Origin of the sequence: Mesorhizobium sp. AR10 (genome assembly GCF_024746795.1) — a bacterium.
Lineage (GTDB): Bacteria > Pseudomonadota > Alphaproteobacteria > Rhizobiales > Rhizobiaceae > Mesorhizobium.
This window is the reverse complement of the sequence record NZ_CP080524.1, coordinates 287,049-513,144: the sequence shown is the minus strand read 5'-3', so window position 1 is coordinate 513,144 and position 226,096 is coordinate 287,049. Positions and strand designations below refer to the sequence as shown.

Sequence of the window (226,096 nt, the reverse complement as noted above, 5' to 3'; positions counted from 1 at the left end):
CGGGTCGCAAGTTGGCAGAGAAAGTTCGACGAGAATCTTGGTTGTTAGAGCACCCGAGGTGCCGGCAGCCTGCTCATGTGACCGTTTTCGTACTGACCGTCACCGGCCGGATGGGCGGCGCAGGCGGCAGCAGGGCGCGAATGTCGGCGAAAGGGAACATCGGCTCGAAGCGGAAGGCTTCGGCGAGCGCGCCCGCCGCGCCATTGCACTGGCCGGCGCGAAAGGTGTTCTGCGTGCGCGCCGCGTCGACGAAGCGCTCGGGATCCTGCGATTGATGCGCCCGTATCGCCTTCACCTTGATGTCGGCATGGCCGGAAATGTCGACATAGTGCGTTGGTGAAAAACCGGTGCCGCCAAGCGTGTCGGCATGCAGCACCGGTACGGTGAAAGACGCGGCGATGCGCACGCCGTCCGACAGCGCGCGGTGGTCGCCGTGATAGTCGTTCGGCGCATGGGTGATGACGAGATCGGGCTTCACCTCGCCGATCAGCGCCTTCACGGCCTCTACGAGGGCGGCGTCCACGACCAGCCCGCCGTCCGGGAAGTCGAGGAAGTGCGGCATCACGCCAAGCAGGCCGGCCGCTGCCGTCGCCTCCTCGCGGCGCGCACGGGCGAGCAATGCGGGATCGCCCTTGCCGCCTTTGGCACCATCGGTGGCTATGGCAAAAGTCAGTTCTGCGCCTTGCGCGGCATAGGCGGCCATCGTACCGAACATGAAAATCTCGATGTCGTCGGGATGCGCACCGAGCGCCAGTACCTTCACTCTGCTCTCTCCCCGGAAATGGAAAAACGTGACGAACGGTATCCTGCTCGCTCTCATCGCCTATGCAAGCTATTCGTGCAACGACGCCGTTGTCAAAAGCCTGGGCGGGCAGTTTACGGTGTTCGAGATCGGTTTCTTCTCGACGCTGTTTTCCGGCTTTTTCCTGCTCTTCACCAGGCCGGACGGCGAACGCTGGCGCGATTTCTGGCGCACCAAGCGGCCCTGGGCGGTGCAGGCCCGCGCCTGGACCGGCATCGCATCGGCGTGCTCAGCGTCTACGCCTTCACCACCATCCCGCTGGCCGAGGTCTATGCGCTGATCTTCCTGGCGCCGCTGTGCGTCACCATTCTCTCCACCGTCATCCTCAAGGAGAAGGTCGGCCCGTGGCGATGGCTGGCGGTGGTCGCCGGTTTTGCCGGCGTCATGCTGGTGGTGCGGCCGGGCTTTCGCGAGTTGCATCTCGGCCACCTTGCTGCGTTTGGCGTCGCCTTTCTCGCCGCCGCCAGCGTCATCCTGATGCGCTCGCTGGCTCAGCAGGAAAAGCGCACGACGATGCTTGGCGTGCTGATCGGCTACGGCCTGGTCTTCAACGGCATCGGCGCCGCCGCCACCTCGTTCACGCTGCCGGACGCCAGACAGCTGGTATGGTTTGTCATATCGGGTGCGTTCACCTCTTGCGGGCAGCTGCTGCAGCTGCTGGCCGTCAAATACGCGCCCGCCAACCGGGTCGCGCCGACGCATTATTCGCAGATCGTCTGGGCGGTGATTCTCGGCGCGCTGTTCTTCCGGGAATACCCCGATGCCCTGTCGCTGGTCGGCCTGGCCATCGTCGGCGGCTCCGGCCTGCTGACCATGGTGCGCGAGGAGGTGAGGCTCGGCACGGTGCGCTGGAATCCGTTTTCGCGGACCCGGCTTTGAGCCGGCCAATTCGATTGGTTGCGCGGCAACCGCTGCCGCTGATATGCGGACACTGCGGATGTGCCGCGATGGGATGAATACGTCCGTGGGACGATGACCAGAAAACCCTTGCCGGAGCTTCCGGTTTCCGCCGTGCTGCCGGCGCTCAGCGAAGCGCTCGGCCGTGGCAACAGCGTCGTGCTGGTAGCGCCGCCCGGCGCCGGCAAGACGACGCTGGTACCGCTGGCGCTGCTCGACGCAGCATGGCTCGGCACGGGTAGGATCATTCTGCTCGAGCCGCGCCGGCTCGCTGCCCGCGCGGCCGCCCGCCGCATGGCCGAACTCATCGGCGAGGAGCCCGGCGACACCGTCGGCTATGCCATGCGCATGGAAAACCGCACCTCGGCACGGACGAAAATCCTCGTCGTCACCGAGGGCGTGCTGGCGCGCATGATCCTCGACGATCCGGAACTGCCTGGCGTTTCGGCGGTGTTCTTCGACGAGTTCCACGAGCGCTCGCTCGACGGCGATTTCGGCCTGGCGCTGGCGCTCGATGTGCAGGGTGCGCTCAGGCCCGATCTGCGCCTGCTGGTGATGTCGGCGACGCTCGACGGAGCACGCGTCGCACGGTTGCTTTCCGCAGCACCCGTGATCGAGAGCCAGGGCCGCGCCTTCCCCGTCGACATCCGCTACGACGAACGGCCGGCTGGTGTTCCCATCGAGGACGCCATGGCCAAGGCGATCCGTGCCGCACTGGCCGAGGAAAGCGGCAGCGTGCTCGCCTTCCTGCCAGGCCAGCGCGAGATCGAGCGCACCGCCGAACGCTTGCTGGGCCGCATCGGTGCCGACACCGACATCGTGCAGCTCTACGGCATGCTCGACGGCAAGGCGCAGGATGCCGCGATCAAGCCGCCGCCGTCCGGGCGCCGCAAGGTGGTGCTGGCGACGTCGATCGCCGAGACCTCCATCACCATCGATGGCGTTCGCGTCGTCATCGATTCCGGCCTGTCGCGGCTGCCGCGTTATGAGCCGGCCAGCGGCCTGACGCGGCTGGAGACGGTGCGCGTTAGCAGAGCCTCCGCCGACCAGCGCGCCGGCCGCGCCGGGCGCACCCAGCCGGGCGTCGCGGTGCGGCTATGGCGGGCCGAGCAGACGGCGGCACTTCCCGCTTTCACCCCGCCAGAAATCCTCGAGGCCGACCTTTCCGGGCTGGTGCTCGATTGCGCCGCCTTTGGCGTCGCCGATCCGGCCAGCCTTGCCTTCCTCGATCCACCGCCGGCGCCGGCGCTCAATGAGGCAGTCGCCCTGCTTCGCGCGCTCGACGCCATCGACGGAGCAGGGCGTCTGACCGAGCAAGGTGCCGCGATGCGCAAGCTGGCCCTGCCGGTGCGGCTCGCCCATATGGTGGCCGAGGCGGCGAAGGCCGGCCATGCCCTTGAGGCGGCCATGCTCGCCGTTCTGCTCACCGAACGCGGTCTTGGCGGCGACGGCGCCGATCTTGAACGGCGGCTGATGCGGTTTCGATCAGAAAGATCGCCGCGCGCCACCGCTGCGCGTCAGCTCGCTGAACGGTTGGCGAAGCAGGCTGGCGGCGGGAAAAGCAATGACCCTGCATCCGCCGGCTCCCTTCTCATCCTTGCCTGGCCCGACCGCGTCGCCAGGGCGCGCGGTGAGCGTGGCCGTTTAGTGCTGGCCAATGGCTCCGGTGCCATGCTCGACGCCGCCGATCCGCTGGCCGGCGAGCCCTGGCTCGTTGTCGCCGACCTGCGGGGCAAGGCGCAGAACGCCCGCATCACTGCGGCTGCAGTGATCGATGAAGCCGACATTCGCGCTGCGCTCGCGGAAAAGATCGAGGTTCGCCGCGAAGCGAGCTTCGACCGCGACAGGCGTGCGGTGCGCGTGCGCGAAACCGTTCGCCTTGGCGCTATTGCGATGTCCGAACGCATGCTGCCGGCGCCGGCCGGTGCCGATGCGGATCGCGCCATCCTCGACGCCTTGCGCGAACACGGGCTGTCGCTGCTCGAGTGGGGCAAGGACGCGGAGACGCTGCGGCAACGGCTCGGCTGGCTGCATCGCGGCCTCGGCGCGCCCTGGCCCGATGTTTCCGACGCAGCGCTCATCGAACGCCTCGACGACTGGCTGCTGCCGTTCCTCTCCGGCAAGGCATCCTTTTCCGCGATTGATCCCGGCACGCTTTCGGCGGGACTCATGGCACTGGTGCCGCACGACTTGCAGCGCAGGATCGAGGCGCTGGCACCGACCCATTTCGACGCCCCGTCGGGCAGCCATGTGCCGATCCGCTATGACGGCGAATGGCCGGTGCTGGCGGTTCGTGTGCAGGAGCTGTTCGGTCTAGACCGGCACCCCGCGATCGCCAACGGTACCGTGCCGCTGACGCTCGAGCTGCTCTCGCCGGCGCATCGTCCGATCCAGACGACGCGTGACCTGCCCGGCTTCTGGCGCGGCTCATGGGCCGATGTGCGCGCCGACATGCGCGGCCGCTACCCCAGGCATGTCTGGCCGGAAAACCCGCTGCTCGCCACCGCCACCGCTCGCGCCAAACCGCGGGGTACCTAGCCTTTGTCGTTTCCCGGCTATAATCCTTGGCCATGATCAAGATCTTGCACACGCCCGACTTCCGGCAAAGCCAGCGGCTGCGCCTCAACACGCTGATCAGGCTGCGCTGGCTGGCCATCGTCGGCCAGAGTCTGGCGGTTCTCGTCGTTGCCTACGGGCTGAAATTCCCGCTGCCGGTCAGCATGTGCTTCGGACTGATCGCCTGCTCGGCCTGGATGAACCTTTTGCTGACTTTCCGCTATCCGGCGGCGCACCGGCTGACCCCGCTTCCGGCGTTCGGCATCCTGACCTTCGACAGCCTGCAGCTTGCCGGCCTGCTCTACATGACCGGCGGCCTCACCAATCCGTTTTCGGTGCTGATGACGGTGCCCGTGGTTATCTCGGCGGCGTCGCTGCCGCTGCGACTGACCGCCATCCTCGGCGCGCTGGTGATGGTGGCGGCGACCTTGCTGGTCTTCTTCCATCAGCCGCTGCCGTGGTACGAGAGCGCGCCGCTGGAGATGCCGTTCATCTATCTCGCTGGCATCTGGATGGCGGTGTTCTCCTCGATCGCCTTCACCGCGATCTATGCCTTTCGCGTTGCCGAGGAAGCGCGCCTGCTGGCCAACGCGCTCGCCGCGACCGAACTGGTGCTGCAGCGCGAGCAGCATCTGTCGGCGCTCGACGGCCTCGCCGCCGCCGCCGCGCATGAGCTGGGCACGCCGCTTGCCACCATCACGCTTGTCGCCAAGGAGATGGAGAAAGCGCTTGGCAACGACCCGAAATACCGCGAGGACGTGACGCTGTTGCGCTCGCAGAGCGAGCGCTGCCGCGAAATCCTCAAGCGCCTCACCAGCCTGTCTTCAGAGGGCGAGGCGCATCTCTCCCGCCTGCCGCTGACCTCGCTGGTCGAGGAGGTGACGGCCCCGCATCGCGATTTCGGCATCTCGATCCGGCTTCGGCCGGGCGAGCGCATCGGTTCCGAACCGGTGGGGCGACGCAATCCCGGCGTCATCTACGGCCTCGGCAATCTGGTCGAGAACGCCATCGACTTTGCCCGCAAGACCGTCACCGTGGGCTGGGACTGGGACGAGGCCGCCGTCACCTTCTCGATCATCGACGACGGGCCGGGCTTCCCTCCGGAAATCATCGACCGTATCGGCGAGCCCTATATGTCGACGCGCCAGGGCACCGAAGCCGGAGGCGGGCTGGGTCTCGGGCTTTTCATCGCCAAGACCTTGCTCGAACGCTCGGGTGCTACGCTTGATTTCCGCAATTCGAGCGGGCTGGGCGAGGGCGCCGTCGTGCAGATATCGTGGCCGCGCAGCGTCTTCCTCAATCCCGAATCGGCTGCGGCCAGCATGTTTGATACTGCGTAAATTGGACAATGGCGCTCCGGAACGATATCTGCGTAAAATTAAGGCAGCAGGAATTCTAGACACGATGACAATTGACGAGACAATTGGCGCAATGGTTGAGGGCGAGGACACCTCGCTGCTGATCGTCGACGACGACAAACCGTTCCTCACGCGGCTTGCCCGTGCCATGGAAACCAGGGGTTTCGTGGTCGAGACGGCCGAGAGCGTCGAGGAGGCGGTTGCCAAGGCGCGCGCCAATCCGCCGGCCTACGCGGTGGTCGACATGCGGCTCGGTGACGGCAACGGCCTCGATGTCGTCGCTGCCATCCGCGAGAAGCGCGAGGACGCCCGCGCCATCATCCTCACCGGCTACGGCAACATCGCCACAGCGGTGACGGCGGTGAAGCTCGGCGCAGTCGACTATCTGTCGAAGCCGGCCGATGCCGACGATATTTTTGCCGCACTGACCCGCACGGCGGGCGAACGCGCCGCACCGCCCGAAAATCCGATGTCGGCTGATCGCGTGCGCTGGGAACACATCCAGCGTGTCTACGAAATGTGCGACCGCAACGTCTCGGAAACCGCGCGCCGGCTCAACATGCATCGCCGCACGCTGCAGCGGATTCTCGCCAAGCGCGCCCCGCGCTGACGCCTGCCTCCCGACTGGCGCTTGCCTCGCTGCCGGGGCTTGCGCATCATCCTGTCAGGTGATTCCGACGGGCGGCGCGACGGAGACGATATGCAGGACCAGAAGCGGCGGCCGGTCTCCATCCTTCGCGAATTCCTCGATGGCGAGGCGGCCGGCGGCATCATCCTGATGGTCGCCGCAGCCCTTGCCCTGATCGTCGCCAATTCGCCGCTGGCCGAAACCTATTTTTCTATCCTGCACGCCTATCTGGGGCCGCTCAGCGTCTCGCACTGGATCAATGACGGCCTGATGGCGGTGTTCTTCCTGCTGGTCGGCCTGGAGATCAAGCGCGAGATGCTGGACGGCCAGCTCTCCACCTGGCCGCGGCGCGTCCTGCCCGGCGTTGCCGCTGCCGGCGGCATGGTGGTCCCGGCACTGATTTACGTCGCCATAAACCGCAACAATTCAGCGGCACTCTCCGGCTGGGCGATCCCGACCGCCACCGACATCGCCTTTGCGCTCGGCGTGCTTTCGCTGCTCGGCAGCCGCGTGCCGGCATCGCTGAAGATCTTCCTGACCGCGCTCGCCATCATCGACGATCTCGGCGCCGTCATCATCATCGCCATCTTCTACACCAGCGACCTGTCATCAGCCTATCTCGGCGCGGCTTTCGCGGTCATCGCCGTGCTCGTCGTGCTCAACCGCATGCGGGTGATGACGCTGGTGCCCTACATCGTGCTTGGCGTCGTTCTCTGGGTGCTCGTGTTGAAATCGGGCGTCCATGCCACGCTCGCCGGCGTGGCGCTGGCCCTGACCATCCCGCTCGAACGCTCCGCCGGCATCAGCCACGACTTGGAGCATTCGCCGCTGCATCGGCTCGAGCATGGCCTGCACAAAATCGTCCCCTTCGTGGTCATCCCGGTCTTCGGCTTTGCCAATGCCGGCGTGTCGCTCGCCGGCCTGAGTGCGGCGGCTTTGATCGAGCCGTTGACGCTCGGCGTCGCCGCCGGCCTCGTCGCCGGCAAGCTGGTCGGTGTGTTCGGCTCCTCGGCTCTGGCCATCCGGCTCGGCTTCGCCGACCTGCCGGTCAATACCGGCTGGCTGCACATGGTCGGCATTTCGCTTTTGTGCGGCATCGGCTTCACCATGAGCCTGTTCATAGGCCTGCTCGCCTTCGCCGATGACGTGGCGCTGCAGGACGCGGTCAAGGTCGGCATCCTCGCCGGTTCCTTCCTCGCCGCCATCCTCGGTGCCGCCGTGCTGCTCATGGCGCCGGCAGTGGATGGGGTGGAAGAGAGCGAGTAGAGGCTGCCGGCGTCATTGAAAGCCGCGGTTCTGTCGACGTTTGGCGCCGCCCCTCATCTGCCTGCCGGCATCTTCTCCCCATATAGTGGACGGGGAGAAGGACGCTCCCGCGAAGATTTCGCCAATTTTCAACGTTGCGGAAAGAGCGCCGAGCTTGCGGCCAGCCCCCTTCTCCCCGTTTACGGGGAGAAGATGCCGGCAGGCAGATGAGGGGCGGCGCGAAGGCCAAAGGTTACGCGGATTCGATAATCGCGAATATGACGGCCCGAAACCTACTCGCTCTCACCTTCCAGCGCCGGCACCGAGACGCCGGCGAGTTCCGCCGCCAACAGCCGCGAAGCACCGGCGCGCGCGATCCTCAGCATCAGCGCCTTGCGCGTTGCCGCCGCCATGCGGTGCTCGGGCGCATCGCGCATGATTTCGGCGCCGTAGCCGTCGGAAAGGATAAAACCGCATTCCTGCGGAAAGATCTCCGCGGGCACGCCGGGATGGGTGGCGAAGAAGAAGCGGTCGGAGTGCAGCCGGTAGTCGGGCCATTTGCGGTCGACCCTGAAATCCTCGATCGAGGATTTGATCTCGATGATCCAGATATCGCCCTGGCGGGAGAGCGCGACGAGGTCGGCACGGCGGCCGGTCGCCAGTGACAGTTCAGGCAGTACATGCGCCCCCATTTCCCTCAGCAGCCGCTGCACGCCCCGCCGCACCAGCATTGCGCGCTCCGACTGGCGGCCGTCGATGAGGGGGTTGAGGGGAATCGGGGAAATGATCGGCATGGCTGCACCATGCCAGATTTTGTTCACGGTTTGAACCCATCATGTGCGCTCCTTCGGAGAAGCGCCACTGACGCCGATAATCGCCAGTGATTTCATGGTGTTCTGTATTGACCATCCAAACCTTCGGCACGTCGCTACCCTGCCATCCGGCAGCGGGTCAGCGGCGCAAGGGGTTTCAGATGGCGGAAGACTATTCGGTAAAGGTGTCGACATTCGATTGCGAAATTTTGCGAAGCGCGTTCCGCAAAGCGGTGATCGAGGAGCAAATTCCAACAGACCGGTGGCGCGAATTTGCCATGCTGATGGTGCGCGAATTCATCGGGCAAGTGGCAGTGGAGCCTGACTTGCTGGACCGGATTGTACGGAAATAACCATATCTCCGGAGCCAGTGATCTTGTGAAACTACAGTCCCAGAGCTGGTCGCAGCCAGAGAAGAAAAGCTATCGCACCGAACCCAGTGAGGCCATAGCGGGAGTCGTTGCCCAGTTAACCAATCGGCTATTTTCCGCCATAAGTTCGCGGGTTACGACGGTGCTCGGCGCAATGCTGATAGACGCCCTTCATGCCCCCGCCGAAGCCACCTTGTCGCCAGCCAAAGCACCCCCCGCCATATCATCCAAAATCGGGCAGTCCGGCCGGTCGTCGCCGTGGCAGGCGTGGACCAGCTTCTGCAGGGTCGCCCGCATCGACTGCAATTCGCGCACCTTCTCCTCGATCGCGCTGACATGGGCGGCGGCGATCTCGCGCACGTCATGGCTGGCGCGGCTGCGATCCTGGTAGAGCGCCATCAACTGGCGGCAATCCTCGATTGAAAAGCCGAGATTGCGCGCGCGGCGCAGGAAAGCCAGCCGGTGGATGTCGTCGCCTGAATAGTCGCGGTAGCCGTTGCTGGCGCGCGCAGGCGCGATCAGGCCGATCTCCTCATAGTAGCGGATGGTCTTGGCCGGCAGGCCGGAACGCTCTGCGGCATTACCGACATTCATGGCGTCTTCCTCGGTCTCGGGCGGTTCGGCAGGACAGCCCCATTGAATTTGCTCGACAATCCCGAAAGGCCTGTTGCCGAAATGCCATAGTTGCGTGCTTACCAGCAGGTAAGGTCTCGCATATAGGCATCGCGCGCTTGGCAAGCAAAGCAAATGCCAGCATGAATGGTTAAGGAAAAAGCGGCCGAGTCGTGCCGCGATCGTTTAGGCGGGGCGTCGGACTTATTCATGCGCATGAAGTCGTTTGCAATTGTCGCTGCTCTTGCGTTGTCGACCGCGATCACCGGTTGCAGCACCATCGGCTCGCGGCTGTTCTCCAACGATTATGGCGCGATTAACGACGCTGGCTATCAATTGCCGCGCATCCCGATTGAAAAGGTCCCGAGGCAGTATCACCGGCAGGAGGTGAACTACGACACCAGGGAAAAGCCGGGCACCATCATCGTCGACACGCAAAACAAGTTTCTGTACTTCGTCGAGGGCGACGGCCGGGCGATACGCTACGGCATCGGCGTCGGCCGCGAAGGCTTTGAATGGCACGGCACCGCCCGTATCGCGCTGAAGCGCGAATGGCCGACCTGGACGCCGCCGAGGCAGATGATCCAGCGCCAGCCGGAACTCGCCAAGTTTGCCAGCGGCATGGAGCCGGGGTTGAAAAACCCGCTCGGCGCGCGCGCCATGTATCTGTTCAACAAGGGCGGCGATTCAGGCTACCGCCTGCATGGCAGCCCGGAGTGGAACTCAATCGGCAAGGCGATGTCGTCGGGCTGCATCCGGCTGATGAACCAGGACATCATCGACCTCTATGACCGCACCGAAGTCGGCGCCAAGGTCATCGTTTTGTAGTTTCGTGCGCGGACCGTCTAGGCAACACAGACGTCCCAAAACAGAAAACCGGGCACTTTGGCCCGGTTTTTTGTTTTTGTCCGAAGGTGAATGGCGTTTTTGGAGCCGGTCTCTACGAGACCTGTTCGACCTGCTGCACTTCCGGCACAAAATGCCGAAGCAGGTTCTGGATGCCGTGCTTCAGCGTCGCGGTCGACGACGGGCAGCCGGCGCAGGCGCCCTTCATGTGCAGGAACACGGTGCCGTTCTCGAAGCCGCGGAAGGTGATGTCGCCACCGTCCTGCGCCACCGCCGGGCGCACCCGCGTGTCGAGCAGTTCCTTGATGGTGATGACGAGCTGCTCGTCGGCCTTGTCGTAGAATTCGCCGGTCTGGCTGGTTTCGGCGGCGGGGCCAGCCTTGGCCATAACAGGCGCGCCCGACATGAAATGCTCCATGATGGCGCCGAGGATCGCCGGCTTCAGGTGCTGCCAGTCGGGGCCGTCCTTGGTCACGGTGATGAAATCATAGCCGAAGAAGACGCCGGTGACGCCCGGGATCTCGAACAGCCGTCCGGCCAGCGGCGAAGCCAGGGCAGCGCTGTCGGCATCGCGGAAATCGGCGGTGCCTTCGAGAAGCACTTCCTTGCCAGGCAGGAACTTGAGGGTTGCCGGGTTTGGCGTCGATTCGGTCTGGATGAACATGGCCGTCTCCGTGCCCACATTGGGCAACTAGTTTGGAATAATTCTAAATAGGCTCAATCGGCGGGACATTCAAGCGAAACGCATCGCCGCAACGGCCCGCAAGCGGAATGTTTTGCCCCAGACTTGCCGCGAGAAATCGAATCCCGGGCGGGTCTCAGGCGAGGCTGTCGATCTCCTCATCCGACAGGTTCTGCGGCACGACCGTGACCGGAATGGGGAAGGCAGCGCCCTTGCCGGCCACCGCGCCAACCAGCGGCCCGGGGCCCTCCTTGCCGGCGCCGGCCGCCAGCACCAGGATGGCGATATCCTGATCTTCCTCGATGAGCTTGTGAATTTCTTCGGTCGGCTTGCCTTCGCGCACCACCAGTTCCGGCTCGATGCCGAGCTTCTGGCGCACCTTGTTGGCATAGCTGTCGAGTGCGGCGCGCGCCGTGGCGTTGGCTTCCTCGCGCATGATCTTCTCGACGCCCAGCCAGTGCTGGAAATCGTCCGGTTCGATGACATAGAGCAGCACCAGCACGCCGCTGGTGCTCTGCGCCCGCTTCGAGGCGTAGGCGACGGCGCGCTCGCATTCCGGCGTGTCGTCGATGATCGCCAGGAACTTGCGGCGATGGCCGGCTTCGCGACTGAGGCGTTTGGAGACCATATTCTACCTCGATGGTTTCGGCCGCAATCTGCCACCCGCACCGACTGGCCGCAAGCGGCCGACCGGTGTCGCAATGTTGGTGCGGATCAACTCTGCAGCAGGCCGATGATGTCGCGCACCGTCTTCATCGTCGCCTCGGCCAACACACCGGCCCGTTCGCCGCCATCCTTCAACACGGCGTCGACATAGGCGCGGTCGTCGGAAATACGCCGCATCTCACCGGCGATCGGCGCCAGCTTTTCCACGGCAAGGTCGGCCAGCGCCGGCTTGAACACGGAAAATTGCTGGCCGCCGAATTCCTTCAGCACGTCGGCCTTCGAAATCTCGGCCAGACCCGCATAGATGCCGACGAGGTTTTCCGCCTCGGGCCGGGTGGCGAGGCCATCCAGTTCGCTCGGCAACGCTTCCGGGTCGGTCTTGGCCTTGCGGATCTTCTTCGAGATGGTGTCGGCATCGTCGGTCAGGTTGATGCGCGACAGGTCCGACGGGTCCGACTTCGACATCTTCTTCGAACCGTCACGCAACGACATGATGCGCGCCGCCGGTCCGCCGATGATCGGCTCGGTCAGCGGGAAATAGCCGTTCACCGTCTCCTCGCCGATTTGCATCTCGACGCCGACGCCGAGACCGGCGATGCGGTCCGAAAAGTCGTTGTTGAACTTCTGCGCGATGTCGCGAGTCAGCTCCAGATGCTGTTTCTGGTCGTCGCCGACCGGCACATGGGTGGCGCGGTAGACGAGGATGTCGGCCGCCATCAGGCTCGGATAGGCCAGCAACCCCAGCGAGGCGTTCTCGCGGTCCTTGCCGGCCTTGTCCTTGAACTGCGTCATGCGGTTCATCCAGCCGATGCGCGCCACGCAGTTGAAGATCCAGGCAAGCTCGGCGTGCTGCATGACCCGAGACTGGTTGAAGACGATGTGCTTCTTGGGGTCGATGCCGGAGGCGAGAAACGCCGCGGTGATCGACCGCGTCTGATCGGCGAGGTCGTCATAGACGAGCTGCGCGGTCAACGAATGCAGGTCGACGACGCAATAGATGCAGTCGGAGGTGGCCTGCAGGGCGACGAATTTCTTGATGGCGCCGAGATAGTTGCCGAGATGCAGATTGCCGGTCGGCTGGACGCCGGAAAAGACGAGTGGCTTGAAGGCGGTCATGATTGTCCTCATGGCTTGTGGAGGGCCGTTTCGCGCGCGGCGAAAGTCTTGCGACGGCGCGCTTATGGACGAGAGCGGCGATCCGATCAAGACCGGCGCTAGCGGCAGGTTCTGAGAACTATTCGTCCAGCTCGGCCTTTTCCGTCGGTGGCGCCGTCTTCGGCGTTCCCCGCATGGCATTGCGACGGATCATGCCGAAGTCGGCGCCGCCGGTGGCGAAGGCGGTGAGGAAGTAGAGCGCCGCCCCACCGGCAACCAGCGACAGAAGCGTCGCCGCCTTGATGACCAGCGGCGAGCCGGGGCCGAGCCTGACGGCGAACCAGTGCTCGGCAAAATAGAGTGCGGCGCCCATCACCGCGGCCGACAGCACCAGCCGCGGAATGCGCCTCAGCAACGGCACGTCGCGGCCCCAATGGCCGCGCCGGATCAGCACGGCCAGCAGCATCATCGCGTTGACCCAGCCGGCGACGGCCGAGGCGACGGCGATGCCCGGCGCACCCATCGACGGAAACAGCGTCAGCGCCGTGGTGACGTTCACCGCCACCGAGATGGCGGCGAAGATCATCGGCGTGCGCGTGTCCTCACGCGCAAAATAGCCAGGCGTGAACGCCTTGATCAGCACGAAGGCCGGCAGGCCGAGGCCGAAGATCGCCAGGATCGCCGCCACCGTCGGTGTCGAGCCGTTGGCCGCAAAGGCCCCGCGCTCATAGACCAGCCGCACGATCGGCTCCGACATGACCCAGAGCGCGGCCGCCGCCGGCAAGGTCAGGAACAGCGTGAATTCGACTGAGCGGTTCTGCAGGTTGGCCGCCTCGATCAGATTGCCTGACTTCAGCGCCCGCGACAGTTCCGGCAGCAGCACGATGGCGACGGCAACGCCGACGACGCCGAGCGGCAGCTGGTAGATGCGGTCGGCATAGGCGAGCGACGACACAGCACTGTCCTGCGCCGAGGCGATCGCCGTGCCGATCAGCTGATTGATCTGGGTGATGCCGCCCGTGATCGCCGCCGGCAGCGCCAGGATCAGCAGCCGCTTGACGCTGGGCGTCATCTTCGGCCGGCGAAAGCCGATCGAGATGCCGGCATGGCGCACCGCCACCCAGACGATCGCCAGCTGCACCAGCCCTGCGGCGAGCACGCCCCAGGCCAGCCCGAAGCCGACGGTCTGGGCATCCGACCCCTTGTACCAGGCATAGGCGAGCACGCCGATGAGGATGACGTTGAGGAACACCGGCGCCACGGCGGCGGCAAAATAGCGGCGCAGCGAATTCAGCATGCCGGCCATCATGGCGCCGAGCGACATGCAGATCAGGTAAGGGAACATGACGGTCGCCAGCGAGACCGTCATCTCGAATTTCCCCGGCGTGTCGGCAAAGCCGGGCGCCACCAGGTAGCGGACGATCAGCGGCATCGCCAGTTCCATGACAATGGTCAGCGCCAGAAGCGCTGTGAACAGCACGCCGAACACTTCTTCGGAAAAGCGCTTGGCACCGTCGGTGCCGTGGGTCTCGATCTCCTTGGCAAACAACGGCACGAAGGCGGCGTTGAAGGCGCCTTCGGCGAACAGCCGGCGAAAGGTGTTGGGAAACTGGAAGGCGGCGTTGAAGGCATCGGCGATCGGCCCGGTGCCGAGAGCAGCCGCCATCAGCATCTCGCGGCCGAAGCCAAGCGCACGGCTCATCAGCGTGCCGGAAGCGACCGTCGCGAATTTTCTGACAAGGCTCATGCGTCTGGAGACTGACTGTGGGATTGGGACAAAGTGATGGTAACGCTCACTCGGCGGCCGCCTTGGCCTTGCCACCGCGCTCGGGCGTGATCCCTTCAAGTGCTGCGATCAGCCTGTTGTGGATGGCGGTCGTGCGCGCCGGACTGTCGATCTTCTGGCCGGTTAGGTCGGTGACGTAGAAGGTGTCGATGACTTTTTCGCCGAAGGTGGTGATGTGGGCCGAGGCGATGTCGAGCGAGAGATCCGACAGCGCTCCGGTGATTTCGGAGAGCAGGCCGGGCCGGTCCAGCCCCTCGACCTCGATCACCGAGAACCGGTTCGACAGCGTGTTGCGGATTTCGGCACGCGGCTGAATGCGGAACACCTTGGCGCCACGCCGCGGCTTGGTGCGCTTCTCGATCATCTCCGGCAGCCAGCTCTTGCCCGACAGTACGTCCTCGATCAGCCGGCCGACACGCTCGGCTCGGCGGCGCTCGTCCTCGTCGCGGTCGAACTCCCTCGAGATCAGGATGGTGTCCAGCGCGCGGCCATCGGCGGTGGTGAAGATCTGCGCGTCGACGATGTTGCCGCCGGCCCCGGCACAGGCGCCGGCAATGACCGAGAGCAGGCGTGGATGGTCCTGCGCCAGCACGGTGATCTCGGTCACCGCTTCGAACTGGTGGGTCTTGACCATGGTGGCGAGCTTGTTGCCAGCCGCATCCGCCTCGCGGATGAATTCGGCATGGCGGAGCTGGTCGGGGAGATCGACCGTCAGCAGATAGTTCTCGTAGTGCAGGCCGACATAGCGCGTGCGCGCCTTCTCCGGCCAATCGGCCAGCGCCTCGGCCAACCGCTCGCGCGCCGCCGTTGTCCGCTTCGCCCGCGACACTTCGGAAAACCCGCCGGTCAACAGCAGCTCGGTCTCGTAATACAGCGTGCGCAGCAATTGGCCTTTCCAGCCGTTCCAGACGCCTGGCCCGACGCCTCTGATGTCGCAGACGGTGAGGATGAGCAGCAGTTTCAGCCGTTCGACCGACTGCACGACCGATGCGAAATCCTCGATCGTCTTCCGGTCGTTGAGATCGCGGGTCTGCGCCGTCATCGACATGACGAGGTGGTTCTCGACCAGCCAGGCGACCGTTTCGGTGTCGGCTGGCGAGAGCCCCATATGCGGGCAGATGCGCCGGGCGATCTTGGCGCCGGCTTCCGAATGGTCCTCCAGTCGCCCCTTGGCGATGTCGTGCAAAAGTACCGCGACATAGAGCGCCTCGCGGCTCTTCTTCAGCCCCGGCATCAGCGTGTGCGAAAGCGGATGGACCTTTTCGCCGTCGCCGCGCTCGATCTCGGCCAGCACGCCGATGCAGCGGATGAGGTGCTCGTCCACCGTATAGTGGTGGTACATCGAGAACTGCATCATGGCGACGATCTTGCCGAAATCCGGGATCAGCTTTCCCAGCAATCCCGCCTCGTTCATGCGCCGGAGATTGAGCTCGGCGTTGCGGTCCGAGGTCAATATGTCGAGGAACAGCCGGTTGGCTTCCTCGTCGCGCCGCAGCGACTTGCCGACAAGTCCGAGCGAGCGGGTCAGCAGCTTCAGCGCGTCGGGATGGAATTCCAGCCCATGCTTGTCGGCGAACCAGAACAGCCGCAGCAGATTGACCGGATCGCGCTCGAACACCAGGTCGTCGGCGATGTTGATGCGGTGGTTGTCGACAATGAAATCGGACGTGCCGGCAAGCTTGCGCTTGCGCCGCGAGAAGGTGAGGAAGATGCGGTTGAAGCCCGGCACATGCTTGGCCTGTTCCTCCTCGAGCGCGGCGCAGAAGATGCGGGTCAGGTCCCCGACATCCTTGGCGACGAGGAAGTAGTGCTTCATGAAGCGCTCGACGGCCGACAGGCCCGGATGGGTGGTGTAGCCGAGCCGCTCGGCGATCTCGCGCTGAATGTCGAAATGCAGCCGTTCCTCAGGCTTGCCGGTGAGGAAATGCATGTGGCAGCGCACCGCCCACAGGAAATCCTCGGCCTTCTGGAATTCCCGGTATTCGGCGTCGGTGAACACGCCCTTGTCGACCAGCTCCTCGCCGGTGCGCACCCGATAGAAGTATTTGCCGATCCAGAACAGCGTCTGCAGGTCGCGCAGGCCGCCCTTGCCGTCCTTGACGTTGGGTTCGACGAGATAGCGGCTTTCGCCGGCCTTGGCGTGGCGCTCGTCGCGTTCGGCAAGCTTGGCCTGCACATATTCGGGTCCCGTGGTGCGCACCACCTCGTGGTCGAAGCGCAGCAAAAGCTCGTCATAGAGTTTTTGCTCACCCCACAGGAAACGCGCTTCCAGGATCGAGGTGCGGATGGTGATGTCGGTGCGCGACAGCCTGAGGCATTCGTCGATGTTGCGGGTGGCGTGGCCGACCTTCAGCCCCAGATCCCACAGTATGTAGAGCATGTACTCGACGATCTGCTCGCCCCACGGCGTCTGCTTGTAGGGCAGCAGGAACAGGAGGTCGATGTCGGAGCCCGGCGCGAGCGTGCCGCGGCCATAGCCGCCAACGGCGACGACGGCCATGCGTTCGGCCGTCGACGGGTTTTTCACGCGATAGACATGGGTCGCCGCGAAATCGTAGAGGGCACGGATGATCTCGTCCATGACATGTGACAGCCGGGCGGCGCAGGCGTTGCCGCTGCCATCATCCCTGAGCATGGCTTCAGCGATCGTGCGCCCAGCGGCGAGCCGGCCCTTGAGAAGCTGGAGAACGCCACTGCGCGCCGCTTGCCCGGAACCGTCGCCTGCCGTGGCCGCGGTCAGCGCGGTCATTTCGCGGCGCAAGGCTTCGCCGTCGATCAGTTCGTCGAGCTTCAGGAAGATTCTTGCCATATGCGCAGGTTGGCCTTGCCTTTTCGGCGGCGTCTATAGCGCGTTTTCACGGCGCTGGGTATGGGGCGGACGGATACGTTCTCCACGGTAGTCGAACGGGATGATCTTCTCCTGCCTGAACCGGCAGAAGTCGGCAATCTGCGCCGCCAGCCGGTTGAACTCGGTCTTGATTCTATTGGCTCCCGTCTTCTTGCGTTTTTTGGGCATGCCGCTCGCAGCCCACTGGTCGCTCCGTTCCTGATTGAGCAGGCTTGGCAGTCCGACCGCCTTGTCGCCCAGGAACTGGTCCTGCGTGCACAGCGCCGGAACGAGCTGATAGATGGTCTTGCCGGACGACGTTGCCAGACCGGGATTGAAGATGACGTGATCGACCGGAATGCCGATGTCCTCGGTTGCCGCGATCAGGTCGCGCGCGGCCTGCCTTGAAATGATGTAGCCGGCGGCGCCGATATGGGATCGGTAGAGCCTGGACAACGAAAACCCGTGGCCGGCGGAAACGCGTTTGCGCGCAATGGTGGTTTTCTTGAAGAAGGTCTCGAGTTTGACGATATCGGCGGCGGCCGGAATCCAACCGGCGTCGGCGAGCAGCGCCCCGGCCTTGGCAGAAAAGACGGCATCGTCCTCGAAGATCGCACCATAGGCGTCGTCCCTTGCCGCGACGATCGCCCAGCAGGCCCTGTGACTGAGGAGACAGGCGATCTCGGCGTTGGTCAGGCGCAGCGGTGATAGGCGCTTGACGCGCAGCGGCATCCGGGAGAGGTCGGGCCGATCCCGCGCGTCGATCGCGGCGACCCGCTCAAACGCAACGCCCATCCGGATAAACTCGCCCGTCATATGGGCGAGCCTATCTTGGGACCGATCGAGGTTGATGACCAGGCATTTCATGGTTTTGAGCGGGATCGATGCTTTTAGCGACGAAGTGGCGGCGTCCATAGCATACGGATGCGGTTGCGTGCCGGATTTTTCCGCCCCGGGCCGGCGAGCCGCATACTGAGAAAAGCCGAACCTGGCCCTTGACCTTCCAGTTACTGGAAGCACTACCTCTGCACCGAGATCGAGAGACAAAGGCATTTTGAATGGCGCATTCCGACCATGATCATCACGCGCACACCACCGGCTGCTGCTCGGCAAAGGATGCCGCGCCTGTCGCCGAAGCCGTGATTCGCGATCCGGTGTGCGGCATGACCGTCGATCCGGTCGCCGGCAAGCCGACGGCAGAGCATGACGGCCGCGTCTATCACTTCTGCAGTGAGCGCTGCCGCGCGAAATTCGCCGCCGAGGCGGGAAAATACCTCGCGGCCACCGACCCTGTCTGCGGCATGAGCGTCGACCGTGCCACCGCAAAGCACTTCTCCCGGCATGAGGGCCAGGGCTTCTATTTCTGCTCGGCCGGCTGCAAGGCAAAGTTCGAGGCGGAGCCGGCAAAATATCTCGGCGACGGGCCGGAGCCGCAGGCGATGCCGAAAGGCACGCAATACACCTGCCCGATGCATCCCGAAATCGTCCGCGACAAACCCGGATCCTGCCCGAAATGCGGCATGGCGCTGGAGCCGATGGGCATACCATCAGGCGATGAGGGGCCGAACCCCGAACTGGTCGACTTCACCAGGCGCTTCTGGGTGAGTGCAGCGCTGTCCGTACCATTGCTGATCATCGCCATGGCGCCGATGCTCGGCCTGACCTTCGCAAGCTTTGTCGACGAACAGGCGATGGTCTGGGTGGAACTGGCGCTGGCAAGCCCGGTGGTGCTGTGGGCCGCTTTCCCTTTCTTCCATCGCGGCTGGGAGTCGATTCTCAACCGCAGCCCCAACATGTGGACGCTGATTTCGCTCGGTGTCGGCGCAGCCTATCTCTACAGCGTCATTGCCACGCTGTTTCCGGATATTTTCCCACACCAGTTCCGCGGCCACGACGGCACGGTACCCGTTTATTTCGAGGCCGCCGCCGTCATCGTGGCGCTGGTGTTCCTGGGCCAGGTGCTGGAACTGCGTGCCCGAGAGCAGACAGGCTCGGCGATCCGCGCGCTGCTCGACCTGGCGCCGAAAACGGCGCGGCTGATCGGCGAGGACGGTTCCGAAAATGACGTGCCGCTCGACGCGGTCAAGGTGGGCGACCGGCTACGCATTCGCCCCGGCGACGCCGTGCCGGTCGACGGCATTGTAACAGAAGGCCGCTCGTCGGTCGATGAATCGATGATATCAGGCGAGCCGCTGCCGGTCGAAAAGACCGAAGGCGACAGCCTCACCGGCGGAACGCTCAACAAGCACGGTTCGCTGATCATGCGCGCTGAGAAGGTCGGCGCCGAGACGACGCTTGCGCGCATCGTCGAACTGGTCGCCAAGGCGCAGCGTTCGCGCGCGCCGATCCAAGGCCTGGCCGACCGCGTTTCCTTCTATTTCGTCCCGGCCGTGGTGCTGGTCGCGATATCAGCCTTTATCGCCTGGGCGGTCTTCGGCCCCGAGCCCCGCCTGATCTTTGCCATCGTCTCGGCGGTGTCGGTGCTGATCATCGCCTGTCCGTGCGCGCTGGGTCTTGCCACGCCGATGTCGATCATGACCGCCACCGGGCGCGGCGCGCATGCCGGCGTGCTGATCAAGGAGGCGGCCGCACTGGAACGCTTTGCCTCGGTCGACACGCTGATCGTCGACAAGACCGGCACATTGACCGAAGGCCGGCCGAAATTGACCGATGTCGTCGCTGCCGGGGCAATCGCGGAAAAAGAATTGCTGGCACTCGCCGCCGGTCTCGAAAAGGGCTCGGAGCATCCGCTGGCCGAGGCCATCGTCGAGGGTGCTGCCGAGCGGGGCTTGAAGATCTCCGCGGCCAGCGATTTCGAAGCGGTCACCGGCAAGGGCGTTTCTGGCCTGGTGTCGGGAAAGAAGGTCGCGCTCGGCAATGCGGCGATGATGGCCGATCTCGGCATTGACATCGCATCCGTCTCGGTGAACGCCGAGACGCTGCAGGTCGAGGGCAAGACCGTGATGTTCGTCGCCGTCGGCAAGATCCTGGCCGGCATCGTTGCCGTCGCCGACCCGGTCAAGGCAACGACATCAGAGGCAATCAAGGCGCTGCATGACAGCGGGCTGAAGATCGTCATGGCGACCGGCGACAACGAACGCACGGCCAGGGCGATCGCGAACAGGCTCGGCATCGACGAGGTGCGTGCCGGGCTGCTGCCGGAACAAAAGGCAGCACTCGTCGAGGAATTGCGCGCCAAAGGTGCTGGCGTCGCCATGGCCGGCGACGGTGTCAACGATGCGCCAGCACTTGCCGCCGCCGATGTCGGCATCGCCATGGGCACCGGCGCCGATGTCGCGGTCGAAAGCGCCGGGATCACGCTGGTCAAGGGTGATCTCAACGGCATCGTCCGGGCCCGCCGGCTTGCCCAGGCGACGATCCGCAACATCCGCCAGAACCTGTTTTTCGCCTTCCTATACAATGTGCTTGGCGTGCCGGTCGCCGCCGGCGTGCTCTATCCGCTCACCGGCACGCTGTTGTCGCCGATGCTGGCGGCGGCGGCGATGAGCCTGTCCTCGGTCTCGGTCATCGCCAATGCATTGCGGCTCAGGACGTTGAAACTCTGAGCTCAGTCCCCAAATACGAAACCCAATCAACAGGAGACCATGAATGACCTGGGCTAAAAAGATCGTGCTTTTGCTGATGGCGGCGGGAATGCTGCTTGCCGTGTTCCTCGAAAGCCTTCCGGCGCAATCCGAGGAGATGAAACACGATATGGGCGCGATGGGCACTGAGAGCGCTTCCACCGACGGCTACAAGGCGGCGATGGACAAGATGCACACCGACATGATGGCGATCGAATATTCCGGCAATGCCGATGTCGACTTCGCCCGCGGCATGATCCCGCACCATCAGGCAGCGATCGACATGGCCAAGGTCGAGCTTGCCAATGGCAAGGATCCGGAAATTCGCCAGCTGGCCGAAGCGGTCATCACCGCACAGGAAGCCGAGATCAAGCGTATGCAGGCCTGGCTTGCCGCCCATCCGGTGAATTAGACGTCAAGCCGACGCGGGAAACCCAGAGGAGGAATTTCATCTGGATTTCTCGCCAAGGGTGTGGTGCCATCCAGCCTCGACGGGAGCACACCAATGTCATCAACGATAAGAACCACCACCTTGCCCTCAGGCGAAGCTGTTCAGGTGCTTGGCCAGGGCACGTGGAAGATGGGTGAGGATGCCCGTCACCGTACCGATGAGGTCAACGCCCTGAAGCTCGGGCTGGATCTTGGCATGACGCTGATCGACACTGCTGAAATGTATGCCAGCGGCGGCGCCGAGGAGGTGGTGGCGCAAGCCATTGCCGGGCGCCGCGACAAGACCTTTCTCGTCTCCAAGGTGTTGCCGTCCAATGCCTCGCGAACGGGCGTGCCGGCGGCCTGCGAGAAAAGCCTCAGGCGCCTGCGCACCGACCGCATCGATCTCTATCTCCTGCATTGGCCCGGCAGCGTGCCGCTGGCGGAAACGGTCGAGGCGTTTGAAACGTTGAAAAAGGCCGGCAAGATTCGCCACTGGGGCGTCAGCAATTTCGACACCGACGAGATGGAGGAACTGACCCGGTTGCCGGCCGGCGGCGACGTCCAGACCAATCAGGTGCTCTACAATCTGTCGCGGCGCGGCCCCGAATTCGACCTCGCCCCCTGGAGCCGGCAGCGTGGCATTCCGCTGATGGCCTATTCACCGGTCGAGCAAGGCGCCTTGGCGCGCAATGCCAAGCTGGAAGCCATCGCTGCCCGCCACGATGCCACGCCGGCGCAGATCGCGCTTGCCTGGGTGATGGCGCAGGATGGCGTCATCGCCATTCCGAAAGCCAGCAGCCAGGAGCATGTCCGCCAGAACGTCGCCGCGCTCGACATCAAGCTCACGCCACAGGATTTCGCCGACCTCGACCGCACCTTCCCGCCGCCGACGCGCAAGCGCGGCCTGGAAATGATCTGAACGGGCGGTGAGGAGATTGGCGGTTTCGGCGACGCCGCTCCGATTGTAAAAGAGTTACTTGCCCGCCAGCCCCTTCAGTCGATAGAGCGCTTCCAGCGCCTCGCGCGGCGTCATCTCGTCGGGGTTGATGTCGCCAAGTGCGGCGCCCAACGCATCGCTCTTGACCGGCTTTGGCTGCTCCCGCTTCGCAGCCACTGAAAACAGCGGCAGGTCGTCGACGAGGCGGTTCGCCTTGCCCGAAACTTCGCCTTCTTCCAGCTGGTGCAGAACCTCTTTCGCGCGGCCGACCACCGCCTCCGGCAGGCCGGCCAACCGCGCCACCTGCACGCCATAGGAGCGGTCGGCGGCACCCTTGCCGACCTCGTGCAGGAAGACCACGTCGCCTTCCCATTCCTTGACCCGCATGGTGACGTTGTGCAGCCGCGCCAACTTTCCGGCCAGCGCCGTCATCTCGTGGAAATGGGTGGCGAAGATCGCCCGGCAGCGGTTCTTCTCATGCAGATACTCGACCGCCGCCCAGGCAATCGACAGGCCGTCGAACGTGGCGGTGCCGCGGCCGATCTCATCAAGTATGACCAGCGCGCGCTCGCCAGCCTGGTTGAGGATCGCCGCCGTCTCGACCATCTCGACCATGAAGGTCGAGCGGCCGCGCGCCAGGTCGTCGGAAGCGCCGACACGCGAGAACAGCCGGTCGACGACGCCGATATGGGCTGATGTCGCCGGCACGAAGGAGCCGGTCTGGGCCAGGATGGCGATCAGCGCGTTCTGCCGCAGGAAGGTCGATTTACCGCCCATATTGGGGCCGGTCAGCAGCCAGATCGCACCGTTCTTCGCGCCGCCTTCCGGCGACAGGTCGCAATCATTGGCAACGAACGGGCCGTCGCCCGAACGCCGCAGCGACTGCTCGACTACCGGATGCCGCCCGCCCGAAATATCGAAGGCAAGGCTTGCATCCACAACGGGCCGGCACCAGGCCTCGCTTTCGGAGAGCAGCGCAAGTGCTGCCGACACATCGAGCACGGCAAGTGCTTCGGCGCCGGCACGGATTTTCTCCGCCTCGCCGACCGCTTCCGCGGTAAGCCGGTCGAAGGCGGCAAGCTCGACGGTCAGCGCCCGGTCGGCGGCATTGGCGATCTTGGTTTCCAGCGCCGCCAGGTCGGTGGTGGTGAAGCGCATGGCGTTGGCCATGGTCTGACGATGGATGAAGCGCGACTTCGCCCCGTCGCTGCCGGTCATCACTGCATGGTGGTTGGCTGTCACCTCGATGTAATAGCCGAGCACGTTGTTGTGCCGGATTTTCAGCGAGCGAATGCCGGTCTCGTCGATCAGCGAGCGCTCCAGCCCGGCGATCACCTTTCGCGATTCATCGCGCAGCGCCCGCATCTCGTCGAGCTCGGCGTGATAGCCTGTGCGAACGAAGCCGCCGTCGCGCTTGAGCAACGGCAATTCGTCGCTGAGCGCCTGCGTCAGATGCTCGGCCAGCGCGCGCGGCAGCGTCTGGATCGCCGCCAGCGCTTCCGCCAGTTCGGCGGGCAGGGCGGTCGCTCCGAACAGTTCGGCTATGGCGCCTGCCGCTTCGAAACCGGCGCGCAGCGCGCCGAGATCGCGCGGGCCGCCGCGGTTGAGCGCCAGCCTGGACAGCGCGCGCGGCATGTCGGCAACGCTCTTCAGGTTATCCCGCACCGCCTGGCACAGTCGGGTTTCGGCGCGGAAGAACGACACCGAATCCAGCCGCGCCGTAATTTGTACCGGGTCCGTCAGCGGCGCCATCAGCCGGTCGGCCAACAGTCTTGCCCCGCCGCCGGTCACCGAACGGTCGATCGCCTTGAACAACGAGCCTTCGCGGCTGCCGGACAGTGTGCGCAACAACTCCAGATTGGCGCGCGTCGCCGGATCGATGAACAGCGTCGAACCGGCTTCCTCGCGCTCCGGCCGCGACAGCGGCGGCCGCTCGGCCTTTTGCGTCTTCTCGACATAGGCAATGGCGCCCGAGATCGCCGACAGTTCGGCGCGCGAAAACGTGCCAAAGCTGTCCGGCGTCGCCACGTCGAAGAAGCGGGCGATGCGGCCCGCGGCCGACGCCGAATCGAACAGCGATGGCGGCTGCGGGTTGGCGACACGGCCAAGCATGTCGAACACCGGCTTCAGCTCCGGATCGTAAAACACCGGCTCGGCAACGATCAGTTCGCGCGGATCGACGCGGAACACATCGGCCAGCAGCCGGTCGGCGGTGGTGTCAGTGACGCGGAAGCTGCCGGTCGAAATGTCGATCCAGGCCAGCGCGAAGGAGTGCTCGGCCCCGCCCTTCACCCGCCCCAGCGCCATCAGGAAGCTCGATTCCGACGGCGCCAGCAATTTGTCCTCGGTAATGGTGCCGGGTGTCACCAGCCGCACCACGTCGCGGCGTACCACCGATTTGCTGCCCCGCTTCTTCGCCTCGGCCGGATCCTCGATCTGCTCGCAGACGGCAACGCGAAATCCCTGGCCGATCAGCTTCTGCAGATAGTCGTCGGCGGCATGCACCGGCACGCCGCACATCGGAATGTCGAGGCCCTGATGCTTGCCGCGCTTGGTCAGCACGATGCCGAGCGCCCGGCTCGCCTTCTCGGCATCGTCGAAGAACAGCTCGTAGAAATCGCCCATGCGATAGAACAGCAGCGAATCGGGGTTCGCCGCCTTGATCTCGATGAACTGCTCGATCATCGGCGTCGCTGGCGCAAAGGCCGGCGTGGCGCTGTCGCTGCGAATGGGCGTTTCGTCGTTCAAGAAACTGCTTCCAAAATTTTCCAAGCCAACTGCTTGGCGGTTTACAGCGGCGAAGTGTAGCCTTAATCCCGAATGCTCCACAAAAGAAAGCAGGCACCCGTCTCAACGAGGGGCCGCATGGGCGAGGAAATCATAAGCATCATGGCCAGGAAAACCGAAAACAACGGTCCCTCCGTCAGCGCCCAGGAGGCGCTGGAATTCCATGCCATGGGCCGCCCGGGCAAGCTGGAGATCGTAGCCACAAAACCGATGGCGACGCAGCGCGACTTGAGCCTTGCCTATTCGCCGGGCGTCGCCGTGCCTGTCCTCGCCATCGCCGAGGACCCCTCACGGGCCTTCGACTACACGACGCGGGGCAACATGGTCGCCGTCATCTCCAACGGCACCGCCATTCTCGGCCTCGGCAATCTCGGCGCGCTGGCCTCCAAGCCGGTGATGGAGGGCAAGGCGGTGCTGTTCAAGCGCTTCGCCGATGTCGATTCCATCGACCTCGAGGTCGACACCGAGGACGCCGACGAGTTCATCAACTGCGTGCGCTTCCTCGGCCCCTCCTTCGGCGGCATCAATCTAGAGGACATCAAGGCGCCGGAATGCTTCATCATCGAGCAGCGCCTGCGCGAGCTGATGGACATCCCGGTCTTCCACGACGACCAGCACGGCACCGCCATCATCTCGGCCGCCGGCCTGATCAACGCGCTGGAAATCACCGGCCGTGACATGAAGACCACGAAAATGGTCTGCAACGGTGCTGGTGCGGCCGGCATCGCCTGCATCGAACTGATGAAGGCGATGGGCTTTGCCCCGGACAACATCATCCTGTGCGACACCAAGGGCGTCGTCTTCCAGGGCCGCACCGAAGGCATGAACCAGTGGAAGTCGGCCCATGCGGTCAAGACCGATGCGCGCAGCCTGGCAGAGGCGCTGGACGGCGCCGACGTGTTCCTCGGCCTCTCCGCCAAGGGCGCGCTGACCACCAAGATGGTGCAGTCGATGGCCAAGAACCCGATCATCTTCGCCATGGCCAATCCCGACCCGGAGATCACGCCCGAGGAAGTGGCCGAGATCCGCACCGACGCCATCATGGCGACGGGCCGGTCGGACTATCCCAACCAGGTCAACAACGTGCTTGGCTTCCCCTACATCTTCCGCGGCGCGCTCGATGTACGGGCAACCACCATCAACGACGACATGAAGATCGCTGCGGCACGCGCGCTTGCCGAACTGGCTCGCAAGGACGTGCCCGACGACGTTGCCGCCGCCTATCAGGGCAACCGGCCGAAATTCGGCCCCAGCTACATCATCCCGGTGCCGTTCGACCCGCGCCTCATCTCGGCCATTCCGCTTGCGGTGGCCAAGGCGGCGATGGAGTCCGGCGTCGCCCGCAAGCCGATCCTCGATCTCGACCGTTACGCGCAGGAGCTGTCCGCCCGCCGTGACCCGATCGCCTCGACGCTGCAGCGCATCTACGACCGCGTGCGCCGCCAGCCCAAGCGCATCGTCTTCGCCGAGGGCGAGGAGGAGCAGGTCATGCGCGCCGCCGTGTCCTACGTGAACCAGCGGCTCGGCACCGCCATCCTGCTCGGCCGCGACGACGTCATCAAGGAGAATGCCAGGCACGCCGGCATCGAGCTCAACAAGCAAGGCATCGAGATCATCAATGCGCGGCTGTCGCGCCGCAACGGCATCTACACCGACTATTTGTACGAGCGCATGCAGCGCAAAGGCTTCCTGTTCCGCGACTGCCAGCGCCTGATCAACAACGACCGCAACCATTTCGCCGCCTGCATGGTTGCGCTGGGTGACGCCGACGGCATCGTCACCGGCGTCACCCGCAACTATTCCACCGCGCTCGAGGACATCCGCCGCGTCATCGACGCCAGGCCGGGCCACTGCGTCATCGGCGTCTCGATCGTGTTGGCGCGCGGTCGTACGGTGCTTGTCGCCGACACCGCCGTGCACGACATGCCGAATGCCGAGCAGATCGCCGACATCGCCGAGGAGGCCGCTGGCTTTGCCCGCCGCATGGGCTATGAGCCGAGGCTGGCCATGCTTGCCTATTCCACCTTCGGCCACCCGCAGGGCGAGCGCTCCGAGCGCGTGCAGGAAGCGGTGCGCATCCTCGACAAGCGCCGCGTCGATTTCGAATATGATGGCGAAATGGCCGCCGATGTGGCGCTCAATGCCCGCGCCATGGCGCAATATCCGTTCATTCGGCTCACCGGCCCAGCCAATGTGCTGATCATGCCGGCGTTCCACTCGGCCTCGATCTCGACCAAGATGCTGCAGGAACTAGGCGGCTCGACCGTCATCGGCCCGCTGCTGGTCGGCTTGAACAAGCCGGTTCAGATCGTCTCGCTGAATGCCAAGGACAGCGATATCGTCAACATGGCGGCCATCGCGGCATATAGCGCGGGGGCTTGACGAACGGTCTGCGCAGCAGTCGAAAGCCAACGCTAAGCCCGCGAACGCTTTTCGAGCGACGCAGGGGCGCCCGAGGCCATAGCGGCGGGTGGTCTGAACGGAGCCGCTACGCGGCCCGCTTGGATACGCGCAATAGAGGGCATCTCGCGATTCAAGCCGAATTCCGGCCAAAATCACCGGAATCCATAAGGTATTGATAATATTCGACCGTTATACCAGAGGGCTGTCGTCGATGTGCCAGCGGGGCATTTTGGGCAGACTGGGGTGGTGACCGCCATGGGGATGCGGCTGTGAAACACGATACGACTCCGTCATCCGTGCTCGGCCAGGGGGTCCTCCACGACGAGCGCCTGGATGCGCTGCTCAGCATTACCGGCCGCATGGACGGTTATCTCTACCGTTGCCGCAACGACGCGTCCTACACCATGCTCTACATCAGCGACGGCATTCTCACCGTCAGCGGCTATCCGCCCAGCGATTTTGTTCACAACGCGGTGCGCGAGTATGTCTCCGCCATCCATCCGGATGATCTCGCCGCCGTCTATACGGCCGTCGACACCGCGCTGGCGGCGGGCTGCAACTGGAACGTCGACTACCGCATCATGCCGCCGGTCGGCGAGCCGCTCTGGGTCCGCGAGATCGGTGGCGGGGTGCTGAACGAGGCCGGCGAACTCGAGTTCCTGGAGGGCTTCGTGGTCGACATCAGCGATCGCAAGGTTGTCGAGGACCTCAATGCCGAGCTGCTGCTGGAACTGAAAGTCGCCAACGAGGAGCTCTCCGCGCAAAAGCGCGAGATCGAGCTGGCCAAGCAGCAGAGCGACCATTCGGCCAACCACGATGCATTGACCGATCTGCCCAACCGGCGCGCTTTTCACAACGAGCTCAAATCGGTCATCGACCGCTGCGGCAGCACCGGCCAGGCGGCCGGCCTGCTGTTCATCGACCTCGACAGGTTCAAGGAGGTCAACGACACGCTTGGCCATGAAGCCGGCGACGCGCTCTTGCAGCGAGTGTCGAGCCAGCTTCGCACGATCCTTCGCAGCGCCGATTTCGTCGCCCGGCTTGGCGGCGACGAGTTCGCATTCCTGTTTTCAGGCGAGGCGGACCAGGCCCGGCAAAAAGCCGTGCGCGTCGCCGAACGCATCCTGGAAAAGCTGCGGATCAAGGTGCCCACGCCGCATGGCGCCATCCAGGTCGGCTGCACCGTTGGCGTGGCCATGTATCCGGCGGAAGCCGCCGATTCAGAAGCACTGATAACGCTCGCCGACCGGCTGATGTACATCGGGAAAAAGAGCGGCCGCAACCGGCTGGTCACCGCCGACGAAATGCCGCCGCAACAGCCCGGTGCCGCGCCCTCATTCCGCAAGACCGCCTGACAAGCAGGTGTTGCGGTCGGGCCTGAACGGCAGGTGACTGCGGAGGTCGCTAAAGCAGCCCGGCCAGTTGGGCCGCGCTGCGCAAATTCTGCCGCGGCCGCGGCCCGATCTGCTGGATCACCAGCCCGGCCGCCAGCGAGCCGAGGTCGCCGCAATCCTTCAGGCTGCGTCCCGCAGTGTAACCGTAGAGGAAGCCGGCGGCATAGAGGTCGCCGGCACCCGTCGTGTCGACCAGTTCGCGGATCGTCGTCGCCTTGATGGTGACGGTCTCGTCGCCGCGCACGATCACCGAGCCCTTTTCCGAGCGGGTGACGGCGGCGATCTTGCAGTCCTTGCGGATCGCCTCCAGCGCATCCTCGAAAGACGAGGTCTGGTAGAGCGATTTGATCTCATGGCTGTTGGCGAAGACGATGTCGACGGTGCCCGAACGCATCAGGTCGAGGAACTCGTCGCGGTAGCGGTCGACGCAGAAGGAATCCGACAACGTCATCGACACTTCGCGCCCGGCGGCATGCGCCAGCTTCGCCGTCTGCCGGATCGCCTCCTTGGCGCGCGGCGGGTCCCACAGATAGCCCTCAAAATAGGTGACCGCGGCGCCCGAAGCCTTGTCGGCCTCGACGTCTTCTGGGCCGAGCTCGACGCAGGCGCCGAGATAGGTGTTCATCGAGCGCTCGCCGTCCGGCGTCACGAAGATCATCGAGCGCGCCGTCGGCGGCTCGCCCTCGAGCGGCTTGGTGTCGAAGGCGACGCCCTGGGCATGGATGTCGTGGGCGTAGATTTCGCCGAGCGGATCGTTCGACACCTTGCCGAAGAAGGCGGCGCGACCGCCGAAGCTGGCGACACCCGCCGCCGTGTTGCCGGCGCTGCCGCCGGAGGCCTCGATCGCCGGGCCCATGCGGCTGTAGAGCAGCTCGGCGCGCCTGGTGTCGATCAGGTTCATGGCGCCCTTGATGATGCCGTTCGTCTCGAGAAACGCTTCGTCGCACTGGGCGATGATATCGACAATCGCATTGCCGATGCAAAGCACGTCATATTCCGGCATCATTGTCTCCGCCAAAACCCTCGCCGGCTTTCTGGCATGCCGGCCGGGCGCGGGTCTAGCGACTTGGCGCGGGTTTGCCTAGCGCAAATGCGGGGGCGATGCCGGGCGCGCATCCGGATTCAGGCGTTATGACAATTCGACCGTGGTAGAAGCATTTCACCTCGGCCTTGCCTATAGACGTGGCGTATTCGATCACCATCCCTTGAAGGTGCGACCCAGCCATGCCCGCAAAAACCGATATGAAGATCGAGCTGATGCTCCTCGTCGCGCTGGCGGTGCTTTGGGGCGCGTCGTACAGCTTCATCAAGATCGGCGTCGAAACGATCCCGCCGATAACGCTGATCGCAGCCAGGACCCTGATTGCGGGTGGTATTCTTTTCGCAATCCTCCGCTGGCGGGGTCTGGTCTTGCCGGGCGATGCGGCTAGCTGGCGTCGGTTCGCATTCCAGGCCTGCCTCAACAGCGTCGTGCCGTTCACGCTGATCGCCGCGGCCGAGCGTTCGGTTGATGCCGGCCTGGCGACGATCCTCAATGCGACCTCGCCGATCTTCACCTTTTTGCTGACCGCGCTCATCACCCGCCACGAGCCGGTGACCATGCGCAAACTGTTCGGCGTCGGGGCCGGCATAGCCGGAATATGTCTCATCATCGGCACCGAGGCGCTTGGCGGTGTCGGGCAGCAATTGTGGGCGCAGCTAGCCATCGTCGCAGCCACTGTCTGTTATGCCGGCGCGGCCATTTTCGGCCGCGGCTTCAAGGGGCTAGATCCGATGCTGCCGGCCGCCGGTTCCATGCTTTGCGGCGCCGTCATGCTCGTCCCCTTGAGCCTTGTCTTCGACCGGCCATGGGCGCTGACGCCCTCGACGGCGTCGGTCCTTGCCTTGCTTGGGCTTTCGGTTTTCTCAACCGCTCTCGCCTTCTGCATCTATTTCCGTCTCATCCATACGCTGGGCTCCGTCGGCACCACCTCGCAGGCCTATCTGCGAGTGCCGATCGGCGTCGGCATCGGCGCCGTCTTCCTTGGTGAAAGCCTTGGTCCGATGGCGTGGTGGGGAATGGGCTTTGTTGTCGCCGGCGTGGCGGCGATGACCATCCCTGTTCGCAAGCCGGCGCCGGCGCAGTAGGCAGGTTGCGCTTGCAGCTTGTCGCGTCTCCACCTATCTCGGAGACGTTCTGTCTCCATAAGGTTGGAAACGCTGTGATCCCAAGCGCTGCCCGCGCCGCCGCAAGCCGGCTGTTTTCACCGGAATTGCGCTCAGTGTTCCTGAAGACGCTGGGGCTGACCCTGCTGGCGCTGGTGGCGTTGTGGTTCAGCCTGACCAGCGTGGTGGAATGGCTGGCCTTGCCGTGGGTTGAGACGCTGATCCCTGGCATGCCGTCCTGGGCCGGATGGCTGGGCGGCATCATCGCCGCCATCGCTCTTGCGTTCGGTCTGGCGCTGCTTATCGCGCCGGTGACGGCAATCATCGCCGGCCTGTTCCTCGACGATGTCGCCGAGGCGGTCGAGCGCACCGACTATCCCAGGGACCCGCCCGGTCGCGCCATGCCGGCGCTGCGCTCGCTGGTGCTGTCGATAAAATTCTTCGGCGTCGTCATCCTGGGCAACATCATAGCCTTGCTGCTTCTGCTGGTGCCGGGCATCAACATCGCCGCCTTCTTCATCGTCAACGGCTACCTGCTCGGGCGAGAATTCTTCGAATTCGCCGCCATGCGCTTTCGCCCGGAGGCTGACGCCCGGGACTTGCGCAGAAAATATGCGGGCACCGTGTTTCTCGCCGGACTGGTCATTGCTGCCTTCCTCGCCGTGCCGCTGCTCAATCTGCTGACACCGCTGTTTGCCGCCGCCATGATGGTGCATCTGCACAAGGCGATATCCGCGCGGGAAGCGGCTCGACCTGAATATCGGCGCAGCTAGCGCAGCAGAAATCCGCGTCCGAGATCGTCGTCGGGTTCGATGATGAATTCGGTTCGCCCGGAATAATAGGCGCGGCCGCCGACGCGGGCGATGATCGCGTCATGCCGGCCGGCTTTGGCCGTCCGCGCCACGGCGCCGGAAAAGCGCGAGCCCGCGATGCTCTCGAACACCCGTGTCTGGCCGATTTCGATCTCGCTTTTGGCATGCATTGCCGCCAGCCGCGCAGTGACGCCGGAACCGGTCGGCGAGCGGTCGACCTCGGCATCGGCGAAAACGCAAATGTTTTTCGTCGCATCGCCGGAAAACGCATCCTGGCCGTCAGTCAGGATGGTGCCGTAGAGAAAGGCGAGATCGGCATGGTCGGGATGCGCCAGCGGGAATTCCGCCTTGAGTTTCCCGGTCAGCACTGTGGCCGCATCGACGAAATCGCGCACACGGTCGCGGCCGAATTCCAATCCGAATTGGCGGCAGTCGGCCAGCGCGTAGAAGGCGCCGCCATAGGCGATGTCGAAGCCGACCGGCCCGAAGCCTGGCAGCTCGATTTTCTGGTCGCGGGCGAACAGGAAGGCCGGCACGCTTTCGAATGATACCGAGCCGGCCTTGCCGTCCCGCACCTCCACCGAAGCAACGATCAGTCCGCAGGGCGCCTCGAGGTTGACGGTCGTCACCGGCTCCTGCCGGGCCACCAGCTCCTCGTCGACGGCGTAGCGGCCGAGCGCGATGATGGCGTGGCCGCACATGGTCGAATAGCCCTCATTGTGCATGAACAGCACCGCGAGGTCGGCGCCGGGAAGGTCAGGCTCCACCAGCAGCGCGCCATACATGTCGTAATGGCCGCGCGGCTCGAAGATCAGGATTTTGCGCAGATGATCGAGATGGTCGCGCACATAGGCGCGCTTTTCCAGGATCGTGCCTTTGGGGATCCTGGGATAGCCGCCGGTGACGATCCTGAGCGGCTCGCCGCCTGTATGCATGTCGACGACGGTGAGCGTCATGGGTTGGGTGTGGAAAACAGCGCTTGCAGCTTGCCGAACGGCATGGCGGCGCGGGTGAAGCCGAAGGTTCCGTCCTGCTGGATCTCGCGCGCCGCCGTCTCCAGCATGCCGAAGGCGAAATTGGCGAGCCAGGGCCCGAGCGAGACGCGCTTGACCCCGGCCATGGCAAGCTCGGCCATGGTGAAGCCGGGTTTTGCCATGACATTGACCGGCTTGCTCACCGCCGAACAGATTGTGCGCACTGTCTCGACGTCGCCGAGGCCTGGCGCGTAGAGCACGTCGGCGCCGGCTTTCTCGAACGCCTGCAGCCGCTTGATCGTGTCGTCGATGTCGGGCTTGCCCCACAGGAAATTCTCGGCCCGCGCGGTGAAGACGAAATCATGCTTCAAGGCGCGGGCCGCCTCGACTGCCGCGGCGACGCGCTCGACGGCATGCGAAAAATCGTAGATCGGCTTGTCCGGGTCGCCGGTGTGGTCCTCGATCGAACAGCCGGCAAGGCCAGCCGCTTCGGCGGCGAAAATGGTCTCGGCGGCACTTGTCGGACTGTCGCCCTTGCCTTTCTCGAGATCGGCCGAAACCGGCAGGCTGGTCGCCGCCGTCACGTCGCGGCAATGGTGGATCATCGCCTCGAATGTCACCGCGCCATCGGGCAGGCCCCGCGAAAAGGCAAAGCCCGCACTTGTCGTTGCCAGCGCCTTGAATCCGAAGGAGGCGAGAAGCTTGGTTGTGCCGACATCCCAGGGATTGGGCATGACGAAGGTCGAAGCGTGCAGGTCGCGAAAGATCTTGCCCTTGTCCATGGATGCTTCCCTTCATGCGCGGAGCTGTGAGGCGGATTCTATCGTGCCGATTTGCGACGGGCAAACGAATGCGGTTGGCTCAGAAGCGGTTGGCGTTCTCTCCTGCCAATTTGTCCAGCGCGCCCGCGTGGGCTCAGGCTGGCAGGCGCGCGCAAGCTAGCACGGACGATTGGTGTGTTGCAGCCTGCCTGAAAATCAGATCAGTGGATCGGCACCAGTCCGGCCAGTTCGCGCATGTCGTCGAACAATATGCCGCCGGCTTCGACCAGCCCGTCGCGGTCGGAATATGGATCGCCATGATAGGAAAACACCCGCATGCCGGCGGCGATGCCCGCTTGCGTCCCGGCGACGCTGTCCTCGATGACGATGCAATCGGCTGCTGCGAAACCCATTGTCGCTGCCGCATGCAGGAACAGGTCAGGAAACGGCTTGCCGCGCGAGACCATGGTCGAGCTGAACAGCGCATGCTCGAACAACGGCAGCAGCCCGGTCTGACCGAGGGTGATGTGCATCTTCGACACCCGCGCCGACGTGGCGACGCAATAGGCGATGCCGGCCGCCCGCACCGCTTCGACGAATTCCCGGACGTGAGGGACGGCTTCCACGCCATGCGCGAACAGGTCCGGCAGGCCGGCGTTCCAGCGATCGACGAAATCGGCGCCAAGCCTTACATCGGTCTTCTCTTCTATTTCTTTCTGCACCGACGCCATGCTGCGGCCGGAGAAATGCTTACGGCAATATTCGAAGCTTGTGGGATAGCCGGCAGCGGTCAGCCACTCGGCAAGGCGTCGATTGGCCAGGTTCTCGGTGTCGACCAGGATCCCGTCACAATCGAAGATAACCAGTTTGGGTAGGGGCATTGTTTCAGCCATCAGGCCGTGCCGGTCGATCCGAATCCGCCGGAGCCACGTGTCGTGCCGCCGGCCAATGTCCGCTCCTCGACCGTTGCCTGCACCACGGAAGCGAAGACGATCTGGGCGATGCGCATGCCGCGGGTCACCGCGAAATCCTCGTCACCGAGATTGATCAACAGCACCTTCACCTCGCCGCGATAGTCGCTGTCGATAGTGCCAGGCGTGTTGAGGCAAGTAAGGCCATGCTTGAAGGCGAGACCCGAGCGCGGCCGCACCTGGCCTTCCATGCCCTCCGGAATTTCCAGGATCAGCCCGGTCGGCACCAGTGCGCGCTTTCCGGGCAGGATCAGCAGCGGCCGGTCATCCGGCACGGCAGCCCGCAGATCCATGCCGGCGGCGCCGGTGCTTTCATAGGCTGGAAGCGGCAAGCCCTCGCCATGCGGCAACCTGACGAAGCCGACGGAGGGGCCGATGACGGAGGAGGTTTGGAAGGCTGCGCGCATAAAATCGATCCTATCGGCGCGAACGGCGATTCGGTCAACTCGCCCGCAACGCTATCAACGGCTTTCTTTCGGGCATCACTGTGACCTCAGGTGTGTTCAGATCCAGATCAGGCCGACACCACCCGAACCTGAACACACACCTAGCGCAGTTCCACGGGAACCACCGTCGTCTCCTTGATCTCTTCCATGACGAAGGAAGCGGAGACGTCTGACAGTGCCACCTTGGCGATCAGCCGCTGGTAGAGCCGGTCATAGGCCTTTACGTCGGCGACGCGGGCGCGCAGCACATAGTCGAGGTCGCCGGACATGCGGTAGACCCCGGTGATCTCGGAAAACCCGGTCACCGCTGCCCGGAATTTCTGCAGCCAGTCCGGATCGTGATTGGAGGTGCGGATCAGGATGAACACCGAAAGCCCGAGCCCAAGCTTGTCGGCATCGACCAGCGCCACCCGGCTGGTGATGATGCCGTCTTCCTCCAGCCGCTTAACCCGCCGCCAGCAGGCGTTGCGCGACAGCGATACCTTTTCCGACAATTGGTCGACCGACAGCGTGCCGTCGCGTTGCAGTTCGGCCAGCAATCTACGGTCGATTTCATCGATTTCCACTGACATGTGGGATGGTTGTCCCAATAATTGGCCCAATACAAGGATAATTTGAGACGCATGAACCAGAAGTCCATGCCAGGATACTCACCATCGGGTCCTCATGCCCGACAGGAGGGATCGACATGACGGCACGGCTTGCAAGACTTTTCACCTCACACCCGGCTGCGGTGGGCGAGAGCTATTTCGGCCATATGGCGTTCGCCGCGTGGTTCTCGTCGCGACTGTTCATGGCGGCTGGCGCTGCGCTCATTCACGCTTTCTTGCCGTTTTTGTTCGACTCTACGGCAAGTCGAATCGTTCGCGAACTCTACGAGCGGACGCACAACAGAGGACGATAGAACGATGTGCCGGTGGGCGGCCTATCTCGGCGAAGCGGTCTTCCTCGAAGACATCGTCACCGCGCCCTGCCATTCGCTGATCGCCCAGAGCCACTGCGCCCAGGAAGCGAAATCGCCGACCAATGGCGACGGTTTTGGTCTTGCCTGGTATGGCGACCGGCCCGAGCCCGGTCTTTACCGTGATATCCTGCCAGCCTGGTCCGATCCCAATCTGAAGAGCCTGTGCCGGCAGATCAAATCCGGCCTGTTTCTCGCCCATGTGCGGGCGTCGACAGGCGGCGCCACCAGCCGCATGAACTGCCATCCTTTCATCTCCGGCCGCTGGTCGTTCATGCACAACGGCCAGATCGGCGGTTTCGAGAAGATCCGCCGCGCGCTGGAAAACTCGCTCTCCGACGCGGTCTTCGACCAACGCGAGGGCACCACCGATTCCGAACTCTTCTTCCTGCTGATGATCGACGAGGGACTGTCCGAAGATCCGCAAGGCGCGGTATCTCGCGCCACCAGTCGTGTCGTCGATGCCTCGCGTCGCGCCGGTCTTGAGCCGGCTTTGAAACTCACCGCCGCCTTCTCTGACGGCCAATCGCTCTATGCAGTCCGCTACGCCAGCGACAACCAGGCACCAACGCTCTACACCTCCACCTTTGGTAGGGGCGTCGGCCGCTGCATCGTTTCCGAGCCCTTCGATCGCGACGGCGGCTACTGGCAGGCGATCCCGCCATCAAGCTTCGTCACCATCACCGGCGACGGCATGACCATTCGCCCCTTCGTGCCTGCCGCGGCAAAGCTGGCGCTGGCCGGCTGAAGCGCAATCCCGATCAAGCGCCGCTGGTCCGTGAATGCTGAACTTGGCTTGAAGCCGCGCCGCAATCCGCCATCTTGGTGACGAGCGCGCGGCCAGCAAGCCGGAGCATTTGCCATGGATATCGTCTTTTCCTCCACCACCGAACTGGCGGCCGCGATCCGCGACCGCAAAATTTCTGCTGTGGAAGCGCTGGACGCGCATCTGGCGCAGATCGACAACCATAACAAAGCGATCAACGCTGTCGTTATGCTCGACAGGGAAGGGGCTCGTGACCGCGCAAGAAAGGCCGATGCGGCGCAAGCGCGTGGCGACGCTCTCGGGCCGCTGCATGGCGTGCCGTTCACGCTGAAGGACACGCACGAGACCGCAGGCATGAAGACCACGGTTGGCTTCCCACCCTTTGCCGACTATGTGGCAAAGGTAGACAGCCCGGTCGTTGCACGGTTGAAAGCCGCAGGCGGCATTCTGATCGGTAAGACCAATGTGGCGACGATGCTGGGCGACTGGCAATCGGACAATCCGCTGTTCGGCCGCACCAGCAATCCGTGGGATCTCCGGCGCACGGCGGGCGGCTCCAGCGGCGGCGCGGCGGCAGCACTTTGCGCCGGGATGACGCCGTTCGAAATTGGCACCGACATGCAGGATTCGATCCGGCTGCCGGCCGCTTTCTGTGGCGTCTACGGCCTCAAGCCGACCGAGCATCGTATCTCGCTGGCCGGCGCCTTTCCCGATCCGGGAGTTTCTGCGCGCAGCGTGCGGCTGATGTCTTGCCTCGGCCCTCTGGCGCGCAGCGTGGAAGACCTTTCACTGGTCTACAAGATTATCGCCGGTCCGGATGCAGGCGACACCGACCTTGCGGCTGTGCCGGTCGAAGACATGCCGGCGCTTGACCTCAAGACGCTGCGCATCGCTTTTGCACCGTTCTTTCCGGGTTTTCCGGTGGCTGTCGAGATCAGCGCCGCCGTCGAAAAGCTGGCAAAGCAGCTTCAGTCCGCTGGCGCAACCGTCGGGGAAGCAAACCTGCCGAAGCTCGACCTGCATGACGATCTGGCCGAGGGCGGCGCACTGATCGGCATGATGCTGGAGGCCGCACAGCTCGAACCACCGGAGCAGCCGACGCCGATCTCCAGCTGGTTCGAAGCGCTCGCTCGCCGCGACCGGTCCATCCTCGCCTGGGACCGGTTCTTCGAAACTTGCGATGCCTTGCTGTGTCCGGTCGCCATGACCACGGCTTTCCCGGTTTGCGAACCGGGAACGTCGATAGCGGTCGATGGCAAGGAGCAGAGCTACTGGATGCTGCCGGCCTATGGCGCGGTGTTCAACTACGGTGGCCACCCGGCGCTTTCGATGCCATGCGGGCAGGACGGCGACGGCTTGCCCATCGGCCTGCAGCTGGTCGGCAAGCGCTGGTCGGAGTCGCGGCTGCTTGGCATCGCCCAGGCTGTGACGCCGCTGACCGGCGGCTTTCGCCGTCCGCCCGATTATTGAGCGAACCGCTCCAGGCCGTATGGTGTAAGCAGCGGATCGCGCGCGCCGTCCAGAATTTCCCGGGTGGCGAACAGGCCGACGGCGGGCGCCAGCGTGATGCCTGAATGCATAACCGCGACATAAACGCCGTTCACGCCCTCAGCCCGTCCGATGATCGGAAAGCCGTCGATGGGTGTCGGCCGATAGCCGACCGTATGGAAATCGAGTTTCAGTCCGTCGGCCCCACGCAACATGGCCTTCATTGCCGCAAACACGTCGCGAGCAGTGGCTGCGGCATCCGCGCCCGGATCGGCGCCGCCGAAATCCGAGCCGGCGATGATGCGACCCTCCGCCGTCTGGCGCATATGCAGCCGCTCGGCCAGCACCAAGCCATTGAGCAACTTCTCGTGGGGGCGCGAATGAACGATCAGGCCGGGCGGCGTCTCGAGCTGCAGTTTTATCCCTGCGGTCGCGGCAATGTCCGGCGAACCGACGCCGGCCGCGATCACCACCTCATCGGCGGCGAACAATCCGCCTGACGTGTCGACGCCGGTAACCCGGCTGTTGCTTTCCACCAATGCTGTGACAACCGCGCCGGCCAGGATCCGGGCGCCATGCCGTTCGGCATCGGCCAGCAGCGCCCGTGTGACAGCGACCGGCTCGGCGACGCCTTCCTCGGCGACATGCAGGGCGAAAACGGGAAGCTCGACCAGGTTGGGCTCGATGCGCGCGGCTTGCACGCTGTCGACTTGGCTGATGCCGTAGCCCCAAGCGGAATGTTCTGCGGCATAGGCCTCCAGTTCAGCCGCCGGCAGGTCCCAGTACAAGCCGCCGCACCAGGCGAGCGAAATGCCGGGCAGGTCTTTCGCCAGCCGCGTCCATTCGGCCATGGCGCGGATGCGCAGCCGGAAATACGGTTCGGGATTGCCCCAGCTGGCGTTGATCCAGGCAAAGGTATTCGGCGTGGCGACGCCGCCGACACCACTGTCGGCAATCACAGTGACCCGCGCCCCGGCCCTGGTCAGATTCCAGGCGATCGAGGCGCCGATGATGCCGGCGCCGATGACGATGACTTGCTTGCTCATGCTGACCTCTGCCGAATTGGCATTTTTTGATGCCATTGCGGCGGGCCAATCTCAATACCTGGCAAGGCCTATCCGGCCAAAACTGTTCGACAGGCCGGAAAAGCGCTGCTAGAAGCCCGCGCACCACATGGGATTCCACAAATTGGCTGAAGACATCACGCAGGCGGTGGCGCGCCGCCGCACCTTCGCGATCATCGCGCACCCCGACGCCGGCAAGACGACGCTCACCGAAAAGCTGCTGCTGTTCGGCGGCGCCATCCAGCTTGCCGGCGAGGTCAAGGCCAAGAAGGACCGCATCCAGACCCGGTCCGACTGGATGAAGATCGAGCGCGAGCGCGGCATTTCCGTCGTCACCTCGGTGATGACCTTCGAATATGAGGACAATGTCTTCAACCTGCTCGACACGCCCGGCCACGAGGATTTCGCTGACGACACCTATCGCACGCTGTCGGCTGTGGACTCTGCCGTCATGGTCATCGATGCCGCCAAGGGCATCGAGCCGCGCACGCTGAAACTGTTCGAGGTCTGCCGGCTGCGCGACATCCCGATCATCACTTTCATCAACAAGATGGACCGCGAAAGCCGAGATCCGTTCGAAATCCTCGACGAGATCGAGCAGAAGCTGGCACTGGATACCGCGCCGATCACCTGGCCGATCGGCCGTGGCAAGACCTTTTCCGGCACCTATCACCTGGCGCTGAACGCCGTGCGCAAGGGCGATGCGGAGAAAGAACGTACGCCGGTCAACGGACCTGACTCCAACCGCGTCGCCGGCCTGCTGCCGGAAAACGAGCGCGAGGCCTTCATCGAGGAACTGGAGCTGGCGCGCGAAGCCTGCCGCCCACTCGACATTGACGCCTTCCGCGAGGGCCATCTGACGCCGGTCTATTTCGGTTCGGCGCTACGCAACTACGGTGTGCGCGACCTGATCGAAGCGCTCGGCGCCTATGGGCCGCCGCCGCGTGCCCAGGAGGCGGACACCCGCAAGGTCCAAGCGACCGAGGACAAGATGACCTCGTTCGTTTTCAAGATCCAGGCCAACATGGATCCCAACCATCGCGACCGCATCGCCTTCGTCCGTGTCTGCTCCGGCAAGCTGGAGCGCGGCATGAAGGCCAAGCTGGTGCGCACGGGAAAGCCGATGTCGCTGTCGGCGCCGCAATTCTTCTTTGCCCGCACCCGCGTCACCGCCGACGAGGCCTTTGCCGGCGATGTCGTCGGCATCCCCAACCACGGCACGCTGCGCATCGGCGACACGCTGACGGAGGGCGAGGAAATCTTGTTCCGTGGCGTGCCCAACTTCGCGCCGGAAATCCTGCGCCGCGTCCGCCTGGGCGACGCAATGAAGGCCAAGAAGCTGAAGGAAGCGCTGCACCAGATGGCCGAGGAAGGCGTCGTGCAATTGTTCTCGCCGGAGGACGGCTCACCGGCCATCGTCGGCGTCGTTGGCGCCCTGCAACTCGACGTGTTGAAGGAGCGGCTGAACTTCGAATACACGCTGCCGGTCGATTTCGAGATGTCACGCTTTTCCGTCTGCCGCTGGATCTCGGCCGACGACAAGGCCGAGGTTCACCGCTTCATCGAGGCGCATCGCGGCGACATTGCCCGCGACCTCGACAACGACCCGGTGTTCCTGGCCCAGCACGCCTTCTCGCTCAACTACGAAGCCGAGCGCTGGAAGGCGATTCAGTTTGCGGCGATCAAGGACTATCAGGTCCGCGACAGAGCGGCTTGAGGCGCCTTTCCTTCTCCCCGTTCACGGGGAGAAGGTGCCCGAAGGGCGGATGAGGGGCGGCGCCGACCTCAATGGCTGCCCGGCCCTTCGCAAGCTCAGGGCGTTCGAAGCTCGAAAAGCCAAGCAATTGGCTTTTCGTCCGCTGCACGGACCGCTTCTCACCCCTTCGCCGCTTCCTCGATCTTGGCGATGTCGATCTTGCCCATCTGCATCATCGCCGACATCACACGGCCGGCCTTGGCCCTGTCCGGATCCAGAAGCAGCCTCGGCAACTGCTCCGGCACGACCTGCCAGGAGACGCCGAACTTGTCTTTCAGCCAGCTGCAGACGCCGGGCTCGCCGCCCTCGGTGAGCTTCTCCCAGAAATAGTCGACCTCTTCCTGCGTCTTGCAGTCGATCGACTGTGACATCGCCTCGTTGAACTTGAATTGCGGGCCGCCATTGAGCGCCTGGAACGGCACCCCGTCGAGTTCGAACGTGGTCACCAGCACTTTGCCCTCATCGGCGTGACCCTTGGGCCAACGCAAAACGCTCAATACCTTCGAATTCTTGAAGATGGAGACGTAGTGGTTCATCGCCTCCTCGGCCTGGCCATCGAACCACAGGCAGGTGGTGATCTTTTGCATGTCATGCTCCTCGGGCTGGTTTTACGTGTTCGTCCACTAAGAAGCGGCTGGCGCGGCAATTGGTGCCTTGATCCCCTCCGCTTGCCCAAGGACGTCCGCGCCGGGCACGATCCGACAGCGCCACCCAATTTTCTTTGGAAAATCTGGCGCACCGCAAAATTGTGGCCAGACCAGGCTTCGGCGTCTATAACGCCTGCGATCCGAATTCAGCGCCGCCGTGCCGCCAGCCCGGGCGCGGCCAGCCAGCAAGGAAAGTCGCATGCCCGCCTATCGCTCCCGCACCACCACCCATGGCCGAAACATGGCCGGCGCCCGCGGTCTCTGGCGCGCCACCGGCATGAAGGATTCGGATTTCGGCAAGCCGATCATCGCCGTGGTCAATTCCTTCACCCAGTTCGTGCCGGGCCATGTCCACCTCAAGGACCTTGGCCAGTTGGTCGCGCGCGAAATCGAAAAGGCCGGCGGCGTCGCCAAGGAGTTCAACACCATCGCCGTCGATGACGGCATCGCCATGGGCCATGACGGCATGCTCTATTCGCTGCCGTCGCGCGAGCTGATCGCCGACTCGGTCGAATACATGGTCAACGCCCATTGCGCCGACGCCATGGTCTGCATCTCCAATTGCGACAAGATCACGCCCGGCATGCTGATGGCGTCGCTGCGCCTCAACATCCCGACCGTTTTCGTGTCCGGCGGGCCGATGGAAGCCGGCAAGGTGGTGCTCGCCGGCAAGACGCAGGCGCTAGATCTGGTCGATGCCATGGTCGCCGCCGCCGACGACAAGATCTCCGACGAGGACGTCAAGATCATCGAACGCTCGGCCTGCCCGACCTGCGGCTCCTGCTCGGGCATGTTCACCGCCAATTCGATGAACTGCCTGACCGAAGCGCTCGGCCTCTCGCTGCCCGGCAACGGCTCGACGTTGGCCACCCATGCCGACCGCAAGCGCCTCTTCGTCGAGGCCGGCCATCTGATCGTCGATCTCGCCCAGCGGTATTACGAACAGGACGACGAGACCGCGCTGCCGCGCAACATCGCCTCGAAGGGCGCCTTCGAGAACGCCATGACGCTCGACATCGCTATGGGCGGCTCGACCAACACCGTGCTGCATATCCTGGCCGCCGCCCATGAGGGCGAGATCAACTTCGACCAGGATGACATCGACGCGCTGTCACGCAGGGTTCCGGTTCTGTGCAAGGTTGCCCCCGCCAAAGCGGATGTGCACATGGAAGACGTTCATCGCGCCGGCGGCATCATGGCCATCCTGGGTCAGCTCGACAATGCCGGGCTGATCAACCGCGACTTGCCGACCGTGCATACATCAACGCTCGGCGAAGCGCTCGATCATTGGGATATTTCCCGCACCTCCAGCCAGAGCGTCCGCGATTTCTTCCTGGCTGCACCCGGCGGCGTGCCGACGCAAGTCGCCTTCAGCCAGGACCGCCGCTGGGACGAGCTCGATCTCGACCGCGAGAAGGGCGTTATCCGCTCGGTGGAACATCCCTTTTCCAAGGACGGCGGCCTCGCCGTGCTGAAAGGCAATCTGGCGATCGACGGCTGCATCGTGAAGACAGCGGGCGTCGATGAATCGATCCTGAAATTCACCGGCCCGGCCCGGGTGTTCGAAAGCCAAGACGCCAGCGTCAAGGCGATCCTGGGGAACGAAATCAAGGCCGGCGATGTCGTCGTCATCCGCTATGAGGGACCGCGCGGCGGCCCCGGCATGCAGGAAATGCTCTATCCGACCAGCTATCTGAAGTCGAAGGGCCTCGGCAAAGCCTGCGCTCTGGTCACCGACGGCCGCTTCTCCGGCGGCACGTCGGGCCTGTCGATCGGCCATGCTTCTCCGGAAGCGGCGGAAGGCGGGCTGATCGGACTGGTGCAGGAAGGCGATACGATCGAGATCGATATCCCGAACCGCAGCATCCGCCTTGCCGTCGCCGAGGTCGAACTGGCCGCGCGGCGCGCGGCGATGGAGGCCAAGGGAGCCGCAGCCTGGAAGCCCGAGGAAAAGCGCAAGCGCAAGGTGACGACGGCGTTGCGTGCCTATGCCACGATGGCGACCAGCGCGGCAAAGGGCGCGGTCAGGCACGTCCCGGAGTGAACATCGATCCGATGCGGACGGCGGCGTGTCGCTGCCTTCCGCGCCGATCTCTCACGGCATCAACTGGTATTCGTAAAGCTTCTGGTAGAGCCCGCCCTGCTTGAGCAGGGTTTTGTGTGGGCCGCTTTCCACCACCTTGCCGGCTTCCAGGACGACGATCGTGTCGGCCTGATGCACGGTCGACAGCCGGTGCGCGATGACGATGGTCGTGCGTCCCACCGTCAGCTGCTGCAGCGCATCGCGGAACAGCGCTTCCGATTCAGCGTCCAGCGCGCTGGTTGCCTCGTCCAGCAGCAGGATCTCCGCATTGCGCAGCATGGCGCGGGCGATCGAAATCCGCTGGCGCTGGCCGCCTGAAAGCAGGGCGCCGTTCTCGCCCACTTCCGTGTCATAGCCTTTCGCCATGGCAGAGATGAATTCATGCGCGTTGGCGGCCTTGGCAGCGGCGATCACCTCTTCGTCGGTCGCATCCTGCCGCCCAAGGCGGATGTTGTGCATCACCGTGCCGACAAACAGGAAGGTGTCCTGGCTGACATAGGCGATCTTTTCCCGCAGCGAGGCGAGGGTGCCCTGGGCAATGTCCTGGCCATCGAACAGCACCTTGCCGCTTTGCGGATCGTACATGCGCATGATCAGGTTGAGCATGGTCGATTTGCCGCTGCCCGAAGGCCCGACCAGCGCCGTCATCTTGCCGGGCACGAAGGTCAGGTCGAACCGATCCAGCACAGGTTTGCCGTCCTGATAGGCAAAGCTCACATCGTCGAACCTGATCTCGCCCGGCCCCGCCTTGAGCGGCTTGGCATCGGGCTTTTCGGCCAGCGTCAGCGGTCGGTCGGCCAGCTGGAACATCATGCGCACTCCAACCATGCCGGTTTCCAGAGAGATGCGAACGCGTGCAAGGCGCTTCGCCGGTTCATAGGCAAGCAAGAGTGCGGTGATGAAGGCCATGATGCCGCCCGGCGTCTGGCCGCCCTGCACGACGAGAACGCCGCTGACCAGGATCACGCCTGCGATCGCCAGCCCGGCCAGAGTTTCCATGATCGGGCTGGTGCCGGCTTCCAGCGTCGCGATGCTGTTGGCACGGCTCTCGACATCGGAAACGGCGCTGTACATACGCTTGCGCATCGAATCCTCCAGATTGAAGGATTTGACGACGCGCACGCCGATCGTCGTTTCCTGCATCACTTGCACGATCTGTGCGATGGAACGGAACTCCATTTCGGTGATCTTGCGGATCCGCTTGAGGATGCGGTTGACGCTGTAGATCGCGATCGGCCCGACGATGAAGGAAACCAGCGACAGCGCCGGTTGCTGGACAACCATCACCAGCAGCAGGCCGATCAGTGAAACCAGATCGCGCACAAATGACGTAACGATAAGATCAAGTACGTTACGCGCCGCCTGCGCGTTGTTGGTCATGCGGGTGATCAGGTCTGACGAGGAGGTCGAATGGTAGAATTCGATACCTTGCGCCAGGATCCGGTCATAGATCTTGCGCTGGCGCTCGGCGATGATGCTGTTGCCGACCCGGCTGAGGAAATAGGCCTGGACGAAGGTGGCGAGGCCCTTGATGATGAAGATGGCGGCGACAGCGGCAGCGATCAGATAGATTCGCTTGACGTCTCTCGAGATCATGAACTCATTGGTGATGTCGCGCATGATCCAGGCGCTGGCCGCCGTCATGCCGGCTATCACCAGCATCGACAGGATGGCGATGCCGTAGCCGAACATGTGTTTGCGGAACGATTCGCGGAGCAGCCTCACGACGAGGCGCAGGTTTTCCGTCGAGCGTTCGTCACGTTTCAGGAACTTCAAATCCAAATCCACACTGGATTTCCATGGTTTGCTGCGCATCATCCCGAAATCCGCTCGCCACGCCGCTCCACACCAGCGCGAATTCCGAATTCGCCGCATAGGACGAAAGGCGGCTTATAGAGCCAGTTGCACCCGGATGGAACCTTTCACCCCGGCTGAAAGAAACGGCTGCGGCAACCTGTCTTTTGCGCCACCATGGCTTTGTGATTCTGAAAAAGGGATGACGACAGATGAATTTCGACCTTGTTGTGCGCGGCGGCACGCTCCCTGACGGCACCATCGCCGACATTGGCATCATCGGCGAAACGATCGCGGCGATCGGACCCGAACTGAACGTTACCGCCGGCACGGCGATCGATGCGCATGGCAATCTGGTCTCACCGCCCTTCGTCGATCCGCATTTCCATATGGACGCCACGCTCTCCTACGGCATTCCGCGCATCAACGCGTCGGGCACGCTGCTCGAGGGCATTTCGCTATGGGGCGAGTTGAAGCCGCTTTTGACGCACGAGGCGGTGCGTGACCGCGCGCTTGCCTATTGCGACTGGGCGGTGTCGATGGGCCTGCTCGCCATCCGCACCCATGTCGATGTCTGCGACGACCGGTTGCTGGCTGTCGAAGCCTTGCTCGACGTCAAGAAAACGGTCGCGCCCTATATCGACCTGCAGCTGGTCGCCTTCCCGCAGGACGGGTTTTATCGTTCGCCGACGGCGTGCCAGAACACGCTTCGCGCGCTTGACCTGGGCGTCGACATCGTCGGCGGCATCCCGCATTTCGAACGCACCATGGCCGATGGCACGCGTTCGGTGACCGAACTGTGCGAAATCGCCGCAAAACGCGGCCTGATGGTCGACCTGCATTGCGACGAGACCGACGATCCGCTGTCGCGCCACATCGAGCAGCTTGCCTATGAAACGCAGCGCCTCGGCTTGCAGGGCAGAGTGGCCGGCTCGCATCTCAGCTCGATGCATTCGATGGACGATTACTACGTCTCCAAGCTGTTGCCGCTGATAGCCGAGGCCGGCGTCTCGGCGATCCCCAATCCGCTGATCAACATCATGCTGCAGGGCCGCCACGATACGTTTCCCAAGCGCCGCGGCCTGACGCGGGTCAAGGAGATGCAAGCCCACGGCATCCGCGTCGGCTGGGGCCAGGATTGCGTGCTCGACCCGTGGTATTCCCTGGGCACCGCCGACATGCTCGACGTTGCCTTCATGGGCCTTCACGTCGCTCAGATGTCGAGCCCGGCCGACATGGGGCGCTGTTTCGACATGGTAACCAATGTCAACGCCGCCATCATGGGCCTCGATCATCTCGGCCTGGCGGTCGGCAAGCGGGCCAGCCTCGTCATCCTCGACGCCGGAAATCCGGTCGAAGCCTTGCGCCTGCGTGCCGAGCGGCTGTGCGTCATCGCCAGGGGCAAGGTTGTGGCTGAGCGAACCAAACAGGAAACGCGGCTGTCGATTGCGGGAAGGCCGGGCTTGGTGAACCGCAGGCACCGCCCGTCCCCTCAGGCCCAATAGGACGCCCCGCCTGCATCAAAGCGTGACGTGTCGTCCGGTAAAAATAAGTATACAATATGCCTCCACTTTTTGAGGAGGAAGGTCATGTGGCGCAGGACAGCAATCGCGCTCGCGCTGGCGGCAATCAGTGCAGGCTGTACGACAATGACGCCGGAGGACCGCCGCGCTGCCGACGAGGCGAAATGCCTGTCCTACGGCTTCGTCAAGAAGAATGACGCCTTCGCCGAGTGCCTGCAGCGCATAGATATCGAACGACGCGCGGCATTGAGAAATGTTCAGGCTTTCGATCCCTGGGACGGGCCGATTATCTATCGCCCGATCATCATTCGGCCGCAGCCAAGCTAAGCCAGATAACGCCGGTCCACCCGGGAACCGCTCAAAGGCGATCTTGGTGTAGGCCCATCCGATTCCCGGTGCTGGTCTGGCCGGTTTCTCGCTTTCCGCTCGTCAAAGCGGTTGCTTGCGTCTACGACGCCGCTGACAACCGGCCTCCGAGGACCCGATACCGGCATGGCGCAGCCACTAGCCCAGAATTCGACGATCAGGAACGTGCTGGTGGCTGGCATTCTGCTGATGCTGGCTGGCGATTTCCTGTTTGCGCTAAACGACGCCATGGGCAAGTGGCTGGTCGCCAGCTTTTCCGTCGGCCAGGTCGTGCTGATCCGCTCGGTCGGTGCTTTTTTCGTGCTCGGCCCGATGATCGCCAACCAAGGCACGGCCAAGCTGTTCCGCATGGAGCGGCTGGAACTGCAGATCCTGCGTGTCGTCATGACGACACTCGACACTGCACTTTTCTACGCCGCCGTTGTCTACCTGCCGCTCGCCGATGTCATGAGCTTTTACATGGCCGGGCCGATCTATGTCGCCGCGCTGTCGCATCTTCTGCTCGGCGAAAAGGTCGGCTGGCGCCGTTGGATGGCGATCCTGGTCGGCTTCTGCGGCGTGTTGATCATGCTCAAGCCCTCGTCGGCGGCGTTTTCGCTGTCGTCGGGTTTCGCACTGGCCGGAAGCATCGCCTTCGCCTTCGCCATCATCCTCAACCGCCGGCTGCGCGGCACCAGCGACACCAATCTGGTCACCTGGCAGACCATCGGCACGCTGATCGTCGGCGGTGTGCTGACCATCGGCACCTGGCAAACGCCGTCCGCACTCGATTTCGGCGCCATGCTGCTGCTCGGCATCGTCTCCTGCGGCGCGCATCTGATGATCACCAGGGCGCTGAAGCTGGCGCCGGCCTCGACGCTGGCGCCGCTGCACTACACGCTGCTCTTGTGGGCAGTGGTCTTCGGGCTGGCCTTCTTCGGTGACGTGCCTGGCCCGCGCATCCTGATCGGTTCGGCCATCGTCGTGTTCGCGGGCCTGTTCATCTTCCATCGCCAGAAGGTGGTCGACACCGTGGTACCGCCCGAAAACGTGCCGAAGGGCGTCAACTAATGCATGTTGCCCAAAAGTGCGCAGCGGTTTTGGGATAACGACATGCATAAACAAACACCTTAAAGCGCCGCGCGCTTTAAGGTCCGGAGTTCTGGCACCTAGCCCTTTCGCACCGCCGCCAAGTGCCGTGAAAACTCGGGCGTTTCCATCAGCGCCTTGCAGCGTGCAAACCGCCCATCGGCATAGGCGCGGAAATCGTCGACCGGATTGTTGTTGGCAAGCTGGATCAGTCCCCACAGCGTCCACAACAGATCGCACATCGCTTTGTAGATGACGACGCGGCCACGCTCGGCCGGTTTCGGCTCGCCGCTGAAATAGGCATGCATCATCTCGTCCTCCTGCGCCGTGTCGAATTGTCCTTCGACGCTGAGGTCACCGAGGTCCCAGAGCGGATCGTTCATTCCCGAATATTCCCAGTCGACGACCCACATCCGCTCGCCGGTATCGAGAAAGTTCTCGCACAGCGGATCGCAATGGCAGGCAACGAGGGGAAGCGGATGGGCGGCAAGTGCCGAGCGCACCGTCTCGGCCTCGCGTACCACGTCATGGTAGCCGGCGGGTAGCGCCACATCCTTGGTCGACAGTACCTTCAGATAGTCGTCGATCATTGCAAACAGCTCGAAGCGGAAGGGAAAAACCGCGCCGGAGCTGTGCAGCGTGCGGAAGGCCTTGCCGGCGCGCGCCGGACTGCCCGGCCGTGTCCTGAATTTCTCCGGCGACATCGTCTCGGCGCCAGCGATGAAGCGCGTCACCATCACCCCGGTCCTGGGGTCGACATGCAGCACTTCGGGACTGACGCCAGCCTTTGCAGTTTCGCGCGCCGCCACCACCTCGTTGGCGCGGTTGATATATTCCTCGGTGCCTTTGCCGGGAATGCGCAGGCAGAAATCGCCGGCTTTGAACACGAGATTGGTGAGGCCGCCGAGCCGCTCCAGTGGTCCGTTGTAGCCTGCCAGCAGCGGAATGCCCGCTAGCGCCGCGCGCACCTCGTTATCCCCCATGCTTCGCCCCTTCACGCCTAATTTACGTCGACGACGGTTCCACAGTTTTCGCCGTTTGGCTATCATCTGATAGAAGGCGATTCACTACGGCGCCGCGCGTCCTCTTTGGCCGCGCAAAAGACGGTGTAGCATTTTGAGTTTGGCGGCGAAGCAGTGATGACCGACAGCAAACATCCGGGCGCGCTCGGTGCGGCCTATGCGGCGAAACGGCCGGAGGAAGTGGCAGCACTTTACGACAGCTGGGCCGACACCTATGACGCAGATATGTCGGCGGCCGGCTATCGCCATCCGACGATCTGTCTCGCCTTGCTTTCCCGCCATCTGCCACGCGGCGCCGCACCTCTCCTCGATGCCGGAGCCGGCACCGGGCTGATCGGCGAATGGCTTGCCATCACCGGCTATCCCCAGGTAGAGGCGCTCGACATCTCGGAAGGCATGCTGGCCCAGGCGTCGCGAAAGGGCGTCTATTCAGCACTTCACCGCCTGGCGCTTGGCGGCCCGCTGCCCTTCGCCGATGATGCCTATGCCGGGATCGTATCCGCGGGTGTTTTCACCTCGGGCCATGTCGGCGTCGACGGGTTGGACGAACTGATCCGCATCTGCCAGCCGGGCGGAGTGATTGTGCTGACGGTCAAGAACACGCTGTGGGATGCGGGTTTTTCCGCGCGGATTGCCGAACTCGAGGCGCAAGGTGTCGTCACCCGCGCCGAGGAGACGCCGCCCTACGTCTCCATGCCGGGCGAAGCCGACACCGTGCCCAGCCGTGGTCTCGCGCTGCGCGTGACCTGAATCTAGGCTTTCACCTTTTCTCCCGCCGGGTCGTAAAGCGGCTTGAGATGGATCCTTGCCGGCGTCCGCTCCATCGCCACCACCAGCTCGTAGTCGCCGGAGGCGAGGAAATCGTCGCTCACCCCGTCGGCGTTGCGCACATAGCCGTAACCGATGTTCTTGCCCAGCGTGTAGCCATAGCCGCCGCTGGTCAGGTAACCGACCGACTCGTTGTTGCGCAGGATCGTCTCGCGCCCGACCAGCACGATCTCCGGATCGTCGACCGTGAAGCCGGCAAAGCGTTTCTTCAGCGCCGCACCATTGACCGTTTCAAGCGCCCGCCGGCCAACGAAATCCGTGTTCTTGCGCAGCTTCGCTGCCCAACCAAGGCCGGCCTCCTGCGGCGTGTCGTTGGGCGTGATGTCGGAGCCCCAGGCGCGGTAGCCCTTTTCCAGCCGCAGCGATTCCAGCGCCCGGTAGCCGACCGGGCGGATACCATGCTTCTCGCCGGCCGCCATCAGCACATCGAAAATCTCGCCCGTAGCGGCGGCGATCGGCACATGCAATTCCCAGCCGAGTTCGCCGACATAGGTAACGCGCAGCGCCCGAATTGTGTGGCCGGCTATTGCGATCTCCCGAACATGGCCGAACGGGAATCCGGTATTCGACACATCCGCATCGGTCACCTCAGCCAGCACATCGCGTGCCCTGGGGCCCATCAGTGACAGCGTGCCGAAATCCTCAGTGACATCGGTGAGCGCCACGTCGAGATCCTTGCCGGCATGGTCTGCGATCCACGCAAAATCATGCGTACGGAAACCGGTGCCGGTGACGATATAGAATTTTTCCTCAGCCAACCGAGCCACTGTCAGGTCGGCCTCGATGCCGCCGCGCGTGTTGAGAAGCTGCGTGTAAGTCAGCCGGCCGGCCGGCTTGGCGACATCGTTGGCACAGATCCAGTCCAGCGCCTTCAGCGCGTCAGTGCCCATCAATTCGTATTTGGCGAAGGACGACTGGTCGAAGATGCCGACCTTTTCGCGCACATGCCGATGCTCGTCGCCGACCGGTGAAAACCAGTTCTGCCGGCCCATCGAATAGACGTCCTTTGGTTCGACACCTTCTGGCGCGAACCAGTTCGGCCGCTCCCAGCCGAGCTTCGAGCCGAACACGGCGCGGTGCTGCTGCAGCCGTTCGTACAGCGGCGAGACGATCCGAGGTCGTCCCGTCGCGTACTCCTCATGCGGAAAACCGATCGTGTAGTGCTTGCCGTAGGCTTCCAGCGTCCGGTCGCAGACCCATTGCCGGTCGCGGTGCAGATTGGAGAAGCGTCTGATATCGACCACCCACAGGTCGAGCGGCGCCTCGCCGTCGACCACCCATTGGGCCAGCACCCAGCCGGCGCCGCCGCCGGACGCGATGCCGAAAGCATTGAAGCCGGCGCCGACGAACATATTGGCGCATTCCGGCGCCACGCCGAGGATGAAATTGCCGTCCGGTGTAAAACTCTCCGGCCCGTTGATCATCTGCTTGACGCCGACGGTTTCAAGCGCCGGAACCCGCGCGATCGCCTGGGTCATATGTTGCTCGAAATGATCGTAGTCATCGTCGAACAGCCGAAACTCCCAGTCATCGGGCACGTCGCCACCGGGGAGACTGGTCGCCCAGGCCTGCGGGTTTGGCTCGTAGCCACCCATCACCAGCCCGCCGACTTCCTCCTTGAAGTAGGTGCGGCGGTCCGGATCGCGGATCGTCGGCGCGTCGGTCGACAGGCCGGCGATCCTCTCGGTGATGATGTACTGATGCTTCACCGGCTGCAGCGGCACGTTGATGCCGGCCAGCGCGCCGACCTGCCGCGCCCATTGTCCGGCACAGTTCACCACCTTGTCGCAGGCGATATCGCCCTTGTTGGTCTTCACCGCGGTGATGCGGCCGTCTTTCATGGCGAAGCCGGTGACGCGGACCTCCTCATACAATCTGGCGCCATGCATGCGCGCACCCTTGGCCAGCGACTGCGTAATGTCGGATGGACTTGCCTGGCCGTCGGTCGGCAGCCAGCTGGCGCCGACGAGGTCGCCGGTTTCCAGCAGCGGCCACATTTTCTTGATCTCTGCGGGCGACAGCAATTGCATGTCCATGCCGAAGCTCTTTGCCGTCGTCGCCAGCCTTTTGTACTCGGTCCAGCGGTCGGCATTGGTGGCGAGCCTAAGGCACCCGGTCATCTTCCAGCCGGTGGCCAGTCCGGTTTCGGCTTCCAGGCCCTTGTAGAGATCGACCGAATATTTGAGCACACGGGTGATCGAGGCCGACGAGCGCAACTGCCCGACCAGCCCGGCCGCGTGCCAGGTCGAACCCGAAGTCAGCTTGCCCTGTTCCAGCAGCACGACATCGGCCTTGTGGTCGCGCGCCAGGTGGTAGGCTGTCGAACAGCCGATGATGCCGCCGCCGATGACGACGATTCCGGCGTGGCTGGGCAGGCTCATGGGTTCAGTCTTCCGTACTTCGTTTGGTAGCTTTCCAGCGCGGCATCGAGCCGCGTCAGGTTCTCTTCGGTGTAGGCGACGTAGTCGATCCCCGGCGCGTCGAGATAGAGTTCCGAGACCATGCTCCACATCGCCTCGCGCAGCAGCGAGGCGCATTGCATGGCGGCGTGCGAACGGCGGATCGCCGCGTCCGGCTCTTTCATGAAATAGGCGGTCAGGAAGGTGAAGGATTCCTCGTCGCTCATCCCGGCATTGGAAGCCGCACCGGCAAGATCGAACATCGCCGTGTTGAAGCCGGCATACTCAAAATCGATCAGCCACAGCCGGTTGCCGTCATCGAGAATATTGGCCGGCAAAAGGTCGTTGTGGCCGAAGACGATCGGTAGCAGCTTCTGCGCCCGTTCGAGCTCGTCCGCCAGCGTCAGAAGATGTGGCAAGTCGCTTCGCTTGCGGCTGCCACCCTCCTCCAGCGTGCGGGCATAGTCGCGAATGACGTGGAACACCCAGAACATGAAGCCGGCGCCGGAGACATGGTTCGGCATCTCGCGATGGAAGGATCGCAGCAGCGCCGCCACGCGGCCGAGATTGGCGCGCACGTCTTCGGCGAGGAAGGTCCTGGCGCCGAGAAACTCCGTCACCAGGATGCCAGGCTCGGAATAGTGCACGGCCGGCGCGAAGCCGGCCGCCTCTGCCGCTCGAGCCGTCATCACCTCGCGCTCGCGAAAGACATGATGGAACGGAAAGTCCTGGCCAAAGCGGACGACATGCCGCCCGGCAGCGTCCTTGACCAGATAGTTGGCGTTGCTGAGGCCGCCCGGCAGAGGCGCGATATCGATGCTGCCGGTCCAGCAGGGCAGGGCGCGGATGCGGTCTTCGGCAGTCACGGGCTCATCCCTGGTGGCAGGTGTTCAAACAAGGCGCCAGGGTGGCGCGCGGTCGTGGAGAGTTCGATGAAAATCTCGTCGGTGCGGACGCCGGGTCTGTAAGCCCTAACCGCACCGACGAGCCCCTTGGCCGGACTCTTGACCCCGGCATCCGCCCCCGCGGATTCGAAAATCCCTTGCGTCAGACAATTTTTCAGACGTTTGGGCAATCACATTCATGTGCGGCTCAGCCTTCCCTCTTTCGTGGCGGTTCCGAGCCTGCCTACAGATAATGTCGCTCCGCGGGGCTCGGCTTGTCAACGTAAACTTGTGGCTTTTTCTGTCTTTCTGCCCGAAATCTTAAGGAATTATTGTAAACTGTGGCCGAATTGCCCTAGAAGCGGTCAATGGTGCAACAGATCCGGGCCGGGCAACGTCAATGATCCATTCCAAGCGGCACGGCGAAATCCTGCGCCTCCTCAAGGAGGAAGGCACGATCAGCATCGCCAGCCTGGCCGGCCGGCTAGGGGTGTCGCTGGAAACCGTGCGTCGTGACGTCAAGCCGCTCGGCAATGACGGCTCGATCCTGAAGATGCATGGCGCCATCAGCCTGCCGTCGCTGGCCGGCGAGCCGCCGTTCGAGCGGCGGATGCGCGAGAATGCCGACACCAAGCGCATTATCGCCCGCATGGTCGCCGCCACCATCCGCGATGGCGAGTCGGTCATGCTCGACACCGGCACCACCACCTCGTTCCTCGCCCGCGAACTGCTCGGCCACCGGCGGCTTACAGTCGTCACCAATTCGTCCGACATCGCCCGAACGCTGGCCACCGTCAACGGCAACAAGGTCTATATGGCCGGCGGTGAGTTGCGCAGCGATTCCGGTGCTGCCTTCGGCGTTTCGGCCATCGAATTCGTCAGCCGCTTTTCCGTCAACCACGCGATCATCTCTATCGGTGCCGTCGACGCTGTCGCGGGCCTGATGGACTACAATCTGGAGGAGGCGGAATTCGCCCGCATGGTGCTGTCGCGCGGCCAGCGCTCGCTCGTCATCACCGACCACAGCAAATTTGGCCGCCAGGGACTAGTCCAGGTCTGCGGCCTCGACGGCTTCTCCGAACTCGCCACCGACCAGCAGCCGCCGCGCGACATTGCCGCCGCCCTTGCCGAGTCTGGTGCGCGACTGAGCATCGCGGTTGGCGAAGCCGGGTTCTGATCTCCACCGCAGGATCAATGCCGGGTGTTGGCACTTCCCAGCGCGGCCGCCGCCGTGTTTAGTCCGGCCATGGCTTTCACCATCCGTCAGTTGCAGTTCTTCATCGCCGTCGCCGAGCAAGGCACGGTGTCGGGTGCGGCGCAAAACCTGTCGATCTCGCAATCGTCGGTCACCGAGGCGATCAAGGAACTCGAAAGCGATCTCGGCGTCGAACTGTTCGAACGTCACCCGCGCGGCCTCAACATCACCCACAAGGGTCACCAGTTCCTGCGCCACGCGAGAAAAATTCTTGCTGACGTTTCCGACGCGCGGCGCGCTTTCTTTGGCGACCAGGTGGTGACAGGCGGCCGGCTGCAGCTCGGCGTCACCTCGCTGGTTGCCGGCTATGTGCTGTCTGACCTCCTCGCCCGCTACCGCCGCGCCTATCCGGGCGTCGAGGTCTCGGCCATCGAGGACAATGGCGACTACCTTGAACATTTGCTGATCGGCGGCAAGCTCGACATCGCCGTCATGGTCACCTCGAACCTGCGTGACCGCACTGCCCTGCAGTCGGAAATTCTGGAAGTCTCGGCCTACCGGCTATGGCTGCCGCTCGGCCATTCGCTGGCCGGCGCCGACATCATCGGCATTGGCGACATCGCCGGCGAACCGCTCATCATGCTCACCGTCGACGAGATCGAGGAGAATACCGGCAAACTGCTGGCGGCGATCGGCGCCAAGCCGCATGTCGCCTTCCGCACCCGCTCGGTCGAGGCGGTGCGCAGCCTCGTCGCCACCGGCGCCGGCGTGGCGCTGCTGCCGGACCTCGTCTACCGGCCATGGTCGCTGGAAGGCGACCGCATCGAATCGCGCGATATCTCCGGCTCATTGCCGGTCGTCCAGGTCGGCATGGTCTGGCGCCGCGGCTCGAGCCTGCCGCAGGCGGCTCGCGACTTCATCGGCCTTGCCCAGTCGCAGCGCACGGTGCGCCAGCGGCCTGACAAAACTGGACGCTGAGATATCGGAAAAACCGATATCGCCTTTCTGACAAATGAATTTGCGAAACCGGAAATTTCACAGCACTTTCTCTGTCAGGGACCAAAGCCGCCGCCAGAGCGACATGCGTCCATAGGAAGAGCTGACCTTTTTTCAGTCCGCGTGTGACCCCTAGCGAAGACCGAACCCGGCTTCGGGGTCATGCGCTAAAATGGGAGATCGATAATGAATTCATTCCTGAAGTCATGCACTGCATTGACGGTCGCGCTGACCTTCTCCGGCCAGGCTGTCGCCCAGGTCAAGGAGCTCGGCAAGGGCGAAGGCCAGGTCAACATTGTCGCCTGGCCGGGCTACATCGAGCGCGGCGAAACCGACAAGGGCTACGACTGGGTGACCTCCTTCGAGAAGGACACCGGCTGCAAGGTCAACGTCAAGACCGCCAACACCTCCGACGAGATGGTCTCGCTGATGAACGAGGGCGGCTTCGACCTCGTCACCGCTTCGGGCGATGCCTCGCTGCGCCTGGTCGCCGGCAAGCGCGTCCAGCCGATCAACACCGATCTGGTCCCGAGCTGGAAGACGGTCGATGACCGGCTGAAGGATGCGCCCTGGTTCACGGTCGACAAGGTGCATTACGGCGTTCCCTACCAATGGGGGCCGAATGTGCTGATGTACAACACCGAGGTGTTCAAGGAGGCCCCGAAGAGCTGGAACATCGTCTTCGAGGAGATGAACCTGCCCGATGGCAAGTCGAACAAGGGCCGCGTCCAGGCCTATGACGGACCGATCCACGTTGCCGACGCCGCCAACTATCTGATGTTCCACAAGCCGGAACTCGGCATCAAGGATCCCTACGAGCTGACCGAGGACCAGTACAAGGCAGCGCTCGATCTGCTGCGCGTCCAGCGCACGCTGGTTGGACGCTATTGGCATGACGCCGCAATCCAGGTCGACGATTTCCAGAACGAAGGCGTCGTCGCCTCCGGTTCATGGCCTTACCAGGTCAACACGCTGGTTGCCGCCAAGAAGCCGATCGCCTCGACCGTGCCGGAAGAAGGCGTCACCGGCTGGGCCGACACCACGATGATGGAGGCCGACGCCGCCAACCCGAACTGCGCCTATATGTGGCTGGAGCATTCGCTGTCTCCGAAGGTACAGGGCGATGTTTCCGCCTGGTTCGGTTCGCTGCCGGTCGTGCCTGCTGCCTGCAAGGGCAACGAGCTCTTGACCGACGAAGGCTGCAAGACCAACGGCTACGACAATTTCGACAAGATCAAGTTCTGGAAGACGCCGGTGTCGAAATGCGCCAGTCAGAACAACCAGTGCGTGCCCTATTACCGCTGGGTGTCGGACTATATCGGCGTCATCGGCGGGCGCTGATTTCGCCCATTGCCCTCTCCCTTGTGGGGAGGGTCGACGCGTAGCGTTGGGGTGGAGTCCGCGAGGTGGGGCTGATCGGCAGGTCATGCCGGATCACCCCAGCCGCGGCTTCGTCGCAACCTCCCCCATTGAGGGGAGTGCCGCGCCAATCCGCCATCCCAGTCGGGAGGCGAGAGCGATTCGACAAAGCTAAACCGGCAACAGACTGGCAGCCCATGACACCAGCCGTCTCCTTCCAAAAGGTCTCCCGCCATTTCGGCAGCGTCCGCGCCGTCGACGCGGTCGACCTCGATATCGTGCCGGGCGAGTTCTTCGCCATGCTTGGTCCCTCGGGTTCCGGCAAGACGACCTGCCTGCGCCTCATCGCCGGCTTCGAGCAGCCGACGGCCGGTTCGATCTCGATCTTCGGCGAACGCGCCGAGGGCGTCCCGCCCTATCGCCGCAACGTCAACACCGTCTTCCAGGACTATGCGCTGTTCCCGCATCTGAACGTGCTCGACAACGTCGCCTACGGGCTGATGGTCAAGGGCGTCGGCAAGCCGGAACGGCAGAGGGCAGCGGAAGAGGCGCTATCGCTGGTGCGGCTTCCGGGCTATGGCGCTCGTCGTCCAGGCCAGCTTTCCGGCGGCCAGCGCCAGCGCGTCGCGCTGGCCCGTGCGCTGGTCAACCAGCCCAAGGTGCTGTTGCTCGACGAACCGCTCGGCGCGCTTGACCTCAAATTGCGCGAGAACATGCAGGAAGAGCTGAAGTCGCTGCAGAAGGCGCTCGGCATCACCTTCATCTTCGTCACCCACGACCAAGGCGAAGCGCTGTCGATGGCCGATCGCGTCGCCGTCTTCAACGACGGCAAGATCATGCAGATCGGCACGCCGGAAGACATCTACCAGCGGCCGAAGACCCGCTTCGTCGCCGATTTCGTCGGTTCGTCCAATGTGCTGCCACCGGATTTCGTCCAGCGCTACTGCGGCCAGCATCGCTGGGGCAGCCTGCGCCCTGAATCCATTCGCGTCGGCCGTGCTGCGAAAGGCGAAGGCGTCGCCGCTCGCCTTGTTTCGACCAACTATCTCGGCGCCACGACAAAACTGACGCTCGATGCCGACGGGCTAAGGCTGCACGCCATCGTGCCTGCCGGCTCTGCTGTGCCGGAGGAAGGCGAGACAGTCGTGCTCACCTTCAACCGCGAACATTTGCACGTGATGGACGAGCCGGCATGAGTCTCGACGCCACCATGCCGCGTGCCCCCGCCCCCGCCATCCTGCCCGGAAGCGGTGGCCTGCGCGGCGCGCTGTCAGACCTTTTCTGGCGCAAGCCGAAGGTGTTGCTGTTGCTCATGCTGCTGCCGCCGGTGCTGTGGCTCGGCATCGTCTATATCGGCTCGCTGTTCGCGCTGCTGCTGCAGAGCTTTTTCTCGATCGATGAATTCTCAGGCCTCATCAATCGCGAGTTTACGCTCAAGACCTATGGCGACCTGTTACACGCGGCCAACCTCGACATCATCCTGCGCACGGTGACGATGGCAGCCCTGGTCACGCTCGCCTCGGCGGTCATCGCTTTCCCCATCGCCTATTATGCGGCGCGTTATGCGCGCGGCCGCTGGAAGGCGCTGTTCTATCTCGGCATCATGCTGCCGCTGTGGTCGAGCTACCTGGTCAAGATCTATGCCTGGAAGCTGATCCTGGCCAAGGAAGGCATCCTGACCTGGCTGCTCGCCAAATTGCATCTCCTGTGGCTGCTCGACGGCTGGCTGTCGCTGCCGGTCGTCGGCGGCAATTCGCTGTCGGTCTCTGCCACCGGCACCTTCATCGTCTTCGTCTATGTCTGGCTGCCGTTCATGATCCTGCCGGTGCAGGCAGCGCTCGAGCGCGTGCCTGGCAATCTGGTCGAAGCCTCGTCCGATCTCGGTGCCTCGCCGGGCCAGACTTTCCGCAACGTGCTGTTTCCGCTGGCGCTGCCGGGCATCGTCGCCGGCTCGATCTTCACCTTCTCGCTGACGCTCGGCGATTACATCATCCCGCAGATCATCGGCACCTCGCGGCTGTTCATCGGCCAGGCCGTCTATTCGCAGCAGGGCACCGCCGGCAACATCCCGCTCGCCGCCGCCTTCACCGTGGTGCCGATCGTCATCATGGGCTTCTACCTCTGGGGCGCCAAGCGCATGGGGGCCTTCGATGCGCTCTGATGGCTCGCAGTCCGCCCCACTCGGCCTGAAGGTCGCCGCCGCTTGCGGCCTGCTGTTCCTGCATCTGCCAATCCTGCTGATCTTCGTCTACGCCTTCACCACCGAGGAAAAGAGTTTTGTCTGGCCGCCGCCGGGGCTGACCACGCAATGGTTCGCCGTCACCTGGAACAGGCCAGATGTGTGGCAGGCGCTGTCGCTGTCGGTCAGGGTCGCGGCGATCTCGACCGTGATCGCACTGATCCTCGGCACGCTTTGCTCGGCAGCGGTGTCGCGGACAAAATTCTTCGGCCGCGAAACCATCTCGCTGCTGGTCATTTTGCCGATCGCGCTGCCCGGCATCATCACCGGCATCGCGCTGCGCTCGGCGTTTTCGCTGGCCGACATCCCATTCTCGTTCTGGACGATCGTGCTCGGCCACGCCACCTTCTGCGTCGTCGTCGTTTACAACAACGCCGTTGCCCGCTTCCGCCGCACCTCCGGCTCGATGATCGAGGCCTCGATGGATCTCGGCGCCGACGGTTTTCAGACCTTTCGCCATGTCGTGCTGCCCAACATCGCCACCGCTCTGCTCGCCGGTGGCATGCTGGCCTTCGCTTTGTCCTTCGACGAGGTCATCGTCACCACCTTCACCGCCGGCCAGCAGCAGACGCTGCCGATATGGATGCTGGAAGAGCTGATCCGTCCGCGCCAGCGCCCGGTCACCAATGTGGTGGCCATGGTCGTCGTGCTGGTGACGCTGCTGCCCATCCTGCTTGCCTATTACCTGACCCGCGACGGCGACCAGATTGCGGGCAGTGGAAAATGAAAACAGCGAATAAGGAGTAGCGCATGGCGATAGGGGAGATCGACGGTCAAAACCCACTCGCTACTCGCTACTCGCTACTCGCTACTCGCTACCCACTACTCGCTTCTGTTTAGGGAGAGACTTCCATGGACACCCAGATGCTGATCGGCTCGAAATTCGAGAAGGGTACCGAGACCGAGGAGCCGATCCTCAATCCGAAAACAGGGGCGACCATCCTCAATCTCCCCGAGGCGAACCCGGCACAGATCGAAGCGGCCGTGGCTGCGGCCGAACAAGCGTTCGTCTTGTGGTCGCGCACCACGCCGGCGCAGCGCTCGGGCTATCTCCTCAAGATCGCCGACCGCATCGAAGCCGAAGCCAACGAGTTCGCCGCGCTCGAGGCGCTGAATTGCGGCAAGCCGATCAATGCCGTGCTCAATGACGAGATCCCGGCGATCGTCGACTGCTATCGCTTCTTTGCTGGGGCCGTCCGCTCGATGCCAGGCGTGCTCGCCGGCGAATATCTGCCCGGCCACACCTCGATGGTCCGGCGCGATGCCATCGGCATCGTCGCATCGATTGCGCCCTGGAACTATCCGCTGATGATGATGGCCTGGAAGTTGGCGCCCGCAATTGCTGGCGGCAATACCGTCGTCTTCAAGCCGTCGGAACAGACGCCGCTGACGGCGCTCAAACTGGCGACGATCCTGGCCGAGATATTGCCGGAGGGCGTGGTCAACGTCGTGCTCGGCCGCGGCGACAGCGTCGGCAACACGCTGATCAACCACCCCAAGGTCAACATGATTTCGATCACAGGCGATGTCGCCACCGGCAAGAAGGTGCTGCAGGCCGCCGCCAAGTCGGTCAAGCGCACGCATCTCGAACTCGGCGGGAAGGCGCCGGTCATCGTCTTCGACGACGCCGACCTCGGCGCGGTGGTCAACGGCCTGCGCGCCTTCGGCTACTACAATGCCGGTCAGGACTGCACCGCTGCCTGTCGCATCTATGCCGGCAAGAAGATCTACGACAAGCTCGTCGCCGATCTCTCCTCGGCCGTCTCGACCATCAAGTACAACCGCCCAGACGACACCGAGAACGAGATCGGGCCGTTGATCTCACGCCGCCAGCGCGACCGCGTCTCGAGCTTCGTCGAGCGCGCCTCCGAGCTGAAGCACATCGAGATCACCACCGGCGGCAAGCCGGGCGAAGGCTCCGGTTTCTACTACCAGCCGACGGTCGTTGCCGGCGCCTTGCAGGAGGACGAGATCGTGCGCCGCGAAGTGTTCGGCCCGGTCGTCTCGATCACCCGCTTTTCGGAAGTCGACGAGGCGGTCAAATGGGCCAACGACAGCGACTACGGCCTGGCGTCTTCGGTCTGGACCAAGGATGTTTCACGCGCCATGGCAACCGCCGCACGCCTGCAATATGGCTGCACCTGGATCAACACCCATTTCATGCTGACCAACGAAATGCCGCATGGCGGGGTGAAGCAGTCCGGCTACGGCAAGGACATGTCGCTTTACGCGCTGGAGGACTACACCGCCGTGCGGCACGTCATGGTGGCGCACGGGTAGTGCTGCCACCACTATCTCTAAAATATTTGCCGTGCCATTTTCTGTATATTAAGCGTGGGTAACCTTCGTGGCATGGCGACGGTTCACGATTTACTGAATATTCAACCTGAACGAGCAGCCTCTTTGCCGAGAAACCGCGCGGCGAGGGGGTTTGCGCATGAATACGACCAAGATCAAGCTGGTATTGATCGGTGGCTTCTGCCTGCTGATCGCTGTCTTCGGCGGCAAGGACATGATCAAGAGAAGCGGCTGGACCGAGGCGTCGGCCGAAATCCTTGCGGTCAACATCGAATGCGACATGGAATCGACGGCGCATAAGGTCGTCTACAAGACCGTGAGCACCGCCACGATCCCATGCGAGCTGGTTGACGCGTTCAAGACAGTGCACGCGGACAAAGAGTGGAAGGTGAGCCAGAAGTTCACCGGCACCTTGCGTGTCGGCACCGGCGCCGATGCCGTCGAGGCCACCATGGATCTCAACAAGAACGGCTCCCGCGAACCGCAGGTCGGCGACAAGCTCACGGTCGTTCAGAATCCCGCCAATCCGACCCAGATCGAGCGCACCGGCATGACCGGCACGCGTCTGACGATAGTCATTGGCGCCGCACTGCTCGGCGCGCTGCTCCTCTTTATTGCTTTCCGGCCCCGCAGGCAGTCATCGGCTTACGCCATGGCCGGGAACCTTGCCGGAGATGCCGGCGCGGACCAGCGAGCCCGCCAGGCCGACGCCATGATAGCGGCGGCACTTGCCAAACGGGCCACACTGACCAACCAGGGAGCGCCGGCGCGTATCGCGGCTGCCGGATTGGCCAGGGAAGACCGCTTCTCCGGGCAGCGGACGAGCTTCGGCCGCCGCAGCTGACGGCCGAAAATCGCGGCTCCTATTCCACGATGCGGTAGATGTTCCACAGGCTGGTGCCTGACACCACATAGGGTTCGATCTCCTTGCCCCATTTGGCGTGGGCGTCGATCTTGCCGATCTTGGCAAAGAACTCCTCCAGCTTGGCGAGGCTTTCGACCTGGTGATGCGATTCGACCGTCGCCTCCCGTGCGCCGATCGAGCCGGTCATGATCCGGAACTCCAGGTCGGCGATGCCGACCTGCGAGCCGATCTCGCGTTCCCATTTCTTCAACAGGTCGAGCACGGTCTGCTTGTGCCCGAACCTGGCGTCGATCTGCCATCTGGCGCTGAACATCTTCTTCTCCTCCAGGTTTGCGGCCAGAGCATGATCCCGAAAAAGTGGAATCCGGTTTTCGGGAAAGATCATGCTCCAACACTGAAATAGAGCCCCATCCCGATTCCAGCGGGATGACAGGCTCCGCTGTTGATCTACTCGTCCCAGGCCTGCACGACGGTCTGCCGCGCAATCAGCCCGTTCTTCAACTCCAGCATCGCCGCGCAGAACACCTTGGTCCCGTCCGGATAGGCGCAGGCCTGGGTGAAGGCGAGGTTGTTGCCGTCGGCGATGGTGGTGTCGACCTTGTGGGTCATCGCCCGACTGCAGATGTCGTCCCAGAACGTGCTGATCGCCGCGCGCCCGCGAATTTCGCGCGGCTTGCTCGGTGGGTTGTTGCGGTCGATCACCCGCACCAGCGCGTCGTCGGCATAGAAGCTCGACAGCAGCTTTCCATCACGGCCTTCGATGGCTTTCTTGATCGCCGGGCCGTCCACGGTTTGTGTCTTGGTCAGCATTTCTTCCTCCATGTGCCCGTCTCCACGGGCGTTCAATTGATCGGCTCTGCCCGGCACGAGCGCCGGACAGCAGTTCTCTTCACTGCGACTTGGCCTTGACGGCCGCGAACACCTGGTCGGTCTGCTGCTTGAATGTCGGAGCCGTGACGAGCAGCGCGCCGATGCCTGCCGATATCGCCAGAGACTTGAGTGTCCGGATCGACTTCAACATTTCGTCCTCCGTTCGCAGCGCCTTCCCGGCGACATCCGCCTGGCCTGCATGGAGAGAATTGATAGCGCTTACGCTACCTTGGCCGCTTCGCCCGAAAGCGCCATGGCTCTCATGGCCCGTCCGGGCCAGTGTGCCGGGCTGAAAACGCCGCCGCCGCCGCCCGCGACGGCAGGTCCAGCTTGAGCAGTATGTTGGCGACGTGGCGCTTGACCGTGTGCTCGCTCAGCCTCAATTCGGCGGCGATCGCGGCATTGCTCTTGCCGTCGGCAATCAGGCTCACCACCTCGCTTTCGCGCGTCGTCAGCGTCGCCGGCTCGCTCGCCCTGGTCCTGGGGCGGCAGGCGGGTTCCAGATGCTGTTCGGATGTCGCCTGGACCAGCGCCAGCGGCTCGTCCAGTTCATCGAGCGCGATGCGCCCGGCGTCGGTGAAATGCAGGCCTGAGCCGGCTGCCAGGTCGGCAACCAGTCGTGACGCGAGGATGTCGCCACGACCGGCATGGGAGGCAAGCTGCATGGTCACGCGCGCCGTCAGCCCGTCTGGCGGCCCGCGCAATTCGACCTCGCCAACATGCGCGCCCTGCGCGCTGGCGATGCCGATCTCCTGTGCAGAGTCGCGCAGTGCCGCCGCGCAGCGTATGGCGCGTGCTGGGCCATCGAAGCGCGACAGCATCATTTCGCCATGCGTGCCCGCCGAGCGGCCGCCATGACGCCCGACCAGTAGCCGCCAGCTTTCCTGGAAGCGCTGGCTGCGTTCGCTCCACATGCGGTCGCCGATCCGCGCCGTGTCATAGATGCGCGTCGCCAGCAGTGCCGCCAGCACGCGCTCCGCTTCCACCACCGCGCGTTCGCCGGTCAGGAATTCCTCGATCACGTCGGCCACCCGGTCGACATCGCCGGTCCAGATCGGATGGTCGCGCCCGGGGATCTCGACCAGCCGCGCGTTCGGGATTTTTTTGGCCAGGAAGCGGCTGGCGGCAGGGTCGACCCGCGCGTCGTTGCGGCGATGGATCAGCAGCGTGGGCGCGCTGATCGCCGGGAGGATACCGCGCACGTCGATCCCGGCATTCATGCGCGCCAGTGCCGCCGCTGCCGTCGGGCTGGCCGACAGTCGCTCGAAGCGCGCCCACCATTGGGTAAAATGCGGGTCGTCGACCCGGCCCGGCGCGAAATTGGGCAAAGTGGCGCCTGTACCCCACGACGTTCCCGCCGTCGCGATGAATGCCTCCAGCCGTTCCGGTGGCATCACCCATTTGTGGAAATGCGCATAGCCGCCATAAAGCACCAACGCCCGCGTCCGCTCCGGATAGGTGGCGGCGAACAGCATCGCCATCGGCGCGCCCTCGGAAGCGCCCAGCAAGGCCGCGCGGCCGCTGCCGGTGGCATCCATCACCGCGCGCACGTCGTCCATGCGGGTTTCGAGGCTGGGCAGATGATGGGCGTCGACGCGGTCGGACAGCCCCGTGCCGCGCTTGTCGAACAGGATCAGGCGCGAGAAGGCTGAAAGCCGTTTGAGCAGCCGGCTGTAGCCCTCGTCTTCCCAATGCAGGTCGAGATTGGAAATGAAGCCCGGCACGAAAACAAGATCGAACGATCCCTGGCCGACCACCTGATAGGCGATCCGCACATCGCCGCTAAGGGCGTATCGGGTCTCGATTGGCCTCACACAAATATCCCACCCGGCCAGACGATTTCTGATCGTCAACCATAGCAGAGCCTTGCCGTTTGCGGCAGCCGAACTTTAGAGGGCTGAAATATAAGACCTTTGGCGACCGGAGGCGTTTGCCAGCCTACTTCTGCGGAGCGGTGCTCTCGGCCTGCGCAGGCCCTCGTCCAGTGTAACCGATACTCGTATCGGCCTGTTCTGGCGTCTTGGGTCGCTTGATCTTGGCGGAAGCCGCCACGACGAGTTCGTTGAAGCCTTCACCGCCACTGTTCAGCATCTCGAACAGCTGCCGCCGCATTCTCGGCTCCCAGAACTTGTTGATGTGCTCGGCGACGCCGGCGATGCCTTCCTCGCGCGGCTTGGAGTGAAAGAAGGCTGCGATCTGGTTGGCCATGATCACCAGCTTCTCGCTGGTGCTCATGATGTGCTCTTCGTCATGCGACATGCTTGGTAACTCCGGAGACCACCCGGCCGGGGTGGGTGAAAATATCGAAATCGTCGCCGCGCACCAACGCCACCAGCGTCATGCCGGCTTCTTGCGCCGTGCGGATGGCGAGGGCGGTGGGCGCCGAGACGGCGATGATGAAAGCCGAGCCGATCGCCGCCGTCTTCTGCACCATTTCGACAGAAACACGGCTGGTCACGACGACAGCACCCGATGCGCCGTCGATGCCGGCCTTGGCCAGCGCGCCGGCCAGCTTGTCCAGCGCATTGTGGCGGCCGACATCCTCGCGCGCCATGACGATACCCTTGCCGGGCACATAGAAGCCCGCGGCGTGGACTGCGCCGGTCTCGGCGTGCAGCGGCTGCACCTTCGACAAAAGCTTGACGGAACGGACGATATCGTCGGCCTCAAGCGTAAGTTTCGACGAACCGACCACATCAACCGACCTCATCGCTTCCTCGATCGATTCGATACCGCACAGGCCGCAGCCAACCGGGCCGGCCAGCCTGCGCCGCCGTGCCTCGAAGCGGGTATTGGCTTGGTCCTTCAGCCGGATCTGGATGTCGATGCCGGCGCCATGATCCTCGACCTCGATGGCCTCGATCTCGTCTGGCCTCGCAATGATGCCTTCGGTCAGCGAGAAGCCGAGCGCGAAATCCTCGAAATCGGCCGGGCTCGCCATCATCACCGCATGCGTGGTGCCGGCAAAGGAAAACGCCACCGGCGTCTCTTCCGGCACCATGCGGTTGCCGGCCGCAGTGCCGCCGGCGCGGCGCGCCAGCCGCGAGATCTGCGTCGTGGCTTTGCGGCGCGCGCCCAAGGTTACTCCGCAGCTTCCAGCGGGGCGATGCGACGGCTGTTGCGCGCTTGCTCGTCATAGTCGCGCTGCCATTCCGACGGCCCGTTGGAGGCGCCGACCTGCACCGCCGTTACCTTGTATTCAGGGCAATTGGTCGCCCAGTCGGAGAAGTCGGTGGTGATGACGTTGGCCTGTGTGTCCGGATGATGGAACGTCGTGTAGACGACGCCCGGCGACACGCGATCGGTGATCAGCGCGCGCAGCGTCGTCTCGCCGGAGCGGCTGGTCAGCCGGACCCAATCACCATCACGCAGTCCGCGGTTCTCGGCATCGTGCGGATGGATCTCCAGCCGGTCCTCGCTGTGCCACATCACATTTTCGGTACGCCTGGTCTGCGCCCCCACATTGTACTGCGAGAGAATCCGGCCGGTGGTGAGCAGCAGCGGGAAGCGCGGCCCGGTCCTTTCGTCCGTCGCCACATATTCGGTGCGGATGAACTTGCCCTTGCCGCGCACGAACCCATCGACATGCATGATCGGGGTGCCGAGCGGTGCCTTCTCATTGCAGGGCCATTGCACGGATCCGACACGGTCGAGCAGTTCGAAGGAGACGCCGGCGAAGCTCGGCGTCGTCTTGGCGACCTCGTCCATGATCTCTGAGGGATGCTGATAATTCCAGTCCAGCCCCACTGCACGGGCAAGCTCCTGCGTCGCCTCCCAATCGGCGTAGCGCGCCTTCGGCTCAAGAACCTTGCGCACCATGTTGATGCGGCGCTCGGCATTGGTGAAAGTGCCGTCCTTCTCGAGGAAGGTGGAGCCCGGCAGGAACACATGCGCGTAGTTCGCCGTCTCGTTGAGGAAGAGGTCGTGCACGACGACGCATTCCATCGCAGCGAGGCCGGCGGCAACATGTTTGGTGTCGGGATCGGACTGCAGAATGTCTTCGCCCTGGATGTAGATACCCTTGAAAGTGCCGTCGACGGCAGCATCCAACATGTTGGGGATGCGCAGGCCGGGTTCGTCGTCCAGCTTCACGCCCCACAGGCTCTCATAGATGTCGCGCACGGCTTCGCCGGAGATGTGGCGATAGCCGGGCAGTTCGTGCGGGAACGAGCCCATGTCGCACGAGCCTTGCACGTTGTTCTGGCCGCGCAGCGGGTTCACGCCGACGCCTGGCCGGCCGATATTGCCGGTGGACATGGCGAGGTTGGCGATCGCCATCACCGTGGTTGAACCCTGGCTGTGTTCCGTCACCCCGAGCCCATAATAGATCGCGCCGTTGCCGCCGGTGGCGTACATCCGGGCCGCGCCGCGGATCAACTCGGGATCGACGCCGGACAGCTTGCCGACGATTTCGGGGCTGTTTTCCGGCAAGGCGACAAACGAAGCCCAATCCTGGAACTCCACCCAGTCGCAGCGCTCGCGGATGAAGGCTTCGTTGAAAAGACCTTCGGTGACGATGACATGCGCCAGCGCCGTCAGCACTGCCACATTGGTGCCGGGCTTCAGCGGCAGGTGGTAATCCGCCTCGATATGGGCCGACTTGACCATCTCGGTGCGACGCGGATCGAGCACGATCAGCTTGGCGCCCTGGCGCAGCCGCTTCTTCAGCCGCGAGGCGAACACCGGATGGGCGGAAGCGGGATTGGCGCCGATGATGACGGCGACGTCGGTGTAATCGACGGAGTCGAAATCCTGCGTGCCGGCCGAGGTGCCATAAGTCTGGCCGAGCCCGTAGCCGGTCGGCGAATGGCAGACGCGCGCGCAGGTATCGACATTGTTGTTGCGGAAGCCCTGCCGCACCAGCTTCTGGACGAGATAGGTCTCTTCGTTCGTGCAGCGCGAGGAGGTGATGCCGCCGATCGCGGTGCGGCCATATTGATACTGGATACGGCGAAATTCCTTGGCCGTATGGGCGATCGCCTCTTCCCAGCTCACCTCGCGCCAGGGATCGCTGACCTTTTCCCGGATCATCGGCGACAGGATGCGGTCCTTGTGGGTGGCATAGCCATAGGCGAAACGGCCCTTCACGCAGGAATGGCCGTGGTTCGCCTTGCCGTCCTTGTACGGCATCATGCGAATGACCTCGTCGTCCTTCACCTCGGCCTTGAACGAGCAGCCGACGCCGCAATAGGCGCAGGTGGTGACGGCCGAGCGCTCCGGCATGCCCTTCTCAAGCACCGTTTTCTCGCGCAGCGCGTCGGTCGGACAGGCCTGCACGCAGGCGCCGCAGGACACGCATTCGGAGGCGATGAAATCCTCGTGCATGCCGGCGACCATGCGCGATTCGAAACCGCGGCCCTCGATGGTCAGCGCGAAGGTGCCCTGCACCTCCTCGCAGGCCCGCACGCAGCGCGAGCAGACGATGCATTGCGCCGGATCATAGGTGAAATAGGGATTGGATTCATCGCGCGCGATGTAGTCGACCGTCAGCGAGCCATGGCCGGGCGCGACGCCGTTTTCCTTGACGTGGTTACGGCCCTCGACGCCGAAGCGGTTCTCGGTCAGGCCCACCGACTTTGCCACCGTGTCGAACTCGCTGGCGCCGGTGCCGGCTTTCTCGCTCCAGCCGGTCGGATGGTCGGATACGTAGAGTTCCATGACACCGCGGCGAATAGCGTCGAGCCGATCGGACTGCGTGCGCACCACCATGCCTTCGCCCACCGGCGTCGTGCAGGACGCCGGCGTGCCGCCACGCCCTTCGATCTCGACGAGGCAGACGCGGCACGAACCGAACGAATCCAGCATGTCGGTGGCGCAGAGCTTGGGGATCTCGACCCCGCCTTCCATCGCGGCCCGCATGATCGACGTGCCTTCCGGCACCCTGATGCTGCGGCCGTCGACGGTCAGCGTGATCTGCTTCTCCGCATTCGATGGCGGGGTTCCGTAGTCGATCTCTTCGACGAGTGATGGGAAGTCGGCCTTGATGTTCATCTGCCAGCTCCTATTCAGCCGCCACGCGCGCTGGCGCAGGCTTGAAATCTTCGGGGAAATGGGTGATCGAGCTCATCACAGGATAGGGCGTGAACCCACCCAGCGCGCACAGCGATCCGAATTTCATTGTGTTGCAGAGATCGGTGACCAGAGCGAGGTTCTTCTCCGGCTCGATGCCGGCGGCGAGCCTGTCGATGGTCTCGACGCCACGTGTCGAGCCGATGCGGCAGGGCGTGCACTTGCCGCAGCTCTCGATGGCACAGAACTCCATGGCGAAGCGTGCCTGCTTCAGCATGTCGGCGGTGTCGTCGAACACGGTGATGCCGGCATGGCCGATCAACCCATCCTTGGCGGCGAAGGCTTCATAGTCGAACGGCGTGTCGAACAAGGCGCGCGGGAAGTAGGCGCCGAGCGGTCCGCCGACCTGCACCGCCTTCACCGGGCGCCCGGTCGCGGTGCCGCCGCCAATATCGTCGACGATCTCGCCCAGCGTCATGCCGAACGCTGCCTCGAACAGACCGCCATGCTTGACGTTGCCGGCGATCTGGATCGGGATGGTGCCACGCGAGCGGCCCATGCCGTAGTCCTTGTAGAAGGCGGCACCCCTGTCCATGATAACAGGCACCGAGGCCAGCGAAATGACGTTGTTGATTACCGTCGGCTTGCCGAACAAGCCTTGGATTGCCGGCAGCGGCGGCTTGGCGCGAACCACGCCGCGCTTGCCCTCCAGGCTGTTCAAGAGCGAGGTTTCCTCGCCGCAGACATAGGCGCCGGCGCCGACACGGATTTCCATGTCGAAGGCATTGGGCGAGCCCAGCACATTGACGCCGAGCACGCCGGCCTTGCGGGCGACCGCGACAGCCTGGTTCATCATCGCCACCGCATGCGGATATTCCGAGCGGATGTAGACAAAGCCCTTGGTCGCACCCGTCGCGATGCCGGCGATCGCCATGCCTTCGATGAGCACGAAAGGATCGCCCTCCATGATCATGCGGTCGGCGAAGGTGGCGCTGTCGCCTTCATCGGCGTTGCAGACGATGTATTTACGGTCACCGGCGGTGTCGAGCACCGTCTTCCACTTGATGCCGGTCGGGAAGCCGGCGCCGCCGCGGCCGCGTAGCCCTGAGTCCGTGACTTGCTTGACGATATCGGCCGGCGCCATGGCCACCGCGTTCTGCAGGCCCCTCAGCCCGCCATGCGCCTTGTAATTGTCGAGCGACAGCGGATCGATGACACCGCAACGCGCGAAGGTCAGGCGCGTCTGTTTCGCCAGGAACGGGATCTTGTCGGGCGCGCCCAGCCAGCGCTTGTGATGGCCACCTTTGAGGAAGCCGCAGTCGAACAGGCTCTTGACGTCGGAAGGCTTCACCGGTCCATAGGCGACGCGGCCGGTGGCGGTCGCCACCTCGACCATCGGCTCGAGGAAATAGGCGCCGCGCGAACCGTTGCGCACGATCTTGGCCTCGATGCCACGTTCGGCGAGTTCCATTGCAATCGCCTTGGCGACCTTTCCGGCACCCAGTGCCAGCGCGCCGGAATCGCCAGGAATGTAGATGCGCGGGATCATGAGCGCGCCTCCGCCACGATCTCTTCGATCTTCTCGTCGTCGAGACGGCCGATCACCGCGCCGTCCAGCATCGCCGACGGCGCGCAGGCGCACAGCCCGAGGCAATAGACCGGCTCCAGCGTCACCGATCCGTCGCGGGTGGTTTCGTGGAAACCGATGCCGAGCAATTGCTTGATTTTGGCGGCGACGGCATCCGAGCCCATCGACTGACAGGCTTCCGCCTGGCAGAGCTTGAGCACATGCCGGCCGGCCGGATGGGCGCGGAAATCGTGATAGAAGGTGACGACGCCGTGCACTTCGGCTCTGGAGAGGTTCAGCCCATCGGCGATGACCGGCAGCGCGTCGTGCGGCACATGGCCGAACTCTTCCTGGATCTCGTGCAGGATCGGCAGCAGTGGGCCCTCGAGCCCCTTCATCTCCTGGATGATCGCCGCCGTGCGCGACGCGATCTCGGTACTTGCAGGCTGCATCGGCATGCAGCGCCCTCCCTGGTCGTAGCTTTTATCGCTAAGTCTTTACAAAATCAGAGGAAACTAGCGAAATCAATAAAGCTGGTTCGTCGATCGATAGAAATCTTCTATCGATCGCATTCAGCCAACATTGTCTAGCCTAGCGCAACGCTCGGAAATCGTCCGCCAGCGCCATCGCCTCGTCCAGCAGCGCCGAGACCAGCGGCGTGTGCGGTTCGCGCGGCGTCGCCACCAGCCCGACCGTATGGCTGGCGTCCGGCTCGATGATCGGAATGGCCCGGATCGGTTCGGAAAAGCCGAATGTTTCCGCGAGGTTGAGCGGCATGATCGACGACCATTTGCCGGTGCGGATATGGGAAAACAGCACGATCATCGAATTGGATTCGAGTGTCGGCCGCACCTGCACGCCGGCCTCGGCCAGATGCTGGTCGATGATGCGGCGGTTCTGCATGTCCGGCGTCAACAGGCAGAGCGGCAAATGGCTGAGCTCGGCCCACGTCACTTTGTCGCGGTCGGAATAGGGATTCCCGACAGCGGTGATCAGCTGGTAGCGTTCGTCATAGAGCGGCACGCTGGTCACCCGCCCCAACGGCTCGTTGTCGAGATAGGTGATGCCGGCGTCGATGTCGAAATTGCCGAGCAGCGACAGCACCTCGATCGAGGTGCGCGACAGCACCGAGAAGGTGACGCCGGGATGTTTTGCCCGAAAGGGTGTCGTCAGTCGCGCCACCATGGCCAGAGCGGTCGGGATGGCGGCGATGCGGATGCGGCCGGAAAGGCCGTGGCGTGCCGCGCGCATCTCCTCGCGCATGGCGCGGGTGTCGCCGACGATGCGGCGCGCCCATGTCAGCACCTGCTTTCCCTCGGGCGTCAGCCCCTGGAAGCGTGAGCCGCGCAGAACCAGCATCACCCCAAGCTGGCCCTCCAGCTGCTTGATCCCGGCCGAAAGCGTCGGCTGGGTGACGCCGCACAACTCTGCCGCCCGGCCGAAATGCTCCTCCCTGGCCAGCGCGATGAAGAATTCCAGCTTGTCGATCATGCGATCTTTCCGGTCGTTCCGCGCAAGGTCGGGGAAATTGTCTTTCGCCGCAAGCGGTATGCGCAATTGCTGCGCATCCACATCTTTCAGCCGGCTTACTGTTTCCAGCGGCGATATGCGGCGCTATGTGGATGAAACTGGGAGATCGACCATGCTGGGCTGGTTCCGCAAGCTGCTGCCGCGCGAAGATCGCTTCTTCGACCTGTTCGAACGACATTCCCGCACCGTGGTTGGCGGCGCCGAGGCACTGGAGCAGCTTCTGCAGGGCAAGGACATCGATCGCTGGTGTCAGAAGATCATCGATCTTGAAGACGAGGCCGATCATATCACGGCGGAAGTCCTGCTGGCGGTGCGGCGCTCCTTCATCACGCCCTTCGACCGCGGCGACATCAAGGACCTGATCCAGTCGATGGATGACGCCATCGACATGATGCACAAGACCGTCAAGACGGTGAAGCTGTTCGAAAGGAAGGAATTCGACCCGCTGATGCAGGAAATGGGTGGCGTCATCGTCGATACGGCCAAGCTGGTCGCCGAGGCGATCCCGTTGCTCAGCAAGGTCGGAGCGCACACGGTGCGCCTCAACGCCATCGCCGAAGAGGTCATGCGTGCGGAAGGCCGGGCCGACGATCTGCACGAGCAGGGGCTGAAGGACCTGTTCAAGCGGCATGGCCGCAGCGATCCGATGGCCTACCTGATCGGCAGCGAGATCTACGGCCAGCTGGAAAAGGTTGTCGACCGCTTCGAGGACGTCGCCAACGAGATCAGCGGCATCGTGATCGAGAACGTATAGGCGATGGAAGTCACCATTGCCTTTCCCGTGCTGGTCGGTCTTGTTGCGGTCGCGCTGTTCTTCGACTTTCTAAACGGCCTGCACGATGCCGCCAACTCCATCGCCACCATCGTCTCCACCCGCGTGCTGAGGCCGCAATATGCGGTGTTGTGGGCGGCATTCTTCAATTTCATCGCCTTCATGTTCTTCGGTCTTCATGTCGCCGAGACAGTGGGAAAGGGCATCGTCGACGTCGCTGTCGTCACGCCGGCGGTTATTTTCTCGGCGCTCGTCGGCGCCATCGTCTGGAACATCGTCACCTGGATTGCCGGCATCCCTTCGAGCAGCTCGCATGCGCTGATCGGCGGGCTGGTCGGCGCTGGCGTTGCCAAGGCCGGCATCGGCGCCATCGTCTGGACCGGGCTGGGCAAGACCACGGCCGCCATCGTCTTGTCGCCGGCGACCGGTTTTGTTCTGGCGCTTCTCCTGATCCTTGTCGTTTCGTGGCTGTTCGTGCGCCAGACGCCGTTCGCCGTGGACAGCACCTTCCGCGTCATGCAGTTCGTTTCCGCCTCGCTCTATTCGCTCGGGCACGGCGGCAATGACGCCCAGAAAACCATGGGCATCATTGCCGTGCTGCTCTATTCGCAAGGCATGCTCGGCGCGAATTTCTACGTGCCGCTGTGGGTCGTCCTCACCTGTCAGTCGGCTCTGGCGCTGGGCACATTGTTCGGTGGCTGGCGCATCGTCCACACAATGGGCTCCAAGATCACCCGGCTGAACCCGATGCAGGGTTTCTGCGCCGAGACCGGCGGCGCCATCACCCTGTTCGCCGCCACCTGGCTCGGCATTCCCGTGTCGACCACGCATACCATCACCGGCGCCATCATCGGCGTCGGCGCGGCCCGCCGCGTCTCGGCCGTGCGCTGGGGTATTGCCGGCAACATCGTCATCGCCTGGATCGTCACCTTACCGGCGACGGCGGCGATTGCGGCTCTCACCTACCTTGCGGTCAGCCTAGCAGGATAACGAACCTTACCTGTCGACAAGGTTCAGGATGTTGCCGTCGGGATCCTTGAACCAGGCGACCTTCATCCCGTAGCCGACATGGATATCGCCCTCCATTGTCAGGCCGGGCATGTCGTAGTGCTCGAAGGTGACGCCCTTCGATTTCAACGCCTTGACGACATTGCCGATCTCGTCGCCAACCATCCAGGTCACTGCCGTCGCTTTGTTGGTTCCAGCAAATTGGGAGTGATAGACATTGATGGCAGTGTCGCCGCTCTTGTACACGATCAGTTCGCCGGCTTCATCGTGCACCTGTTCCAGGCCGAGCGTTCCTTCGTAGAAGGCCTTCGCCTTCGCCAAGTCCTTTACCGCGAGATTGGCCGTTGCGTTGCTGTTTGCGAGCATGGTCGCCTCCTTCTCTGATTGTCGGTCCCGTGCTGGTCATTGAAATAGGTCACCGCGATTGTTTGACGACTGTCGCCTGACCCGATTTGCTGGTCGCACCGGCACCCGACTATCTGGAAGACGTTTGGCGCGGCTAAAATCCGACAGGGTCCGCCGTTTTTCCGCACACGCCAAGGCAGCCATTGCTCCACGGCTTGGTTCTGTTGGGAAACTGCACTATCTGAGGCCCTGAGTGCCCAAGGAAAAAACGCATGTCAGTCACCAAGGAAATCGTTACCGAGCGTCTGAAGACGGTCAACGGACCGGACTTCACCGGCAACATCGTCGACCTCGGCATGGTTTCCGAGATTTTCATTGCCGATTCCAAGGTCTTCTTCTCGATCACCGTGCCCGCCGCCCGCGCCCAGGAAATGGAACCGCTGCGCGCTGCCGCCGAACGGGTGGTGAAAGCGATCCCCGGTGTCGCCGGCGCCGTCGTCGCGCTGACGGCAGAAAAGAAGGGCGGCGGCATGGAGGCCCCGGTCCCGGCGCGCCCCGCGCCCAGGCCCGCGCCGCCGGCCGCACCCGCTAGGCCTGCTCCGCACGCCCCTGCATCGCAAAGCCACGGCAAGCGCGGCGTGCCCGGCATCGAGGCGATCATTGCGGTGGCTTCCGGCAAAGGCGGCGTCGGCAAGTCGACCACCGCCGTCAACATCGCACTTGGCCTTGCCGCCAACGGCTTGCGGGTCGGCGTGCTCGACGCTGACATCTACGGCCCATCGATGCCGCGGCTGCTGAACATCCATGGCCGGCCGCAGACCGTGGATGGCAAGATCCTGAAACCCATGGAGAATTACGGGCTCAAGGTGATGTCGATGGGCTTCCTCGTCGATGAGGAAACGCCGATGATCTGGCGTGGGCCGATGGTGATGTCGGCGCTGACGCAGATGCTGCGCGAGGTCGAATGGGGCCAGCTCGACGTACTCGTCGTCGACATGCCGCCCGGCACCGGCGATGCCCAGTTGACCATGGCCCAGCAGGTGCCGCTGGCCGGCGCCGTCATCGTCTCGACGCCGCAGGACCTTGCACTTATCGACGCCCGCAAGGGTCTCAACATGTTCAAAAAGGTCGACGTGCCGCTGTTGGGCATCGTCGAAAACATGAGCTATTTCATCGCCCCCGATACCGGCAAACGCTATGATATCTTCGGCCACGGTGGTGCGCGCCGCGAGGCCGAACGTCTAGGCGTCACCTTTCTCGGCGAAGTGCCGCTCGAAATGGGCATCCGCGAAAGCTCGGACGCCGGCACACCGGTGGTTGTCTCCAAACCCGATGGCGCCGAGGCAAAAATCTACCGCGCTATCGCCGGAAAAGTCTGGGATCGGGTCAACGAAGAACGCGGCGCGGCCGAAGCTGCGGTGCCGTCCATCGTCTTCGAGTAAGCTTCGGCTAACTTAGGCTGCGCCCACTTTCTCGCCGAAGCTTGAAAAAAACTGCCCGGCCAGTTTCTTTGAGGTCGATTCGATCAGTCGGCTGCCAAGCTGGGCGATCTTGCCGCCGACATCGGCCTTGGCGGCGTATTTGAGAATCGTGGCATCCGGCCCGTCGGCGGTCAGCGTCACATCGGCGCCGCCCTTGGCAAAGCCGGCGATGCCGCCCTTGCCTTCGCCCTGGATCGTGTAGGAATGCGGCGGCTTGAGGTTCTTCAGCGTCACCTCGCCGTTGAACGTCGCCTTGATCGGCCCGATCTTCAGCACCACGGTCGCCGTCATTTCGGTCGGCGATTTCATGTCGAGGCTCTGGCAGCCAGGAATCGTCGCCTTCAGAACTTCGGGGTCGTTCAGCGCTTCCCATACTTTTTGCAGGGGTGCGGCGATGCGTTCCTCGCCTTCGATCACCAAAGCCATCAAAATCTCCCCGATAAGACAGGTTCGAAGCCCTAGCGTAGGGGCGCTGTTATGTCTATCGCACCAAAGTGTGGGTTCGGATCGCGCGTGCCTCTTGCCTGCTCTCGCGCGTTGCCATATCGATTTGTCCTACAAATATGGAGACCATGATGGCCGGCGCCCCGACAGGAAAGAAGAAGTTTCGCTCGCAGGAGTGGTTCGACAACCCGGACAATCCAGGGATGACCGCGCTTTATCTGGAGCGCTACCTGAATTACGGGCTGACACGCGCCGAACTGATGTCCGGCAAACCGTTGATCGGCATCGCCCAGACCGGCTCGGACCTTTCGCCCTGCAACCGCCACCACATCGAACTGGCCAAGCGCGTGCGCGAAGGCATCGTGTCGATGGGCGGCATTCCTTTCGAATTCCCCTGCCATCCGATCCAGGAAACCGGCAAGCGCCCGACCGCAGCCCTTGACCGCAACCTTGCCTATCTCGGCCTGGTCGAGGTGCTCTACGGCTACCCGCTCGACGGCGTCGTGCTTACCATCGGCTGCGACAAGACCACGCCGGCCCTGCTGATGGCCGCCGCCACCGTCAACATTCCGGCCATCGCGCTGTCGGTCGGCCCGATGCTGAACGGCTGGCACAAGGGCAAGCGCACCGGTTCCGGCACCATCGTATGGGAGTCGCGCCAGCGCCTGTCGGCCGGCGAGATCGGCTATGACGAGTTCATGGACATCGTCGCTTCCTCGGCGCCGTCCACCGGCTATTGCAACACCATGGGCACCGCCACCACCATGAATTCGCTGGCCGAGGCGCTCGGCATGCAGCTGCCCGGCTCCGCCGCCATCCCCGCGCCCTACCGCGAGCGCGGCCAGATTTCCTACGAGACGGGAAAACGCATCGTCGAGATGGTGCATGAGGATCTGAAACCGTCCGACATCATGACCAGAGAGGCTTTCGAGAACGCCGTCGTCGTCAATTCGGCCATTGGCGGCTCCACCAACGCGCCGATCCATCTCAACGCCATCGCTCGTCATCTCGGCGTCAAGCTCGACAATGACGACTGGCAGACGATCGGCCACAAGATACCGCTCATCGTCAATCTGCAGCCGTCGGGCGAGTATCTCGGCGAGGACTACCATCACGCCGGCGGCGTGCCGGCCGTCGTCGCCGAACTGATCAAGGGCGGGCTGTTGCCGCATCCCGGCGCGCGCACCGTCAACGGCAAGTCGATCGGTGAGAATAGCGAGGGTGTCGTCAACGAAAACCCGGACGTCATCCGCACCGTCGCCAAGCCGCTAAAGACCAATGCCGGCTTCATCAATCTCAGGGGCAATCTGTTCGATTCGGCGATCATGAAGACCAGCGGCATCTCGCCTGAGTTCCGCGAGCGCTATCTGTCCAACCCGAAGGATCCCGAGGCGTTCGAGGGCAATGCCATGGTCTTCGACGGTCCGGAGGACTACCACGCCCGCATCGACGATCCGGCGCAAGGCATCGACGAACACACCATCCTGTTCATGCGCGGCGCCGGCCCGATCGGCTATCCCGGCGGGGCCGAAGTCGTCAACATGCAGCCGCCGGCCTATCTCATCAAGAAGGGCATCCACGCGCTGGCCTGCATCGGCGACGGCCGCCAGTCAGGCACGTCGGGTTCACCCTCGATCCTCAACGCCTCGCCGGAAGCGGCGATCGGCGGCGGGCTGGCGCTGTTGAAAACCGGTGACCGCGTTCGCATCGATCTCAGGAAGGGCACCGCCGACATCCTCGTCACCGACGACGAGATCACGCGCCGCCGCGCCGAACTGCAGAACAATGGCGGCTATCACTACCCCAAGCACCAGACGCCGTGGCAGGAGATCCAGCGTGGCATGGTCGACCAGTTTTCGGCCGGAATGGTGTTGAAGCCGGCGGTGAAATACCAGGATGTGGCGCACACCAGCGGCGTGCCGAGGGACAATCACTGAGCGGCGCATCTGGCTCGGCGGAATCAAAAGGCGGCCCGCTGGAAAGCAGGCCGCCTTTTGTCATGGTGGCGCGCCCTTGTTTCGTCAGGGCGGCACCTACAGATATGCATGACCTCTGGGCCTACATAAGGGGATGAGACCATCATGGCGAAACGGCGCTCTTCTCTAGGCTTCCTCGGAATGTTCGGCCGCTCAGGCGACCTTAGGCAGCTCGACGCCGCATTGCGCGGCGCTGACCTTCATCCCGCCCTTGTGCCGGAGGGCGTAAAACTCACCATTGTCAATCTGATGAAGGATCACTGGCCCGACGAGCCGCCGCCACAGGCCTATCCGTCCGTGGCACAGCTGTTCGGCTATTGTATCGCCGGGCCGGAAGCGTTCGAACGCGCCAATGGCCGTGAGCACAGGCTGGACGCGGAGCGCCGGATCGAGGCAGCACTCGTAGCCGGCGACAGCTTCGATGCGCAAATCGTGCTGATGGCGCTGCATGCCAGCCTGATCAGCGCCGAGGTGGTCGAGCGCTACGGGCTGAGTGCTGAATGATCGACCGGAGGCCTAGCCGCCCATGCTGCTGCGTGGCAGCTTGATCATCTCGCCGAAGCGGGCGCGCAATTTGTCGTCGATCGGCTTCGGCACATGGCGCGGAAAGCGCTCGGCGAGAATGCGTTTCTTCTCGATGATCGCGCGCTGCAGGATATCGGGCCTGCCTTTCTCGTTCCATTCCTTCGGCGAAAAGCGGTCGCCAACGGCCGGATAGAAATATTCGGTCTGCATCAGCCGCAGCGTCTGCTCGTTGCCGAGATAGTGGCCCGGTCCCTTCAGGCAGACATCGGCGATGGTGTCGATCGACAGCGCCTCGTCCGTCACCTCGATGCCGCGCACGCAGCGCAGGCAGTGGCCGAGCATGTCGTTGTCGATGATCAGGCTTTCCAGGCAGAAGCCGAGCAGTGAGGCATGCATCCCTGCCGATTCATAGACGAGGTTGAGCCCGGCAAGACCGGCCATCACATCGGTGATGCCCTTTTCGTAGCCGGACTGGATGTCGGGCAGTTTCGAATCCGTCATGCCGGCGGCCGAACCGCCCGGCAGGTCATAGAATTGCGCCATCTGCGCGCAGGCAGCGGTCAGCACCGCCTGCTCGGCCGACCCGCCGGACATGGCGCCGGTCCTGAGGTCCGAGACGAATGGCCAGGTGCCGAAGATTGCCGGATGGCCTGGCTTGATGGCGTTGACATAGACGAGGCCGACCAACACCTCGGCCACCGCTTGCACCACGGCACCGGCAATCGCCGCCGGCGCTGTAGCACCGGCCTGGCCGGCCGACAGCAGCAGGATCGGTATGCCGCCTTCCACGCAGGCTTCGAGCACGCCGCAGGCGTCCTCGGCGAATTTCATCGGCGGCACGACGAAGCAGTTCGAGTTCGACACGAATGGCCGGGCGCGGAAATTCTCCTCGCCGCCGGCGATCGCGTAGAGCATGTCCAATGCCGGCTGCACGTTCTCGCGCACCGTGAACGAGGTACCGACATGCTTGGAGGTGCCCATCACGCAGGCGTAGAGCGTGTTGAAATCCATATCGAGCGGATCGGGAATGTCGCGCGGCACCATCGGCCGCTGGAAGAAATGGATGTTGTCGAGCCCGTCGACGATGCGGGCGGCGTCATAGATGTCCTGCAGCAGCGACTCGCGGTATTCGCGTTTCTCGACATCGACCAGATGCACCGCCGCACCCGCCGTACCGTAATGCACGCGCTTGCCCTTGATCAGCATGTCGTGCCTGGGATCCTGGCCGTGCAGCGTGAAATGCCTAGCCGCCTTCTTGATCGTGTCGAGGACGAGGCCGCGCGGGAAACGCAGGCGGCCATCGTCGCCCAGGGTAGCGCCCGCCTTGGTCAGGGCTTCGATACAGGAGGGAATGGCATTGGCGAAGCCGACCGTCTCCAGCAGGGTCAGCACCGCTTCGTGGATGCGCTCGCGATCGTTTTCGGTCAGCGGTCCGTAGCTGCCACCTTCGAGGCCGGCGCGCACCGGCCTGATGTCGTCGGCCAGCGGCGCGGCCCGCATGGCGCGGCGCGCTTCGCGCCCGCCGGATCGTCGCGAACGTTGGTCCGTCGACGAGTCCTGCTTCTCAAGAGCCACTGACATGGAGGCACTCCACCTTTAACTTCGAAGCGGGAGGCGGCGGTTGGTCCACCATCGGCCTGCTTCGTCCCCTTTATACCTCCGACTATGCCGCCGGCATTGGCACAGCATATGGGCCAGCATGCTCCGTCGCTTATGCCAGAGTGCAAAAGAAAACGGGGCCGCTTGCGGCCCCGCTCTGCATAGTCGTTCAGGCTGCCGCCGGTCGCCGCCCCGCCGCTGTCGCCAATTCGCGGATGCCGGGCTCGATGTGCTGCAGCGCGATCGAGGAAATGCCCAAGCGCATGAAGCGCGATGGTTTTTCGTTGCGGTCGAAGAAGCGGTCGCCGGGCTCGATGATGACGCTGCGCGAGGCGGCGGCCTCCGCCAGACCTCGTGAATCGGTGCCGCGCGGCCCCTCGAGCCAGAGCGACGTGCCGCCGGCAGAATCGGTCGAGCGCCATTCCGGCAGGAAGGCGGAAATCGCATGGACCAGGCGCTTGCGCCGTTCGTCGAACGCTGTCGACAGCCGCCGCACCAGCGCCTCGTGATGGCCGAGCGACAGGAACAGGGCGACCGCACGCTGGTTGTTGGCCGGCGGATGGCGCAGCATGAAGCGGCGCAGCGCGCGCAGCTCGGCGATCAGCCCGGCGGAGGCGACGATGTAGCCAAGCCGCAGGCCCGGAGCCAGCGTCTTCGACATAGAGCCGACATAGACGACGCGGCCTGAACGATCGAGGCTCTTCAGCGCCTGCTGCGGCGCTTCGTCGAGAAGCTGGCTGTCATAGCCGTCCTCGATGATGATCTGGTTGTGGCGATTGGCGCGCGCCAACAGGTCCTGCCGCCGCTCTGCCGACAGTGGCACCATGGTCGGGCAATGGTGGCTCGGCGTCACGAAGACGAAGCCGGAATCATTGGCAATGGACGAGGTTACGATGCCAGACTGATCGACCGGAACCGGCTGGATGTCGGCGCCCGCCAGCCGGAAGATCGAGCGTGCGTCGGGGTAGCCGGGATCCTCCATCGCCACCTTGGAGCCCTTGGTCATCAACAGCGTGGCCAGCATATAGAGCGCATTCTGCGCGCCCAGCGTCACGATGATCTCGTCCGGGTTGGCGAAGATGCCGCGCCGAGGCAACAGCCGCGCCTGGATCTGCTCGATCAATAGTGGATCGTCGCGGTCGACCATGTCGGACGCCCAGTTGCGGATTTCGAGCACGGCGAGCGCCATGCGATTACACTCGCGCCATTCGGCGGTCGGGAACAGTGCCGGATCGAACTGGCCGTAGACGAAGGGGTAGGATGACTTGATCCAGTTGTCGTGCTTGGCCGGCGGCGGCATGTCGCTGGCGGCGATCTGCCGACGCGCCTTCCAGTCGATCTCATTGGCCTGGTCGGGCGCCTTCTGATGCGGCTTGGCCGGCGTCGCCAGCACGTCGGGATTGACGAAATGGCCGCGCCTTTCGCGCGCCACCAGGAAACCCTGGTCGACCAGCTGCTGGAAAGCCAGCACCACGGTGCCGCGGGCAACGCCGAGTTTCTCGGCCAGAATCCGACAAGAGGGAAGCGGCATCGAAGCGGCTATCTGCCGGTCGAGGATGGCGGCGACGATCGCCTGACGGATCTGCGCCTGCAGGGTCTGGCCGGATTCCGCCGAAATCCGGAACAGGCCGGACCATATGGCCGTGTCATTACGCTGTGGCATGAAGGATGTTCCTCGATGGCCAGCCTTTTTTGCTTGGCTGGACCAGTCGAATGTAACCGTGGCACAAGGTGTTGCGCCAATCAATTTTTCTGATCTCTGGGATTTATGCCAGTGATCCATCGCGCGACGCGTAGCGTCGTCGCGCGGCATTGGCCCCGCGTGATGCATCGCGTCACGCGTTGTGCTGCGCTGCACAGCGTCATCGCTGCGTGACGTTGTGCGTCATCGTTGCGTGACGTGGTGCGTAATCGCGCCGTGACGCTCGCGTCATCCCGCTGTTGTGATGCAGTGCGTCATCGCTTCGCATTGAAACGATTGGAATTCGGCTCAATAGAATGGCGCGACGACACGCGCCGGAAACATCCGGTCTGATAAGATGTGTTGAAAAACGTCAGGAGCCCGCCAGTGGATCATCCATCCTTCGACAAACAGGTTGCCGCCTTGCGCGAACACCGCGCGGCGGCATCCGGCACCATGCGCGAGGCTTTCACCGCCGATCCCAAGCGGTTTGAGAAGTTCTCTGCCACCGACGGCGACCTGCTGCTCGACTGGTCGAAATGCGCGGTCGATGCGCACACGATGGACCTGCTGGAGAAGCTGGCCGGGGCCGCCGACCTCGAAGGCCGCCGCGCCGCGATGTTCTCGGGCAAGAAGATCAACGTCACCGAAGACCGCGCCGTGCTGCACACAGCGCTGCGCAACCTGACCGGCAAGGGCATCACGCTCGACGGCCAGGACGTGAAGGCGGAGGTCGTCGCCGTGCTCGACGCAATGGGCGCCTTCGCCGACGCCGTGCGCTCCGGCAAGGCGGCCGGTGCCACCGGCAAGAAGATCACCGACATCGTCAACATTGGCATCGGCGGCTCCGACCTCGGGCCGGCAATGGCGACGTTGGCGCTTGCGCCCTATCACGACGGGCCGCGCGCGCATTACGTGTCCAACATCGACGGCGCCCATATTCACGACACGCTGAAGGGCCTTTCCGCCGAAACCACTTTGTTCATCATCGCCTCGAAGACGTTCACCACGATCGAGACGATGACCAACGCCGAGACGGCGCGCAAATGGGTGCAGAAGGCGCTCGGCAAGGAAGCCGTCGGCAAGCATTTCGCCGCCGTCTCGACCGCGCTCGACCTGGTGGCGAAATTCGGCATCGCGGCCGACCGCGTGTTCGGCTTCTGGGACTGGGTCGGCGGCCGCTACTCGGTCTGGGGTGCGATCGGCCTGCCGGTGATGATCGCCGTTGGCCCAAGGAATTTTCGTGCCTTTCTCGATGGCGCCCATGAGATGGACGAGCACTTCCGTACCGCGCCGCTGGGCAAGAACCTGCCGGCGCTGATGGGGCTGATCGGCTGGTGGCACCGGGTGATCTGCAACTACCCGGCCCGCGCTGTCATCCCCTATGACCAGCGCCTGTCCAGGCTGCCGGCCTATCTGCAGCAGCTCGACATGGAATCGAACGGCAAGAGTGTGACGCTTGACGGCGGCGCCGTGACGACACCGACCGGGCCGCTGGTCTGGGGCGAGCCCGGCACCAACGGCCAGCACGCCTTCTTCCAGCTGCTGCACCAGGGCACCGACTTCATCCCGGTCGAATTCCTCGCAGCGGCCATCGGCCACGAACCGGACCTCAAGCATCACCATGATTTGTTGCTCGCCAACTGCCTGGCGCAGTCGGAAGCCTTCATGAAGGGCCGCACGCTGGAGGAAGCCCGCGCGCAGATGCTGGCAAAAGGCATGAAACCGGCCGAGGTCGACAAGATCGCCCCGCACCGTGTCTTCTCCGGCAATCGTCCTTCGGTGACGATCCTCTACAGGAAACTCGACGCGCGCACGTTCGGCCGGCTGATCGCACTCTATGAGCATCGCGTCTTCGTCGAAGGCACGCTGTTCAACATCAATTCCTTCGACCAGTGGGGTGTGGAACTGGGCAAGGAACTGGCGACCGGGCTGCTGCCCGTCGTGGAAGGCAAGGAGAATGCCGCAAAGCGCGACGCTTCGACTGCCGGTCTGGTGGGACACATCCACCACTTGCGAGGCTCGGAGTGAAAAATTTGGCCGATATCAAGGGAATATTGTTCGACAAGGACGGCACGCTTGTCGACTTCAATGCGACATGGCTCGGCATCGCCGATTTCATGGCCATGGATGCGGCCGAAGGTGATCGCTGGAAGGCCGACAGGTTGCTTGCGGCGGCGGGCTTCGATTTCGTCAACAAGCGCTTCAGGCCCGATTCGATCTTTGCGTCCGGCACCAATATGGATGTCGTCGAATTGTGGTTTCCGCGACTGTCCGACGAAGACCAGATGCTGGCCGTCGCCCGCTTCAACGAGATCACCTCCATGCAAGGCTCGGCATTAGCGGTCGCGCTGCCGGGTATCGTCGAGGCACTGACGGCGTTGCACCAGAAACCCTACCGGCTCGGCGTCGCCACCAACGATTCGACCAGCGGAGCGGAGAAGACGTTGCTGACGCTGGGCGTTGCCCAGCTTTTCGACGCTGCCTATGGCTATGACGCCGTAGCCAATCCGAAACCGGCGCCGGACACGATCCTCGCCTTCTGCGACCTGACCGGCCTGAGGCCGGCCGCAGTCGCCATGGTCGGTGACAACCGCCACGATCTGGAGATGGCGCGGGCCGGTGGCTGCGGTCTGGCGGTCGGCGTGCTCTCCGGCACCGGCACGCGTGAATCGCTGTCGCAGATCGCCGATGTCATTCTCGATTCGGTCGCCGATCTGCCGGAGTTTCTTTCGGCAAGGGTCAAGGAGACGATCTGACTGGCTCGAACGAGAAGACGCCGCTTGGCTTCACCGCGGCGTCTTTTGCCTCGCCGACATCCGGCACGTTGTATTCGGCCAGCAGGCGAAGCCGCGACAACGGCAGATAGGCGCGGCCAGGATCGCCGATGAGCACGCTGATGCCGACGGCCAGGCAACGATCGAGGAAAGGGACGACCCGTTCGGCGAGGTCGTCCGCATAAAACAGGTCGCCCACTACCACCAGATCGACCGCAGGCGGCGGGCCGTGGGTGATGTCCTTGCCGATCACCGTGATCGCGACGCCGTTCGCCGCGGCATTGAGGCCAAGGGCAGCGACCCCATTGCTATCGATCTCGGCCGCCATCACCACCCGGGCTCCGGCCTTTGCCGCGGCGATGCCGACCAGCCCTGAACCGGCGCCCAGGTCGAGCACGCGCAGACCTGCTACCGTCTCCGGCCGGTCGATTATGTAGCGGGCAAGCACGGCGCCGCCGGCCCAGGGATAGGCCCAATAGGGTGGCTGCGGCTCAGGCCTGTCCTCGTCAGCCTCGGCTCCGTCCTCCGGCTCAGCCCCGTGTTCTTCCCACTCGGCTCCGTGCACTTCCCACTCCACAAGTCGCCTTAGACCACTCCCGGGATGGGTCATGTAAAGCCGGATTTCGGGAAGCGATGGCACCGGGGCGATGCGCATGTTCGCCTCGATGAACTCTACCGGGTCGGGACGGGAACGCGCGTCCACCACGTCGTCGACAGCAACGCCCAAGATTGTAATTATCCTCGCAACGCCCGCCGCAGGATCTTGCCCACCGGCGTCTTCGGCAGCTCGGTCCGGAACTCGATGTATCTTGGCCGCTTGTAGCCGGTCAGGTTCTCGCGGCAATAGGCGGTCAGCGCCTCAATGGTCAGCGTCGGGTCCTTCCTGACGACGAACAGCTTCGGCACCTCGCCTGAATGCTCGTCCGGCACGCCGATCGCCGCCACTTCGAGCACGCCCGGATGCTGGGCCACGACTTCCTCGAGTTCGTTCGGATAGACGTTGAAGCCGGAAACAAGGATCATGTCCTTCTTGCGGTCGACGATCTTGGTGTAGCCGCGCTCATCCATGAAGCCCATGTCGCCCGACTTGAAGAAGCCGTCCTTGGTCATCACCTTGGCGGTCTCGTCCGCCCGGTTCCAGTAGCCGGCCATCACTTGTGGTCCCTTGATGCAGATCTCGCCGATTTCGCCGAGCGGCAAGTTGTTGCCGTCGTCGTCACGGATGGCGATCTCGGTCGAGGGCAGCGGCAAGCCGATCGTGCCGGTGAAATGGCTGTCGCTGAATTTGTTGGCAGTGGCCACCGGTGAGGTCTCGGAAAGCCCGTAACCCTCGGAGATCGGGCAGCCGGTCAGCGCCTTCCAGCGCTCGGCGACACCTTTCTGTACCGCCATGCCACCGCCCAGCGTCAGGATCAGCGGCTTGAAGTCGAGCTTGCGGAAATCCTCATTGTTGAGCAGCGCGTTGAACAGCGTGTTGAGGCCCGGAAAAATGTGGATCGGGTATTTCTGCAATTCCTTGACGAAGCCCGGAATGTCACGCGGGTTGGGAATGAGCACGTTTTGGGCGCCTTGCTGCATGCCCATCAGCGCGTTCACCGTCAACGCGAAGATATGGTACAGCGGCAATGCGCAGACAAAGTTGGAATGCGCCGGTTTCGGCCTGATCGAATAGGCATCCTCCAGCCACAGGGCATTCTGCGCCACATTGGCCAATACGTTGCTGTGCAGCAGCGTCGCGCCCTTCGAAACACCCGTGGTGCCACCGGTATATTGCAGGAAGGCGACATCGTCGGCAGCCACCTTCGCAGGCTTGAAGGCCACACCGGCGCCGGCCTTCAGTGCCGCGTTGAACTTGACGCGGCCGGGCAGCGACCAGGCCGGCACCATCTTCTTCACGCGGCGCACGACGAGATTGACGACCATTCCTTTCAGGCCGCCAAGCATGTCGCCCATCGCGGCGACCACGACATGCTTGACCGCGGTCTTGGCGATCACCGCTTGCAAGGTGTTGGCGAAATTTTCGAGGATGACGATGGCTTGCGCGCCGGAATCCTTGAGCTGGTGCTCGAGTTCGCGCGGCGTATAGAGCGGGTTGATGTTCACCACGATATAGCCGGCGCGCAAGATGGCCATCATCGCCACCGGATATTGCAGCACGTTCGGCATCATCAGCGCGACGCGCGCGCCTTTCTGCAGCCCCTTCGATTGCAGATAGGCGCCGAAGGCGGCCGATTGCCGCTCGAGCTCTGCATAGGTGATGGCCTTGCCCATGCAGATGAAGGCCGGCTGGCCGGCAAACTGCGTGCAGGCGGCAACCAGCAGATCACCAATGGAGCTATGGGGCAGGGTGCCGATCTCGGCCGGAACGTTTTTCGGATAGCTTGTGAGCCAAGGCTTTTCCGGCAGACCGGCGGCAAGCGCCGTGAGCGCCTTCGGCAATCTCCTGGCCGGAGCTGGCGCTGGCTTTGTCGCCGCGGCCTTCGCTGCTGGCTTGGCAATGGCGGGTTTTGCCGCGGGCGCTGCCTTTCCAGCCGACGGCTTGGCCGCGGTTTTCGCCGCGGGCTTTGGGCTTGCCTTCGCGGGCACGGCAGCGGCCTTTGGCTTGGTAGTGGCCGCGGCTTTGACGGATGGCGCTTTTGGCTTGGCCGTGGCGGCAGCCGCTTTAGGAGCCGCCTTGGCCTTGGCTTTAGGGGCCGTTGTCTTTGCTGTTTTTGCCATCTGTGCCTCCCTCGGTCGTTCTTATGCTTCGTGCCGCGCTCGACTCTGAATGACAGAGACGTCCTCCGCTACTGGCTGCATGCTGGATCCTAGCAGATCCGGCATGCCGTCTATGTATTGCGACTAGCAGCGGCCGTGCAAGTCTTGCCCTTGCGGCAGAACGGGAAAGATTTGCCGTCGAAATCTTTTCGGCGACGACTTGACCCGGACCGGCATCTTTCAACGCGACAGGCGGCGTCAAGTCCGCGGCTCGTCACTATTGGCCACATTGCCGATCAATAAAAAAATTCGGTCGTTAACAATATCGTGATCAGTCAAAATCGCCAATATTTTCTTCCATTTGCCGGAAGTCCGGATTCTTTTTCTGCTTCCCGTGGGGTAGGCAAACGAGGTGTTCCAAAGCCAGAAAAACGGTGCTTATATGCGCGCTTCGCGAGCCTGATAGAGGGGCTTGGAAGAACATCAGGGAGTCCTCAATGAAAAAGAAACTGACTTTTGCAGCCGCGTTGCTGGCTGCAAGCGTCATCGGCGGCATGGCCAATGCTAAACAGCTGGTCTACTGCTCCGAGGCATCACCGGCCGGCTTCGACCCGTCGCCGTGGAGCGGCGGCAACGATTTCGACGCGTCGTCGCGCACCATTTATTCGCGCCTGGTCGAGTTCGAGCATGGCAAGACCACCATCTCGCCCGGCCTCGCCGAGAGCTGGACGGTTTCCGACGACGGTCTCGAATATACGTTCAAGCTTCGGCCGGGCGTCAAATTCCAGACCACCGACTATTTTACGCCGACGCGCGACCTCAATGCCGACGACGTGATCTTCTCCTTCGAACGTCAGTGGAAGAAGGAAAGCCCGTGGTTCAGCTACCTGGAAGGCACCGGCTGGGAATATTTTGCCGGCATGGGCTTCCCGGATCTCTTGAAGGAAATCGTCAAGGTCGACGACCTGACGGTGAAGTTCGTGCTCAACAAGCCTGAAGTCGCCTTCCTGCCGGATCTCGGCATGGATTTCGCTTCGATCGTCTCCAAGGAATATGCCGACCAGCTCGACAAGGCCGGTACCAGGCAGCAGTTCACCCAGAAGCCGATCGGCACCGGTCCGTTCCAGTTCGTCGATTACCAGGTCGACGCGGTCATCCGCTATGCGGCATGGGACGGCTACTTTGGCGGCCGTCAGAAGATCGACGACCTGATCTTCGCCATCACGCCCGATCCGGCCGTGCGGGCGCAGAAGCTCAAGGCAGGCGAGTGCGATATCATGTCGTACCCGGCCCCGGCCGACATTGCCGGCCTGCAGGCTGATGCGAACCTCAAGGTCGACGAGCAGGAAGGCCTGAACATCGGCTACCTCGCCTACAACACGACGCTGCCGCCCTTCGACAAGGTCGAGGTCCGCAAGGCCCTCAACATGGCGGTCAACAAGAAGGCGATCATCGACGCGGTCTATCAGGGTGCCGGCCAGGCGGCCGTCAATCCGATCCCGCCGACCATGTGGTCCTACAACAAGGACATCAAGGACGATCCCTACGATCCCGAAGCGGCCAAGAAGATGCTGGCCGACGCGGGCGTCAAGGATCTGTCGATGAAGATCTGGGCCATGCCCGTCAGCCGTCCCTACAACCCGAACGCCCAGCGCGTGGCCGAGTTGATTCAGGCCGACTACGCCGCCGTCGGCGTCAAGGCCGAGATCGTCAGCTACGAATGGACCGAGTACCGCACCCGCGGCAAGGCCAAGGACCGCGACGGCGCCTTCCAACTGGGCTGGACCGGTGACAATGGTGATCCGGATAACTTCCTATTCCTGCTCGGTTGCGACGCCATTGGCCAGTCCAACTACGCGATCTGGTGCAACAAGGAGTTCGAGGACCTGCTGAAGAAGGGCAAGGCAACCACGGACGTCGCCGAACGCACCAAGATCTACGAGGAAGCCCAGGTTGTGTTCAAGCGTGAGGCCCCGTGGCTGACCATCGCCCACTCCAAGGTCTTCATGCCGATGAACAAGAAAGTCTCGGGCTTCGTCATGGACCCGCTTGGCATTCATCGGTTTGACGGCGTCGACGTCGCCGAATAAGTCAGCGAAATTGGACGGCGGCGCTGGACTTCCAGCGCCGCCGTTCTATGAAGTAAGATGCTTCGTTATCTCCTCCATAAGCTCGCCCTGATCGTTCCGACCGTGTTCGGCATCTCGCTGGCGGCGTTTGCTTTCGTTCGGCTTCTTCCGGGCGACCCGATCCTGGCGCTCGCCGGAGAGCGCGGCGTCAGCCCCGAGCGCTACGCCGAACTTATCGAGCAATTCGGCTACAACCGGCCTTATGTCATCCAGTATCTGGACTATATCGGCAGGGTTCTGACCGGCGACTTCGGCATATCGATCGCCACCAAGCGACCGGTTCTTGGTGAATTCCAGGCGCTGTTTCCCGCCACGATGGAATTGGCCACGATCGCCTTGATCATCGCCGTCGTCATCGGCATTCCCGCCGGCATCTTCGCCGCGGTCAAGCGCGGATCATGGTTCGACCAGGCGACGATGGGCGTGGCACTGACCGGCTACTCGATGCCAATCTTCTGGTGGGGCCTGCTGCTCATCATTTTCTTCTCCGGCTATCTCGGCTGGACGCCTGTTTCCGGCCGCATCGGCCTGCAGTATTTCTTCAAGCCGACGACGGGGTTCATGCTGATAGACAGCCTGATCTCCGGAAAGAGCGGCGCGTTCAGGTCTGCCGCCAGTCACCTGATCCTGCCGTCGATCGTGCTGGCGACGATTCCGCTTGCCGTCATCGCGCGGCAGACACGGTCGGCGATGCTCGAAGTGCTGGGCGAGGACTATGTCCGTACCGCGCGTGCCAAGGGCCTGGCGCCGCGCCGCGTCATCGGGCTGCACGCCTTCCGCAACGCTCTGATCCCGGTCGTCACCACCATCGGCCTGCAGGTCGGCACGCTGATGGCCGGCGCCATCCTGACCGAAACGATCTTTTCCTGGCCCGGTATCGGCAAGTGGATGATCGACGCGATCGGCAAGCGCGACTATGTCGTCGTTCAGAGCGGCCTGCTGATCATCGCGCTGATCGTCATGGCGGTGAACCTGATCGTCGACGTGCTCTACGCCGTCATCAACCCACGAATCCGGGTGCAGTAAGATGACCGACCAGTCCGGCGCCGAAGCCACTGCTGCATCCGTTCAACCCGGCGGCAGGCAACGCGCCTTCGCTGAATTCTGGCACTATTTTTCGATGAACACCGGCGCCGTCATCGGCCTGTTCGTGTTCTCGGCGCTGGTGCTGGTGGCAATTTTCGCGCCGCTGGTGGCACCGCATTCGCCCGACGAACAATTTCGCGACGCACTCTTGGCGCCTCCGGTCTGGCAGGAGGGCGGCAATTGGATGTTCCTGCTGGGCACCGACGCGGTTGGCCGCGACATGCTTTCGCGGTTGATCTTCGGGGCGCGTTTCTCGCTGTTCATCGGTCTGGTGGTCGTCGTTTTCTCGCTGACCAGCGGCATCGTGCTTGGCGTGCTCGCCGGTTATTTCCGCGGCTGGGTCGATACGCTGATCATGCGCATCATGGACATCATCCTGGCCTTCCCGTCGCTGCTCCTGGCGCTGGTGCTGGTGGCGATCCTCGGCCCTGGCCTGTTCAACGCCATGCTGGCGATCGCGCTGGTGCTGCAGCCGCACTTCGCCCGGCTCACCCGCGCCGCCGTGATGGCCGAGAAGAACCGCGAATATGTAGTCTCCGCCAAGGTGGCCGGTGCGAGTCACCTGCGGCTGATGCTGGTGACGATCTTGCCGAATTGCGTGGCGCCGCTGATCGTGCAGGCGACATTGTCCTTCTCCAATGCCATCCTCGAAGCCGCTGCGCTCGGCTTCCTCGGCGTCGGCGCGCAACCACCGACACCGGAATGGGGCACCATGCTCGCCTCGGCGCGCGAGTTCATCCTGCGCGCGCCCTGGGTGGTGACTTTCCCAGGTCTCGCCATCCTGATCACGGTGCTTGCCATCAACCTGATCGGCGACGGCCTGCGCGACGCCTTCGACCCCAAGCTGAAGAGGTCCTGACCATGCCTCTTCTCGAGATCAGGAACCTCACCGTTTCCTTCGATACCGCGGCCGGACCGTTCATGGCCGTGCAAGGCATCGACCTGTCGGTCGAGCCGCGCGAGGTGTTGGCGATCGTCGGCGAATCCGGCTCCGGCAAATCGGTGGCGATGCTGGCGGTGATGGGGCTTTTGCCCAACACGGCGACGGTGAAGGCCGACCGCATGGCCTTCGACGGAACCGACCTGTTGGAGCTCAGCCCGTCCGAGCGCCGCAAGATCGTCGGCAAGGACATCTCGATGATCTTCCAGGAGCCGGTGGCCAGCCTCAATCCATGCTTCACCGCCGGCTTCCAGATCGAGGAGGTGCTGCGCTTCCATATGGGCATGGACCGCGCCGAGCGCCGGGCGCGCGCCATCGAGTTGATGACGCTGGTCGGCATTGCCGATCCGGAAGAACGGCTGAACTCATTCCCGCACCAGATGTCGGGCGGCCAGTGCCAGCGCGTCATGATCGCCATCGCCATCGCCTGCAATCCGAAGCTGCTGATCGCTGACGAGCCGACGACGGCACTTGATGTCACCATCCAGAAGCAGATCCTCGACCTGCTGGTCGGCCTGCAGGCCAAATACGGCATGGGCCTGATCATGATCACCCACAATATGGGCGTCGTGGCCGAGACCGCCGATCGCGTCATCGTCCAGTACAAGGGCCGCAAGATGGAAGAGGCCGACGTTTTGTCGCTGTTCGAGAAGCCGCAGAGCAACTACACGCGCGCACTGCTGTCGGCGCTGCCGGAAAACGCCGTCGGCGACCGACTGCCGACCGTGTCCGACATGCTGTTCGAGCCGGCGCCATCTGCCGCGGGAGCCGCCTCATGAGTTTGACGGTTCTCGAAGGCAAGAACATTGTGCGCGACTATCATGTCGGAGGTGGGCTTTTCCGTCCCGCCCGCACCGTGCACGCGGTCAAAGGCGTTTCCTTCAGCGTGCAGAAGGGCAAGACGCTGGCCATCGTCGGCGAAAGCGGTTGCGGCAAGTCCACGCTCGCCCGCATCATCACGCTGATCGATCCGGCAACGGCGGGCGAACTTTTCATCGATGGCAACAAGGTCGACATTGCCAAGAACGGCCTGACCAAGGAGATGCGCCGCAAGGTGCAGATCGTCTTCCAGAACCCCTATGGTTCGCTCAATCCGCGCCAGAAGATCGGCGATGTGCTGGGCGAGCCGCTGGTCATCAACACCGACAAGCCGGCCGACGAACGGCGCGACCTCGCCATGAAGATGCTGAAGAAGGTCGGCCTCGGCACGGAGCACTACAACCGCTATCCGCACATGTTCTCGGGCGGCCAGCGCCAGCGCATCGCCATTGCCCGCGCATTGATGCTCAACCCGAGCCTTTTGGTGCTGGACGAGCCGGTGTCGGCGCTCGATCTGTCGGTGCAGGCGCAAGTGCTCAACCTGCTCGCCGACCTGCAGGACGAATTCCAGCTGACCTATGTCTTCATCAGCCACGATCTGTCTGTGGTGCGCTACATCGCCGACGACGTGATGGTGATGTATTTCGGCGAAGCGGTCGAATACGGCTCGCGTGACGAGGTCTTTGCCGACCCCAAGCACAGCTACACCAGGACGCTGTTTGCGGCGACGCCGCGCGCCGACGTCGCCTCTATCAAGGCGCGACTGGCGAAGAAGAAGGCCGCCTGAACCAGTCGTTCGACCCGATCAGGACAGCCGGGCGATGATGGCGCGCAGCGCTTCGCCGAAGCGGCGCACTTCCTCGATCGTATTGTAATGCACCAGCGAGGCGCGGATGGCGCCGCTGTCCATGCTGAGATTGAGACGCTTCATCAGCCGCGGCGCGTACATGTGGCCGTCGCGGATGCCGATCTGCATCTCGGCCATCCCCTCGACGATCGCTTGCGGCGACAGCGTGCCGATGTTGAAACAGAAGGTCGGCACGCGTTCCGTGATGCGGTCCTCGTCGGCAACGCCGTAGATGGTCGCGCCGCAATCCTTGAGCACGGCCAGCATTTCGCGCGCCAGCACCAGTTCGTAGTCGCGGATGGCATTCATGCCGGCGACGATGTTGTCGCGGCGCGAGCGGTTGTTCGCAGGCGCAAAGTTGCGGCCGATCGATTCGAGATAGCGCACCGCGGCATCCATGCCGGAGACGTTCTCGTAGATGAAGGTGCCGGCCTCGACCTTGTAGGGCGGCTCGTCGGGGATAAAGTCCTCGCGGAAGGTCGGCAGCCGCTTCAGCGTCTCGAAGCGGCCCCAGAGGAAGCCCATATGCGGCGAGAAATTCTTGTAGCCGGAGCAGACGAGGTAGTCGCAGTCCCAGGCCTGCACGTCGATCAGGCCGTGCGGCCCGTAATGCACGCCGTCGAGGAACACTTCGGCGCCTGCAGCATGGGCAATCTTCGCCACCGAAGCGACATCGACGATCGAGCCGATCGAATGCGCCGTAGCGGTGCAGGCGACGAGCCTTGTGCGATCGGAGACCAGCGGGCGCAGGTCGTCGACATGTAGATTGCCGTCCTCGCGCATACGCCACCATTTGAACTTGGCGCCAGCAGATTCCAGCGCCAGCCACGTCGCGATGTTGGCGTCATGGTCCATGTCGGTGATGACGATTTCGTCGCGCTCCTGAAGCATCTGGCCGATGCCGAGGCTGACCAGGCGGATGAACGAAGTGGCGTTCATGCCGAAGCAGATTTCCGACGGACTATAGGCGTTGATCAGCAGCGCTACGCTTTCGCGCGCGTCGGCGACCGATTGGTCGACGGTGACGCTACGGCCATAGCGGCCGCCGCGCTGCACATTGTGCGAGACCAGATGGTTGGTCACCGCGTCGAGCACGCTCTGCGGGATCTGCGCGCCGGCAGCATTGTCCAAAAAGATGAAGTCGCCGGCCCGCTGCAAGGCGGGAAACATGGCGCGGATTGTTTCGACGGGGAACGGGCCGGCGGCGTTGGTCGCGTTGTCGGTCTGATGCTTGTTCAAGGTCGTCTCCTGCGGAGTGCTTTGCAGTTGGAAATTGTTGGCCAGGGTCAGCGGGTTTTTTCGGTTTTGAAGCGGCGTTCAAGCAGGCTGACGAGACGCACCATCGGCCAGAGGAAGATGAGATAGACCAGCGCGGCGCCGATTAGCGGCGAGGGATTGGCGTACAGCGACTGGGCGTTGGTCGCTTCCTTCAGCAGTTCGGGCAGCGCCACGGTGGAGGCGAGCGAAGTGTCCTTGAACATCGAAACGCAGTTGCTGGTCATTGGCGGAATGACCACGCGGATCGCCTGCGGCAGCACCACCTTTCGCAAGGTTAGCAGGAACGGCAGGCCGAGCGCCTGCGCCGCCTCGAACTGGCCGCGCGGAATGCTTTCTATGCCGGAGCGGAACACCTCGGCCGAATAGGCCGCCATGATGATGGCGAACGCCGTCACCGCGGAGGTCCAGGACGACAGCCGTATACCGAGGAACGGCAGCGCATAGTAGATCAGGATCAGCACCACCAGCACCGGCATCGCCCGGAAGATGTCGATGTAGCCGACCGCAAGCCACCGCAGCGGCTTCGGCGCATAGAGCCGCACAAGGCTGATCCCCAGGCCGACGGGGATGCCGATGCCGATGCTCAGGATCCCGAGCAGCAGCGTGTTCAGGAAGCCGCGCAGCAGCGCCGGCAGGCTGGAGAGCATGACATCGGCGTTGAAGAAGGTGTCCAGCAGCGACATGGGAGCATTCCCGAAACGGTTGGCGTCCCGCGACGCTAAAGCATGATCCCGGAAACCGAAATCGGTTTCCGGGAAGGGTCATGCGCGAAAATCGAAGGACGTCATGAGATCGTGCCGGCACGGGAAGCCGGCGCGATTTCAGCGCAAATCGCCGCTCAGCCCTTCGGCAACGGCATTTCCTTGACGGTCGAAGAATCGGCCGGTGCGTCGCTGCCGAACCACTTCTTGTGGATCGAGGCCAGCGTGCCGTCCTTCTTCATCGCGGTCAGTGTGTCGTTCAGCTTGCCGAGCAGCGGGTGGTCCTTGGTCATCATCAGCCCGTATTGTTCGCCGGTCTTGATGCGCTCCTTGACGGTCAAATCCTTCATCTTGGTGAAGGAATACTCCATGCCCGGAATGTCGCTGACCGCGGCGTCGACGCGGCCGGCGCTGAGATCGAGCAGCAGGTTCTGCTGCGTATCATAGCCCTTCACCTCGCTGAACCCCCCGGCCTCCTGGTGTTCCTTGACCCAGGTTTCACCGGTCGAGCCGGACAGCACGCCGACGATCTTGCCCTTCAGGTCGGCCTCGGTCTTGATCGCGCTGTCGGTCTTGGTGGCGATGCCCATGTCGGAGTCATAGTAGGGCTGGGTGAACGATTGCGACTTCAGCCGCTCCGGCGTGATGGTGATCGACGAGATAGCGACATCGATACGCTTCGAGGTGGTGGCGGCGAACAGCGCCTGAAACCCGAGGTCGGCGATTTCCGTGGTCATGCCGGCGCGCTTAGCCGCCTCGTTGACGATGTCGACTTCGAAACCCTCGAAGGTGCCGCTCTCGTTCTTGTATTCGAAGGGCGGATTGGTCGGATAGGCGCCGACGTTGAGCACATCGGCGGCATAGGCGGTGGCCGGGCCGGCGGCGATGCCGATGGTGGCAGCGAGAAGAAGCAGGTTACGACGAGTGAAGCTCATTTTTGTTCCCTCTGTTGTTGATCGGGCGGGTTTGGCCCCGCACGGTTATTTGCCGCCTCGCTTCTGGCGGAGCGTCAATTCATTGCAGCGGCCATGCGATCGAGCGCGGTCGCAATCTGGTCGCGGTCGCGACAGACACACATGCGCAGGAAGGGCGTTGCCGAACTTCCGAACAGATGGCCGGGCGCCAACCCGACGCGCGCCGTTTCCAGGATCCTGGCGCAGGCGCGACGGGCGTCGCTTTCGCCTTCCATTGCAAAGAACGCATACATGCCGCCGCGCGGCTTTTTGGGCAGCACGATGCCGGGAATCTGCGCCAGCCTGTCATAGGCAAGGTCAAGGCCGGTCTTGATCCGCTGCCGGATCTCCTCGACCAGCGGCTCACCCTGGCGGATCGCCGCGACCGCGCCGGCCTGGATCGGGGCCGCCGTGCCGCTGTTGATATATTGGCTCATGGCGCCGAGCTGGTCGGCGACGCCAGACGGATGCGTCAGCCAGCCGACCCGCCAGCCGGTCATCGCCCAGGCTTTCGAGAAGCTGTTGACCGACAGCACCCTGTCTCCGTCCTCGGCGATCTGCAGCACCGAGGGCGCCACCACGCCGTTGAAATAGAGCCGGCCATAGACCTCGTCGGAGATGATCCAGATGCCGGTGCGCCGGCTGAACTCGAGCAGCGCCTGCATCTCCTCGCGCGACGCGGTCCAGCCCGTCGGGTTCGAAGGCGTCGACAGGAAGATCGCGCGCGTGCGCGCGTCGCAGGTGGCAAACAGCCGGTCGAGGTCGAGCTTCCAGTCGCCTTTGAAATCGAGTGAAAACGGCCGCGGCTCGCCGCCGATCAGGTGGATGGCATTGTGGATGTTGGGCCATTGCGGCGCGACGTAGACGACATTGGTGCCGGTATCGACTAGCAGTTCCAGCGCCAGATACAGAGCCTGCATGCCGCCCGGCGTGACGGTGGTGCGCGCGATCGGTATCGGCCGGCCGTGGATGCGCGACTGGTATTCCGACAACGCGTCATTCAACGGCCCATGGCCGCGCATGTTGGGAACGTAGAAGGTCAGGCCTTCATCGAACGCCGCCTTGGCCGCGTCGCGGATGAAGGCCGGCGTTACCATGTCGCCTTCGCCATACCAGAGCGCGATCACGTCGCCCAGTTCGCGGGCGCGCACGGCAAGGTTGGCGATGTTTTCGGTGTGCAGATCGCGAATTTGTGCGCGCACGCCATCGAAAGCGTAACGCGCGCTGGCCAGAGACGATGACTGGGGCAGCATGAACGACAAGGACTGAACCTCGCACCCTGAACGCCTCGACAGGACTGCCGGCAAGCCCGTCCGGCACGGCAGTAACGGTCGATATTGAATGCTTATCCAAAGCCCCGGACTTTTCAAGGAAAAAGTTTTAAGCTTAAAAAGTTTTTCGCTTTGTCACCGCGAATACACGCCCAGACCCGTTACCGGCCCCCCGTCTGGCGCCAATTCGGCGCGGGCGGCGGCATAGTTGGCTGCAGCGCCGGCGCCGAGAAACATCGTGTCGCTGGCCAGGATGAAGAAGCTGGCGCCGATGGCCGCCCATTGGCCGACCGGCTGCGGGCTGGCGCAAAATATGCCGGCGGCCTTGTCGTGCGCGATCGTCGCGCCAATGATCGTGTGGATCGCCGCATCGAGCTTGCCGGCGCCTTTCGGGCCAAGCGCATCGATCGACACCGAAAGGTCACCGGGGCCGACGAAGATCACGTCGACGCCGTCCACGGCGGCAATCTCTTCGATATTGGCGAGCCCTTCGGCGGTCTCTACCTGCACCGCGACAACGGTTCTGGCATTGGCCTCGGTGAGATATTCAGGGATGCGGTAGCCATAACCGGCGGCCCGGCCGGGGCCGACGCCGCGCTCGCCCATCGGCGGATAGCGCGAGGCCTTCACAGCCGCCTGAGCCTGGGCGGCGGTCGAGATACGCGGGATAAGAACGCCTTGCGCGCCGCTGTCCAACGCGTTGGCGATCGCCTCCGGCTGGTGGCCTGGGACGCGCACCATGACGGGCACCCGATGAATGTCGGCCGCCCGTACCATGTTTTCGATCGTGCCCCTGGATATCTGGGCATGCTCCCAATCGATGCAGAGGAAATCGAGACCGGACTGCGCCATCACCTCCACCGCAACCGCATGCGGTATGGCGGCGAACGAGCCGACGAGGTTCTTCTTGCCGATGGATTTCTGGCGGAATTCACTCATGCCCATCCCTTTCCTGATCCTGTCCAAATCCATATCCGCAAACGACGGTCGAGCGAAGCTATTTCAGGCTTGAAATATTTTCCTGGAACCGTAGCCTGCCGTCTCCCGCCGAGAGTTTTCAGACATGATCAAAGCCCATCCCCTGCATGGCCCGAACAGGTTGAAGCTCGGCATCTTTTCGACCAACGCCGATGGCGGGCTTGCGATTACCGATGTGCCGGAACGCTGGACGGCGAGCTGGCAGGACAATCTGACGGCTGCCCGGATCGCCGATCGCGCGGGGCTGGAATTCATGCTGCCGATCGCGCGCTGGCGCGGCTTCGGTGGCCGCAACAAGGTGCGGGAGTGGTCGTTCGAGACCTTCACCTGGGCGGCGGCACTTGCCGTGGCCACCGAGCAGATCGGCCTGTTCATGACCGTACACGTGCCGCTCGTGCATCCGCTCTATGCCGCCAAGGCACTGGCGACAGTCGACCACATCAGCCAGGGTCGCGCGGGGCTCAACATCGTCTGCGGCTGGAATCCCAAGGAATTCGGCATGTTCGGCACGCCCCTGGTCGAGAAGGGCTACGACCAGGCAGCCGAATGGATCGAAATCCTGGAAAAGCTTTACACCTCGGACCAGCCGCTCGACTACGAAGGCACCTATTATCGCCTCAGGGAGGCGGTGAGCCGGCCGGCCAGCCTGCAGCTTCCGCGGCCGGTGACCATGAACGCCGCTTTCGGCGGGCCGGGCCGGGATTTCGCCGCCGCCAAATGCGACTACCTGTTCACGACTTTTTCCGAAATGGCTGATGCCGGAAAGCACGTCGCCGACATACGCGAGCGCACCGACAAGCATGGGCGCGATGTCGGCGTCTATACGGTGGCGCATGTCGTCTGCCGCGAGACGATGGAGGAGGCGCAGGCCTACTACTCGCGCTATGCCGTTGATATGGCCGATCATAATGCGGTCGATGCCCACATGGCGAGCAAGAAGGAATTCTCGCAGTCCCACGACCCGCATGCCTATGACCGCTACCGGCAGCGCTTCGCTGGCGGCGCCGGGACCTATCCGCTGATCGGGACGCCGGAAACCATCGCCGCTGATATGGTCGCCATCGCCGAGCAAGGCTATCAGGGGATCGCGCTGTCCTTCGTAAACTACACGCAGGAGCTGCCCTATTTCTGCGGCCGCGTGCTGCCCCTTCTGAGACAGGCGGGCCTTCGCGGGTAACTCACTCCGGGATAGCCAACGGCTACTCCGGGATAACCAAAGGTCACTCAGGTATGACCGCCGTAGCCTGGATCTCGACCTTGGCGCGATCCTCGACCAGCGCCATCACCTGCATGGCGGCCATGGCCGGATAGTGCCGCCCGATCACCTCGCGATAGGCCTCGCCGATACCCCTGAGATTGGCCAGATATTCGGCCTTGTCAGTAAAATACCAGGTCATCGAGGTGATATGCTCAGGCTTGCCGCCGGCCTCGGCCACAATGGCGACGATGTTGGCCAATGTCTGCCGCACCTGGCCGACAAAATCATCGGTCTCGAACTGGCATTGCCCGCTCCAGCCGACCTGCCCGCCAACGAAGACCAGTCGCCCGCGCGCCGCGACGCCATTGGCGTAGCCTTTGGGTTTCGCCCAGCCTTCCGGCTGCAGGATGGTGTGCATTCAAAACCTCCCGATTCCTAAAACTCGGTTCGCAATGTCGACGTTCGAAAACAGTTCAATCTGCAATTTCCCCGCGCGAACTTCAGGCCGCGCCCATGACCTGCCGCGCAATCACCACCTTCTGCACGTCCGAAGCACCCTCGTAGATGCGCAGCGCGCGGATCTCGCGGTAGAGGCTTTCAACGATGTGGCCTTTTCGGACGCCGTCGCCGCCATGCAACTGCACAGCCTTGTCGATCACCTCTTGCGCTTTGTCGGTGGCAAACAGTTTAGCCATCGCCGCTTCGCGGGTGACACGGGCAGCACCCATGTCCTTGGTCCAGGCAGCGCGATAGACGAGAAGTGCTGCAGCATCGACGTCGAGCGCCATGTCGGCGATGTGGCCCTGCACCATCTGCAACTCGGCCATCGGCGCGCCGAACAGTTTGCGCTCGGCCACTCTTTTGATGCTTTCATCCAGTGCGCGCCGGGCAAAGCCGAGTGCTGCCGCGCCGACGGTAGAGCGGAACACGTCGAGCACCGACATGGCGATGTGGAAACCGTCGCCCGGTCTGCCGATCAGCGACGAGGCCGGAATGCGGACCTGGTCGAACGACAGGCGCGCCAGCGGATGTGGCGCGATCACCTCCAGCCGCTCGGCGATGGTCAGGCCCTTGGTCTGCGCGGGTACGATGAACGCCGAAAGACCTTTGGCGCCCGGCGCCTCGCCGGTGCGGGCGAAGACGACATAGAGGTCGGCGATGCCGCCATTGGAGATCCAGGTCTTTTCGCCGGACAGAACATAGTCGTCGCCGTCACGGGCCGCTGCCATCTCCATATTGGCGACATCCGACCCCGAGCGTGGTTCCGACAAGGCAAAGGCAGAAATCGCTTTGCCGACGCGGGTCTTCGCCAACCATTTCTGTTGCTGCGGCGTGCCGAACAGGCTGAGCGCGCCGGTGCCGAGCCCTTGCATGGCGAAGGCGAAGTCGGCCAGCCCGTCATGCCGGGCCAGCGTCTCGCGGGTGATGCACAGCGTGCGCACGTCGAGTGGTCCCGGATTGTCCACATCGAGCGCTGTCGGCTTCAGCCAGCCGTCCTTGCCCAGTCTCGCCACCAGCTCGCGACAGGCGGCGTCGACGTCATGATGATCGACCGGCAGGTTTTTCGCGCACCAGGCGTCCAGCTTTTCGGAGAGCACGCGGTGTCGGTCCTCGAAGAAGGGCCAGTTGAGGAAGGAGCGGTCAGGCATAGATGCCTCCGTTGTTCCCCAAGCCTTGCGCTCTACGGCGCCCCCCTCTGTCCTGCCGGACATCTCCCCCTCTAGGGGGGAGATTGGCTGCTTTGGCGCCGGTCCCCATTTTGCGGCGCTGGCGATTGGCGAAGGCCGAGACGAGAGGCCATCTCCCCCCTAGAGGGGGAGATGGCCGGCAGGCCAGAGGGGGGCGCTGTCCCGCCAATGTCTCGATAGAAAGGAACATCCTCAATTGCCCTCGAACACCGGTTTTCCCTTGGCGACGAATGCCTTGTAGGCGCGCTCGAAATCGCCCGTCTGCATGCAGATCGCCTGCGCCTGAGCCTCCGCCTCGATCGCCTGGTCGAGGCCCATCGACCATTCCTGGTTCAGCTGCGTCTTGGTGATGCCGTGTGCGAAGGTCGGCCCGGAAACGATGCGCGCCACCATGTCGAGCGCCTCGGTCTCAAGGGCTGTGGCATCGACCAGCCGGTTGTAGAAGCCCCAGCGCTCGCCTTCGGCCGCCGTCATCGTGCGGCCGGTGTAGAGCAGTTCGGCGGCGCGGCCCTGGCCGATGATGCGCGGCAGGATCGCGCAGGCGCCCATGTCGCAACCGGCGAGGCCGACGCGAGTGAACAGGAAGGCCGTCTTGGCTTCCGGCGTGGCGATGCGGATGTCCGAGGCCATGGCGATGATAGCACCGGCGCCGACCGCCACGCCGTCGACCGCCGAAATGATCGGCTTGCCGCAATTCAGCATCGCCTTGACGAAATCGCCGGTCATGCGGGTGAAGGCGAGAAGTTGCTTCATGTCCATCTTGACCAGCGGGCCGATAATGTCGTGAACATCGCCGCCGGAGCAGAAATTGCCGCCATTGGACAGGAACACCACCGCATCGACATCGTCGGCATAGACGAGGTCGCGAAAAATATCGCGCAATTCGGCATAGCTCTCGAAGGTCAACGGGTTCTTGCGCTCCGGCCGGTCGAGCCGGACTTTTGCAACCTTGCCCTCGACCTGCCAGAGGAAATGCTTCGGCTCGCGGCCAGCCATCTCGGTCATTCCCTGCCCTCCCAATTGCTGCGGAACGAGGTCAGCATGCCGGTCAGCCGGTGCGCTTCGTCCTCGCTCACAGTGCCCAGCAACTCGCCGACCCAGCCTTCATGCGCGGCGGCGATCACGGCGAAGGCCTTCGAGCCTTCTTCCGTCAGCCGAACCATCGAAGTGCGGCGGTCGCCGTTGCGCCGGGCACGGGCGACGAGTCCCTCTGACACGAGCCGGTCGACAATGCCCGTGACATTGCCGTTGGACACCAGGAGGAAGCGCGACAGATCGCTCATCAGCATGCCTTCCGGCACACGATAGAGCGCCGCCATCACGTCGAAGCGCGGCAGCGTCGTGTTGAATTCTTTTTTCAGGCGCTCGCGCAGCTCGGCCTCGATGGTGCGGGACGCCCGCAGCAGACGTATCCACAGACGCAGCCGGTCCTTGCCGGGTCCGGACGGCGCGGGCAGAGGGCCGGCTACCATGTCTCGCCTCCTGAAATTGAGATGGTCTGTCCGGTGATCGATCCGGCGGCGTCGCTGCACACCCACAGCACCGTGGCTGCGACTTCCTCCGGCTGGATGAAGCGTCCCTGCGGATTTGTCGAAGAGAGGCTGGTTCGCGCGTCCTCGACCGAGCGGCCGGTTTTTTCGACGATGCGCTGGATGGATGTTTCCAGCATTTCGGTCTCGACGAAGCCGGGGCAGACGGCATTGACGGTCACGCCGGATTTGGCGGTCTCGGCGGCAAGCGCCCGCATCAACCCGACGACACCGTGCTTGGCGGCGACGTAAGCCGCGACATAGGGATAGCCTTTCAGGCCGGCCGTCGAAGCGACGAAGACGATCCGGCCTGTCTTCCGCGCGACCATGCCGGCCAGTGCCGGTTTCGCTGTCAGGAACGCACCGGTGAGGTTGACGTCGAGCGTGCGCTGCCAGTCGGTGAGGGCGGTTCTGTGCGCCGGTGCGCTGCCGGACATGCCGGCATTGGCGACGACGATGTCGATAGGCCCGCGTGCCGCCTCCGCCTGGCTGTACAAGGAAGCCATCGAGGCTTCGTCGGTGACGTCGGCAGTGATACCGAAAATACGGTCGTTCTCCTTGGCGACCTCGGCAAGCGCTGCCTCGCGCCGGCCGCAGATCGTCACATTGATGCCGGCACCGGCCAGCGCCAGCGCGATGGCCCTTCCGACACCGGAGCCGCCGCCAGTGACCAGCGCATGCTTTGCGGTGATCGTTGCGCCGCCACTCATACTTTCAGCCCCGCGGCCGCATCGCGCTCAGCCAGCCGATAGATCTGGTCGCGTCCCGGCAGATAGGGATCCGGCCATTTGACGCCGCGATCGCCAAGGGTCACTGCGGCATGCAGCGTCCAGTAGGGGTCGGCGAGATGCGGCCGTGCCAGGGCGACCAGATCGGCGCGGCCGGCCATCAGGATCGAATTGACATGGTCAGGCTCATAGATGTTGCCGACCGCCATCGTCGCCATGCCAACCTCGTTGCGGATGCGGTCGGAAAACGGCGTCTGGAACATGCGGCCATAGACGGGTTTTGCCCCGGCCGAGGTCTGCCCGGCGGAGACGTCGCAGATGTCGACACCGGCCTCGTGCAACAGCTTGGCGATCTTGACCGCGTCGGCCGGCGTCACGCCTTCGATGCCGAACCAGTCATTGGCCGAGATGCGCATCGAGATCGGTTTTTCCGCCGGCCATGCCGCCCGCACGGCGCGGAATACTTCGAGCGGATAGCGCATGCGGTTTTCCATCGAACCGCCATAGGCGTCGGTGCGCCGGTTGGTGATCGGCGTGATGAAGGACGACAGGAGATAGCCGTGCGCGGCATGGATCTCCAGCATGTCGAAGCCGCAACGATCAGCCATCTCGGCCGAGGCCACGAACTCGTCGCGCACGCTGTTCATGTCAGCGCGGTCCATCGCCTTTGGCACCTGATTCTCAGGCGACCACGCGACAGCCGACGCCGCCATCACCGGCCAGTTGCCCGAGGTTAGCGGCACATCGGTGCCTTGCCAGCCGAGCCGGGTCGAACCCTTGGCGCCGGAATGGCCGATCTGCGCGCAGATCTTCGCCTCGGTCTCGGTATGGACGAAATCGACCAGCCGCTTCCACGCCACCTCGTGTTCGGGCGCGTAGAAACCGGGGCAGCCGGGCGTGATGCGGCCCTCAGGGCTGACGCAGGTCATCTCGATGTAGAGCAGGCCGGCGCCGCCCTTGGCCCGCTCGGCATAATGGGCGAAATGCCAGTCGGTCGGACAGCCGTCGACGGCCTTGTACTGCGCCATCGGCGAGACGACGATGCGGTTCTGCAGCGCCATGTCGCGCAGCCGGAACGGCGCGAACATCGGCGCCCGGCGCAAGCTGTTGCCACCGGCGCCGGCCTGGCGCTGGAACCATTCCTCCGCGCCGGCAAGCCATTCGGCATCGCGCAGCCTGAGATTCTCGTGGCTGATGCGCTGCGACCGGGTCAAAAGCGAATAGTTGAACTGTACCGGATCGAGGCCGAGATAGCGCTCCACCTCCTCGAACCATTCGAGCGAATTGCGCGCCGCCGACTGCAGCTTCAGCACCTCGGTGCGGCGCGCGTCCTCATATTTGCGGAACGCCGCCTCGAGATCTGGTTCGGATTCGACATAGTCTGCCAGCGCCACCGCGCTTTCCAACGCCAGCTTGGTGCCGGAACCGATGGAGAAATGCGCTGATGCCGCGGCGTCGCCCATCAGCGCGAGATTCTTGTATGACCAGCGCTCGCACAGCACGCGCGGGAAATTGATCCAGGCCGAACCCCTGATGTGGTTGGCGTTGGTCATCAGTGCGTGGCCGCCAAGATGCCTGGCAAAGATCCGTTCGCAGACGGCGATCGATTCCTGCTGCGACATAGCGCCGAAGCCGAAACCCTCCCATGTCTGTTCGCTGCATTCGACGATGAAGGTCGCCGTGTCGCTGTCGAACTGGTAGGCGTGCGCCCACACCCAGCCATGCTCCGTTTTCTCGAAGATGAAGGTGAAGGCGTCATCGAATTTCTGTTGCGTGCCGAGCCACACGAACTTGCATTTGCGGGTGTCGATGTCGGGCTTGAACACGTCGACGAAGGTGTTCCGCGCTCTTGAGTTCAGCCCATCGGCGGCGACCACCAGGTCGTGCGTTTCCATGTAAGGTTTGGGATCGGGGATATCCGTCTCGAACATCAGCTTGACGCCGAGTTCGCGCGCCCGCCGTTGCAGCAGGACAAGCAGCCGCTTGCGACCGATGCCGCAGAAGCCATGGCCGGTCGAAACCGTGCGCACGCCGTCATGGATGACGGCGATGTCGTCCCAATAGGCGAAATGTTTCCGGATCCAGACGGCGCTGACCGGATCGTTCCTGGTCAGGTTCTCCAGCGTCTCGGCCGAAAGCACGACGCCCCAGCCGAATGTGTCGTCGGCGCGGTTACGCTCGAACACCGTCACCTCGTGCGCGGCGTCCCTGAGCTTCATCGAGATGGCAAAATAGAGGCCGGCTGGTCCACCGCCGAGAACCGCAACCTTCATGCCTGCGATCTCCTCTTCGCTTTCTGGTTTGAGTATCGCGCCGCAGATAAATTATTTCAAGCTTAAAGTTTCATATTGCAATGATTCCTGCCTACGTTTGGTGGCGAATGATTTCATGTCGCTACCTTTGCCGTAGGATGGACGTCCAGCCAGCCTGCGTCGATCTCGGGCAGTGGGATGGCTGCGATGAGGTCGCGCGTGTAGGCCTGCCGCGGGTTGTCGAACAAGGCGTCGGTGGCGCTGGCTTCGATGATCGCGCCTTCGCGCATGACGATCACTTGCTGGCACAGCCGCCGGATCACCGACAGATCGTGGCTGATGAAGGCGACGGTCAGGCCCATCTCGGCCGCGAGCTTTTCCAGCAGCGTCAGGATCTGCGCCTGGGTCGAGACATCGAGGCCGGAGACGATCTCGTCGGCGAGTACGAACTTCGGCGATAGCGCCAGCGCGCGGGCAATGCCGACGCGTTGCCGCTGGCCGCCCGACAGTTCGTGGCGGTAGCGGCTGGTAAAACTTTGCGGCAGGCCGACGCGCTGCAAGGCTTCGGCGACTCGGGTCTTTAGATTGTCACCAAGGCCGTTCTGCTTGAGCGGGGCTGCGATGATGCTGAAGATGGTGCGGCGCGGATTGAGCGACGACATCGGATCCTGGAAGATCATCTGCAGATTGCGGCGCAGCGGCCGAAGCTCCGCCTCCGGCAGGTGGGTGATGTCGCGGCCATCGAAGCTGATCGAGCCGGCGCTTGGCTCCAGCAGGCGCACGAGGGCGCGGCCGAGCGTCGATTTGCCGGATCCGGATTCGCCGACGATGCCGGTCACCGATCCCCTGGGCAGGTCGAAGTCGAGACCTTTCAGGATCTCGGCCAGCGGCGCGCGGCCAATCAGCGGCTTGCGCGTCATGTCGGGCAGCGCGACCTTCAGTCCACGCACGCAGATGAGCGGCTCAGCCATGCCGCCTCCACGCCTGGTCGGCAGCGCTGATCTCGGCGGCGAGCCCGGCCAGCACAGCATCGTCCACCGGCTTCAGCGAGGCGAGCGGGTCGGTGTAGCGCGGCGTGGCTTGCATCAGCGCCCGCGTGTAGGGATGCTTTGGGGCGGCGAAGAGAGCGGCCGTCTCGGCCTCCTCCACCACCTTGCCGGCATAGAGCACCGAGACTTTTTGGCTGATCTTGGCGACGACGCCGAGATCGTGGGTGACGAACAGGATTGCGGTGCCGTGCTCGCGCTGCAACTCAGCGATCAGCCGCAGGATTTGCTTCTGCACGGTGACATCGAGCGCCGTGGTCGGCTCGTCGGCGACGATCAGCCGGGGCTCGGCGGCAAAGGCGGCGGCGATCAGCACACGCTGGCGCATGCCGCCGGACAGCTCGTGCGGATAGCATTTGAGCACACGGTCGGGATCGCGGATCTGCACCTGGTCCAGCAATTGCCGGATGCGTTGGTCGGCTCTCTCACCGCTCCAACCGAGAATGCGCACCAGCCGGTCGGTCATCTGCGGGCCGATGCGGCGCGACGGGTTGAGCGCGGTCAGCGGGTCCTGCGGGATCAGTGCGGTGCGTGCGCCGATCAGCGTGCGCCGCGCCTTTGGCTGCAACTTGCCGAGGTCCTCGCCTTCCAACAACATGTCGCCGTCGACAATGCGCACGCTGAGCGGCAGCACGCCGAGCACCGCCTTGCCGATCATCGTCTTGCCGGCGCCGCTCTCGCCGACCAGCGCGCGCACTTCGCCGGGCTGCACGGAGAGCGACACCGAGCGCAGCACGCGCTGGCCGTTGGGCAGCACGGCGCTTAAATCCCTGATGTCGAGGCAGGCGCTCATCGCAGCACCGGATCGAAACGCGCCCTCAGGCCCTCGCCGAACTGGCTGAACGACAGCACGGTCAGGATCAGCGTGATCAGCGGGAACACCAGCACCCACCAGGCCTGATGGATCGACAGCCGCCCTTCCGCGATGATGCCGCCCCAGGTTGGATCGTCGGTCGAGATCGACAGGTTGACGAAGGACAGGATCGCCTCGACGATGACGGCGATGCCCATCTCCAAGGACAGCAGTGCCACGATCGACGGCACCACATTGGGCAGAACTTCGCGCAGCATGATGCCGATGCGGCCATAGCCGGCGATGCGGGCATTCTCGACATAGTCCATGCGCGCTTGGCCCATCGTCTCGGCACGGATCACCCGGCAGAAACGCGTCCAGTCGATGACGGCGATGGCGATGATGACGGAGTTCAAGCCGGTGCCGAGCACGGCGACCAGAAGGATGGCGAACAGCACCGGCGGAAACGCCATCCAGACGTCGACGATGCGCGAGATGATGCGGTCGGCCCAGCCGCCGAAATAACCGGCGATCAGCCCAAGCGTCGAGCCGACCAGGCACGCGGCGATGGCCGCGGCGAAAGCGACGATGAAGGCGATGCGGCCACCGAAGATCAGCCGTGACAAGAGATCGCGGCCGAGGCTGTCGGTGCCGAGCCAGAAGCCATGCTCGGCGCCGCTCATCCAGAACGGCGGCAGCCGCTCCAGCATCAGATCCTGTGCCAGCGGGTCCTGTGGCGCCACCAGCGGCGCGAAGATCGCTGCCAGCAGCGCCAGCAGCAGCCAGCCGCCGGCCAGCCATAGCTTTGCGCCCGAGCCGTGTCTTGAAATGCGGCCGTCATCCATGGCGCAGCCTCGGATTGAGCAGCGCATACATCATGTCGACGGCAAGATTGATCAGCACGAACAGCAGCGCGAAGACCAGCACGATGCCCTGGATCAGCGGCAGGTCGCGGTTGATGACGGCGTCGATGGCCATGTTGCCGAGACCCTCATAGGAGAACAGCCGCTCCACGATGACCGTGCCGCCGATGAGGAAGGTGAACTGCACACCGACCAGGGTGAGCGTCGGCAGGGCGGCATTCTTCAGTGCCTCGCGCAGGATGACCTGCGTTTCCGAAAAACCCTTGACCCGCGCAAGCACGACATAGTCGAGGTCGAGCACTTCCTTCAGCGACTGTTTTAGGAGCTGCGAGATGATCGCCGCCAGCGGCAGCGCCAGCGCCACGGCCGGCATCAGCATATGCGCCAGAAGATCCCTGGTCAGGTCGAGGCGCAGCCGCACGATGCTTTCGGCGAGATAAAACTGGGTGACGAAGGGCAGGTCGAGCTGCGGCGACACCCGCCCGGAAATGTCGAACACCGGCACCAGCACGCCGAACAAAAGGATCAGCACCAGGCCCCAGAGGAAGTCAGGAATGGAGAGTGCTGCACCGCTGGCGATGTCGATGCCGGCCTCGACCACTGTACCGCGCTCGCGCGCGCCGAGGATTGCCGTCGTGCCGCCGATCGCCACCGCCATCACCAGCGCGACGATGGCAAGCTCCAGCGTCGCCGGCAGCCGGTTGAACACCAGCCCCAGCACGTCTTGCCGCAGCGAAATCGAGGTGCCGAAGTCGCCCCTGACAACGCCCGACAGCCAGATGAAGAACTGTTGCACGATGGTCTTGTCTAACCCGTACAGCGCGCGCAGCCGGGCAATGTCGGCATCGGTCGCGCCTGGCGGCAGCATCATCGCAATCGGGTCGCCGGGCGCGACGCGGATGACGACGAAGACGACGACGGCCACGCCGAACAGCGTGATCGCCATCGTCACAAGACGGATCAGAAATCTTTGCAGAAGCATGCCGGCATAAGCCTAGTGCGTTTGAGCGGCTGATGGAACGAAGCCCCCTCATCCGGCCGCTTCGCGGCCACCTTCTCCCCGAGGGGAGAAGAGGGCGCCGACGGCTCAGCCAATCTCTTCTCCCCGGCGGGGAGAAGGTGGCCCGAAGGGCCGGATGAGGGGGTCTGCGTAGTTGAGAAGACACGCCGTCTCGCGACAGCGTGCCTCTTCACTTGTATCAGGCCGGGGTCATCAGCGCCGGCAACAGCGCGCCGGACACATGCTGTACCACATTGACGCCCTTGGCATGCACGATCGGCTGCGCATACTGGATCAGCGGCAGCACATAGGCCTGCTCGGCGATGTACTTGTCGACGGCCTTCCAGCCGGCGATGCGCTTGGCCTCGTCCTTTTCGCCCCACAGCGGATTGATCATGTCGATCAGGTCCTGGCTGTCCCACACCGAATGCGGGCTCGGGCCATACATGGCAAAGCCGGTCGACGTCGTCGGATCGCCGATGGCGTTGCCCCAATTGTAGAAGGCCGCCGGCGCCAGCTTGTCGGCGGCGCGCAGTTCGTAATGCTTGGCGATCTCATAAACCTCGATCGTCGCCTCGATGCCGACCTTGCGCCACATGCCGACGATCGCCTGGATCATCTCATAATCCTTGGGCTTGAAGCCCTTGGTCGTCTGTATCGTGAACTTGACCGGCTTTTCCGGCGAATAACCGGAGGCGGCCAGCAACTCCTTGGCCTTGTCCGGATTGTGCTCGACCTTGATCGACGCATCGAAGGCCGCATATTCCGGCGTCTCCAGCGTATCGATTGGCAGGCCATAGCCGTGCAGCAGCCGGTCGACCAGCAGCTTCTTGTCGATCGACATCACCGCTGCCTGGCGCACGTTCTTGTCCAGCATCGCCTCGATGTCGTTGAAGAAGATCATGCCGATGTCGGACACGTTCTTGCAGGAGCCGGCCAAGCCGTCCTTGGCGATCAGCCGGTCATACTCCTCATAGGGGACTTCGAGCGTCACCTGCGAGGAGCCGGACTCGATCTCGGCGACACGGCTCGCCGCATCGGTGACGAACTTGATGGTGACGTTCTCGAAGGCCGGCTTGTCGCCCCAATAGTTCGGGTTGGCCTTCAGCCGCAGGAAGGCGTTGCGCTCGAACTTGTCGACCATGTAGGGGCCGGTGCCGATCGGCGCTTTTTCGAAACCCTCGGCGCCGACCTTCTCGTAATAGGCTTTTGGCATGATGTAGCCGGTCAGGAACGACATCCACTTGAAATACACCGGGTCGAACTGCACGACGTCGCCGGTGATCTTGTTGCCGTCGATCTTGAAGTTGTTGACGTTCTTCCAGACGAACTGGATCGGGTTGCCGGTCTTCTCGTCGCCCGCCCGCTGCAGCGACCAGACCACGTCCTCGGCCGTGAACGGCGAGCCGTCGTGCCAGGTGACACCTTCGCGCACCGTCATCGTGATCTTGGTGCGGTCTTCGTTCCAGCCCCATTCTGTGAGCAGGCCGGGTGCGAAGGACAGGTCCGGCTTCTGCGGGATGAACTGGTCGAACACCGACTGGTAAAGACCCTGGATGGTCGGGTTGACCGCCGACGGTCCGGTGGTCGGGTCCCAGGACGGCAGGTTGACGTTGTAGGCGATGGTCAGTTCGCCGGCCGCAGCCCTGGCGATCTGCGGCAGGCCGATCGCCGCCGCACCAAGTGCGGCAGCGCTGTATCCGAGCAATTCGCGTCTGTTCATGGTCATCATCGTTCCCCTTGGTTTATTGTCTGTGCGCGGCGTTTCTGTCTAATCAGTGGGTTCAGGCTCCTTGGGCAACCGCGCCTTGTCCTCCTTCACCCCAAAAATGTTCGGCTGCTACCTCCCGCCAAGCAATTGCGCGAGCATGTAGCCCGAGGCCGCGCCGACGCCGGCGCCCGGCCATGTCGCGGCACCTGTGAGATGCAGATTGGCGACGGGCGTGTTCCATCCGGCGTATCCGCGCGCCGGGCGAAACAGGAAATTTTGCGCCAGATGGTGGCTGCCGCAGACCTGGTCGCCACCGACGAGGTTGGGGTTCTCCCGCTCGAGATCGACAGGCGAGAACACGGCGCGTCCGAGGATTTTTCGGCGAAGGCCGGGCGCGTAGGTTTCGATGATATCGAGAACACGGTCGGCATAGGCCTTCTTCACCTCGTCCCAGCGATCGGGTGCGATCTTGCCGGCAGCGTCGCCAAGGATCTCCGCCGGCAGCATGCGCACCTGCACCCACAGCACATGCTTGCCCTCGGGCGCCCGCGAGGGATCGATAGCCGTCGGCTGGCCGACGACCAGCACCGGTTCGTCCGGCAGCATGCCTGCCATCGCCTGCTGATAGGTACGCGACATGGCGTCGAGCGAAGGCGAAAGATGCACATAGGCGAATTGCCTGAGCTCAGGTCCGGCGCTCCAATCCGGAAGATCGTCCAGCGCCAGGTGGATCATCATCGTGCCCGGTGCGTATCGAAATCCTTTCATCGCCGCATCGAAGCCGGCATCGCCCGACCCTTCGGGCAGCAGCCTGCCGGCGAGCGCCCTGGGCGCGACGCCGGCGATGACCGCCTTGCTGGCAATATGGAAATCCCCGGAAGCGAGCCGCACGCCGGTCGCCCTGCCGCCGGAAACCGTGATCTCGGCCACTTCGGCCCCGGTGGCGATCTTGCCGCCGGCAGCTGTGACCATGCCGGACAGGGCGCGGATGATGGTGTCGGCGCCGCCCTTGCCGAGCACCATGCCGAAACACTGGTTGACCATCGATTCCAGATAGGGGAACACCGCACCGCCGGCGATGTCGGGTGCGAAGTCGAGATGCATGCCCCAGGTGGCGAGCGCCGCCCTGACATGCGGCGACTCGAAAGTCTCCTCGAGCCAGGCGCGGGGTGAGGAAAGCAATAACCGGCCGGTGTCGAGCGCGCCGGAAAAACCCTTCTTGCGCCAAAGGTTCCAGGCGGTGCCGGCCAGCGCGCGGCCGCTCATCGGCGAGCCAAGCAGGCGAAACAGATGCTCGGCCTCGGCAGGGAAAGCCGCGACGAGCTTGCGCCATGTGGCGGCGTCGGCTGCCGAGAAGGCAGCCATCCGCGAGGCGGTCTTTTCCAGATCGTTGCTGACGCCAAACCAGCGACCGTCGGGGAAGGCGCTGGCGAAGCAGTCGGCGACGGCTGAGAATTCCAGTCCGTGGGTTTTCAATTCATTTGCATATTTCCGGTGGAAGGCCGAGCCGGCGAACAGGCTCAGATTCATCGCGCCGAAATCGTGGCGGAAGCCGGGAAGGGTGTATTCCTGGGTCTGGACGGCGCCGCCGATTGCTGCACTGCGCTCGAAAATCGCTGTTTTCCACCCCTTGAGCGCTAGATGCGCGGCGCATGCCAGACTGTTGTGGCCTGCCCCCACGAATATGGCGTCAAACTCGCTCACGCCCGCCAACCCATTTCCTTTATGCTTAAAGATAATTGCAGATGCATATGTTTTCGTCTAGTAGGATATTAAGGGCCGAGACGAGCCTTGATCATCACTTTGAAAGAGGGAACAGAGACCATGGACACCCAAAAACTCCTCGGTGAAGTCGCCGGCCAGCTTCTTTCAGGCGCCATTCAGGTGATCGACCTGTCGGCACCGCTCGGACCCGACACCCCGCTGATCAAGCTGCCGCCCGAGCTGGCGGTGGACACGCCGAAGGTCGAGATCCACTCGATCTCCCGTTATGACAAGAACGGCCCGTGGTGGGCCTGGAACTGGCTGAAGCTCGGCGAGCATTCGGGCACGCATTTCGACGCGCCGCAGCATTGGATCACCGGCAAGGATTATCCGGACGGCGCCACCGACACCATTCCGGCGCAGAACTTCGTCGGCCCGGTCAATGTCATCGACTGCTCGAAGGAAGCCGCCGCCGACCATGACTTCCTGCTCACCGTCGACCACATCAAGGCATGGGAAGCCAAGCATGGTGCCATCAATGCCGGCGAGTGGGTGGTGATGCGCACCGACTGGTACAAGCGCAACGGTTCGGAAGCCGAGTTCCTCAACGCCAACGAGACCGGCCCGCATACGCCCGGGCCGACGGCCGAAGCCATCCAGTTCCTGATCAGCAAGGACATCAAGGGCTGGGGCAGCGAGACGATCGGGACGGATGCTGGCAAAGCAGGGGGAATGGAGCCGCCATTCCCGGCGCACACATTGATGCACAAGGCCAACCGCTACGGTCTCGCCAGTCTCTGCAACCTCGACCAGCTGCCGCCGAAGGGCGCCATCCTGATCGCGGCGCCGCTGAAGATCGAGCACGGCACCGGCAGCCCGATCCGCGCCCTGGCGCTCGTGTCGGGCAAATAGGCGAGGCGGCGGTCTTCGGGAGAAGATCATGCTTGCGGGCAACGCAGTAACGACGATTTGGGAGCGGCGGCCTTGCAACGCTGCAGCTCCACGGCGCCCCCTCCGGCAGGACAGAGGGGGGCCTGAAGGAACACTATCCTGCGCAACTGAACCCCATCCGCTCACGGAGAGCAATTGCCGATGAGCGCGCCGGATCACATCATCGTCGGCAGCGGCATCAACGCGCTGGTCTGCGCGGCGATGCTCGGCGGCAAGGGCGCGAAGGTGCTCGTCCTGGAGCGCAACGACCGCATCGGCGGCTGTATGCGCACTGAGGAGATCACCGCGCCCGGCTTCATCCATGATGTGATGGCGACGACCTTCGTCCTGTTCATCACGTCGCCGGCCTATGCCGCACTTGGCAAGGACCTGGCGCGGCATGGGCTGGAATTCTGCCACACCGGCACGCCCACCGGCGTGCTGCGGCCGGACGGCAGCCACGCCATCCTGCGCACCGATCGCGCCGCCAACATCGCGGCGATCAATGCCGTGTCGGCAGGTGACGGCGACCAGCACGGAAGCGATGTCGGAAGCATCGAGCGCAATGCCGGCCTTTTGTTCGGAATGCTCGGCGGCAGCGTGTGGTCTTATCCGACGACCAAGCTTATGGCGGGCGAAGCCTGGCGGCGTGGCCCGCGCGCTCTTGCCGCCTTTCTCGGCGAGGCGCTGGTGCCGGCGCGCAGCTGGCTGGAGAGCACCTATCAATCGGAAACCATCCGCGCGCTATGGGCGCCCTGGGTACTGCATGCCGGCCTTGGGCCGGAAGATGCCTTTTCCGGTCAGATCGCCAAGGTCATCGCCTTCGCGCTGGAGGCCGCTGGCGCACCTATCGTCAAGGGTGGGGCGAAGAACCTGCTCTTGGCGTTCGAAGGCTTGATCAGGGAACGCGGCGGTGAAATCCGTACTGGAGCCGACGTAGCCGGGATCGTCCAGAGCGGCGGCCTGGCCTCTGCTGTGCGGCTGGTATCCGGCGAGACGATCGCGGCGAAAAAGAGCATCATCTGCTCAGTCACCCCGACCCAGCTTTACGGCCGCTTGCTTGGAAAGGATGCGCCGGCGGCTGCGGTCGACGCGACTCAGAAATACCGCTACGGGAAGGGCAACTTCCAGATTCACTATGCGCTGAACAAGCCGCCGGCATGGCGCGGCGAGGGCCTGGACAAGGTTGCCCTGCTGCATCTGACGCCGGGGCTCGACGGCGTATCCAAGGCCTGTAACGAGGCCACGCGCGGTATGCTGCCGGCGGTGCCGACCGTCTGCGTCGGCCAGCCGCACGCGCTCGACCCGTCGCGCTGTCCGGATGGCCAGGCGATCCTGTGGCTGCAACTGCCCGAGGCGCCTCGGCTTATCAAGGGCGATGCGGCTGGCAAGCTGCAGACACCGGCGGACGGCCGCTGGACCGACGCGCTGCGCGAAGCCTATGCCGATCGCGTCGAGGCCATCCTCGCCAGCCATATCGACGGCTTCAAAAAGAGCATCATAGTGCGCCGCGCCTATTCGCCGGCAGACCTGGAAGCGATGAACATCAATCTGGTCGGCGGCGACCCCTATGGCGGCTCGTCGACCATCGATCAATCGTTCCTGTGGCGGCCGTTCAAGGCGAGCCGCAACCATGACACCGGTATCAAGGGCCTCTACCATATCGGCGCCTCGACCCATCCCGGCGCGGGCTTGGGCGGCGGATCCGGCTTTCTCCTGGCAGGGAGGTTGTGATGGAACAGAAGCTCCCGGAAAAACGCCAGCGCATCTCCACACTGGGCGAGATTGGCCTGCAGCAGTTCGCGCCCTATCTGATGAACCGCATCATGGGCCGCTACAACGCCACCTTGCGCGACGATTTCCGCAAGCAGGGCCTGACCATTCCGCAGGTGCGGACGCTGGCCGTGCTGTCGGTCACCGACGGCGTCACCGTCAACGACCTCTCGGTCTATACTGTGATCGAGCAGTCGACGCTGAGCCGGACGCTCGACACGTTGGAAGGGCAGGGCTTTGTGCGGCGTGAGCAGGGAGTCACCGACAGCCGCATCCGACATGTGTTCCTGACCGACGATGGTCGCGCCGAGTTCACCCGCGCCTGGCCGGCCATGCATGACGCGTTTGAGGCAATGTTCGACGATGTCGACGATGCCGAATATGCGGCGCTGATCGCAACGCTGCTGAAGATGCTGAAGAACATTCGCAAGCACGACATCTAGACCTACGCGCCGCCAACGCCCGGCGGTAACGGAAGGAGTAAAAAATGGCCGAACGGTCTTTTGCCAAGGAAGTCGAGAAGCTTAGGCTCGGCGCCGGCGAGGAGTTCGCGGGCGAAGGAATCCTCGCCATCACCAAGGCGCTGCTGCAATGCGGCGTCGGCTATGTCGGCGGCTATCAGGGCGCGCCGATCAGCCATCTCATGGACGTGCTGGCCGACGCGCAGGATATTCTGGGCGAACTCGGCGTGCATTTCGAGGCCAGCGCCTCGGAAGCGACCGCCACCGCCATGCTGGCGGCATCCGTGCATTATCCGATCCGCGGTGCCGCTACATTCAAGTCGACCGTCGGCACCAATGTCGCCTCCGATGCGCTGGCCAATCTCGCTTCCGGCGGCGTCACCGGCGGCGCACTGATCATTGTCGGCGAGGACTATGGCGAGGGTTCCTCGATCATGCAGGAGCGCAGCCATGCCTTCGCCATGAAAAGCCAGGTCTGGCTGCTCGATCCGCGGCCGAACCTGCCATCGATCGTCAAGGCGGTGGAGGATGGCTTCGAACTTTCCGAGGTTTCCAACACGCCGGTCATGCTGCAGGTCCGCATCCGCTGCTGCCACGTCCACGGCCATTTCATCGCCAAGGACAACAAGCGGCCGGCGATGACGGTGGCCGACGCGCTCGACGCGCCACGCCGCGATACCGGCCGCATCGTCCTGCCGCCCGCCTCCTTCCTGCACGAGAAGGAAAAGGTGCAGAAACGCTGGCCGGCGGCGGTCGATTTCATCCGCAAAAACAAGATCAACGAGATCTTCGGACCGGACCACGGCTCGGTCGGCATCGTCATGCAGGGCGGCATGTACAATTCGGTCATCCGCGCGCTGCAGCGCCTCGGCCTCGCCGACACCTTTGGCGGTACCGACGTGCCGCTCTATGTCTTGAATGTCGTCTATCCCCTGGTCGACGACGAGTTCCTGTCCTTCTGCGAGGGCAAGGGATCCGTACTCGTCGTCGAGGAGGGCCAGCCCAATTACATCGAGCAGGCGTTCGCCTCGATGCTGCATAAGGCCGAGCGCGGCACGAAACTCGTCGGCAAGGAGTATCTGCCGATGGCCGGCGAATACACCGGCCAGGTCATGCTCGACGGCATCGGCGCCTTCCTGCGCGCCACCGCACCGCATCTGCTGTCGGGCGAGGTGCGTGCGCCAAACAAGATCGGCGACGGTGTCGACATTGCCGACCTGATCAACGTCGTGCCGGGGCGCCCGCCCGGCTTCTGCGTTGGCTGTCCGGAACGGCCGATCTTTGCCGCCACCAAGCTGGTCGAACAGGAGCTCGGCAAGCACCACATCGCCTCCGACATCGGCTGCCATCTGTTCTCGATCATGCCGCCTTTCGAGCTCGGCGCCACCACCATGGGGTACGGGCTGGGGCCGGCCTCGGCCTCGGCGTTCAATTCGCCCGACGCCAAGCGCCGCTCGATCTCCTTCGTCGGCGACGGCGGCTTCTGGCACAACGGCCTGACCTCCTCGATCGGCAATGCCGTGTTCAACAAGAATGACGGTGTCATCGTCATCGTCGACAATTTTTACTCCGCCGCCACCGGCGGCCAGGACATCTTGTCGTCGCGCGCGGGCAACAAGACGAAATCGACCAAGCATCCGATCACCGAGGCGGTGAAAGGCATGGGCGTCAAATGGCTGCGCCATATCGACCGCACCTATGATGTGACCAAGATGCAGGACACGCTGCGCGAGGCGCTGACGACGGACGAGAAAGGACCAAAAGTCATCGTCGCCTCGTCCGAATGCATGCTCAACCGGCAGCGTCGCGAAAAGCCGCTGGTCGACAAGGCGATCAAGGGTGGGACGCGTGTCGTCAAGCCGAAATTCGGCGTCGACGAGGACATCTGCACCGGCGACCACGCCTGTATGCGGCTCTCCGGCTGCCCGTCGCTATCGGTGAAGTCGCTGGACGATCCGCTGCGCGACGATCCGGTCGCGCATATCGACCAGAGCTGCGTCGGCTGCGGCAATTGCGGCGAGGTCGCCGATGCGGCGGTGCTGTGCCCGTCCTTCTACCGCGCCGACGTGGTGCACAATCCCGGCCGCCGGGACCGCTTCCTCGAAATGGCGCGCCGCGCCACGATCGGCCTGCTGCAGCGGCGCCGCGAAAGCCGGCGCCTGACATTCGCCGATGCTTGAGCCTCATTTGCACCCAAGAGCAGACGTCCAGCACGATGAGCGCGTCATCAAGCTTGCCGTGCTGGCGGTGGGCGGGCAGGGCGGCGGCGTGCTGGCCGACTGGATCACCGACGTCGCCGAGCGCAACGGCTATCTGGCGCAGTCGACCTCGGTTGCCGGCGTCGCCCAGCGCACCGGCGCCACCATCTACTATGTCGAAATGTGCCGCGACACCGGCCGCTTGCCGGTGTTTGCGCTGTCGCCGTCACAAGGCGATGTCGACATTTTGATCGCGGCCGAATTGATGGAAGCCGGCCGGGCCATCATCCGCGGCTTCGTCACACCCGAGCGCACAACGTTGATCGCCTCGTCGCACCGCATCGCCGCCGTGTCGGAAAAGATCGAACCCGGTGATGGCCGGGCCTCGTCGCCGAAGGTGCACGCAACGGCGGAGACCGCGGCCAAGCGCTTCATCGCCTTCGACATGGAGAAGATCGCCGCCGACAACGGTTCGATGATCTCGGCCAGTCTGCTCGGCGCGCTGGCCGGGTCCGACGCGCTGCCGTTCACCCGCGAAAGCTATGAGCAGGCGATTGGCGCCGGCGGCCGGGGCGTGAAGGCAAGCCTTGCTGCCTTCGGCGCTTCCTTCGACCGCGCGCGCGGCACCGGCGCGGCTGCGCCACAGGTTGCGGAGCCTACGGTTGTTAAGCCTAGCCTAGATGCGGCGGGGAAGGTCAGCGGTCCGGAAAGCCTGCTGAAAGGCTGGCAGGAACTGGCGGGTCGTGTCGGCGAGCTGCCGGAGCCGCTGCGCGACATGGCGCTGCGCGGCCTGAGGAAGGTCGTCGACTATCAGGACATTGCCTATGGCGGCGAGTATCTCGACCGTCTGGATCGGGCGGTCGCGCAGGATAGTGCCGGACATGCCTATGCGCTGTCGATCGCCGCCGCCAAGCATCTGGCCAACGCCATGTGCTACGACGACATGATCCGCGTTGCCGATCTGAAGACGCGCTCGACCAGAGACAAGCGCGTGCGCCGCGAGGTTGGCCTCAAGGAGGGGTCGATCCTGCAGGTGACCGAATATTTCCATCCGCGCATCGAGGAATTCTGCGGCACGCTGCCGGCCGGCCTGGGCAGCTACATCGAGGCGCGTCCGAAGCTTGCCGCCTTCCTCGACCGCCGCATCAACCACGGCCGGCGCATCCGCACCGACAGTTTCGCCGGCTTTGCCGCTTTGTGGTTCATCGGCGGCTTGCGCCGCTGGCGCCGTCGCCTGCTGCGCCACGCGATCGAGACGGCGCATCTGGAACGCTGGTATGCGCTGGCGCTCGGCCATGCTCGGGAAGACTATGCGCTTGGCACGGAGATCCTCAATTGTCGCCGGCTGATCAAGGGCTACAGCGACACCCATGTCCGCGCCCAGTCGAAATTCGACCGGGTGCTGTCGGCGCTGGATCTGGTCAAGGGCCGCCCTGATGCCGCCGACTGGATCAGGCGCCTGCGCGAAGCAGCACTCAAGGACGAGAAGGGTGACATGCTCGATGGCGCGCTGAAGACCGTGGCGTCGCTGTAGCGAACGGATCCCGCTTCCTGCAACTGATCGGTGAAATAACTGTTGCCGCAGCCGCGCGTGCCTTCCTTGCCGCTTGTGGTTCGCGCGCCCGGCTCGTGCTATCGTAATTCTGGGAGACGGCGGACGCGCCGTGAGCGCCCGTACGCTCCCCATTGTGGGAGGAACCAATGGCTTACTTCGTATTGCTGTCGAATTTCACAGATCAAGGTATCAAGAGCATCAAGGACACGCAGAAACGTGCCGAGGCTTTCAAGGCGATGGCCAGCAAGAGCGGCGTCAAGGTTCACACGCTGTTGTGGACGCTTGGTCAGTATGACGTCGTGGCGATTGCAGAAGCCGACGACGAGATTGCTGCGACCGCCCTGGGCTTGTCAATCGCATCGCTGGGTAACATCAGAACCCAGACATTGAGGGCGTTCGACACGGCAGATATGGCCAAGATCCTGGCAAAGATGGCCTGAGCGCCACTGTGCTGCCCTGCGCAGGCGACTGAAGCCGGCCGCTGAGCCGAACGGCGGCAGGCTGGATCAGGCGCCTGCGCGAAGCAGCACTCACAGGCTCGCTATGCAACTGGTGGACGGCGAAAAGGGAGCGGTGTGGCGCGATAGCCGATCCGCTCCCTTTGCTGGCATCAATGGGAGGGGGCGTCACTGACGCTCGCACCCTTGCCAAAGGCAAGCGTCTTGGCCTTGGCTTTCTTTTTCTGGACGACGCTGTAGTGCATCGCACCGTCTTTCACGGCACCGCTGATAACGACACCGCTCCGCTTCACGTCGCCGATTAGCGAATAGGCGGCCTGCTTGCTGATCGAAAGTGCGTCGGCAATTGCTACGACGCTGACGCCACCGCCATTCAGCATTTCCAACACCTGGGATTTCTTGGTCTGCCGAAGGGCGACGGGGGTCCCGGCTTTGACTTCAATCTTGCTCTTACGCATGTGAATGTTCTCCTGTCTGACGTCCTTGATGGACGAAAACAGGCTTAGGACATCATTCCTATGTGGTAGAGCGACTGGTAGTTGTCTGCTTCGCAGCACGTGTCAACGGCGATTCGTCCACAGGTTTTCCTTTGCCTGTGAATTGTGGGTATCGATGTCGATTTGGCGTTAACACTATATGTTGGGGGCAGAAATCACCGATCAGAGGTATATAAGGGGGGTCATCTTCAACCAAGGATTCGCTCCAAGATGACATCTCTCCAGATCGCCTACATCATGATCGCTCTATCTTACCTCGCTGCCGTTGTGGCACTTGGCACGATGCATTGACGCAAGGGAGCGCAAGCGTGGTCACAAAGCTCAGCAGCAGCTTCATGTCTGATTTCAAGCTGCACAAGAACATTACATTCAACATTTCGATCATGAAGATATTGCGCAAACACCGCGACGACGGGGACGAAGGCCGGAGGCGATTTTTGCAGAAGCCCCTCATTGTCTTCAATGTCTCAATGATCGAGGCATTGCTGTACGACTTTCACAAACGCATAAAGTGGAACACGCGAGAGGGTGTTGCTGGACTGCCCATGGTAGTCATTGACTACATCCGCCGAAAGCAGATCGATAAACTTGAAACGCTCATTGCCAGTTCAAAAAAGCATGATCTGTTTGGAACAGCCGGATCGACCTTCTACGACGACCTCGACCAACTGCGACGCATCCGAAATCGGATGCACATCCAGAATGAGAAGAACGACTTTGAGGCTGACGATCACAAGGCATTCAGCGAGGATCGATTGATTTTGTCTGAGCGAGCGTTGGAGTGGGTGATACTAACCTTAGAGGACAAATATTCTCGTCCAGAGAACACCTACACAGCCGCGTTTGAGCTGCCCTGGGATACCTACTTCCCATAGCGAAAGGGCAGGTCAGGGAGCGGCGTGAGCCAGGATCGAACTACTCTGTGCAATATCGCCAATGAGTGAAATTATACCGATAATAAGCACGATGGTTCCCGCCGCCACGAGCACGACGGCTGCAGTTCGCAGAATGAGACCCTGAAGATGTATAAACATATCAGATGCCCAGAGTGTAACAATTTTCATAATGTAGAACGCCATTACGCTTGACGCCGCCATACTAAAGCAGGTGCATATCGCGAATACTATAGTGTGGCTGAGTTCTGTTGATAAGAAAGCTTTGCTGATGAAATATACAAATGCCAAAAACGAGAATGACAATCTTAAAATCATCGCCAGAAAGTCCGAGAACATTTTCGATTGATTGAAAACATCCTTTAACTCTGCATCAAGCGCACCCTGCCGTTGCTCCTCGGGCAGCTGCATAAAGCTTAAGCGGTGTCCCGAGAAGAACTTTTTGAGCCAAGCAAGCATGATTCTCCCCCCAAAAGGCGATCAGCATATCAGCAGCTAGGGCATCAACAAACGTCGCTCCCGCCCCAGCAAAGCGCGCCGCCCGGACACTTGGGGCGGCGCGCACGGCTCAAGGGCTGTAGGCGGCGGCTTTGGCCGACCTAGCGATGTTGTCTGCGGTCCCGTAGTAGCTTGGCGTACGTACGAGGGCCGGAGGCGATGGCGTAGTACTGATGCTTGCCACTGCGAGCACTTAGGACGAAGCCGCCCTTCCGTCTGATGTCCTGGACTATCGCCTTGATAGCTGCTTGGCTACAGCCGAACGCGTAGGCGAGGTTTGCCACTCCAAACGGCCCCTTCCGCAACAAATCGTAGATCTGTTCCGTCTTCGACATCTTCCTGACCGGAACGGGGGTAGGAAAGACGCGGATATTGCCGATGTCATCGGCCAGCGGCTCGTTCGGGTTCGCATGATATTTCGGATCAAGTGTCATGTTGTCGTTCTCCTTGCTGCGCCTCTCTGGAACGAAGGGCGCTTCCGCGACGAACCGCATGCAGGTCCGCGCTTATCCAAGTGCACCCGTGCATGGGTGCGCCAGCTTGAGGTGGCTGGAGAACTGGTCGCCAGTGAACCTCCGATGCTATATGGAGTCAAGCGCCGGGCGACTTTCCTTATTTGGATGCCAAACCCAAATAAGGTTCTGCGGGTGAACGCAGCGCAAACGATTCTAAACATTGGGAATTTTTGGTGCCGCTTAGGTGACTCGAACACCTGACCCCATCATTACGAATGATGTGCTCTACCAACTGAGCTAAAGCGGCCCAGGAAGCCAAGGCCTCCAAGATGCGCTGGGTGATAGCGTCAACCGGCCGCGAATTCAAGACAGGACTTGGCAATTCCTGTCGGCGTTCCGTGCAGGGTTCGAATGGCAGCGCCACCGGTTCGCAGTCTGGCTGCGCGGCGGTGGCTGGCCCCATCGCTCGTGATCGCAGCGGGAAAATTGGCAAAATATGTTGATTTCTTTGCCGAAAACCCCCGAAATTGGCTTTGGACGCGTCTGAAAGACAGAATGCGGCCGCTCGCCCGTTGATTGATTGGTCGCCTGCGGCTAACGATCATGGCAATGTGAGCGAACGTGTAGAGGGAATTCGCTTGGACGCGATCGAAAAAGCGATCCGCAACGCCTTCGAAAAGGGCAATGCCGAGGACCGGGCGTTTCGCGAGAAGGTCTATCGATCGGCCTTCGCCGCGCTTGACCGCGTCCTCCAGGCCAATCCCGGCGTGACGGTGGAAGCTGCTATCAAGCGCCGCAAGTCGGTGCAGGCCAAGATCACCGAGATCGAATCCGAATTCCTGCCGGCGGTTCCCGATGTCACCTCGCAGGCGGAAAGTGCGGCGACAGCGCCTGCGGTGGAACTTCCGACGAACGCCGAAGGCACGGTCGAAGCCGTCGAAGTCGCCGAAGCCGTCGAACCCGCGCCGTCACCGGCAATCGTTGTTGACGCGCCGGTGCAGCCCTCGGCATCCGACGCGCCGCAATCGCGTGTTTTGCCGGTCGTCCCCGATATCATGCCCGACGAGGTTCTTTCCGGCGCGCCGGAGATCGACATGTTCACCTCCGCTCCGACGGAAGCCGCAGCAGAGGTGGCGCCCGACCGCGACGAAAGGCGGGTAAGGGGCCCCCGGCTACCCCTTACCGCGATTTTCCTCGGCGTCACGCTGCTTGCCGCGGTCGGCATCGGCCTCTATTTCGCCGTGCAGACCGGCGTTTTCAAGACACCGGCCCAACTCGACACGGCCCCGCCCGAGGCGCCACCGACGGTCGACGATGACGATTTCACGCCGCCGGCCGATCAGGCCGCGCCGCAAAAACCAGCGGATGCGGAACAGGCACGCGACTGGATCAATGTGTTTTCGCCGACGGACCCGACGCATGTCAGCACGCCGTCGGACGCCAAGGCCGATGTCATGCAGGACGACACTGGTTCCTACCTGCGCATCCGCTCCGGCGCCTCCGGCTCGGCCGTCAGCTTCGATGTCGGGCAAGGCGTGCTGGAAAAACTCGCCGGCAAGCATGCCGTGTTCGATATCGTCGCCCGCTCCGAAGAGGGCAAGGAGACCCAGATCTCGATCGATTGCAATTTCGGCGACCTCGGCGATTGCGGCCGCAAGCGCTACGCGGTCGGCCAGCAGCAGAACGAATATCTGTTCGACGTGCAGTTTCCGGACAAGAAGCCGGGTGCCGCCGGCACCATCGCCATCAATTCCGACTTCGACAAGCAGGGCAAGGCGGTCGACATCTACGAGATCCGCGTCTCGATCGCGCCGTAGCTCCGAGCTTAGGACCGGTTCGGGATTACGGTCTAGCGATCGAGAAGTGCCTGCAGCGTCTCGATGCGGTCGGCTTCGGCGGTCGGCTTGTCCCAGCGCAGCCGCGAAATGCGCGGGAAGCGCATGGCGACGCCGGATTTGTGGCGCGTCGAGCGGTTGAGCCCTTCGAACGCCACCTCCAGCACCAGCCCGTTCTTGCGGTCGGCCCGTACCGAGCGGACCGGGCCGAAGCGCTCGACCGTGTTGTCGCGGACATATTTGTCGATCTGCTTCAGTTCCTCGTCGGTGAAGCCGAAATAGGCCTTGCCGACCGGCACCAGTTCCTCGGATCCTTCCGGTCCCGACCAGACGCCGAACGTATAGTCTGAGTAGAAACTCGAACGCTTGCCGTGGCCGCGCTGGGCATACATCAGCACCGCGTCGACCGTGTGCGGATCGCGCTTCCATTTGAACCACGGGCCTTTCGGCCGGCCGGCGAGGTAGGGCGAATCCCAGCGCTTCAGCATGACGCCTTCGATGATCGGGTGCGGCGGCGCCCGGCGCAATTCTTCCAGCGCCGGCCAGTCGGCGAAGTCGACCAACGGCGAAAGGTCGAAGCGGCTTGGGTCGAGCGTCCTGACGAAGGCTTCGAGACGTCCACGCCGCTCGCGAAACGACAGGGCGCGCAAATCCTCGTCGCCGATCTGCAGCAGATCGTAGCAGCGCATGAACGCCGGGTACTGCTGCTGCATCTTCGGTGTCACGCTCTTACGGTTCAGCCGCTGCTGCAGGTCCGAAAACGTGCCCGTCGCCGTGGGCTCGCCGACCAGAAGCTCGCCGTCGAGGACGGCGGAGAAATGCATCGCTTCGGCGAGGTCGGGAAAGGCACCGGAAACATCGTCGCCGGTGCGCGAATAGAGCCGGCGAACGCCGCCTTCGCAAGTTGCCTGGACGCGGATGCCGTCCCATTTCCACTCGGCCGCATAGTCGGCCGGATCGAGCTTATCGAGATCGCCGTCGCCGACCGGGTTCGACAGCATGACCGGCCGGAACAGCGCCAGCGCCGTCCTCTGCGGTTTCTCAGCCTTGCCCTCCAGCCAGGCGAACAGCCCGGCATAGGGCGGCGTCAGCCCGTGCCACAGTTCCTCTATCTCGGCGACGTCGACCTTGCCGAATTCGGCCAGCGCCTGTTTGGCCAGCCGCGCCGAGACGCCGATGCGCAAGCCGCCGGTGACCAGTTTTATGATGGCAAAGCGCGCCGAGATGCTGGCGCTGTCGAGCAGTCTGGCCAGCACCTTCGGTCCATCGGAGCGGCTCGCCGCCTGCAGCTTTTCAACGACATCGGCGAGCGTCGGCGCCCGGTTCGGCATATCCACCGGCGATTGCGGCCAGACCAGCGAGACGGTTTCCGCCAGGTCGCCGACATAGTCGTAGGAATAGCCGAACAGCACCGGGTCCATGCGCTCGGTGACCAGCGTGCGCAGCATCGCCGGCTTGACCGCCGCGATCGAGAGATCGCCGGTGATGGCGGCCAGCGCCAGGCCGCGGTCCGGATCCTCGACGCTGCGAAAATAGTCGGTCAGCAGCGTCAGCTTGCCATTGCGCGACGGCGTCAGCACCAGGCGGTCGAGAAGCTCGGCGAAGCGGTTCATGGCGAGGGTCGGGCCAACAGGCAGGCGTCGCGTTCTGTGGCGCCCCCCTCTGTCCTGCCGGACATCTCCCCCTCAAGGGGGGAGATTGGCAGTTTCGCGCTTGCCGCCCATCCTGCAACGTCGGCGATTGGCGAAGGCCGGTGCGACATCCGATCTCCCCCCTTGAGGGGGAGATATCCGGCAGGACAGAGGGGGGCGCCGTAGAGCGCGACATCGAGGATTAGCTCAGTCACGCTCAATCGCCCTCGTCCTCATAGCCGACGAGGTGCAGTGGCCGGGCGGCGATGCCCTCCAGCTCGCACCAGCGCACCAGCGCTTCCTCGCGGCCGTGTGTGACCCAGATTTCGCCCGCGCCCGTCTCCTTGATCGTGGCGGTCAGCTCGTCCCAGTCGGAATGGTCGGATATGATCAGCGGCAGTTCGACGCCGCCTTGTTTGGCGCGCTGGCGGATGCGCATCCAGCCAGACGCAAAGCAGGAGATCGGATCGGGAAAGCGGCGCGCCCAGCGGTCGGCGAAGGCCGATGGCGGGCCAATGACGATGGCGCCGGTGAAATCCTCCTTGCCGCCCTCCACGGTTGCCGGCTCCAGCGTCCCGAGGTCAATGCCTTGGCTCTGGTAGTAGTCGCTGAGCCTGGCCAGCGCACCGTGGATATAGATCGGGCTGTCATAGCCGGCATCGCGCAGCAGCCGCATCACCCGCTGTGCCTTGCCCAGCGCATAGGCGCCGACCAGATGCGAGCGTTCGGGGAACTGCGCCGTCGATTTCAGCAGCCGGGCGATCTCTTCGGTATCGGGCGGGTGGCGGAACACCGGCAGGCCGAAGGTCGCCTCGGTGATGAAGACGTCGCACTTGATGGGTTGGAACGGTTCGCAAGTGGCGTCCTTCTGGCGCTTGTAGTCGCCGGACGCGACAATGCGGGTGCCCTGATGTTCGACCGCGATCTGCGCCGAGCCCAGCACATGGCCGGCCGGATGAAAGGTGACGGTGACGCCGTTCAGAGCCATCGCTTCGCCCAGCGCTGCCGCTTGCATAGTCTCGGCAAAGCCCTCGCCGTATCGCAGCCCCATAATATCGAGCGTCTGTTGGGTCGCCAGCACCGAGCGGTGGCCGGAGCGCGCATGATCGGAATGGCCATGCGTGATCAGAGCGCGGTTGACCGGCCGCACCGGGTCGATGAAGAAATCGCCGGGCGGGCAATAAAGGCCTTCGGGCCGGGGATGAAGCAGGTCACTGGCGCGCATGGCTCCAAGATAGGCGCTAATTCCGGCGCGGGAAGCCTGTTGTAAGTCACTGCTGACTCCAGCATACACGCACACGCCGGCTTCGGTTGCCGGCGGGACCCATCGCCATGAAACCGCTTCAAGCCTCGTCCGGCGACCTGAACGCCGATCGTCGCGCCGACTATGCCGAGATGCTTCACGCGTCCGGCGATCACGCGGCAGCAGCGGAATTGCTGCTCGGCGCGCTGGAACTGGCGCCGCAATGGACGATGGGCTGGTACCGCCTCGGCGAGATGCAGCAGGCGGCGGGCGCGCCGAATCTGGCGGCGCAGGCTTGGGCAATGTCGTTGAAGCTGGATCCGGCGGATCGCCAGGGTGCGGCGCTCAACCTGCAATTGATGGGCAAGGCGCCGAAAACCGCAGCACTCCCCAGCGCCTTCGTCGAGACGCTGTTCGACCACTATGCCAAGAGCTTCGATGAATCGCTGGTCGACAATCTCGGCTACCGCTTGCCTGAATTTCTCGATCAGGCCATTCGAACGGCACGGCCGGGCCGCTTCGGGCTGGTGCTCGATCTCGGCTGTGGCACCGGGCTGATGGGGCAAAGGCTGCGGCCGATCGTCGATCGGCTGGAAGGCTACGATATCTCGGCCAGCATGTTGAAGCAGGCGCGGGCCAAAGGCGTCTACGATCTGCTCGGCAAGGCGGACCTGCGGGATTTTGCCTATGCTGACCGGAAGGCCGAGCTGGTGACAGTGGCCGATGTGTTCATCTATGTCGGCGCGCTGGACGCCGTGGTGGAGACGATTGCCGGGATGCTGTCCGGCGACGGCCTGTTCGCATTTTCCGTCGAGAAGCTGGCGAATGAAGATGCATTCGACGATTTCGCGCTGCTGCCATCGCGCCGCTACGCGCATTCGCAAGCCTATGTGCGGCGGGTTCTGGCCGCCAACGGGTTTTCGGTCCTATCGATGGAGACGAAGACCATCCGGCAGGACCGCCGTGAACCGGTCGAGGGGTTGGTGGTGGTGGCGACTTTGCCTTCCGATGCCTTCAATGTTTGAAAATGTGAATAGGATTTTTCCACTCACGCCTGCATCAATCGCGTTGAAGCTGCGAAAAGCCCGATTCGCATGCCATGATCTCGTTTCGCTAAGGCAGGGCATCGACACGGAGCACGTCCCCATGCGCTGGAACATGACGATCTTGGCATCTTGCCTGGCGATTACTGGCTGCATGGGCTCATCGATGGCCGAACGGCAGGACGCGAATGTCGAGTCCTCGCTGCAGTACGACACCGTCCCTTGCGATCAATTGCTGGCGCAAAGAAACGGACTGGCGCAGCAATACAAGCTTTCGGTCGACGCCAAGCCGACCTTCTCCAATCCGGCGATGGGTTTTGGTCCGTTCACGCCGGATGTCCGCTCCAAGACCCAGCGCGATATCGATCAGGCAAGCGGCCGGATCGACGCCATGAACCGGTCGATTGTCCGCCGCGAATGCGGCAAACCGGCCAAGAAGACCAAGTTCGCTCTGCCGAGCTAAACCGTCTCTTTGCGTCAGTACCCCGCGTCGCGGTCCACCAGATTGTCCAGCTTCTCGCCGCGCTCGAAGGCGGCCATCTGCCGAAGCATGCTCGGCACCAGATGGACGGGGTCGGAGGTTGCCGCCGCATGCGGCGTCACGAAAACCTTTGGATGGCCCCATAGCGGACTGGTCTTCGGCAGCGGCTCGACCTCGAACACGTCGAGGCTCGCTTCCTTCAGCGTGCCGTCGTCCAGCGCGCGCAAGATGTCGGCATCCTTCTGCAGGCGGCCGCGCCCGGCATTGATCAGCACCGAGCCGCCAAGGCCGTTGCGCTTCCTCAGCTCCTTCAGCACGCCATGATTGATGATGCCTTGTGTGTCGGGTGTGAGCGGCAGAAGCACCACCAGAATGTCTGTGGCGTTGAGGAACGGGATCAGCCCGGCCTCTCCCGAATAGGTCGAAACACCTTTCATCGACCGGTCGCTGCGCGACCAGCCATTGACCGGAAAGCCGAGCGACAACAGCACCGACGCCGCCGCGCGGCCAAGATTGCCGAGCCCCATGATGCCGACCGAGATGTCGCCGGCCGGCCGTTGCGGCGGCTCGTGCCAGATCTTCTTCGGCTGCTGCGACCGGTAGAGCATGCCCTGGCGGTGATGATCGAGCACCCGCCAGACGACATATTCGGTCATGTACTGGGTGAGGTTGTCGGCGACCACCTTCACGATCGGCACCTTGGGCAGGCCGGGGTCGGCGAAGATGTGGTCGACGCCGGCGCCGATCGAGAAGATGGCGCGCAGATTGGGCAGCGACGACAAAAGGTTCGGCTTCTGCTTCCACACCACTGCATAGGTGATCGACGGATCGCTGGCGCCGTCCGGCTCGAGCACCACCTCGCGCTCCGCCGACAGCAATTCGCGCCAGCGCTGCGGATGAATGCCGGTCAGGGCAAGCAGGATGCGGCCTTTTTCCATTGCGGTTCTTTGTTCCCTCTAAGCAGGCTACTCGCTGACGATGCCGACCGGCGCCGTCTCGATCCTGAAGGCGGCCGAGATCAGCGCCTTGGTATAGTCGGTCTGCGGCCGCTCGAAAATCTGTTCGGACGGGCCGGCTTCGACGATCCTGCCATTGCGCATGACGATGACGTCGTTGGCAAGTGCGCGGATGACTTTCAGATCGTGACTGATGAACAGATAGGCAAGATCGTGCTTTGCCTGCAGGCTGCGCAACAGGTCGACCACTTGCGCCTGCACGCTCATGTCGAGCGCCGAGGTCGGCTCGTCCAGCATGACGAAGCGCGGATTGAGCACCATGGCGCGCGCGATGGCGACGCGCTGCCGCTGGCCGCCGGAGAACTCGTGCGGGTAGCGATTGCGCGTAGCGGCATCGAGGCCGACTTCGCCGAGCACATCGACGACCCGCTTGTCGCGCTGGTCGGGCGACAGCTTCGGCTCGTGGATCTTCAACCCTTCCTCGATGATCTCCGACACCGACATGCGCGGGCTGAGCGACCCGAACGGATCCTGGAAGACGATCTGCAGTTCGCGCCGCAGCGGCCGCATGGCGTTGAAGGTCAGCTGGTTGATGTCGCGTCCGTTGAATTGGATGCTTCCGGTCGACGAGATCATCCTGGCCAGCGCCAGGCCGAGCGTCGTCTTGCCCGAGCCGGATTCGCCGACGACGCCGAGCGTCTGGCCGGCGCGCACGGTGACGTCGATGCCGTCGACCGCTTTCACATTGTCGACCGTGCGCCGGAAAAATCCCCTCTTGATCGGGAACCAGACCTTTATGTCATGGCCCGTCATCACCGGTTTGGCGGCATCGTTGGCGGCGGGCGGCTTGCCCTTGGGCTCGGCGGCCAGCAGATGCCGCGTATAGGGGTGCTGCGGATTGGCGAAGATCTCCTTGGTCGGCCCGGTCTCGACGATCTTGCCTTTGGTCATCACGCAGACCCGGTCGGCGATCTTCCTGACGATGCCGAGATCGTGGGTGATGAACAGCATCGACATGCCCTTGCGGCTCTTCAGCCCAGCGAGCAGTTCGAGGATCTGCGCCTGCACGGTGACGTCGAGCGCCGTCGTCGGTTCGTCGGCAATCAGCAGTTCCGGCTCGTTGGCCAGTGCCATGGCGATCATGACGCGTTGCCGCTGGCCGCCGGAAAGCTGATGCGGATAAGCGTCGAGCCGTTTCTGCGGCTCGCGGATGCCGACTTCGTTGAGCAATTCCAGCGTACGCGCCTTGGCTTGGCGGTCGCCGAGGCCCTGGTGCAGCTTCAGGATTTCGACGATCTGCTGCTCGATCGTGTGCAGCGGATTGAGCGAGGTCATCGGCTCCTGGAAGATCATGGTGACCTTGTTGCCACGCACTCTGCGCAATTGCTTCTCGTTCATGGCCAGCAGGTCGGCGCCCTGGAATAGAATCTTTCCCGACGGATGGCTGGCCGTCGGATAGGGCAGGAGCTTCAACACCGACAGGGCCGAGACCGATTTGCCGGAGCCGGATTCGCCGACCAGCGCCACCGTCTCGCCCTTGGCGAGGTCGAAGGAAATGTGGTCGACGGCCATCGACTGGCTGCCGCCTTGCGCGAAGGCGACACTGAGGTCGCGGACGGAGAGGAGGATCTCGCTCATCTGAACGTCTTGCGCGGATCGAAGGCATCGCGGGTCGCTTCGCCGACGAAGACCAGCAGCGACAGCATCAGGGAGATGACGACGAAGCCCGAAATGCCGAGCCAAGGCGCGTTGAGGTTGCGCTGGGCCTGCTTCAGCAACTCGCCGAGCGAGGCCGCACCGGGCGGCAGGCCGAAGCCGAGATAGTCGAGCGAGGTCAGTGTCGAGATCGAGCCGCTGAGCAGGAAGGGCAGGAAGGTCAGTGTCGCCACCATGGCGTTGGGCAGGAGATGCCGGAACATGATGGTAAGGTTGGGCACACCCAGCGCTCGCGCCGCGTTGACATATTCGAAGTTTCGGGCGCGCAGGAACTCGGCCCGCACCACGCCGACCAGCGCCACCCAGGAGAATAACAGCATCAGTCCGAGCAGGATGAAGAAACCCGGCGGCAGGATGGCGGCGACGATCAGCAGAAGATAGAGCACCGGGATCGCCGACCAGATCTCGATGAAGCGCTGGAACAGAAGGTCGGTCCAGCCGCCGAAATAGCCTTGCACCGCCCCGGCCGCCACGCCGATCAGCGCCGAGCCCAGCGTCAGGATCAGTCCGAACAGAACCGAGATTCTGAAGCCGTAGATGACGCGAGCCAGCACGTCGCGGGCCTGGTCGTCGGTGCCCAGCCAGTTCCAGTTGCCGACGACGCAATTGGGGTCGTCGGCACCTTTCGGATACTGGTTGCAGCGTGTCTTGGCGTCATAGAGCCAGGAGGGCTTGGTTGGGGCAGCTTCGGGAATGGCATTGTTGACGGTCTGGTAGGAGTAGCGCACCGGCGGCCAGATCATCCAGCCATTGGCATTGATCTCGTCCTGGATGACCGGGTCGCGATAGTCGGTGACTGCATAGAAACCGCCGAACTTTTCTTCCGGGTAGGCGACCAGCACCGGAAACAGGATCTCGCCCTTGTAGGAGACGACGATCGGCCTGTCGTTGGCGATCAATTCGGAAACCAGCGACAGCACGAACAGGACGAGGAAGATCCACAAAGACCAGTAGCCGCGCCGGTTGGCCTTGAAATTCTGCAGGCGCCGGTGGTTGAGCGGCGACAGCCAGGGCCGGGCGATCCGATCTGGCGTCGTTTCGGCGGCGGCCTGCGCCATCAGATGTCTCTCCGCTCGAAGTCGATGCGCGGGTCGACCCAGGTGTAGATCAGGTCGGACAGCAGCCCGACAAACAGGCCAAGCAGCGAAAAGATGTAGAGATTGGCGAATACCACCGGATAGTCGCGCTCGATCACCGACCTGAAGCCGAGCAGGCCGAGGCCATCGAGGGAGAAGATATTTTCGATCAGCAGCGAACCGGTGAAGAAGGCCGAGATGAAGGCGCCGGGGAAGCCGGCGATGACGATCAGCATGGCGTTGCGGAAGACGTGGCCATAAAGCACCTGCCGTTCCGACAGGCCCTTGGCGCGCGCGGTCACCACATATTGCTTGCGGATTTCCTCGAGGAACGAATTCTTGGTCAAAAGCGTGGTGGTGGCGAAGGCCGACAGCACCAGCGCCGTCAGTGGCAAGGTCATGTGCCAGAAATAGTCGAGGATCCGCGCCGGCCAGGACAGCTGCTCCCAGTTGTCGGAGGTGATCCCGCGCAGCGGAAACCAGTCGTAGAACGATCCGCCGGCAAACAGGATCATCAGCAATATGCCGAACAGGAAGCCTGGAATGGCGTAGCCGACGATGACCACGCCGCTCGTCCAGATATCGAACGGCGTGCCGTCCTTGACCGCCTTGCGGATGCCGAGCGGGATCGAAATCAAATAGGACAGCAGCGTGATCCACAGCCCGATCGAGATCGATACCGGCATCTTTTCCAGGATCAGGTCGAGCACCGAAATGTCGCGGAAATAGCTATCGCCGAAATCGAAACGGGCATAGTTCCACAGCATCAGGCCGAAGCGCTCGAGCGGCGGCTTGTCGAAGCCGAACTGCTTCTCCAGCTTTTTGATGAATTCGGGATCGAGCCCTTGCGCGCCGCGGTATTTCGAACTGACGTCTCCGGCTGCATCGAAATTGCCGCCGCCAGCATCGCCTCCGCCGCCGCCGAGACGATCGCTGCCGCCCTGGTTGGTCAGCTTGGCAATGACCTGCTCGACCGGCCCGCCGGGGGCGAATTGGATGACGGCGAAGGACACCGCCATGATGCCGAACAGGGTCGGGATCATCAACAGGATGCGGCGCAGTATATAGGCGCCCATCAGGCTCTCTGCCCTCGTTGGGCGAAAATCTCAGCCTTTGCCAATTTTTGCCGCCTTGCCCTTGTCGAACCACCACAGCGCTTCGACCGGAAAGCCGAAATCGGGTTTCTGCTCGGGAAAGCCGAACATGTCCCAATAGGCGACGCGGTGATTCGCCAAATACCAACTAGGAATCCAATCGAGCCGTGCGCGCAAGACCCGGTCGAGCGCTCGGAGCGCCGTGACGAGTTCGTTTCGACTGGTTGCCTTGCCTGCCGCCACGATCAACGCGTCGATGGCTGGGCTTTCGGTGCCGGGATAGTTGCGTTGCCCCGGCGTTTTCGCCATCCGGGAGTCGTAAAGTATCTCAAGGCCGTCGGAAGTGGGCGTCGCCCCGATCGACCATGCGAGCATGTTGAAGTCGAAGTCGAAATCGCTCTGCCGCCGTTCATACTGCGTCGAATCCACCTGCCGGATAGAGGCGTCGATCCCGATCGCCTTCATGTTCTCGGCCCAAGGTGTGAAAATGCGAACGAGACCATCGTCCTCGGCAAGCATTTCCACCTGCAGCCGCTCGCCCTTGTCGTTGACGACGAAATTGCCCGCTCGCTTCCAGCCGGCGTCGGCAAGCAGTCGGGAAGCCGCACCCAGCAGCTTGCGATCATGCCCCGACCCGTCCGAAGCAGGCTGCATCACCGGTTCGCCGAAGACCTCTGGCGGCAATTCGGCTCGAAACGGCTCCAGCAGCGCTAGCTCCCCGGGCGAGGGCAGTCCTTCGGCCTTGTAGTCCGACCGTTCGAAATTCGATTGCGAACGTTCGTAAGAGCCGAAGAACAGAACCCGTTTGATCCATTCGAAATCGAAACAATTGGCAATCGCCCGTCTGACGCGGACATCCCTGAATTGTGGACGACGCTGGTTCAGCGCGACAGCCTGCATGGAAGGCGATTTCTCGCCGGGAAATTCCCGCTTGACGACCTTGCCGTCCTTCAACGCCGGAAAGTCATAACCGGTCGCCCATACTCGCGAGGTAAACTCCTCGCGGAAATGCGTGTCGCCTTTCTTGAAGGCTTCAAACGCTGCCTGGCGATCGAGGTAGAAATCGATGCGGATGCGGTCGAAATTGTTCATGCCACGGTTCACGGCGAGATCGTGGCCCCAATAGTCGGTGACGCGATCATATTCGACAGTCTGCCCGGCGACCACGCGTCCCACCTTGTACGGTCCCGAGCCGAGCGGCGGTTTCATCGTCGAGGCATCGAACTCATTGACGGCATAAAAGGCTTTGGACACGATCGGCATTGCGACGACCGAAAGGATGTTCTGCGCCGACTGTTCGCCATTGAAGGTGAGGTTGAGGGTGACGGGATCGACTGCAACCGCTTCCGTCATATGCCGCAACGCCTTGGAAAGGTTTGGATGGCCCAAATCTTTGTAAAGCTTCAATGCGAAGGCAACGTCGTCTGCGGTCAGTGGCGAGCCGTCGTGGAAGCGCGCTTGCGGTCGCAGGCTGAAGCTGAAGCCGTTGCGGTCTTGCGATAAGGTAACGGACTCTGCAAGCAGGCCATAGACCGCATCCGGCTCATCGAGGGCGCTTGTCATCAGCGAATCGAAACAGAGTTCGGTGCGCGGCGGCGAATCCCCCTTCAACACCAGGGAATTCAACGTGTTGAAAGTCAGGAAGCTCTGATTCAAGGTCGAGTTCGGTGGTGCGAAATTCATCTGGCCGCCCTTGGGGGCGTCCGGATTGACATAGTCGAAGTGGGTGAAATCCGGCTTGTATTTGAGGTCGCCGAAAGCTGACAGTCCATGCAGTTTCACGCCGGTCGGAATGTCGGCGAAGGCTCGGCCCGGCAGCAGCGCGGCGGCTGCCGCCGCGCCGCCCAAGGCCAGGAAATCACGGCGGGGCAGCGCCGGCATCAATTGCTGCCCTTGTATTTTGCCGCCAGCGCTTTTTCCTTGTCCGGATCGATCCACCAGGAATCGAGATCGGCGCCCCTGTAGCTCGGCTGCTTGGCGGGCATGGCGAACTTGTTCCAATAGGCCAGCCAGACCACCGCCCGGTAGTATTGAGGCACCACGTAATAGTTCCACAGCAGCACACGGTCGAGCGCATGGGTGGCGGCAACCAGATCGTCGCGGTCGGTAGCAAAGATGATGCGGTCGACCAAGGCATCCACGACCGGATTCTTGATACCGGCGTAGTTGCGCGAGCCCGGCCTGTCGGCCGCATTGGAACTCCAGAAATCGCGCTGCTCATTCCCCGGCGATTCCGACTGGCCGAGCTGCCCGATAATCACGTCGTAGTCGAAGTTGTTGACGCGGTTGACATATTGGGTCTGGTCGATGATGCGCAGCGTGGCATCGACGCCGAGCTTGCGGAGATTGGCGATATAGGGACTGGCTATGACCTGGTCGGTATCGTTCCAGCCGAGGATTTCGAATCTGAACGGCTCACCCGTTTTGGCGTTCACCATCTTGCCCCCCTTGATCACCCAGCCGGCCTGGGCGAAGAGGTCGACGGCCTGCTTCAGATACTTCCGTTCCGCCTGCGGTGAATCATAGACCGGCAGCTTGAATTCCTGGGTGAACAGCTCGGGTGGCAGCTTGTCGCGATACTTTTCCAGGATTTCCAGCTCCTTGCCTTGCGGCAGGCCGCTTGAAGCGAGTTCCGTGCCCTGGAAATAGCTGCTGGTGCGGGTGTTGAAACCATAGAACAGCGTGCGGTTCATCGTCTCGAAGTCGAACGGGTAGGTCAGCGCGGCGCGTACCAGCCGATCCTGGAATTGCGGGCGCCTCTGGTTCAGCATGAAGGCCTGCATCGGCTCCGGCGAGGTGGTCTTGAATTCCTTTTTGATGACGTCGCCGGCCCGGATCGCCGGGAAATCATAGAATGTCTTCCAACGCTTCGAACTGTTTTCCGGTTTGATATCGTCAAGTCCGCCCTTGGTGAAAGCTTGCCAGGCGGCATTGTCGTCCAGAATATAGGTAAAGCGCTGGGTGTCGAAATTCTCCCGGCCGATCTTCACCGGCAGCTTGGCGGCCCAATAGTCGGGCACGCGTTGCCAGATGATTTCCGAACCCGGTTTGAAGCTGGCGATCTTGTAGGCGGCGGAGCCGAGCGGCGGCTCCAGCGTCGGCCTGGTGACGTCGCGCTTTTTGCCGTTGGCGTCGGTTCCTTCCCACCAGTGCTTCGGCAGCACGACGAGGTCGCCGAGAATTTGTGGCAGTTCGCGGTTGCCCTTCTGGTTGAAATGAAACTCGACCTCGCGGTCGGACACCGCAACCGCATCGGTGACGTTTTCGAAGTAGCGGCTGTATTGCGGACTGTTGGCCTTCAGCACCTGGAAAGACCAGATGACGTCGTCGGTGGTGATCGGCTGGCCGTCATGCCATTTGGCGCGCGGATCGAGGCGGTAGGTCGCCGAGGAATAGTCTGCCGGATATTTATAGGCGTCGGCGATCAGCGGATGGCTGGTGCTGCCCTCGTCGGTCGCCTGCTCCATCAGCGTGTCATAGAGCAGGCCGCCGGTGAACGGGAGCAGACCCGAGGCCGGCGATCCCTGCACGATATAGGGGTTGAAGCTGTCGAACGTGCCGAGCACCACCGAATTCAGCGTGCCGCCCTTGGGTGCGTCCGGATTGACATAGTCGTAGTGCTGGAAATTGTCGCCGTATTTGGACTTGCCGATCAGCGAAGAGGTGGTGCGCCATTCGTCCGCGCAGGCCGCCTGCAGGCCGCTGGCAAGAGCGGCCGCAACCAGCACCGACCTAAGAATCGTTCGGCCAACCGTCATGCGCTTTCCTCTTTGCGATCCATGTCAGCGGACAATCTAGATCATTTGACGGCGGTGAAAACCGCGGCAGACCGGCTTTGTCGCCGCATATGCATCTTTCCTAAGAAAAAAGCCGGGCTGAACCCGGCTTTTTCAAGGATACGTGCATTACAATTTCGTCATTGGGCCGGCGCGGGAGCGGGCGCAGCAGGGGCGGGCGCCGCTGGCGCTGCACCCTCGGCTGGCTTGGCCGGAGCGGCTGGCGCAGGTGCTGCCGCACCTTCTGCAGGCTTGGCCGGCGCCGTTGCGTCGGCTGCTGCACCTGGTGTCGGCAGCGGCTTCGGGCTGTCCGACAGCGTACGCAGATAGGCGATGACGTTGGCGCGGTCCTCGTCCTTCGGTAGGCCGGCGAAGCCCATCGCCGTGCCCTTCACGAGCTTCTTCGGTGAGGCGATGAAGTGGTTGAGGTTGTCATAGGTCCACTTCTCGGTGCCGCCCTTGGAAAATTCCTTCATGCCGGCCGAATAGGCGAAGCCCTGATGCTCGGCCACCGGACGATCGATCAGGTCCCACAGGTCAGGGCCGACCTTGTTCGGACCGCCCTTTTCGCCGGAATGGCAGGCCTGGCATTTCTTGAACACGGCAGCACCCGCTTCGGCATCGGCGGTGGCCAGCAGCTCGGCGATCGGCTTGGCCTCGGCGGCGGGAGCGGCCGGGCCGCCTTCCGCGGGCTCGGTTGCCTCGATGGCGAAGCCGGGCTTTTCCGGCGCGGGCGAGGCGAACAGCGCATCGGATACAATGCCGACCGAGAAGACGACGAAACAGGTTCCGAGCAGCCCGCCGATCAGCTTGTTGATTTCGAAAGAGTCCATACGCCCCAGGCTCCCTTTTCCGGCGGACCGATCCGTCCACTCCGTCCGTCGGTATCGTGACCCACCCTTTGGAGCCGGTCAAATCGGGCGGAAACTAGGTCTTTTGCTTGGGCGTTGCAACACCTATAAGGGCGCTTCCAGTGAGACCTTTTGCCACTTTCCCCATCCTCTTTTCCAACGCTTCGCAGTCCCGATGTCCACGCTGATCCTCATCCCGGCCCGCATGGCCTCGACCCGCCTGCCGGGCAAGCCGCTGGCCGACATTGCCGGCGTCCCGATGATTGTCCATGTCGCCCGCCGCGCCGCCGAGGCCGGGCTCGGCCGGGTGGTGGTCGCCACCGATGCGCAGAGCGTGGCGCAAGCGGTGCGCGCGCATGGTTTCGAGGCGCTGATGACGCGGAGCGACCACCAATCGGGCTCTGACCGCATCTTCGAGGCGCTGACCGCGCTCGACCCTGGGAGCAAGGTCGAAACCATCGTCAATGTGCAAGGCGATCTGCCGACCATCGAACCCGGCATCATCAATGCTGCGCTGAAACCTTTCGAGGACGCGGCGGTGGACATCGCCACGCTCGGCGTCGAGATCGTCCGCGACGAGGAAAAGACCAATCCCAATGTCGTCAAGATCGTCGGTTCGCCAATGTCGGCGACGCGGCTCAGGGCACTCTATTTCACCCGCGCCACGGCACCCTGGGGGGAGGGACCGCTCTATCACCACATCGGCCTCTATGCCTATCGCCGCGAAGCGCTCGAGCGCTTCGTCGCGCTGAAGCCGTCGCCGCTGGAACAGCGCGAGCGGCTGGAGCAGTTGCGGGCGCTGGAAGCCGGCATGCGCATCGACGCCGAAATCGTCCAATCCGTGCCGCTCGGCGTCGACACGCCGGAAGACCTCGAACGCGCTCGAACAATCCTTTCAACCTGAGATATTTGGCATGCCTGAAAAGACCAACAGAATATCCTTCCAGGGCGAGCCGGGCGCCAATTCCGACACCGCCTCCCGCAACATGTTTCCTGACATGGAGCCGTTGCCGTGCCCGACCTTCGAGGATGCCTTCAACGCGGTCGAGACCGGCAAGGCCGACCTCGCCATGATTCCGATCGAGAACACGATCGCCGGGCGCGTCGCCGACATTCATCATTTGTTGCCGGAATCGAAGCTGCACATCGTCGGCGAATATTTCCTGCCGATCCATTTCCAGCTGATGGTCTTGCCGGGCGTGAAGCGCGACGAGATCAAGACCGTGCACAGCCACATCCATGCGCTGGGCCAATGCCGCAAATACATCCGCAAGAACGGCTGGAAGGCGACGGTTGCCGGCGACACGGCGGGTGCGGCCAAGCTGGTTGCCGCCATGAAGGACCGCACCATGGCCGCACTTGCGCCGGCGCTCGCCTCGACGCTCTACGGGCTCGACATCATCGAGGAGAATGTCGAGGACACCGACAGCAACGTCACCCGCTTCGTCGTGCTGACCCGGAACAAGCAATGGGCAGAGCGTCCGTCGGCCGACACGAAGATGATGACGACATTCATCTTTCGCGTCCGCAACGTGCCGGCAGCGCTCTACAAGGCGATGGGCGGTTTCGCCACCAACGGCATCAACATGACCAAGCTGGAGAGCTATCAGCTGGGTGCCTTCACGGCGACGCTGTTTTATGCCGATATCGAGGGCCACCCCGACGATCCGCTGGTGAAGCTGGCGCTCGAGGAGCTTCGCTTCTTCTCGCGCGAAATGCGGATTCTCGGCGTCTATCCGGCCGCCAATTCGCGTGAAGAGTGGAAAGTGGCTGACTAGCGCACAACCCGCTAGCCCAGCGGCACGTAGTCGATTTCGAGAAACGTCTCGACTTCTTGAAGCCAGCGGTCGCGGACGAAAGCGACGTGGTCGGGATGGTCGTTGTAGGCTGAGTAGGCGGCCTGATCGGCAAATTCGAACGAGAAGCCGAAGCGATAATCATTCTTCGGGCTGACCTGCCGCAATTGCTCGAATTTCTCGACGCCGGGGATCGGCGCAAGAATTCGTTTTGCGTCGGCGAGGAATTTTTTCTCCTCGGCCGAATTCTCCTTGTGCTTCAACCTGAACACCACCGTGTGACGGATCATTTTTTCTCTCCCTGTGTCGTTACACGCTGTCGACCCAAGCGCGGATGAGGTGATGGGCAATCGCCCCTTTCGGCGGCGTGACCAGATTATCCGGGTGCGTCCTATCCAGCATCGAGCGCACCTCGTCTCGGAAAAACCAGCGGCAGTCCTCCAACTCGTTGAGGTCGGCCTGGATGTCGTCGTTGAGCGGCTCGCCGAAGCAGCCGATCATCAGCGAATAGGGGAACGGCCAGGGCTGACTGGCGTGGTAGACGACGCGGCCAAGCCGGATGCCGGCCTCCTCCAGCGTTTCGCGACGCACCGCCGCCTCGATCGTCTCGCCCGGCTCGATGAAACCGGCAAGCGCCGAATACATGCCCGGCCCAAAATGCCGACCGCGGCCAAGCAGGCATTTTTCCGGCGTCGCCGTCAGCATGATCGCCACCGGGTCGGTACGCGGAAAATGCTCGGTGTTGCAGGCCGGGCAATGGCGCTTGTAGCCCCCTGCCTTCATTTCGGATTCATTGCCGCATTTGCTGCAGAAACGATGGCTGACATGCCAGGCGAGCAGTGCCGCCCCTTGCGCCAGGGCGCCGACAGCCGTTTCGTCGATTAGCCCCTGCATATAGACCGAGCGATAATCGATGGCCTTGATGGTTTCAGGAAGCTGCTCGGGCTCGACGCCGGCAGGAACAGCCAGCACCGGGCCGCTTTCGGAAAACCCGAGCAGGACGCCATCGTCGAGCGCCGCCTGGAGTGGCTGGCTCTCGGCCACATTGAACCATGGCTCGAAGCCGCTATCCCTGAGCTTTAGATAAAGCCGGCCGCCATGCATCAGCAAAAACCTAGCCGAGGGATCGGCGAGCGCCTTTTCGACGGAGTCGTCGGCGCGGTTCTCGGATTGCCGGTCGATCGTGTTGCCGGCAAAGCCGACGAATTGACTCGGCTCGCGCAAGGGCGCGTCAAACAGGCGGAAGCTCATGGGAGACTCAAAGCTCGGGAATGGACACGGGAGAGGCTTATAGCGCCGCCTTTATCTGTTGCGCAAACCGACGGAGGTCTGAGCGCTGGTAGGGCTCGCGCATGCCGTGACCCCACACCGGCCCCGGCCAGCCGGGATCGCCTTCAGAGCGGGCAATGACATGGACATGCAACTGGCGCACGATGTTGCCGAGCGCGCCGGTGTTGATCTTGGTGCAGCCGGTCGCTTTCTTCAGCCCTTGCGCCACCATGTTGGTCTCGAAGGTCAGCATCGCCTGGTCGAGCGGCGTCATATCGTGGATTTCCTCCGCGCCCGGCCGCTGCGGCACCAGAACCAGCCACGGCCAGCGGCGGTCGTTCATCACGCGCAATTCGCACAGCCCGAGCCACATCAACTGCTCGCTGTCCGCCTCCAGCCTGGAGTCGAGCGTGAATCCGGCCTTGAGGCCCGGCAACATCGGCGTTTTCCTCGCTTTTGTCGTGTTTTTCTCAAACTTCGAACGCTAGAGCGGCTGCAACAGGCCTGCAAGCGAATCATTGATAGGTCGGGGCTTGCGGCGTAGATTCTCGTCCGCACTTGCATTTCATTGCCGAATTGCCGATATGGAAAGCGGGAGGTTGGTGGTGGACGATCCACTCGCCAACCGGGTCAGGTCCGGAAGGAAGCAGCCCTAACGAGCCCGGAACGGGTCATTGTTCCAGCCTCCCGCCTCTTCGCCTTTCTCCCGCGACGTTGACGGCGCCAAGCCGTGCGGGCGAAACTATGCGCAGGAATCGGCCGCCCGCGGTCCTTGGAGCTTTACTGGCGAATGAGCGAAGCCGGAAATTTGGGGACGGACAAGGCCGGTGCCTATCGCGTTTTGGCGCGCAAATACCGTCCTTCGAATTTCTCCGAGCTGATCGGCCAGGAGCCGATGGTCCGCACGTTGACCAATGCCTTTGCCACCGGCCGCATCGCCCAGGCCTGGATGCTGACCGGCGTGCGCGGTGTCGGCAAGACGACGACGGCGCGCATTCTCGCGCGGGCGCTGAATTATAAAACCGCCACCATCGACCAGCCTTCAGTCGACCTTGCCGTGCTGGGTGAACATTGCCAGGCGATCATGGAAGGCCGCCATGTCGATGTCATCGAGATGGATGCTGCATCGCACACCGGCATCGACGATATCCGGGACATCATCGAGCGCGTGCGCTACGCGCCGGTGTCGGCGCGCTACAAGGTCTACATCATCGACGAAGTGCACATGCTCTCCACCCAGGCCTTCAACGGCCTGCTGAAGACGCTGGAAGAGCCGCCGCCGCACGTCAAATTCATCTTCGCCACCACCGAAATCCGCAAGGTGCCAATCACCGTCCTTTCACGTTGCCAGCGCTTCGACCTGAGGCGGATCGATACGGCAATGATGAAAGCCGACCTTGCTAGGATAGCGGGTCTGGAAGGCATCGAGGTCGAAAGCGACGCGCTGGCGATGATTGCCCGGGCGGCAGAAGGGTCGATGCGCGATGCGCAGTCGATTTTCGACCAGGCGATTGCCCATGGCGGCCGAGCGGTGACGGCCGAAGCGGTGCGCGCCATGCTCGGGCTTGCCGACCGCGCCCGCATCGTCGACCTGTTCGAGCATGTGATGAAGGGCGATGTGGCGGCGGCACTGGCCGAATTCCGCAGCCAGTATGACACAGGCGCCGATCCGGCCGCGGTGCTGACCGACCTTGCCGAGTTCAACCACCTCGTCACCCGCCTGCGTTTCGCGCCCTCGGCCATCGACGACGCCTTGCTGTCAGAGGACGAGCGGCAGCGCGGCGCCGACTTCGCCAGGACGCTGTCGGTCAGGGTGCTGTCGCGGACGTGGCAGATGCTGTTGAAGGGCATCCCCGAGGTTCAGTCGTCCAACCGGCCGGTCAGCGCCGGCGAAATGGTGCTGATCCGGCTGGCGCATGCCGCCGACCTGCCGACCCTCGACGAAGCGCTGAGATCGCTGGAGGGCGCAGTGCCGGTACCGGGTAGCGCGCCACGCCCGAACGGTGCGCCGTCAAGCACCGGCGGCAGCGCCAGCGCGGTGGCGCAGACACGGATGCCGACGACCGGTGGTGGCGCACAGACGATGCGGCTGGTCGAAGCCGAACCGATGCCCGCTGCCTTTGTCGCGCCGCCGGAACCGGCCGTCGAGGCCCCGTCAGTGCCGCTGAAGTCGCTGGCCGATATCGCCGCCCTTGCCGACGCCCAGCGCGACATGGCCTTCAAGGTGCTGGTGAAGCGCTGCATGCGCCTGGTGCGCATCGAGCCCGGCCGCATCGACGTCAGCCTGACCGACGATGCGCCGAAGATGCTGCTCAACGATCTGACCGCCAAGCTGCGCGCCTGGACGGGGCGTAGCTGGCTGGTGTCGCTGTCGAAGGAGACGGGCGGTCAGACGCTGGCCGAAATGGAATCGACCAAGCGCGAGACCGCCTTCCTGGACGCCAAAAGCGACCCGACCGTCGCCGCAATCCTGGCGCGCTTTCCCGGCGCCAAGATCATCGACGTACGCATTCCCGACGCGCCGGAAGCCGATTCGGTCGAGGCCGATTTGCCGGTCGAGCCGGTCGCGGACGACGACGAGACCTGACAACCAAGACTCTGCAAAGGATCGGACCATGAAAGATCTTCTCGGCCTGATGGGCAAGGCGAAGGAAATGCAGGCCAAGTTTCAGGCCATGCAGGACGAGATCGCCACGCTGGAAGCCACCGGCGTGGCCGGTGGTGGTCTGGTCGTCGTGACGCTGACCGGCAAGTTCGAGATGAAATCGCTGAAGATCGACCCGTCCCTATTCAAGGAGGACGAAGTCGAGATTCTGGAAGACCTGCTTCTGGCCGCTCACAATGATGCCAAAAATAAGGTCGAGCAGATCATGCAGGAGAAGACCAAGGCGCTGACGGCAGGCTTGCCGATCCCACCGGGAATGAAACTGCCGTTCTGAGCCTGCTCCAACAGTTAATTGATTATGAACTGAAATTGGACGCCGGGGCTGTTGTTAAGACTTTCCCCGGCTCTGTTCACGCTGCCATTTCCGATCATTCATAAAGTTTTACCTACACTGCACGAATGCTAATCCTTTAGCCATCTTTTTGCCGCTAAGAGTCTCATTCTTGCCACATCTCGGGGCGGGCTGGCATCTGGAAATGAGGCATTATTGTTGATCGCGACGCGATGGAAGACGCCGCTGCTGCTCGGCATCGTCACCTCTCCCCTGTTTCTGGCCGGTTGCAGTCAGACCACGCACGGCATGTCGGTTGCCAGCGTGACCGACGCCATCACGCCAAGCTTCCTGAGTTCCCGTCACACGGCGAAGGACAAGGAGTGCCTGGAGCGGGCGATGTTCTTCGAGTCCAACCGGTCGAGCCGTGACGGCATGATCGCAGTCGGCACCGTGGTCATGAACCGGCTGCGCTCCGGGCAGCACGGCAGCACCATCTGCCAGGTGGTGAGCGAGAAGGGCCAGTTCGCACCCGGCGTGATGACGCGGCCGATGAACTCCAAGGCGATGCCCGATGTCGAGGAAGCCGCCGAGGCGGTGCTCAAGGGCGAGCGCAAGGCCAAGCTGAAGGACACGATGTTCTTCCACACCGCAGGCCTGCGCTTCCCTTACAAGAACATGCACTACACCATGGTGGCCGGCGGTAATGCCTTCTACGAAAAGCGCGGCCGCAACTGGAAGCCGCTGCCGGACGAGCCGACGACCATGGTTGCCTCTGCGACGCCTCGATCATCAGAGCCCGCCGCGCCGGTAACGCTTGTGGCTTCCGCGGAAGCTTTGCCCGGCGTCAAGTCGACGGCCATCAAGACAGCCCCTGTGCAGGCTACCTATGTCACTGCCGCGGTGGCGCAGCCTGCAAAATCCACCCGCGTCACAGCTGAGAAGCGGGCACCCATCAAGACGACAGTGGTGGCGATGCAGGAGCCCATGCAGGAGCCGGATGCCGCCCGTTTCGGTGGACCCGCGCAGCCGCAGGTCATCACCTCGTTCCCGGCCGAGCCGCAGCAAGCAGCGATGGCATTTGAATCGACGCCGGAGAACACCGACGCCATCGGCGCGATGATCGCCGGCCAGACCCGTCCGCTGGAAGCATACTAGGCGGCGGCGCTCTAGGCGCATCCGGACGGGCTGTTCCAAAGCGCGTCGAAAAATCCTAAACCGATGCGATGTCCAAGCGAATCGCCGGTCCCGAGATCGAACGCCTGATCCAGCTCCTGGCCAAGGTGCCGGGCCTCGGGCCCCGCTCGGCCCGGCGCGCCGCCTTGCATCTCATCAAGAAGAAGGAGCAGTTGCTGTCGCCGCTGGCCGCCGCCATGAGCGAGGCGGTCGAAAAGGTGCGCATCTGCTCGACCTGCGGCAATGTCGATACATCGGACCCTTGCATGATCTGCACCGACCCGCGCCGTGATGCCGCCACGCTCATCGTCGTCGAGGATGTCTCCGACCTGTGGGCGCTGGAGCGGGCGGCCGCCATGAACGTGCGCTACCATGTACTCGGCGGCACGCTCTCGCCGCTCGACGGCATCGGTCCCGAACAGCTCAACATCCGCTCGCTGGTCGACCGCGTCGCAGGCGGCGAGGTGAAGGAGGTCATCCTCGCCGTCAACGCCACTGTCGAGGGCCAGACCACGGCGCATTATCTCACCGACCAGCTCTCCGGTTTCGAGATCAAGGTGACACGGCTGGCGCATGGCGTGCCGGTCGGCGGTGAGCTCGACTATCTCGACGAAGGCACGCTGGCCGCCGCACTTCGGTCGCGGACGGCGTTTTGACGCAATTGGCGGGCAGGGAATGCGAATGAAGCCTGCTTCTTGGAAATCGGCCTTTGTTTTTTTCTGTCTCGCTTTTGCGGCGGTGATCTTTGCGGCTCCCGCCTCCGCTGCAAAAATCGACGACCAGTTCCGCGCCTGGCTGCAGAGCGACCTCTGGCCGGAAGCCAAGGCCAGGGGCATCTCCCAAAAGACCTTCGATGCTGCCTTCGACGGCGTGAATCCGAACCTCAAGCTGCCGGACCTGGTGATGCCGGGCAAGAAGGCGACCACGCCGCAGAAGCAGCATCAGGCGGAATTCGGTTCGCCCGGCGCCTATTTCGCTGAAAAGACGGTGCGCGCCGTCAGCGCTGGCGGCCGGACGCGCGAGGCGGCAAACGCCAGGACGCTGGCCGCGATCGAGAAGCGCTATGGCGTGCCGGGCGAGGTGCTGCTGGCGATCTGGGGCCGCGAGACCGGCTTTGGCGCGGCAAGAATGCCCTACGACGCCTTCCAGGTGCTGGGCACCAAGGCGTTCATGTCGACGAAAAAGGACTTCTTTCGCACCGAATTGCTGGCGGCGCTCAAGATCGTCGAGCGCGGGCTGGCCCCGGTCGGCGCGATGAAATCATCCTGGGCAGGCGCGCTCGGCCAGCCGCAATTCATGCCGACGTCGTTTCTGAAACATGCCGCAGATTTCGACGGCGACGGCCGGGCCGACATCTGGAATTCGACCCCGGATACGCTGGCCTCGATCGCCAACTATCTCGTCCACTATGGCTGGGTGAAAGGTCGCGGCTGGGGTTTCGAGGTGACGGTTCCGGAGAGCGTCTCCTGCTCGCTCGAGGGCCCCGATCAGGGCAAAAAGATCTCCGAATGGGCGGCGATGGGCGTCAAGCGCGTCGGCGCGAAACCGTTCCCGGCAAGCGAATTGAAGGCCGAAGGTTTCCTGCTGATGCCGGCCGGACGCAGCGGTCCAGCCTTCATCGCCACGCCTAATTTCTACGTGCTGAAGGAATACAATACTTCCGATCTCTACGCCTTGTTCATCGGCCATGGTGCTGACCGCATCGCTCACGGCGACAGCAATTTTGTCGGCAGCTGGGGTGCGGTCGGCGGACTCCACCGGTCCGATATCGCCGCTTTGCAGCGGGCGCTGGAGGTCGAGGGCTACGATGTCGGCAGCGCCGACGGCTTGCCCGGTTTCAAGACGCGCCGCTCGATCGGCAAGTGGCAGGTCAAGAATGGCCGCGCCGCCACATGTTTTCCCGATGCCGATCTGGTCGCGGCGGTGAAGTAATTGCAATATCAGCCCATTTTCTCGATCGGCGACAGCCGCTAGCCGTCGTCTCCGGCCCATCATGGCAGCCGATCTGGCCCAATCGACCGCCTTGCGAATGCTCGTTGCCGCGCTTGAAATCGCCGGATAAGGTGTGGACCAACTGGACAAAAATCGCCACGACAACGGATCCGGGGGCCATCGTTCGGCCTGGCAACAGAACGTTTCAGCCCTGAGCCGGGAACTCGGGGACCAACAAAAACAGGGAACAATCACCATGATGATGGAAAAATTTGCTCTTCGCTCCCGCACCTTGCTCGCCGGCGCGGCCATGTCCGCGCTGCTTCTGGCCGTCGCGCCTGCCTTTGCCGTGACGCCTGCCGACACGCTGGTCGAAGGTTTTGCGATCGATGACATCATCTCCATGGATCCGGGCGAGGCGTTCGAGCTGTCGACGGCGGAAGTCACCGGCAACACTTATGACCTTCTCGTTCGCCTCGATCTCAGCGACACGTCCAAGGTCAAGGGCGACCTTGCCGAAAGCTGGAGCGTGTCCGACGATGGCTTGGTCTACACTTTCAAGCTCAAGCCCGGCCTGAAATTCGCCTCCGGCAATCCGATCACTGCGGCGGACGTCGCCTACTCGTTCGAGCGCGCCGTCAAGCTCGACAAGAGCCCGGCCTTCATCATCAGTCAGTTCGGCATCAGCGGCGACAACGTCGCCGACAAGGCCAAGGCCGTGGACGACACGACCTTTCAGTTCACCGTCGACAAGGCCTATGCGCCGAGCTTCGTGCTGAATTGTCTGTCGGCAACGGTCGCTTCGGTCGTCGACGCCAAGCTGGTCAAGGAACATGTCGCCGCGGTGACGCCGAGCGCCGACTACAAATGGGACAATGACTTCGGCAATGCCTGGCTGAAAACCGGCTATGCCGGCTCCGGCGCCTACAAGCTGCGCGAATGGCGCGCCAACGAGGTTGTCGTCCTGGAGCGCAACGACAACTATTTTGGCGAAAAGGCCAAGCTTGCCCGCGTCATCTATCGCAACATGAAGGAAAGCTCGGGCCAGCGCCTGGCACTCGAGGCCGGCGACATTGACGTTGCCCGCAATCTCGAGCCGAACGACCTCGACGCCATCGCCAAGAACGCCGACCTCACCACCACCAGCGCGCCGAAGGGTACGGTCTATTACATCAGCCTCAACCAGAAGAATCCGAATCTCGCCAAGCCCGAGGTTCGCCAGGCCTTCAAATATCTCGTCGACTATGATGCGCTGAGCTCGACCATCCTCAAGGGCATCGGCGAGATCCACCAGACCTTCCTGCCGAAAGGCGTGCTCGGCGAGTTGGACGAGAATCCGTTCAAGCTCGACGTTGCCAAGGCCAAGGAACTGCTCGCCAAGGCCGGTCTGGCCGACGGCTTCAGCGTGACCATGGACGTACGCAGCATCCAGCCGGTGACCGGCATGGCCGAATCGATCCAGCAGACGCTGGGACAAGCGGGCATCAAGCTGGAGATCATCCCCGGCGACGGCAAGCAGACGCTGACCAAATACCGCGCCCGCAACCACGATATCTATATCGGCCAGTGGGGCCAGGATTACTTCGATCCCAACTCCAACGCCCAGACCTTTGCCTCGAACCCGGACAATTCGGACGAAGGCAAGAGCAAGACCCTGGCCTGGCGCAATGCCTGGGACATTCCGGACCTGACGAAGGAGACGGAAGCGGCCCTGCTCGAGAAGGATTCGGCCAAGCGCGCCGCAATGTACCAGGATCTCGAGAAGAAGATCCTCGACACCAGCCCCTTCGTCGTCATCCACCAGCAACTGGAAGTGGCTGGCCTGCGCAAGAACCTCAAGGGCTTCGCGCTCGGCCCGAGCTTCGACAGCAACTTCGTCGGCCCGGTCTCCAAGGAGTGATGCCGGCGGTCGCGCCGCGTGAGCGCGGTTGACAACGAAGTGGCGGCGAGGCGCGGAGGCGCCCGCGCCGCTGCTGTCGCATCATCGATCGGCCGCTTCCTGGTCATCGCGATAACGACCTATCTCGGTCTTCTCGCGGTGACCTTCTTCATCGGCCGTGTTATCCCCATCGACCCGGTGCTGGCGGTGCTCGGCGACCGGGCGCCGACCAATGTCGTCGAGCGCACGCGCCGCGAGATGGGTCTCGACCTGCCGCTGATCGAACAGTTCTATATCTATGTGAAAAATGCTCTGAACGGCGATTTCGGCACCTCGGTGCTGACCACCAACCCAGTGATGACCGACATTCGCCGCGCCTTTCCGGCGACGATCGAACTGGCGACGCTGGGAACGCTGATCGGTGCGCTGCTCGGCGTGCCGCTCGGCGTGCTGGCCGCGGTCCGGCGCGGCAGCATCATCGACCAGATCGTGCGCCTCATCGGCCTGATCGGCTACTCAGTGCCGATCTTCTGGCTTGGGCTGCTGGCGCTGGTGCTGTTTTACGCCAAGCTGCAATGGGTGGCTTTTCCCGGCCGCCTCGATGTCGTCTACGAATACACCTTCACGCCGATCACCGGCTTCTACCTTCTGGATGCGGTGTTGCAGGGCCAGTGGGACGTGTTCCGCGATGCCTTTCGCCACATCATCCTGCCGGCATCGCTGCTCGGCTATTTCTCGCTCGCCTATATCAGCCGCATGACGCGCTCGTTCATGCTCAACGAACTCGCCCAAGAATACATTGTCGCTGCGCGCGCCAAGGGCTTGTCGGAAACCCGTATCATCTGGGGTCACGCGTTGCGCAACGCCGCTGTGCCGATGGTCACCGTGATCGCGCTTTCCTATGCCGGCCTGCTCGAAGGCTCGGTGCTGACCGAGACCGTGTTTTCGTGGCCGGGTATCGGCCTCTACATCACCAACTCCCTGCAGAACGCTGACATGAATGCCGTGCTCGGCGGCACCATCGCCATCGGCTCGGTCTTTATCGGCATCAATCTTTTGTCCGACCTGCTTTACCGCGTGCTCGATCCGAGGACGAAAATCGGATGAGCGCAGAAGTGATCCAAAGCCGTCGCGACTGGCTGCTCAGCGAGCGGCCGGCCTCGCGCATGCAGGCCAGGCTCGGCCGCGCCTATGTGGCGTGGCGGCGCTTTTCCGCCAACCGGCTGGCGTTTCTCGGCCTGCTCATCATCATCGCCTTGCTGGTGGTTGCAGCTTTTGCCGATGTGCTGGCGCCCTATTCGCCGACGTTCGGCGACCTGAAGGGCTCACGGCTGCTGGCGCCAAGTGCTGCGCACTGGTTCGGCACCGACGACCTCGGCCGCGACATCCTTTCGCGCATCATCTTCGGCTCGCGCTGGACGCTCTATGTCGTGATCCTCGTCGCCGTGATCGCCGCCCCGATCGGTCTGCTGGTCGGCACGGTGGCCGGCTATGCCGGCGGCTGGACGGATGCGATCCTGATGCGCATCACCGACATCTTCCTTGCCTTCCCGAAGCTGATCCTGGCACTGGCTTTCGTTGCCGCCCTCGGTCCCGGCATCGAGAACGCCGTGCTCGCCATCGCCATCACCTCGTGGCCGCCCTATGCCCGCATTGCGCGCGCCGAAACGCTGACCGTGCGCAATTCGGATTACATCAAGGCGGTGCAATTGATGGGCGCCTCGCCGTTCCGCATCGTGCTGCGCCACATCATGCCGCTCTGCATCTCGTCGCTGATCATCAGGGTGACGCTCGACATGGCCGGCATCATCCTGACCGCCGCCGGTCTCGGCTTCCTCGGCCTCGGCGCCCAGCCGCCGCTGCCGGAATGGGGCGCGATGATCGCCTCGGGCCGCCGCTTCGTGCTCGACCAATGGTGGGTGGCCGGCGCGCCGGGTGTCGCCATCCTCATCGTCAGCCTTGGTTTCAACCTGCTTGGCGACGGCCTGCGCGACGCGCTCGATCCCCGGAGCGGCGACCAATGAGCGGCGACCCCAATGAACGGCGACGAATGAGCACGCTTCTCGACGTCGATGACCTGCGCGTCAGCTTCCCGACGCGCACCGGCCTGATCGAGGCGGTGCGCGGCGTCTCCTTCTCGCTTGGCCGCGAACGGCTCGGCATCGTCGGCGAGAGCGGCTCCGGCAAATCGCAGACTGGCCGCGCCATCATGGGCCTGACTCCGCCGCAGGCGCAGGTCACCGCCAAGAAGCTCGCCTTCGACGGCATCGACCTGCTGGCGGCATCGCCGCGCGAGCGCCGGGCAATGCGCGGAAAACGCATCGCCATGATCCTGCAGGACCCGAAATACTCGCTCGATCCGGTGATGAGCATCGGCCGCCAGATCGTCGAAACGCTGCGCACGCATGAAAAGGTCGGCAAGGCGGAAGCCCGTGACCGCGCGCTCGCCATGCTGGAGGCGGTGCAGATCCGCGATCCGGCCCGCGTCTTCGACCTGCATCCGCACGAGGTCTCCGGCGGCATGGGCCAGCGCGCCATGATCGCCATGATGCTGATCGCCGGGCCGGAGATGATGATCGCCGACGAGCCGACTTCGGCGCTCGACGTCACCGTGCAGCTCGACGTGCTCGGCATACTCGACCGGCTGGTCAGCGAGCGCGGCATGGGGCTGATCTTCATCTCGCACGATCTGCGCCTGGTCTCGTCTTTCTGCGACCGCGTGATCGTCATGTATGCCGGCAAGGTGGTCGAGCAGTTGAAGGCGTCGGAGCTTCGCGACGCCCAGCATCCCTATACGCGCGGCCTGCTCAACTGCATGCCCAGGATCGGCTTCGAACGCCACCCGCTGCCGGTGCTCGACCGCAAGCCGGAGTGGGCGGCATGACGGCAGCGGCTCTTTCCGTCGACGGGCTCGTGGTGATCTTCGACCGCTTTCGCGCGCTGAAGGGGGTCAGCCTCGAAGTGCGGTCCGGCGAATCCTTCGGCCTGGTTGGCGAATCCGGCTCCGGCAAATCGACGCTGCTGCGAGCCATCGCCGGCCTCGCGCCAGTCGCTTCGGGCAGCATCACCGTCAACGGCAACAAACTCGGCGTACGCCGCGACAAGGCCTTTTATCGCGAAGTGCAGATGGTCTTCCAGGACCCGTACGGGTCGCTGCATCCGCGCCAGACCGTCGACCGCCTGCTGCAGGAGCCGCTCGCCATCCACGGCTTTGCCGACGGCGAAAAGCGCATCCAGCAGGCGCTGGACGAGGTCGGCCTGGGCAACGGCTTCCGCTTCCGCTATTCGCACCAATTGTCGGGCGGCCAGCGCCAGCGCGTGGCGATCGCGCGCGCCCTGATCCTTGAGCCGTCGATCCTGCTGCTCGACGAGCCGACCTCGGCGCTCGACGCTTCGGTGCAGGCGGAAGTACTCAACCTGCTGGAGGAGATCCGGCGGCGGCGCAAGCTGACCTTCCTGATGGTCAGCCACGACCTCGCCATCATCACCCATATGTGCGAGCGGCTGATGGTCATGCAGAGCGGCGAGGCGGTGGAGAATCTTACGGCGGCGCAACTGGTCGGCCACCGCGTGACCAAGGATTACACGCGCAATCTGCTCAGGGCGAGTGAGGGGTTCGTGAGAACCGCTTGAATTCGTTCTTGCCGTTTTCGGGGGATTCCCATGGAGCAATGGACGTTTTCAGATCCGCCCAATGTCGCAGTGTTCGTGGATAGAGGTATAGTTACCCGCGGCGACTGGATTGCTTACGTCTCGCACGACGAAGACGACGGCAGTTGGCAATTCCACAACCGCGAAACTGGACCTGTTGACGAAGGCGACATAATGATCGTCAGCTTGCAAAATGTGGTCCAGCGGGATGAAAGCATCCTGGCTTTGGCTGACTTGCCAGAAGGCTGGCATGCTTGGCGCATCTCAAAATCATCGCCGTGGCAGCGCGCCAAATCGCGCCCTGTACCCTCCAACGACAACGAGTGATCCGGCAAAGCCTTAAGTTGGACCTAGCACCGGTTCGCCGCTCTCCGAAACCGGTGGTTCTTCCCGGCCTTTCGGCTCCTTAATCCTGAACCACGTTACATAAAGCGCCGGCAGGAAGAGCAGCGTGATTGCGGTGCCCGCGATGATGCCGCCCATCATGGCATAGGCCATCGGCCCCCAGAACACTTCGCGCGCGATCGGGATCAGCGCCAGGCTGGCGGCGGCTGCCGTCAGCGCGATCGGCCGCATGCGATGCTCGGTCGCTTCGATCACTGCTGCCCAGCGGTCCTTGCCCTCGCGCACCAGATCTTCGATCTGCACGATCAGGATGACCGAGTTGCGTATCAGGATGCCGATCAGCGCCAAGACGCCGAGAATGGCGACGAAGCCGAGCGGCGCGCCGCTCGGCACCAGTGCCGCGACCACGCCGATCAGGCCGAGCGGCGCCACCGCCACGACCAGGAACAGGCGCTGGAAGCTCTGCAACTGGATCATCAGGATGGTCGCCATGACGAACAGCATCAGCGGCACCACCGCGGCGATCGGTCCCTGGCTTTTTGCGCTTTCCTCGACTGAGCCTGCGGTCTGGACGGAATAGCCGGGCGGCAGCTTGGCGATGAAGGCTTCGACCGACGGCTTCAATTCGTTGACGATGGTTGCCGGCAGCACGTCGCCGACCAGCCCGGCGCGCACGGTGATCGTCGGGATGCGGTTGCGCCGCCATACGGTCGGCTGTTCGAGTTCGTAGCGGAAGTTCGCCACCGCCGCGAGCGGGATCGCCTCGCCGTTCCCGGTTGGCAGCTGCATGTTTTGCAGCGTGTCGATCGAGCCGCGTTCGGCTTCGCGTGAGCGGGCGATGACGTTGATCAGATAAGTGGCGTCGCGCACCTGTGTGATGGTGACGCCGCCGACCGTGCTGTTGAGCGCACTGGCGATGTCGGACGAGGTGATGCCGAGCTGGCGCGCCTTGTCCTGCAGCACCTCGACCCTCAGCACACGCTGCGGTTCGTTCCAGTCGAAGGTCGGCGCCGCCAGCCTCGGATTGGCCGAGATCAGGCCAGCGAATTGCTGCGCCAGCTCGCGTACCGTCTGGATGTCGGGGCCGCCGACGCGGTATTGCACCGGACGTCCGACCGGCGGCCCGAGTTCGAGTGGCTTGACGAAGGCATCGGTGCCGACGAACTCCTCGCGCAACAGCTTCTCCAACGCCGGCTTCAGCCGGTTGCGCGCCTCGATGCTCTTGGTAACGATGACGGTCTGGCCGAAATAGGGATTGGCCGGCTGTACGTCGAAGGCGAGCAGGAAGCGCACCGCGCCCTGGCCGATATAGGAGCTGAAATGGTCGATGTCGGGATTGCCGGCCAGCGCCCGCCCCTCGAAACGCTCGATCTGGTCGCGCGTCTCGGTGATCGACGAGTTCTGCGGCAGGTTCCAATCGACGATCAGCTCCGGCCGGTCCGAGGGCGGGAAGAACTGCTGCTGGACAAGGCCGAAGCCGGCGATCGAGCCGGCAAACAACAGCACGGTAGCGATGATGGTCAGCCAGTGATGCCGCACCGAGCCCAAGAGCGCGCGCCGGAACAGTGTGGTGAAGCGGCCTGGCTTGTCGTGATGCTTCTGCTTCATCGTCGCCGGCAGGATGGTGACGCCGAGCAGCGGTGCAAACAGCACCGCCACGATCCATGACACCAGGAGCGAGACCGCGATGACGACGAACAGCGTGAAGGTGTATTCGCCGGCGGCACTGTTGTTGAGGCCGATCGGGATGAAACCGGCGACCGTCACCAGCGTGCCGGTCAGCATCGGGAAAGCGGTCGAGGTGTAGACATAGGTCGCCGCCTTGCGCAGATTGTCGCCGACCTCCAGCCGCGCCACCATCATCTCGACCGCGATCATGGCGTCGTCGACCAGAAGCCCAAGCGCGATGATCAGCGCGCCCAGCGATATGCGCTGCAGCGAGATGCCGAGATAGGCCATGACCGTGAAGGTGATGGCCAGAACCAGCGGGATCGACAGCGCCACGACGAAGCCGGCGCGCATGCCAAGGCTGACGAAGGACACCGCGAGCACGATGGCGACCGCCTCGGCCAGCGCCCGGGTGAAGCCCGAAACCGCCTCCTCCACGATCACCGGCTGATCGGCAACCAGATGCACGCCGACGCCGACCGGCAGATCGGCCAGCACTTCGTCCATTTTCTTCTCAAGCGCGGCGCCGAATTCGAGCAGATTGGCGTTTGGGCTTCATGCCGATGGCAAGGCCGACCGCGTCCTGGCCGTTGAAGCGGAACAGCGCCGTTGGCGGGTCTGCATAGCCGCGCCGGATCGTTGCCACATCGCTCAGCCGGAAGAAGCGGTCGTTGACGCGCAGATTGATGCCGCGCAGGCTCTCCTCGGAGGTGAACTGACCGCCGACGCGCACGCTGACGCGCTCGGGGCCGGATTCGACGACGCCCGACGGGGTGATGGCGTTCTGCGCCTGCAGGCTGGCCACGATCGCCTGCTGGTTGAGGCCGAGTGCTGCGATCTGGCGAGTCGAGAATTCGAGATAGATGGCTTCGTCCTGCGCGCCGACCAGATCAACCTTGCCGGCGTTGGGCACGGCCAGGATCCTGGTCCTGACATCCTCGACATAGTCGCGCAACTGGCGCGGCGTCAGCCCGTCTGAGGTGAAGGCATAGATATTGCCGTAGACGTCGCCGAAACGGTCGTTGAAGAACGGCCCCTGCACGCCTTGCGGAAACTGCGCCCAGATGTCGTTGACCATGTTGCGCACCTGAATCCAGGTCGGCACGACATCGCGGGCTTTGGTGGTGTCCTTCAGGTTGACGAAGATGACGGTCTTGCCCGCGGTGGTGACCGAGCGGGTGAAGTCGAGGCCGTCCAACTCCTCGAGCTTCTTTTCGATGCGGTCGGTCACCTGCCGCACGGTCTCGTTGACCGAAGCGCCTGGCCAACTGGCCTGGATGACCATGGTCTTGATGGTAAAGGCCGGGTCTTCCTCGCGGCCGAGATTGAGATAGGAGAAGATGCCGGCGACGACGAAGACCAGCATGAAGTACCAGACCAGCGAGCGGTGGCTGAGCGCCCAGTCGGAGAGGTTGAAGCCCTTCATGTGGCTCCTCCTTGCAGAATCCTGACCTTCTGGCCCTCCACCAGGCTGTGGACGCCGGCGGTGACGACGCGCATTCCCGCCTCGAGCCCTTCGGTGATGGTAAAGCTGGCGGCGCCCTTGGACGCGATCGTGATGTCGCGTGTCGAGACGCTCGACGTCTGCTCGTCGACGATCCAGACCTTGTCGCCGCCATTCTTCTGCAGCAGCGCCGACAGCGGCAACTCGATCGTCGGAGCCACCTTCGCCACCCGTGTCGCCGTGACCGTCGAGCCGAGCCGGAAAGCCTGCGGCGGGTCGGTGAGCGTCAGCCGGACGCGGCGGGTGCGGGTCGAACTGTCAGCCTGCGGCGCGAGCTCGCGCAGCTTGGCCTGGGTTTGGATCGATGGCAGTGATTGCAGGATGATCTCGAAGGGCGTGCCGACCGCAAGGTCGCCGGTCAGCCGGTCGGGAATATCGACGACCGCATCGCGCAGACCCGAGCGCGCCACGGTGACGATGGTCTGGCCGGGCGAAACCGTTTGGCCGACTTCGGCGCCGACAGCGGTTACGACCCCGTCGAAATCCGAGAACAATCTGGTATAGCCGAGCTGCTCCTGCGACTTGGCAAGCGCGGCCTTGGCCCGTTCGACACCGGCTTCTGCCGCCTTCCTGGCTTGCTGCGCGGCATCGAAGACAGCTTGCGAGGCGTTGGCGGCGGCGAGCAGCTGGCGCTGGCGTTCCTCGCTGGCGGCGGCATTGGCGAATTGCGCCTCGGCATTGGAGAGTTCCGCCTTGGCCGCCTGGACGGCAAGTTCCAGCGCCGTCGGATCGAGCGCGGCGATTGTCGTTCCCTTGGCGATGATGTCGCCGACATTGACGTCGCGGGCGACAACCCGGCCGAGCAGGCGAAAGGCGAGGTCGGCGCTGAATTGCGGCTCGACCGAGCCGGCAAAGCCGAATGTCTGGCTGGTTTGCGGCTCGACCACCATGGACAGCACCGGCCGGATGATCTCGGGCGGCTTTTCGTCCGATTGCGAGCAGGCGGCGAGCAGCGAAAGGGCAAGCAGGGCTGGGATGCGCGGCAACGGCCTCATTGTGCCGCTCCTGATATCTCGACCGTCGTACCGGGGCTGAGCAACTGGCCGCCGGCAGTGACGACGAGCATGCCGGCCTCCAGCCCCTTGTCGATGACGACGATGCCGGAATCGAAGGCAAGCACATTGACCAGTGTCGTTGCCACCGCCTTGGTCGATGCATCGACCACCCAGACGGCGGGCTTGCCGCCACTGGAGGTCAGCGCCTGCCAGGGCAGGATGACGGCTTTCGACGGCCTGGCGCTGGCCGAGCCGATGACGGCCGCACCCAGCGGCATGCCGGCGGGCGTGTCGGGAATGGCGACCTTGACCCGGATCGAACCCGAAGCCGGATCGACCACCGGCGCAATTTCGCGCACCTTGCCCACCGCCTTGACCTGCGGGTCGGACAACAGCGTGATCGTCACCGCAGGCGCTTCTGGCGTTCTGGCGACCAGGGTTTCCTGCACATTGAAGACCGCGTCGCGATCACCGTCCTCGGCGACGGTGAAGACGGTCTGTGCCGCCTGCACCACCTGTCCAGCTTCGACCTGGCGAGCGGTGACAACACCTGCGGCGCCGGCCTTGAGCTCGGTGAAGGACAGATCTTCCTGGGCATTGGCCAGGGCGCTTTCAGCGGCGTCGACACTGCCTTGCGCCACCTTCAACACCTGATCGGCCGCATCATAGTCGCGCATGGTGGTGAACCCTTGGCCAAGCAGCGTCTTCTGCCGTTCGAAGGCCGCCTTGGCCTGGGTCAGTTGCGCCTGCGCCGCATCGAGGTCGGCCTGCGCCGAGCGCAGATCGGATTCCTGCTCCTGCGGATCGATGCGGGCAAGAATGGCGTCCTTGTCGACATGCTGGCCGACATCGACAAGCCGTTCGGCGACGCGGCCGCCGACGCGGAACGACAGATTGTTCAGCGTGCGAGCGGCGATCACCCCGGTCAGCGAAGTCCTTGGCGCATAATCGGCCACCGCCACGGTTTCTGTGCGCACCATGACCGGCAATTTCTTGTCGGCTGCCTCCTGCTTCTGGCAGCCGCTCAGGAAAAGCGTCGTCGCCGCAAGGCCGAGGACTGCGCAGGCCGGAAAAGACGAAAGACTGGGAAGCGATGACGGTCGGGCGGACGGCGTCGCGTTCCTGCTCATGGTTCCCTCAACCGCGCGGGGTCGCTCGACACGTCGCGAGCTAAGGCAAAGATAATCGATCTCAGCAAAAAGAAAACCGTTCTCGTACGCGTATCGCCCGACCAATCAGGGCCGAGCAGGAGCCACGCGACAGGCCCAATCGCCCGGCGATGGTGCCGACTTGAGGAAAACGTGAAATAAGGTCAGAAGGGATTTCAGCGGCATCAAACAAGAACGGGCGCTGGCCCGATGAGGGATACGATGAAGAACTCAGCCATTTCCGAACGCAAGAACCAGTCGATTTCGCGCGGCGTCGGCATGACCACGCAGATCTACGCCGACCGCGCCGAAAACTCTGAGATCTGGGATGTCGAAGGCCGCCGCTACATCGACTTCTCGTCAGGCATCGCCGTCGTCAACACCGGCCACCGCCATCCCAAGGTGATCGAGGCGGTGAAGGCACAGCTCGACCGCTTCACCCATACCTGCCACCAGGTGGTGCCTTACGAGAGCTATGTGCGGCTGGCCGAGCGGCTGAACGGCATGCTGCCGGGCAAGTTCGACAAGAAGACGATTTTCGTCACCACCGGCGCCGAAGCGGTGGAGAATGCCATCAAGATCGCCCGCAATGCCACTGGACGTCCGGCGGTCATCGCCTTTGCCGGCGGCTTCCATGGCCGCACTTTCATGGGCATGGCGCTGACCGGCAAGGTCGTGCCCTACAAGGTCGGTTTCGGCGCCATGCCGGCCGATGTCTTCCACGCTCCGTTCCCGGTGCCGCTGCACGGGGTTTCGGTCGCCGATTCGCTGGCCGCCCTCGACCGCCTGTTCAAGGCCGATGTCGACCCGGCCCGCGTGGCCGCGATTATCCTCGAGCCTGTACAGGGCGAGGGTGGTTTCTACGAGGCGCCGCGCGACTTCATGGTGGCGCTGCGCAAGATCTGCGACCAGCACGGCATGCTCTTGATCGCCGATGAGGTGCAGACCGGCTTCGCGCGCACCGGGAAGATGTTCGCCATGGATCATCACGAGGTCGCCGCCGACATCACCACCATGGCCAAGAGCCTGGCCGGCGGCTTCCCGCTGGCGGCGGTCACCGGCCGCGCCGAACTGATGGATGCGCCAAACCCCGGCGGGCTCGGCGGTACCTATGGCGGCAGCCCGATCGGTGTCGCCGCGGCGCACGCCGTGCTCGACGTGATCGAAGAGGAAAAGCTCTGCGACCGTGCCAACACGCTGGGCGCACGGCTGAAGCAGCGGCTGGACTCGATCCGCGACGATGTGCCCGAGATTGTCGACATCCGTGGCCCGGGGTTCATGAATGCGGTCGAATTCAACGATGTGAAGAAGGGCTTGCCGTCGGCCGAGATCGCCAATGCGATCCGGCTGAAGGCGCTCGACAAGGGCCTGATCCTGCTGACCTGCGGCGTTTACGGCAATGTCATCCGCTTCCTGGCGCCGATTACCATCCAGGACGGCGTCATGAACGAAGCGCTCGAGATCCTGGAAAGCTCGATCCGCGAGGTCCGCGCCGCCTGAGCGATAAGCCTATCCAGTAGCTCTGGCCGGCTCGTCCTGCTGGAAGGCGGCGAGCGCCGCCTTCAGCCCATCCGGTCCCGTCGCCACCGTCTGCGGCGTCGGCGAGAAGCCGGCGCCGAGCATCTTGCGGCCAAGCATATGGTCGCCCGGCCGGTTGACCGATTCGATGCCGAGCAGCCGGTTTGCGGCATAGTGGTAGATGGAGAATTTGTTCTCGGCCAAATCGCCCAGCACGACATGGCTGTCGCCGCCCGAGGTCAGGCCGACCATCTGCAACTTCATGTCACCGATGTCGGACCAGAACCATGGCACTGCTGCAAAGGCGTCGGCATGACCAACGATGGTGCGCGCCGCAAGCCGCGCCTGATCGGTGGCATTCTGCACCGATTCCAGTCGCACATCGCCGCCGGTGAACCAGTGCCGGTAGGAAGCGGCGTCGCCGATGGCAAGGATTTCTGGCAACGAGCTGCGCATCTGCTGATCGACGCGGATGCCGTTGGCAATGGCAATGCCAGCCGCCTGCGCCAGTTCGACATTGGGCACGACGCCGATGCCGATGATGACCATTTGTGCCGGAAGCCGCTCGCCGCTCGATGTGATCGCAGCCGATACATTGCCGTTTTCGCCTTCGAGCCGCGCGATCGTGGTGCCGCTAAGGATACGCACCCCCATTGCTTCCAGCCGCTGACGCACATGGCTGGCGATGACCGGTGCCACTGCCCGGCCGAGCAGCCGGTCGACCGCTTCGACCACGGTGACCTTGCGGCCGGCCGCCTTCAGCGTCGCGGCGATCTCCAGGCCGATGAAGCCACCGCCTAGGATGACGACATCTTCGCTTAGTGCGCTGAGTTCGCGTATCAGGCGCGCGTCGGCGATCGAGCGCAGCGACACCACGCCCGAAAGATCTGAACCCGGCAGCGAAAGAATGCGCGGCCGCGAACCGGTCGCCAGGATGAGCCGATCGAATGGCAGCACGCCGCCGCCTGCGATCTCGAGTTTTCGGCCCCCGGCATCGATGCGCTCGACCATGATCCCAGGCCGATAGTCGATGGCGCTGCCGGTGTAGAAGGCCTCGCCGCGCAGCGGCTGCGGTTTCGCCTCCTGATCCTTGATGAAGGTCTTCGACAGCGGCGGCTTGTGATAGGGCAGTTCGCTCTCATCACTGACCAGGACCACCGGCCCGTCATAGCCTTCCTCACGCAGGCTGGCGGCCGCTTGCACGCCCGCATGCCCTGCACCGACAATGACCACACCGTTCTTCATCGCAGCCCAAATTCCTCAACCGATTCTAGGACGTCTCGCCAAGTGGCGATTGTCCGCCGCCGTCGCAAGAGCCCCGGTCCGGGTCGCACCCGGGATGGCCGCCTGTCAATCGCTGCGTTTCCAGGGCAGGGTAGTGCATGGCGCGTTTAAAGTTGACAGTTGCAGTTTAGAATAATTCTAAACTGTTGTTTCAATTGAATTTTCTCGTCGATGCCGGTTGACTTCCAGCCTCTTCGCCGCTTTATGGGAGGCTCGCGCATCAAGCGCATCCCTTTGATGTCTGGGCCTTGAACCCTTTCGATTGGAGGCATTTCGGTGTCTTTCTTCCATGAACCGCGCGATGCCGCGGCCTCTTTTCCGCCCGATGGCAGATGCAAGTCGCGGCGCCGATCATCCAATTGCTGCGCCGCCGGCGCCGGCATTTCATTGAAATTCCCGAGGAGACGATAGTCATGAGAGCGATGATCACGGCACGATATGGCTCAAGGCTTGCAGCGATCGGTGCCACGGCGCTGCTGACGGCGGCGGTGTTCGTGCTGCCGGCCAGAGCGGAAACCGATGCCAAAGCGGTCATCAAGACCTATTCCGACATCGCGCTCGCCAAATATGAGGATTCGCTGACCACCGCGCAGGTGCTCGACAAGGCCGTCGATGCGCTGCTCGCCAAGCCTTCGGTGGAAACGCTGACCGCCGCACGTGAAGCCTGGAAGGCATCGCGTGTCCCCTACCAGCAGACCGAAGTCTACCGTTTCGGCAACAAGATCGTCGACGACTGGGAAGGCAAGGTGAACTCCTGGCCGCTGGACGAAGGCCTGATCGACTATGTCGCCAAGAGCTACGGCACCGAGTCGGACGCCAATGCGCTCTACACCGCCAATGTGATCGCCAACAAGTCGATCGAGATCAACGGCAAGAAGGTCGACGCCACCAACCTGACGCCGGAATTCCTGTCCGGCACGCTGCAGGAAGCTGGCGGCATCGAGGCCAATGTGGCGACCGGCTATCACGCCATCGAATTTCTGCTCTGGGGCCAGGACCTGCACGGCACCGGCCCGGGCGCCGGCGAGAGACCCTACACCGACTACGACCTTGCCAATTGCACCGGCGGCAATTGCGATCGCCGCGCGCAATATCTGAAATCGGCGAGCGACCTTCTGGTTTCCGACCTGCAGGATATGGTCAACGACTGGAAGGAAGGCGGCGCCGCCCGCAAGAACCTCGTCGACGGCGAGCCGAATGCCGGCATCTCGACCATCTTCACCGGCATGGGATCGCTGTCCTATGGCGAACTGGCCGGCGAGCGCATGAAGCTCGGCCTGCTGCTACACGATCCGGAAGAGGAGCATGACTGCTTCTCCGACAACACCTACGATTCCCATCTCTATGACGCCATCGGCATTCGCGCCGCCTATCTCGCCAGCTACACGCGCCTCGACGGCACCGTCGTTCAAGGGCCGTCGGTGCACGATATGGTGAAGGCTGCCGATCCGGCGATCGACAAGGAACTGTCGGATAAGCTCGACGTCTCGGTCGCCAAGATGGAAGCCATCAAGGCGCGGGCGCTGGCCGGCGAGGCCTATGACCAGCAGATCGCCGAGGGCAACACCGAAGGCAATGCCACCGTGCAGGCGGCAATCGACGCGCTGATCGACCAGACCAAGTCCATCGAACGCGCCGTTGGCTCCCTGAAGCTCACCAACATCGCCTTCGAAGGCTCCGACAGCCTCGACGCGCCGGACAAGGTGTTCAAATAAGGCTCGATTGAGAAAACCAGCCACACGGCGCGGAGGGAGCGAGCCGTCAGCCAGAGCAAATAAATGCTGATCTGCCATTGCAACATCATCACTGAAAAGGAGATCGAGCAGACGATCGTCGGGCTGCTGGATCAGGATCCCTGGCAACTTATCGTGCCGGCGAAGATCTATCATGCCATGCAGAAGCGCGGTCGCTGTTGCGGCTGCTTCCCAAATGTGGTCGAAACGATCATTCGGGTCACCGAAAATTACCACGCCCGCTCGGAGGCGAGCGGCGTGGATGTCGTTTCACACCTGGATCGCGTCAGAGGCCTGCGCGTCCAATACGGGAGCAGAACCCATGAAAGGCGAAAAGCAGATCATCGAGCGGCTTAACGAGGCTCTTTTTCTGGAGCTTGGAGCCGTCAATCAGTATTGGGTGCATTTCCGTCTGCTGGAAGACTGGGGATACGCCAAACTGGCGAAGAAGGAACGAGCCGAATCGATCGAGGAAATGCACCATGCCGACAAGCTGGTGGCCCGTATCATCTTTCTCGAAGGACATCCGAACCTGCAGTCCGTGGCGCCTTTGCGCATCGGCCAGAATGTGAAGGAAGTGCTCGAATCCGATCTTGCCGGCGAGTATGACGCACGCACCGCCTACAAGCGCTCGCGTGAGATCTGCAACGAAGCAGGCGACTACGTGACGATGAAACTGTTCGAGGAATTGCTGGCTGACGAGGAGGGTCATATCGACTTCCTCGAGACGCAACTCGACCTGCTCGCTTCGATCGGTGAAGAAAAATACGGCCAGCTCAACGCCGCATCGGCCGACGAAGCGGAATAAGGACATGCGGGAATGCGGCGCCCCTTAGACGTTGTGCGCCGCTTGCGGCGGGCCGACGATCACGGCCTGCCGCCCCTGAAAAAACCGCGCTACCAGTTGTTTCGCGGGTTTTCGCTTGGCCTCGTGATGACACTGACGGCTTCGGCCCAGGCCGGCGCGCCGGAGCCGATCAGCCTTGCCACCGACCGCACTGACCTCACGCCGAAAGACCTGGCGCGCGTCATTGCCGTCACCAGGCCGACCACTGATTTTTCAAAACCCGAACCATTCGAGTTGATGCAAGGCGGCGCCGGCACGTCGAAGAAGGACGTCAGCAGGGACGCTTTCTCGCAATCCGCCACCAACATCACCTTCGAGGAAGAGGGCAACTTCAAGCTCGGCAATGCCCTCTTCCGCAAGAACTGGGTGTCGTCGCCCTCGTCGACGCAAGCCTCGGACGGGCTTGGCCCGCTGTTCAATGAACGGGCCTGCCAGAATTGCCATCTGAAGGACGGCCGCGGTCATCCGCCGGAAGGCGACAGCGGCACCACCTCCATGTTCCTGCGGCTGGCGCGGCAAGCCAGCAGCGAGGAAGAGAAGGCAGAGATTGCCGACCACAAGGCGCTCAACTTCCCCGACCCGGTCTACGGCACGCAATTGCAGGAATTGGCGGTTCCGGGTCTGCCGGGCGAAGGCAGGATGCATGTCGACTACAGGGAAGAAAAGGTGACGCTCGACGACGGCAGTGTCGTTTCATTGCGCAAACCCAGCTATTCGGTCGACGGCCTGGCTTACGGACCGCTCGACCCGCACACCACGCTGTCGCCGCGCCTGACACCACCGATGATTGGTCTCGGCCTGATCGAGCAGATCGCTCCGGCCGACATTCTCGCCCTTGCCGATCCCGACGACCGGAACAATGACGGTATTTCGGGCAAGCCCAACATCGTGCGCGACAGCCAGAGCGGCGAACTGACGCTCGGCCGCTTCGGCTGGAAGGCACAGACACCGTCGATCCGCGAGCAGGCGGCGGACGCTTTCGCCGGCGATATCGGTATTTCAACGCCGGACGTGCCGAAACACTGGGGCGATTGCACCGATGCCGAGAAGGCATGTCTGACCATGCCGAACGGTGTGCAGAAGCGCCTCGGTCCGGTCGAGGCACCGCCGCCGGTCATGGACCTCGTCACCTTCTATTCGCAGAACCTTGCCGTGCCGGCGCGGCGCGATCTCGATAAACCCGATGTGCTTGCCGGCAAGAAGCTGTTTTATGACATGGGCTGCATTTCCTGCCATACGCCGAAATTCGTCACCCGGCGCGGCACGCCCAATAAGGCGCGGGCCTTCCAGCTGATCTGGCCGTATTCCGACTTTCTGCTGCATGACATGGGCCCGGATCTCGCCGATGGGCAGGCCGTGGGCGAGGCGACGGGCAGTGAATGGCGAACCCCGCCACTGTGGGGCATCGGCCTTACCCAGACCGTCAACGGCAACACTTTCTTTCTGCATGACGGGCGCGCGCGCAGCCTGGCCGAGGCCATCCTTTGGCATGGCGGCGAGGGGCAGAAGGCGCGCGACCGTTTTGCCGCTGCCAATGCTACCGACCGCGATGCGCTGGTCAAATTCCTGGAGTCACTCTGATGCTGAAGCGTTCTGCGCTGGTTCTCGTTCTTCCGCTGGTTCTGTTCGGTGTCTTGCCTGCCTCCGCGGCGGTGAAGGCCTCCGACGTCATTCAGCGGGCGATCGACAGCTTCGTCCGCCCGGCCTATGCCAGCCTGCACGACCATGCCGGCCGATTGAGCAAGGCGATGCACGCGCTTTGCGACGCACCCTCGCAAGCTGGCCTCGATGCCGCGCGCACCGAATTCTCCGGTACGGTCGATGCCTGGTCATCAGCCGAAATCATCGGTTTCGGCCCGATCAAGGAGAACAACCGGCTGGAACGCATCCTGTATTGGCCGGATCGCAAGAGCATCGGCCTGAAGCAGGTCCAGGCCGCACTGGCCGACAAGGATCCGACCGCCACCGATGCGGTACAGCTGGCGGGAAAGAGCGTCGCCATGCAGGGCTTGGGCGCGCTGGAATTCGTGCTCTACGGCGACGGCGCCGAGGCACTCGCCGGCAAGGATGATGCCTACCGCTGCGCCTATGGCGCGGCGGTGGCCGGCAACGTCGAAACCATGGCCGCCGATGTCAGCGACGCCTGGAACAAACCCGATGGGTTTGCCGCACTCTGGGCCAACCCGGGACCGCAGAATGCGCTCTACCGCGACGGCACCGAAGCGGTGACCGAACTGGTGGGTGTCTTCATCAACGAGCTGGAAATGGTCCGCGACGTGCGTCTGAAAGGGTTTTTCGGCAGCAGCCCGGAGGCCGACAAGCCGAAACAGGCCATTTACTGGCGTTCGCAAAACACCGCTCGCTCGCTCGCCGGAAACCTGTCGGGCATGGATGCGCTGTTCCAGGCCTCGCAGCTTGGCGATGCGCTGTCGCCTGATGCGCGCTGGATGGCGGAATCGATCCACATCCAGCTAGTCAACGGAGCTGACACCGCAAAATCCATCGGAGGTCCGGTCGACAAGGCGCTCGCCGACCCGGTGCTGCGCGCAAAACTCGACTATTTCGCGCTGGTGACGTCCAGCCTGACCACACTGATCGGCACCAGGCTCACCGCCGAATTCGGCCTGACCGCCGGGTTCTCCTCCCTCGACGGAGATTGACAATGCGCACGCCGTTGATCGACCGCCGCGATTTTCTAAGGGCCGCTGGCACAGGCTTCGTGGCTGCGATGGCGCCGGCGGCGTGGGCGAAGACACTTGCCACGGATGCTGTCTTTGCCACCGCCTTCGTCAAGCGTGATGGCAGCTATGGCGCCGCCGTCCTGTCCGAGATCGGCAAGGTGCTGCATTCGATCGACCTGCCCGATCGCGGCCACGACGTCACCTTCGATCCGGTTTCGAAACGCTCGGTGGTCTTCGCCAGGCAGCCCGGCACCTTCGCGGTGGTCTTCGACCACACGGGCCGTGACAAACCGCAGACCATAGCCAGCATCACCGGCCGTCATTTCTTCGGCCATGGCGTCTTCTCGACCGATGGCGCACTGCTCTACGCCACCGAGAACGATTTCGACAATGCCGCCGGGGTCGTCGGCGTCTATGACGCGCGGGCGAAGTTCAGCCGTATCGGCGAGTTCCCGACCTACGGCATGGGTTCGCACGAGCTTCTGCTGCTGGGCGACGGCAGGACGCTGGCCATTGCCAATGGCGGCATCGAAACCCATCCGGATTTCGGCCGCGCCGAGCTCAACATCGCGACGATGAAGCCGTCCTACGTGTTGGTCGACCGCCTCACCGGCGACCTCATCGAAAAGCACGAACTGCCGCCGGCGCTGCACCAGCTGTCGATCCGCCACATGGATGCCGATCAATCCGGCACGGTCTGGTTCGGCTGCCAGTACAGGGGGCCGGGCACCGATCGTCCGCTGTTGGTCGGCCGCGCCGCGCGCGGCAAGGATTTGCAACTGCTCGACATGCCACAGGATGTGCTCTCCGGCTTCAGGAATTACATAGGCTCGGTCGCCGCCAACCCGGCGGCCGGTACGGTTGCCGTGTCCTCGCCGGAGGGCAATTCGCTGGCCGTCATTGATGTGGCCAGCGGCCGCGTCGTCGCCACCAACGCGCTGGTCGAGGTTTGCGGCGTGGCGCCGGATAAAGCGAGCTTTATGGCGACGACCGGTGCCGGTGAAATCGTCGAAGCCGATGGTGCGACACGATCCGAGCCGGACTATGTCTGGGACAACCATATGCTGCGCATCGAACAGGCCGCATAGGCTTCCGGCCTTTGGTCCTGGCGAAGCAAGCCGCTCAACAATTTATGCACTATCCTCTTGCGGGGATGAGCCATGGCAGGCACAGGGGCATTTGTTTCTCGAACCGGCCGCCTCATGAAGTTGCTCGCCATCGACTGTGCCGCCAATCTCTGCGCCGCCTGCGTCTATGACGCGGCGGCCGGGAAAGAGCTTGGCCGCTCGGTGCTCGACTTGGGCAAGGGCCATGCCGAGCATCTGATGGCTGTCATCGATGCGGCGTTGAAGGCGAGCGGAACCGACTATGCCGGCCTCGGCGCCATCGCTGTCTCCATCGGCCCCGGCTCGTTCACCGGCCTGCGTGTCGGCGTGTCGGCGGCGCGCGGCCTGGCGCTGGCGCTGAAAATCCCGGCGATCGGGGTGACGACGCTGGATGCACTCGCCGCGGAAGCAGCAATGATTTTTCCCGGCCGCGTCGTGTTGGCCGCGCTCGACGCCGGGCGCGAGGAGATCCATGCAACGCTTTACGATGAATTGTCGGTTCTGATGTATGGTCCGGCAGTGACCACGTTCTCGCAAGCCGCCGCTATGGCGGCGGACAAGTCTCCGGTCCTCGCCGGCACCGCGGCATTGCAAATTGCCGCGTCGGCCGGGCGCGCCTTCGACATCGGGCCGACGTTAGCCACCGCCGACATCGCGGTCTATGCCCGGCTCGCCGCCGCCAAGGGCGCAGGCGAAAAGCCGAAACCGCTTTATCTGCGTGGCGCCGACGCAAAGCCGCAGGCCGGTTTCATTCTTTCGAGGCAAGAGAAATAATGCGCATTCCTTTCCTCCAGCGCCGCAGGGATTATGCGCTTGAGCCGCTGACGATTGCCGACAGTCCGGCGGTGTCGGTGCTGCATCGCGAGGATTTCGTGCGACCGTGGACCGATGGCGAATTCGCCGCACTGCTCGAGCAGGATACGGTGTTCGGCTATGCCGCCCGCGAGACCGGGCAGGGCGCCAAGCCTCCGGTCGGCTTCGTGCTGGCGCGGCTGGCGGCGGGCGAAGGCGAGATCCTGACCGTGGCGGTGGCACGCTCGCATCGCCGCCAGGGGCTTGGCTGGCAATTGATGGACGCCGTGCTGCGCGAACTGCACGCGCAGCGCGCTGAGGCACTCTTCCTCGAGGTCGACGAAACCAACGTCGCCGCGATCGCGCTCTACCGGCGGCTGGGCTTCCGCGAGGTTGGCAAGCGCGCCAACTATTACCGATCGCCCGAGCACGGGCCGACCGGTGCGCTTGTCATGCGCCGCGATCTTCGCTAGCCAGAGCGCGGGGCGGGGCCAGACGGATGATCGGAAAAATCAGGATTTTCCTGGCGCTGAGCCTCGTTATCGTCGGCTCGCTGGTCCTTGTGCCGCTGCAGATACTGTCGATGAAGACTGGTTGGTGGCGTGAGACGTTCATCCTGAAAACCTGGCACAGGCTCATCGTCAAGGCGCTGGGCATGCGCATCCATGTCAAGGGCACGCTGTCCAGCCAGCGCCCCTTGCTGGTTGCGTCCAACCACATCTCCTGGACCGACATCATGGTGCTGGGATCGATGGTGGATGTGAAGTTCATCGCCAGGGCGGATATGGAAGGCTGGCCGTTGATCGGCATGCTGTCGAAGCTGCAGCGCACCGTCTTCATTGAGCGCGAGCGCAAGCGCTCATCGGGTGACCAGGCGAGCGAGATCGCCAACCGCATGGCCAAGGGCGACGCCATGGTGCTGTTTGCCGAAGGCTCCACTGGCGACGGCAACGCCATTCTGCCTTTCAAGAGCACGCTGTTCGGCGCCGCCTCTATGGCGCTCTCGGAAGGCGCGGTGGAACAGGTGTTCATCCAGCCGGTGGCGATCGCCTATACGCGCCTGCATGGCGTGCCGCTCGGCCGCCGGCATCGCCCGCTTGCCGCCTGGATCGGCGACGAGGACCTGATGCCGCATCTCAAGGTGCTGCTGGCCGGAGACGCCCTCGACGTCGAGGTGCATTTCGGCGAGCCGGTTGCCTTCTCCAAGGGTTCGAACCGCAAGGAAACGGCAAGGCTGATGGAAAGCCAGGTGCGCGCGATGATGCAGGCTGGGCTCGCCGATCCGCGCCCGAGCCGTTAAGCCAGAAGGGCTCCAGGCAAAAGCGTCTGTTTTTTGTCGCCAAAAGGCGTTAGAAGCCGCCGGATGGATTTGAACACGATGGAACGGGACGATATCGACGCTGCGGCCGAAAGCGCTGCCGTGCCGTCTGCCGCGACCAGGAAGGTCTTCGTCAAGACCTATGGTTGCCAGATGAACGTCTACGATTCGCAGCGCATGACCGATGCGCTGGCCGCCGATGGCTACGCGGCGACCGAAATCATCGGCGAGGCCGATCTGGTGCTGCTCAACACCTGTCATATCAGGGAGAAAGCGGCGGAAAAGGTCTATTCCGAGCTCGGCCGTATCCGCGAAATGAAGGCCGAACGCGCTCTGGCCGGGCGCGAGATGTTGATCGGCGTCGCCGGTTGCGTCGCGCAGGCGGAAGGGGCGGAGATCCTCAGGCGCTCGCCGGCCGTCGATCTGGTCATCGGCCCGCAGACCTATCACCGGCTGCCCGACGTGCTGGCAAGGGTGCGCGGCGGCGAGAAGGTCATCGAGACCGACTACGCCGTCGAGGACAAGTTCGAGCATCTGCCGCAACCGAAGCGCGCCGAAGTGATCAAGCGCGGCGTCACCGCGTTCCTGACCGTTCAGGAAGGCTGCGACAAGTTCTGCACCTTCTGCGTCGTGCCCTATACCAGAGGCTCCGAAGTGTCGCGGCCGGTGGCGCAGATTGTCGCTGAGGCCGAGCGGCTGGCGGATGCCGGCGTTCGCGAGGTGACGCTGCTCGGCCAGAACGTCAATGCCTGGCATGGCAAGGGCGCAAACGGCGAGGAATGGGGCCTTGGCCGCCTGCTGTTCCGGTTGGCCGAGATCCCCGGCCTGGCAAGGCTGCGCTACACCACCAGCCATCCGCGCGACATGGATGACGAACTGATTGCAGCGCACCGGGATCTGCCGGCGCTGATGCCCTATCTGCACCTGCCGGTGCAATCCGGTTCCGACCGCATTCTCAAGGCGATGAACCGCAGGCATACCGCAAAGGACTATCTGGGGCTGCTCGACCGTGTTCGCGCCGCGCGCCGCGATATCGCGCTCTCCGGCGACTTCATTGTCGGTTTTCCCGGCGAGACGGAAGCCGATTTCGAGGCGACGATGCAGCTTGTCCGCCAGGTAAACTATGCCTCGGCCTTCTCGTTCAAATATTCGCCGCGCCCCGGCACGCCGGGCGCCGGCATGGCCGATCATGTGCCGGAAACCGTCAAGGACGAGCGCCTGCAGCGCCTACAGGCCCTGCTTGTGAAGCAGCAGCAGGATTTTGGCGCAAGCCTGGTCGGCAGCACCATCGATACGCTGATTGAGAAGCCGGGCCGTCAGGCCGGCCAGAAGGTTGGCCGTTCGCCATGGCTGCAGCCGGTTATCGTCGATGAAAAGGCCGGTGAGATCGGTGACATTATTCAGGTGCGAATCACGAAAACGGGCTACAACAGCTTGTTCGCCGAATTGGCCTGAAGGTCTCGGCAGATGAGGAGAGACGGTTGAGCGCTGCGGAACTGAAGGACCTGCCCCCGAACGTACCATCTGGGGCCTCGGATATGGCGCACATCGTTCTGACTTTCGACAACAACAAGCTTGCCAGCGCCCTTTATGGCCAGTTCGACGAGAATCTGGCCAGGCTCGAGCAGAAACTCGGCGTCGATATCCGCTCGCGCGGCAACCAGCTGACCATCAAGGGTTCCGCCTCAGCCGCCGAGCAGGCGCGCCGGGCTCTCGATAATCTCTACGGCATTCTCCAGAAAGGCGTCGATATCGGCCAGTCGGACGTTGACGGCGCCGTGCGCATGGCGATCGCCGCCGACGACCAGCTGACGCTGCCGACGCTGGAGCGCAAGGGCAAGGTGTCCGCCGCCCAGATCGCCACCCGCAAGAAGACGATCTATGCCCGTTCGCTCAACCAGGACGCCTATATGCGTGCTCTGGAACGTTCCGAGCTTGTTTTCGGCATCGGCCCGGCCGGCACCGGCAAGACCTATCTGGCAGTGGCGCATGCGGCGATGCTGCTTGAACGCGGCATGGTCGAACGCATCATCCTCTCGCGGCCGGCGGTCGAGGCCGGCGAGCGGCTGGGCTTCCTGCCGGGCGACATGAAGGAAAAGGTCGATCCCTATCTGCGGCCGCTCTATGACGCGCTCTACGACATGATGCCGGCCGACAAGGTCGAGCGCGCGATTGCCGCCGAGGTGATCGAAATCGCGCCGCTGGCCTTCATGCGCGGCCGCACATTGGCGCATGCCGCCGTCATCCTCGACGAGGCGCAGAACACCACACCGATGCAGATGAAGATGTTCCTGACCCGTCTCGGCGAGAATTCGCGCATGATCGTCACCGGCGACCCGACGCAGATCGACCTTCCCTCCAACACCAAATCGGGCCTGGTCGAAGCGCTGCGTGTCCTCGACGGCGTGGCGGGCGCGGTGACCGTGCGCTTCAACGACGGCGACGTGGTTCGCCACCCGCTCGTGGCCGAAATCGTCAGGGCCTATGACCGCGACGCCAAGCTGGCGCGCGGTCTGGGTGCCGAGAATTGATGTGACGATGCGGGCTCATGCCTGAAAACAGAGAATTCGGGGACCTTTCGGTTCACGTTGAGATCGATATCTCGATCGAAGCGGGCGACTGGCCCGATGAGGCAAGCCTGAGCCGGCTGGTCGATCGCGCTGTTGGCGCCGCTTTCGCCGAAACCGGCGTGGCTGGTCCCTCCGAACTCAGCATCGTCTTTTCCGACGATACCCATATCCGCACGCTGAATGCCGGCTGGCGCGGCAAGGACAAACCCACCAACGTCCTGTCTTTCCCGGCTTTTCCGCTCGTCAAAGGCGCCCCGCTGCCGCCAATGCTGGGCGACATCGTGCTGGCTGCCGAGACGGTTGCGCGCGAAGCGGCACTGGAAGACAAGCCGGTCGACAACCATATCACCCATCTCGTCATCCATGGCCTGCTGCATTTGCTGGGCTACGATCACGAGACCGATGCCGAGGCCGAGGCGATGGAAGCTATCGAGCGCGCAGCGCTTGCAAGGCTTGCCATTCCCGATCCCTACGCGTAACTACAAAAGACCAAATGACCGGACGACGATGAACGACAAACCAGAAACTGCCGCCCGCCCCGACGCCGGCAGTGCGACCAAGCCTTCCGATACGACGGAAGAGGGATCAAGTCCGAGTACCATTTCCGGCAGCGTCGCCAGCGAGCCATCGCCTGCCGGTCCTTCCCTGTTCGACCGGGTGCTCGGCCTGTTCCGGCAGCGCAACGGCACCAGCCTGCGCGAGGAAATCGCCGGCGCGCTGGCCGAAACGGCGAGCGATGTCGAATCCTTCTCGCCCGGCGAGCGCGCCATGCTCAACAATATCCTGCGCTTGCGCGAAGTGCGCGTCGAGGATGTCATGGTGCCGCGCGCCGACATCGAGGCGGTCGAGATCACCACGACGCTGGGCGATCTTCTCGGACTGTTCGAACAATCCGGCCATTCCCGCATGCCGGTCTATTCCGAGACGCTCGACGATCCGCGCGGCATGGTCCATATCCGCGACGTGCTGGCGCACATCACCAAAATTGCCCGCGTCAAGAAGGGCAGGACGACCAGGAAAGCGCCGGCCACTACGCTGCTCAACCTCGCCCAGGTCGATCTTGCGCGCACCATCGGCGACCTCAACCTGATCCGTCCGGTGCTGTTCGTGCCGCCGTCGATGCTCGCTTCCGATCTGATGGGACGGATGCAGGCGACGCGCACCCAGATGGCGCTGGTCATCGACGAATATGGCGGCACAGATGGTCTCGCCTCGCTCGAGGACATCGTCGAGATGGTGGTTGGCGACATCGAGGATGAGCATGACGATGACGAGCCGATGATCACCCAGACCGGCGACGGCGTGTTCGTCGTCGACGGCAAGGCCGAGATCGATGATGTCGCCAAGATGATCGGCGAAGATTTCGCCGCCGGCGAGCATGGCGAATATGTCGACACGATCGGCGGCATGATCTTCAACACGCTTGGCCGCGTGCCGGCCCGCGGCGAAGTGGTGCAGGCCATACCCGGCTTCGAATTCCATGTGCTCGACGCCGATCCGCGCCGCGTCAAGCGGGTGCGCATCGTGGAAAGCCAGAAAAGCGAGCGCCGACGGCGCGCCTCCCGCGCCGAGCAGGCGTAAGGAAGCGCCGACCGATGACGGTCGACGACCCGTTCAAGCACTCGAGCCTGGGCTCCGGGATATTCTACAAGGACCCGCGGGCGGCCCTGATATGGCTTGAGGCGGCCTTTGGCTTCGAGCCGAGCATGGTGGTCAGCGATCTCGACGGAAAGCTGGTCCACTCCGAAATGCGGTTCGGTGACGGCTATATCATCGTCGATTCCGAGTGGGCCGACCATATCGCCAGCCCGGCCTCGGTCGATGGCAAGAACACACAGTCGGTCTATGTGCGCCTGAAAGACGGCCTGGACGCCCATTGCGAGCATGCCAGGATGGCCGGGGCGGAGATCGTCCAGGAACCCGCCGACCAATTCTACGGTGAGCGGCTGTACCGGGCGCGCGACCCAGAAGGCCATGTCTGGACCTTCACGCAGACCCTGCGCGCCGTTCCGCGCGAAGAGGCCCAGCGGTTGGGCGACTTGCAGATCGAGGGCTGGCACAGATAGCGCCGTGCCCGGAAGCGCATCCGGGTTTGGAGGCGGAACCGCAGCCTGATAAATCTTGCTTCCTGATTCGCGCGACTCGGAAGTATGTATGGAGCGCCTTGCCGGCCGGATAATTCTGCTTTGGGGTTGGCGGCGCGCGCTCGTGGCGTTTCTGGCCGGTGCGCTGGCGGTTCTTGCCCAGGCGCCTTACGATTTCTTCGCCATCTGTTTCGTTTCGTTTCCGCTGCTGGTCTGGCTTCTCGACGGCGCGACGGGCGAAGCCTCCGACGGATTGCTGCGGCGTTTGCGGCCGGCCTTTGCTGTCGGCTGGTGGTTCGGCTTCGGTTACTTCCTTGCCGGCCTGTGGTGGATCGGCTCAGCGCTTCTGGTCGAGGCCGACAGTTTCGCCTGGGCCTTGCCGTTCGCGGTCATCGGCATCCCCTTCGCGCTCGCCTTCTTCTATGGCTTCGCCACGGTCTTTGCCCGGCTGCTGTGGAGCAACGATATCGGCCGCATCGCCGCACTTGCCTTCGGTTTTGGCCTGGCGGAATGGCTGCGGGGCTTCCTGTTCACCGGCTTTCCCTGGAATGCCGTCGGCTATGCGGCGATGCCGGTGCCTCTGCTGATGCAGAGCGTGTCGGTGACCGGCATGATCGGCATGAACACGCTCGCGGTGTTCGTCTTCGCGCTGCCCGCTCTGCTTGCGGCGCGCCGGCATCTCCGCCTCGGTGCGGCACTGCTGGCCATTCTCGTCGCCGCCCATGCCGGCTTCGGCTATGTCAGGCTTACACTTCCAGTCGAGCCTTCAACCCGCACGATCGATGTCCGCATCGTCCAGCCCGACGTCGACCTCAGCGAGAAATGGGACGCTTCGGTACGAGACCGCATCTTCGCCACCTTGATTGGGCTGTCGGCCAAGGCGCCGGACCCCGGCCACGACAAGCCGCAAATGATCCTGTGGCCGGAGACGTCGGTGCCGTTCCTCTTTACCGAGCGTCCGGATGCGCTGACGGCGCTGGGCGAGATGCTCGGCCCCGACCAGGTGCTGATCGCCGGAATCGTTCGGGAGGAGGGCGGCTCGGCCGCAAATGCCGACAGCCGTTACTACAATTCAGTGGTGGCGATCGACGACAAGGGTGAAATCACCGATGCCGTCGACAAGGTTCATTTGGTGCCCTTTGGCGAATATCTGCCTTTCGCCGACCTGCTCGGCCGTTTCGGCATAGAACAGCTCGTCGCCGGACCGATGAATTTCGCAGCCGGCAATGAGCGGCATCCGATCACGCTGCCAGGCGGCATACGCGCGCTGCCATTTATCTGTTACGAGGTGATCTTTCCCGACCTGGCAGCAGTTGACGCTACGTCAGCTGAGCTTATTGTGAATGTCACCAACGACGCATGGTTCGGTGACACGCCGGGTCCTTATCAGCATTTCAGGCAGGCACAGATTCGTGCGGTGGAGAATGGATTGCCTTTGTTACGCGCGGCCAACAACGGCATTTCCGCTGTTGTCGATCCGCGCGGACGCATCGTCGACGCGTTGGCGGTCGATGCGCGGGGAGCCATCGATGTGCGGGTACCGATTTCCGGGCATGCCCTCATCACTGCCGGCCAACGGCGCATTAACGGAATGCTGATCATGTTGCTGTTTGCCATGATCGCCTTCACACTGAATGTAAGGCAACGGCTACGGGTGAATTGACAGCCGACACATTAGAAACTCATACTGTAAGTGCCTAAAATTTCTCGAAGTCGGTGGGTTCTGTTGGGGCAGTTGGCTCCGCCTTCGTTTGGGCAAGAAAAATAGAAAAAGCCGGAAAAATTCGGCGAGGAAAAAATGACAGACGAAAACAAGAAGAAACCGAATCCGATCGACATCCACGTTGGAAGTCGTATCCGGCTTCGTCGCAACATGCTTGGGATGAGCCAGGAAAAGCTGGGTGAAAATCTCGGCATCACGTTTCAACAGATCCAGAAGTATGAAAAGGGCACGAATCGCGTCGGCGCTAGCCGCCTGCAAGCAATAGCGTCCATACTCAGCGTGCCCGTTGCCTTCTTTTTCGAAGATGCCCCAGGTCAGGAAGCCGTCGGTAATCGCGGATTCGCCGAGGACGCGTCGATGACTTTCGCCGTCGAATTCTGCGGCAGTCCGGAAGGGCTTCAGCTCAACCGCGCCTTCGTCAAGATCGCCGATGTCAAGGTGCGCCGGCGGATCATAGATCTGGTGAAATCCCTTTCTACCGAAGACGCCGACTGATCCAGAGGCTTGACTGCCGGCGGCGCCGTGCCCCTGGTGGCACAACATAACTGCTGCGACATTCATGCCAGAACTGCGGCGGCGCTTGACGAGCGGCGCCCGGCACCGCTAACACGTGGCGCGCCAAAGTCGGCAGCCTGCCGATCGTTTTTCAAGAGGGGACACCCGTGACGCGGCAGAACTACTTCTTCACCTCGGAATCCGTTGCCGAGGGTCATCCCGACAAGGTTTGTGACCGTATTTCCGACGAGATCGTCGATCTGGTCTATCGCGAGGCCAGGAAGACCGGCATGGACCCGTGGAAGGTTCGTGTCGCCTGCGAGACGCTGGCGACGACGAATCGTGTCGTCATCGCTGGCGAGGTGCGCGTTCCAGAGACGCTGCTCAAGAAGGACAAGGCTGGCAACATCCTGCAAGACGCCGCCGGTCACCCGGTCGTCAATCCGGCAAAATTCAAGTCGGTTGCCCGCAAGGCGATCCGCGAGATCGGCTACGAACAGGCCGGCTTCCACTGGAAGACCGCAAAGATCGAGGTTCTGCTGCACGGCCAGTCGCCGGATATCGGCCAGGGTGTGGACAATGCCTCTGACCGGCAGGGCGAGGAAGGTGCGGGCGACCAGGGCATCATGTTCGGCTACGCCTGCCGCGAGACACCGGACCTGATGCCGGCGCCGATCTACTACAGTCACAAAATTCTCGAACTGCTGGCCGCAGCACGCCATGAGGGCAGCGGCGACGCCGGCAAGCTCGGGCCGGATGCCAAAAGCCAGGTCACCGTCCGCTATATCGATGGCAAGGCAGCCGAGGCGACGCAGATCGTGCTGTCGACCCAGCATCTCGATCCAAACTGGGATTCGAAGAAGGTCCGCAAGGTCGTGGAACCCTATATCCGCGAGGCGCTGGGTGATCTGAAGATCGCCGACAATTGCATGTGGTACATCAACCCGACCGGCAAGTTTGTCATCGGCGGGCCGGATGGCGACGCCGGCCTGACCGGCCGCAAGATCATCGTCGACACTTATGGCGGCGCGGCACCCCACGGCGGCGGTGCCTTCTCCGGCAAGGACACCACCAAGGTCGACCGCTCAGCGGCCTATGCAGCGCGCTACCTCGCCAAGAACGTGGTGGCGGCAAAGCTCGCTGACCGCTGCACCATTCAGCTTTCCTATGCCATCGGCGTCGCCCAGCCGCTGTCGGTCTATGTCGACCTGCACGGCACAGGCAAGGTCGATGAGGCAAAGCTCGAGGAAGCGCTGCGCACCGTGATGGATCTGTCGCCGTCCGGTATCCGCCGTCACCTCGATCTCAACAAGCCAATCTACGCCAAGACTTCGTCCTACGGCCATTTCGGCCGCAAAGCCGGCCGCGACGGGTCTTTCTCCTGGGAAAAGACCGATCTCGCCAAGGCGCTCAAGGACGCGGTCGCCGCCTGATCGGCGGCCGCCAGGCCCGACCCATGGACCCCAAGGACAGGCGAAGCCGCGCGACCGAAGCGTTTTTCGGCCGCCGGCGCGGCAAGACCATTCGCCCGCAGCAGGCGGCGGCGCTGGAAAGCGGGTTCAGGACCTACAGGCTCGATCTGGCGGCCGAACCGCCTGCCAATTTGCGTGATTTGTTCGAGGCGGATGTTTCCGCCGTTCGGCTTGAGATCGGTTTCGGTGGCGGCGAACACCTCCTGCACCGCGCAACCGCCGCCCCAGCCACCGGTTTCGTCGGCGTCGAGCCTTTCGTCAACGGCATGGCCAAGATGATGATGGCGGTCAGAGAACGGCCGCTTGCCAATCTTCGGGTCTATGACGATGACGCCACGCGGCTGCTCGACTGGCTGCCAGGGGCTTCGCTCGATGGCATAGACCTGCTCTACCCCGATCCCTGGCCGAAGAAAAAGCACTGGAAGCGGCGTTTCGTCAGTCCGCTCAATCTCGACCGCTTTGCGCGTGTGCTGAAGTCTGGCGGAAAGTTCCGCTTCGCTTCCGACATCGATAGCTATGTGAACTGGACGCTGCTGCATTGCCGGTCGCACGGCGCATTCGCATGGCAAGCGCAGGAAGCCGCCGACTGGCACCGGCCTTATGATGGTTGGCCGAGCACGCGCTACGAGGCAAAGGCCATTCGCGAGGGCCGGCGGCCGGCCTACCTGACCTTTATCAGGAAATAATCAGGCTCTAGAAGCGGCGGCCGATCCGGTCGAAAGCGGTCGGTTCCATGCCGAGGTTGCGCAGGTCGTTGGCGCGCGGCTTGCGGCCAGCTTCGACGGCCCGCGAGGCGGCGACAGCACTGCCGAACACGGTGAAGAAGTCGCCAATCGCTGAAAATATCTTGCGGTTGTTCATGGTCTTGTCCTTTCGTGCACATGTAGGGCAGAGCCACTTTTGTGCAACGCAAGATAGATAGGTACGTTTCAGCGGCGATCACATGGGTATTGCCGCATAGGCGCCATGCGCTCCTTGCAACGCTGGCACCCGCTGGCGTCGACAGCTTCTGCACTGCAGACTTGAAACACCGGCCGGGATCGTCTATATCAGCCTCAAATTCTTGGTCGGTATGACGAAGAGTGGGTCCACCCGGTCCCGCTCTTTTTTATTACCTGCTGGTCACCCACGGATCGAACGACAGGGATCGAATGACTGCAACGGCAAGCGAAGGCGACGACCGCATCATCCGCGAAAGCGGCATCGATGCGCGCATCGCGCTGATCGTACAGCCGTTGCTGCGTGGCATTGGCTTCCGCCTCGTCAAGGTGCATCTGTCGGGCCAGAACGGCCTCACGCTGCAGATCATGGCCGAGCGCGAGGACGGCACCATGACCGTCGAGGATTGCGAAGAGGTCAGCCGCGCGGTGTCGCCGGCGCTTGATGTCGATGATCCGATCGAGAAGGCCTATCATCTCGAGGTGTCGTCGCCGGGCATCGACCGGCCGCTGGTACGCAAGTCGGATTTCGCCACGTGGATCGGTCATCTGGTGAAGATGGAAACATCGATCCTCGTCGCCGACCGCAAGCGTTTCAAGGGCAAGATCGCCGAGGCTGGTGAAGACGATGTACTGATCCAGCGCGACAAGGCCGCCTATGGCGAGGAGCCGACGGTGCGCATTCCCTACGACGCGATCGCCGAAACGCGGCTGATCCTCACCGACGACCTCATCCGTGACGCGCTGTCGAAAGACAACAGGGCGCGCAAGGAAGCCAAGAAACGCCGAGGCGAACCGGACGATGCGCCAGAAGATGCGGAAGCCGGCGCGGCAGACGAAATCGAACAGGAACTATGATTGAGCGGCCGGGCCCCAAAGGCTCGGCAACAAGCTCGGGAGAAAAAAGATGGTTGTAAGCGCCAACAGACTTGAACTGCTGCAGATCGCCGACGCGGTCGCGCGCGAAAAGTCGATCGACAAGTCGATCGTCATCGCCGCCATGGCCGATGCGATCCAGAAGGCGGCGCGCTCGCGCTACGGCCAGGAAACCAACATCCGCGCCGACATCAACCCGAATACGGGCGAGATGAAGCTGCAGCGGCTGATGGAAGTGGTCGAGAAGGTCGACGACTACGCGACGCAGATCGCCATTTCCTCGGCCCGCGAGCGCAATCCCGACGCCCAGCTCGGCGATTTCATCGCCGAACAGCTGCCGCCGATGGATTTCGGCCGCATCGCCGCCCAGTCGGCCAAGCAGGTCATCGTACAGAAGGTGCGCGAAGCCGAGCGTGACCGCCAGTATGACGAATACAAGGATCGCATCGGCGAGATCGTCAACGGCACCGTCAAGCGTGTCGAATACGGCAACGTCATCGTCGATCTCGGCCGCGGCGAGGCGATCATCCGCCGCGACGAGCTGATTCCGCGCGAAAACTACAAATATGGCGATCGCGTCCGCGCCTATGTCTACGATGTGCGCCGCGAGCAGCGCGGCCCGCAGATTTTCCTGTCGCGCACCCATCCGCAGTTCATGGCCAAGCTGTTCACCATGGAAGTGCCGGAAATCTACGACGGCATCATCGAGATCAAGTCGGTTGCCCGCGATCCGGGCTCGCGCGCCAAGATCGCCGTCATCTCGCGTGACAGTTCCATCGACCCGGTCGGCGCCTGCGTCGGCATGCGCGGCAGCCGCGTTCAGGCTGTCGTCGGCGAGTTGCAGGGCGAGAAGATCGACATCATTCCATGGTCGCCCTCGGCCGCGTCCTTCATCGTCAATGCGCTGCAGCCGGCGGAAGTCGCCAAGGTGGTGCTCGACGAGGATGCCGAACGCATCGAGGTCGTGGTTCCGGACGATCAGCTGTCGCTGGCCATCGGTCGCCGCGGGCAGAACGTGCGGCTCGCGTCGCAGCTCACTGGCTGGGATATCGACATCCTGACCGAGGCGGAAGAATCCGAGCGCCGCCAGAAGGAATTCGTCGAACGCTCGTCGCTGTTCATGGAGGCCCTCGACGTCGACGAGATGGTCGGCCAGGTGCTGGCCTCGGAAGGCTTCACCAGCGTCGAGGAAGTCGCCTATGTCGATGCCGGCGAAATCGCCTCGATCGACGGCTTTGACGAGGACACCGCTTCGGAAATCCAGACCCGCGCCCGCGAGTATCTGGAGAAGATCGAAGCCGAGCATGACGACAAGCGCAAGGCGCTGGGCGTCTCGGACGAATTGCGCGAGATCCCCGGCGTTACCACCGCCATGATGGTGACGCTCGGCGAGGACGGCGTGAAGACGATCGAGGATTTCGCCGGCTATGCAGCCGACGACCTGACCGGCTGGAAGGAACGCAAGGACGGCGAGACGAAGGTATTCCCGGGCGTGCTCGCCAATTACGGCGTGTCGCGCGCCGATGCCGAGCAGATGGTTCTGGCTGCCCGCCTCAAGGCCGGCTGGATCACCGAAGACGAGCTTGCAGCCGAAGAAGTCCCGGCTGACGAAGCCGTTGGTGCGTGAGGTGAAACCGCATCGCACCGAACCCGCCCTTGGACGAGATGAACGATCGCACCTGCATCGTCACCCGCAAACAGGCCGAACCGGATGAACTGATCCGTTTCGTCGTCGGCCCGGATTCGGCCGTCGTTCCGGATATCAAGAGAAACCTGCCCGGCCGTGGTTGTTGGGTGAGCGCCGACCGCCTACATATCGACAAGGCGGCGGCGAAAAATCTGTTTGCCCGCGCCTTCAAGGCGCAAGTGACCGTGGCGCCCGATCTCGGCAGCATGGTTGACGGGCTGCTTTCCAGAGCTGCTCTGGGCATGCTGGGCCTTTCCCGCAAGGCAGGCGCAATCGCTCTTGGGGCTACCAAGGTCGAGAGCGCGGTGCGCGGCGGGCTGGCGCTTTTCGTGCTCCATGCGGCAGAAGCGTCCGACGATGGCGTGCGCAAGATCAGCCAGGCGAGACGGGCGACCGTCCATCTCGGCGGGCCCGCCATCCTTGCTTACAAACTTTTCTCCGAGGCCGAGTTGAGCTTGGCATTGGGGGGTACAAATGTGATACATGCTGCCGTTCTCGCGGGAGACGCGGGCAAGGCGGTCCAGAAGCGCATGGTTGCGCTCGACCGATATCGGGGCGGTACCCCGGACGATCTGGCAATGCTTGCGGCCGTTGCTGACGAAGATGATGCCGCAGAGGATATGGAATGAGCGATACGAAATCGGGCGACGACAAGACGTTGAGTGTTACGCCGAAGAAGACCTTGACGCTGAAGCGCCCCGGTACGGAGCAGGGCATCGTGCGCCAGAATTTCTCGCATGGCCGCACCAAGCAGGTCCTTGTCGAGACCAAGAAGCGCAAGTTCTCCATGCCTGGCGACAAGCCGGAGCCGGCTGCTCCCCCAGCGTCCGTGTTCACGCCGAAGCCGCCAGTGGCGGCTGCACCCGTGGTGCAGGAAGCGCCCAAGGTGCCGCCGCCTCCGCCCCCGGCCGAACGCGGCGGCATGGTGCTGAACGAACTGTCGCGCAATGAAATGGAAGCCCGCCGCAAGGCGCTCGAAGGCTCCAAGGTCCGCGACGTCGAGGATCGCCAGCGCGCCATCGACGAGGCCAAGCGCCGCAATGAAGATGAAGAACGCCGCAAGCGCGAGCGCGAGGAATCCGCGCGCCGTCAGGCCGAGGAAGAAGCACGGCTTCAGACCGAGGCCGAGTCCCGCCGGCGTGCCGAGGAAGAAGCACGCCGCCGCGCGCCGCTGGCCGCCGAATTGGCGACGGTCGACGACGACGAAGACGTCAAGCCGAAGCGCACCGGTGCCGGCGCCCCTGTGCGCCGTCCAGTCACGCCCGAAGTGGCACGCCCGGCCAAGCCGACCAAGGGCGAGGAAGATCGCCGCCGCGGCAAGCTGACGCTCAACACCGCGCTTTCCGACGAGGACGCCCGTGCCCGCTCGCTGTCGTCGATGCGTCGCCGCCAAGAGAAATTCAAGCGCGCGCTGCACAATGAGCCGCGCGAGAAAGTCATGCGCGAAGTGATCCTGCCCGAAACCATCACCATCCAGGAACTGGCCCAGCGCATGTCCGAACGCGCTGTCGACGTGGTCAAGTTCTTCATGAAGCAGGGCCAGATCCTGAAGCCGGGCGACGTCATCGACGCCGACACGGCCGAACTGGTTGCTACCGAATTCGGCCACACGGTCCGCCGCGTTGCCGAGTCCGACATCGAGGAAGGCTTGTTCAACATCGCTGACAATCCGGAGGACCTTGAGTCGCGTCCGCCGGTGGTGACGATCATGGGCCACGTCGATCACGGCAAGACCTCGCTGCTCGACGCCATCCGCAACGCCAATGTCGTTTCCGGCGAAGCCGGCGGCATCACCCAGCATATCGGCGCCTATCAGGTCGAGAAGAATGGTCACAAGATCACCTTCATCGACACGCCCGGCCACGCCGCCTTCACGGCGATGCGCGCGCGCGGCGCCCAGGCGACCGATATCGCCATCCTAGTGGTGGCGGCCGACGACAGCGTGATGCCGCAGACGATTGAATCGATCAGCCATGCCAAGGCAGCCGGCGTTCCGATCATCGTGGCCATCAACAAGATCGACAAGCATGACGCCGACCCGCAGAAAGTGCGCTCGGAACTGCTGCGCCATGAAGTGTTCGTCGAATCGATGGGCGGTGAAGTGCTGGACGTCGAAGTGTCGGCGACCAAGGGCACCAATCTCGACAAGCTGCTCGAAGCCATCCTGCTGCAGGCTGAAATCCTCGACCTGAAAGCCAATCCGGACCGCACCGCCGAAGGTGTCGTCATCGAGGCCCAGCTCGACAAGGGCCGTGGTCCTGTTGCCACCGTACTGGTGCAGACCGGCACGCTGATGCCGGGCGACATCCTCGTTGCCGGTAACGAATGGGGTCGGGTGCGCGCGCTGGTCAACGATCGCGGCGGGCAGATCAAGGAAGCGCCGCCGGCGATGCCGGTCGAGGTGCTTGGCCTTCAGGGCACGCCGCAGGCCGGTGACCGCTTCGCCGTGGTCAACAACGAGGCCCGCGCCCGTGAGATCACTGAATATCGCCAGCGTCTGGCGCGCGAGAAGTCGGTGGCCAAGCATGCCGGCCAGCGCGGCTCGCTCGAACAGATGATGTCGCAATTGCAGACGAGCGGGCTGAAGGAATTCCCGCTGGTCATCAAGGGCGACGTGCAGGGCTCGATCGAGGCGATCAATGCGGCGCTGGACAAGCTCGGCACCGATGAGGTGCGTGCGCGCATCGTCCATGCGGGTGCCGGCGGCATCACCGAAAGCGACGTGTCGCTGGCAGAAACCTCGGGTGCCGCGATCATCGGCTTCAACGTCCGCGCCAATGTACAGGCGCGTGCAGCCGCTGCGGCGGCAGGTATCGAGATCCGCTACTACTCGATCATCTACAATCTCGTGGATGACGTGAAGGCGGCGCTCTCCGGCCTGCTCTCGCCGGAGCGTCGCGAGACCTTCATCGGCAATGCGGAGATCCTCGAAATCTTCGACATCACCAAGGTCGGCAAGATCGCCGGCTGCCGTGTCACCGAAGGCAAGGTCGAGCGCGGTGCGGGCGTCCGCCTGATCCGCGACAACGTCGTTATCCACGAAGGCACGTTGAAGACCCTGAAGCGCTTCAAGGACGAAGTCTCGGAAGTCCCGGGCGGCCAAGAGTGCGGCATGGCCTTCCAGAACTACGAGGACATGCGCGTCGGCGACGTCATCGAGTGCTTCCGCGTCGAGATGGTGACCAGGACGCTCTGAGTTCGAGCATCCTGTCGTTCAAATCAGGCGGTGGTCGAAAGGCCGCCGCCCAAACCAATGCATGTCGCCCAAAAGCTTGGGACAACGACATGCATAAAAACAATAGCTTAAAGCGTCGCACGGCCCCTTCGACGCGCTTTATGAGACATGCGGTGCGGTCCCATCCCGTGCCTCACGATTTCAGGATTGAGAAAAATGCCCCGTCCAACCACCTCAAGTCCATCCCAGCGCATGCTGCGCGTCGCCGAACAGGTGCGCCATGCCCTGTCCGAAACCTTGCAGCGGGGTGAGATCATCGATCCGCTGATCGAGAATACCGTGGTGTCGGTCTCGGAAGTGCGCATGTCGCCTGACCTGAAGGTCGCCACCGCTTTCGTCTCGCCGCTCGGCGCCAAGGATACCGACGCGGTGGTCGAAGCGCTCAACAAGCACGCAAAATTCGTGCGCGGCCGCGTTTCCGGCGCGCTGCGGCAGATGAAGTTCATGCCTGAGTTCCGCTTCAAACTCGACACTTCGTTCGACAATTTCGCCAGGATCAACGATTTGCTGAAATCGCCCGAAGTGGCGCGCGATCTTGGTCCCGAAGACAACAAAGAAGACAAGGACACCAAATAGTGGGGCGTCGCGGCAAAAAGAAGGGCCGGCCGATCTCCGGCTGGCTGGTGCTGGACAAGCCCGTCGGCATGGGCTCGACCGAGGCCGTCTCCAAGATCAAGTGGCTGTTCCAGGCGGAAAAGGCCGGCCATGCCGGCACGCTCGATCCGCTGGCGTCCGGCATGCTGCCGATCGCGCTCGGCGAGGCCACCAAGACCGTGCCTTACGTCCAGGACGGCGCCAAGATCTATCGCTTTACGGTCGCCTGGGGTGACGAGCGGTCGACCGACGACCTCGAAGGTCCGGTGACCCAGAGTTCCGACCGGCGTCCGGCAAAAGCCGATGTGCTGGCGCTGATGCCGAAATACACCGGCGTCATCATGCAGACGCCGCCGCAATTCTCGGCCATCAAGATATCAGGCGAGCGTGCCTATGACCTTGCCCGCGAGGGCGCGACGGTCGACATTCCGGCCCGCGAAGTCGAGATTGGCCGCCTCGATCTGATCGAGCATGGTGCCGACCAGACGATCTTCGAGGTCGAATGCGGCAAGGGCACTTACGTGCGCTCGCTGGCCCGCGACATGGGCCGCGACCTCGGTTGCTTCGGCCATATTTCCGAGCTGCGCCGGGTCGAGGTCGAGCCGTTCACGCAGGAGGACTTCGTCACCATCGCCGAGCTGGAGGCCGCCCGTTTCGGCGAACAGGGCGACGAAAGCCCGGAATCAGCGGAGGTTGCCGAAGCGGTCGAGATGCCGGTCGACTTCAGCGCCATCGACGCGCTTCTGGTCGACACATCGGCGGCGCTCGAGTGCCTGCCGCAGATCGCCATCAGCGACGACGCGGCAACCAAGATCCGTCTCGGCAATCCGGTCATCATCCGCGGCCGCGACGCGCCAGTGGAAGCCGAGGAAGCCTGCGCCACGGCGCGCGGCAAGCTGGTCGCCATCGGCGCCATCGAGCAAGGCATGTTCAAGCCGAAGCGGGTCTTTGCCGGGTGAGGGTTCTCATCTAGTTTCGGTTAGGTTTGCGCTTGAGGGGCATATGGCAAAGGCTGGGACGGTAAAGAAGCGGGCGCCGGTGACAACGCGGCGACCGCCGGTCGGTGCTTCGCCGGGCACGCTGATCGCCGACCCCGCGGCGCGACGGTCCGAACTGCGGCTGACACTGATCTCGCCCGATAAATTCCGGACGATCGAAAATGCCAGTATCGACGACCTCAACACCCATTGCCACCATTGGCCGGTCATCTGGCTCGACTGTACCGGTCTTGCCAACATCCCGTTGATCGAGGAGATCGGCAGCATCTTCAGCCTGCATCCGCTGGCGCTGGAGGATGTCGTCAACACCGGCCAGCGGCCGAAGGTGGATTTCTTCGAGGACCATGCCTTCGTCGTCCTCAGGATGATCGACGAAGTCACGGCGCACCGCTACGAGCAGATCGCCGTCTTCTTCGGCAGGAATTTCGTCGTCACCTTCCAGGAGCGCGAGGGCGATCCGTTCAACCCTGTGCGCAAGCGCATCGAAAGCTCGGTGCCAAACCGGCTACGGGCACGCGGTGCCGACTATCTCGCCTATGCCTTGATCGACGCCATCGTCGACAGCTATTTCCCGCCGATCGAGACTGCCAGCGACATCGTCGACAGTATCGAAGACGAGATGCTGCACACGCCGCACAAGCACCAGATGCGGCAGCTTCACGAATTGCGGCGCGATGCCAATGTGCTGAAGGGGGTGCTTTGGCCGATGCGCGATGCCCTGGCGACGCTGATCCGCAACGACGTGCCCTATGTGAAGGCCGAGACCAAGATCTTCCTCAACGACACACTAGATCATTCGCTCCGCCTGATCGAACTGGTCGAAACCCAGCGCGAGATGCTGACCGGCCTGATCGAGATGCATCTGTCGCTGAGCCAGGCGCGTACCAACGACGTCATCAGCTACCTGACGATCGTCTCGGTCATCTTCATGCCGCTCACCTTTCTCGTCGGTGTGTGGGGCATGAACTTCGACCCCGACACCTCGCCATGGAACATGCCCGAGCTGAAGGCCTACTATGGCTATCCGGCAGCACTCGTCTTCATGCTTGTTGTCGCGATGGGGCTCATCGCCTTCTTCAGATGGAAGAAGTGGCTTTAGACAAAGGAAAATCTCGGTTTTCGCCGCGAAATGCTGCGACAAAGCCGGCTTGTGAATTGGGCTGGTGTTTTGGCCGGAATTGCACTATACGCGCCGCAGCATAGCGCCATGACGCTTTGCTTGCACCGGCCCCTGCTGGACGACATCCCGGCTGAGGGCGACCCGTTTCCTCGAACAGATAAGGAAAAACACGATGTCGATTACTGCCGAGCGCAAACAGGAATTGATGGGTGAATTCGCAACCGCCAAGGGCGATACCGGGTCCCCGGAAGTCCAGGTGGCCATCCTTTCCGAGCGCATCAAGAACCTGACCGACCATTTCAAGGACCACAAGAAGGATAACCATTCCCGCCGTGGTCTGCTCGCTCTCGTCTCCCAGCGCCGCAGCCTGCTTGATTATCTCAAGCGCAAGGACGACGCGCGCTATCAGACGTTGATCGAGAAGCTCGGTCTGCGCCGTTGACGAATTGACCGGCGGGCTTTCTTCGGAGAGCCCGCCGGTCGCGCATTCGGCCAGTCGCATCGATTGGCCAAACCCGGTTTCGAGCATGCAGAGGGCCACTCGAAACCGCCCATGGACGGTCATGGGGCAGGATTGCAGGACGCTCGCGCGGCCATTGTGCCGGATTACCCGAGCTTCCCGTTGTCTTGCCCGTGGCTGCCCGAGAAAGGAAGCCAGGGAAAGGGCATCCGCGCACCGTGAAACGGCGTGGCCCTTTCCGCGTATAAAGGACAAGACATGTTCAATCACCACAAAGTGGAAATCGAATGGGGCGGTCGCCCGCTCATTCTGGAAACCGGCAAGATCGCGCGCCAGGCTGACGGCGCGGTGCTGGCCACCTACGGCGAAACCAAGGTTCTCGCCACCGTCGTTTCGATGAAGGAGCCGAAGCCCGGCCTCGATTTCTTCCCGCTGACCGTCAACTACCAGGAAAAGACCTATGCCGCCGGCAAGATCCCGGGCGGCTACTTCAAGCGCGAAGGCCGTCCGAGCGAAAAGGAAACGCTGGTTTCCCGCCTGATCGATCGCCCGATCCGTCCGCTCTTCGCCGATGGCTACAAGAACGACACGCAGATCGTCGTCACGGTCGTCCAGCACGATCTCGAAAACGATCCGGACATCCTGTCGATCGTCGCCACCTCGGCCGCCCTGACCTTGTCGGGTGTTCCCTTCATGGGCCCGATCGGCGGCGCTCGCGTCGGCTACATCAATGGCGAATACGTGCTCAACCCGCATGTCGACGAGATGCAGGAATCCAAGCTCGACCTGATCGTCGCCGGCACCACTGATGCCGTGTTGATGGTCGAGTCCGAAGCCAGGGAGCTCGGCGAGGATCTGATGCTCGGCGCCGTCATGTTCGGTCATCGTGGCTTCCAGCCGGTGATCGAGGCGATCATCAAGCTGGCCGAAGTCGCCGCCAAGGACCCGCGCGACTTCACCGCGCCGGATTATTCCGCGCTCGAAGGCGAGATGCTGAAGATCGTCGAAGGCGAGCTTCGCGATGCCTACAAGATCACCGACAAGCAGAAGCGTTATGCCGCCGTCGACGCCGTCAAGGCGAAGGTCAAGACTGCGTTCGCACCGGCCGAAGGTGAAGACGCCAAGTACACGTCCGAGCAGATCGGCAGCGTGTTCAAGGAACTCCAGGCCAAGGTCGTGCGCTGGAACATCCTCGACACCGGCTCGCGCATCGACGGCCGCGACCTCAAGACGGTCCGCAAGATCGTCTCGGAAGTCGGCGTCCTGCCGCGCACGCACGGCTCGGCGCTGTTCACTCGCGGCGAGACCCAGGCGCTGGTCGTCGCCACGCTGGGCACCGGCGAGGACGAGCAGTACGTCGATTCGCTGACCGGCATGTACAAGGAGAAGTTCCTCCTTCACTATAACTTCCCTCCCTATTCGGTTGGTGAAACCGGCCGCATGGGTTCGCCCGGCCGTCGCGAAATCGGCCACGGCAAGCTCGCCTGGCGCGCCATTCGTCCGATGCTGCCGAGCGCCGACCAGTTCCCCTACACGCTGCGCGTCGTCTCGGAGATCACCGAATCCAACGGTTCGTCGTCGATGGCCACCGTCTGCGGCACCTCGCTGGCGCTGATGGATGCCGGCGTTCCGCTGGCCAAGCCAGTTGCCGGCATCGCCATGGGCCTCATCAAGGAAGGCGAGCGCTTCGCGGTGCTCTCCGATATCCTTGGTGACGAGGATCACCTCGGCGACATGGACTTCAAGGTTGCCGGCACCGCCAACGGCATCACCTCGCTGCAGATGGACATCAAGATCGACGGCATCACCGAGGAGATCATGCAGATCGCACTCGGCCAGGCCAAGGATGGTCGCCTGCATATTCTCGACGAGATGTCCCATGCGCTGTCCGGCGCACGTGCCGAGCTCGGTGAGTTCGCGCCGCGCATCGAGGTCATGCACATCCCGACCGACAAGATCCGCGACGTGATCGGTTCGGGCGGCAAGGTCATCCGCGAGATCGTGGAAAAGACTGGCGCCAAGATCAACATCGAGGACGACGGCACGGTCAAGATCGCTTCCTCCAACGCCAAGGAGATCGAGGCGGCGAAGAAGTGGATCCACACCATCGTTGCCGAGCCGGAAGTCGGAGAGATCTACGAAGGCACGGTCGTCAAGACCGCCGACTTCGGCGCTTTCGTCAACTTCTTCGGTCCGCGTGACGGCCTCGTCCACATCTCGCAACTCGCCAACGATCGCGTCGCCAAGACCTCCGACGTCGTCAAGGAAGGCGACAAGGTCTGGGTCAAGCTGATGGGCTTCGACGAGCGCGGCAAGGTCCGCCTGTCGATGAAGGTCGTCGACCAGGCGACCGGCAAGGAACTCGCTCGCGACAAGAAGGCCGAAGGCGAAGAACACGCCGCCTGAACGGTCGGATAGCGTAATCGAAGCGGGCGCGGCGGATGTCGCGCCCGTTTTCATTTGAAGGGGCACGGGAATGTCTGCTGAGGCGTTGAAGACGCTTTTCCATCCATTCGAGGCTGAGGCCGTCGCCTTGCCGCGGAAGGGTGAGCGCGTCCTCTTTCTCGGCGCCGAGCCCGGCCAGCGGCCACCTCACGGTTTCGAGGCCACGCTGCATCTGGTGCAAGGCTTCCGGCCGTATTTTCGAGCGCTGCAGGCGGCGGACTTCGCCGTTACGCCGCAAACTGAGGGCGACGGGTTCGATGCCGCGCTCGTGCTGGCCGGTCGGCATCGCGGCCTGAACGAATTGCGCATCGCTGAGGCCCTTGAGCGCGTGGCATCAGGCGGATCGGTCGTCGTTGCCGGCGGCAAGGCTGAGGGCATCGCCAGCCTGCGCAAGCGCATTGACGAGCTTGTGCCGCTTGAAGGCCATCTGCCGAAATATCACGGCATCGCCTTCTGGTTTCGCCGTCCCGCGGATAGGGAAGCTGCGGAAAACCTGCGCACCGCCAATCCTGCCTTGCTGGTTGACGGCCGTTTCCACACGGCACCGGGCATGTTTTCCTTCGACAGGATCGACACCGGTTCGAAATTGCTGGTGGATAATCTGCCCATCGACCTGCGTGGCAGCATAGCCGATTTCTGCGCCGGCTGGGGCTATGTGGCGGCCGAGGTTGCAGCGCGCTCGCCCGGCATATCGGGGCTCGACCTCTACGAGGCGGACTTCGCCTCGCTTGAAGCGGCCAAGGGTAACATCAGCAGCACAGCCCCGGCACCAGGCTTCTTCTGGATAGATCTGCTGAGCGAAGCCGTCGAGCGGCGCTATGATGCGATCGTTATGAACCCGCCCTTCCACCGCAGCCGGGCGACCGAACCGGAGATCGGCGCCGGCATGATCCGCGCGGCAGGCAAGGCGCTGAAGCCGGGTGGGCGGCTTTACATGGTGGCGAACCGCCAGCTTCCCTACGAGCCGGTGCTGGCCGCGGCCTTTTCCAGCCACGTCGAGATTGCCCGCGACGGCATGTTCAAGGTCTTTGCCGCCCGTCGATGAAGCAAAGTGAACAGGGCTCAGTGAACGCTGGCGACGCGCGGCTCGCGCATGCTGACGATCGTGCGGACCTCGCCAGGTTTGATCGCCAGTGGCGCCGGTCGGCCGAACAGAAAACCTTGCATCACTTCGCAGCCGGCTGCCCTGAGCAGCGTCGCCTGGTTTTCGGTCTCGACGCCTTCGGCGATGATGCTGACGCCAAGCGCCCGCGAAAGCCCGACGATGGTCGAGACAACCGCGCCGGAGCTGGCATCGGTGTCGATGCGGCTGACGAAAGAGCGGTCGATCTTCAGCTTGCCGAACGCAAAATCGATCAGATAGCTTAGATTGGAATAACCGGTGCCGAAATCGTCGATGGCCACCGAGATGCCCATGTCGGCAAGCTGCCGCAGGATGATGGCGGCGCGGTCGCGATCCTGCATCATCGCCGTCTCGGTCACTTCCAGCTCCAGCCGCGACGGCTTGATGCCGGTGCTTGCCATCGTCTCGCGCACGATGCCGACGAAATCCTTGGTCATGAACTGCACGGGCGAAATGTTGACGGCGACGAAGCACTCCGCTGGCAGGTGACGGGCGTCGCTGCAGGCCTTGCGCAGCACCCATTCGCCGATCGGGCCGATCATCCCGGTTTCTTCCGCGATCGGAATGAACTCCATCGGCGGTATCATGCCGCGTTCCGGGTGCTTCCAGCGAATGAGCGCTTCGTAACCGATGATGCGGCCGCTCGGCAGGTCGAGCTGCGGCTGGTAGTGAAGGTCGAAATCACCGCGATCGAACGCAGTGTGCAGTTCGGATTCGATCCACTGGCGATAATCCGCCACCCTGCCCAGATCGGCATGGAAGACCGACCAGTTGCCCACCCCGCTGGCGCGCGCATTCTGCAGCGCCAGATTGGAACGGCGCAGGACGAGGACAGGCTCGACGCCGTCCTTGGGTATCGCCACGATGCCAACCGAAAGGCCGACCGATTGCAGGTGGGAGTTGAGCTGATAGGGCTGCATCATCTCGTCGATGAGCTTCTCGACCACCTTTTCCATGGATCCTCGGATCTCGTGATCCGGCAGCAGCACCGCGAATTCGCCGGCGCCGATACGTCCCATCAGCACACCTTCGGGCATGCAAGCCTTGAGTCGCTTGGTGAAGGCGCGGATCAGCTCGTCGCCATTGCTGTAGCCGATGGCGTCGTTGATCTGCTTGAAGCGATCGATGTCGATATCGATCAGAAACATCGGCTCGCCGGTCTTGATCGTCGCAGACGCGGCCTCGCCTATCTTGCCGACCATCGCCGGGCGCGCCAGCAGGCCGGTCAGCTTGTCGAAATGGGTTTCATTGACGACGTACTCGACCGATTCATCGACGCCAGCGAAGAAGGACAAGGCGGCTCCGGCGGCGGCGAGCGCACAAAGTGCCGACGTGATGCCGACCACTGTTTCTGCCTGCATGCCGATAAGATCGTCGCCGAAACCGAGCTTCAGGCCCCAGAGCCCGAGGACGAAACTGCCCATGCCCGAGCTGGCGACTGTGAGCAGCCGGAACACAGGTGTTCGCTTTGGGTTGCTGACGGCACGCATTGCAGAGTCCCTAAGTTACGGGAACTTCTAGCGGAAATCTCCTTAAAATGAGTTTCCGCCGATGCATCTAATTTTACCGGGCCGAACTAGTCCCGCCCGCCATCCGTCTGCTTCAACTCGTCGAGCGTCGGCATGGAGACGATGTGATAGCCGGAATCGACATAGTGGATTTCGCCGGTGACACCCGACGACAGGTCCGACAGAAGGTAGAGCGCGGAACCACCGACCTCGTCGATGGTCACCGTACGGCGCAGTGGCGAGTTGCGCTGCTGGTAGGAAAACATGTGGCGCGCGTCCGAAATCCCGGCACCCGCCAGCGTTCGCACCGGTCCCGCCGATATGCCGTTCACCCTGATGCCGCGCGGCCCATAGTCGTTGGCCAGATAGCGGACACTGGCCTCGAGCCCGGCCTTGGCGACGCCCATGACGTTGTAGTTCGGCATGACGCGGACGGAGCCGGCATAGGTCAGCGTGATCATCGAGCCGCCGTCCTTCATCAGCGCGGCGGCATGGCGGGCGACTTCGGTGAAGGAGTAGCAGGAGATGATCATGGTGCGGGTGAAATTGTCGCGGCTGGTGTCGGCGTAGAGGCCCTTCAGCTCGTTCTTGTCGGAAAAGCCGATGGCATGGACGACGAAGTCGAGCCCGCCCCATTCCTTGCCCAAGGTCTCGAATGTGGCAGCGACCGACGCGCTGTCTTCGACATCGCAGTGGACGACCAGCGCCGCGCCAATCTTCTCGGCGAGTGGCTTGACCCGACGCCCGAAGGCATCGCCCTGATAGGTGAAGGCGAGTTCCGCCCCATGTTCAGACAATTTCCGGGCGATGCCCCAAGCGATCGAATGGTCGTTGGCGACACCCATGACAAGCCCGCGCTTGCCCTTCATCAGTCCGTCCATGGCTGGCAATCCTTATGCGGAATAGCGCTGGAAAATCAGCGTTGCGTTGGTGCCACCGAAACCGAACGAATTGGACAAAACAGTGTCGATCCTGGCGTTATCGATGCGCTGTCGCACGATCGGCATGCCCTCGAATTCCGGATCGAGGGTCTCGATATGGGCGCTTTCGCCGATGAAGCCGCCTTGCATCATCAGGATCGAATAGATCGATTCCTGCACGCCGGCCGCACCCAGCGAGTGGCCGGTCAGCGATTTCGTCGAGGTGATGAAAGGTATCTTGTCGCCGAACACCTCGCGGATCGCGCCCATTTCCTTGGAGTCGCCGACCGGCGTCGAGGTGCCGTGCGTGTTGATGTAGTCGACCGGCGAAGAGACGGTCGCCAGTGCCTGCCGCATGCAGCGCACCGCGCCTTCACCCGAGGGCGCCACCATGTCGTAGCCATCGGAGGTCGCGCCATAGCCGACGATCTCGGCATAGATCTTGGCGCCGCGCGCCTTGGCATGCTCCAGCTCTTCCAGAACCAGCACGCCGGCGCCGCCGGCAATGACGAAACCGTCGCGATTGACATCATAGGCGCGCGAGGCGGCCGATGCCCGGTCGTTGAACTTGGACGACATGGCGCCCATCGCATCGAACAGGTCCGACATCGTCCAGTCGAGATCCTCGTGGCCGCCGGCAAAGACCATGTCCTGCTTGCCCCAGTGGATCAGTTCGTAGCCATTGCCGATGCAATGGGCCGAGGTCGAGCAGGCCGAAGAGATCGAATAGTTGACGCCGTGAATCTTGAACCAGGTGGCGAGCGTCGCCGAAGCGGTCGACGACATCGCTTTCGGCACCGCGAACGGCCCGATGCGCTTGGGGCTGCCGTTCTTGAGCGTGGTTTCGGCCGCCTCGACGATGGTTCTGGTGGACGGTCCGCCCGAGCCCATGACGATGCCGGTGCGCTCGTTGGTGATGTCGTTCTCGCCAAGGCCGGCATCCGCAATCGCCTGATCCATGGCGACGTGGTTCCAGGCAGCACCTTGGCTTAGGAAGCGCATGGCGCGACGGTCGATCATGGCGGACGGGTCGAGCGATGGCGCTCCCCAGACCTGGCAACGGAAGCCATGCTCGGCGAAGGAATCGGAAAAGCTGATGCCGGATTTGGCATCATGGAGCGAGGTCTGCACCTCGTTGGCATTGTTGCCGATCGACGACACGATGCCGAGGCCTGTGACTACGACCCGTCTCATGGGCTGCTCCTTCCAGAGTGTCCGGTGACGGTCAGGCGACCGCCGATTGCTTTGACAGACCCACCTTGAGATCCGTCGCCGCGTATATGGGCTCGCCATCGGCTTTCAGCCAGCCATCGGCAATACCAAGCACCAGCCGGCCACGCATCACACGCTTGAAGTCGATGCCGTATTCCACCTTCTTGACCGACGGCGTCACCATGCCCTTGAACTTCACTTCGCCGGTCGACAGCGCCATTCCCTTGCCCGGCTCGCCGAGCCAGCCGAGGTAGAATCCCGTCAACTGCCACATGGCGTCGAGGCCAAGGCACCCCGGCATGATCGGATTGCCAATGAAATGGCAGGCGAAGAACCACAGGTCCGGCTTGATGTCGAATTCCGCGCGGATGAAGCCCTTGTCGAAGGCGCCGCCCGTCTCGCTGATCTCGGTGATGCGGTCGAACATCAGCATCGGCGGATAGGGCAACTGGGCATTGCCAGGCCCGAACAACTCGCCGCGGGCGCAGGCCAGCAATTCTTCATAACCGTAGCTGGATTTCGAACCCGCCATCAATCTCGTCCCCGTAATCGTCCGGGCGTAGGACGCCCTTGTCGTTGGTTCCTAACACAATCTGTTTCAGGCCGGAAACCGGCGTTTGCGCTTAACCTGCCCGTCTGCCCGGGTCAATGCGCGCTATTGATCGTATTCGGCCGACAGAATATATGTCGGCAGGGGTCCAGTTTCGGCCGATGACGTTTTTTTGCCATTCTGGGCGTGTCTTGGGGCAGAACTATGGGCTTGGACGGACAGATGGATCTGGGCTGCCGGAAGGAAAATGTCGCTGTGGACAAGCGGGTGCGCGAAGCCGGGCTGAGGCCGACACGCCAGCGCATCGCGCTGGCCGATCTGCTTTTCGCCAAGGGCGACCGTCATCTTTCGGCCGAAGAGCTGCACGAGGAGGCGATCGCCGCCGGTGTGCCGGTATCGCTGGCCACGGTCTATAATGCCCTGCACCAGTTCACCCAGGCGGGTCTTCTGCGCATTCTGGCGGTCGAGGGTTCGAAGACCTATTTCGACACCAACACCTCCGATCACCATCACTTCTATATCGAAGGCGAAAACAGGATCTTCGATATCGCCAGCGGTCCGGTGACGGTTTCCAACCTGCCGGAACCGCCTGAAGGCATGGAGATCGCCAATGTCGATATCGTGGTGAGGCTGCGCCCGAAACGCTGCGATTAATCGGCACTTCCTGAAATTCGTGGATCTGGCGATCCGGCTCGAATGGGCCGTTGCCGCGCTGGCTGCGCTCATGTTTACGCCATGGCGGGTGGTTCCTGGTGGCTGTTTGCCGTGCTCATCTCGGCCACATCGGCCGCCAGGCGATGGTCCCGAACCGGAGGTTCGGAAAGACCATGATGATCAAGCAAGAGCGTCAGTTCTTGACGTGCTCGCCCGGATAGGCGCCCCAGACAAGCGACTGAGCGAGCCAGCCGGTGTGGCCATCGAAAGTCATTTCGCACCATTGGCCGTCGCAGGACTTGATCGTGCCCATGACCCCCGGCTCGACGATGGCGATGACGCTCGCATCCTTCTGCGGGTCGTCGAGAAGGTTGATTCGGGCGCCCTTGCCGCGCTGCCAAGGGGCGACGATCGCGGTGCGGCGGCCTGAAAGCAGCGACTGGTTGATCCAGCCTTCCGAACCGTCTGCGTCACGCACACGACGCCAGGTATCGAATTCCTGGACGATTTCCATCGGCAGCCCGGCTTTCATGTACATCCAGTCGACGGAGTAGTTGACGCCTGGTCCGACGCGGGAATTGACGCGGCCCGATTTCAGGCTGACGAAACGCGGCAGCGGCAGGCCGCTCGGCCCAAGCGTGATGGTCTGCGCGGGTGCTGCCGCGCTTTGCGCCGCCACCTGCGGGCAACAAAGGAAAGCGCCAAGAACTGCTGCGCTGAAGGCCAGGCGAAGCGACGCGAAACCAGACACTTTCATTCCTTTCGGCGCTTGCACATTTGGCAGCGGCGCCCCTTTTTCTTTGTCTTCGGCGGCACCGCTTGTTAAGGAGTGACTGGCACCGCGACCGGCTTCCAGTTTCGCCTGTCTTGGTTAAAGAGGTCTCAACGAGATCGGGTTCGAGGAAACAATGGCAGGCAAAAAACGGCCTCTCGTCGTCATCACGCGCAAGCTGCCTGATCCGGTCGAGACCCGCATGCGCGAATTGTTCGACGCCCGGCTGAATGTCGAGGACCGGCCGATGACGCAGCCGGAACTGGTCGCGGCGGTCAAGGAGGCCGACGTTCTGGTGCCGACCATAACCGACCATATCGACGCGGCGCTGATCGCCCAGGCCGGCGAGAACCTCAAACTGATCGCCAATTTCGGCAATGGCGTCGACAAGATCGACGTCGAGGCGGCGGCCAAGAAGGGCATCACCGTCACCAACACGCCGAACGTGCTGACAGAAGATACGGCCGATATGACCATGGCGCTGATGCTGGCGGTGCCGCGGCGGCTGGCGGAAGGCGCCAATGTGCTGACCGGCGACAAGAAATGGGCCGGCTGGTCTCCGACCTGGATGCTCGGCCGGCGCATATGGGGCAAGCGGCTCGGTATCGTCGGCATGGGCCGCATCGGCACTGCCGTCGCCAGGCGGGCCAAGGCCTTCGGTCTTTCGATCCACTACCACAACCGCCATCGCGTGCTGCCGGCGGTCGAGGAAGGGCTGGAAGCGACCTACTGGGAAAGTCTTGACCAGATGCTTGCCCGCATGGACATCATCTCGGTCAATTGCCCATCGACCCCGGCAACCTTCCACCTGCTTTCGGCGCGGCGGCTGGCGCTTATGCAACCGTCCGCTTACATCGTCAACACGGCGCGTGGCGACATCATCGACGAGGAGTCGCTGGTCAAGCTCATCCAGGACGGCAAGATCGCCGGCGCCGGGCTCGATGTCTATGAGCACGAGCCGGCGTTGAACTCGAAATTGCTGAAGCTTGCCGCCAAGGGCAAGGTCGTGCTGTTGCCGCATATGGGTTCGGCGACGCTCGAAGGCCGTATCGACATGGGCGAAAAGGTCATCATCAACATCCGGGCGTTCGTCGATGGCCACCGCCCGCCGGACCGGGTGCTGCCGCTACGGACGTGACCATGCATGTCGCCCAAAAGCGCGCAGCGTGTTTTGGGATAAAGACATGCATAGAATAGGATTTGCTAGGTAGCGATCGCGAGAGCGCCGTCGTCCGCGACTTTCACATTGCTTCCGCGATAGGCCTCGAAGACATCGCGGCCGAGCCGCAGTGCCATCGGCGTCTCCCAGCCCATTTCCCTGGCAACGATCAGCCCAAGCAGCAGGATGGCGTCCGGCTCATGCAAGACGAGTGCTGCCGGTGCATGGCCGTTGTGGACGAGTTCGAGCAGCACGGCGGACGCAGAGGACGAGCCGATCGTGCCGGGCAGGAACAGCACACGCCCGGAAAGGTTTTCACCATGCTGCGGATGACGGACATCGGCGATGCGGCCGGTCTTCGGATCGACGCCGCCCCAGAAGCTGATGGGCGCGGTCAGCACCAACGCCTCGCCTTCGCCGCTCCTGCCCGGCACCAGGATTTCAGGAATGGCGCTCATGCGGCAAAATCCGTAAACTTTGGCTTACCCAGTACGGCGCTCTCGACGCAGTCGACCAGTGATCCGTAGAGCACCGAATAACCTGTATTGCCTGGCGCGTAGTGCGCGAATTTCCCCGAGTTGGTCATCAGGACACCGCCGGCAAGGTCGGGCAGGATCGGCGTCACCACCACGCAAGTGTCGGCAACGATAATGACCCCGGTTGCTTCGAGCGCCTTGCGCCGGCCGTTCTGTTCGAGCGCGGAAAGCACATGGCGTCCGGTGCAGGCATAGATCGGCACGCTGAGCCGCCGTCCGGCGATCAGTCGCTCCAGCGTGTCGAATTCGACGGGTGACAGATGCGGGCTGCCAATCGCCACCGCATCGATGGTCGTTGGCGTTGCTGTTGTCGAAAGTCCGGCGCGCGCCGATGCGATCATCTCAGGCGTCACGCGGATGACTGTATCAGGCGCCGCACCAGCCAGAATGGTCTCGGCGTCGGGCGCCTCGGGCGTCACGCTCGCGATGTGGAAAAGACCGACCGCGCCCGACGATGCCGCCGCCGCACCAAATGCCTTCAACGCATCCTCGCCGGGCTGGCTCGGCACGCCGGTGACAACACCGACGGCATTGCCGACCTCGCGGCCATAGAGGCTGCCAAGAATCGGCCACGCGACCTCCGAACCGAGGAACGATGCGGAAAGCCGGGAAACGTCGAACACCAGCCGCGCCCGGCGGTTCTCGGCGCGATGCAGACCGTAGTCGGGCGCGCGGCCTGATATGGCACAGGCGATGTCGAGGAAATCGCCATAGCGGTTGGTGCGCGCGCCCAGAACAGAATTGCAGAACACCACGGCGTTGGACTCGCCCCAGGCGACGTCGGTTCCCAGTGCCGGTCGGTGTCCGGCCTGGTAGGGCGCGCAGGTCCAGCTCTGTTCGCAGCCAAGCTTGCGGTAGGCTTCCATCATCCGCCGCGCCATGCCGCGAGCCGGTTCTTCGAGGCGCACGCGTGAACAGCCCATGAGGTCGAGCGCCCCGACATTGAGCGTCGAGCGCACCGCGACCCGGGCGCTGCCCTCGACCAGTCTTTCGGCGAAGAGCGTGCCGGAATCACCGTGATAGAGCGCGCCGTCAATATGCGCCGAGGCAATCGGGATCAGCCGCGGCGCGCCGAGCAGGCGGGCGCTTTCGATCACGATGCGCATGGCCATCGCGGCACCGTCGTGGCCAGAGGCGATGGCCTGTTCCTCGGGGTTGAGTGCGAGGCTCACGCAAGCACCTTGCGCATAGTGATCGAGGTCGGCCTATCATAGCCCCCATGCGCCGTCCGTCCGGTCTCGCGAAAGCCGAGACGGGCAAAGGCTGTATGATTTCCGGTCAGTTCGATCCGTGTCTGAAGCTCGATGGCGGTCTTGTTGCGGCTGCGAACCAGATCTTCGATAACCTGCATCAACCGCTTGCCGATGCCTTTTCCCTGGAAGCCCGGATCGACGGCGAGCTTTCCGACATAGAAATCATCGGTCCTTTCCTGCACGAAAACACAGCCGACGATCTGGCCGTCGCTCAGCGCCAGGAATCCCGTCTCGTGGCCAGCCTTGGCCTTCAGCCCATCGACGGTAAGCAGATGCGCCGATGATGGCGGGTCGATGACGCCGTCCATGGAAGCGAAGGCGCGCATGATCAGCGCCAGCAATTCGTCCCACTGCTCGAAATCGGCCAAAAGCTGTGTGATGAAAACACCAGTGGACTGGTCCATGCGGTCAATTCTTCTTGTATTGGATAGTGTCGAAGCGCGCCGCCAGCGCGTCGTAAAGCAGCAGCCGGCCGACCAGCGGTTCGCCGATGCCGGTGATCAGCTTGATTGCCTCCATTGCCTGCAGCGTGCCGACGACGCCGGTCAGTGCGCCGACGACGCCGGCGACGGCGCAGGACGGCACCAGTCCCGGCGGCGGCGGCTCGGGAAAAAGATCGCGGTAGCCCGGGTTCGGCCTGCCGTCCGTGCCGCTCTCGAACGGTTTCAGCACCGTCACCGAGCCGTCGAAGCGGCCGACGGCGGCGTGCACCAGCGGCCGTTTCTCCGCGGCGCAGGCATCGGCCACCGCATAGCGTGTTTCGAAATTGTCGGAACCGTCGACGACGATATCGTAGCCGGCGACGAGGGCAGGGGCATTGTCCGCCGTCAGCCTGGAATTATGCAGTTCAACCTTAACATTGGGATTGATGCGCGCGATCGCATCCCTGGCGCTGTCGGTTTTCGCCATTCCGACAGCGTCAGTGCCGTGGATCACCTGTCTCTGCAAGTTGGATAGCGAGACGCTGTCGTCGTCGACGATGCCGAGCGTGCCGACGCCGGCGGCGGCGAGATATTCGAGCACCGGCGCCCCGAGCCCGCCGGCGCCGATGACCAGCACCCGCGCACGCTTCAGCCGTTGCTGGCCGGCGCCGCCGATTTCGGGCAGCACGATGTGGCGGGCATAGCGTTCGAGCTCTTCGTCGGTGAGGGCGGCGGTGATCATTGCCGGACCTTATAGCGGGTGAAAAACCTTGTCAGGTGTCTTCCGTTGGCCCAACCGTCCCGTGGTCGACCGTCAGGAACTGCGCCCGTCCCTTGAGACTGGAAAACAGTGCCGCATCGGTTCCGGTCATGAAGGCCTGGCAGTTGAGTTCCTCCAGGATCGCGAACAATGCTGCGCGACGGCCACTGTCGAGATGGGCAGCGATCTCGTCGAGCAGCAGGATCGGCGTCATCCCCGACATCTCCCCGGTCAGCCGGGCATGCGACAGGACGATGCCGACCAGCAGCGCCTTCTGCTCTCCAGTCGAGCACAATTCTGCAGGCATCGCCTTCGGCCTATGCCGCACCAGCAGATCGGAACGGTGCGGGCCGTCGAGCGTACGGCCGGCGGCGCGGTCGCGGTCGCGGCCGTCGGCAAGTGCTGTGCGGAACCGTTCCTCGACATCGACGGCGGGTGCGGCGCCGACTTCGCTTTCCAGTTCGCCGAGCAGGCTGATGTCGGCTTGCGGAAACGGACCTGTGCTGGGCAGCCTGTCGATCATGGCGGCGAGCAGGCGCACCAGTTCGGCACGCGCCGCGGCAATCGCCACGCCGGTTTCCGCCATTTGCATCTCGATCGCATCGAACCAGGCGCCGTTTCGCGAGCCTTCCGTAAGCAATCGGTTACGGCCGCGCATTGCCTTTTCGTAGTCGAGCGCGCGCTGGCCGTGCTGGGGGTCGATCGCCAGCACCAGCCGGTCGAGAAAGCGCCGGCGGTCGGCGGCCGGCCCCGGGAACAGGCCGTCCATGGCTGGCGTCAGCCAGACGACGCGCAGCCATTCCAGCATGTCTTCGGCCGATCGTGCGGCCGCGCCATTGATGCGCACCCGCCGGCCGCCTTCGCCGGCGGTGTCGCCGCCCGCAATGCCGGTGCCGATCTCGACCTGACCTTCCGGCCCGTCGAGCCGGGCATGCAGCGCGAAGCCGCCGTCGCCGCCTTCACGCGCCACGTCGGCATAAGGCGCGCGGCGCAAGCCGCGACCTGGTGTCAGCAGGGAGATCGCTTCCAGCAGGTTGGTCTTGCCGGCGCCGTTGTCGCCGGAAAACACCACGGCGCCTGGGCCAAGGTCGATCGACAGCGCCGCATAGTTGCGGAAATTGGTAAGTGTAAACTTACTTATATGGGTTTGTTCCGGCAACCGCTATCCGCCTGTAGAAGTCGCCGCAATCATGATCGCAATCGTCGCGTTATCACGGAACCAGACTTTGGCGCCGCAGCGCGGCTACACCCGCATCGGCATCAGCACGTAGAGCGCGGTTTCGTCGGCCATGTCGTGGATAAGCGTCGGCGAGCCGGCATCCGCCAGCATGAATTTTGCCTCCGTGCCGGTCAATTGCGCGGCAACGTCGAGCAGATATTTGGCATTGAAGCCGATTTCGATCGGGTCCGACGAATAATCGGCGGCCAGTTCCTCGGTGGCGCTGCCCGAATCCGGATTGTTGACCGCCAGCGTGACCTGGCCTTCGGTGATCGAAAGCTTCACCGCGCGGCCGCGTTCGGAGGAAATGGTCGAGACGCGGTCCACGGCGGCGGCGAAGCTCTGCCGGTCGATGATCAGCTTCTTGTCGTTGCCGGTCGGGATGACCCGCTGATAGTCCGGGAAGGTGCCGTCGATCAGCTTCGAGGTCAAAACCACGCTACCGATGGTGAAGCGGATCTTGGTGTCGGACAATTCGGTGGTTACCGCGACGTCCGGATCGTCGACCAGTTTCTGCAACTCGCTGACCGTCTTGCGTGGAATGATGATGCCGGGCATGCCCTCGGATCCTGCCGGCGCGTCGATCTCGGCGCGCGCCAGACGGTGGCCGTCGGTCGCCACCGAGCGCAGCTTCAGCTTGCCGCCGGCTTCATGCGTGTGCAGGTAAATGCCGTTCAGGTAGTAGCGCGTCTCTTCGGTGGAGATGGCGAACTGGGTCTTCTCGATCAAGCCTTTCAGCGCCACCGAATCGAGCCGGAAGATATGCGAGAAGGATCCGGCCGAAAGCTCCGGGAAGTCGGACTGCGGCAGGCACTGGAGACGAAAGCTCGAGCGGCCCGACGTCACCGTCATGGCGTTGCCGTCCTCGTCGGTCTTCAGCATTACCTCCGCCCCATCGGCGAGCTTGCGCACGATGTCGTAGAGCAGATGTGCCGGCACCGTCGTCGCCCCGCCGCGTTCGACCTTGGCGGGCGTGGCTTCGGTCACCTCCAGATCGAGGTCGGTTGCCTTCAGTTCAAGGCTGGCACCCTCGGCGCTGAGCAGCACGTTCGACAGGATCGGTATGGTGTTGCGCCGTTCGACCACACGATGAACGTGGTTGAGCGACTTCAGGAGATTTGACCGTTCCAGGATAACACGCATGACGAAACAGGCTCGCTTGAATGAATGAACGGGTCTCCGGCGAGCGGCGCCCCGCGAAAGGTCTGAACAGGCTCAGAATCTCTACAAACTGACAGGAAAAAGCCAGCAAACGCAAGCCCGTGCCACCGGTTCGGGCCGGTTACGCGGGCTTTCTGGGGATAAAGCTGGCGAAGTCCGCGAGCCAATGCGTGTCGCCCAAAAGTGCGCAGCGGTTTTGGGACAACGACACGCACTTAAAGCAAAGATTTCAAGCGCGTTGCCTTGATCCTCTCAAACCCGACGCGCTTGGTTTTTCCAGCCGATCAGGCCTGGTCGTTGATCAGTCTTCTCAGCAGTTCGAGTTCCTGCGCCAGTGTGTTGTCGACACCGGAAAGATCCTCGATCTTGCGCACGGCATGCAGCACGGTCGTGTGGTCGCGGCCGCCGAAACGCCTTCCGATCTCCGGCAGGGAGCGCGGCGTCATTACCTTCGACAGGTACATGGCGACCTGCCGCGGTTTGACGATGGTGCGCGTGCGCCGGTTGGACAGAAGCTCGGTCTTCGACACGTTGTAGTGGCGCGCCACGATGCGCTGGATGTCCTCGATGCGCACCCGTTTCGGCTCGCCAGAGCGATAGATATGGCCGAGGATTTCGTCGATACGGTCGATCGTGATCTGCGGTTCGAAGGATTGGCGGAACAGAAGCTGATTGAACGCACCTTCGAGTTCACGCCCGCTGCCGGTCACCGTGCGGGCGACGTGATTGAGAATCTCCTCCGAAATATCGAGCGATGCGTCATCGACCTTGGCGGTGGCAAGACGCAGCTTGAGCATGCCGATGCGCATGGCAAAATCCGGTGCCGACATTTCGAGCGCGACGCCGCCGTTGAGGCGCGAGCGGACGCGCGGCTCCAGCGATTCCAGCTCAGACGGGGGCCGGTCGGCGGCAACCACCACTTGCTTGGCGCTGTCGAGCAGCATGTTGATTAGATGGCAGAATTCGTGCTGGATCGACTTGCCCTGCAGGAACTGCATGTCGTCGATGATCAGCAGGTCGATGTCGCGCAACTGTTCCTTCAGCGTCAGCGCGTTGTTGTCGCGGATCGCTGTGGCGAAGCGCCACATGAAATACTCGGCCGTGAGATAGACGACGCGCGATTTAGGATTCTGCTTCAGGGATTCGGCCGCGATCGCCTGCAACAGGTGTGTCTTGCCGAGCCCGACCGTTGCGTGAAGGAAGAGCGGATTGAAGCGCACCGCACTCGACTGCGATTCCGCCACCGCCTTGGCGGCGGCGAAAGCCACCCGGTTCGACGGTCCCTCGATGAAGGAGCCGAACGTATAGCGCGGGTCGAGCGGCGAACCGAGCACATTGTGCCGAAACTCGCCTTCGATTGGGATTCCAGGGCGAGGCGCCGGTGCCCGCTCCATCCTGCCTGCACCCGCAGTGCCTGCAGCCAGTGTCGTTTGCGTCTGCTTTGTCATCTTGCGGGCCGGGACCACCTCGGGCTCAACGCCGTTGCGTGCCGGACGGGTAGCGGTGCGCACGACGATCTCGATCTTGAGGATTTCCGGATCTTCGTGCTTCCACAACTCGGCGATGAGGTCGAGATAATGGCCGTTGATCCACGAGCGCAGGAAGGCCGTGGGCACGGAGATGCGGACAATGCCCCGGGATGCCTCGGCGACCTTCATCCGGCCGAACCAGCTCGAATAGACCTCGGTTCCCAGACGCGCCTTCAACTGGACCTTGACCCGGTCGAACTTTTGTTCCGCGTCGCTGGAAGCCGTCATGTCGTCCCCTCCAACCAAAATTCCAGGAAATGGGAGGTCGCCCGTAAGCTTCCTTTCGATGCCGCTCTGCATGATCGCGTTCCTTGTCCTTTGTACCTGTTTCCACCGGGGATGCGCCTCCTGCATCCATGTTTCCGGCGACCGTTTCTTCGCTACGACACCATCGCCGCCGCCGGCTGATGAATGTCGTCTCGTTACCAAGGGACCGGTACCGGCGCCTAAGCCAGTCCGTCTGGACCACGTCAGGGCAATACAACTCCGTCCGGCGAAAACGCCGGTGCCGTTGACCTGCTATGTAAAAAATTACGCCAGTCCCCTACCGTATCGAAAAGACAAACCAACCCCATTCGCGGAATTGATCCACGTCATGAATTCTGCCATTTTGTGCTGGCCGATCCAGGCTGGGTTGAGGGCCAATGGCCCGTCCCTTCGATAGATCGACACTACCGAAATCGCTGTGGAAAGGGCAAGGCCAAGACTAACGGATTTTTAAGGAATCTGGTTAGCGAAGACGGGTTCGGGCCTCATGCTGCTACCGCACATTTTGACAAAGCCATTGTGATTCAAACCCTTTTCCGGCGAATATGAAAAAGGCCGCGCTGCATGAAATTTTCTGAAATAATTCGCTTGACAGCTACTTGTCCCCCATCGCTCGCCCGTGATGTGAACAAGCTGTGGATCACCGTCTGCAAGCAACTGAAAAATAAAGATAATTTGTGATAGCTGTTTTTTCAGACACAGGCGGTTTGGGCGGATCGGAATATCCGCGCGCATGTATATGCCGGCAAAGCATTCTGAACGTTGAAATCCAGGCCGAATGCGGTTTGCGGGCGTTCTTTTTAAGTACTTGCCGGCAAACGAAAAAACCCGGCGTGATCCGCCGGGTTCGAAGAACGCAAGTTCAGGAAAGCTATATCAGGCCGACAGCACTTTGAGCCGGTGAGCCAGGCGCGACACCTTGCGGGATGCCGTGTTCTTGTGCATCACGCCTTTGGTCGCGGCGCGCATCAATTCCGGCTCGGCGGTCTTGAAGGCGGCCAGCGCGGCAACCTTGTCGCCGGCAGCCAGTGCCTCTTCGACCTGGCGGACATAGGTACGCACGCGCGAGCGACGGTTCTTGTTGATCGCCGCGCGACGGGCGATCTTGCGCGTTGCCTTTTTGGCCGAGGAGGTATTGGCCATGATGCCTCTCTTCTGATCTGGTGGGCGCATGCGGGATACCGCAGGGCGCAAAAAACAAACGGGCAGCCACAGGGCCGCCTCGGTTGGAGCGGCTTATAGTTCAGCTTTTCCGGCGCGTCAACGCCGCTTCGCCTTCTTTTTGGTCGGCGTCTCTATGATCCTACCGGTTGGTGAAATTCGGCTTCCGCTTCTCGGCAAAGGCAGCCATGCCTTCCTTCTGGTCGTCGAGCGCAAACAGCGAGTGAAACAGACGGCGCTCGAACCGTAGCCCCTCGGCAAGGGTCGTTTCAAAGGCGCGGTTGACAGCCTCTTTCGTCATCATCGCCGACGGCAGCGAAAAATCGGCGATCTTGGCCGCGGCCTTCAGCGCTTCCTCGACAAGTTCACCGACCGGCACGATACGCGATACCAGGCCGCAACGCTCGGCCTCCGCGGCATCCATCATCCGTCCGGTCAGGCACATGTCCATCGCCTTCGACTTGCCGACGAAGCGGGTCAGCCGTTGCGATCCGCCCATGCCGGGCATGACGCCGAGCGTGATCTCGGGCTGGCCGAACCTGGCATTGTCGGCGGCGATGATGAAATCGCACATCATCGCCAGCTCGCAGCCGCCGCCGAGCGCATAGCCAGCAACCGCCGCGATGATTGGCTTTCGCGCCCGCGTAAACTCTTCCCAGCCGACAAAGAAGTCCTGCACATAGGCATCGACAAAGGAGATCGCCTGCATTTCCTTGATGTCGGCGCCCGCCGCAAAAGCCTTTTCGGAACCGGTGATGACCATGGCGCCGATTTCAGCATTTCCTTCAAAGCCGCGGACGGCCGCGACCAATTCCGCCAGAACCTGCGAATTCAGCGCGTTGAGCGCTTTCGGCCGGTTCAGCGTGATCAGCCCGACCTTGCCGCGTGTTTCCGCGATGATCGTTTCATAGGCCATGAGTGCTCCTCCTCGCTTCTCGTTCACACCTGACAGGTTCGGCAAAAGAAAGTCGAACGCCCGCTTTGCACGATGCGCTCTATGTGGCCGCCGCAGCCGGGCTTGGAGCAGGGCTCGCCTTCGCGATCGTAAACCGCGAATGAATGCTGGAAATAGCCCAGCGATCCGTCTGTGTGCACATAGTCGCGCAGCGACGATCCGCCGGCGGCGATCGCATCGGCAATGACCGAACGGATCGCCTCGGCGAGGTGCTCGCTCTGCTCCTTGGCTTTCTTTCCGGCCTTCGCCATCGTGCCGGCCTCGCGCAGGGGCGACAGGCCGGCACGCCACAGCGCTTCCGACACATAGATATTGCCGAGCCCGGCGATCAGTCGCTGGTCGAGGAGGGCTGCCTTCAAAGGCGATCTGCGGCCCTTCAGCAGCGAGGCGAGCAAGGCACCGTCCAGTGCGTTGCCTGTCGGCTCGACGCCCAGCCCCGCCAGCATCGGATGGGTGTCAGAGGTCCCTTCCGAAAACAGCATGAACCCGAAACGGCGTGGGTCGTTGAAGATCACGCGGGATCGGGCGCCGCCGGCGGACATGACATCGAACACGACATGATCGTGCGTGACGCTCTTCGAGCGTTCGTGGTGGAACACCCCCGGTATTTCGCTGCCATCAGGCGTCTCGATGCGGAACGAACCCGACATGCCGAGATGGCAGATCAGCACCGGGCCACCTTCCACATACATTATAAGATACTTGGCCCGGCGGCCGAGCGCCGTAATGGTCCTGCCGGTCAGCCGCTCCGAGAATCTTTCGGGAAATGGAAAGCGCAGATCGGGCCGACGGGCCTCGACGCGGATGATGCTTGCACCTTCCAGAACCGGTTGTAGGCCGCGCCGGATCGTTTCGACTTCCGGCAACTCAGGCATGGCCGCCTATCGTCGCACGGAAGGAAGCGCCATGGTGGCCGCGCGCCAGCCCGAGATGTTCGGCCACGGTTTCGCCGATATCGGCAAAGGTCGTCCTCAGCCCGACGTCGCCACCCGTGAGCCCCGGTGCGGAGCCGATCACCGGAATGCGTTCGCGCGTGTGGTCGGTGCCGCGCCATGTCGGATCATTGCCATGGTCCGCGGTGAGGAGGAGAAGGTCGCCGTGCTTCAGCTTTGCCAGCGCATCCGGCAGCCGCCGGTCGAAGGCCTCGAGCGCCGCCGCATAGCCCGCGACGTCGCGCCGATGGCCGAATTCGGTGTCGAAATCGACGAAATTGGCGAACACAAGATCGCCGTCGCCTGCGTCGTCCATTGCGCCCAGCGCCGTGTCGAACATCGCCATGTTGCCAGGAGCCTTGCGCACTTCCGAGATTCCGCGATGGGCGAAGATGTCGCCGATCTTGCCGACCGCGATGACCCGGCTTCCGCGCGCAGTCAGCCGGTCGAGCAGTGTCGGCTCCGGCGGCGGCACGGCGTAGTCATGGCGGTTGTACGTCCGCTCGAAGGTGGCGACGGTTTCGCCGAGGAAAGGCCGTGCGATCACCCGTCCGATGTTCAGCGGATCAACCAGCCTGCGCACCACCTTGCAGAATTCGTAGAGCCGCTCCAGGCCGAAATGAACTTCGTGCGCGGCAATCTGCAGGACGGAGTCGACCGAGGTGTAGCAGATCGGTTTGCCGGTGCGGATATGCTCTTCGCCGAACCGTTCGATGACCTCCGTGCCTGGCGCATGGCAGTTGCCGAGAATGCCGGGCACATTTCCTTCCCGGATGATCGCCGCGGTCAGCTCGGCTGGAAAGGCTGGCACGGTGTCCGGGAAGTAGCCCCAGTCGAAGCGCACCGGCAAGGCGGCGATTTCCCAGTGGCCCGAAGGCGTGTCCTTGCCGCTCGAAACCTCTTGCGCCGCGCCATGGAAAGCCGAGGCGAGCGAGGACTTTCCTCCGCTGTCGAACTTGAATCCCGTTGCGGTTTCTGCCGCGCGACCGAGACCGAGTGAAAGCATGTTGGGTACGAAAAGGGGGCCGCTTCGCAGGCCTTCGCGGTCCGCACGACCTTGCGCGCAGGCTTCGGCGATATGTCCGAACGTGTTGGAGCCGGCGTCGCCATAGCGCTCGGCATCGGCAGCACCGCCGATGCCGAAGGAATCGAGAACAAAGAGGAAAGCGCGCGCCATCGGAGTTTCGTTGTTGCCTGTGTGCTGGCCCAGACATAGGGTTCTGCACCGCCATTGGCAATTCGGAAACCAAACGGCAACGGCTCGGCGCGATAGTCAGGATGCGACCGGACGCCGGCATGAGCATGGATCGATGAAAACTGGCGGCGGATTTGGGATTAGGCCTGTCTTGAAGGCATCCGCGGCCATCCTGGCATTGCTGGGCGCGTCCTGGTCAAACGTTGCGAATGCCGATTGGCGGGATGATATCGGCACGTTCCGCATCGGCATCGTCGCCGAGCCGGGCGCCGGCAACACGGTTCCGGGTCTGGCACTGTTGACGGATGCCTACACAAAGGCGCTCGGCATGAAGGTCGAGTTTGTCGTTGCCCGCAACTATGCCGCGCTGATCGAAGCGCAGGCCAACGCCCGGATCGAATACGCGATCTATTCGGCGACGGCCTACGCCGCCGCGTCGCAGCGCTGCGAATGCGTTGAACCTCTGGTAGCGCCGATCGATGCCGATGGCGCCATCGGTATCCGTTCTGTTTTGCTGACGCAGGACGGCAAGGTTCCCGATCTGGCTGCGATGAAGGATCACAGGATCGCCATGGCACCTTCAGACAGCGTTGGCGGGTCTCTTTTGCCACTTGCCGGGCTGGCGGCAGAAGGCTTTGGGATCACCGAGGACGCACCGTTTCTTGCACGTGCCGATTCGGCTGCTGCTGCCGAAACGATGCTGATCGATGGCCAGGCCGATGCCTTGTTTGGCTGGGTGACGGCCACCGCGGACAGCCAGCCGATTGTCTCGGGCGTACAGCCGGCTGCCCCGGGCGGCACGGTGGCAAGGCTGGAGGCGGCAGGAATTTCCAAAACAGCACTTCAGGTCGTATGGACGTCCGGCCTGCTGAGATATGGCCCCCATGCCGTCCGCAGCGACCTTGACCCCGAAGCCAAGCGCCGGCTCACCGTGTTCCTCACCAATCTCAGATCGCTCTCGCCTGATATCTACGACCTTCTGGAAGCGAAACATTCCGGTGGGTTTGCCGTCGCCGGTCCGCAAGACTATGCGATGGCCGCTGCCATCGTGCGCTTTGTGTCAAGCGACATCGATCGTCAGTAGCATTGAACGCGGGCGAATTGTTTCAGCAGTTGCCGCAGGGAATCGTCGTGCTTCGGCGAGGCCTCAGATAGTAGGTTTCGCCCATCGATATGTTGTTGAAGCGGGTGATCAATCCAAGCCGTTTTGCGCTGTCCGCCGACCATGTGATGATCGGCTTATAGCCGAGGCTGCTTTCGACGCGAATGAGGAAAGCGCCCTTGGTCTTGAGCGCGGTGGGAACGGTCGTGATGCTGTCCTTGGCGGCGTCGGCGCTAGGGGTACCGTTGTACAGTTTGCGCGACCACACCACCTTGACCTTCGGTGTCGTTTCGTCCGTGACCTGTATTGCCGTGATGATGATATCAGGGGTCGAGCGGTTGTAGGGCTGAAGGGTCGAGGTGCCGATCTTCATGATCGCATCGAGATCGGCGGTCACGATGCTTTGCTGCTGCGTGACGAGATCCGCCACCATGGAGCCGATTCGGCTGACCTTCTTGCTGGTCTCGATCGCCTGCGAGGCTTCCATGGTCACGAAATACATGATCAGCAGCAGGGGCACGATCAAGGCAAACTCGACGGCCGCGATGCCGCGACGATCGGTGCAAAACCGGGTCGCTCTCGCCCACAGTGCTGAAACTCCCGAATGTGCCCCCGCACGATACATGCTTCCACCCTCTTCTTGCTGACGCAACGGTGCAGTTATCAGTCGTCGAATGGCTCGTTCTGCCAGATCGCCGATGCGAAATGCAGCGTGTTACCGTCATTGAGATTGGCCATCGACTTGGCCAGGAAATCGGTCATGACAGGCCATTTATAAAAGACCCGCAGCATGTTCTTCGACTCTGCCAGGCCCGGGGTTACCGTAAAGGTCGTGGTGGGCGTGCCTGTCAGCACGATTTCGCCGCCTGCAATCTTGAAGCCCGCGGTGGCCGCATCGGCAAACGTCGGATACTCGCGAAGATCCACCAGCAATCCGGGGCAGGTCTTTGCCACCACGATCTCCAGTCTGCTGCAGATCATGTCCCTCAACTTGGTCCCGGTCATGTCGGCCTGCTTTAACTGGCCAGTACGCAGCTGACGGGCAACATCGTCGGTGACGTTGGCCATCACTTCCTGTCCGGCAAATGAGATGCAGCTCTCAAGGATGGCGAAGACGAGAAGTGCAAATGGCAGAGCAAGCATCGCGAACTCGATCGCCGTGCTGCCTCGCCGATCGCCAAAGAAGCGTCGGGGGAACTTCCGTCCTGCTTTGCCCTTGCTGATTTCGGGTCTTGGGTCCGTGCTCATGTCCCGTTCCTGCCGATCCTGATGCGGTATCGGCTGGAACATTAGCGAAAACCCATTGAAGTCCGGTTTGGATGACCGTTAAATTCGGCGGGATGGCTTTAACCGGTTGCTAACCGAAGCGGTGCTTTCGGGGGGACAAGACAGCTCAACACTTACTGGCCGGCGCTCATCTCGGCTTCGGAGACCTTCTCTGATTCACTCTTATAGGAGCCCTCGCAATAGGGCGTGCAGGACAGAGTTTGTATCTGGGCTCGCCTGTAGATGCGCACCGACGAAGCGGCCTGCCGCACGACGGTGACCTGCTCGTCGATGATCGGGTTGCCCTCCTGGTCGAGGACGACCAGGTTGGTGACACCGAACCCCTTGCCCGTCAGCACGATCGTCGATGCATCCTGCACGGCCGCGTCGGCGATCTCCGGATTGCCAACGACGATCGTGTCGGCGGCGCGTGTCAATTTGACGATCTTCGCCTGGTTCATGGTGACTTCGATGCCGGCTCCAGCCCGGGCCGGCACGACGAAAGCTGAAGCGGCGAGAAGCGCAGCAAGTAGGAATGACGATCTCGACCCGGTCATTGAGGCGCTCCAAGGCAGCAAACTGTTCAACAGAACATGAACGAGATTGGTGAACCAAGGGTTAAACTGATAACCGACGCGTTGACGCCTGGGACCGGCTTGCCCGCCGTTGGTTGCAGCCGGTCTTTTCGAAGATCGCGCAGTTTGCGCCCTTCGCCGCCCTTTTCTGGCGGTCAAACCATCGTGTGGCGCTTAGCTCACGGTTAACCACGCAGGCTGTTCGATGTCCGAAAGGAATCGGTAAGGCTGTTTATTAAGCCGATCGAAAGAGCTTCTCCATAGATTGGCAGCATCCGATCAACCACCACAGAAGTTGACGGAAGTGCTGTAACACGTGGAGTAGGAGCTCTCAAATGTCTAATCTCATTGCACGTTTTGTGAAGGACGAATCCGGCGCGACCGCCATTGAATATGGTCTGATCGCCGCTCTCATCGCACTCGCCATCATGGTCGGCGCCGGCGCGCTCGGCAACGCCCTGAACAACAAGTTCTCGGCCATCGCCTCGGCGGTGAATGAATCTAACTAACACCATCTGGCTAACACCATCTGGTCGTTACTTCAGAATAAGGGCCGCCTCATTGGCGGCCCTTATTCCGTTTATGAACCACTTTGAATTTTCGGCATCATCAATCGTTAATCGAGCCTGCCTAGACTGAGGCCAGGTACAATTTGACCATAGGCGCCGCGCCCATGCTTGAAGCTCTGATTTTCGTTGTCTTTCCGTTCTGCATGCTTTTTGCCGCGATCTCCGACACATTGTCGATGACGATCGCCAATCGCGTGCCGGTGCTGCTTGTGGCTGTCTTTGCTCTGGTCGCGCCGCTGACGGGTATGGACTGGGCAACCTATGGCTGGCATTTCGCCGCCGGCGGTTTGGTGCTGGCGGTGACATTCGGTCTGTTTGCGCTTGGCGGCATGGGCGGCGGCGACGCCAAACTGCTGGCTGCCACGGCCATCTGGATGGGGCTCAACATTCACCTTGTCGAATATCTCGTGGCCTCGACATTCATTGGCGGTCTGCTGACGCTCGCCATCCTCGTTTATCGGAAATCGCCGCTGGCGGCCTATACGAGCCACAATCGGTTCCTGCGCCACTTCGCCGACGACGCGGCCGGCGTTCCCTATGGCATTGCGCTGGGCATTGGTGGGCTGTTTGCCTATCCGGATTCGCCATTGATGGTGTGGGCGCTGGCAAGGTTGGCGGCGTAGTTTCCAGGATTCGGCTTTGGATACCTGGTCAGGCAAAGGCGGCCTGGCCGCTTTCTTGTTTACCGGAACCGGGTTCCCTCTAATTTATGTAAACCTTAAATTAATCACGATCGTAAGCATTGCATTAACCTTGTTTTGACGATTGCCGCTGCAAAGTCCGGCCTGGGCTAAGTTGCCAAGGCGAGGGTTCGGACAGATGCCAGCATCCCGACTGATCATTCTGAGCGTGGCGGTGGCTGCGGCGGGTGGCGCAGGATATGTTGCCAAAAACATGGTCGCGGCTCCGCCGCCTCAAGTCGTCACCAATGCCCCCCAGGCGCCGGCGATAGCGCTGCAGGATGTGCTTGTCCTTTCCGGTGATGTCGCGATGGGCAGCCCGCTTGAGAACAACATCAGCTGGGAGTCCTGGCCGGCCGATGGCGTCAACGCGAATTTCATCACCCGCGCCGCCGAGCCCGAGGCTTTGGACAAGCTGAAGGGTTCCGTCGCCCGCATGGCGATGTACACGGGCGAGCCGCTGCGGCGCTCCAAGCTGATCGGCGAGGGGCAGAGTTTCATGTCGTCGATGCTGCCCACCGGGATGCGTGCCGTCGCCACTGCGATCTCGGCCGACACTTCGGCCGGCGGCTTCATTCTTCCCAACGATTTTGTCGACGTCATCATGACCCGCAGGTCCGACACCGGTAGCGGCGGCAGTGGTTTTACAACCGAGACCATCCTCAAGAACATTCGCGTCCTGGCGATCGATCAGACCATCCAGGAGGACGAGGAAGGCAAGAAGACCAGAGTCGGCCAGACCGCCACGCTGGAGCTGACGCCGCAACAGGCGGAGATCATCACGGTCGCCCAGCAGATGGCGGATCGCCTGACCTTGGCGCTGCGGTCGATCAAGGACAACCAGGACAAGGATTCGGGTGAGGCCGACTATCTCGTTTCCGGCAATGGACGGCGCGGAACTGTGCGATTGATCAAGTCGGGCGAAGTTTCCGAAGTGGGGGCAAGGAAATGAGGCTAAACGCTAAACTGCCGGTCGCGATGGCTGCGGCAATCGGCCTGTTTCTCATCGGAACGAATACGCATGGCCTCATCGAGGCGAAGGCTGCGGGCAAGAATGCCGCAGTGACAGCTTCGACCGCTACCCAGCGCGTCAAGCTCGGCCTCAACAAATCGGTGGTCATTGACCTGCCGAGTGACGCCTATGACATCCTGGTCGCCAACCCGGTGGTCGCCGATGCGGTGACCCGCACCGCAAGGCGCATCTACCTGTTTGGAAAGTCGGTGGGCGAGACCAACATCTTCGTCTTTGGCCCCAATGGCGAACAGATTGCCAGTCTGGATCTGGCGGTCGAACGCGACGTCGCCGGATTGGAGGGCTATATCAGACGCTTCATTCCGACGGCGGACATCAAGGTCGAATTGCTGAACGACAACGTCGTTCTGACCGGTACCGTGGATACTCCGATAGACTCCAAGCGCGCCGAGGAACTCGCGACCATCTTCGTGACTGGCGGTGAAGCGACGACGGGACAATACTCGCAGACCGCAGCCGGCGGTTCGGCCAACGGTGGCGTCGCCATCGACAATCCAGATGAAGCGCGGCGTGTCAGCAAGATCGTCAACCTGTTGCAGATCATCGGCGACGATCAGGTAACTTTGAAGGTGACCGTTGCGGAAGTGAGCCGCTCGGTGATGAAGCAGCTCGGCGTCAATATGGTCGGCAATGGTGGCAGCAACGGCATCAGCTATGGCGCCATAAGCGACAATTTCGCGGGCCTCGGCAAGTCGCTGTCGCATTCGGGCGTCGACTTCGCCACCTCTACATTGCAGGGTTACATCAACGCAATGGAGCAATCCGGCGTCATGAAGACGTTGGCTGAGCCGACGCTTACCGCCGTCTCCGGCGAGAAGGCGACTTTCAAGGTCGGCGGCGAGTTCAATATGGTACAAAACCAGTCGGCGCAGGATAGCAGCGGCGGCATTACCTATACGACACAAAAGATCGAGTATGGCATCGGGCTCGAGTTCCAGCCGATCGTGCTGTCGCCAGGACGCATCAGTCTGAAGGTCAGGACCTCGGTTTCGGAACCGACCACGGAAGGATCGGTGTCCCTGTCGGGCGGCGTGACCCGGCCTGGCATGAACGTGCTTTCCCTTCGCAAGCGGCTTGCCGACACCACGGTGGAACTTCCGTCCGGCGGCTCCATGATGATTGCCGGTCTCGTCCGGGATGACGTTCGGCAGGCAGTCAACGGCTTGCCCGGGCTGACAAAAATTCCGGTGCTCGGTACCCTCTTCCGCAGCCGGGACTTCGTCCGCAATGAAAGCGAGCTTGTCATCATCATCACGCCCTACCTAGTAAAGCCGGTAGCGCGCAATGACCTGGCCAAGCCGGATGACAATTTCAACCCACCGAGCGACGGCGCCGGCATGTTTCTTGGCCGTGTCAACCGCGTCTACGGCACCATGCAAACCGACAAGCCCAACGGCCGCTACCACGGCGTTGTCGGCTTCATCTACAAGTAAGCGGGGAAGCGGACATGTCTCAGTCAGCATCGAAGGTAATGACGATGGTCGCGACGGTATGGTCCAGCCGCGAGCGGATCTACCGATCGGCCATTCCGATCCTGGCGATCGCGGTCGCAGCGTCGCTGGCCGGTTGCGCCAATCTCAAGCGCGACAGCGTCACGGTTGGTGCAATTCCGGACGACTATCGCACAACGCACCCGATCGTGATTGCGGAGAAGAACGAGAAGATCGATCTTCCGGTTGGCGCCGGCGATCGCGGCATGACCCGCTTTCAGCGTGACACGCTTTCGGGCTTCCTGGACGGTTACGACAAGAGCGCTGCCCCGGCGCTGACGATCGCAATCCCGGTTGGCTCGGCCAACGAGATCGCCGCGGCCGCGGCCGGACGTGATTTCGCCAGATTGGCGGTCGCCAGCGGCATCCAACGGAACCGGATCCTCATGACCTCCTATCAGTCCGTTTCCGCCGAAGCCTCGGCCCCGATCCGCGTTGCCTATATCTCGCTGAAAGCCCAGACCGACAAATGCGGACGCTGGCCTGAAGATCTGCTGCAGACGTCGGAAAACAAACACTATGCCGATTTCGGCTGTTCCTATCAGAACAACCTTGCCGCCCAGATGGCCAACCCGGCCGACCTGCTCGGGCCGCGCAAGCCGACGCCCATCGACGCCGCGAGGCGCGGGCTCGTCATTGACGGATATAGAGACGCCCCAATCTACAAGCCGGTCCCGCAAACAGAAGTCGACTACTGATCGATAGCAGTTCGGAGCACGCGGACATGAACAATCTTGCCTACGAGACCCCTTCGGACAGTGGCGACACCTCGCAACAGGACATCGCCGCGATGCAGGCGTTGCGGCCGATCCCACGCATCTCGATCCAGGCATTTTGCGAGACCGAGGGTGTCGCCAATCCGGTCGAGCGCGCCGGTGAGGATCGCCGCATGGCGAAGGCACATCTGAAAGTGCATATGGGCGGCGTCGCCACCGCGATCGAATTCTACCAGTCGGCGCCGACACCGAACCTGATCCTGCTGGAATCGCGCAGCGAGCCGAAACAGTTGCTGGAGCAGCTCGCCCAGCTCTCGGAATACTGCGATCCGACGTCGAAGGTCGTGGTGATCGGCCACTACAATGACGTCGGCCTCTACCGCGAACTCATCCGCTCCGGCATCTCCGAATATGTCATCGCGCCGGTGTCGATGGCCGACATCGTCAGCGTGGTTTCATCGATCTTCGTCGATCCGGAAGCCGAGCCGATCGGTCGCTCGATCGCCTTCATCGGCGCCAAGGGCGGCGTCGGCTCCTCGACCATCGCCCACAATGTGGCCTGGGCGATGTCGTCGCTGTTCAAGTCCGAAGTGGTCGTCGCCGATCTCGACCTTGCTTTCGGAACGGCCAACATCAATTTCGATCAGGATCCGGCGCAAGGCATCGCCGAGGCGGTCTTTTCGCCCGAACGCGTCGATGAGGTCTATCTCGACCGGCTGCTTGCCCAGTGCGCCGAGCATCTGTCGCTGCTTGCCGCCCCCTCGACGCTCGAACGTGTCTACGATTTCGATCCGGACGCCTTTGCGCAGCTTATCGATACGGCCCAGCGCAGCGTGCCGCTCCTAGTGCTCGATGTCCCCCATGTCTGGACAGGCTGGACCAAGAACACGTTGATCAAGGCCGACGAGATCGTCATCACGGCGACGCCGGAACTGGCCAATCTGCGCAACACCAAAAATCTGGTCGACATGCTGAAACGGCTTCGCCCGAACGATCCGCCGCCGAAGCTGATCATCAATCAGGCAGGCATGCCAAAGCGCCCCGAGATTGCAACGTCGGACTTCGCCGAACCGCTCGGCATCACGCCGATGTCGGTCATTGGTTTTGACCCGCTGCTGTTTGGAAACGCGGCCAACAACGGGCGCATGCTCGGCGAGATGGACGCCAAGAGCCCGGTCGTCGGCATGATCAACGAAATCGCGCATGTGCTGACCGGGCGCAGCGAAATCAAGACGAAGAAAAAAGCAGGCCTCGGCAATTTCCTTGGCAAGCTCTCGCGCAACAAGAAATGACGCTCCTTAAGCGGAATTGGTAGTCGATCATGTTCGGTAAAAGAGGCAGCGACGACGGCAACCGGTTCACTCCGGAATTCCGTCAGCCGGCACCGGCACCGGCAGTGCCGGCGGCCGCAAATCCTGCGCAAACGGAGGTTCTTGCCCGGCCTGCGGCAACGCCTCAGTCTGGCGCGCCTGCTGCGCCGCCTGCCCGCCGCGCGGTCGAGGCGCCACCCTTGGCGCCGGAGCCGAAAAGGGCCCCGCGCGAAAAGAGCGAAACCTACTACGACACCAAAAGCCAGGTCTTCTCCGCACTCATCGACACCATCGACCTGTCGCAGCTCGCCAAGCTCGATCCCGAAAGCGCGCGCGAGGAAATCCGCGACATCGTCAACGACATCATCGCGATCAAGAATTTCGCGATGTCGATCGCCGAGCAGGAAGAATTGCTCGAGGACATCTGCAACGACGTGCTTGGCTACGGCCCGCTGGAGCCATTGCTGGCTCGCGACGACATTGCCGATATCATGGTCAACGGCTCCAAGAACGTCTACATCGAAGTCAACGGCAAGGTCGAACAGACCGGCATCCGGTTCCGCGACAATCAGCAGCTGCTCAACATCTGTCAGCGCATCGTCAGCCAGGTTGGCCGCCGCGTTGACGAATCAAGCCCCATCTGCGACGCGCGCCTTCCCGATGGTTCCCGCGTCAACGTCATTGCGCCGCCGCTCTCCATCGACGGCACCGCACTCACCATCCGCAAGTTCAAGAAGGACAAGCTGACGCTCGACCAGTTGGTCAAGTTCGGCGCCATCTCGCCGCAGGGCGCCGAGATTCTCAAGATCATCGGCCGTGTCCGCTGCAACATCGTCATCTCGGGCGGTACCGGTTCGGGCAAGACGACGCTGCTCAACTGCCTGACCAACTATATCGATCGCGAAGAACGCATCATCACCTGTGAAGACTCGGCCGAGTTGCAATTGCAGCAACCGCATGTCGTTCGTCTCGAAACCCGCCCGCCCAACCTCGAGGGCGAGGGCGAGGTGACCATGCGCGACCTGGTCAAGAACTGCCTGCGCATGCGGCCCGAGCGCATCATCGTCGGCGAAGTGCGCGGACCGGAAGTTTTCGACCTCCTGCAGGCGATGAACACCGGTCACGACGGCTCGATGGGAACGATTCACTCCAACAGCCCGCGCGAATGTCTGAACCGTATCGAGTCGATGATCGCGATGGGCGGCTACTCGCTGCCGCAGAAGACCGTGCGCGAGATCGTCGTCGGTTCCATCGACGTGATCATCCAGGCGGCACGCCTTCGCGATGGGTCGCGCCGTATCACCCACATCACCGAGGTGATCGGAATGGAAGGCGACGTCGTCATCACACAGGATATCGTGCTCTACAATATCAAGGGCGAGGACGCGAACGGCAGGCTGCTGGGCGAGCATGTGTCGACCGGCATCGGCCGCCCGCATTTCTGGGATCGCGCCCGCTACTATGGCGAGGAGCAGCGCCTCGCCACTGCGCTCGAGTCCATGGAGAAACGCGCTGACTGACGCATCTGCACGCGTGGGGGCTCTGATCAATGTTCGGAATTGACGGCACCGTATTGGCATTCATCGTGCTCGCCGGCTTCAGCGCCGGAGCGGTCGCCTATGCTTTTCTGTTCACCCGGATCAGCAATGAGAAGCAGGTCGGCAAGCGGCTCGAGACGATCAAGACCGCCGAGACCGATCGTTCCGTCGTCAAGGCTTCGCGCGATCGCGCCGCGGAAGCAGTCAAGCGGCGCAAATCCGTCCAGGATTCGCTGAAGGACCTCGACGAAAAGCAGAAAGCCAACGAACGCAACGTCAAGAAACCGCCGCTGAAGATCCAGATCCGTCAGGCCGGCATGCAGGTTTCCATGGAGCGCTTCTACATCTACTCCGTCGTCTGCGGCATCGTGCTCACGGCTCTTGCCTATTTTGCCGGTGCGCCGTTGCTGGTCTTGCCCGGTGCGCTGCTGGCCGGCGCCTTCGGCCTGCCACGCTGGTTCGTCTCGTTTCGCCGTGGTCGCCGGGTCAAGGCGTTCCTCAACGAATTTCCAAACGCCCTCGACATCATCGTGCGGGCGGTCAAATCCGGCCTGCCGCTGAACGACGCTGTCCGCCTCATCGCCAACGAATCTCCCGAGCCGGTCAAGACCGAGTTCCGCCGCATCGTCGATTCACAGCAGATGGGCCTGTCGATCCCCGATGCCACCTTGCGCATGGCCGAAACGATGCCGTGTTCCGAAGCAAGCTTCTTCGGCATCGTCATCCAGATCCAGTCTCAGGCCGGCGGCAATCTCTCCGAGGCGTTGGGCAATCTTTCGCGCGTGCTTCGCGACCGCAAGAAAATGAAGGCCAAGGTTCAGGCGCTGTCCATGGAAGCGAAGGCGTCGGCCGTCATCATCGGCGCACTGCCTTTCGTTGTCGCCCTTCTCGTCTACCTGTCGAGCCCGAACTACATCATGCCTCTGTTCACCACCTCCACCGGCAACCTGATCCTTGGCTGTTCCGGAGTCTGGATGTCGATCGGCATCCTGGTGATGCGCAAGATGATGAATTTCGATGTCTAGGATCCGTGCATGACCCCGAAAAGTGGAACCCGGTTTTCGGAAAAGATCATGCTCGAACAAGAAGATAAGAACCAATGACCGACCAAGTCGTCAAATCCCTAACCGACCCCGCCTTCCTGATCGCGTTGCTGGTCGGCATCGCGGTGTTTGCGACCGTCTTCACGGTTTTGCCGGCCCTTGGCGGCAATCAGCTCAAGACGCGCATGAAATCCGTGGCGCTTGAGCGTGACGAGTTGCGTGCACAACAGCGCGCGCGGCTTGCCGCCGACGCGGATCGACGCCGCAAGGGTCTGCGCGAGGAACAGTCGATCGGCATGCGCAACATCGTCGAACGGCTGGACCTGCGGCGTGCGCTGGCCGACGAAGGGACGTTGCAGAAGCTCAAGGTGGCGGGTTTTCGCGGACAGAATCCTTTGACGCGCTTCCTCTTCTTCCGCCTGGTCCTGCCCTTTGTCGGCTTTGCGCTGGCTGCCGTCTACCTGTTCGTGCTCGGCGGGCTGCCCGAGCAGCCGGGTTTCGTCAAGCTGTTCGTCTGTGTTCTCGTCGCCTATGGCGGCTTCTATGCGCCGATACTCTATGTCAACAATCGCGCCGCCAAGCGCAAGCAGTCGATCCAGATGGCGTGGCCGGATGCGCTCGACCTGATGCTGATCTGCGTTGAGTCGGGCATGTCGGTGGAAGCCGCACTCCGCAAGGTTGCCGACGAGATCGGCTCGCAATCGGTGGCGCTGGCGGAAGAATTCGTCCTCACCAATGCCGAGCTTTCCTATCTCCAGGAACGCAAGCAGGCCTACGAAAACCTAGCGAACCGCACCGGCCTGGAGTCGGTCAGGTCGGTAACCCAGGCGCTGGTCCAGGCCGAGCGCTACGGCACGCCGGTGGCGCACGCGCTGCGCGTGCTCGCCAGCGAAAGCCGAGACATGCGCATGAACGCGGCCGAGAAGAAGGCCGCGGCCTTGCCGCCGAAGCTGACCGTGCCGATGATCCTGTTCTTCCTGCCGGTGCTTTTCGCCATCATTCTGGGCCCCGCCGGCATCCAGGTAAGCGAGCGCGGCGTCTTCGGTGACTCGCCAAAATCCAGCAGCCAGTAGGCGCCCCGACATGCACCATATTAGTTTACGCAAAAAGCCGCGCTGCTGATGCACCGCGGCTTTTATATTTGTATATTTGCGGAATGTGCTTTGAATGCTGGCGGGCCTGGCTGGTTCGACGCAGAAGCGTCTCGCCCTCAGTTGGTCGCGGGCTTTGTCTTGTCCTGGTCTTTCAGCTGGCTCCAGGCATTCTGTTGCGCGAGCATCTGGCGAAGGTAGGCGACATTGGCTTGCGCCTGTTCGGGCGACAGCTCCTGCGAGGCGATCGTCTCGGCCTCGTCGAAGCGGCCCTGCAGGCCAACGACCAGCGCCAGGTTCTGGCGGACGCGGCTGTCGGCGTTAGGCTGCTCTGCGGCCGAGCGCATATAGGTTTCGGCCGTGCGCAGGTCGCCTTCCAGCACATAGGACATTCCGAGGTTGGAAAGGATAGAGGGTTCGTTCGGCTTGAGATCCAGCGCCTTGCGGTAATTCTGGCGCGCTTCGTCCTTTTGGCCGAGCTGATCGAGAATGGCGGCTTCCGCCGATACCAGTTTCCAGTCCGGATATTCCGGCGTCTGTGCGCGGCGCACGGCATCGAGTGCCGGCTCGAACTGGCCGTTGGCGGCGAGCGCCTTGCCATAGGCGGCGAGCACGTCGCGGTCCTTCGGAAGGGCGATCGCCAGCTTGCGCATAACGGCGAGCGACTGGTCGGCATCGCCATCCATCTGCAATGCCGCCGCGTAATTGGTCGCGATTCGCTTGTCGTCGGGTCTCTTGGCGTAGGATTCGCCGAGCGCTACCGTGGCGGTATGCAACTCGCCTGCCGACATGGTTTCCAACGGTCTGTTGTTGGTGCGTCCGATGGAGCCGGTGGTGAATTTGCTGGTGCCACAGCCGGCGACGCTGGCCGCAAGTGCCACCATCAACGCCGTGGTGACCAGCCGTTTTCCCGTGGCGTTCGTCCTGCGGTTGATCGGCATCGGCACTCGGGTCTCCATTCGTACGCGTGACCATTGCGTGGCCATCTTCCCTCACGCAGAAATATTCTGTTAACCCTAACGGACAGTTAAGAAACGCCGACTCAGTCCTCGGCCGGAGACATCGAATGCCCGTCGAACTCACGGAGAAGAAGTTGACGACCGCGCTGCCGGTCCATCTGGTCGCTAGCGACGGCCTGGATGCAGCCGGCCTCGCGCCATCATCGATCGCATGGGCCAGCGCCAATGGCTTCTCCGGCGAAGCCGGCAGAACGCTCGTCGTGCCGGGTGAAAATGGCGCTGTGGCTGGTGCGCTGTTCGGCATCGGCAATGGCGAAAGCGCGCTGGCCTTTGGCGCACTGGCCAGAGCTCTGCCAGAAGGCGACTGGCATTTCGCATCTGCACCGGCCGAGCCGGAACTGGCGGCCATCGCAGTGGCGCTCGGCGGTTATGTCTTCACCCGCTACGGCAAGAAGCCCGGCAAGGCGCTGCGCTTCGCACTGCCGCCCGGTGTCGATGTGGCTCGTGTTGACCGCATCGCCGATGGCGTTTTCCTGACCCGCGATCTGGTCAACACACCGACCAGCGACATGGGGCCGGACGAACTGGAGAAAGCTGTGCGGACCTTGGCCGTGGCGCGCAAGGCCGAAATGTCGGTGATCAAGGGCGATGACCTCCTCACACAGAATTTCCCGATGATCCATGCTGTCGGCCGTGCGTCGGTCGGCGCGCCGCGCCTGATCGACATGGCATGGGGACCGAAGGACGCGCCGAAGGTGACGCTGGTCGGCAAGGGCGTCTGCTTCGACACCGGCGGCCTCGACATCAAGCCGCCGTCGGGCATGCTGTTGATGAAGAAGGACATGGGCGGCGCCGCCAACGTATTGGGTCTGGCTTCCATGATCATGGCCGCCGGGTTGAAGGTGCGGCTGCGCGTGCTCATCCCTGCGGTCGAGAATTCGATTGCCGGCAACGCCTTCCGGCCCGGCGATGTGCTGACGAGCCGCAAAGGCATCACCGTCGAGATCGGCAACACCGACGCCGAGGGGCGATTGGTGCTGGCGGACGCTCTGGCGCTTGCCGACGATGAGGAGCCGCAGCTGCTGATTGACATGGCGACCTTGACGGGGGCCGCCCGCGTCGCGCTCGGCCCCGACCTTCCACCCTTCTACACTGGCGACGAAGCACTTGCGTCCGAGTTGGCGGTGGCTTCCGTCGCGGTCGAGGACCCGCTGTGGCGGATGCCTCTGTGGCGGCCCTATGACGCAAAACTGTTGTCGAAGATCGCCGACATCAACAACGTCACCACTGACGGTTTCGCCGGCTCGATCACCGCGGCGCTGTTCCTGAAGCGCTTCGTCGAGAAGACCACTGCCTGGGCGCATTTCGACATCTTCGCTTGGAACCCTTCCGATCGGCCGTATGGTCCCGCCGGTGGCGAGGCGCAGGGCATTCGCGCCTTGGAAAGGATCATCTCGAAGCGCTACGCCTGAGCCTTCGTGTATAGCGTTTGAAGTTCTCGTGACTGAAACGGAACCGAAACAATTTGCCGTCATGCTGGCCGCATGTCGATTTCCATGCGCCCGAGCCAGGCTATGCGACTGTGGCAGCAGGTGATGCTGTCGCAGGTGCGCGGCGGCGCGGCCGATCTCACCATGCGCCAGACGGCGATCCTGTTCACCATCTATCTAGATCCGCCGCCGCATACGGTGCGCGGGCTCGCCGCCCGGCTCAACGTCACCAAGCCGGTGATCACCCGCGCGCTCGACACGATGGGCGCGCTGAAGCTGGTGTCGCGCCACCGCGACGAGCTCGACAAACGGAACGTGCTGGTCAAGCGCACGGTCGAAGGCGCGCTCTTTGTCGAGCGCTTCGGCGATGGTATCATCGCCCGAGCCCACGAATTGCCAATCTGACCCCACCAATTGACCGAGTTGCCGATTTGACTGCCAGGGATGCCCGCCTCCACGCCTTCCGTTCCGATCTTGCCGATGCAAGGCTGAAGGGTGAGGTTGTGGCCGATCGTTTTGTCGCCGGCCGGCCGGCGCGGATTTCAGCGTCCGTGGCGGATGTCCGCAAGGCACCGCGACCCGATGCCGGCGTCAACACGCAGCTGCTGTTCGGCGACGACGTCCTCGTCTTCGAGGTTGCCGAAGGCTGGGCCTGGATCCAGGCCGAACGCGACGGCTATGTCGGCTATGTCGCCGATACCATGCTGGGCGGGCGGGACCATGCACCCACCCATATCGTCTCGGTGCCGCGCACCTTCCTTTACCCCGGTCCGGATTTGCGGTTCCCGGTGAGTGGACAGCTGTCGATAGGATCGATGGTGATGGTGACCGGTGCCGCCGAAACGCGGGGCACGCACTATGCGCTGCTGCCCTCTGGCGAAGCTCTAATCGCTGGCCATCTGCAACCGGTTGCAGAAACTGCCGCCGACTATGTCGCGGTGGCGGAGATGTTCCTCGGCACACCCTATCTCTGGGGCGGCGCCTCCGGCTTCGGTATCGACTGTTCCGGCCTGGTTCAATTGGCGA

General features: G+C 63.1%; 205 protein-coding genes, 1 tRNA gene, 1 other RNA gene and 2 pseudogenes (1 of these 209 running past the window's edge). 112 read left to right on the top strand and 97 right to left on the bottom strand.

The window, feature by feature from the left end; genetic code table 11:
- Window positions 1-73 precede the first annotated feature (73 nt).
- Window positions 74-763, bottom strand: a complete 690-nt coding sequence (locus tag LHFGNBLO_RS05855) for a PIG-L deacetylase family protein (protein WP_258605107.1) — start codon at window positions 761-763, stop codon at window positions 74-76.
- Between the two features lie 28 nt (window positions 764-791).
- On the opposite strand from LHFGNBLO_RS05855, the pseudogene LHFGNBLO_RS05845 reads away from it, so the two are divergent.
- The 5 genes and pseudogenes from LHFGNBLO_RS05845 to nhaA all read left to right on the top strand — a co-directional run bounded on the left by LHFGNBLO_RS05845 (window position 792) and on the right by nhaA (window position 7,507).
- A pseudogene (locus LHFGNBLO_RS05845) lies at window positions 792-1,681 on the top strand (DMT family transporter).
- A 93-nt stretch (window positions 1,682-1,774) separates the two neighbouring features.
- Window positions 1,775-4,237, top strand: a complete 2,463-nt coding sequence (hrpB, locus tag LHFGNBLO_RS05840; protein ID WP_258605103.1) for an ATP-dependent helicase HrpB — start codon at window positions 1,775-1,777, stop codon at window positions 4,235-4,237.
- A gap of 32 nt (window positions 4,238-4,269) precedes the next feature.
- Window positions 4,270-5,595, top strand: coding sequence for an ActS/PrrB/RegB family redox-sensitive histidine kinase (locus LHFGNBLO_RS05835; protein WP_258605101.1), 1,326 nt, complete (start codon window positions 4,270-4,272; stop codon window positions 5,593-5,595).
- Between the two features lie 64 nt (window positions 5,596-5,659).
- Window positions 5,660-6,223: an ActR/PrrA/RegA family redox response regulator transcription factor gene (locus tag LHFGNBLO_RS05830; RefSeq protein ID WP_258605099.1), complete on the top strand. Its 564-nt coding sequence runs from the start codon at window positions 5,660-5,662 to the stop codon at window positions 6,221-6,223.
- Between the two features lie 90 nt (window positions 6,224-6,313).
- Window positions 6,314-7,507 (top strand): Na+/H+ antiporter NhaA, encoded by a 1,194-nt coding sequence (nhaA, locus tag LHFGNBLO_RS05825; protein ID WP_258605097.1) that lies wholly within the window; start codon window positions 6,314-6,316, stop codon window positions 7,505-7,507.
- Between the two features lie 272 nt (window positions 7,508-7,779).
- On the opposite strand, the gene LHFGNBLO_RS05820 is transcribed toward nhaA, so the two are convergent.
- Entirely contained in the window at window positions 7,780-8,280 is a 501-nt protein-coding gene (locus LHFGNBLO_RS05820) for an MmcB family DNA repair protein (RefSeq protein ID WP_258605095.1), read from the bottom strand.
- Window positions 8,281-8,387: 107 nt separating this feature from the next.
- Here LHFGNBLO_RS05820 and LHFGNBLO_RS05815 point away from each other — a divergent pair, with 107 nt between their 5' ends.
- On the top strand, window positions 8,388-8,651 hold the full coding sequence (locus LHFGNBLO_RS05815) for a hypothetical protein (protein WP_258605094.1): 264 nt from the start codon (window positions 8,388-8,390) through the stop codon (window positions 8,649-8,651).
- 189 nt (window positions 8,652-8,840) lie between these two features.
- Here the strand turns inward: LHFGNBLO_RS05815 and cueR are convergent, their stop codons facing one another.
- On the bottom strand, window positions 8,841-9,263 hold the full coding sequence (gene cueR, locus LHFGNBLO_RS05810; protein WP_258605093.1) for a Cu(I)-responsive transcriptional regulator: 423 nt from the start codon (window positions 9,261-9,263) through the stop codon (window positions 8,841-8,843).
- 228 nt (window positions 9,264-9,491) lie between these two features.
- Between cueR and LHFGNBLO_RS05805 the strand changes: the two genes are divergently transcribed.
- Window positions 9,492-10,109, top strand: a complete 618-nt coding sequence (locus tag LHFGNBLO_RS05805; RefSeq protein ID WP_258605091.1) for a L,D-transpeptidase — start codon at window positions 9,492-9,494, stop codon at window positions 10,107-10,109.
- Between the two features lie 112 nt (window positions 10,110-10,221).
- Here LHFGNBLO_RS05805 and LHFGNBLO_RS05800 read toward each other — a convergent pair whose 3' ends face one another.
- The 6 genes from LHFGNBLO_RS05800 to LHFGNBLO_RS05775 form a co-directional block, all read right to left on the bottom strand.
- Entirely contained in the window at window positions 10,222-10,791 is a 570-nt protein-coding gene (locus LHFGNBLO_RS05800) for a NifU family protein (RefSeq protein WP_258605089.1), read from the bottom strand.
- A 154-nt stretch (window positions 10,792-10,945) separates the two neighbouring features.
- Window positions 10,946-11,437, bottom strand: a complete 492-nt coding sequence (locus tag LHFGNBLO_RS05795; protein WP_008872431.1) for a universal stress protein — start codon at window positions 11,435-11,437, stop codon at window positions 10,946-10,948.
- Between the two features lie 86 nt (window positions 11,438-11,523).
- Window positions 11,524-12,591 (bottom strand): tryptophan--tRNA ligase, encoded by a 1,068-nt coding sequence (gene trpS, locus LHFGNBLO_RS05790; RefSeq protein WP_258605088.1) that lies wholly within the window; start codon window positions 12,589-12,591, stop codon window positions 11,524-11,526.
- A 118-nt stretch (window positions 12,592-12,709) separates the two neighbouring features.
- Window positions 12,710-14,317: a murein biosynthesis integral membrane protein MurJ gene (gene murJ / locus LHFGNBLO_RS05785; RefSeq protein WP_258605086.1), complete on the bottom strand. Its 1,608-nt coding sequence runs from the start codon at window positions 14,315-14,317 to the stop codon at window positions 12,710-12,712.
- A 46-nt stretch (window positions 14,318-14,363) separates the two neighbouring features.
- On the bottom strand, window positions 14,364-17,165 hold the full coding sequence (locus LHFGNBLO_RS05780) for a [protein-PII] uridylyltransferase (protein WP_258605084.1): 2,802 nt from the start codon (window positions 17,163-17,165) through the stop codon (window positions 14,364-14,366).
- A gap of 33 nt (window positions 17,166-17,198) precedes the next feature.
- Window positions 17,199-18,296 (bottom strand): glycosyltransferase family 25 protein, encoded by a 1,098-nt coding sequence (locus LHFGNBLO_RS05775; RefSeq protein WP_319944211.1) that lies wholly within the window; start codon window positions 18,294-18,296, stop codon window positions 17,199-17,201.
- Here LHFGNBLO_RS05775 and LHFGNBLO_RS05770 point away from each other — a divergent pair.
- The 3 genes from LHFGNBLO_RS05770 to LHFGNBLO_RS05760 all read left to right on the top strand — a co-directional run bounded on the left by LHFGNBLO_RS05770 (window position 18,242) and on the right by LHFGNBLO_RS05760 (window position 22,118).
- On the top strand, window positions 18,242-20,749 hold the full coding sequence (locus tag LHFGNBLO_RS05770; protein ID WP_258605082.1) for a heavy metal translocating P-type ATPase: 2,508 nt from the start codon (window positions 18,242-18,244) through the stop codon (window positions 20,747-20,749). The two genes, LHFGNBLO_RS05775 and LHFGNBLO_RS05770, sit on opposite strands and share 55 nt — an antisense overlap.
- A gap of 43 nt (window positions 20,750-20,792) precedes the next feature.
- A complete protein-coding gene (locus LHFGNBLO_RS05765; RefSeq protein ID WP_258605081.1) occupies window positions 20,793-21,179 on the top strand; it encodes a DUF305 domain-containing protein in 387 nt (128 codons plus the stop codon).
- 93 nt (window positions 21,180-21,272) lie between these two features.
- Window positions 21,273-22,118: an aldo/keto reductase gene (locus LHFGNBLO_RS05760; RefSeq protein WP_258605080.1), complete on the top strand. Its 846-nt coding sequence runs from the start codon at window positions 21,273-21,275 to the stop codon at window positions 22,116-22,118.
- A gap of 54 nt (window positions 22,119-22,172) precedes the next feature.
- Here LHFGNBLO_RS05760 and mutS read toward each other — a convergent pair whose 3' ends face one another.
- Window positions 22,173-24,821: a DNA mismatch repair protein MutS gene (mutS, locus tag LHFGNBLO_RS05755; RefSeq protein ID WP_258609599.1), complete on the bottom strand. Its 2,649-nt coding sequence runs from the start codon at window positions 24,819-24,821 to the stop codon at window positions 22,173-22,175.
- A gap of 204 nt (window positions 24,822-25,025) precedes the next feature.
- Between mutS and LHFGNBLO_RS05750 the strand changes: the two genes are divergently transcribed.
- Window positions 25,026-27,305, top strand: coding sequence for an NADP-dependent malic enzyme (locus LHFGNBLO_RS05750; RefSeq protein ID WP_258605078.1), 2,280 nt, complete (start codon window positions 25,026-25,028; stop codon window positions 27,303-27,305).
- Between the two features lie 290 nt (window positions 27,306-27,595).
- Window positions 27,596-28,681, top strand: coding sequence for a sensor domain-containing diguanylate cyclase (locus LHFGNBLO_RS05745; RefSeq protein WP_258605077.1), 1,086 nt, complete (start codon window positions 27,596-27,598; stop codon window positions 28,679-28,681).
- A gap of 49 nt (window positions 28,682-28,730) precedes the next feature.
- Here LHFGNBLO_RS05745 and LHFGNBLO_RS05740 read toward each other — a convergent pair whose 3' ends face one another.
- Window positions 28,731-29,723: an adenosine kinase gene (locus LHFGNBLO_RS05740; protein ID WP_258605075.1), complete on the bottom strand. Its 993-nt coding sequence runs from the start codon at window positions 29,721-29,723 to the stop codon at window positions 28,731-28,733.
- A 221-nt stretch (window positions 29,724-29,944) separates the two neighbouring features.
- On the opposite strand from LHFGNBLO_RS05740, the gene LHFGNBLO_RS05735 reads away from it, so the two are divergent.
- Window positions 29,945-30,847 carry a DMT family transporter gene (locus LHFGNBLO_RS05735; RefSeq protein WP_258605074.1) on the top strand — a complete coding sequence of 301 codons (903 nt, stop codon included), beginning with the start codon at window positions 29,945-29,947 and terminating at the stop codon, window positions 30,845-30,847.
- A 74-nt stretch (window positions 30,848-30,921) separates the two neighbouring features.
- The gene (locus LHFGNBLO_RS05730) at window positions 30,922-31,638 is read left to right on the top strand and encodes a sulfate transporter family protein (RefSeq protein WP_258605073.1); all 717 of its coding nucleotides are present in this window, start codon (window positions 30,922-30,924) and stop codon (window positions 31,636-31,638) included.
- Here the strand turns inward: LHFGNBLO_RS05730 and LHFGNBLO_RS05725 are convergent.
- From LHFGNBLO_RS05725 to LHFGNBLO_RS05705, 5 genes are all read right to left on the bottom strand, one after another.
- Entirely contained in the window at window positions 31,635-32,633 is a 999-nt protein-coding gene (locus LHFGNBLO_RS05725) for a proline racemase family protein (protein WP_258605072.1), read from the bottom strand. The genes LHFGNBLO_RS05730 and LHFGNBLO_RS05725 overlap by 4 nt on opposite strands.
- Window positions 32,630-33,433 (bottom strand): isocitrate lyase/PEP mutase family protein, encoded by an 804-nt coding sequence (locus LHFGNBLO_RS05720; RefSeq protein WP_258605070.1) that lies wholly within the window; start codon window positions 33,431-33,433, stop codon window positions 32,630-32,632. The genes LHFGNBLO_RS05725 and LHFGNBLO_RS05720 overlap by 4 nt, the downstream gene beginning before the upstream one ends.
- A gap of 200 nt (window positions 33,434-33,633) precedes the next feature.
- Entirely contained in the window at window positions 33,634-34,293 is a 660-nt protein-coding gene (locus LHFGNBLO_RS05715) for an HAD family hydrolase (protein WP_258609598.1), read from the bottom strand.
- An 11-nt stretch (window positions 34,294-34,304) separates the two neighbouring features.
- Window positions 34,305-34,790, bottom strand: a complete 486-nt coding sequence (gene dut, locus LHFGNBLO_RS05710; protein WP_258605068.1) for a dUTP diphosphatase — start codon at window positions 34,788-34,790, stop codon at window positions 34,305-34,307.
- A gap of 140 nt (window positions 34,791-34,930) precedes the next feature.
- Entirely contained in the window at window positions 34,931-35,401 is a 471-nt protein-coding gene (locus LHFGNBLO_RS05705; RefSeq protein WP_258605066.1) for an Lrp/AsnC family transcriptional regulator, read from the bottom strand.
- Between the two features lie 116 nt (window positions 35,402-35,517).
- Here LHFGNBLO_RS05705 and LHFGNBLO_RS05700 point away from each other — a divergent pair, with 116 nt between their 5' ends.
- The 3 genes from LHFGNBLO_RS05700 (at window position 35,518) to LHFGNBLO_RS05690 (ending at window position 38,026) form a co-directional block, all read left to right on the top strand.
- A complete protein-coding gene (locus LHFGNBLO_RS05700) occupies window positions 35,518-35,733 on the top strand; it encodes a DUF6356 family protein (RefSeq protein ID WP_258605065.1) in 216 nt (71 codons plus the stop codon).
- 4 nt (window positions 35,734-35,737) lie between these two features.
- Window positions 35,738-36,538, top strand: a complete 801-nt coding sequence (locus LHFGNBLO_RS05695) for a class II glutamine amidotransferase (RefSeq protein ID WP_258605064.1) — start codon at window positions 35,738-35,740, stop codon at window positions 36,536-36,538.
- 114 nt (window positions 36,539-36,652) lie between these two features.
- A complete protein-coding gene (locus LHFGNBLO_RS05690) occupies window positions 36,653-38,026 on the top strand; it encodes an amidase (RefSeq protein ID WP_258605063.1) in 1,374 nt (457 codons plus the stop codon).
- Here LHFGNBLO_RS05690 and LHFGNBLO_RS05685 read toward each other — a convergent pair.
- Entirely contained in the window at window positions 38,020-39,090 is a 1,071-nt protein-coding gene (locus tag LHFGNBLO_RS05685; RefSeq protein WP_258605062.1) for an NAD(P)/FAD-dependent oxidoreductase, read from the bottom strand. The two genes, LHFGNBLO_RS05690 and LHFGNBLO_RS05685, sit on opposite strands and share 7 nt — an antisense overlap.
- Before the next feature lie 142 nt (window positions 39,091-39,232).
- On the opposite strand from LHFGNBLO_RS05685, the gene LHFGNBLO_RS05680 reads away from it, so the two are divergent.
- Window positions 39,233-40,825 carry a peptide chain release factor 3 gene (locus tag LHFGNBLO_RS05680; protein WP_258605061.1) on the top strand — a complete coding sequence of 531 codons (1,593 nt, stop codon included), beginning with the start codon at window positions 39,233-39,235 and terminating at the stop codon, window positions 40,823-40,825.
- A gap of 158 nt (window positions 40,826-40,983) precedes the next feature.
- Here the strand turns inward: LHFGNBLO_RS05680 and LHFGNBLO_RS05675 are convergent, their stop codons facing one another.
- Entirely contained in the window at window positions 40,984-41,451 is a 468-nt protein-coding gene (locus tag LHFGNBLO_RS05675; RefSeq protein ID WP_258605060.1) for a VOC family protein, read from the bottom strand.
- Between the two features lie 259 nt (window positions 41,452-41,710).
- On the opposite strand from LHFGNBLO_RS05675, the gene ilvD reads away from it, so the two are divergent.
- Window positions 41,711-43,555: a dihydroxy-acid dehydratase gene (ilvD, locus tag LHFGNBLO_RS05670; RefSeq protein WP_258605059.1), complete on the top strand. Its 1,845-nt coding sequence runs from the start codon at window positions 41,711-41,713 to the stop codon at window positions 43,553-43,555.
- A gap of 51 nt (window positions 43,556-43,606) precedes the next feature.
- Here ilvD and LHFGNBLO_RS05665 read toward each other — a convergent pair whose 3' ends face one another.
- Window positions 43,607-45,361: an ABC transporter ATP-binding protein gene (locus tag LHFGNBLO_RS05665; RefSeq protein WP_258609597.1), complete on the bottom strand. Its 1,755-nt coding sequence runs from the start codon at window positions 45,359-45,361 to the stop codon at window positions 43,607-43,609.
- A 239-nt stretch (window positions 45,362-45,600) separates the two neighbouring features.
- On the opposite strand from LHFGNBLO_RS05665, the gene LHFGNBLO_RS05660 reads away from it, so the two are divergent.
- From LHFGNBLO_RS05660 to LHFGNBLO_RS05650, 3 genes are all read left to right on the top strand, one after another.
- The gene (locus LHFGNBLO_RS05660; protein ID WP_258605058.1) at window positions 45,601-46,893 is read left to right on the top strand and encodes an amidohydrolase family protein; all 1,293 of its coding nucleotides are present in this window, start codon (window positions 45,601-45,603) and stop codon (window positions 46,891-46,893) included.
- An 84-nt stretch (window positions 46,894-46,977) separates the two neighbouring features.
- Complete coding sequence (locus LHFGNBLO_RS05655; RefSeq protein ID WP_258605056.1) at window positions 46,978-47,238, top strand: hypothetical protein; 261 nt, start codon at window positions 46,978-46,980, stop codon at window positions 47,236-47,238.
- 165 nt (window positions 47,239-47,403) lie between these two features.
- A complete protein-coding gene (locus LHFGNBLO_RS05650; protein ID WP_258605054.1) occupies window positions 47,404-48,327 on the top strand; it encodes a DMT family transporter in 924 nt (307 codons plus the stop codon).
- Between the two features lie 98 nt (window positions 48,328-48,425).
- Here LHFGNBLO_RS05650 and LHFGNBLO_RS05645 read toward each other — a convergent pair whose 3' ends face one another.
- Window positions 48,426-49,328 carry a phosphotransferase family protein gene (locus tag LHFGNBLO_RS05645; RefSeq protein WP_258605053.1) on the bottom strand — a complete coding sequence of 301 codons (903 nt, stop codon included), beginning with the start codon at window positions 49,326-49,328 and terminating at the stop codon, window positions 48,426-48,428.
- A gap of 156 nt (window positions 49,329-49,484) precedes the next feature.
- Between LHFGNBLO_RS05645 and LHFGNBLO_RS05640 the strand changes: the two genes are divergently transcribed.
- A complete protein-coding gene (locus LHFGNBLO_RS05640) occupies window positions 49,485-50,117 on the top strand; it encodes a class I SAM-dependent DNA methyltransferase (protein WP_258605052.1) in 633 nt (210 codons plus the stop codon).
- Window positions 50,118-50,119: 2 nt separating this feature from the next.
- Here the strand turns inward: LHFGNBLO_RS05640 and LHFGNBLO_RS05635 are convergent, their stop codons facing one another.
- A complete protein-coding gene (locus LHFGNBLO_RS05635) occupies window positions 50,120-52,576 on the bottom strand; it encodes a GcvT family protein (RefSeq protein WP_258605051.1) in 2,457 nt (818 codons plus the stop codon).
- Complete coding sequence (locus LHFGNBLO_RS05630) at window positions 52,573-53,460, bottom strand: phosphotransferase family protein (RefSeq protein WP_258605050.1); 888 nt, start codon at window positions 53,458-53,460, stop codon at window positions 52,573-52,575. The genes LHFGNBLO_RS05635 and LHFGNBLO_RS05630 overlap by 4 nt, the downstream gene beginning before the upstream one ends.
- Window positions 53,461-53,878: 418 nt before the next feature.
- Here LHFGNBLO_RS05630 and LHFGNBLO_RS05625 point away from each other — a divergent pair, with 418 nt between their 5' ends.
- From LHFGNBLO_RS05625 to LHFGNBLO_RS05590, 8 genes are all read left to right on the top strand, one after another.
- Window positions 53,879-54,655, top strand: a complete 777-nt coding sequence (locus LHFGNBLO_RS05625; RefSeq protein WP_258605049.1) for a DeoR/GlpR family DNA-binding transcription regulator — start codon at window positions 53,879-53,881, stop codon at window positions 54,653-54,655.
- 69 nt (window positions 54,656-54,724) lie between these two features.
- The gene (locus LHFGNBLO_RS05620; protein WP_258609596.1) at window positions 54,725-55,651 is read left to right on the top strand and encodes a LysR substrate-binding domain-containing protein; all 927 of its coding nucleotides are present in this window, start codon (window positions 54,725-54,727) and stop codon (window positions 55,649-55,651) included.
- A gap of 204 nt (window positions 55,652-55,855) precedes the next feature.
- Window positions 55,856-57,010 carry an ABC transporter substrate-binding protein gene (locus LHFGNBLO_RS05615; protein ID WP_258605048.1) on the top strand — a complete coding sequence of 385 codons (1,155 nt, stop codon included), beginning with the start codon at window positions 55,856-55,858 and terminating at the stop codon, window positions 57,008-57,010.
- A gap of 215 nt (window positions 57,011-57,225) precedes the next feature.
- Window positions 57,226-58,224 (top strand): ABC transporter ATP-binding protein, encoded by a 999-nt coding sequence (locus tag LHFGNBLO_RS05610; RefSeq protein ID WP_258605046.1) that lies wholly within the window; start codon window positions 57,226-57,228, stop codon window positions 58,222-58,224.
- Window positions 58,221-59,189 (top strand): ABC transporter permease, encoded by a 969-nt coding sequence (locus tag LHFGNBLO_RS05605; protein ID WP_258605045.1) that lies wholly within the window; start codon window positions 58,221-58,223, stop codon window positions 59,187-59,189. The genes LHFGNBLO_RS05610 and LHFGNBLO_RS05605 overlap by 4 nt, the downstream gene beginning before the upstream one ends.
- Window positions 59,179-59,994, top strand: a complete 816-nt coding sequence (locus LHFGNBLO_RS05600; protein WP_258605044.1) for an ABC transporter permease — start codon at window positions 59,179-59,181, stop codon at window positions 59,992-59,994. Before LHFGNBLO_RS05605 ends, LHFGNBLO_RS05600 begins: the two co-directional genes overlap by 11 nt.
- A 125-nt stretch (window positions 59,995-60,119) precedes the next feature.
- Entirely contained in the window at window positions 60,120-61,547 is a 1,428-nt protein-coding gene (locus tag LHFGNBLO_RS05595) for a gamma-aminobutyraldehyde dehydrogenase (protein ID WP_258605043.1), read from the top strand.
- A 157-nt stretch (window positions 61,548-61,704) separates the two neighbouring features.
- The gene (locus LHFGNBLO_RS05590; protein ID WP_258605042.1) at window positions 61,705-62,409 is read left to right on the top strand and encodes a hypothetical protein; all 705 of its coding nucleotides are present in this window, start codon (window positions 61,705-61,707) and stop codon (window positions 62,407-62,409) included.
- Between the two features lie 19 nt (window positions 62,410-62,428).
- On the opposite strand, the gene LHFGNBLO_RS05585 is transcribed toward LHFGNBLO_RS05590, so the two are convergent.
- The 10 genes from LHFGNBLO_RS05585 to LHFGNBLO_RS05540 form a co-directional block, all read right to left on the bottom strand.
- The gene (locus tag LHFGNBLO_RS05585) at window positions 62,429-62,743 is read right to left on the bottom strand and encodes a hypothetical protein (RefSeq protein WP_258605040.1); all 315 of its coding nucleotides are present in this window, start codon (window positions 62,741-62,743) and stop codon (window positions 62,429-62,431) included.
- A gap of 134 nt (window positions 62,744-62,877) precedes the next feature.
- Window positions 62,878-63,240, bottom strand: coding sequence for a nuclear transport factor 2 family protein (locus LHFGNBLO_RS05580; protein WP_258605039.1), 363 nt, complete (start codon window positions 63,238-63,240; stop codon window positions 62,878-62,880).
- Between the two features lie 79 nt (window positions 63,241-63,319).
- A complete protein-coding gene (locus tag LHFGNBLO_RS05575) occupies window positions 63,320-63,451 on the bottom strand; it encodes a hypothetical protein (protein ID WP_258605038.1) in 132 nt (43 codons plus the stop codon).
- A 109-nt stretch (window positions 63,452-63,560) separates the two neighbouring features.
- Window positions 63,561-65,114 (bottom strand): alpha/beta fold hydrolase, encoded by a 1,554-nt coding sequence (locus LHFGNBLO_RS05570; RefSeq protein WP_258605036.1) that lies wholly within the window; start codon window positions 65,112-65,114, stop codon window positions 63,561-63,563.
- A 124-nt stretch (window positions 65,115-65,238) separates the two neighbouring features.
- A complete protein-coding gene (locus LHFGNBLO_RS05565; protein WP_258605034.1) occupies window positions 65,239-65,559 on the bottom strand; it encodes a formate dehydrogenase subunit delta in 321 nt (106 codons plus the stop codon).
- A complete protein-coding gene (fdhD, locus tag LHFGNBLO_RS05560; protein WP_258605032.1) occupies window positions 65,549-66,379 on the bottom strand; it encodes a formate dehydrogenase accessory sulfurtransferase FdhD in 831 nt (276 codons plus the stop codon). The genes LHFGNBLO_RS05565 and fdhD overlap by 11 nt, the downstream gene beginning before the upstream one ends.
- Before the next feature lie 2 nt (window positions 66,380-66,381).
- Window positions 66,382-69,291 (bottom strand): formate dehydrogenase subunit alpha, encoded by a 2,910-nt coding sequence (fdhF, locus tag LHFGNBLO_RS05555; RefSeq protein WP_258605030.1) that lies wholly within the window; start codon window positions 69,289-69,291, stop codon window positions 66,382-66,384.
- A 10-nt stretch (window positions 69,292-69,301) separates the two neighbouring features.
- Complete coding sequence (locus tag LHFGNBLO_RS05550; protein WP_258605028.1) at window positions 69,302-70,858, bottom strand: formate dehydrogenase beta subunit; 1,557 nt, start codon at window positions 70,856-70,858, stop codon at window positions 69,302-69,304.
- Entirely contained in the window at window positions 70,855-71,334 is a 480-nt protein-coding gene (locus LHFGNBLO_RS05545) for a formate dehydrogenase subunit gamma (protein ID WP_258605026.1), read from the bottom strand. The genes LHFGNBLO_RS05550 and LHFGNBLO_RS05545 overlap by 4 nt, the downstream gene beginning before the upstream one ends.
- Window positions 71,335-71,467: 133 nt before the next feature.
- The gene (locus tag LHFGNBLO_RS05540; protein ID WP_258605025.1) at window positions 71,468-72,367 is read right to left on the bottom strand and encodes a LysR family transcriptional regulator; all 900 of its coding nucleotides are present in this window, start codon (window positions 72,365-72,367) and stop codon (window positions 71,468-71,470) included.
- A gap of 151 nt (window positions 72,368-72,518) precedes the next feature.
- Here LHFGNBLO_RS05540 and LHFGNBLO_RS05535 point away from each other — a divergent pair, with 151 nt between their 5' ends.
- Window positions 72,519-73,160 carry a DUF47 domain-containing protein gene (locus LHFGNBLO_RS05535; protein ID WP_258605024.1) on the top strand — a complete coding sequence of 214 codons (642 nt, stop codon included), beginning with the start codon at window positions 72,519-72,521 and terminating at the stop codon, window positions 73,158-73,160.
- A 3-nt stretch (window positions 73,161-73,163) separates the two neighbouring features.
- Complete coding sequence (locus tag LHFGNBLO_RS05530) at window positions 73,164-74,168, top strand: inorganic phosphate transporter (protein WP_258605023.1); 1,005 nt, start codon at window positions 73,164-73,166, stop codon at window positions 74,166-74,168.
- Window positions 74,169-74,174: 6 nt separating this feature from the next.
- Here the strand turns inward: LHFGNBLO_RS05530 and LHFGNBLO_RS05525 are convergent, their stop codons facing one another.
- Entirely contained in the window at window positions 74,175-74,552 is a 378-nt protein-coding gene (locus tag LHFGNBLO_RS05525; protein ID WP_258605021.1) for a VOC family protein, read from the bottom strand.
- A gap of 251 nt (window positions 74,553-74,803) precedes the next feature.
- Between LHFGNBLO_RS05525 and LHFGNBLO_RS05520 the strand changes: the two genes are divergently transcribed.
- Window positions 74,804-75,973, top strand: a complete 1,170-nt coding sequence (locus tag LHFGNBLO_RS05520; protein WP_258605019.1) for an Mrp/NBP35 family ATP-binding protein — start codon at window positions 74,804-74,806, stop codon at window positions 75,971-75,973.
- A gap of 12 nt (window positions 75,974-75,985) precedes the next feature.
- Here LHFGNBLO_RS05520 and LHFGNBLO_RS05515 read toward each other — a convergent pair whose 3' ends face one another.
- Window positions 75,986-76,438 carry an SRPBCC family protein gene (locus tag LHFGNBLO_RS05515; RefSeq protein WP_258605017.1) on the bottom strand — a complete coding sequence of 151 codons (453 nt, stop codon included), beginning with the start codon at window positions 76,436-76,438 and terminating at the stop codon, window positions 75,986-75,988.
- Window positions 76,439-76,587: 149 nt separating this feature from the next.
- Between LHFGNBLO_RS05515 and LHFGNBLO_RS05510 the strand changes: the two genes are divergently transcribed.
- Both LHFGNBLO_RS05510 and LHFGNBLO_RS05505 read left to right on the top strand, forming a co-directional pair.
- Window positions 76,588-78,393 (top strand): IlvD/Edd family dehydratase, encoded by a 1,806-nt coding sequence (locus LHFGNBLO_RS05510; protein ID WP_258605015.1) that lies wholly within the window; start codon window positions 76,588-76,590, stop codon window positions 78,391-78,393.
- Window positions 78,394-78,537: 144 nt separating this feature from the next.
- On the top strand, window positions 78,538-78,936 hold the full coding sequence (locus tag LHFGNBLO_RS05505; protein ID WP_258605014.1) for a hypothetical protein: 399 nt from the start codon (window positions 78,538-78,540) through the stop codon (window positions 78,934-78,936).
- 12 nt (window positions 78,937-78,948) lie between these two features.
- On the opposite strand, the gene LHFGNBLO_RS05500 is transcribed toward LHFGNBLO_RS05505, so the two are convergent.
- Window positions 78,949-80,538, bottom strand: a complete 1,590-nt coding sequence (locus tag LHFGNBLO_RS05500; protein WP_258605013.1) for a trimethylamine methyltransferase family protein — start codon at window positions 80,536-80,538, stop codon at window positions 78,949-78,951.
- 187 nt (window positions 80,539-80,725) lie between these two features.
- On the bottom strand, window positions 80,726-82,219 hold the full coding sequence (locus LHFGNBLO_RS05495) for a PLP-dependent aminotransferase family protein (RefSeq protein ID WP_258605012.1): 1,494 nt from the start codon (window positions 82,217-82,219) through the stop codon (window positions 80,726-80,728).
- Between the two features lie 405 nt (window positions 82,220-82,624).
- Between LHFGNBLO_RS05495 and pgi the strand changes: the two genes are divergently transcribed.
- Both pgi and LHFGNBLO_RS05485 read left to right on the top strand, forming a co-directional pair.
- On the top strand, window positions 82,625-84,268 hold the full coding sequence (gene pgi, locus LHFGNBLO_RS05490; RefSeq protein WP_258605011.1) for a glucose-6-phosphate isomerase: 1,644 nt from the start codon (window positions 82,625-82,627) through the stop codon (window positions 84,266-84,268).
- Between the two features lie 5 nt (window positions 84,269-84,273).
- Window positions 84,274-84,996 carry an HAD family hydrolase gene (locus LHFGNBLO_RS05485; RefSeq protein WP_258605010.1) on the top strand — a complete coding sequence of 241 codons (723 nt, stop codon included), beginning with the start codon at window positions 84,274-84,276 and terminating at the stop codon, window positions 84,994-84,996.
- Here the strand turns inward: LHFGNBLO_RS05485 and LHFGNBLO_RS05480 are convergent.
- Together LHFGNBLO_RS05480 and LHFGNBLO_RS05475 are read right to left on the bottom strand one after the other, a co-directional pair.
- Window positions 84,980-85,741 (bottom strand): class I SAM-dependent methyltransferase, encoded by a 762-nt coding sequence (locus LHFGNBLO_RS05480; RefSeq protein ID WP_258605009.1) that lies wholly within the window; start codon window positions 85,739-85,741, stop codon window positions 84,980-84,982. The two genes, LHFGNBLO_RS05485 and LHFGNBLO_RS05480, sit on opposite strands and share 17 nt — an antisense overlap.
- An 8-nt stretch (window positions 85,742-85,749) precedes the next feature.
- On the bottom strand, window positions 85,750-87,732 hold the full coding sequence (locus LHFGNBLO_RS05475) for a long-chain fatty acid--CoA ligase (RefSeq protein WP_258605008.1): 1,983 nt from the start codon (window positions 87,730-87,732) through the stop codon (window positions 85,750-85,752).
- Between the two features lie 476 nt (window positions 87,733-88,208).
- Here LHFGNBLO_RS05475 and LHFGNBLO_RS05470 point away from each other — a divergent pair, with 476 nt between their 5' ends.
- Genes LHFGNBLO_RS05470 through LHFGNBLO_RS05450 form a run of 5 tightly spaced genes read left to right on the top strand, consistent with a single transcriptional unit; the run spans window position 88,209 to window position 93,472 of the window.
- The gene (locus LHFGNBLO_RS05470) at window positions 88,209-89,801 is read left to right on the top strand and encodes an ABC transporter substrate-binding protein (RefSeq protein ID WP_258605006.1); all 1,593 of its coding nucleotides are present in this window, start codon (window positions 88,209-88,211) and stop codon (window positions 89,799-89,801) included.
- A 57-nt stretch (window positions 89,802-89,858) separates the two neighbouring features.
- A complete protein-coding gene (locus LHFGNBLO_RS05465) occupies window positions 89,859-90,866 on the top strand; it encodes an ABC transporter permease subunit (RefSeq protein WP_258605004.1) in 1,008 nt (335 codons plus the stop codon).
- Window position 90,867: 1 nt separating this feature from the next.
- A complete protein-coding gene (locus LHFGNBLO_RS05460) occupies window positions 90,868-91,785 on the top strand; it encodes an ABC transporter permease subunit (RefSeq protein WP_258605003.1) in 918 nt (305 codons plus the stop codon).
- A gap of 2 nt (window positions 91,786-91,787) precedes the next feature.
- A complete protein-coding gene (locus tag LHFGNBLO_RS05455) occupies window positions 91,788-92,645 on the top strand; it encodes an ABC transporter ATP-binding protein (protein ID WP_258605002.1) in 858 nt (285 codons plus the stop codon).
- The gene (locus tag LHFGNBLO_RS05450) at window positions 92,642-93,472 is read left to right on the top strand and encodes a dipeptide ABC transporter ATP-binding protein (protein WP_258605000.1); all 831 of its coding nucleotides are present in this window, start codon (window positions 92,642-92,644) and stop codon (window positions 93,470-93,472) included. Before LHFGNBLO_RS05455 ends, LHFGNBLO_RS05450 begins: the two co-directional genes overlap by 4 nt.
- 18 nt (window positions 93,473-93,490) lie before the next feature.
- On the opposite strand, the gene LHFGNBLO_RS05445 is transcribed toward LHFGNBLO_RS05450, so the two are convergent.
- The 5 genes from LHFGNBLO_RS05445 to LHFGNBLO_RS05425 form a co-directional block, all read right to left on the bottom strand.
- Window positions 93,491-94,771 (bottom strand): cysteine desulfurase-like protein, encoded by a 1,281-nt coding sequence (locus LHFGNBLO_RS05445; RefSeq protein WP_258604998.1) that lies wholly within the window; start codon window positions 94,769-94,771, stop codon window positions 93,491-93,493.
- A gap of 47 nt (window positions 94,772-94,818) precedes the next feature.
- Window positions 94,819-95,493: an amino acid ABC transporter permease gene (locus LHFGNBLO_RS05440; RefSeq protein ID WP_258604996.1), complete on the bottom strand. Its 675-nt coding sequence runs from the start codon at window positions 95,491-95,493 to the stop codon at window positions 94,819-94,821.
- Between the two features lie 155 nt (window positions 95,494-95,648).
- Window positions 95,649-96,446, bottom strand: a complete 798-nt coding sequence (locus LHFGNBLO_RS05435; protein WP_258604994.1) for an ABC transporter substrate-binding protein — start codon at window positions 96,444-96,446, stop codon at window positions 95,649-95,651.
- Between the two features lie 74 nt (window positions 96,447-96,520).
- Entirely contained in the window at window positions 96,521-97,717 is a 1,197-nt protein-coding gene (locus LHFGNBLO_RS05430) for a pyridoxal phosphate-dependent aminotransferase (RefSeq protein WP_258609595.1), read from the bottom strand.
- A 153-nt stretch (window positions 97,718-97,870) separates the two neighbouring features.
- The gene (locus tag LHFGNBLO_RS05425) at window positions 97,871-98,674 is read right to left on the bottom strand and encodes an HpcH/HpaI aldolase family protein (protein ID WP_258604992.1); all 804 of its coding nucleotides are present in this window, start codon (window positions 98,672-98,674) and stop codon (window positions 97,871-97,873) included.
- Window positions 98,675-98,798: 124 nt separating this feature from the next.
- Here LHFGNBLO_RS05425 and LHFGNBLO_RS05420 point away from each other — a divergent pair, with 124 nt between their 5' ends.
- Entirely contained in the window at window positions 98,799-99,890 is a 1,092-nt protein-coding gene (locus tag LHFGNBLO_RS05420) for an LLM class flavin-dependent oxidoreductase (protein ID WP_258604991.1), read from the top strand.
- Window positions 99,891-99,933: 43 nt separating this feature from the next.
- Here the strand turns inward: LHFGNBLO_RS05420 and LHFGNBLO_RS05415 are convergent, their stop codons facing one another.
- The 12 genes from LHFGNBLO_RS05415 to LHFGNBLO_RS05360 form a co-directional block, all read right to left on the bottom strand.
- Window positions 99,934-100,329 carry a RidA family protein gene (locus LHFGNBLO_RS05415; RefSeq protein ID WP_258604989.1) on the bottom strand — a complete coding sequence of 132 codons (396 nt, stop codon included), beginning with the start codon at window positions 100,327-100,329 and terminating at the stop codon, window positions 99,934-99,936.
- Window positions 100,330-100,411: 82 nt separating this feature from the next.
- On the bottom strand, window positions 100,412-101,560 hold the full coding sequence (locus LHFGNBLO_RS05410; protein ID WP_258604988.1) for an acyl-CoA dehydrogenase family protein: 1,149 nt from the start codon (window positions 101,558-101,560) through the stop codon (window positions 100,412-100,414).
- Between the two features lie 231 nt (window positions 101,561-101,791).
- Window positions 101,792-102,604, bottom strand: a complete 813-nt coding sequence (locus tag LHFGNBLO_RS05405; protein WP_258604987.1) for an enoyl-CoA hydratase family protein — start codon at window positions 102,602-102,604, stop codon at window positions 101,792-101,794.
- Window positions 102,601-103,071, bottom strand: a complete 471-nt coding sequence (locus tag LHFGNBLO_RS05400; RefSeq protein ID WP_258604986.1) for a MarR family winged helix-turn-helix transcriptional regulator — start codon at window positions 103,069-103,071, stop codon at window positions 102,601-102,603. Before LHFGNBLO_RS05400 ends, LHFGNBLO_RS05405 begins: the two co-directional genes overlap by 4 nt.
- The gene (locus tag LHFGNBLO_RS05395) at window positions 103,065-103,838 is read right to left on the bottom strand and encodes an SDR family NAD(P)-dependent oxidoreductase (RefSeq protein ID WP_258604984.1); all 774 of its coding nucleotides are present in this window, start codon (window positions 103,836-103,838) and stop codon (window positions 103,065-103,067) included. The genes LHFGNBLO_RS05400 and LHFGNBLO_RS05395 overlap by 7 nt, the downstream gene beginning before the upstream one ends.
- Window positions 103,835-106,129: a bifunctional salicylyl-CoA 5-hydroxylase/oxidoreductase gene (locus tag LHFGNBLO_RS05390; RefSeq protein WP_258604982.1), complete on the bottom strand. Its 2,295-nt coding sequence runs from the start codon at window positions 106,127-106,129 to the stop codon at window positions 103,835-103,837. Before LHFGNBLO_RS05390 ends, LHFGNBLO_RS05395 begins: the two co-directional genes overlap by 4 nt.
- 113 nt (window positions 106,130-106,242) lie before the next feature.
- Window positions 106,243-107,079, bottom strand: coding sequence for an ATP-binding cassette domain-containing protein (locus LHFGNBLO_RS05385; RefSeq protein ID WP_258604980.1), 837 nt, complete (start codon window positions 107,077-107,079; stop codon window positions 106,243-106,245).
- Window positions 107,072-107,947, bottom strand: coding sequence for an ABC transporter ATP-binding protein (locus tag LHFGNBLO_RS05380; protein WP_258604978.1), 876 nt, complete (start codon window positions 107,945-107,947; stop codon window positions 107,072-107,074). The genes LHFGNBLO_RS05385 and LHFGNBLO_RS05380 overlap by 8 nt, the downstream gene beginning before the upstream one ends.
- A complete protein-coding gene (locus tag LHFGNBLO_RS05375) occupies window positions 107,944-108,792 on the bottom strand; it encodes an ABC transporter permease (protein ID WP_258604977.1) in 849 nt (282 codons plus the stop codon). The genes LHFGNBLO_RS05380 and LHFGNBLO_RS05375 overlap by 4 nt, the downstream gene beginning before the upstream one ends.
- Window positions 108,785-109,792, bottom strand: coding sequence for an ABC transporter permease (locus LHFGNBLO_RS05370; protein WP_258604975.1), 1,008 nt, complete (start codon window positions 109,790-109,792; stop codon window positions 108,785-108,787). Before LHFGNBLO_RS05370 ends, LHFGNBLO_RS05375 begins: the two co-directional genes overlap by 8 nt.
- Before the next feature lie 217 nt (window positions 109,793-110,009).
- On the bottom strand, window positions 110,010-111,539 hold the full coding sequence (locus tag LHFGNBLO_RS05365) for an ABC transporter substrate-binding protein (RefSeq protein ID WP_258604973.1): 1,530 nt from the start codon (window positions 111,537-111,539) through the stop codon (window positions 110,010-110,012).
- Window positions 111,540-111,650: 111 nt separating this feature from the next.
- A complete protein-coding gene (locus tag LHFGNBLO_RS05360; protein ID WP_258604971.1) occupies window positions 111,651-113,225 on the bottom strand; it encodes a phytoene desaturase family protein in 1,575 nt (524 codons plus the stop codon).
- Window positions 113,226-113,345: 120 nt separating this feature from the next.
- Between LHFGNBLO_RS05360 and LHFGNBLO_RS05355 the strand changes: the two genes are divergently transcribed.
- The 6 genes from LHFGNBLO_RS05355 to LHFGNBLO_RS05330 all read left to right on the top strand — a co-directional run bounded on the left by LHFGNBLO_RS05355 (window position 113,346) and on the right by LHFGNBLO_RS05330 (window position 120,582).
- Window positions 113,346-114,137, top strand: a complete 792-nt coding sequence (locus LHFGNBLO_RS05355; protein ID WP_258604969.1) for a cyclase family protein — start codon at window positions 113,346-113,348, stop codon at window positions 114,135-114,137.
- Window positions 114,138-114,317: 180 nt separating this feature from the next.
- A complete protein-coding gene (locus LHFGNBLO_RS05350; protein WP_258604967.1) occupies window positions 114,318-115,889 on the top strand; it encodes a phytoene desaturase family protein in 1,572 nt (523 codons plus the stop codon).
- Window positions 115,889-116,371, top strand: coding sequence for a MarR family winged helix-turn-helix transcriptional regulator (locus LHFGNBLO_RS05345; protein ID WP_258604965.1), 483 nt, complete (start codon window positions 115,889-115,891; stop codon window positions 116,369-116,371). The genes LHFGNBLO_RS05350 and LHFGNBLO_RS05345 overlap by 1 nt, the downstream gene beginning before the upstream one ends.
- Window positions 116,372-116,415: 44 nt before the next feature.
- The gene (locus tag LHFGNBLO_RS05340) at window positions 116,416-118,569 is read left to right on the top strand and encodes an indolepyruvate ferredoxin oxidoreductase subunit alpha (protein WP_258604964.1); all 2,154 of its coding nucleotides are present in this window, start codon (window positions 116,416-116,418) and stop codon (window positions 118,567-118,569) included.
- A complete protein-coding gene (locus LHFGNBLO_RS05335; protein ID WP_258604963.1) occupies window positions 118,562-120,121 on the top strand; it encodes an indolepyruvate oxidoreductase subunit beta family protein in 1,560 nt (519 codons plus the stop codon). The genes LHFGNBLO_RS05340 and LHFGNBLO_RS05335 overlap by 8 nt, the downstream gene beginning before the upstream one ends.
- A 167-nt stretch (window positions 120,122-120,288) precedes the next feature.
- Window positions 120,289-120,582: a GYD domain-containing protein gene (locus LHFGNBLO_RS05330; protein ID WP_258604962.1), complete on the top strand. Its 294-nt coding sequence runs from the start codon at window positions 120,289-120,291 to the stop codon at window positions 120,580-120,582.
- Window positions 120,583-120,752: 170 nt separating this feature from the next.
- Here the strand turns inward: LHFGNBLO_RS05330 and LHFGNBLO_RS05325 are convergent, their stop codons facing one another.
- The gene (locus tag LHFGNBLO_RS05325; protein ID WP_258604961.1) at window positions 120,753-121,058 is read right to left on the bottom strand and encodes a hypothetical protein; all 306 of its coding nucleotides are present in this window, start codon (window positions 121,056-121,058) and stop codon (window positions 120,753-120,755) included.
- Between the two features lie 347 nt (window positions 121,059-121,405).
- Here LHFGNBLO_RS05325 and LHFGNBLO_RS05320 point away from each other — a divergent pair, with 347 nt between their 5' ends.
- Window positions 121,406-121,972 carry a hypothetical protein gene (locus tag LHFGNBLO_RS05320; RefSeq protein ID WP_258604960.1) on the top strand — a complete coding sequence of 189 codons (567 nt, stop codon included), beginning with the start codon at window positions 121,406-121,408 and terminating at the stop codon, window positions 121,970-121,972.
- A 12-nt stretch (window positions 121,973-121,984) separates the two neighbouring features.
- Here the strand turns inward: LHFGNBLO_RS05320 and LHFGNBLO_RS05315 are convergent, their stop codons facing one another.
- From LHFGNBLO_RS05315 to LHFGNBLO_RS05305, 3 genes are all read right to left on the bottom strand, one after another.
- Entirely contained in the window at window positions 121,985-122,449 is a 465-nt protein-coding gene (locus tag LHFGNBLO_RS05315; protein ID WP_258604959.1) for a hypothetical protein, read from the bottom strand.
- Window positions 122,450-122,589: 140 nt separating this feature from the next.
- On the bottom strand, window positions 122,590-122,922 hold the full coding sequence (locus tag LHFGNBLO_RS05310) for a winged helix-turn-helix domain-containing protein (RefSeq protein WP_258604957.1): 333 nt from the start codon (window positions 122,920-122,922) through the stop codon (window positions 122,590-122,592).
- A 252-nt stretch (window positions 122,923-123,174) separates the two neighbouring features.
- Window positions 123,175-123,250, bottom strand: a tRNA-Thr gene (locus tag LHFGNBLO_RS05305).
- A gap of 331 nt (window positions 123,251-123,581) precedes the next feature.
- Between LHFGNBLO_RS05305 and LHFGNBLO_RS05300 the strand changes: the two genes are divergently transcribed.
- Window positions 123,582-124,760, top strand: a complete 1,179-nt coding sequence (locus LHFGNBLO_RS05300) for a hypothetical protein (RefSeq protein WP_258604956.1) — start codon at window positions 123,582-123,584, stop codon at window positions 124,758-124,760.
- 32 nt (window positions 124,761-124,792) lie between these two features.
- Here LHFGNBLO_RS05300 and LHFGNBLO_RS05295 read toward each other — a convergent pair whose 3' ends face one another.
- Together LHFGNBLO_RS05295 and LHFGNBLO_RS05290 are read right to left on the bottom strand one after the other, a co-directional pair.
- The gene (locus LHFGNBLO_RS05295) at window positions 124,793-126,391 is read right to left on the bottom strand and encodes a cisplatin damage response ATP-dependent DNA ligase (RefSeq protein ID WP_258604955.1); all 1,599 of its coding nucleotides are present in this window, start codon (window positions 126,389-126,391) and stop codon (window positions 124,793-124,795) included.
- Between the two features lie 235 nt (window positions 126,392-126,626).
- Window positions 126,627-127,634 carry a ligase-associated DNA damage response exonuclease gene (locus LHFGNBLO_RS05290; RefSeq protein ID WP_258604954.1) on the bottom strand — a complete coding sequence of 336 codons (1,008 nt, stop codon included), beginning with the start codon at window positions 127,632-127,634 and terminating at the stop codon, window positions 126,627-126,629.
- A 107-nt stretch (window positions 127,635-127,741) separates the two neighbouring features.
- Between LHFGNBLO_RS05290 and LHFGNBLO_RS05285 the strand changes: the two genes are divergently transcribed.
- Both LHFGNBLO_RS05285 and LHFGNBLO_RS05280 read left to right on the top strand, forming a co-directional pair.
- Window positions 127,742-128,677 carry a methyltransferase domain-containing protein gene (locus tag LHFGNBLO_RS05285; RefSeq protein ID WP_258604953.1) on the top strand — a complete coding sequence of 312 codons (936 nt, stop codon included), beginning with the start codon at window positions 127,742-127,744 and terminating at the stop codon, window positions 128,675-128,677.
- 121 nt (window positions 128,678-128,798) lie between these two features.
- Complete coding sequence (locus tag LHFGNBLO_RS05280; RefSeq protein ID WP_258604951.1) at window positions 128,799-129,158, top strand: hypothetical protein; 360 nt, start codon at window positions 128,799-128,801, stop codon at window positions 129,156-129,158.
- Between the two features lie 14 nt (window positions 129,159-129,172).
- Here the strand turns inward: LHFGNBLO_RS05280 and LHFGNBLO_RS05275 are convergent, their stop codons facing one another.
- The 7 genes from LHFGNBLO_RS05275 to LHFGNBLO_RS05245 all read right to left on the bottom strand — a co-directional run bounded on the left by LHFGNBLO_RS05275 (window position 129,173) and on the right by LHFGNBLO_RS05245 (window position 138,627).
- On the bottom strand, window positions 129,173-130,114 hold the full coding sequence (locus LHFGNBLO_RS05275) for a 2-hydroxyacid dehydrogenase (protein WP_258604949.1): 942 nt from the start codon (window positions 130,112-130,114) through the stop codon (window positions 129,173-129,175).
- A 27-nt stretch (window positions 130,115-130,141) separates the two neighbouring features.
- Complete coding sequence (locus LHFGNBLO_RS05270; RefSeq protein ID WP_258604948.1) at window positions 130,142-131,770, bottom strand: ABC transporter ATP-binding protein; 1,629 nt, start codon at window positions 131,768-131,770, stop codon at window positions 130,142-130,144.
- Window positions 131,767-132,906 (bottom strand): ABC transporter permease, encoded by a 1,140-nt coding sequence (locus LHFGNBLO_RS05265; RefSeq protein ID WP_258604947.1) that lies wholly within the window; start codon window positions 132,904-132,906, stop codon window positions 131,767-131,769. The genes LHFGNBLO_RS05270 and LHFGNBLO_RS05265 overlap by 4 nt, the downstream gene beginning before the upstream one ends.
- Entirely contained in the window at window positions 132,906-134,000 is a 1,095-nt protein-coding gene (locus LHFGNBLO_RS05260) for a microcin C ABC transporter permease YejB (protein WP_258604946.1), read from the bottom strand. Before LHFGNBLO_RS05260 ends, LHFGNBLO_RS05265 begins: the two co-directional genes overlap by 1 nt.
- Window positions 134,001-134,030: 30 nt before the next feature.
- Window positions 134,031-135,899 carry an extracellular solute-binding protein gene (locus LHFGNBLO_RS05255; RefSeq protein ID WP_258604945.1) on the bottom strand — a complete coding sequence of 623 codons (1,869 nt, stop codon included), beginning with the start codon at window positions 135,897-135,899 and terminating at the stop codon, window positions 134,031-134,033.
- Complete coding sequence (locus LHFGNBLO_RS05250) at window positions 135,899-137,776, bottom strand: extracellular solute-binding protein (RefSeq protein ID WP_258604944.1); 1,878 nt, start codon at window positions 137,774-137,776, stop codon at window positions 135,899-135,901. The genes LHFGNBLO_RS05255 and LHFGNBLO_RS05250 overlap by 1 nt, the downstream gene beginning before the upstream one ends.
- Before the next feature lie 158 nt (window positions 137,777-137,934).
- A complete protein-coding gene (locus LHFGNBLO_RS05245) occupies window positions 137,935-138,627 on the bottom strand; it encodes a c-type cytochrome (protein WP_258604943.1) in 693 nt (230 codons plus the stop codon).
- Window positions 138,628-138,820: 193 nt separating this feature from the next.
- On the opposite strand from LHFGNBLO_RS05245, the gene LHFGNBLO_RS05240 reads away from it, so the two are divergent.
- Both LHFGNBLO_RS05240 and LHFGNBLO_RS05235 read left to right on the top strand, forming a co-directional pair.
- Window positions 138,821-139,549, top strand: a complete 729-nt coding sequence (locus tag LHFGNBLO_RS05240) for a 3-deoxy-manno-octulosonate cytidylyltransferase (protein WP_258604942.1) — start codon at window positions 138,821-138,823, stop codon at window positions 139,547-139,549.
- 10 nt (window positions 139,550-139,559) lie between these two features.
- Window positions 139,560-140,423 carry a prephenate dehydratase gene (locus LHFGNBLO_RS05235; RefSeq protein WP_258604941.1) on the top strand — a complete coding sequence of 288 codons (864 nt, stop codon included), beginning with the start codon at window positions 139,560-139,562 and terminating at the stop codon, window positions 140,421-140,423.
- A gap of 11 nt (window positions 140,424-140,434) precedes the next feature.
- Here the strand turns inward: LHFGNBLO_RS05235 and LHFGNBLO_RS05230 are convergent, their stop codons facing one another.
- The 3 genes from LHFGNBLO_RS05230 to LHFGNBLO_RS05220 are packed head-to-tail and all read right to left on the bottom strand — an operon-like array spanning window position 140,435 to window position 142,149.
- The gene (locus tag LHFGNBLO_RS05230; RefSeq protein WP_258604940.1) at window positions 140,435-140,731 is read right to left on the bottom strand and encodes a Dabb family protein; all 297 of its coding nucleotides are present in this window, start codon (window positions 140,729-140,731) and stop codon (window positions 140,435-140,437) included.
- A gap of 19 nt (window positions 140,732-140,750) precedes the next feature.
- Entirely contained in the window at window positions 140,751-141,692 is a 942-nt protein-coding gene (gene nudC / locus LHFGNBLO_RS05225; protein WP_258604939.1) for an NAD(+) diphosphatase, read from the bottom strand.
- Window positions 141,693-141,729: 37 nt separating this feature from the next.
- The gene (locus LHFGNBLO_RS05220) at window positions 141,730-142,149 is read right to left on the bottom strand and encodes an HIT domain-containing protein (protein ID WP_258604937.1); all 420 of its coding nucleotides are present in this window, start codon (window positions 142,147-142,149) and stop codon (window positions 141,730-141,732) included.
- A gap of 155 nt (window positions 142,150-142,304) precedes the next feature.
- Between LHFGNBLO_RS05220 and ffs the strand changes: the two genes are divergently transcribed.
- The 12 genes from ffs (at window position 142,305) to LHFGNBLO_RS05160 (ending at window position 153,611) form a co-directional block, all read left to right on the top strand.
- Window positions 142,305-142,401, top strand: an RNA gene (gene ffs, locus LHFGNBLO_RS05215) — signal recognition particle sRNA small type.
- 99 nt (window positions 142,402-142,500) lie between these two features.
- Entirely contained in the window at window positions 142,501-144,297 is a 1,797-nt protein-coding gene (locus LHFGNBLO_RS05210) for a DNA polymerase III subunit gamma/tau (RefSeq protein ID WP_258604936.1), read from the top strand.
- Between the two features lie 28 nt (window positions 144,298-144,325).
- Window positions 144,326-144,649, top strand: coding sequence for a YbaB/EbfC family nucleoid-associated protein (locus tag LHFGNBLO_RS05205; RefSeq protein ID WP_258604934.1), 324 nt, complete (start codon window positions 144,326-144,328; stop codon window positions 144,647-144,649).
- A gap of 216 nt (window positions 144,650-144,865) precedes the next feature.
- Complete coding sequence (locus tag LHFGNBLO_RS05200; protein ID WP_258604932.1) at window positions 144,866-145,804, top strand: cell wall hydrolase; 939 nt, start codon at window positions 144,866-144,868, stop codon at window positions 145,802-145,804.
- Window positions 145,805-145,872: 68 nt separating this feature from the next.
- A complete protein-coding gene (gene recR, locus LHFGNBLO_RS05195; RefSeq protein ID WP_258604930.1) occupies window positions 145,873-146,478 on the top strand; it encodes a recombination mediator RecR in 606 nt (201 codons plus the stop codon).
- A gap of 25 nt (window positions 146,479-146,503) precedes the next feature.
- Entirely contained in the window at window positions 146,504-147,754 is a 1,251-nt protein-coding gene (locus LHFGNBLO_RS05190) for a lytic murein transglycosylase (RefSeq protein WP_258604929.1), read from the top strand.
- 256 nt (window positions 147,755-148,010) lie between these two features.
- The gene (locus tag LHFGNBLO_RS05185; RefSeq protein WP_258604928.1) at window positions 148,011-149,654 is read left to right on the top strand and encodes an ABC transporter substrate-binding protein; all 1,644 of its coding nucleotides are present in this window, start codon (window positions 148,011-148,013) and stop codon (window positions 149,652-149,654) included.
- Window positions 149,655-149,672: 18 nt separating this feature from the next.
- The gene (locus tag LHFGNBLO_RS05180) at window positions 149,673-150,740 is read left to right on the top strand and encodes an ABC transporter permease (RefSeq protein WP_258604926.1); all 1,068 of its coding nucleotides are present in this window, start codon (window positions 149,673-149,675) and stop codon (window positions 150,738-150,740) included.
- Window positions 150,737-151,657 (top strand): nickel transporter permease, encoded by a 921-nt coding sequence (gene nikC, locus LHFGNBLO_RS05175; RefSeq protein ID WP_258604925.1) that lies wholly within the window; start codon window positions 150,737-150,739, stop codon window positions 151,655-151,657. The genes LHFGNBLO_RS05180 and nikC overlap by 4 nt, the downstream gene beginning before the upstream one ends.
- A 26-nt stretch (window positions 151,658-151,683) precedes the next feature.
- Entirely contained in the window at window positions 151,684-152,517 is an 834-nt protein-coding gene (locus LHFGNBLO_RS05170; RefSeq protein ID WP_258604924.1) for an ABC transporter ATP-binding protein, read from the top strand.
- Window positions 152,514-153,266 carry an ABC transporter ATP-binding protein gene (locus tag LHFGNBLO_RS05165; protein ID WP_258604923.1) on the top strand — a complete coding sequence of 251 codons (753 nt, stop codon included), beginning with the start codon at window positions 152,514-152,516 and terminating at the stop codon, window positions 153,264-153,266. The genes LHFGNBLO_RS05170 and LHFGNBLO_RS05165 overlap by 4 nt, the downstream gene beginning before the upstream one ends.
- Window positions 153,267-153,296: 30 nt before the next feature.
- Entirely contained in the window at window positions 153,297-153,611 is a 315-nt protein-coding gene (locus tag LHFGNBLO_RS05160) for a hypothetical protein (protein WP_258604922.1), read from the top strand.
- A 12-nt stretch (window positions 153,612-153,623) separates the two neighbouring features.
- On the opposite strand, the pseudogene LHFGNBLO_RS05155 reads toward LHFGNBLO_RS05160, so the two are convergent.
- The 3 genes and pseudogenes from LHFGNBLO_RS05155 to LHFGNBLO_RS05145 form a co-directional block, all read right to left on the bottom strand.
- A pseudogene (locus tag LHFGNBLO_RS05155) lies at window positions 153,624-156,723 on the bottom strand (efflux RND transporter permease subunit).
- Entirely contained in the window at window positions 156,720-157,796 is a 1,077-nt protein-coding gene (locus LHFGNBLO_RS05150; protein WP_258604921.1) for an efflux RND transporter periplasmic adaptor subunit, read from the bottom strand. Before LHFGNBLO_RS05150 ends, LHFGNBLO_RS05155 begins: the two are co-directional and overlap by 4 nt.
- Window positions 157,793-158,926 (bottom strand): efflux RND transporter periplasmic adaptor subunit, encoded by a 1,134-nt coding sequence (locus tag LHFGNBLO_RS05145; protein WP_258604920.1) that lies wholly within the window; start codon window positions 158,924-158,926, stop codon window positions 157,793-157,795. The genes LHFGNBLO_RS05150 and LHFGNBLO_RS05145 overlap by 4 nt, the downstream gene beginning before the upstream one ends.
- A gap of 240 nt (window positions 158,927-159,166) precedes the next feature.
- Between LHFGNBLO_RS05145 and LHFGNBLO_RS05140 the strand changes: the two genes are divergently transcribed.
- Window positions 159,167-160,444 (top strand): 4-aminobutyrate--2-oxoglutarate transaminase, encoded by a 1,278-nt coding sequence (locus LHFGNBLO_RS05140; protein WP_258604919.1) that lies wholly within the window; start codon window positions 159,167-159,169, stop codon window positions 160,442-160,444.
- Window positions 160,445-160,453: 9 nt separating this feature from the next.
- On the opposite strand, the gene LHFGNBLO_RS05135 is transcribed toward LHFGNBLO_RS05140, so the two are convergent.
- Complete coding sequence (locus tag LHFGNBLO_RS05135; RefSeq protein ID WP_258604917.1) at window positions 160,454-161,707, bottom strand: NAD(P)/FAD-dependent oxidoreductase; 1,254 nt, start codon at window positions 161,705-161,707, stop codon at window positions 160,454-160,456.
- 146 nt (window positions 161,708-161,853) lie between these two features.
- Window positions 161,854-162,129, bottom strand: coding sequence for a hypothetical protein (locus LHFGNBLO_RS05130; RefSeq protein WP_258604915.1), 276 nt, complete (start codon window positions 162,127-162,129; stop codon window positions 161,854-161,856).
- Between the two features lie 39 nt (window positions 162,130-162,168).
- Here LHFGNBLO_RS05130 and LHFGNBLO_RS05125 point away from each other — a divergent pair, with 39 nt between their 5' ends.
- From LHFGNBLO_RS05125 to trmB, 18 genes are all read left to right on the top strand, one after another.
- A complete protein-coding gene (locus tag LHFGNBLO_RS05125) occupies window positions 162,169-163,461 on the top strand; it encodes an imelysin family protein (RefSeq protein WP_258610046.1) in 1,293 nt (430 codons plus the stop codon).
- A 63-nt stretch (window positions 163,462-163,524) separates the two neighbouring features.
- Window positions 163,525-163,836, top strand: a complete 312-nt coding sequence (locus tag LHFGNBLO_RS05120; RefSeq protein ID WP_258604914.1) for a (2Fe-2S)-binding protein — start codon at window positions 163,525-163,527, stop codon at window positions 163,834-163,836.
- Entirely contained in the window at window positions 163,802-164,287 is a 486-nt protein-coding gene (gene bfr, locus LHFGNBLO_RS05115) for a bacterioferritin (RefSeq protein WP_258604913.1), read from the top strand. The genes LHFGNBLO_RS05120 and bfr overlap by 35 nt, the downstream gene beginning before the upstream one ends.
- A gap of 12 nt (window positions 164,288-164,299) precedes the next feature.
- Complete coding sequence (locus LHFGNBLO_RS05110; RefSeq protein WP_258604911.1) at window positions 164,300-165,907, top strand: di-heme oxidoredictase family protein; 1,608 nt, start codon at window positions 164,300-164,302, stop codon at window positions 165,905-165,907.
- Window positions 165,907-166,986 carry an imelysin family protein gene (locus LHFGNBLO_RS05105; protein ID WP_258604909.1) on the top strand — a complete coding sequence of 360 codons (1,080 nt, stop codon included), beginning with the start codon at window positions 165,907-165,909 and terminating at the stop codon, window positions 166,984-166,986. Before LHFGNBLO_RS05110 ends, LHFGNBLO_RS05105 begins: the two co-directional genes overlap by 1 nt.
- A gap of 2 nt (window positions 166,987-166,988) precedes the next feature.
- Window positions 166,989-168,095 carry a DUF1513 domain-containing protein gene (locus LHFGNBLO_RS05100; protein WP_258604907.1) on the top strand — a complete coding sequence of 369 codons (1,107 nt, stop codon included), beginning with the start codon at window positions 166,989-166,991 and terminating at the stop codon, window positions 168,093-168,095.
- Between the two features lie 114 nt (window positions 168,096-168,209).
- Entirely contained in the window at window positions 168,210-168,887 is a 678-nt protein-coding gene (tsaB, locus tag LHFGNBLO_RS05095) for a tRNA (adenosine(37)-N6)-threonylcarbamoyltransferase complex dimerization subunit type 1 TsaB (protein WP_258604906.1), read from the top strand.
- Window positions 168,887-169,378, top strand: a complete 492-nt coding sequence (gene rimI, locus LHFGNBLO_RS05090) for a ribosomal protein S18-alanine N-acetyltransferase (RefSeq protein ID WP_258604904.1) — start codon at window positions 168,887-168,889, stop codon at window positions 169,376-169,378. Before tsaB ends, rimI begins: the two co-directional genes overlap by 1 nt.
- Window positions 169,379-169,404: 26 nt before the next feature.
- Entirely contained in the window at window positions 169,405-170,205 is an 801-nt protein-coding gene (locus LHFGNBLO_RS05085) for a lysophospholipid acyltransferase family protein (RefSeq protein WP_258604902.1), read from the top strand.
- Between the two features lie 63 nt (window positions 170,206-170,268).
- On the top strand, window positions 170,269-171,678 hold the full coding sequence (miaB, locus tag LHFGNBLO_RS05080) for a tRNA (N6-isopentenyl adenosine(37)-C2)-methylthiotransferase MiaB (RefSeq protein WP_413774665.1): 1,410 nt from the start codon (window positions 170,269-170,271) through the stop codon (window positions 171,676-171,678).
- Between the two features lie 83 nt (window positions 171,679-171,761).
- Window positions 171,762-172,754, top strand: coding sequence for a PhoH family protein (locus LHFGNBLO_RS05075; protein WP_023758127.1), 993 nt, complete (start codon window positions 171,762-171,764; stop codon window positions 172,752-172,754).
- A 17-nt stretch (window positions 172,755-172,771) separates the two neighbouring features.
- Window positions 172,772-173,272: an rRNA maturation RNase YbeY gene (gene ybeY / locus LHFGNBLO_RS05070; protein ID WP_258604900.1), complete on the top strand. Its 501-nt coding sequence runs from the start codon at window positions 172,772-172,774 to the stop codon at window positions 173,270-173,272.
- Window positions 173,273-173,300: 28 nt separating this feature from the next.
- Window positions 173,301-174,374: a hemolysin family protein gene (locus LHFGNBLO_RS05065; RefSeq protein ID WP_258604898.1), complete on the top strand. Its 1,074-nt coding sequence runs from the start codon at window positions 173,301-173,303 to the stop codon at window positions 174,372-174,374.
- Between the two features lie 14 nt (window positions 174,375-174,388).
- Complete coding sequence (locus LHFGNBLO_RS05060; RefSeq protein WP_258604897.1) at window positions 174,389-174,859, top strand: VOC family protein; 471 nt, start codon at window positions 174,389-174,391, stop codon at window positions 174,857-174,859.
- Between the two features lie 88 nt (window positions 174,860-174,947).
- The gene (gene lnt, locus LHFGNBLO_RS05055; RefSeq protein ID WP_258604896.1) at window positions 174,948-176,540 is read left to right on the top strand and encodes an apolipoprotein N-acyltransferase; all 1,593 of its coding nucleotides are present in this window, start codon (window positions 174,948-174,950) and stop codon (window positions 176,538-176,540) included.
- Between the two features lie 135 nt (window positions 176,541-176,675).
- Window positions 176,676-177,095: a helix-turn-helix domain-containing protein gene (locus LHFGNBLO_RS05050; protein ID WP_258604894.1), complete on the top strand. Its 420-nt coding sequence runs from the start codon at window positions 176,676-176,678 to the stop codon at window positions 177,093-177,095.
- Window positions 177,096-177,262: 167 nt separating this feature from the next.
- Window positions 177,263-178,528 (top strand): methionine adenosyltransferase, encoded by a 1,266-nt coding sequence (gene metK / locus LHFGNBLO_RS05045; protein ID WP_258604892.1) that lies wholly within the window; start codon window positions 177,263-177,265, stop codon window positions 178,526-178,528.
- 23 nt (window positions 178,529-178,551) lie between these two features.
- Entirely contained in the window at window positions 178,552-179,253 is a 702-nt protein-coding gene (trmB, locus tag LHFGNBLO_RS05040) for a tRNA (guanine(46)-N(7))-methyltransferase TrmB (protein ID WP_258604891.1), read from the top strand.
- Window positions 179,254-179,260: 7 nt separating this feature from the next.
- On the opposite strand, the gene LHFGNBLO_RS05035 is transcribed toward trmB, so the two are convergent.
- Complete coding sequence (locus LHFGNBLO_RS05035) at window positions 179,261-179,428, bottom strand: hypothetical protein (RefSeq protein WP_258604890.1); 168 nt, start codon at window positions 179,426-179,428, stop codon at window positions 179,261-179,263.
- Window positions 179,429-179,718: 290 nt separating this feature from the next.
- Between LHFGNBLO_RS05035 and rimP the strand changes: the two genes are divergently transcribed.
- From rimP to LHFGNBLO_RS04985, 10 genes are all read left to right on the top strand, one after another.
- Complete coding sequence (gene rimP, locus LHFGNBLO_RS05030; RefSeq protein WP_258604889.1) at window positions 179,719-180,363, top strand: ribosome maturation factor RimP; 645 nt, start codon at window positions 179,719-179,721, stop codon at window positions 180,361-180,363.
- Between the two features lie 49 nt (window positions 180,364-180,412).
- The gene (gene nusA, locus LHFGNBLO_RS05025; protein ID WP_258604888.1) at window positions 180,413-182,008 is read left to right on the top strand and encodes a transcription termination factor NusA; all 1,596 of its coding nucleotides are present in this window, start codon (window positions 180,413-180,415) and stop codon (window positions 182,006-182,008) included.
- A gap of 38 nt (window positions 182,009-182,046) precedes the next feature.
- A complete protein-coding gene (locus tag LHFGNBLO_RS05020) occupies window positions 182,047-182,697 on the top strand; it encodes an RNA-binding protein (protein WP_258604887.1) in 651 nt (216 codons plus the stop codon).
- Complete coding sequence (gene infB / locus LHFGNBLO_RS05015; protein WP_258604886.1) at window positions 182,694-185,264, top strand: translation initiation factor IF-2; 2,571 nt, start codon at window positions 182,694-182,696, stop codon at window positions 185,262-185,264. Before LHFGNBLO_RS05020 ends, infB begins: the two co-directional genes overlap by 4 nt.
- A 195-nt stretch (window positions 185,265-185,459) precedes the next feature.
- Window positions 185,460-185,879 carry a 30S ribosome-binding factor RbfA gene (rbfA, locus tag LHFGNBLO_RS05010; protein ID WP_258604885.1) on the top strand — a complete coding sequence of 140 codons (420 nt, stop codon included), beginning with the start codon at window positions 185,460-185,462 and terminating at the stop codon, window positions 185,877-185,879.
- Window positions 185,879-186,856: a tRNA pseudouridine(55) synthase TruB gene (truB, locus tag LHFGNBLO_RS05005; protein ID WP_258604883.1), complete on the top strand. Its 978-nt coding sequence runs from the start codon at window positions 185,879-185,881 to the stop codon at window positions 186,854-186,856. Before rbfA ends, truB begins: the two co-directional genes overlap by 1 nt.
- 43 nt (window positions 186,857-186,899) lie before the next feature.
- Window positions 186,900-187,994, top strand: coding sequence for a magnesium/cobalt transporter CorA (corA, locus tag LHFGNBLO_RS05000; RefSeq protein WP_258604882.1), 1,095 nt, complete (start codon window positions 186,900-186,902; stop codon window positions 187,992-187,994).
- Window positions 187,995-188,145: 151 nt separating this feature from the next.
- The gene (rpsO, locus tag LHFGNBLO_RS04995) at window positions 188,146-188,457 is read left to right on the top strand and encodes a 30S ribosomal protein S15 (protein WP_281035828.1); all 312 of its coding nucleotides are present in this window, start codon (window positions 188,146-188,148) and stop codon (window positions 188,455-188,457) included.
- A 276-nt stretch (window positions 188,458-188,733) separates the two neighbouring features.
- Window positions 188,734-190,881: a polyribonucleotide nucleotidyltransferase gene (gene pnp / locus LHFGNBLO_RS04990; protein WP_258604881.1), complete on the top strand. Its 2,148-nt coding sequence runs from the start codon at window positions 188,734-188,736 to the stop codon at window positions 190,879-190,881.
- A 70-nt stretch (window positions 190,882-190,951) separates the two neighbouring features.
- Entirely contained in the window at window positions 190,952-191,965 is a 1,014-nt protein-coding gene (locus tag LHFGNBLO_RS04985; protein ID WP_258604879.1) for a class I SAM-dependent methyltransferase, read from the top strand.
- Between the two features lie 17 nt (window positions 191,966-191,982).
- Here LHFGNBLO_RS04985 and LHFGNBLO_RS04980 read toward each other — a convergent pair whose 3' ends face one another.
- The 4 genes from LHFGNBLO_RS04980 to fabA all read right to left on the bottom strand — a co-directional run bounded on the left by LHFGNBLO_RS04980 (window position 191,983) and on the right by fabA (window position 196,215).
- Entirely contained in the window at window positions 191,983-193,533 is a 1,551-nt protein-coding gene (locus tag LHFGNBLO_RS04980; RefSeq protein WP_258604877.1) for a putative bifunctional diguanylate cyclase/phosphodiesterase, read from the bottom strand.
- A gap of 86 nt (window positions 193,534-193,619) precedes the next feature.
- Complete coding sequence (gene fabI / locus LHFGNBLO_RS04975) at window positions 193,620-194,432, bottom strand: enoyl-ACP reductase FabI (protein ID WP_258604875.1); 813 nt, start codon at window positions 194,430-194,432, stop codon at window positions 193,620-193,622.
- Window positions 194,433-194,444: 12 nt separating this feature from the next.
- Window positions 194,445-195,665, bottom strand: a complete 1,221-nt coding sequence (gene fabB / locus LHFGNBLO_RS04970) for a beta-ketoacyl-ACP synthase I (RefSeq protein ID WP_258604873.1) — start codon at window positions 195,663-195,665, stop codon at window positions 194,445-194,447.
- Window positions 195,666-195,696: 31 nt separating this feature from the next.
- Window positions 195,697-196,215 (bottom strand): 3-hydroxyacyl-[acyl-carrier-protein] dehydratase FabA, encoded by a 519-nt coding sequence (gene fabA, locus LHFGNBLO_RS04965; protein WP_258604872.1) that lies wholly within the window; start codon window positions 196,213-196,215, stop codon window positions 195,697-195,699.
- Between the two features lie 240 nt (window positions 196,216-196,455).
- Between fabA and irrA the strand changes: the two genes are divergently transcribed.
- A complete protein-coding gene (irrA, locus tag LHFGNBLO_RS04960) occupies window positions 196,456-196,887 on the top strand; it encodes an iron response transcriptional regulator IrrA (RefSeq protein ID WP_006337949.1) in 432 nt (143 codons plus the stop codon).
- A 193-nt stretch (window positions 196,888-197,080) separates the two neighbouring features.
- On the opposite strand, the gene LHFGNBLO_RS04955 is transcribed toward irrA, so the two are convergent.
- Entirely contained in the window at window positions 197,081-197,638 is a 558-nt protein-coding gene (locus LHFGNBLO_RS04955; RefSeq protein WP_258604870.1) for an SH3 domain-containing protein, read from the bottom strand.
- 157 nt (window positions 197,639-197,795) lie between these two features.
- On the opposite strand from LHFGNBLO_RS04955, the gene LHFGNBLO_RS04950 reads away from it, so the two are divergent.
- Window positions 197,796-198,797, top strand: a complete 1,002-nt coding sequence (locus tag LHFGNBLO_RS04950; RefSeq protein WP_258604868.1) for a 2-hydroxyacid dehydrogenase — start codon at window positions 197,796-197,798, stop codon at window positions 198,795-198,797.
- A gap of 65 nt (window positions 198,798-198,862) precedes the next feature.
- On the opposite strand, the gene LHFGNBLO_RS04945 is transcribed toward LHFGNBLO_RS04950, so the two are convergent.
- From LHFGNBLO_RS04945 to LHFGNBLO_RS04895, 11 genes are all read right to left on the bottom strand, one after another.
- Window positions 198,863-199,276, bottom strand: coding sequence for an aconitase X swivel domain-containing protein (locus tag LHFGNBLO_RS04945; RefSeq protein WP_258604866.1), 414 nt, complete (start codon window positions 199,274-199,276; stop codon window positions 198,863-198,865).
- Window positions 199,273-200,526: an aconitase X catalytic domain-containing protein gene (locus LHFGNBLO_RS04940; protein ID WP_258604865.1), complete on the bottom strand. Its 1,254-nt coding sequence runs from the start codon at window positions 200,524-200,526 to the stop codon at window positions 199,273-199,275. The genes LHFGNBLO_RS04945 and LHFGNBLO_RS04940 overlap by 4 nt, the downstream gene beginning before the upstream one ends.
- On the bottom strand, window positions 200,523-201,011 hold the full coding sequence (locus tag LHFGNBLO_RS04935; protein WP_258604864.1) for a GNAT family N-acetyltransferase: 489 nt from the start codon (window positions 201,009-201,011) through the stop codon (window positions 200,523-200,525). The genes LHFGNBLO_RS04940 and LHFGNBLO_RS04935 overlap by 4 nt, the downstream gene beginning before the upstream one ends.
- 4 nt (window positions 201,012-201,015) lie before the next feature.
- Window positions 201,016-201,771: a molybdopterin-synthase adenylyltransferase MoeB gene (locus LHFGNBLO_RS04930; protein ID WP_258604862.1), complete on the bottom strand. Its 756-nt coding sequence runs from the start codon at window positions 201,769-201,771 to the stop codon at window positions 201,016-201,018.
- Between the two features lie 31 nt (window positions 201,772-201,802).
- Window positions 201,803-202,948 carry a DNA replication/repair protein RecF gene (gene recF, locus LHFGNBLO_RS04925; protein ID WP_258604860.1) on the bottom strand — a complete coding sequence of 382 codons (1,146 nt, stop codon included), beginning with the start codon at window positions 202,946-202,948 and terminating at the stop codon, window positions 201,803-201,805.
- An 84-nt stretch (window positions 202,949-203,032) separates the two neighbouring features.
- The gene (dnaN, locus tag LHFGNBLO_RS04920) at window positions 203,033-204,151 is read right to left on the bottom strand and encodes a DNA polymerase III subunit beta (RefSeq protein WP_258604858.1); all 1,119 of its coding nucleotides are present in this window, start codon (window positions 204,149-204,151) and stop codon (window positions 203,033-203,035) included.
- Between the two features lie 302 nt (window positions 204,152-204,453).
- On the bottom strand, window positions 204,454-205,926 hold the full coding sequence (gene dnaA, locus LHFGNBLO_RS04915; protein ID WP_258604856.1) for a chromosomal replication initiator protein DnaA: 1,473 nt from the start codon (window positions 205,924-205,926) through the stop codon (window positions 204,454-204,456).
- A gap of 915 nt (window positions 205,927-206,841) precedes the next feature.
- Window positions 206,842-207,108, bottom strand: a complete 267-nt coding sequence (rpsT, locus tag LHFGNBLO_RS04910) for a 30S ribosomal protein S20 (protein WP_258604855.1) — start codon at window positions 207,106-207,108, stop codon at window positions 206,842-206,844.
- A gap of 160 nt (window positions 207,109-207,268) precedes the next feature.
- Window positions 207,269-208,042 carry an enoyl-CoA hydratase gene (locus LHFGNBLO_RS04905; protein WP_258604853.1) on the bottom strand — a complete coding sequence of 258 codons (774 nt, stop codon included), beginning with the start codon at window positions 208,040-208,042 and terminating at the stop codon, window positions 207,269-207,271.
- 23 nt (window positions 208,043-208,065) lie between these two features.
- Window positions 208,066-208,956, bottom strand: coding sequence for a bifunctional DNA-formamidopyrimidine glycosylase/DNA-(apurinic or apyrimidinic site) lyase (gene mutM / locus LHFGNBLO_RS04900; RefSeq protein WP_258604851.1), 891 nt, complete (start codon window positions 208,954-208,956; stop codon window positions 208,066-208,068).
- The gene (locus tag LHFGNBLO_RS04895) at window positions 208,949-210,190 is read right to left on the bottom strand and encodes a phosphopentomutase (protein ID WP_258604849.1); all 1,242 of its coding nucleotides are present in this window, start codon (window positions 210,188-210,190) and stop codon (window positions 208,949-208,951) included. Before LHFGNBLO_RS04895 ends, mutM begins: the two co-directional genes overlap by 8 nt.
- Before the next feature lie 157 nt (window positions 210,191-210,347).
- On the opposite strand from LHFGNBLO_RS04895, the gene LHFGNBLO_RS04890 reads away from it, so the two are divergent.
- The gene (locus LHFGNBLO_RS04890; protein ID WP_258610044.1) at window positions 210,348-211,292 is read left to right on the top strand and encodes a phosphate/phosphite/phosphonate ABC transporter substrate-binding protein; all 945 of its coding nucleotides are present in this window, start codon (window positions 210,348-210,350) and stop codon (window positions 211,290-211,292) included.
- Window positions 211,293-211,314: 22 nt separating this feature from the next.
- Here the strand turns inward: LHFGNBLO_RS04890 and LHFGNBLO_RS04885 are convergent, their stop codons facing one another.
- The 3 genes from LHFGNBLO_RS04885 to LHFGNBLO_RS04875 form a co-directional block, all read right to left on the bottom strand.
- Window positions 211,315-211,935, bottom strand: a complete 621-nt coding sequence (locus LHFGNBLO_RS04885) for a TadE/TadG family type IV pilus assembly protein (protein ID WP_258604847.1) — start codon at window positions 211,933-211,935, stop codon at window positions 211,315-211,317.
- A 38-nt stretch (window positions 211,936-211,973) separates the two neighbouring features.
- Window positions 211,974-212,558, bottom strand: a complete 585-nt coding sequence (locus LHFGNBLO_RS04880; protein WP_258604846.1) for a TadE/TadG family type IV pilus assembly protein — start codon at window positions 212,556-212,558, stop codon at window positions 211,974-211,976.
- 152 nt (window positions 212,559-212,710) lie between these two features.
- Window positions 212,711-213,133, bottom strand: a complete 423-nt coding sequence (locus tag LHFGNBLO_RS04875; protein WP_258604844.1) for a pilus assembly protein N-terminal domain-containing protein — start codon at window positions 213,131-213,133, stop codon at window positions 212,711-212,713.
- A gap of 353 nt (window positions 213,134-213,486) precedes the next feature.
- Here LHFGNBLO_RS04875 and LHFGNBLO_RS04870 point away from each other — a divergent pair, with 353 nt between their 5' ends.
- The 9 genes from LHFGNBLO_RS04870 to LHFGNBLO_RS04830 all read left to right on the top strand — a co-directional run bounded on the left by LHFGNBLO_RS04870 (window position 213,487) and on the right by LHFGNBLO_RS04830 (window position 222,603).
- A complete protein-coding gene (locus tag LHFGNBLO_RS04870) occupies window positions 213,487-213,660 on the top strand; it encodes a Flp family type IVb pilin (RefSeq protein ID WP_258604843.1) in 174 nt (57 codons plus the stop codon).
- A 164-nt stretch (window positions 213,661-213,824) separates the two neighbouring features.
- Window positions 213,825-214,343 carry a prepilin peptidase gene (locus LHFGNBLO_RS04865; protein WP_258604841.1) on the top strand — a complete coding sequence of 173 codons (519 nt, stop codon included), beginning with the start codon at window positions 213,825-213,827 and terminating at the stop codon, window positions 214,341-214,343.
- A 196-nt stretch (window positions 214,344-214,539) separates the two neighbouring features.
- Window positions 214,540-215,352, top strand: a complete 813-nt coding sequence (gene cpaB / locus LHFGNBLO_RS04860) for a Flp pilus assembly protein CpaB (protein ID WP_258604839.1) — start codon at window positions 214,540-214,542, stop codon at window positions 215,350-215,352.
- Window positions 215,349-216,866, top strand: coding sequence for a type II and III secretion system protein family protein (locus tag LHFGNBLO_RS04855; RefSeq protein ID WP_258604837.1), 1,518 nt, complete (start codon window positions 215,349-215,351; stop codon window positions 216,864-216,866). Before cpaB ends, LHFGNBLO_RS04855 begins: the two co-directional genes overlap by 4 nt.
- A 14-nt stretch (window positions 216,867-216,880) precedes the next feature.
- Window positions 216,881-217,621, top strand: coding sequence for a CpaD family pilus assembly protein (locus tag LHFGNBLO_RS04850; protein ID WP_258604835.1), 741 nt, complete (start codon window positions 216,881-216,883; stop codon window positions 217,619-217,621).
- 26 nt (window positions 217,622-217,647) lie between these two features.
- Complete coding sequence (locus LHFGNBLO_RS04845; RefSeq protein ID WP_258604833.1) at window positions 217,648-218,931, top strand: AAA family ATPase; 1,284 nt, start codon at window positions 217,648-217,650, stop codon at window positions 218,929-218,931.
- A 29-nt stretch (window positions 218,932-218,960) separates the two neighbouring features.
- Window positions 218,961-220,469 carry a CpaF family protein gene (locus tag LHFGNBLO_RS04840; protein ID WP_258604831.1) on the top strand — a complete coding sequence of 503 codons (1,509 nt, stop codon included), beginning with the start codon at window positions 218,961-218,963 and terminating at the stop codon, window positions 220,467-220,469.
- Window positions 220,470-220,498: 29 nt separating this feature from the next.
- Entirely contained in the window at window positions 220,499-221,512 is a 1,014-nt protein-coding gene (locus LHFGNBLO_RS04835; RefSeq protein ID WP_258604829.1) for a type II secretion system F family protein, read from the top strand.
- Window positions 221,513-221,586: 74 nt separating this feature from the next.
- Window positions 221,587-222,603: a type II secretion system F family protein gene (locus tag LHFGNBLO_RS04830; protein ID WP_258604828.1), complete on the top strand. Its 1,017-nt coding sequence runs from the start codon at window positions 221,587-221,589 to the stop codon at window positions 222,601-222,603.
- A 137-nt stretch (window positions 222,604-222,740) separates the two neighbouring features.
- Here the strand turns inward: LHFGNBLO_RS04830 and LHFGNBLO_RS04825 are convergent, their stop codons facing one another.
- The gene (locus tag LHFGNBLO_RS04825) at window positions 222,741-223,562 is read right to left on the bottom strand and encodes a tetratricopeptide repeat protein (RefSeq protein ID WP_258610043.1); all 822 of its coding nucleotides are present in this window, start codon (window positions 223,560-223,562) and stop codon (window positions 222,741-222,743) included.
- Between the two features lie 125 nt (window positions 223,563-223,687).
- Between LHFGNBLO_RS04825 and LHFGNBLO_RS04820 the strand changes: the two genes are divergently transcribed.
- From LHFGNBLO_RS04820 to LHFGNBLO_RS04810, 3 genes are all read left to right on the top strand, one after another.
- Complete coding sequence (locus LHFGNBLO_RS04820; RefSeq protein ID WP_258604826.1) at window positions 223,688-225,052, top strand: leucyl aminopeptidase family protein; 1,365 nt, start codon at window positions 223,688-223,690, stop codon at window positions 225,050-225,052.
- Between the two features lie 72 nt (window positions 225,053-225,124).
- Entirely contained in the window at window positions 225,125-225,475 is a 351-nt protein-coding gene (locus tag LHFGNBLO_RS04815; RefSeq protein ID WP_258604824.1) for a MarR family winged helix-turn-helix transcriptional regulator, read from the top strand.
- Between the two features lie 26 nt (window positions 225,476-225,501).
- Window positions 225,502-226,096, top strand: partial view of a C40 family peptidase gene (locus LHFGNBLO_RS04810; RefSeq protein ID WP_258604822.1) — the 5' portion only. The gene runs 266 nt beyond the window's last position; only the first 595 of its 861 coding nucleotides appear in the window; it begins with the start codon at window positions 225,502-225,504; the stop codon falls past the right edge of the window.

Excerpts from the sequence above, each read along its gene's own strand:
- hrpB (WP_258605103.1), top strand. The coding sequence starts at position 1,775 with ATGACCAGAAAACCCTTGCCGGAGCTTCCGGTTTCCGCCGTGCTGCCG.
- LHFGNBLO_RS05835 (WP_258605101.1), top strand. The coding sequence starts at position 4,270 with ATGATCAAGATCTTGCACACGCCCGACTTCCGGCAAAGCCAGCGGCTG.
- LHFGNBLO_RS05830 (WP_258605099.1), top strand. The coding sequence starts at position 5,660 with ATGACAATTGACGAGACAATTGGCGCAATGGTTGAGGGCGAGGACACC.
- nhaA (WP_258605097.1), top strand. The coding sequence starts at position 6,314 with ATGCAGGACCAGAAGCGGCGGCCGGTCTCCATCCTTCGCGAATTCCTC.
- LHFGNBLO_RS05820 (WP_258605095.1), bottom strand. The coding sequence starts at position 8,280 with ATGCCGATCATTTCCCCGATTCCCCTCAACCCCCTCATCGACGGCCGC.
- cueR (WP_258605093.1), bottom strand. The coding sequence starts at position 9,263 with ATGAATGTCGGTAATGCCGCAGAGCGTTCCGGCCTGCCGGCCAAGACC.
- LHFGNBLO_RS05805 (WP_258605091.1), top strand. The coding sequence starts at position 9,492 with ATGCGCATGAAGTCGTTTGCAATTGTCGCTGCTCTTGCGTTGTCGACC.
- LHFGNBLO_RS05800 (WP_258605089.1), bottom strand. The coding sequence starts at position 10,791 with ATGTTCATCCAGACCGAATCGACGCCAAACCCGGCAACCCTCAAGTTC.
- LHFGNBLO_RS05795 (WP_008872431.1), bottom strand. The coding sequence starts at position 11,437 with ATGGTCTCCAAACGCCTCAGTCGCGAAGCCGGCCATCGCCGCAAGTTC.
- trpS (WP_258605088.1), bottom strand. The coding sequence starts at position 12,591 with ATGACCGCCTTCAAGCCACTCGTCTTTTCCGGCGTCCAGCCGACCGGC.
- murJ (WP_258605086.1), bottom strand. The coding sequence starts at position 14,317 with ATGAGCCTTGTCAGAAAATTCGCGACGGTCGCTTCCGGCACGCTGATG.
- LHFGNBLO_RS05780 (WP_258605084.1), bottom strand. The coding sequence starts at position 17,165 with ATGGCAAGAATCTTCCTGAAGCTCGACGAACTGATCGACGGCGAAGCC.
- LHFGNBLO_RS05770 (WP_258605082.1), top strand. The coding sequence starts at position 18,242 with ATGGCGCATTCCGACCATGATCATCACGCGCACACCACCGGCTGCTGC.
- LHFGNBLO_RS05765 (WP_258605081.1), top strand. The coding sequence starts at position 20,793 with ATGACCTGGGCTAAAAAGATCGTGCTTTTGCTGATGGCGGCGGGAATG.
- LHFGNBLO_RS05760 (WP_258605080.1), top strand. The coding sequence starts at position 21,273 with ATGTCATCAACGATAAGAACCACCACCTTGCCCTCAGGCGAAGCTGTT.
- mutS (WP_258609599.1), bottom strand. The coding sequence starts at position 24,821 with ATGATCGAGCAGTTCATCGAGATCAAGGCGGCGAACCCCGATTCGCTG.
- LHFGNBLO_RS05750 (WP_258605078.1), top strand. The coding sequence starts at position 25,026 with ATGGCCAGGAAAACCGAAAACAACGGTCCCTCCGTCAGCGCCCAGGAG.
- LHFGNBLO_RS05740 (WP_258605075.1), bottom strand. The coding sequence starts at position 29,723 with ATGCCGGAATATGACGTGCTTTGCATCGGCAATGCGATTGTCGATATC.
- LHFGNBLO_RS05735 (WP_258605074.1), top strand. The coding sequence starts at position 29,945 with ATGCCCGCAAAAACCGATATGAAGATCGAGCTGATGCTCCTCGTCGCG.
- LHFGNBLO_RS05725 (WP_258605072.1), bottom strand. The coding sequence starts at position 32,633 with ATGACGCTCACCGTCGTCGACATGCATACAGGCGGCGAGCCGCTCAGG.
- LHFGNBLO_RS05720 (WP_258605070.1), bottom strand. The coding sequence starts at position 33,433 with ATGGACAAGGGCAAGATCTTTCGCGACCTGCACGCTTCGACCTTCGTC.
- LHFGNBLO_RS05715 (WP_258609598.1), bottom strand. The coding sequence starts at position 34,293 with ATGCCCCTACCCAAACTGGTTATCTTCGATTGTGACGGGATCCTGGTC.
- dut (WP_258605068.1), bottom strand. The coding sequence starts at position 34,790 with ATGCGCGCAGCCTTCCAAACCTCCTCCGTCATCGGCCCCTCCGTCGGC.
- LHFGNBLO_RS05705 (WP_258605066.1), bottom strand. The coding sequence starts at position 35,401 with ATGTCAGTGGAAATCGATGAAATCGACCGTAGATTGCTGGCCGAACTG.
- LHFGNBLO_RS05700 (WP_258605065.1), top strand. The coding sequence starts at position 35,518 with ATGACGGCACGGCTTGCAAGACTTTTCACCTCACACCCGGCTGCGGTG.
- LHFGNBLO_RS05695 (WP_258605064.1), top strand. The coding sequence starts at position 35,738 with ATGTGCCGGTGGGCGGCCTATCTCGGCGAAGCGGTCTTCCTCGAAGAC.
- LHFGNBLO_RS05690 (WP_258605063.1), top strand. The coding sequence starts at position 36,653 with ATGGATATCGTCTTTTCCTCCACCACCGAACTGGCGGCCGCGATCCGC.
- LHFGNBLO_RS05685 (WP_258605062.1), bottom strand. The coding sequence starts at position 39,090 with ATGAGCAAGCAAGTCATCGTCATCGGCGCCGGCATCATCGGCGCCTCG.
- LHFGNBLO_RS05675 (WP_258605060.1), bottom strand. The coding sequence starts at position 41,451 with ATGCAAAAGATCACCACCTGCCTGTGGTTCGATGGCCAGGCCGAGGAG.
- ilvD (WP_258605059.1), top strand. The coding sequence starts at position 41,711 with ATGCCCGCCTATCGCTCCCGCACCACCACCCATGGCCGAAACATGGCC.
- LHFGNBLO_RS05660 (WP_258605058.1), top strand. The coding sequence starts at position 45,601 with ATGAATTTCGACCTTGTTGTGCGCGGCGGCACGCTCCCTGACGGCACC.
- LHFGNBLO_RS05655 (WP_258605056.1), top strand. The coding sequence starts at position 46,978 with ATGTGGCGCAGGACAGCAATCGCGCTCGCGCTGGCGGCAATCAGTGCA.
- LHFGNBLO_RS05650 (WP_258605054.1), top strand. The coding sequence starts at position 47,404 with ATGGCGCAGCCACTAGCCCAGAATTCGACGATCAGGAACGTGCTGGTG.
- LHFGNBLO_RS05645 (WP_258605053.1), bottom strand. The coding sequence starts at position 49,328 with ATGGGGGATAACGAGGTGCGCGCGGCGCTAGCGGGCATTCCGCTGCTG.
- LHFGNBLO_RS05640 (WP_258605052.1), top strand. The coding sequence starts at position 49,485 with ATGACCGACAGCAAACATCCGGGCGCGCTCGGTGCGGCCTATGCGGCG.
- LHFGNBLO_RS05635 (WP_258605051.1), bottom strand. The coding sequence starts at position 52,576 with ATGAGCCTGCCCAGCCACGCCGGAATCGTCGTCATCGGCGGCGGCATC.
- LHFGNBLO_RS05625 (WP_258605049.1), top strand. The coding sequence starts at position 53,879 with ATGATCCATTCCAAGCGGCACGGCGAAATCCTGCGCCTCCTCAAGGAG.
- LHFGNBLO_RS05620 (WP_258609596.1), top strand. The coding sequence starts at position 54,725 with ATGGCTTTCACCATCCGTCAGTTGCAGTTCTTCATCGCCGTCGCCGAG.
- LHFGNBLO_RS05615 (WP_258605048.1), top strand. The coding sequence starts at position 55,856 with ATGAATTCATTCCTGAAGTCATGCACTGCATTGACGGTCGCGCTGACC.
- LHFGNBLO_RS05610 (WP_258605046.1), top strand. The coding sequence starts at position 57,226 with ATGACACCAGCCGTCTCCTTCCAAAAGGTCTCCCGCCATTTCGGCAGC.
- LHFGNBLO_RS05605 (WP_258605045.1), top strand. The coding sequence starts at position 58,221 with ATGAGTCTCGACGCCACCATGCCGCGTGCCCCCGCCCCCGCCATCCTG.
- LHFGNBLO_RS05600 (WP_258605044.1), top strand. The coding sequence starts at position 59,179 with ATGCGCTCTGATGGCTCGCAGTCCGCCCCACTCGGCCTGAAGGTCGCC.
- LHFGNBLO_RS05595 (WP_258605043.1), top strand. The coding sequence starts at position 60,120 with ATGGACACCCAGATGCTGATCGGCTCGAAATTCGAGAAGGGTACCGAG.
- LHFGNBLO_RS05590 (WP_258605042.1), top strand. The coding sequence starts at position 61,705 with ATGAATACGACCAAGATCAAGCTGGTATTGATCGGTGGCTTCTGCCTG.
- LHFGNBLO_RS05585 (WP_258605040.1), bottom strand. The coding sequence starts at position 62,743 with ATGTTCAGCGCCAGATGGCAGATCGACGCCAGGTTCGGGCACAAGCAG.
- LHFGNBLO_RS05580 (WP_258605039.1), bottom strand. The coding sequence starts at position 63,240 with ATGCTGACCAAGACACAAACCGTGGACGGCCCGGCGATCAAGAAAGCC.
- LHFGNBLO_RS05575 (WP_258605038.1), bottom strand. The coding sequence starts at position 63,451 with ATGTTGAAGTCGATCCGGACACTCAAGTCTCTGGCGATATCGGCAGGC.
- LHFGNBLO_RS05565 (WP_258605034.1), bottom strand. The coding sequence starts at position 65,559 with ATGTCGCATGACGAAGAGCACATCATGAGCACCAGCGAGAAGCTGGTG.
- fdhF (WP_258605030.1), bottom strand. The coding sequence starts at position 69,291 with ATGAACATCAAGGCCGACTTCCCATCACTCGTCGAAGAGATCGACTAC.
- LHFGNBLO_RS05550 (WP_258605028.1), bottom strand. The coding sequence starts at position 70,858 with ATGATCCCGCGCATCTACATTCCTGGCGATTCCGGCGCGCTGGCACTG.
- LHFGNBLO_RS05545 (WP_258605026.1), bottom strand. The coding sequence starts at position 71,334 with ATGCCGATGCAGCCTGCAAGTACCGAGATCGCGTCGCGCACGGCGGCG.
- LHFGNBLO_RS05540 (WP_258605025.1), bottom strand. The coding sequence starts at position 72,367 with ATGATCGACAAGCTGGAATTCTTCATCGCGCTGGCCAGGGAGGAGCAT.
- LHFGNBLO_RS05535 (WP_258605024.1), top strand. The coding sequence starts at position 72,519 with ATGCTGGGCTGGTTCCGCAAGCTGCTGCCGCGCGAAGATCGCTTCTTC.
- LHFGNBLO_RS05530 (WP_258605023.1), top strand. The coding sequence starts at position 73,164 with ATGGAAGTCACCATTGCCTTTCCCGTGCTGGTCGGTCTTGTTGCGGTC.
- LHFGNBLO_RS05525 (WP_258605021.1), bottom strand. The coding sequence starts at position 74,552 with ATGCTCGCAAACAGCAACGCAACGGCCAATCTCGCGGTAAAGGACTTG.
- LHFGNBLO_RS05520 (WP_258605019.1), top strand. The coding sequence starts at position 74,804 with ATGTCAGTCACCAAGGAAATCGTTACCGAGCGTCTGAAGACGGTCAAC.
- LHFGNBLO_RS05515 (WP_258605017.1), bottom strand. The coding sequence starts at position 76,438 with ATGGCTTTGGTGATCGAAGGCGAGGAACGCATCGCCGCACCCCTGCAA.
- LHFGNBLO_RS05510 (WP_258605015.1), top strand. The coding sequence starts at position 76,588 with ATGGCCGGCGCCCCGACAGGAAAGAAGAAGTTTCGCTCGCAGGAGTGG.
- LHFGNBLO_RS05505 (WP_258605014.1), top strand. The coding sequence starts at position 78,538 with ATGGCGAAACGGCGCTCTTCTCTAGGCTTCCTCGGAATGTTCGGCCGC.
- LHFGNBLO_RS05500 (WP_258605013.1), bottom strand. The coding sequence starts at position 80,538 with ATGTCAGTGGCTCTTGAGAAGCAGGACTCGTCGACGGACCAACGTTCG.
- LHFGNBLO_RS05495 (WP_258605012.1), bottom strand. The coding sequence starts at position 82,219 with ATGCCACAGCGTAATGACACGGCCATATGGTCCGGCCTGTTCCGGATT.
- LHFGNBLO_RS05475 (WP_258605008.1), bottom strand. The coding sequence starts at position 87,732 with ATGGCAAAAACAGCAAAGACAACGGCCCCTAAAGCCAAGGCCAAGGCG.
- LHFGNBLO_RS05470 (WP_258605006.1), top strand. The coding sequence starts at position 88,209 with ATGAAAAAGAAACTGACTTTTGCAGCCGCGTTGCTGGCTGCAAGCGTC.
- LHFGNBLO_RS05465 (WP_258605004.1), top strand. The coding sequence starts at position 89,859 with ATGCTTCGTTATCTCCTCCATAAGCTCGCCCTGATCGTTCCGACCGTG.
- LHFGNBLO_RS05460 (WP_258605003.1), top strand. The coding sequence starts at position 90,868 with ATGACCGACCAGTCCGGCGCCGAAGCCACTGCTGCATCCGTTCAACCC.
- LHFGNBLO_RS05455 (WP_258605002.1), top strand. The coding sequence starts at position 91,788 with ATGCCTCTTCTCGAGATCAGGAACCTCACCGTTTCCTTCGATACCGCG.
- LHFGNBLO_RS05450 (WP_258605000.1), top strand. The coding sequence starts at position 92,642 with ATGAGTTTGACGGTTCTCGAAGGCAAGAACATTGTGCGCGACTATCAT.
- LHFGNBLO_RS05440 (WP_258604996.1), bottom strand. The coding sequence starts at position 95,493 with ATGTCGCTGCTGGACACCTTCTTCAACGCCGATGTCATGCTCTCCAGC.
- LHFGNBLO_RS05435 (WP_258604994.1), bottom strand. The coding sequence starts at position 96,446 with ATGAGCTTCACTCGTCGTAACCTGCTTCTTCTCGCTGCCACCATCGGC.
- LHFGNBLO_RS05430 (WP_258609595.1), bottom strand. The coding sequence starts at position 97,717 with ATGCTGCCCCAGTCATCGTCTCTGGCCAGCGCGCGTTACGCTTTCGAT.
- LHFGNBLO_RS05425 (WP_258604992.1), bottom strand. The coding sequence starts at position 98,674 with ATGAGTGAATTCCGCCAGAAATCCATCGGCAAGAAGAACCTCGTCGGC.
- LHFGNBLO_RS05420 (WP_258604991.1), top strand. The coding sequence starts at position 98,799 with ATGATCAAAGCCCATCCCCTGCATGGCCCGAACAGGTTGAAGCTCGGC.
- LHFGNBLO_RS05415 (WP_258604989.1), bottom strand. The coding sequence starts at position 100,329 with ATGCACACCATCCTGCAGCCGGAAGGCTGGGCGAAACCCAAAGGCTAC.
- LHFGNBLO_RS05410 (WP_258604988.1), bottom strand. The coding sequence starts at position 101,560 with ATGCCTGACCGCTCCTTCCTCAACTGGCCCTTCTTCGAGGACCGACAC.
- LHFGNBLO_RS05405 (WP_258604987.1), bottom strand. The coding sequence starts at position 102,604 with ATGACCGAGATGGCTGGCCGCGAGCCGAAGCATTTCCTCTGGCAGGTC.
- LHFGNBLO_RS05400 (WP_258604986.1), bottom strand. The coding sequence starts at position 103,071 with ATGGTAGCCGGCCCTCTGCCCGCGCCGTCCGGACCCGGCAAGGACCGG.
- LHFGNBLO_RS05395 (WP_258604984.1), bottom strand. The coding sequence starts at position 103,838 with ATGAGTGGCGGCGCAACGATCACCGCAAAGCATGCGCTGGTCACTGGC.
- LHFGNBLO_RS05390 (WP_258604982.1), bottom strand. The coding sequence starts at position 106,129 with ATGAAGGTTGCGGTTCTCGGCGGTGGACCAGCCGGCCTCTATTTTGCC.
- LHFGNBLO_RS05385 (WP_258604980.1), bottom strand. The coding sequence starts at position 107,079 with ATGGCTGAGCCGCTCATCTGCGTGCGTGGACTGAAGGTCGCGCTGCCC.
- LHFGNBLO_RS05380 (WP_258604978.1), bottom strand. The coding sequence starts at position 107,947 with ATGAGCGCCTGCCTCGACATCAGGGATTTAAGCGCCGTGCTGCCCAAC.
- LHFGNBLO_RS05375 (WP_258604977.1), bottom strand. The coding sequence starts at position 108,792 with ATGGATGACGGCCGCATTTCAAGACACGGCTCGGGCGCAAAGCTATGG.
- LHFGNBLO_RS05370 (WP_258604975.1), bottom strand. The coding sequence starts at position 109,792 with ATGCTTCTGCAAAGATTTCTGATCCGTCTTGTGACGATGGCGATCACG.
- LHFGNBLO_RS05365 (WP_258604973.1), bottom strand. The coding sequence starts at position 111,539 with ATGACCATGAACAGACGCGAATTGCTCGGATACAGCGCTGCCGCACTT.
- LHFGNBLO_RS05355 (WP_258604969.1), top strand. The coding sequence starts at position 113,346 with ATGGACACCCAAAAACTCCTCGGTGAAGTCGCCGGCCAGCTTCTTTCA.
- LHFGNBLO_RS05350 (WP_258604967.1), top strand. The coding sequence starts at position 114,318 with ATGAGCGCGCCGGATCACATCATCGTCGGCAGCGGCATCAACGCGCTG.
- LHFGNBLO_RS05345 (WP_258604965.1), top strand. The coding sequence starts at position 115,889 with ATGGAACAGAAGCTCCCGGAAAAACGCCAGCGCATCTCCACACTGGGC.
- LHFGNBLO_RS05340 (WP_258604964.1), top strand. The coding sequence starts at position 116,416 with ATGGCCGAACGGTCTTTTGCCAAGGAAGTCGAGAAGCTTAGGCTCGGC.
- LHFGNBLO_RS05335 (WP_258604963.1), top strand. The coding sequence starts at position 118,562 with ATGCTTGAGCCTCATTTGCACCCAAGAGCAGACGTCCAGCACGATGAG.
- LHFGNBLO_RS05330 (WP_258604962.1), top strand. The coding sequence starts at position 120,289 with ATGGCTTACTTCGTATTGCTGTCGAATTTCACAGATCAAGGTATCAAG.
- LHFGNBLO_RS05325 (WP_258604961.1), bottom strand. The coding sequence starts at position 121,058 with ATGCGTAAGAGCAAGATTGAAGTCAAAGCCGGGACCCCCGTCGCCCTT.
- LHFGNBLO_RS05315 (WP_258604959.1), bottom strand. The coding sequence starts at position 122,449 with ATGCTTGCTTGGCTCAAAAAGTTCTTCTCGGGACACCGCTTAAGCTTT.
- LHFGNBLO_RS05310 (WP_258604957.1), bottom strand. The coding sequence starts at position 122,922 with ATGACACTTGATCCGAAATATCATGCGAACCCGAACGAGCCGCTGGCC.
- LHFGNBLO_RS05295 (WP_258604955.1), bottom strand. The coding sequence starts at position 126,391 with ATGAACCGCTTCGCCGAGCTTCTCGACCGCCTGGTGCTGACGCCGTCG.
- LHFGNBLO_RS05290 (WP_258604954.1), bottom strand. The coding sequence starts at position 127,634 with ATGCGCGCCAGTGACCTGCTTCATCCCCGGCCCGAAGGCCTTTATTGC.
- LHFGNBLO_RS05285 (WP_258604953.1), top strand. The coding sequence starts at position 127,742 with ATGAAACCGCTTCAAGCCTCGTCCGGCGACCTGAACGCCGATCGTCGC.
- LHFGNBLO_RS05280 (WP_258604951.1), top strand. The coding sequence starts at position 128,799 with ATGCGCTGGAACATGACGATCTTGGCATCTTGCCTGGCGATTACTGGC.
- LHFGNBLO_RS05275 (WP_258604949.1), bottom strand. The coding sequence starts at position 130,114 with ATGGAAAAAGGCCGCATCCTGCTTGCCCTGACCGGCATTCATCCGCAG.
- LHFGNBLO_RS05270 (WP_258604948.1), bottom strand. The coding sequence starts at position 131,770 with ATGAGCGAGATCCTCCTCTCCGTCCGCGACCTCAGTGTCGCCTTCGCG.
- LHFGNBLO_RS05265 (WP_258604947.1), bottom strand. The coding sequence starts at position 132,906 with ATGGCGCAGGCCGCCGCCGAAACGACGCCAGATCGGATCGCCCGGCCC.
- LHFGNBLO_RS05260 (WP_258604946.1), bottom strand. The coding sequence starts at position 134,000 with ATGGGCGCCTATATACTGCGCCGCATCCTGTTGATGATCCCGACCCTG.
- LHFGNBLO_RS05255 (WP_258604945.1), bottom strand. The coding sequence starts at position 135,899 with ATGCCGGCGCTGCCCCGCCGTGATTTCCTGGCCTTGGGCGGCGCGGCG.
- LHFGNBLO_RS05250 (WP_258604944.1), bottom strand. The coding sequence starts at position 137,776 with ATGACGGTTGGCCGAACGATTCTTAGGTCGGTGCTGGTTGCGGCCGCT.
- LHFGNBLO_RS05245 (WP_258604943.1), bottom strand. The coding sequence starts at position 138,627 with ATGGACTCTTTCGAAATCAACAAGCTGATCGGCGGGCTGCTCGGAACC.
- LHFGNBLO_RS05240 (WP_258604942.1), top strand. The coding sequence starts at position 138,821 with ATGTCCACGCTGATCCTCATCCCGGCCCGCATGGCCTCGACCCGCCTG.
- LHFGNBLO_RS05235 (WP_258604941.1), top strand. The coding sequence starts at position 139,560 with ATGCCTGAAAAGACCAACAGAATATCCTTCCAGGGCGAGCCGGGCGCC.
- LHFGNBLO_RS05230 (WP_258604940.1), bottom strand. The coding sequence starts at position 140,731 with ATGATCCGTCACACGGTGGTGTTCAGGTTGAAGCACAAGGAGAATTCG.
- nudC (WP_258604939.1), bottom strand. The coding sequence starts at position 141,692 with ATGAGCTTCCGCCTGTTTGACGCGCCCTTGCGCGAGCCGAGTCAATTC.
- LHFGNBLO_RS05220 (WP_258604937.1), bottom strand. The coding sequence starts at position 142,149 with ATGTTGCCGGGCCTCAAGGCCGGATTCACGCTCGACTCCAGGCTGGAG.
- LHFGNBLO_RS05210 (WP_258604936.1), top strand. The coding sequence starts at position 142,501 with ATGAGCGAAGCCGGAAATTTGGGGACGGACAAGGCCGGTGCCTATCGC.
- LHFGNBLO_RS05205 (WP_258604934.1), top strand. The coding sequence starts at position 144,326 with ATGAAAGATCTTCTCGGCCTGATGGGCAAGGCGAAGGAAATGCAGGCC.
- recR (WP_258604930.1), top strand. The coding sequence starts at position 145,873 with ATGTCCAAGCGAATCGCCGGTCCCGAGATCGAACGCCTGATCCAGCTC.
- LHFGNBLO_RS05190 (WP_258604929.1), top strand. The coding sequence starts at position 146,504 with ATGAAGCCTGCTTCTTGGAAATCGGCCTTTGTTTTTTTCTGTCTCGCT.
- LHFGNBLO_RS05185 (WP_258604928.1), top strand. The coding sequence starts at position 148,011 with ATGATGATGGAAAAATTTGCTCTTCGCTCCCGCACCTTGCTCGCCGGC.
- nikC (WP_258604925.1), top strand. The coding sequence starts at position 150,737 with ATGAGCGCAGAAGTGATCCAAAGCCGTCGCGACTGGCTGCTCAGCGAG.
- LHFGNBLO_RS05170 (WP_258604924.1), top strand. The coding sequence starts at position 151,684 with ATGAGCACGCTTCTCGACGTCGATGACCTGCGCGTCAGCTTCCCGACG.
- LHFGNBLO_RS05165 (WP_258604923.1), top strand. The coding sequence starts at position 152,514 with ATGACGGCAGCGGCTCTTTCCGTCGACGGGCTCGTGGTGATCTTCGAC.
- LHFGNBLO_RS05160 (WP_258604922.1), top strand. The coding sequence starts at position 153,297 with ATGGAGCAATGGACGTTTTCAGATCCGCCCAATGTCGCAGTGTTCGTG.
- LHFGNBLO_RS05150 (WP_258604921.1), bottom strand. The coding sequence starts at position 157,796 with ATGAGGCCGTTGCCGCGCATCCCAGCCCTGCTTGCCCTTTCGCTGCTC.
- LHFGNBLO_RS05145 (WP_258604920.1), bottom strand. The coding sequence starts at position 158,926 with ATGAGCAGGAACGCGACGCCGTCCGCCCGACCGTCATCGCTTCCCAGT.
- LHFGNBLO_RS05140 (WP_258604919.1), top strand. The coding sequence starts at position 159,167 with ATGAAGAACTCAGCCATTTCCGAACGCAAGAACCAGTCGATTTCGCGC.
- LHFGNBLO_RS05135 (WP_258604917.1), bottom strand. The coding sequence starts at position 161,707 with ATGAAGAACGGTGTGGTCATTGTCGGTGCAGGGCATGCGGGCGTGCAA.
- LHFGNBLO_RS05130 (WP_258604915.1), bottom strand. The coding sequence starts at position 162,129 with ATGCCGGCGCCGGCGGCGCAGCAATTGGATGATCGGCGCCGCGACTTG.
- LHFGNBLO_RS05125 (WP_258610046.1), top strand. The coding sequence starts at position 162,169 with ATGATCACGGCACGATATGGCTCAAGGCTTGCAGCGATCGGTGCCACG.
- LHFGNBLO_RS05120 (WP_258604914.1), top strand. The coding sequence starts at position 163,525 with ATGCTGATCTGCCATTGCAACATCATCACTGAAAAGGAGATCGAGCAG.
- bfr (WP_258604913.1), top strand. The coding sequence starts at position 163,802 with ATGAAAGGCGAAAAGCAGATCATCGAGCGGCTTAACGAGGCTCTTTTT.
- LHFGNBLO_RS05110 (WP_258604911.1), top strand. The coding sequence starts at position 164,300 with ATGCGGCGCCCCTTAGACGTTGTGCGCCGCTTGCGGCGGGCCGACGAT.
- LHFGNBLO_RS05105 (WP_258604909.1), top strand. The coding sequence starts at position 165,907 with ATGCTGAAGCGTTCTGCGCTGGTTCTCGTTCTTCCGCTGGTTCTGTTC.
- LHFGNBLO_RS05100 (WP_258604907.1), top strand. The coding sequence starts at position 166,989 with ATGCGCACGCCGTTGATCGACCGCCGCGATTTTCTAAGGGCCGCTGGC.
- tsaB (WP_258604906.1), top strand. The coding sequence starts at position 168,210 with ATGAAGTTGCTCGCCATCGACTGTGCCGCCAATCTCTGCGCCGCCTGC.
- rimI (WP_258604904.1), top strand. The coding sequence starts at position 168,887 with ATGCGCATTCCTTTCCTCCAGCGCCGCAGGGATTATGCGCTTGAGCCG.
- LHFGNBLO_RS05085 (WP_258604902.1), top strand. The coding sequence starts at position 169,405 with ATGATCGGAAAAATCAGGATTTTCCTGGCGCTGAGCCTCGTTATCGTC.
- miaB (WP_413774665.1), top strand. The coding sequence starts at position 170,269 with ATGGATTTGAACACGATGGAACGGGACGATATCGACGCTGCGGCCGAA.
- LHFGNBLO_RS05075 (WP_023758127.1), top strand. The coding sequence starts at position 171,762 with ATGGCGCACATCGTTCTGACTTTCGACAACAACAAGCTTGCCAGCGCC.
- ybeY (WP_258604900.1), top strand. The coding sequence starts at position 172,772 with ATGCCTGAAAACAGAGAATTCGGGGACCTTTCGGTTCACGTTGAGATC.
- LHFGNBLO_RS05065 (WP_258604898.1), top strand. The coding sequence starts at position 173,301 with ATGAACGACAAACCAGAAACTGCCGCCCGCCCCGACGCCGGCAGTGCG.
- LHFGNBLO_RS05060 (WP_258604897.1), top strand. The coding sequence starts at position 174,389 with ATGACGGTCGACGACCCGTTCAAGCACTCGAGCCTGGGCTCCGGGATA.
- lnt (WP_258604896.1), top strand. The coding sequence starts at position 174,948 with ATGGAGCGCCTTGCCGGCCGGATAATTCTGCTTTGGGGTTGGCGGCGC.
- LHFGNBLO_RS05050 (WP_258604894.1), top strand. The coding sequence starts at position 176,676 with ATGACAGACGAAAACAAGAAGAAACCGAATCCGATCGACATCCACGTT.
- trmB (WP_258604891.1), top strand. The coding sequence starts at position 178,552 with ATGGACCCCAAGGACAGGCGAAGCCGCGCGACCGAAGCGTTTTTCGGC.
- LHFGNBLO_RS05035 (WP_258604890.1), bottom strand. The coding sequence starts at position 179,428 with ATGAACAACCGCAAGATATTTTCAGCGATTGGCGACTTCTTCACCGTG.
- rimP (WP_258604889.1), top strand. The coding sequence starts at position 179,719 with ATGACTGCAACGGCAAGCGAAGGCGACGACCGCATCATCCGCGAAAGC.
- nusA (WP_258604888.1), top strand. The coding sequence starts at position 180,413 with ATGGTTGTAAGCGCCAACAGACTTGAACTGCTGCAGATCGCCGACGCG.
- LHFGNBLO_RS05020 (WP_258604887.1), top strand. The coding sequence starts at position 182,047 with ATGAACGATCGCACCTGCATCGTCACCCGCAAACAGGCCGAACCGGAT.
- infB (WP_258604886.1), top strand. The coding sequence starts at position 182,694 with ATGAGCGATACGAAATCGGGCGACGACAAGACGTTGAGTGTTACGCCG.
- rbfA (WP_258604885.1), top strand. The coding sequence starts at position 185,460 with ATGCCCCGTCCAACCACCTCAAGTCCATCCCAGCGCATGCTGCGCGTC.
- corA (WP_258604882.1), top strand. The coding sequence starts at position 186,900 with ATGGCAAAGGCTGGGACGGTAAAGAAGCGGGCGCCGGTGACAACGCGG.
- pnp (WP_258604881.1), top strand. The coding sequence starts at position 188,734 with ATGTTCAATCACCACAAAGTGGAAATCGAATGGGGCGGTCGCCCGCTC.
- LHFGNBLO_RS04985 (WP_258604879.1), top strand. The coding sequence starts at position 190,952 with ATGTCTGCTGAGGCGTTGAAGACGCTTTTCCATCCATTCGAGGCTGAG.
- LHFGNBLO_RS04980 (WP_258604877.1), bottom strand. The coding sequence starts at position 193,533 with ATGCGTGCCGTCAGCAACCCAAAGCGAACACCTGTGTTCCGGCTGCTC.
- fabI (WP_258604875.1), bottom strand. The coding sequence starts at position 194,432 with ATGGACGGACTGATGAAGGGCAAGCGCGGGCTTGTCATGGGTGTCGCC.
- fabB (WP_258604873.1), bottom strand. The coding sequence starts at position 195,665 with ATGAGACGGGTCGTAGTCACAGGCCTCGGCATCGTGTCGTCGATCGGC.
- fabA (WP_258604872.1), bottom strand. The coding sequence starts at position 196,215 with ATGGCGGGTTCGAAATCCAGCTACGGTTATGAAGAATTGCTGGCCTGC.
- irrA (WP_006337949.1), top strand. The coding sequence starts at position 196,456 with ATGGATCTGGGCTGCCGGAAGGAAAATGTCGCTGTGGACAAGCGGGTG.
- LHFGNBLO_RS04950 (WP_258604868.1), top strand. The coding sequence starts at position 197,796 with ATGGCAGGCAAAAAACGGCCTCTCGTCGTCATCACGCGCAAGCTGCCT.
- LHFGNBLO_RS04945 (WP_258604866.1), bottom strand. The coding sequence starts at position 199,276 with ATGAGCGCCATTCCTGAAATCCTGGTGCCGGGCAGGAGCGGCGAAGGC.
- LHFGNBLO_RS04935 (WP_258604864.1), bottom strand. The coding sequence starts at position 201,011 with ATGGACCAGTCCACTGGTGTTTTCATCACACAGCTTTTGGCCGATTTC.
- LHFGNBLO_RS04930 (WP_258604862.1), bottom strand. The coding sequence starts at position 201,771 with ATGATCACCGCCGCCCTCACCGACGAAGAGCTCGAACGCTATGCCCGC.
- dnaN (WP_258604858.1), bottom strand. The coding sequence starts at position 204,151 with ATGCGTGTTATCCTGGAACGGTCAAATCTCCTGAAGTCGCTCAACCAC.
- dnaA (WP_258604856.1), bottom strand. The coding sequence starts at position 205,926 with ATGACGGCTTCCAGCGACGCGGAACAAAAGTTCGACCGGGTCAAGGTC.
- rpsT (WP_258604855.1), bottom strand. The coding sequence starts at position 207,108 with ATGGCCAATACCTCCTCGGCCAAAAAGGCAACGCGCAAGATCGCCCGT.
- LHFGNBLO_RS04905 (WP_258604853.1), bottom strand. The coding sequence starts at position 208,042 with ATGGCCTATGAAACGATCATCGCGGAAACACGCGGCAAGGTCGGGCTG.
- mutM (WP_258604851.1), bottom strand. The coding sequence starts at position 208,956 with ATGCCTGAGTTGCCGGAAGTCGAAACGATCCGGCGCGGCCTACAACCG.
- LHFGNBLO_RS04895 (WP_258604849.1), bottom strand. The coding sequence starts at position 210,190 with ATGGCGCGCGCTTTCCTCTTTGTTCTCGATTCCTTCGGCATCGGCGGT.
- LHFGNBLO_RS04885 (WP_258604847.1), bottom strand. The coding sequence starts at position 211,935 with ATGTATCGTGCGGGGGCACATTCGGGAGTTTCAGCACTGTGGGCGAGA.
- LHFGNBLO_RS04880 (WP_258604846.1), bottom strand. The coding sequence starts at position 212,558 with ATGAGCACGGACCCAAGACCCGAAATCAGCAAGGGCAAAGCAGGACGG.
- LHFGNBLO_RS04875 (WP_258604844.1), bottom strand. The coding sequence starts at position 213,133 with ATGACCGGGTCGAGATCGTCATTCCTACTTGCTGCGCTTCTCGCCGCT.
- LHFGNBLO_RS04870 (WP_258604843.1), top strand. The coding sequence starts at position 213,487 with ATGTCTAATCTCATTGCACGTTTTGTGAAGGACGAATCCGGCGCGACC.
- LHFGNBLO_RS04865 (WP_258604841.1), top strand. The coding sequence starts at position 213,825 with ATGCTTGAAGCTCTGATTTTCGTTGTCTTTCCGTTCTGCATGCTTTTT.
- cpaB (WP_258604839.1), top strand. The coding sequence starts at position 214,540 with ATGCCAGCATCCCGACTGATCATTCTGAGCGTGGCGGTGGCTGCGGCG.
- LHFGNBLO_RS04855 (WP_258604837.1), top strand. The coding sequence starts at position 215,349 with ATGAGGCTAAACGCTAAACTGCCGGTCGCGATGGCTGCGGCAATCGGC.
- LHFGNBLO_RS04850 (WP_258604835.1), top strand. The coding sequence starts at position 216,881 with ATGTCTCAGTCAGCATCGAAGGTAATGACGATGGTCGCGACGGTATGG.
- LHFGNBLO_RS04845 (WP_258604833.1), top strand. The coding sequence starts at position 217,648 with ATGAACAATCTTGCCTACGAGACCCCTTCGGACAGTGGCGACACCTCG.
- LHFGNBLO_RS04840 (WP_258604831.1), top strand. The coding sequence starts at position 218,961 with ATGTTCGGTAAAAGAGGCAGCGACGACGGCAACCGGTTCACTCCGGAA.
- LHFGNBLO_RS04835 (WP_258604829.1), top strand. The coding sequence starts at position 220,499 with ATGTTCGGAATTGACGGCACCGTATTGGCATTCATCGTGCTCGCCGGC.
- LHFGNBLO_RS04830 (WP_258604828.1), top strand. The coding sequence starts at position 221,587 with ATGACCGACCAAGTCGTCAAATCCCTAACCGACCCCGCCTTCCTGATC.
- LHFGNBLO_RS04825 (WP_258610043.1), bottom strand. The coding sequence starts at position 223,562 with ATGCCGATCAACCGCAGGACGAACGCCACGGGAAAACGGCTGGTCACC.
- LHFGNBLO_RS04820 (WP_258604826.1), top strand. The coding sequence starts at position 223,688 with ATGCCCGTCGAACTCACGGAGAAGAAGTTGACGACCGCGCTGCCGGTC.
- LHFGNBLO_RS04815 (WP_258604824.1), top strand. The coding sequence starts at position 225,125 with ATGTCGATTTCCATGCGCCCGAGCCAGGCTATGCGACTGTGGCAGCAG.